216 protein-coding genes, 3 tRNA genes, 1 other RNA gene and 1 riboswitch (2 of these 221 cut by a window edge) are annotated in these 225,662 nt (G+C 61.7%); of the genes, 131 read left to right on the forward strand and 89 right to left on the reverse strand.

The annotated features are described in order from the left end of the window. The 11 genes from B4F27_RS08180 to B4F27_RS08230 form a co-directional block, all read left to right on the forward strand. A protein-coding gene (locus B4F27_RS08180; RefSeq protein WP_037943698.1) for a TRAP transporter substrate-binding protein crosses the window boundary here: on the forward strand, positions 1-117 show its 3' end. It extends 1,014 nt beyond the left edge of the window; the window shows 117 of its 1,131 coding nt (coding positions 1,015-1,131); its start codon lies off the left edge, out of view; the stop codon is at positions 115-117. Positions 118-190: 73 nt separating this feature from the next. Next, positions 191-775: a TRAP transporter small permease subunit gene (locus B4F27_RS08185; RefSeq protein ID WP_074635426.1), complete on the forward strand. Its 585-nt coding sequence runs from the start codon at positions 191-193 to the stop codon at positions 773-775. Continuing rightward, the gene (locus tag B4F27_RS08190) at positions 772-2,190 is read left to right on the forward strand and encodes a TRAP transporter large permease (RefSeq protein ID WP_074635428.1); all 1,419 of its coding nucleotides are present in this window, start codon (positions 772-774) and stop codon (positions 2,188-2,190) included. Before B4F27_RS08185 ends, B4F27_RS08190 begins: the two co-directional genes overlap by 4 nt. 4 nt (positions 2,191-2,194) lie before the next feature. Then, complete coding sequence (locus B4F27_RS08195; RefSeq protein WP_286759602.1) at positions 2,195-3,541, forward strand: amidase; 1,347 nt, start codon at positions 2,195-2,197, stop codon at positions 3,539-3,541. A 12-nt stretch (positions 3,542-3,553) separates the two neighbouring features. Next, entirely contained in the window at positions 3,554-3,715 is a 162-nt protein-coding gene (locus tag B4F27_RS08200; protein WP_200867175.1) for a hypothetical protein, read from the forward strand. 3 nt (positions 3,716-3,718) lie between these two features. After that, positions 3,719-4,678: a 2-hydroxyacid dehydrogenase gene (locus B4F27_RS08205; RefSeq protein ID WP_286759392.1), complete on the forward strand. Its 960-nt coding sequence runs from the start codon at positions 3,719-3,721 to the stop codon at positions 4,676-4,678. Positions 4,679-4,785: 107 nt separating this feature from the next. Next, positions 4,786-5,556, forward strand: coding sequence for a GntR family transcriptional regulator (locus tag B4F27_RS08210; protein ID WP_286759393.1), 771 nt, complete (start codon positions 4,786-4,788; stop codon positions 5,554-5,556). Then, entirely contained in the window at positions 5,553-6,383 is an 831-nt protein-coding gene (locus B4F27_RS08215) for a tryptophan 2,3-dioxygenase (protein WP_286759394.1), read from the forward strand. Before B4F27_RS08210 ends, B4F27_RS08215 begins: the two co-directional genes overlap by 4 nt. 11 nt (positions 6,384-6,394) lie before the next feature. Further along, on the forward strand, positions 6,395-7,570 hold the full coding sequence (gene kynU / locus B4F27_RS08220; protein WP_286759603.1) for a kynureninase: 1,176 nt from the start codon (positions 6,395-6,397) through the stop codon (positions 7,568-7,570). A 48-nt stretch (positions 7,571-7,618) separates the two neighbouring features. After that, entirely contained in the window at positions 7,619-8,371 is a 753-nt protein-coding gene (gene fnrL / locus B4F27_RS08225) for a transcriptional regulator FnrL (protein WP_286759604.1), read from the forward strand. 87 nt (positions 8,372-8,458) lie between these two features. After that, the gene (locus B4F27_RS08230) at positions 8,459-8,866 is read left to right on the forward strand and encodes a universal stress protein (protein WP_037963283.1); all 408 of its coding nucleotides are present in this window, start codon (positions 8,459-8,461) and stop codon (positions 8,864-8,866) included. Positions 8,867-8,886: 20 nt separating this feature from the next. Here B4F27_RS08230 and B4F27_RS08235 read toward each other — a convergent pair whose 3' ends face one another. Continuing rightward, the gene (locus tag B4F27_RS08235) at positions 8,887-9,771 is read right to left on the reverse strand and encodes a LysR family transcriptional regulator (protein ID WP_286759395.1); all 885 of its coding nucleotides are present in this window, start codon (positions 9,769-9,771) and stop codon (positions 8,887-8,889) included. Positions 9,772-9,864: 93 nt separating this feature from the next. Between B4F27_RS08235 and B4F27_RS08240 the strand changes: the two genes are divergently transcribed. The 3 genes from B4F27_RS08240 to B4F27_RS08250 all read left to right on the forward strand — a co-directional run bounded on the left by B4F27_RS08240 (position 9,865) and on the right by B4F27_RS08250 (position 11,749). After that, the gene (locus B4F27_RS08240) at positions 9,865-10,362 is read left to right on the forward strand and encodes a lactoylglutathione lyase family protein (protein WP_074635437.1); all 498 of its coding nucleotides are present in this window, start codon (positions 9,865-9,867) and stop codon (positions 10,360-10,362) included. Between the two features lie 144 nt (positions 10,363-10,506). After that, entirely contained in the window at positions 10,507-10,983 is a 477-nt protein-coding gene (locus B4F27_RS08245) for a DUF305 domain-containing protein (protein ID WP_009826428.1), read from the forward strand. A gap of 7 nt (positions 10,984-10,990) precedes the next feature. Further along, the gene (locus tag B4F27_RS08250) at positions 10,991-11,749 is read left to right on the forward strand and encodes a glutaredoxin (protein WP_286759396.1); all 759 of its coding nucleotides are present in this window, start codon (positions 10,991-10,993) and stop codon (positions 11,747-11,749) included. Positions 11,750-11,884: 135 nt separating this feature from the next. On the opposite strand, the gene B4F27_RS08255 is transcribed toward B4F27_RS08250, so the two are convergent. After that, positions 11,885-17,710, reverse strand: a complete 5,826-nt coding sequence (locus tag B4F27_RS08255) for a DUF6923 family protein (RefSeq protein WP_286759397.1) — start codon at positions 17,708-17,710, stop codon at positions 11,885-11,887. 267 nt (positions 17,711-17,977) lie between these two features. Here B4F27_RS08255 and B4F27_RS08260 point away from each other — a divergent pair, with 267 nt between their 5' ends. The 11 genes from B4F27_RS08260 to B4F27_RS08310 all read left to right on the forward strand — a co-directional run bounded on the left by B4F27_RS08260 (position 17,978) and on the right by B4F27_RS08310 (position 27,964). After that, entirely contained in the window at positions 17,978-18,859 is an 882-nt protein-coding gene (locus tag B4F27_RS08260; RefSeq protein WP_286759398.1) for a hypothetical protein, read from the forward strand. Continuing rightward, positions 18,856-19,797, forward strand: coding sequence for an adenosylcobinamide-phosphate synthase CbiB (gene cbiB / locus B4F27_RS08265; protein ID WP_286759399.1), 942 nt, complete (start codon positions 18,856-18,858; stop codon positions 19,795-19,797). Before B4F27_RS08260 ends, cbiB begins: the two co-directional genes overlap by 4 nt. 12 nt (positions 19,798-19,809) lie before the next feature. Continuing rightward, positions 19,810-20,787 carry a threonine-phosphate decarboxylase CobD gene (cobD, locus tag B4F27_RS08270; protein WP_286759400.1) on the forward strand — a complete coding sequence of 326 codons (978 nt, stop codon included), beginning with the start codon at positions 19,810-19,812 and terminating at the stop codon, positions 20,785-20,787. Next, positions 20,784-21,638 carry an ABC transporter substrate-binding protein gene (locus B4F27_RS08275; protein WP_286759401.1) on the forward strand — a complete coding sequence of 285 codons (855 nt, stop codon included), beginning with the start codon at positions 20,784-20,786 and terminating at the stop codon, positions 21,636-21,638. The genes cobD and B4F27_RS08275 overlap by 4 nt, the downstream gene beginning before the upstream one ends. A 3-nt stretch (positions 21,639-21,641) precedes the next feature. Continuing rightward, positions 21,642-22,265: a cob(I)yrinic acid a,c-diamide adenosyltransferase gene (cobO, locus tag B4F27_RS08280; RefSeq protein WP_037943712.1), complete on the forward strand. Its 624-nt coding sequence runs from the start codon at positions 21,642-21,644 to the stop codon at positions 22,263-22,265. Between the two features lie 54 nt (positions 22,266-22,319). Next, positions 22,320-22,856, forward strand: a complete 537-nt coding sequence (gene cobU / locus B4F27_RS08285) for a bifunctional adenosylcobinamide kinase/adenosylcobinamide-phosphate guanylyltransferase (protein WP_286759402.1) — start codon at positions 22,320-22,322, stop codon at positions 22,854-22,856. 50 nt (positions 22,857-22,906) lie between these two features. Continuing rightward, the gene (gene cobT, locus B4F27_RS08290; protein ID WP_286759403.1) at positions 22,907-23,932 is read left to right on the forward strand and encodes a nicotinate-nucleotide--dimethylbenzimidazole phosphoribosyltransferase; all 1,026 of its coding nucleotides are present in this window, start codon (positions 22,907-22,909) and stop codon (positions 23,930-23,932) included. After that, positions 23,932-24,684: an adenosylcobinamide-GDP ribazoletransferase gene (locus tag B4F27_RS08295; RefSeq protein WP_286759404.1), complete on the forward strand. Its 753-nt coding sequence runs from the start codon at positions 23,932-23,934 to the stop codon at positions 24,682-24,684. Before cobT ends, B4F27_RS08295 begins: the two co-directional genes overlap by 1 nt. A 57-nt stretch (positions 24,685-24,741) precedes the next feature. Next, a complete protein-coding gene (locus B4F27_RS08300; protein WP_286759405.1) occupies positions 24,742-26,169 on the forward strand; it encodes a DUF6880 family protein in 1,428 nt (475 codons plus the stop codon). A gap of 67 nt (positions 26,170-26,236) precedes the next feature. Then, complete coding sequence (locus tag B4F27_RS08305) at positions 26,237-26,710, forward strand: CreA family protein (RefSeq protein WP_286759406.1); 474 nt, start codon at positions 26,237-26,239, stop codon at positions 26,708-26,710. 93 nt (positions 26,711-26,803) lie between these two features. After that, a complete protein-coding gene (locus tag B4F27_RS08310) occupies positions 26,804-27,964 on the forward strand; it encodes a lytic murein transglycosylase (protein ID WP_286759407.1) in 1,161 nt (386 codons plus the stop codon). 28 nt (positions 27,965-27,992) lie between these two features. Here B4F27_RS08310 and B4F27_RS08315 read toward each other — a convergent pair whose 3' ends face one another. Continuing rightward, positions 27,993-28,874, reverse strand: coding sequence for a hydrogen peroxide-inducible genes activator (locus B4F27_RS08315; RefSeq protein WP_286759408.1), 882 nt, complete (start codon positions 28,872-28,874; stop codon positions 27,993-27,995). A gap of 164 nt (positions 28,875-29,038) precedes the next feature. Between B4F27_RS08315 and katG the strand changes: the two genes are divergently transcribed. Beyond that, positions 29,039-31,255, forward strand: coding sequence for a catalase/peroxidase HPI (gene katG, locus B4F27_RS08320; RefSeq protein WP_286759409.1), 2,217 nt, complete (start codon positions 29,039-29,041; stop codon positions 31,253-31,255). A gap of 81 nt (positions 31,256-31,336) precedes the next feature. Here the strand turns inward: katG and B4F27_RS08325 are convergent, their stop codons facing one another. Next, positions 31,337-32,353: a glycosyltransferase family 2 protein gene (locus B4F27_RS08325; RefSeq protein WP_286759410.1), complete on the reverse strand. Its 1,017-nt coding sequence runs from the start codon at positions 32,351-32,353 to the stop codon at positions 31,337-31,339. 214 nt (positions 32,354-32,567) lie between these two features. Between B4F27_RS08325 and B4F27_RS08330 the strand changes: the two genes are divergently transcribed. The 5 genes from B4F27_RS08330 to B4F27_RS08350 all read left to right on the forward strand — a co-directional run bounded on the left by B4F27_RS08330 (position 32,568) and on the right by B4F27_RS08350 (position 39,874). Continuing rightward, positions 32,568-33,374, forward strand: coding sequence for a hypothetical protein (locus tag B4F27_RS08330; protein WP_037963241.1), 807 nt, complete (start codon positions 32,568-32,570; stop codon positions 33,372-33,374). Positions 33,375-33,449: 75 nt separating this feature from the next. Next, positions 33,450-35,204 carry a glycosyltransferase family 2 protein gene (locus tag B4F27_RS08335; protein ID WP_286759411.1) on the forward strand — a complete coding sequence of 585 codons (1,755 nt, stop codon included), beginning with the start codon at positions 33,450-33,452 and terminating at the stop codon, positions 35,202-35,204. A 118-nt stretch (positions 35,205-35,322) separates the two neighbouring features. Continuing rightward, complete coding sequence (locus tag B4F27_RS08340; RefSeq protein ID WP_286759412.1) at positions 35,323-36,768, forward strand: hypothetical protein; 1,446 nt, start codon at positions 35,323-35,325, stop codon at positions 36,766-36,768. Then, positions 36,768-37,577 (forward strand): hypothetical protein, encoded by an 810-nt coding sequence (locus B4F27_RS08345; RefSeq protein WP_286759413.1) that lies wholly within the window; start codon positions 36,768-36,770, stop codon positions 37,575-37,577. Before B4F27_RS08340 ends, B4F27_RS08345 begins: the two co-directional genes overlap by 1 nt. Beyond that, positions 37,574-39,874 (forward strand): sulfatase-like hydrolase/transferase, encoded by a 2,301-nt coding sequence (locus B4F27_RS08350; protein WP_286759414.1) that lies wholly within the window; start codon positions 37,574-37,576, stop codon positions 39,872-39,874. The genes B4F27_RS08345 and B4F27_RS08350 overlap by 4 nt, the downstream gene beginning before the upstream one ends. A gap of 43 nt (positions 39,875-39,917) precedes the next feature. Here B4F27_RS08350 and B4F27_RS08355 read toward each other — a convergent pair whose 3' ends face one another. Genes B4F27_RS08355 through pcaC form a run of 4 tightly spaced genes read right to left on the reverse strand, consistent with a single transcriptional unit; the run spans position 39,918 to position 42,454 of the window. Then, complete coding sequence (locus B4F27_RS08355; RefSeq protein WP_037963227.1) at positions 39,918-40,748, reverse strand: 3-keto-5-aminohexanoate cleavage protein; 831 nt, start codon at positions 40,746-40,748, stop codon at positions 39,918-39,920. Beyond that, positions 40,741-41,346 (reverse strand): protocatechuate 3,4-dioxygenase subunit alpha, encoded by a 606-nt coding sequence (gene pcaG / locus B4F27_RS08360; protein ID WP_286759415.1) that lies wholly within the window; start codon positions 41,344-41,346, stop codon positions 40,741-40,743. Before pcaG ends, B4F27_RS08355 begins: the two co-directional genes overlap by 8 nt. Further along, positions 41,346-42,077, reverse strand: coding sequence for a protocatechuate 3,4-dioxygenase subunit beta (pcaH, locus tag B4F27_RS08365; RefSeq protein WP_286759416.1), 732 nt, complete (start codon positions 42,075-42,077; stop codon positions 41,346-41,348). The genes pcaG and pcaH overlap by 1 nt, the downstream gene beginning before the upstream one ends. Further along, the gene (gene pcaC / locus B4F27_RS08370) at positions 42,074-42,454 is read right to left on the reverse strand and encodes a 4-carboxymuconolactone decarboxylase (RefSeq protein ID WP_039912245.1); all 381 of its coding nucleotides are present in this window, start codon (positions 42,452-42,454) and stop codon (positions 42,074-42,076) included. Before pcaC ends, pcaH begins: the two co-directional genes overlap by 4 nt. Positions 42,455-42,688: 234 nt before the next feature. Between pcaC and B4F27_RS08375 the strand changes: the two genes are divergently transcribed. The 5 genes from B4F27_RS08375 to B4F27_RS08395 all read left to right on the forward strand — a co-directional run bounded on the left by B4F27_RS08375 (position 42,689) and on the right by B4F27_RS08395 (position 47,286). Continuing rightward, complete coding sequence (locus tag B4F27_RS08375; protein WP_286759605.1) at positions 42,689-43,801, forward strand: S-(hydroxymethyl)glutathione dehydrogenase/class III alcohol dehydrogenase; 1,113 nt, start codon at positions 42,689-42,691, stop codon at positions 43,799-43,801. A gap of 176 nt (positions 43,802-43,977) precedes the next feature. Beyond that, positions 43,978-44,436 carry a (2Fe-2S)-binding protein gene (locus tag B4F27_RS08380; protein ID WP_260005144.1) on the forward strand — a complete coding sequence of 153 codons (459 nt, stop codon included), beginning with the start codon at positions 43,978-43,980 and terminating at the stop codon, positions 44,434-44,436. Position 44,437: 1 nt separating this feature from the next. Beyond that, a complete protein-coding gene (locus B4F27_RS08385; RefSeq protein WP_286759417.1) occupies positions 44,438-46,678 on the forward strand; it encodes a xanthine dehydrogenase family protein molybdopterin-binding subunit in 2,241 nt (746 codons plus the stop codon). Then, positions 46,675-46,926 (forward strand): hypothetical protein, encoded by a 252-nt coding sequence (locus B4F27_RS08390; RefSeq protein ID WP_286759418.1) that lies wholly within the window; start codon positions 46,675-46,677, stop codon positions 46,924-46,926. Before B4F27_RS08385 ends, B4F27_RS08390 begins: the two co-directional genes overlap by 4 nt. A 21-nt stretch (positions 46,927-46,947) precedes the next feature. Then, positions 46,948-47,286: a hypothetical protein gene (locus B4F27_RS08395; RefSeq protein ID WP_286759419.1), complete on the forward strand. Its 339-nt coding sequence runs from the start codon at positions 46,948-46,950 to the stop codon at positions 47,284-47,286. Here the strand turns inward: B4F27_RS08395 and B4F27_RS08400 are convergent, their stop codons facing one another. Beyond that, positions 47,287-48,801: a malonate--CoA ligase gene (locus B4F27_RS08400; RefSeq protein WP_286759420.1), complete on the reverse strand. Its 1,515-nt coding sequence runs from the start codon at positions 48,799-48,801 to the stop codon at positions 47,287-47,289. A gap of 155 nt (positions 48,802-48,956) precedes the next feature. Between B4F27_RS08400 and B4F27_RS08405 the strand changes: the two genes are divergently transcribed. The 5 genes from B4F27_RS08405 to B4F27_RS08425 all read left to right on the forward strand — a co-directional run bounded on the left by B4F27_RS08405 (position 48,957) and on the right by B4F27_RS08425 (position 54,502). Further along, a tRNA-Gly gene (locus tag B4F27_RS08405) sits at positions 48,957-49,030 on the forward strand. Positions 49,031-49,167: 137 nt separating this feature from the next. Continuing rightward, entirely contained in the window at positions 49,168-50,967 is a 1,800-nt protein-coding gene (locus tag B4F27_RS08410; protein ID WP_074635483.1) for an ABC transporter transmembrane domain-containing protein, read from the forward strand. A 66-nt stretch (positions 50,968-51,033) separates the two neighbouring features. Then, positions 51,034-51,465, forward strand: coding sequence for a peptidoglycan-binding protein LysM (lysM, locus tag B4F27_RS08415; RefSeq protein WP_197145941.1), 432 nt, complete (start codon positions 51,034-51,036; stop codon positions 51,463-51,465). 218 nt (positions 51,466-51,683) lie between these two features. Then, positions 51,684-53,561 carry an acyl-CoA synthetase gene (locus tag B4F27_RS08420; RefSeq protein WP_286759421.1) on the forward strand — a complete coding sequence of 626 codons (1,878 nt, stop codon included), beginning with the start codon at positions 51,684-51,686 and terminating at the stop codon, positions 53,559-53,561. Continuing rightward, positions 53,558-54,502, forward strand: a complete 945-nt coding sequence (locus B4F27_RS08425) for an alpha/beta hydrolase (protein WP_286759422.1) — start codon at positions 53,558-53,560, stop codon at positions 54,500-54,502. Before B4F27_RS08420 ends, B4F27_RS08425 begins: the two co-directional genes overlap by 4 nt. A gap of 9 nt (positions 54,503-54,511) precedes the next feature. On the opposite strand, the gene B4F27_RS08430 is transcribed toward B4F27_RS08425, so the two are convergent. From B4F27_RS08430 to B4F27_RS08455, 6 genes are all read right to left on the reverse strand, one after another. Then, positions 54,512-55,348, reverse strand: coding sequence for an alkaline phosphatase family protein (locus B4F27_RS08430; RefSeq protein WP_286759423.1), 837 nt, complete (start codon positions 55,346-55,348; stop codon positions 54,512-54,514). A gap of 69 nt (positions 55,349-55,417) precedes the next feature. Further along, positions 55,418-57,055 carry an ABC transporter ATP-binding protein gene (locus tag B4F27_RS08435; protein WP_074635489.1) on the reverse strand — a complete coding sequence of 546 codons (1,638 nt, stop codon included), beginning with the start codon at positions 57,053-57,055 and terminating at the stop codon, positions 55,418-55,420. Next, complete coding sequence (locus tag B4F27_RS08440) at positions 57,052-57,867, reverse strand: ABC transporter permease (protein ID WP_009826461.1); 816 nt, start codon at positions 57,865-57,867, stop codon at positions 57,052-57,054. Before B4F27_RS08440 ends, B4F27_RS08435 begins: the two co-directional genes overlap by 4 nt. A 133-nt stretch (positions 57,868-58,000) precedes the next feature. After that, a complete protein-coding gene (locus B4F27_RS08445; RefSeq protein ID WP_005852247.1) occupies positions 58,001-58,957 on the reverse strand; it encodes an ABC transporter permease in 957 nt (318 codons plus the stop codon). Between the two features lie 14 nt (positions 58,958-58,971). Beyond that, positions 58,972-60,576 (reverse strand): ABC transporter substrate-binding protein, encoded by a 1,605-nt coding sequence (locus B4F27_RS08450; RefSeq protein ID WP_074635491.1) that lies wholly within the window; start codon positions 60,574-60,576, stop codon positions 58,972-58,974. Between the two features lie 132 nt (positions 60,577-60,708). Continuing rightward, positions 60,709-62,703 (reverse strand): CocE/NonD family hydrolase, encoded by a 1,995-nt coding sequence (locus tag B4F27_RS08455; protein WP_286759424.1) that lies wholly within the window; start codon positions 62,701-62,703, stop codon positions 60,709-60,711. 367 nt (positions 62,704-63,070) lie between these two features. Between B4F27_RS08455 and B4F27_RS08460 the strand changes: the two genes are divergently transcribed. The 4 genes from B4F27_RS08460 to B4F27_RS08475 all read left to right on the forward strand — a co-directional run bounded on the left by B4F27_RS08460 (position 63,071) and on the right by B4F27_RS08475 (position 71,394). After that, a complete protein-coding gene (locus B4F27_RS08460; RefSeq protein WP_286759425.1) occupies positions 63,071-66,544 on the forward strand; it encodes an Ig-like domain-containing protein in 3,474 nt (1,157 codons plus the stop codon). A gap of 136 nt (positions 66,545-66,680) precedes the next feature. Then, positions 66,681-67,988 carry a TolC family protein gene (locus tag B4F27_RS08465; protein ID WP_414717695.1) on the forward strand — a complete coding sequence of 436 codons (1,308 nt, stop codon included), beginning with the start codon at positions 66,681-66,683 and terminating at the stop codon, positions 67,986-67,988. Continuing rightward, positions 67,985-70,207 (forward strand): ATP-binding cassette domain-containing protein, encoded by a 2,223-nt coding sequence (locus B4F27_RS08470; RefSeq protein ID WP_286759427.1) that lies wholly within the window; start codon positions 67,985-67,987, stop codon positions 70,205-70,207. The genes B4F27_RS08465 and B4F27_RS08470 overlap by 4 nt, the downstream gene beginning before the upstream one ends. After that, entirely contained in the window at positions 70,204-71,394 is a 1,191-nt protein-coding gene (locus B4F27_RS08475; RefSeq protein WP_286759428.1) for an HlyD family type I secretion periplasmic adaptor subunit, read from the forward strand. The genes B4F27_RS08470 and B4F27_RS08475 overlap by 4 nt, the downstream gene beginning before the upstream one ends. 61 nt (positions 71,395-71,455) lie before the next feature. Here the strand turns inward: B4F27_RS08475 and dtd are convergent, their stop codons facing one another. The 10 genes from dtd to B4F27_RS08525 form a co-directional block, all read right to left on the reverse strand. Next, positions 71,456-71,902 (reverse strand): D-aminoacyl-tRNA deacylase, encoded by a 447-nt coding sequence (gene dtd, locus B4F27_RS08480; protein WP_074635505.1) that lies wholly within the window; start codon positions 71,900-71,902, stop codon positions 71,456-71,458. A 1-nt stretch (position 71,903) separates the two neighbouring features. Continuing rightward, positions 71,904-72,578, reverse strand: coding sequence for a nitroreductase family protein (locus B4F27_RS08485; RefSeq protein WP_286759429.1), 675 nt, complete (start codon positions 72,576-72,578; stop codon positions 71,904-71,906). Then, positions 72,575-73,705, reverse strand: coding sequence for a TFIIB-type zinc finger domain-containing protein (locus tag B4F27_RS08490; RefSeq protein WP_005852265.1), 1,131 nt, complete (start codon positions 73,703-73,705; stop codon positions 72,575-72,577). The genes B4F27_RS08485 and B4F27_RS08490 overlap by 4 nt, the downstream gene beginning before the upstream one ends. A 66-nt stretch (positions 73,706-73,771) precedes the next feature. Further along, on the reverse strand, positions 73,772-74,281 hold the full coding sequence (locus tag B4F27_RS08495; RefSeq protein ID WP_286759430.1) for a cytochrome b/b6 domain-containing protein: 510 nt from the start codon (positions 74,279-74,281) through the stop codon (positions 73,772-73,774). 87 nt (positions 74,282-74,368) lie between these two features. Continuing rightward, positions 74,369-75,487, reverse strand: coding sequence for an SPFH domain-containing protein (locus B4F27_RS08500; RefSeq protein WP_005852267.1), 1,119 nt, complete (start codon positions 75,485-75,487; stop codon positions 74,369-74,371). A 33-nt stretch (positions 75,488-75,520) separates the two neighbouring features. Next, the gene (locus B4F27_RS08505) at positions 75,521-76,480 is read right to left on the reverse strand and encodes a DUF2927 domain-containing protein (RefSeq protein ID WP_074635512.1); all 960 of its coding nucleotides are present in this window, start codon (positions 76,478-76,480) and stop codon (positions 75,521-75,523) included. A 25-nt stretch (positions 76,481-76,505) separates the two neighbouring features. Next, positions 76,506-77,681, reverse strand: a complete 1,176-nt coding sequence (locus B4F27_RS08510) for a toxic anion resistance protein (protein WP_286759431.1) — start codon at positions 77,679-77,681, stop codon at positions 76,506-76,508. A gap of 36 nt (positions 77,682-77,717) precedes the next feature. Then, entirely contained in the window at positions 77,718-78,605 is an 888-nt protein-coding gene (locus B4F27_RS08515) for a 5-bromo-4-chloroindolyl phosphate hydrolysis family protein (protein WP_286759432.1), read from the reverse strand. 3 nt (positions 78,606-78,608) lie between these two features. After that, positions 78,609-78,839 (reverse strand): hypothetical protein, encoded by a 231-nt coding sequence (locus B4F27_RS08520; RefSeq protein WP_005852271.1) that lies wholly within the window; start codon positions 78,837-78,839, stop codon positions 78,609-78,611. A gap of 97 nt (positions 78,840-78,936) precedes the next feature. Continuing rightward, positions 78,937-79,944 carry a pseudouridine synthase gene (locus B4F27_RS08525; protein ID WP_064217398.1) on the reverse strand — a complete coding sequence of 336 codons (1,008 nt, stop codon included), beginning with the start codon at positions 79,942-79,944 and terminating at the stop codon, positions 78,937-78,939. Positions 79,945-80,008: 64 nt separating this feature from the next. Between B4F27_RS08525 and B4F27_RS08530 the strand changes: the two genes are divergently transcribed. From B4F27_RS08530 to B4F27_RS08540, 3 genes are read left to right on the forward strand one after another with little or no spacing between them, the layout of a single operon-like run. Next, positions 80,009-80,464 (forward strand): nucleoside deaminase, encoded by a 456-nt coding sequence (locus tag B4F27_RS08530; protein WP_278375645.1) that lies wholly within the window; start codon positions 80,009-80,011, stop codon positions 80,462-80,464. 6 nt (positions 80,465-80,470) lie between these two features. Next, entirely contained in the window at positions 80,471-81,091 is a 621-nt protein-coding gene (locus tag B4F27_RS08535) for a DUF5671 domain-containing protein (protein ID WP_180829048.1), read from the forward strand. Beyond that, positions 81,088-81,522 (forward strand): hypothetical protein, encoded by a 435-nt coding sequence (locus B4F27_RS08540; protein WP_286759433.1) that lies wholly within the window; start codon positions 81,088-81,090, stop codon positions 81,520-81,522. The genes B4F27_RS08535 and B4F27_RS08540 overlap by 4 nt, the downstream gene beginning before the upstream one ends. 6 nt (positions 81,523-81,528) lie before the next feature. Here B4F27_RS08540 and B4F27_RS08545 read toward each other — a convergent pair whose 3' ends face one another. Continuing rightward, entirely contained in the window at positions 81,529-82,221 is a 693-nt protein-coding gene (locus B4F27_RS08545; RefSeq protein WP_286759434.1) for a metal-dependent hydrolase, read from the reverse strand. Between the two features lie 188 nt (positions 82,222-82,409). Between B4F27_RS08545 and gatC the strand changes: the two genes are divergently transcribed. The 7 genes from gatC to B4F27_RS08580 all read left to right on the forward strand — a co-directional run bounded on the left by gatC (position 82,410) and on the right by B4F27_RS08580 (position 87,322). After that, entirely contained in the window at positions 82,410-82,697 is a 288-nt protein-coding gene (gene gatC, locus B4F27_RS08550) for an Asp-tRNA(Asn)/Glu-tRNA(Gln) amidotransferase subunit GatC (protein ID WP_005852277.1), read from the forward strand. Beyond that, positions 82,697-84,184 (forward strand): Asp-tRNA(Asn)/Glu-tRNA(Gln) amidotransferase subunit GatA, encoded by a 1,488-nt coding sequence (gene gatA, locus B4F27_RS08555; protein ID WP_286759435.1) that lies wholly within the window; start codon positions 82,697-82,699, stop codon positions 84,182-84,184. The genes gatC and gatA overlap by 1 nt, the downstream gene beginning before the upstream one ends. Positions 84,185-84,222: 38 nt before the next feature. Beyond that, positions 84,223-84,969: a hypothetical protein gene (locus B4F27_RS08560; protein WP_037954279.1), complete on the forward strand. Its 747-nt coding sequence runs from the start codon at positions 84,223-84,225 to the stop codon at positions 84,967-84,969. Positions 84,970-84,974: 5 nt separating this feature from the next. Beyond that, positions 84,975-85,643 carry an N-acetylmuramoyl-L-alanine amidase gene (locus B4F27_RS08565; protein ID WP_286759436.1) on the forward strand — a complete coding sequence of 223 codons (669 nt, stop codon included), beginning with the start codon at positions 84,975-84,977 and terminating at the stop codon, positions 85,641-85,643. A gap of 101 nt (positions 85,644-85,744) precedes the next feature. Continuing rightward, positions 85,745-86,156, forward strand: an RNA gene (gene rnpB, locus B4F27_RS08570) — RNase P RNA component class A. Between the two features lie 181 nt (positions 86,157-86,337). Further along, positions 86,338-86,505, forward strand: a complete 168-nt coding sequence (rpmG, locus tag B4F27_RS08575; RefSeq protein ID WP_005852281.1) for a 50S ribosomal protein L33 — start codon at positions 86,338-86,340, stop codon at positions 86,503-86,505. 127 nt (positions 86,506-86,632) lie between these two features. Next, positions 86,633-87,322, forward strand: coding sequence for a VIT1/CCC1 transporter family protein (locus B4F27_RS08580; protein WP_286759437.1), 690 nt, complete (start codon positions 86,633-86,635; stop codon positions 87,320-87,322). A 333-nt stretch (positions 87,323-87,655) separates the two neighbouring features. Here B4F27_RS08580 and B4F27_RS08585 read toward each other — a convergent pair whose 3' ends face one another. Continuing rightward, entirely contained in the window at positions 87,656-88,432 is a 777-nt protein-coding gene (locus B4F27_RS08585; RefSeq protein ID WP_005852283.1) for a Bax inhibitor-1/YccA family protein, read from the reverse strand. An 859-nt stretch (positions 88,433-89,291) separates the two neighbouring features. On the opposite strand from B4F27_RS08585, the gene B4F27_RS08590 reads away from it, so the two are divergent. From B4F27_RS08590 to B4F27_RS08605, 4 genes are all read left to right on the forward strand, one after another. Next, on the forward strand, positions 89,292-89,666 hold the full coding sequence (locus B4F27_RS08590; RefSeq protein ID WP_005852284.1) for a helix-turn-helix domain-containing protein: 375 nt from the start codon (positions 89,292-89,294) through the stop codon (positions 89,664-89,666). 69 nt (positions 89,667-89,735) lie between these two features. Next, complete coding sequence (gene hisN / locus B4F27_RS08595) at positions 89,736-90,530, forward strand: histidinol-phosphatase (protein ID WP_074635524.1); 795 nt, start codon at positions 89,736-89,738, stop codon at positions 90,528-90,530. Beyond that, the gene (locus tag B4F27_RS08600) at positions 90,527-91,867 is read left to right on the forward strand and encodes an 8-oxoguanine deaminase (protein ID WP_286759438.1); all 1,341 of its coding nucleotides are present in this window, start codon (positions 90,527-90,529) and stop codon (positions 91,865-91,867) included. Before hisN ends, B4F27_RS08600 begins: the two co-directional genes overlap by 4 nt. Positions 91,868-91,935: 68 nt before the next feature. Further along, positions 91,936-92,370, forward strand: coding sequence for a CAP domain-containing protein (locus B4F27_RS08605; protein WP_286759439.1), 435 nt, complete (start codon positions 91,936-91,938; stop codon positions 92,368-92,370). 81 nt (positions 92,371-92,451) lie between these two features. On the opposite strand, the gene guaD is transcribed toward B4F27_RS08605, so the two are convergent. Next, the gene (guaD, locus tag B4F27_RS08610; protein ID WP_286759440.1) at positions 92,452-93,744 is read right to left on the reverse strand and encodes a guanine deaminase; all 1,293 of its coding nucleotides are present in this window, start codon (positions 93,742-93,744) and stop codon (positions 92,452-92,454) included. 117 nt (positions 93,745-93,861) lie between these two features. On the opposite strand from guaD, the gene mgtE reads away from it, so the two are divergent. The 4 genes from mgtE (at position 93,862) to B4F27_RS08630 (ending at position 98,636) form a co-directional block, all read left to right on the forward strand. Then, on the forward strand, positions 93,862-95,265 hold the full coding sequence (mgtE, locus tag B4F27_RS08615) for a magnesium transporter (protein WP_005852296.1): 1,404 nt from the start codon (positions 93,862-93,864) through the stop codon (positions 95,263-95,265). Continuing rightward, positions 95,265-95,822 carry a 5-formyltetrahydrofolate cyclo-ligase gene (locus tag B4F27_RS08620; protein WP_375071253.1) on the forward strand — a complete coding sequence of 186 codons (558 nt, stop codon included), beginning with the start codon at positions 95,265-95,267 and terminating at the stop codon, positions 95,820-95,822. The genes mgtE and B4F27_RS08620 overlap by 1 nt, the downstream gene beginning before the upstream one ends. A gap of 77 nt (positions 95,823-95,899) precedes the next feature. After that, entirely contained in the window at positions 95,900-96,712 is an 813-nt protein-coding gene (locus tag B4F27_RS08625) for a TIGR00282 family metallophosphoesterase (RefSeq protein ID WP_009826492.1), read from the forward strand. A 151-nt stretch (positions 96,713-96,863) separates the two neighbouring features. After that, complete coding sequence (locus tag B4F27_RS08630) at positions 96,864-98,636, forward strand: SLC13 family permease (RefSeq protein WP_286759441.1); 1,773 nt, start codon at positions 96,864-96,866, stop codon at positions 98,634-98,636. Positions 98,637-98,715: 79 nt separating this feature from the next. On the opposite strand, the gene B4F27_RS08635 is transcribed toward B4F27_RS08630, so the two are convergent. Beyond that, the gene (locus B4F27_RS08635; RefSeq protein WP_286759442.1) at positions 98,716-100,488 is read right to left on the reverse strand and encodes an SLC13 family permease; all 1,773 of its coding nucleotides are present in this window, start codon (positions 100,486-100,488) and stop codon (positions 98,716-98,718) included. Between the two features lie 170 nt (positions 100,489-100,658). Here B4F27_RS08635 and B4F27_RS08640 point away from each other — a divergent pair, with 170 nt between their 5' ends. Beyond that, positions 100,659-101,399 carry a YebC/PmpR family DNA-binding transcriptional regulator gene (locus B4F27_RS08640; protein WP_064217409.1) on the forward strand — a complete coding sequence of 247 codons (741 nt, stop codon included), beginning with the start codon at positions 100,659-100,661 and terminating at the stop codon, positions 101,397-101,399. Between the two features lie 144 nt (positions 101,400-101,543). On the opposite strand, the gene B4F27_RS08645 is transcribed toward B4F27_RS08640, so the two are convergent. Beyond that, positions 101,544-101,783, reverse strand: coding sequence for a hypothetical protein (locus B4F27_RS08645; protein ID WP_009826495.1), 240 nt, complete (start codon positions 101,781-101,783; stop codon positions 101,544-101,546). 200 nt (positions 101,784-101,983) lie between these two features. On the opposite strand from B4F27_RS08645, the gene B4F27_RS08650 reads away from it, so the two are divergent. The 8 genes from B4F27_RS08650 (at position 101,984) to B4F27_RS08685 (ending at position 111,193) form a co-directional block, all read left to right on the forward strand. After that, a complete protein-coding gene (locus tag B4F27_RS08650; RefSeq protein WP_286759443.1) occupies positions 101,984-102,580 on the forward strand; it encodes a LysE/ArgO family amino acid transporter in 597 nt (198 codons plus the stop codon). Between the two features lie 37 nt (positions 102,581-102,617). After that, entirely contained in the window at positions 102,618-103,520 is a 903-nt protein-coding gene (locus tag B4F27_RS08655) for a DMT family transporter (protein WP_005852306.1), read from the forward strand. 122 nt (positions 103,521-103,642) lie between these two features. Continuing rightward, positions 103,643-104,218: a choline-binding transcriptional repressor BetI gene (gene betI / locus B4F27_RS08660; protein WP_286759444.1), complete on the forward strand. Its 576-nt coding sequence runs from the start codon at positions 103,643-103,645 to the stop codon at positions 104,216-104,218. After that, entirely contained in the window at positions 104,215-105,723 is a 1,509-nt protein-coding gene (gene betC / locus B4F27_RS08665) for a choline-sulfatase (protein WP_074635537.1), read from the forward strand. Before betI ends, betC begins: the two co-directional genes overlap by 4 nt. A gap of 63 nt (positions 105,724-105,786) precedes the next feature. After that, entirely contained in the window at positions 105,787-106,971 is a 1,185-nt protein-coding gene (locus tag B4F27_RS08670; RefSeq protein ID WP_286759445.1) for a BCCT family transporter, read from the forward strand. A 57-nt stretch (positions 106,972-107,028) separates the two neighbouring features. Beyond that, the gene (betB, locus tag B4F27_RS08675; protein ID WP_074635540.1) at positions 107,029-108,480 is read left to right on the forward strand and encodes a betaine-aldehyde dehydrogenase; all 1,452 of its coding nucleotides are present in this window, start codon (positions 107,029-107,031) and stop codon (positions 108,478-108,480) included. Positions 108,481-108,741: 261 nt separating this feature from the next. Then, a complete protein-coding gene (gene betA, locus B4F27_RS08680) occupies positions 108,742-110,400 on the forward strand; it encodes a choline dehydrogenase (protein WP_286759446.1) in 1,659 nt (552 codons plus the stop codon). A gap of 106 nt (positions 110,401-110,506) precedes the next feature. Further along, positions 110,507-111,193: a thermonuclease family protein gene (locus B4F27_RS08685; protein ID WP_286759447.1), complete on the forward strand. Its 687-nt coding sequence runs from the start codon at positions 110,507-110,509 to the stop codon at positions 111,191-111,193. 4 nt (positions 111,194-111,197) lie between these two features. On the opposite strand, the gene B4F27_RS08690 is transcribed toward B4F27_RS08685, so the two are convergent. Continuing rightward, positions 111,198-112,598: a helix-turn-helix domain-containing protein gene (locus B4F27_RS08690; protein ID WP_286759448.1), complete on the reverse strand. Its 1,401-nt coding sequence runs from the start codon at positions 112,596-112,598 to the stop codon at positions 111,198-111,200. Positions 112,599-112,669: 71 nt separating this feature from the next. Continuing rightward, positions 112,670-113,887, reverse strand: coding sequence for a multidrug effflux MFS transporter (locus B4F27_RS08695; RefSeq protein ID WP_005852318.1), 1,218 nt, complete (start codon positions 113,885-113,887; stop codon positions 112,670-112,672). Between the two features lie 178 nt (positions 113,888-114,065). Here B4F27_RS08695 and B4F27_RS08700 point away from each other — a divergent pair, with 178 nt between their 5' ends. The 6 genes from B4F27_RS08700 to B4F27_RS08725 all read left to right on the forward strand — a co-directional run bounded on the left by B4F27_RS08700 (position 114,066) and on the right by B4F27_RS08725 (position 119,470). Beyond that, a complete protein-coding gene (locus B4F27_RS08700) occupies positions 114,066-115,598 on the forward strand; it encodes an acyl-CoA carboxylase subunit beta (protein WP_005852320.1) in 1,533 nt (510 codons plus the stop codon). Positions 115,599-115,659: 61 nt separating this feature from the next. Next, positions 115,660-116,112 (forward strand): DUF6497 family protein, encoded by a 453-nt coding sequence (locus B4F27_RS08705; protein ID WP_286759449.1) that lies wholly within the window; start codon positions 115,660-115,662, stop codon positions 116,110-116,112. Between the two features lie 214 nt (positions 116,113-116,326). Beyond that, positions 116,327-116,470, forward strand: a complete 144-nt coding sequence (locus tag B4F27_RS08710; RefSeq protein ID WP_005852323.1) for a hypothetical protein — start codon at positions 116,327-116,329, stop codon at positions 116,468-116,470. Positions 116,471-116,569: 99 nt separating this feature from the next. Continuing rightward, positions 116,570-116,917, forward strand: coding sequence for a hypothetical protein (locus B4F27_RS08715; RefSeq protein ID WP_005852325.1), 348 nt, complete (start codon positions 116,570-116,572; stop codon positions 116,915-116,917). Between the two features lie 184 nt (positions 116,918-117,101). Beyond that, complete coding sequence (locus tag B4F27_RS08720; protein WP_037943771.1) at positions 117,102-117,308, forward strand: hypothetical protein; 207 nt, start codon at positions 117,102-117,104, stop codon at positions 117,306-117,308. 116 nt (positions 117,309-117,424) lie between these two features. Further along, positions 117,425-119,470 carry an acetyl-CoA carboxylase biotin carboxylase subunit gene (locus B4F27_RS08725; RefSeq protein ID WP_286759450.1) on the forward strand — a complete coding sequence of 682 codons (2,046 nt, stop codon included), beginning with the start codon at positions 117,425-117,427 and terminating at the stop codon, positions 119,468-119,470. Positions 119,471-119,564: 94 nt separating this feature from the next. Here B4F27_RS08725 and B4F27_RS08730 read toward each other — a convergent pair whose 3' ends face one another. Next, positions 119,565-120,026, reverse strand: a complete 462-nt coding sequence (locus tag B4F27_RS08730) for a DUF4174 domain-containing protein (protein WP_286759451.1) — start codon at positions 120,024-120,026, stop codon at positions 119,565-119,567. Positions 120,027-120,125: 99 nt separating this feature from the next. On the opposite strand from B4F27_RS08730, the gene B4F27_RS08735 reads away from it, so the two are divergent. The 7 genes from B4F27_RS08735 to B4F27_RS08765 all read left to right on the forward strand — a co-directional run bounded on the left by B4F27_RS08735 (position 120,126) and on the right by B4F27_RS08765 (position 126,582). Next, positions 120,126-121,124 (forward strand): hypothetical protein, encoded by a 999-nt coding sequence (locus B4F27_RS08735; RefSeq protein WP_286759452.1) that lies wholly within the window; start codon positions 120,126-120,128, stop codon positions 121,122-121,124. Then, positions 121,087-123,216, forward strand: a complete 2,130-nt coding sequence (gene scpA, locus B4F27_RS08740; protein WP_009826511.1) for a methylmalonyl-CoA mutase — start codon at positions 121,087-121,089, stop codon at positions 123,214-123,216. Before B4F27_RS08735 ends, scpA begins: the two co-directional genes overlap by 38 nt. 69 nt (positions 123,217-123,285) lie before the next feature. Beyond that, the gene (locus B4F27_RS08745) at positions 123,286-123,900 is read left to right on the forward strand and encodes a VOC family protein (RefSeq protein WP_286759453.1); all 615 of its coding nucleotides are present in this window, start codon (positions 123,286-123,288) and stop codon (positions 123,898-123,900) included. After that, positions 123,897-124,382, forward strand: a complete 486-nt coding sequence (locus B4F27_RS08750; protein WP_286759454.1) for a GNAT family N-acetyltransferase — start codon at positions 123,897-123,899, stop codon at positions 124,380-124,382. The genes B4F27_RS08745 and B4F27_RS08750 overlap by 4 nt, the downstream gene beginning before the upstream one ends. 32 nt (positions 124,383-124,414) lie before the next feature. Then, positions 124,415-125,095: a molecular chaperone DjiA gene (locus B4F27_RS08755; protein ID WP_037944973.1), complete on the forward strand. Its 681-nt coding sequence runs from the start codon at positions 124,415-124,417 to the stop codon at positions 125,093-125,095. Further along, entirely contained in the window at positions 125,095-126,120 is a 1,026-nt protein-coding gene (locus B4F27_RS08760; RefSeq protein WP_286759455.1) for an endonuclease/exonuclease/phosphatase family protein, read from the forward strand. Before B4F27_RS08755 ends, B4F27_RS08760 begins: the two co-directional genes overlap by 1 nt. 42 nt (positions 126,121-126,162) lie before the next feature. Beyond that, positions 126,163-126,582: a hypothetical protein gene (locus B4F27_RS08765; protein ID WP_074635556.1), complete on the forward strand. Its 420-nt coding sequence runs from the start codon at positions 126,163-126,165 to the stop codon at positions 126,580-126,582. A gap of 6 nt (positions 126,583-126,588) precedes the next feature. Here the strand turns inward: B4F27_RS08765 and ppx are convergent, their stop codons facing one another. The 5 genes from ppx to B4F27_RS08790 all read right to left on the reverse strand — a co-directional run bounded on the left by ppx (position 126,589) and on the right by B4F27_RS08790 (position 133,847). Further along, positions 126,589-128,163: an exopolyphosphatase gene (ppx, locus tag B4F27_RS08770; RefSeq protein WP_286759456.1), complete on the reverse strand. Its 1,575-nt coding sequence runs from the start codon at positions 128,161-128,163 to the stop codon at positions 126,589-126,591. A 179-nt stretch (positions 128,164-128,342) separates the two neighbouring features. Then, positions 128,343-130,517: an RNA degradosome polyphosphate kinase gene (locus tag B4F27_RS08775; protein ID WP_037944974.1), complete on the reverse strand. Its 2,175-nt coding sequence runs from the start codon at positions 130,515-130,517 to the stop codon at positions 128,343-128,345. Positions 130,518-130,569: 52 nt separating this feature from the next. Then, the gene (locus tag B4F27_RS08780; protein WP_005852349.1) at positions 130,570-131,253 is read right to left on the reverse strand and encodes a hypothetical protein; all 684 of its coding nucleotides are present in this window, start codon (positions 131,251-131,253) and stop codon (positions 130,570-130,572) included. A gap of 4 nt (positions 131,254-131,257) precedes the next feature. Next, a complete protein-coding gene (locus B4F27_RS08785) occupies positions 131,258-132,337 on the reverse strand; it encodes an AI-2E family transporter (RefSeq protein ID WP_009826519.1) in 1,080 nt (359 codons plus the stop codon). 148 nt (positions 132,338-132,485) lie between these two features. Beyond that, a complete protein-coding gene (locus B4F27_RS08790; RefSeq protein ID WP_286759457.1) occupies positions 132,486-133,847 on the reverse strand; it encodes an FAD-dependent oxidoreductase in 1,362 nt (453 codons plus the stop codon). Between the two features lie 172 nt (positions 133,848-134,019). Here B4F27_RS08790 and proS point away from each other — a divergent pair, with 172 nt between their 5' ends. From proS to B4F27_RS08815, 5 genes are all read left to right on the forward strand, one after another. Further along, positions 134,020-135,360 (forward strand): proline--tRNA ligase, encoded by a 1,341-nt coding sequence (gene proS, locus B4F27_RS08795; RefSeq protein WP_037963099.1) that lies wholly within the window; start codon positions 134,020-134,022, stop codon positions 135,358-135,360. Between the two features lie 86 nt (positions 135,361-135,446). Further along, positions 135,447-135,959: a DUF2937 family protein gene (locus tag B4F27_RS08800; protein WP_074635561.1), complete on the forward strand. Its 513-nt coding sequence runs from the start codon at positions 135,447-135,449 to the stop codon at positions 135,957-135,959. A 176-nt stretch (positions 135,960-136,135) separates the two neighbouring features. Continuing rightward, positions 136,136-137,383: a lipoprotein-releasing ABC transporter permease subunit gene (locus B4F27_RS08805; RefSeq protein WP_005852358.1), complete on the forward strand. Its 1,248-nt coding sequence runs from the start codon at positions 136,136-136,138 to the stop codon at positions 137,381-137,383. Then, positions 137,376-138,059, forward strand: a complete 684-nt coding sequence (locus B4F27_RS08810; protein WP_037963091.1) for an ABC transporter ATP-binding protein — start codon at positions 137,376-137,378, stop codon at positions 138,057-138,059. The genes B4F27_RS08805 and B4F27_RS08810 overlap by 8 nt, the downstream gene beginning before the upstream one ends. Before the next feature lie 82 nt (positions 138,060-138,141). Then, complete coding sequence (locus tag B4F27_RS08815; protein WP_286759458.1) at positions 138,142-138,876, forward strand: calcium-binding protein; 735 nt, start codon at positions 138,142-138,144, stop codon at positions 138,874-138,876. A gap of 6 nt (positions 138,877-138,882) precedes the next feature. On the opposite strand, the gene B4F27_RS08820 is transcribed toward B4F27_RS08815, so the two are convergent. Continuing rightward, positions 138,883-139,317 (reverse strand): DMT family transporter, encoded by a 435-nt coding sequence (locus B4F27_RS08820; RefSeq protein ID WP_286759459.1) that lies wholly within the window; start codon positions 139,315-139,317, stop codon positions 138,883-138,885. On the opposite strand from B4F27_RS08820, the gene B4F27_RS08825 reads away from it, so the two are divergent. Beyond that, positions 139,316-139,840 (forward strand): c-type cytochrome, encoded by a 525-nt coding sequence (locus tag B4F27_RS08825; protein WP_286759460.1) that lies wholly within the window; start codon positions 139,316-139,318, stop codon positions 139,838-139,840. The two genes, B4F27_RS08820 and B4F27_RS08825, sit on opposite strands and share 2 nt — an antisense overlap. Here the strand turns inward: B4F27_RS08825 and B4F27_RS08830 are convergent. Further along, positions 139,837-140,517, reverse strand: a complete 681-nt coding sequence (locus B4F27_RS08830; protein ID WP_005852368.1) for a hypothetical protein — start codon at positions 140,515-140,517, stop codon at positions 139,837-139,839. The two genes, B4F27_RS08825 and B4F27_RS08830, sit on opposite strands and share 4 nt — an antisense overlap. A 416-nt stretch (positions 140,518-140,933) precedes the next feature. Between B4F27_RS08830 and B4F27_RS08835 the strand changes: the two genes are divergently transcribed. Further along, positions 140,934-141,458, forward strand: coding sequence for a hypothetical protein (locus B4F27_RS08835; RefSeq protein ID WP_146152946.1), 525 nt, complete (start codon positions 140,934-140,936; stop codon positions 141,456-141,458). A 239-nt stretch (positions 141,459-141,697) separates the two neighbouring features. On the opposite strand, the gene B4F27_RS08840 is transcribed toward B4F27_RS08835, so the two are convergent. After that, positions 141,698-143,659, reverse strand: a complete 1,962-nt coding sequence (locus B4F27_RS08840) for a DNA gyrase/topoisomerase IV subunit B (RefSeq protein ID WP_286759461.1) — start codon at positions 143,657-143,659, stop codon at positions 141,698-141,700. A gap of 150 nt (positions 143,660-143,809) precedes the next feature. Here B4F27_RS08840 and B4F27_RS08845 point away from each other — a divergent pair, with 150 nt between their 5' ends. Continuing rightward, positions 143,810-144,487, forward strand: a complete 678-nt coding sequence (locus B4F27_RS08845) for a dimethylsulfonioproprionate lyase family protein (protein WP_286759462.1) — start codon at positions 143,810-143,812, stop codon at positions 144,485-144,487. A gap of 28 nt (positions 144,488-144,515) precedes the next feature. On the opposite strand, the gene B4F27_RS08850 is transcribed toward B4F27_RS08845, so the two are convergent. Together B4F27_RS08850 and B4F27_RS08855 are read right to left on the reverse strand one after the other, a co-directional pair. Then, positions 144,516-145,388 carry an alpha/beta fold hydrolase gene (locus B4F27_RS08850; RefSeq protein ID WP_286759463.1) on the reverse strand — a complete coding sequence of 291 codons (873 nt, stop codon included), beginning with the start codon at positions 145,386-145,388 and terminating at the stop codon, positions 144,516-144,518. After that, on the reverse strand, positions 145,385-146,530 hold the full coding sequence (locus tag B4F27_RS08855) for an alpha/beta hydrolase family protein (RefSeq protein WP_286759464.1): 1,146 nt from the start codon (positions 146,528-146,530) through the stop codon (positions 145,385-145,387). The genes B4F27_RS08850 and B4F27_RS08855 overlap by 4 nt, the downstream gene beginning before the upstream one ends. Positions 146,531-146,675: 145 nt before the next feature. Between B4F27_RS08855 and B4F27_RS08860 the strand changes: the two genes are divergently transcribed. Beyond that, the gene (locus B4F27_RS08860; RefSeq protein ID WP_037963072.1) at positions 146,676-148,049 is read left to right on the forward strand and encodes an MATE family efflux transporter; all 1,374 of its coding nucleotides are present in this window, start codon (positions 146,676-146,678) and stop codon (positions 148,047-148,049) included. A gap of 24 nt (positions 148,050-148,073) precedes the next feature. On the opposite strand, the gene B4F27_RS08865 is transcribed toward B4F27_RS08860, so the two are convergent. Both B4F27_RS08865 and B4F27_RS08870 read right to left on the reverse strand, forming a co-directional pair. Then, positions 148,074-148,469, reverse strand: a complete 396-nt coding sequence (locus B4F27_RS08865; protein WP_005852384.1) for a hypothetical protein — start codon at positions 148,467-148,469, stop codon at positions 148,074-148,076. A gap of 22 nt (positions 148,470-148,491) precedes the next feature. Continuing rightward, complete coding sequence (locus B4F27_RS08870; RefSeq protein WP_286759465.1) at positions 148,492-149,694, reverse strand: pyridoxal phosphate-dependent aminotransferase; 1,203 nt, start codon at positions 149,692-149,694, stop codon at positions 148,492-148,494. An 89-nt stretch (positions 149,695-149,783) separates the two neighbouring features. Between B4F27_RS08870 and B4F27_RS08875 the strand changes: the two genes are divergently transcribed. From B4F27_RS08875 to B4F27_RS08885, 3 genes are all read left to right on the forward strand, one after another. Next, positions 149,784-150,182: a helix-turn-helix domain-containing protein gene (locus B4F27_RS08875; protein ID WP_005852388.1), complete on the forward strand. Its 399-nt coding sequence runs from the start codon at positions 149,784-149,786 to the stop codon at positions 150,180-150,182. Continuing rightward, a complete protein-coding gene (locus tag B4F27_RS08880; protein ID WP_074635579.1) occupies positions 150,175-150,441 on the forward strand; it encodes a succinate dehydrogenase assembly factor 2 in 267 nt (88 codons plus the stop codon). Before B4F27_RS08875 ends, B4F27_RS08880 begins: the two co-directional genes overlap by 8 nt. 112 nt (positions 150,442-150,553) lie before the next feature. Then, positions 150,554-151,054, forward strand: coding sequence for a MarR family winged helix-turn-helix transcriptional regulator (locus tag B4F27_RS08885; protein WP_037943810.1), 501 nt, complete (start codon positions 150,554-150,556; stop codon positions 151,052-151,054). On the opposite strand, the gene B4F27_RS08890 is transcribed toward B4F27_RS08885, so the two are convergent. From B4F27_RS08890 to B4F27_RS08910, 5 genes are all read right to left on the reverse strand, one after another. Then, positions 151,048-151,767, reverse strand: coding sequence for a DUF1194 domain-containing protein (locus B4F27_RS08890; RefSeq protein WP_286759466.1), 720 nt, complete (start codon positions 151,765-151,767; stop codon positions 151,048-151,050). The genes B4F27_RS08885 and B4F27_RS08890 overlap by 7 nt on opposite strands. Beyond that, a complete protein-coding gene (locus tag B4F27_RS08895; RefSeq protein WP_286759467.1) occupies positions 151,764-152,474 on the reverse strand; it encodes a DUF1194 domain-containing protein in 711 nt (236 codons plus the stop codon). Before B4F27_RS08895 ends, B4F27_RS08890 begins: the two co-directional genes overlap by 4 nt. Positions 152,475-152,478: 4 nt before the next feature. Beyond that, entirely contained in the window at positions 152,479-152,913 is a 435-nt protein-coding gene (locus B4F27_RS08900; RefSeq protein ID WP_286759468.1) for a VOC family protein, read from the reverse strand. A 68-nt stretch (positions 152,914-152,981) separates the two neighbouring features. Next, positions 152,982-154,253, reverse strand: coding sequence for a tetratricopeptide repeat protein (locus tag B4F27_RS08905; protein WP_286759469.1), 1,272 nt, complete (start codon positions 154,251-154,253; stop codon positions 152,982-152,984). 126 nt (positions 154,254-154,379) lie between these two features. After that, complete coding sequence (locus B4F27_RS08910) at positions 154,380-155,345, reverse strand: thymidylate synthase (RefSeq protein ID WP_286759470.1); 966 nt, start codon at positions 155,343-155,345, stop codon at positions 154,380-154,382. Positions 155,346-155,546: 201 nt separating this feature from the next. Between B4F27_RS08910 and thyX the strand changes: the two genes are divergently transcribed. From thyX to B4F27_RS08925, 3 genes are all read left to right on the forward strand, one after another. Beyond that, on the forward strand, positions 155,547-156,470 hold the full coding sequence (gene thyX / locus B4F27_RS08915) for an FAD-dependent thymidylate synthase (protein WP_286759471.1): 924 nt from the start codon (positions 155,547-155,549) through the stop codon (positions 156,468-156,470). Next, positions 156,467-157,309 carry an abortive infection family protein gene (locus B4F27_RS08920; RefSeq protein ID WP_286759472.1) on the forward strand — a complete coding sequence of 281 codons (843 nt, stop codon included), beginning with the start codon at positions 156,467-156,469 and terminating at the stop codon, positions 157,307-157,309. The genes thyX and B4F27_RS08920 overlap by 4 nt, the downstream gene beginning before the upstream one ends. Before the next feature lie 809 nt (positions 157,310-158,118). Then, positions 158,119-158,412 carry a hypothetical protein gene (locus B4F27_RS08925; protein ID WP_235183766.1) on the forward strand — a complete coding sequence of 98 codons (294 nt, stop codon included), beginning with the start codon at positions 158,119-158,121 and terminating at the stop codon, positions 158,410-158,412. A gap of 70 nt (positions 158,413-158,482) precedes the next feature. Here the strand turns inward: B4F27_RS08925 and B4F27_RS08930 are convergent, their stop codons facing one another. Then, entirely contained in the window at positions 158,483-158,689 is a 207-nt protein-coding gene (locus tag B4F27_RS08930; RefSeq protein ID WP_005852411.1) for a cold-shock protein, read from the reverse strand. A 155-nt stretch (positions 158,690-158,844) separates the two neighbouring features. Between B4F27_RS08930 and B4F27_RS08935 the strand changes: the two genes are divergently transcribed. Further along, positions 158,845-159,165 carry an arsenate reductase family protein gene (locus tag B4F27_RS08935; RefSeq protein WP_286759473.1) on the forward strand — a complete coding sequence of 107 codons (321 nt, stop codon included), beginning with the start codon at positions 158,845-158,847 and terminating at the stop codon, positions 159,163-159,165. Between the two features lie 3 nt (positions 159,166-159,168). Here B4F27_RS08935 and B4F27_RS08940 read toward each other — a convergent pair whose 3' ends face one another. The 5 genes from B4F27_RS08940 to thrS form a co-directional block, all read right to left on the reverse strand. Then, a complete protein-coding gene (locus B4F27_RS08940) occupies positions 159,169-159,699 on the reverse strand; it encodes a DoxX family protein (protein ID WP_132996877.1) in 531 nt (176 codons plus the stop codon). A gap of 1 nt (position 159,700) precedes the next feature. Beyond that, complete coding sequence (locus tag B4F27_RS08945; RefSeq protein WP_286759474.1) at positions 159,701-160,450, reverse strand: DNA-binding domain-containing protein; 750 nt, start codon at positions 160,448-160,450, stop codon at positions 159,701-159,703. Beyond that, complete coding sequence (locus B4F27_RS08950) at positions 160,447-161,295, reverse strand: DUF692 domain-containing protein (RefSeq protein WP_286759475.1); 849 nt, start codon at positions 161,293-161,295, stop codon at positions 160,447-160,449. The genes B4F27_RS08945 and B4F27_RS08950 overlap by 4 nt, the downstream gene beginning before the upstream one ends. A 91-nt stretch (positions 161,296-161,386) precedes the next feature. Further along, a complete protein-coding gene (locus B4F27_RS08955) occupies positions 161,387-161,689 on the reverse strand; it encodes a DUF2282 domain-containing protein (protein ID WP_005852422.1) in 303 nt (100 codons plus the stop codon). 220 nt (positions 161,690-161,909) lie between these two features. Beyond that, positions 161,910-163,859: a threonine--tRNA ligase gene (gene thrS, locus B4F27_RS08960; RefSeq protein ID WP_278425290.1), complete on the reverse strand. Its 1,950-nt coding sequence runs from the start codon at positions 163,857-163,859 to the stop codon at positions 161,910-161,912. A 204-nt stretch (positions 163,860-164,063) separates the two neighbouring features. Between thrS and B4F27_RS08965 the strand changes: the two genes are divergently transcribed. The 5 genes from B4F27_RS08965 (at position 164,064) to B4F27_RS08985 (ending at position 167,814) form a co-directional block, all read left to right on the forward strand. Continuing rightward, complete coding sequence (locus tag B4F27_RS08965; protein ID WP_286759476.1) at positions 164,064-165,344, forward strand: MFS transporter; 1,281 nt, start codon at positions 164,064-164,066, stop codon at positions 165,342-165,344. 58 nt (positions 165,345-165,402) lie between these two features. Next, positions 165,403-165,636, forward strand: coding sequence for a hypothetical protein (locus B4F27_RS08970; RefSeq protein WP_005852428.1), 234 nt, complete (start codon positions 165,403-165,405; stop codon positions 165,634-165,636). Positions 165,637-165,638: 2 nt separating this feature from the next. Further along, a complete protein-coding gene (locus tag B4F27_RS08975) occupies positions 165,639-166,388 on the forward strand; it encodes an alpha/beta hydrolase (protein WP_286759477.1) in 750 nt (249 codons plus the stop codon). Positions 166,389-166,423: 35 nt separating this feature from the next. Beyond that, positions 166,424-167,038: a hypothetical protein gene (locus B4F27_RS08980; RefSeq protein WP_286759606.1), complete on the forward strand. Its 615-nt coding sequence runs from the start codon at positions 166,424-166,426 to the stop codon at positions 167,036-167,038. A gap of 65 nt (positions 167,039-167,103) precedes the next feature. Then, on the forward strand, positions 167,104-167,814 hold the full coding sequence (locus tag B4F27_RS08985) for an alpha/beta fold hydrolase (RefSeq protein WP_286759478.1): 711 nt from the start codon (positions 167,104-167,106) through the stop codon (positions 167,812-167,814). A 21-nt stretch (positions 167,815-167,835) separates the two neighbouring features. On the opposite strand, the gene B4F27_RS08990 is transcribed toward B4F27_RS08985, so the two are convergent. Together B4F27_RS08990 and phaZ are read right to left on the reverse strand one after the other, a co-directional pair. Further along, entirely contained in the window at positions 167,836-168,426 is a 591-nt protein-coding gene (locus tag B4F27_RS08990; protein ID WP_037963046.1) for a DUF6151 family protein, read from the reverse strand. Continuing rightward, complete coding sequence (gene phaZ / locus B4F27_RS08995) at positions 168,426-169,742, reverse strand: polyhydroxyalkanoate depolymerase (protein ID WP_286759479.1); 1,317 nt, start codon at positions 169,740-169,742, stop codon at positions 168,426-168,428. The genes B4F27_RS08990 and phaZ overlap by 1 nt, the downstream gene beginning before the upstream one ends. Before the next feature lie 104 nt (positions 169,743-169,846). On the opposite strand from phaZ, the gene B4F27_RS09000 reads away from it, so the two are divergent. The 3 genes from B4F27_RS09000 to phaR all read left to right on the forward strand — a co-directional run bounded on the left by B4F27_RS09000 (position 169,847) and on the right by phaR (position 172,947). Beyond that, complete coding sequence (locus B4F27_RS09000) at positions 169,847-171,652, forward strand: PHA/PHB synthase family protein (RefSeq protein WP_286759480.1); 1,806 nt, start codon at positions 169,847-169,849, stop codon at positions 171,650-171,652. A 151-nt stretch (positions 171,653-171,803) separates the two neighbouring features. Then, the gene (locus tag B4F27_RS09005) at positions 171,804-172,247 is read left to right on the forward strand and encodes a phasin family protein (protein ID WP_005852437.1); all 444 of its coding nucleotides are present in this window, start codon (positions 171,804-171,806) and stop codon (positions 172,245-172,247) included. A 133-nt stretch (positions 172,248-172,380) separates the two neighbouring features. After that, positions 172,381-172,947, forward strand: coding sequence for a polyhydroxyalkanoate synthesis repressor PhaR (phaR, locus tag B4F27_RS09010; RefSeq protein ID WP_005852439.1), 567 nt, complete (start codon positions 172,381-172,383; stop codon positions 172,945-172,947). 106 nt (positions 172,948-173,053) lie between these two features. Here phaR and B4F27_RS09015 read toward each other — a convergent pair whose 3' ends face one another. From B4F27_RS09015 to B4F27_RS09090, 16 genes are all read right to left on the reverse strand, one after another. Beyond that, the gene (locus B4F27_RS09015) at positions 173,054-174,232 is read right to left on the reverse strand and encodes a DegT/DnrJ/EryC1/StrS family aminotransferase (RefSeq protein WP_286759481.1); all 1,179 of its coding nucleotides are present in this window, start codon (positions 174,230-174,232) and stop codon (positions 173,054-173,056) included. A 95-nt stretch (positions 174,233-174,327) separates the two neighbouring features. Beyond that, positions 174,328-175,632 carry an NAD(P)/FAD-dependent oxidoreductase gene (locus B4F27_RS09020; RefSeq protein WP_286759482.1) on the reverse strand — a complete coding sequence of 435 codons (1,305 nt, stop codon included), beginning with the start codon at positions 175,630-175,632 and terminating at the stop codon, positions 174,328-174,330. 73 nt (positions 175,633-175,705) lie between these two features. Beyond that, positions 175,706-177,064, reverse strand: a complete 1,359-nt coding sequence (locus B4F27_RS09025; protein WP_037944976.1) for a glutamine synthetase family protein — start codon at positions 177,062-177,064, stop codon at positions 175,706-175,708. Further along, the gene (locus tag B4F27_RS09030; RefSeq protein ID WP_168592374.1) at positions 177,064-177,744 is read right to left on the reverse strand and encodes a type 1 glutamine amidotransferase; all 681 of its coding nucleotides are present in this window, start codon (positions 177,742-177,744) and stop codon (positions 177,064-177,066) included. The genes B4F27_RS09025 and B4F27_RS09030 overlap by 1 nt, the downstream gene beginning before the upstream one ends. A 13-nt stretch (positions 177,745-177,757) precedes the next feature. Further along, positions 177,758-179,092 (reverse strand): glutamine synthetase family protein, encoded by a 1,335-nt coding sequence (locus B4F27_RS09035; protein ID WP_005852447.1) that lies wholly within the window; start codon positions 179,090-179,092, stop codon positions 177,758-177,760. 97 nt (positions 179,093-179,189) lie between these two features. Beyond that, positions 179,190-179,996 (reverse strand): ABC transporter permease, encoded by an 807-nt coding sequence (locus B4F27_RS09040; RefSeq protein WP_009826568.1) that lies wholly within the window; start codon positions 179,994-179,996, stop codon positions 179,190-179,192. After that, the gene (locus B4F27_RS09045) at positions 179,993-180,874 is read right to left on the reverse strand and encodes an ABC transporter permease (RefSeq protein WP_074635613.1); all 882 of its coding nucleotides are present in this window, start codon (positions 180,872-180,874) and stop codon (positions 179,993-179,995) included. Before B4F27_RS09045 ends, B4F27_RS09040 begins: the two co-directional genes overlap by 4 nt. A 109-nt stretch (positions 180,875-180,983) precedes the next feature. Beyond that, positions 180,984-181,718: a transporter substrate-binding domain-containing protein gene (locus tag B4F27_RS09050; protein WP_009826569.1), complete on the reverse strand. Its 735-nt coding sequence runs from the start codon at positions 181,716-181,718 to the stop codon at positions 180,984-180,986. A gap of 36 nt (positions 181,719-181,754) precedes the next feature. Beyond that, on the reverse strand, positions 181,755-182,531 hold the full coding sequence (locus B4F27_RS09055; RefSeq protein WP_005852455.1) for an ABC transporter ATP-binding protein: 777 nt from the start codon (positions 182,529-182,531) through the stop codon (positions 181,755-181,757). A gap of 127 nt (positions 182,532-182,658) precedes the next feature. Then, on the reverse strand, positions 182,659-183,099 hold the full coding sequence (locus B4F27_RS09060) for a TerB family tellurite resistance protein (RefSeq protein ID WP_005852457.1): 441 nt from the start codon (positions 183,097-183,099) through the stop codon (positions 182,659-182,661). 37 nt (positions 183,100-183,136) lie between these two features. Beyond that, positions 183,137-183,574, reverse strand: coding sequence for a TerB family tellurite resistance protein (locus tag B4F27_RS09065; RefSeq protein ID WP_005852459.1), 438 nt, complete (start codon positions 183,572-183,574; stop codon positions 183,137-183,139). A gap of 149 nt (positions 183,575-183,723) precedes the next feature. Then, a complete protein-coding gene (locus tag B4F27_RS09070) occupies positions 183,724-184,017 on the reverse strand; it encodes a DUF1330 domain-containing protein (RefSeq protein ID WP_286759483.1) in 294 nt (97 codons plus the stop codon). A gap of 10 nt (positions 184,018-184,027) precedes the next feature. Further along, positions 184,028-184,810, reverse strand: coding sequence for a 23S rRNA (adenine(2030)-N(6))-methyltransferase RlmJ (gene rlmJ / locus B4F27_RS09075; RefSeq protein WP_286759484.1), 783 nt, complete (start codon positions 184,808-184,810; stop codon positions 184,028-184,030). Between the two features lie 24 nt (positions 184,811-184,834). Continuing rightward, a complete protein-coding gene (locus B4F27_RS09080) occupies positions 184,835-186,484 on the reverse strand; it encodes a CTP synthase (RefSeq protein WP_237278812.1) in 1,650 nt (549 codons plus the stop codon). 177 nt (positions 186,485-186,661) lie between these two features. Then, entirely contained in the window at positions 186,662-187,030 is a 369-nt protein-coding gene (gene secG, locus B4F27_RS09085) for a preprotein translocase subunit SecG (protein WP_286759485.1), read from the reverse strand. Between the two features lie 119 nt (positions 187,031-187,149). Beyond that, complete coding sequence (locus B4F27_RS09090; RefSeq protein WP_005852469.1) at positions 187,150-187,545, reverse strand: DUF6524 family protein; 396 nt, start codon at positions 187,543-187,545, stop codon at positions 187,150-187,152. A 215-nt stretch (positions 187,546-187,760) separates the two neighbouring features. Between B4F27_RS09090 and B4F27_RS09095 the strand changes: the two genes are divergently transcribed. Together B4F27_RS09095 and B4F27_RS09100 are read left to right on the forward strand one after the other, a co-directional pair. Then, complete coding sequence (locus B4F27_RS09095; protein WP_074635618.1) at positions 187,761-189,056, forward strand: adenylosuccinate synthase; 1,296 nt, start codon at positions 187,761-187,763, stop codon at positions 189,054-189,056. A gap of 54 nt (positions 189,057-189,110) precedes the next feature. Next, positions 189,111-189,341, forward strand: a complete 231-nt coding sequence (locus B4F27_RS09100) for a DUF2842 domain-containing protein (protein ID WP_005852473.1) — start codon at positions 189,111-189,113, stop codon at positions 189,339-189,341. A 105-nt stretch (positions 189,342-189,446) separates the two neighbouring features. On the opposite strand, the gene B4F27_RS09105 is transcribed toward B4F27_RS09100, so the two are convergent. Beyond that, complete coding sequence (locus tag B4F27_RS09105; RefSeq protein ID WP_286759486.1) at positions 189,447-191,681, reverse strand: hypothetical protein; 2,235 nt, start codon at positions 191,679-191,681, stop codon at positions 189,447-189,449. 137 nt (positions 191,682-191,818) lie between these two features. Here B4F27_RS09105 and B4F27_RS09110 point away from each other — a divergent pair, with 137 nt between their 5' ends. After that, positions 191,819-192,511 (forward strand): thiamine diphosphokinase, encoded by a 693-nt coding sequence (locus B4F27_RS09110; RefSeq protein ID WP_005852476.1) that lies wholly within the window; start codon positions 191,819-191,821, stop codon positions 192,509-192,511. Here B4F27_RS09110 and B4F27_RS09115 read toward each other — a convergent pair. Beyond that, positions 192,444-193,370 (reverse strand): DMT family transporter, encoded by a 927-nt coding sequence (locus tag B4F27_RS09115; protein WP_286759487.1) that lies wholly within the window; start codon positions 193,368-193,370, stop codon positions 192,444-192,446. The genes B4F27_RS09110 and B4F27_RS09115 overlap by 68 nt on opposite strands. 108 nt (positions 193,371-193,478) lie before the next feature. Beyond that, positions 193,479-194,894: a diguanylate cyclase domain-containing protein gene (locus tag B4F27_RS09120; RefSeq protein WP_286759488.1), complete on the reverse strand. Its 1,416-nt coding sequence runs from the start codon at positions 194,892-194,894 to the stop codon at positions 193,479-193,481. Between the two features lie 89 nt (positions 194,895-194,983). Between B4F27_RS09120 and B4F27_RS09125 the strand changes: the two genes are divergently transcribed. The 5 genes from B4F27_RS09125 (at position 194,984) to B4F27_RS09145 (ending at position 199,727) form a co-directional block, all read left to right on the forward strand. Next, positions 194,984-195,277: a DUF3572 domain-containing protein gene (locus tag B4F27_RS09125; protein ID WP_074635627.1), complete on the forward strand. Its 294-nt coding sequence runs from the start codon at positions 194,984-194,986 to the stop codon at positions 195,275-195,277. A gap of 2 nt (positions 195,278-195,279) precedes the next feature. Further along, on the forward strand, positions 195,280-195,987 hold the full coding sequence (locus B4F27_RS09130; protein ID WP_286759489.1) for an HAD family hydrolase: 708 nt from the start codon (positions 195,280-195,282) through the stop codon (positions 195,985-195,987). A 118-nt stretch (positions 195,988-196,105) separates the two neighbouring features. Next, positions 196,106-196,702 carry a heme NO-binding domain-containing protein gene (locus B4F27_RS09135; RefSeq protein WP_005852486.1) on the forward strand — a complete coding sequence of 199 codons (597 nt, stop codon included), beginning with the start codon at positions 196,106-196,108 and terminating at the stop codon, positions 196,700-196,702. A 44-nt stretch (positions 196,703-196,746) separates the two neighbouring features. Then, a complete protein-coding gene (locus tag B4F27_RS09140) occupies positions 196,747-197,748 on the forward strand; it encodes a GGDEF domain-containing protein (RefSeq protein WP_286759607.1) in 1,002 nt (333 codons plus the stop codon). Positions 197,749-197,978: 230 nt separating this feature from the next. Further along, positions 197,979-199,727: a sugar phosphorylase gene (locus tag B4F27_RS09145; protein WP_286759490.1), complete on the forward strand. Its 1,749-nt coding sequence runs from the start codon at positions 197,979-197,981 to the stop codon at positions 199,725-199,727. A 24-nt stretch (positions 199,728-199,751) separates the two neighbouring features. Here the strand turns inward: B4F27_RS09145 and B4F27_RS09150 are convergent, their stop codons facing one another. Both B4F27_RS09150 and B4F27_RS09155 read right to left on the reverse strand, forming a co-directional pair. Then, on the reverse strand, positions 199,752-200,972 hold the full coding sequence (locus B4F27_RS09150) for a glycosyl transferase (RefSeq protein WP_074635635.1): 1,221 nt from the start codon (positions 200,970-200,972) through the stop codon (positions 199,752-199,754). Between the two features lie 13 nt (positions 200,973-200,985). Then, entirely contained in the window at positions 200,986-201,771 is a 786-nt protein-coding gene (locus tag B4F27_RS09155) for an HAD-IIB family hydrolase (RefSeq protein ID WP_286759491.1), read from the reverse strand. Positions 201,772-202,132: 361 nt separating this feature from the next. On the opposite strand from B4F27_RS09155, the gene B4F27_RS09160 reads away from it, so the two are divergent. The 7 genes from B4F27_RS09160 to B4F27_RS09190 all read left to right on the forward strand — a co-directional run bounded on the left by B4F27_RS09160 (position 202,133) and on the right by B4F27_RS09190 (position 209,442). Then, positions 202,133-202,723 (forward strand): helix-turn-helix domain-containing protein, encoded by a 591-nt coding sequence (locus tag B4F27_RS09160; protein ID WP_005852495.1) that lies wholly within the window; start codon positions 202,133-202,135, stop codon positions 202,721-202,723. Between the two features lie 70 nt (positions 202,724-202,793). Then, positions 202,794-204,383 (forward strand): ABC transporter substrate-binding protein, encoded by a 1,590-nt coding sequence (locus tag B4F27_RS09165; RefSeq protein WP_286759492.1) that lies wholly within the window; start codon positions 202,794-202,796, stop codon positions 204,381-204,383. 92 nt (positions 204,384-204,475) lie between these two features. Further along, a complete protein-coding gene (locus B4F27_RS09170; RefSeq protein WP_286759493.1) occupies positions 204,476-205,585 on the forward strand; it encodes a M24 family metallopeptidase in 1,110 nt (369 codons plus the stop codon). Further along, entirely contained in the window at positions 205,579-206,586 is a 1,008-nt protein-coding gene (locus B4F27_RS09175) for an ABC transporter permease subunit (RefSeq protein ID WP_005852501.1), read from the forward strand. The genes B4F27_RS09170 and B4F27_RS09175 overlap by 7 nt, the downstream gene beginning before the upstream one ends. 1 nt (position 206,587) lies before the next feature. Next, entirely contained in the window at positions 206,588-207,493 is a 906-nt protein-coding gene (locus tag B4F27_RS09180; protein WP_074635644.1) for an ABC transporter permease subunit, read from the forward strand. A 3-nt stretch (positions 207,494-207,496) separates the two neighbouring features. Next, the gene (locus tag B4F27_RS09185) at positions 207,497-208,474 is read left to right on the forward strand and encodes an ABC transporter ATP-binding protein (protein WP_286759494.1); all 978 of its coding nucleotides are present in this window, start codon (positions 207,497-207,499) and stop codon (positions 208,472-208,474) included. Continuing rightward, complete coding sequence (locus tag B4F27_RS09190) at positions 208,471-209,442, forward strand: ABC transporter ATP-binding protein (protein ID WP_237278829.1); 972 nt, start codon at positions 208,471-208,473, stop codon at positions 209,440-209,442. Before B4F27_RS09185 ends, B4F27_RS09190 begins: the two co-directional genes overlap by 4 nt. Before the next feature lie 37 nt (positions 209,443-209,479). Here the strand turns inward: B4F27_RS09190 and B4F27_RS09195 are convergent, their stop codons facing one another. Then, on the reverse strand, positions 209,480-210,367 hold the full coding sequence (locus tag B4F27_RS09195) for a 2-dehydro-3-deoxygalactonokinase (RefSeq protein ID WP_286759495.1): 888 nt from the start codon (positions 210,365-210,367) through the stop codon (positions 209,480-209,482). A gap of 172 nt (positions 210,368-210,539) precedes the next feature. Here B4F27_RS09195 and B4F27_RS09200 point away from each other — a divergent pair, with 172 nt between their 5' ends. The 6 genes from B4F27_RS09200 to panC all read left to right on the forward strand — a co-directional run bounded on the left by B4F27_RS09200 (position 210,540) and on the right by panC (position 216,256). After that, positions 210,540-211,463, forward strand: a complete 924-nt coding sequence (locus B4F27_RS09200) for a choline ABC transporter substrate-binding protein (protein WP_005852512.1) — start codon at positions 210,540-210,542, stop codon at positions 211,461-211,463. 84 nt (positions 211,464-211,547) lie between these two features. Beyond that, entirely contained in the window at positions 211,548-212,381 is an 834-nt protein-coding gene (gene choW, locus B4F27_RS09205; protein WP_009826591.1) for a choline ABC transporter permease subunit, read from the forward strand. Between the two features lie 8 nt (positions 212,382-212,389). Further along, positions 212,390-213,418 (forward strand): choline ABC transporter ATP-binding protein, encoded by a 1,029-nt coding sequence (gene choV / locus B4F27_RS09210; protein WP_286759496.1) that lies wholly within the window; start codon positions 212,390-212,392, stop codon positions 213,416-213,418. 69 nt (positions 213,419-213,487) lie between these two features. Further along, on the forward strand, positions 213,488-214,429 hold the full coding sequence (locus B4F27_RS09215) for a DMT family transporter (protein WP_286759497.1): 942 nt from the start codon (positions 213,488-213,490) through the stop codon (positions 214,427-214,429). Positions 214,430-214,586: 157 nt separating this feature from the next. Then, positions 214,587-215,414, forward strand: coding sequence for a 3-methyl-2-oxobutanoate hydroxymethyltransferase (panB, locus tag B4F27_RS09220; RefSeq protein ID WP_286759498.1), 828 nt, complete (start codon positions 214,587-214,589; stop codon positions 215,412-215,414). Next, positions 215,411-216,256, forward strand: a complete 846-nt coding sequence (gene panC / locus B4F27_RS09225; protein ID WP_074635653.1) for a pantoate--beta-alanine ligase — start codon at positions 215,411-215,413, stop codon at positions 216,254-216,256. The genes panB and panC overlap by 4 nt, the downstream gene beginning before the upstream one ends. Positions 216,257-216,329: 73 nt before the next feature. On the opposite strand, the gene B4F27_RS09230 is transcribed toward panC, so the two are convergent. From B4F27_RS09230 to B4F27_RS09255, 6 genes are all read right to left on the reverse strand, one after another. Then, positions 216,330-217,847, reverse strand: a complete 1,518-nt coding sequence (locus B4F27_RS09230; RefSeq protein ID WP_286759499.1) for a catalase — start codon at positions 217,845-217,847, stop codon at positions 216,330-216,332. A gap of 104 nt (positions 217,848-217,951) precedes the next feature. Continuing rightward, positions 217,952-218,719, reverse strand: coding sequence for an ABC transporter ATP-binding protein (locus B4F27_RS09235; RefSeq protein WP_286759500.1), 768 nt, complete (start codon positions 218,717-218,719; stop codon positions 217,952-217,954). Continuing rightward, entirely contained in the window at positions 218,716-219,744 is a 1,029-nt protein-coding gene (locus B4F27_RS09240; protein WP_237279937.1) for a FecCD family ABC transporter permease, read from the reverse strand. The genes B4F27_RS09235 and B4F27_RS09240 overlap by 4 nt, the downstream gene beginning before the upstream one ends. A gap of 20 nt (positions 219,745-219,764) precedes the next feature. Further along, the gene (locus tag B4F27_RS09245; RefSeq protein ID WP_286759501.1) at positions 219,765-220,781 is read right to left on the reverse strand and encodes an ABC transporter substrate-binding protein; all 1,017 of its coding nucleotides are present in this window, start codon (positions 220,779-220,781) and stop codon (positions 219,765-219,767) included. Between the two features lie 143 nt (positions 220,782-220,924). Continuing rightward, positions 220,925-221,123, reverse strand: a riboswitch (cobalamin riboswitch). A gap of 122 nt (positions 221,124-221,245) precedes the next feature. Beyond that, positions 221,246-221,320: transfer RNA gene (locus B4F27_RS09250), tRNA-Glu, on the reverse strand. 184 nt (positions 221,321-221,504) lie between these two features. Next, complete coding sequence (locus B4F27_RS09255; RefSeq protein ID WP_286759502.1) at positions 221,505-222,452, reverse strand: SDR family oxidoreductase; 948 nt, start codon at positions 222,450-222,452, stop codon at positions 221,505-221,507. 167 nt (positions 222,453-222,619) lie between these two features. Here B4F27_RS09255 and B4F27_RS09260 point away from each other — a divergent pair, with 167 nt between their 5' ends. After that, positions 222,620-223,516, forward strand: a complete 897-nt coding sequence (locus B4F27_RS09260; protein ID WP_286759503.1) for an AraC family transcriptional regulator — start codon at positions 222,620-222,622, stop codon at positions 223,514-223,516. A gap of 55 nt (positions 223,517-223,571) precedes the next feature. Here B4F27_RS09260 and B4F27_RS09265 read toward each other — a convergent pair whose 3' ends face one another. From B4F27_RS09265 to recJ, 3 genes are all read right to left on the reverse strand, one after another. After that, on the reverse strand, positions 223,572-223,856 hold the full coding sequence (locus B4F27_RS09265) for a zinc-binding dehydrogenase (RefSeq protein WP_286759504.1): 285 nt from the start codon (positions 223,854-223,856) through the stop codon (positions 223,572-223,574). 154 nt (positions 223,857-224,010) lie between these two features. Continuing rightward, positions 224,011-224,085 (reverse strand) — tRNA-Glu (locus tag B4F27_RS09270). Positions 224,086-224,160: 75 nt separating this feature from the next. Next, positions 224,161-225,662: the 3' portion of a single-stranded-DNA-specific exonuclease RecJ gene (recJ, locus tag B4F27_RS09275; protein ID WP_286759505.1), read on the reverse strand. 238 nt of this gene lie beyond the right edge of the window; the window shows 1,502 of its 1,740 coding nt (coding positions 239-1,740); its start codon lies beyond the right edge, outside the window — the gene reads right to left on this strand; its stop codon occupies positions 224,161-224,163.

Below are 225,662 nucleotides of genomic sequence, written 5' to 3' on the forward strand. Positions count from 1 at the left end.
AAGACCCTCGACAGCCAGCGCGAGTGGGTCAGCCGTGTGTCGTATTACGAGCTGATGAACTCGCCCGACTACGGTCTGGCCTACGAGCATTACTTCCCTGGCAAGATCAAGCTCTGATCCCGCTGACAGGTAATGTACATAACCCCGGCACCTTTGTGTGCCGGGGTTTCAGACGAGGCATGGGGACATCATGATTTCATTTATACGGTTCGCCGACAGCCTGTCGGCATGGTTTGGCAAGTCATTCGCGTGGCTTATCCTGCTGATGTCCATCGGCACGGGCTACGAGGTTTTCGTACGCTATGTGCTCAATAGCCCGACGGCCTGGGCGCTGGACGTTTCCTTTATCATGTACGGTACGCTGTTCATGATGGGCGGGGCCTATACGCTGTCGCGTGGCGGGCATGTGCGGGGCGATTTCCTGTACCGGCTGCTGCAACCCAAGACCCAAGGCAAGATCGATATCGTCCTGTATATCGTCTTCTTTTTCCCCGGTGTGCTGGCCCTGATCCTGTCCGGCTGGAAATACGCCGCGCGGTCCTGGCAATACGGAGAGGTCTCCGTCAACAGTCCCGCGGGTGTGCCGATCTACCAGTTCAAAGCGGTGATCGTGGCGGCGGGCATATTGCTGTTTATCCAGGGGATCGCGCAGGTATGCCGCTGCATCATCGCGATCCGGGACAATTACTGGCTTGAAGCGGACGAAGACGTTTTCGAGACCGAAGACCTTCTGATCCAGCAGGCCAACATGGCCGAGAAAGACCATATCACATGACTGATCCGCAAATCGCCCTGATGATGCTTGGGCTGTTCATCATCTTTGTCTTCCTGGGCTTCCCGATCGCCTTTACCCTGATGGCCATGGGCATCGGCTTTGGCTACTACGCCTATTTCGATGCGCGCCGCATGTGGCGCGGTTTTGACCGGCTGGATGAAACCGCCGGACAATGGGAACAATGGTCGAGTTGGATAGAGGGATTCTATAACAACCGAATATTTGACCTCTTCGTGAACCAGACCTTTACCGTGATGTCGAACGAGGTGCTGACGGCTGTGCCCTTGTTCCTGTTCATGGGCTATATCGTCGAACGCTCCAACATCGTGGACCGTTTGTTCACCACGCTGAACATCGCGTCCAAGAATGTCCCCGGATCGATGGGGGTGGCGGCGCTGATCACCTGCGCGCTGTTTGCGACGGCGACAGGGATCGTGGGCGCGGTTGTGACCTTGATGGGCCTGCTGGCGCTGCCGGCGATGTTGAAAGCGCGCTATGACCCGTCCTTTGCGGCGGGCATCATCTGTGCGGGCGGCACCCTGGGCATCCTGATCCCACCGTCGATCATGCTGATCGTCTATGCGGCGGCGACCAACGTGTCGATCGTGCGTCTCTATGCGGCGGCGCTGCTGCCGGGGCTGACGCTGGTGGGGCTGTATCTGGTCTATATCGTCGGGCGGTCTTTGCTGCAGCCATCGTCGGCACCAAAGCCTACGGCGGATGAGGTGCCGGATATGCCGATGGGCAAGCTGGTGATGATGATCATCACCTCTTTCGTGCCGCTGGCTTTCCTGATCTTTGCTGTGCTCGGGTCGATCCTTTTCGGTCTCGCCACCCCGACAGAGGCGGCGTCCATCGGTGCATTGGGCGGTATCTTCCTCGCCTTTATCTACCGCGCGATGACATGGCAGCGTTTGCGTGAAAGCGTCTATCTTACCGTGCGCACAACGGCGATGGTCTGCTGGCTGTTCGTCGGCTCCTACACCTTCTCTGCCGTGTTCTCCTACCTCGGGGGGGAGCATGTGATCTCGGAGTTCGTGCAATCCATGAACCTGTCGCCGATCCAGTTCCTGATCATGGCGCAGCTCATCATCTTCCTGCTGGGCTGGCCGCTGGAATGGTCCGAGATCATCATCATCTTCGTGCCGATCTTCCTGCCGCTGCTCGCGGTTTTCGAGATTGATCCGCTGTTCTTCGGTATCCTCGTGGCGCTGAACCTGCAGACCAGTTTCCTGACCCCGCCGATGGCGATGTCGGCCTATTACCTCAAAGGCATCGCGCCGCCGTCGCTCCTGTTGACGCAGATCTTCAAGGGGGTCATGCCGTTCCTTTTCTGCGTGATCCTGTCGATGGTGCTGATGTATGTCTTCCCGCAGATCGTCTTCTATTTGCCGGAGCTGTTCTATGGACGGTAATGGGATGACAGGTCACGGGGTGGACGGCACCCCCAGCGTGACGCTGCTGCGCGACAGGCTGGCGTCCGGTGCGCTGGATGCGCTGGCGCTGGTCGACAGCTATATCAAGCGGATCGAGGCGCGCGAGCCGCAGGTCGGTGCATGGGCGTGGTTCGATCCCGAATTCGCGCGCGCACAGGCCCGCACGCTGGATGCGCATCGCCGGGCAGGGCGTCCCTTGGGGCGGCTCCACGGGTTGCCGGTCGCGCTGAAGGACGTGATCGACACCCAACGCATCCCCACGGAAAACGGCTGCGTTCAGGATGCGGGGCGCGTGCCCCTGCGCGACGCTTTTGTGGTAGAGCGGCTGCGCAAGGAAGGGGCGATCCTGATGGGCAAGACGGTCACGACCGAGCTTGCCTTCATGCAGCCCGGCAAGACCGCGAACCCGCATAATCTGGCGCATACGCCCGGCGGATCGTCGCAAGGCTCTGCCGCGGCGGTGGCGGACGGAATGGTCCCGCTTGCCATCGGCACCCAGACCGGCGGTTCGGTGATCCGTCCGGCGTCCTTCTGCGGGGTGACCGGATATAAACCCACCTTCGGCGCGATTCCGCGGCGGGGGGTTCTGACGCAATCGCCCTCGCTTGATACGATCGGGGTCTTTGCCAGCGATCCCGCAGGGGCAGCACTGCTTGCCGAGGTGCTTTTCGGGCAGGATGACGAAGACAGCGCGACCACGCTTTGCGCCGCACCCGCCTTACATGCGGCGGCGACCTCGGCCCCGCCGCTGCCGCCCGTGTTCGGCTTTATCCGCCCGCCGGGATGGGAGGATGCGGAGCCGCAACTGCATGACGCCTTTGCCGAGCTGCTGGACGCGCTTGGCGATCAGGCGTTCGAGCTTCCGTTGCCAGCGGTGTTCGACACGGCAGCAGACCAGCGCAAGCTGATCAATCTGGCCGAGATGTCCTATCACTACTACCCCTATTGGCACCGGGGCGCGGACAAGCTGGGGCCGATCACCCGCGACGCGATAGAGCAAGGCAACGCCGTGCCCGCCCGCGACTACCTGTCGGCCCGCGACATGCCCAAGGTGCTGAACGCCGCGCTGGACGAGATGTTCACCCGCTGCGATGTGATCCTGTGCCCCTCGGCCCCCGGTCCGGCACCCAAAGGGTTGGAAACCACGGGCGATCCGGTGTTCAACGGGCTGTGGACCTTCTGCGGCACGCCCTGCATCAACCTGCCGCTTTTCACCTCGACCGAAGGGCTGCCCATGGGCGTCCAACTGGTCGGCGCTCGCCACAATGACGCGCGGTTGCTGCGCACGGCACAATGGCTGAACGACTGGGCCGCCGGTGCCTCTGCATAAAGGATATCTGATATGAACCGACTTCTCGCATTTGTGGCGTTTGCGACCATCACCACCTTTCTGCTGATCCTGGCGGTCAAGGTGCCCAGCCCCGATCTGGTGATCATCGTGGCGATCACGCTGGCGTTCATCGCCTTTGATCTGTTCACCTCCAGTCGCAACAAGAAAGACTAGCCGATGTCCAAGCCCGTGATCTGGATCACCCGCACCCTGTCGAATGCCACGCTGGAACGCGCCCGCCGCGACTACGAGGTGATCTGGGATGCCGCCGACACCCCCGGCAGCGCAGAGGATATCATCAGGATGAGCGCATCCGTCGACGGGATCATCCCATGCCACTCCGAACATTTCAGCGCAGATGTCGTGACGCAGCTCGACCCGCGGCTGAAAATCGTCGCGAACCATTCGGTCGGGGTGGACCATTGCGATCTGGACGCGCTGCGCGGCAAGGGGATCGTCGTGACCAATACGCCCGATGTGCTGTCGGATGCCACGGCAGAGCTGGCGATGATGCTGATGCTGGGGGCTGCGCGCAATGCGGTCGCGGGGGACCGGACTGTGCGGTCCGGCACATGGGATTTCTGGTCGCCGGCCTTTCTGGTGGGCAAACAGATGACCGGTGCGCGGCTGGGGATCGTGGGGATGGGCGGTGTGGGCCGTGCCTTTGCCCGCAAGGCGCGCGGCTTTGATATGGAGATCCACTATCACAACCGCAGCCGTCTTTCGCCCGAGGATGAAGCCGGCGCGATCTATCACGAGACATTGGAAAGCCTGCTGGCCGTGTCCGACTTCCTGTCGCTCCATTGCCCCGCAACGCCCGAGACGGTCGGGCTCATGAACGCCGACCGTTTGGCGCAGCTGCCCAAAGGGGCGGTTCTGGTCAACACGGCCCGCGGCAATCTGATCGACGAGGCCGCTTTGGTCGACGCTCTGGATGCGGGGCATATCGGGGCGGCGGGGCTGGATTGCTTTGTCACCGAACCGGGGGGCAATCCGGCCTTCGCGTCTTATGACAACGTGATGATGATGCCCCATGTGGGCAGCGCCACGGTGCAGACACGCGATGCGATGGGGTTCAAGGCGCTGGATAATCTTGACGCGTTCTTCCGTGGAGAGTCCCCGCCGAACGCGCTGTAGTCTAGAAACGGTCCGAAGAACTCAATGCGGACCTACGCTGAAAAAAATCGTATACGATTTACATGATCGTATTTATTTGTCATGGTGTGTTTCGAAAGGGGCGCATCATGACACTTCGGCAATCGAAATCGGACATTCTATTTGACCGGCTTCGCCATGATATCCTGTCACTGGATCTGCCACCGGGCATGGCGCTGCGCCTACCGGCCCTGTCGGAACGCTATGGCATCGGCCTGACGCCGCTGCGCGAATGTCTGAACCGGCTGGCGGCTGAACAGCTTGTCGTGCCCGAGCATAACAAGGGCTTTTGCGTCACCCCGCTGACCCGTGCCGATCTTCTGGACCTGGAACGCAGCCGCGATGCCATCGAAGGCGCGATGCTGGCCCATTCCGTCAGCCACGCCGATGACGCGTGGGAGGCAGGGGTGATCGGCGCCTATCACCACCTGTCGCAAACGCCCGTGCCTTCGGTGATCCATAATGACGAGGCACTGGCCCAATGGACGCGGCGGCATCTGGCCTTTCATCAGGCATTGGTGGCGGGGGCGCGGTCAGAATGGATGGCGCGGTTTGCGGGGCAGTTGCAGGACCAGTTGGGGCGCTACCACCGTTTTATTCAGGCAGGCCTGCGCGATCTGACCCAAAGCGCGCCCCCGCTGGCGGCCAAAGCGGCAGAGGTATTCTCTGCCGGTATGGCGCTAGAGCCGCATCGCGCGCTCTATCAGGCAGCAGTTGATCATGATCCGGCGGCGGCACTTGCGGCCTTTCGCCATCACACCGGCCTGAGCATCGCCGCCTTCGAGGAGCTTTCGACGCTGATGCCGGCGCATTCACCCTTTGCAAGAACCCTCGGCCCCCAATCGGAGCACCCCGCATGACCGGCTACAACCCCGCTGACGAAGGGGCGCAAATGTCCTTTGCCAAGGATATGTCCTATACCGACTACCTGTCGCTCGACCCGATCCTCGGGGCGCAGAATTGCAAATCCGACGCCCATGACGAGATGCTGTTCATCATCCAGCATCAGACCTCAGAGCTATGGATGCGCCTGTGCCTGCACGAGCTGTCGTCGGCGCGCACCCATCTCGCGGCGGGTGATTTCGCGCCTGCGATGAAGATGTTGACCCGTGTGGCGCGCATTTTTGAACAGCTCAACAGCGCGTGGGATGTGCTGCGCACCATGACCCCCAGTGAATACAGCGATTTTCGCGACGACCTCGGCGCGTCCTCGGGGTTTCAGTCGCATCAATACCGGCTGATCGAGTTCATCCTCGGCAACCGCAACCGCGCGATGATGAAAGTGCATGAACATCGCCCCGAACTGCACCGCATGCTGACGCAGGAACTGGGGACAAAATCCCTGTACCATGTGACGCTTGATCTGCTGGCAGAGGCAACGGGGCAAAGTTTTGACCCGCAAGCCTATGCGATGGACACGCCTCATGCGGCGGATGACGCGGTGATGCAGGCATGGGTGCGCGTCTACCAAGACCCGCGCGCCCATTGGCAACTGTATGAACTGGCCGAAAAGCTCGTCGATCTCGAAGATTATTTCCGCCGCTGGCGTTTCAACCATGTGACCACGGTGGAACGCATCATCGGCTTCAAACGCGGCACGGGCGGCACGTCGGGGGTGAAATACCTGCGCCGGATGCTCGAGGTCGAACTTTTTCCCGAACTCTGGAACGTACGAGGTGCCCTGTGACCCGATTGCCGATGAAAGACCGCTTTTCCCTGCCCGAGGGCATGATCTACCTTGATGGAAACTCGCTTGGGCCTCTGCCTGTGGGGACGGCCGAAAGGGTGCAGGATGTGGTGCAGGCGCAATGGGGTGCGCATCTGATCAAGGGCTGGAACCTTGACGGCTGGATGGCGCAGCCCGCACGGGTCGGCAACCGCATTGCCCGCCTGATCGGCGCGCCCGAGGGGTCGGTCACCATGGGCGACACGCTGTCGGTGAAAGTGTTTCAGGCCCTGTCTGCCGCTCTCAAGATGCGCCCCGACCGGCGGGTGATCCTGTCGGACAGCGGCAACTTCCCGTCGGACCTGTATATGGCCGAGGGGCTGATCCAGCAGTTGGGGCAAGGCTACGAGCTGCGCATCGTCGCCCCCGAGGATGTCGCCAGCGCCATGACCGATGACGTGGCTGTCGCGATGATCACCCAAGTCGACTACCGCACGGGCCGCATGCATGACATGGCGCAAGTGACCGCGGCGGCCCATGCGGCAGGGGCGGTGATGCTGTGGGATCTGGCCCATAGCGCAGGCGCGGTGCCCGTCGATGTGGCGGCCTGCGACGCGGAATTCGCCGTCGGCTGCACCTATAAATACCTCAACGGCGGGCCGGGGGCCCCTGCGTTCATCTATGCGCGCCCTGATATCGTCGCGGACGTCCAGCCCGCTTTGGCCGGATGGCTGGGGCATGATGCGCCCTTTGCCTTCGAGACCGGATACCGCCCCGCTGCGGGCATCGAACGCATGCGCGTCGGCACGCCCCCTGTGATCCAGATGACCGCGCTGGAACATGCGCTTGGGCTTTGGGACGCGGTGGATATGGCCGAGCTGCGTGCAAAGTCTGTCGCGTTAAGCGAGCTGTTCATCGCGCTGGTCGAAGAAAAATGCCCCGAGCTTGTGCTCGCCAGCCCACGGGATGCAAACCAGCGCGGCAGTCAGGTGTCTTTCGCGTCAAAGAATGGGTATGCGGTGATGCAGGCGTTGATCGCACGGGACGTGATCGGCGATTTCCGCGCGCCTGACATCATGCGCTTTGGCTTCACGCCCTTGTACATCGACGAAGGTGACGTACGTGGCGCGGTCGACATCCTTGCCGACATCCTTGCGACCCGCAGTTGGGACCGGCCCGAATATCACCAGAAGCGCAACGTGACCTGAAGGGCCAAGCGACATCGGGACGCAGCGCAATGGCGGTGCGTCTTGGTGATGGTGGTCCGCGCGAATGAACGCTATGATCGCGCCATGCTTGATCTTCAGTCGCGCCCGAAATGCAGTGAATGCCCAATCCGCCACCGCGCCGTTTGTGCGCGGTGCGATGATGATGAACTGCTGATGCTGGAGCAGATCAAGACCTATCGGTCGTTCAAGGCGGGTGATCCGATGCTTTGGCGTGGCGACGGGCTGACCTATGTCGCGTCGGTCGTGTCGGGCGTCGCGAGCCTTGGCAAAACGATGGAGGACGGGCGCACCCAGATGGTGGGGCTGCTTTTCCCGTCGGATTTCATCGGCCGTCCGGGCCGCGCGGCGATTGATTTTGACGTGGTCGCCGTTACCGATGTGACGCTGTGCTGCTTCCAGCGCAAACCCTTCGAGGCGCTGATCGAGACCACGCCGCATATCGCCCAAAGGCTGATGGAGATGGCCCTCGATGAACTGGACGCGGCGCGTGACTGGATGCTCTTGCTCGGGCGCAAAACCGCGCGCGAAAAGATCGCGACCTTCATTGAAATGCTGGCGCGGCGGCAGCAATTGGCCAATGCGGATACCCCTGGGCAAGAGCTGGTCTTGCCTCTCACACGGCACGAGATCGCCAACTATCTGGGGCTCACGCTTGAAACGGTCAGCCGCCAGCTTGGCGCGATGAAGAAAGAGGGTATCCTGAGCTTCGTCGACCGTCGCCGTTTCCGCGTGGCCGATGTGGACGCGCTGCACGCGGCCTCGGGCGATGATTGCGACTAGGGAAATATTCCCTTTGATTTGATCTGTATCAATGCCGCAGGGCACCCCAAGGCGTTCCTTGTCTGCACCTTCATAGGAGAGTGCAGCATGTACAAGAATATCCTGATCCCCGTTGTTTTCGAGACCCCCGAGATCACCCAGACCGCTTTTGATGCGGCGCAGGCGCTGGCGGCACCGGACGCCAGATTGACCCTGCTGCACGTGATAGAGGCAGTGCCGGTCTATGTCGCCGAATACATCCCCACCGACATCGTGACCTCCACGCGCGAGGCGGTACAGGCGCGGCTGGATGCGCTGGCGCTCAGCGTGCCGGGGGCCGCGACAGCGATTGCGGACGGGCGCGCCGGGCCACGGGCGACACGCTGGGCCGAGGAAAACGGGACCGACTGTATCGTGATCGCGTCGCATCAGCCCGCGTTGTCTGACATCCTGCTGGGGTCGGTCGCGCAATATGTGGTGCGTCACGCCAAATGCGCGGTGCATGTGGTCAGATAGGTCGGGGCACCGCCAACGCGCTATTGCAGCCCGAGTATGCCGTCGGCGGTGGCGGCAACGCGGGCGAATGCGGCGCGGTCTTTACGTGCGATCAGCCAGAGGTCGTGAAACCGCCGTTGGGGCAGGGTATGCACCGCCAGTGCGTCGCGGTGCGCAAACCCCTCCACCCCTGATCGCGGCAGGATGGTATACCCCAGTCCTTGGGCCACGGGCAGGGGGATTTGCCCGATCTGGTTGATAAAACTGCGCAGCCGCAAATGCTCTGCCCCGCGGTAGTCATCAAAGTTGCGCCCGAGAAGATCATCGGCATAGGCATTGCCATCGGGATGCGCGATGAACCCCAAGTCATCAAGCTTCTGCAGCGTCAGATCCGCCGCGTTAAAGGTGGCGGGCAGCACGAGGCAAAGTTCCTCTTGCGACAGGGGCGTGGCCTGAACGCGGGGCATATCGGGCACCGCGGTCACCACGCCCAGATCAAGCGTCCCTGCCAGTATATCCGCCAGTATACGCGCCTGCGGGGCGGCGCTGAGATGCATCCTGAGCTTCGGGGCCTGCTGCATCCGCGCGATCAGATGCGGATACAGCCGTAACGCAAAGCTGCCCGAACAACCGATCCGGACCGTGCCGGATAAAGGATCATCGCGCTGCATCCTTTCGCGCAAGGCGCGCTCCTCTGTCCGGCGGGCACGGCCGATCGACAGCAGCTCTTCTCCGGCGGGGGTGAGGGTGAACGACTTTCCCTCGCGCAGGATCAACGGCTGGCCGACCTGTTGTTCCAGCTTGCGGATATGCTGCGATACCCCCGGCTGGGTCATCGCCAACCGGTCTGCGGTGCGGGTGAAATGCCCGATGTCACACAGGGTCGTGAAGGTTTCGAGCCAGGAGGCGTTTAACACGCGGACCATTCCATAAAGTTATCAATTTAATTCCATATGATAATTTTATGTTTGCGCGCGGTCCACCTAAATCACGGGGTATCACAGAACAAAGGATAGACCATGACACCGACACCACGCAGTTTCTCTCACATCGGGCTTTCCGTGCCCGATCTGGACCAAGCCGTAAAATTCTACGCCGACGTGCTGGGGTTCTACGTCATCATGCAACCGACAGAGGTTGTCGAAGACGGCAGCGATATCGGGCAGATGTGTACCGATGTCTTTGGCGAAGGCTGGGGCCGCCTGCGTATCGCGCATCTTGCCACGGCAGACCGTATCGGGATCGAATTGTTTGAATTTGACGGCAACCACGCCCCCGCAGACCCGCTGAATTTCCGCCAGCACGGCACATTCCATTTCGCCATTCAGGATCCCAACCTCGAAGACCTGCTGGCCAAGATTGTCGCGGCAGGGGGCAAGCAGCGGATGCCGGTGCGCGAATACTTCCCCGATGATAAACCCTATCGCATGGTCTATGTCGAAGACCCCTTTGGCATCGTGTTCGAGCTGTACAGCCACAGCTACGAGCTGACCTATTCCGCCGGTGCCTATAGCTAATCCCAAGTCTGTTCTGCGGGCGAGGGCAGGGCTTTCGCCCGCAGTCATTAGCGCAAGATATGTCAAATAATGCAGGTCGGCGGGAACCCTCCTGCGAGGGAAGGCGGTTTTGTTGTCATAGCAACATCACGAAAGGTCTATCCCATGTCATACTGGCGCTTCTTTGCAATGATCATCACCTCTACCGTGGTGATGTTCGGCTTAATGTATCTGAACACCTACGCAATCGATCACGTGTTCTTTAGCGAAACCCGCAGCTATATGGCGCTGTATATGGGCGCGGTGATGGCGGTCATCATGCTGGCGTTTATGCTGGGGATGTATAGCAACCGTGGCGTGAATATCGCGATTTTTGCAGGCAGTGCGCTGGTTTTTGCGGTGTCGCTGTTTCTGGTGCGCAGCCAGTCCACGGTCGATGATACGGCGTGGATGCGTGCGATGATCCCGCACCATTCCATTGCGATCCTGACGAGCGAGCGCGCCAATATCTCGGACCCGCGGGTGCGCAAGCTGGCGGATGATATCATCGAAGCGCAACGGCTTGAGATCGACGAGATGAAGGCCCTGATCGCGGATCTTGAAGGCGGGCCAGCCGCAACACCGGAAATCGACGGGAAGTGAGGACACAATGACGCAACAGCAGACACAACCGGCAAAACTCTACCGTATGGTGATGCCCGACCACACCTGTCCCTACGGTCTGAAATCGAAAGACCTGCTGGAGCGTCAGGGCTTCGAGGTCGAGGATCACCACCTGACAACGCGCAAAGAGACAGACGCGTTCAAGGCGAAGCATGATGTCGAAACGACGCCGCAGAGCTTTATCGGCGGGGAACGCATCGGCGGCTATGACGATCTGCGGGTCTATTTCGGTTTGGACCAACCCAAGGATCAGCAATCTGACACGTCGTACCAGCCGGTGATCGCCATCTTCTCGGTCGCCTTTCTGATGGCGCTTGGCCTGTCGTGGTTTGCGTTCGAAAGCATCTTTACGGTGCGGGCGTTCCAATGGTTTATCTCGATCTCCATGTGTTTCCTCGCCGTGCAAAAGTTGCAGGATATCGAGAGTTTCTCGACCATGTTCCTGAACTATGACCTGCTGGCAAAACGCTGGGTACCCTACGGTAAGATCTACCCGTTCGGAGAGGCCTTTGCAGGCATCGCCATGACCGCAGGGGCGCTGCTGTGGCTGGCGGCACCGATCGCGATCGTGATCGGTGGTATCGGGGCGATCTCGGTGATCAAGGCGGTCTATATCGACAAACGCGAGCTGAAATGCGCCTGCGTGGGCGTCAGTAGCAATGTGCCGCTTGGCTTTGTGTCGCTGACCGAGAACGTGATGATGCTGGGCATGGGGCTTTGGATGCTGGTACGGCTCTTCGGGTGATCTTTTGGCACCTGCTCAGCGGGCTTAGTGCCTATTCCTATTGCAAATCCCCCCGCGCCGCATCCGCGGTACGGGGGGATTTTCGTTCGTATGGGGAGAGGGAAGCACCCCCTTCCGTGCCTGACAAGCGCCGCCTTAGGGGGCGATCCGCACCTCAAAGGACACAGACCCCGTTGCACCCGGTTCATGTGATCCGGTGCAATCCCATTGCAGCGCCCCCGCATAGCCCGCCGTATCCGCCCCGGGCGTGGTCATCGTGCAGACCACATTGCCGCCGATGGAGACGGGGCTTGGGATGGCGGATGCCAGTTCTGTGTAGGGCGGCGTGCGGTCGTGGATCACAATGTTGGTCGCGGGCAGTTCGCCAGGGTTGTCGAGGAAGATGCGATATTCAAGCACATCCCCCGCAGCGGCACCGTTGCTGACGCCTTCGGGCGTGCCTTGGGTGACGTTGCGGACCGTCTTGCGCAGTTTCAGCACCCCTTCGGAGGATTCTACCCGCACCAGATCGGTGTTGCGGTCCTGCTCGGTCGCGCCGGTCGCGCCATAGGTCGTGTCGGCGACCACATCAAAGGCGATGGTCGATCCCGGTGCCGCCGCACCCGAGGCGGCGACACGAGCCACCAGACAGATACGCGTGTCAGGGGTCACGGGCAGGGCGGTGGTGATGGGGCTGGTGGCCGTCCCGTCGCAGGCGGCATCCTCGAACAGGGCGACGGAAAAGAGCCCCGGCGCGGTGATCGACTGGATATCGGTGTCAAACACCACAGAGCCTTCTGCATCGGCAAGATACTCATGCCGCAGGGTCACCACCTGTGCCGGACGGATCGCGCTTTGCTGGCTTTCGCTCAGCCGAGCGTCCTCGATCAGGCCGACATCCAGATCAGGATAGGATGTCCCCGCCGCAGGCGTGAAGGTAAAAGTGCCATCGCCGCTGGCCGGGTTGACCAGGCCGGGCAGGGCACCGGGGTTTTCCGACACGGTGAGCAAGCCGTTGTCCGGGACCACGGTGATGGTGACGTCATCGGCAAAGCCTTCGGGCAGGGTCAGGCTCCAGCTGCCATCGCTGGCAACCTGCGGCGACCCGATCAACGTGCCGCTGCTATCGGTGATCCGGACTTCGGCCGCACCAGTGTCGGCTTCCGAGGCCCCTTGCAGCGCGTCATAGGCTGTGTCGGAACCTGCACCATTGTCGATAAAGACCTTACCAGACAAGCTTGGGCCGGATCCGGCAAAACTCACGCTCACGGCGGCTTCGTCGTCATCGGCAACCCCGTCGCCCAGATCGTCCGTCAGCGGGCCCACCAGCGGATCACTATCGGGATCCGGCAGGTCAGAGGCGATGATCTCGGCCACGTTGGTATGCTCGCCTGTTGCGTTCATCGTGACGCGCACGGTCAGGGTCTCGCTCGCGCCATTGGCCACCTCGCCGACGTCCCATGTACCGGTGTTGGCGTCATAGGTATCGGTGCTATCCGCCGGTGTGGCAGAGACAAAGGTGAACCCGTCGGGGATCAGGTCACGGACCCGCACACCGGTGGTGCCGTCAGGGCCGTCGTTTGTCACGGTGAGCACGAAATCAAGCTCTGTGCCCGGGCCCGCTTGGGTCACCGGCTGGCCGCTGGTGTCGAACACGCCCTTGGTCAGGGACAGGTCCGCCGTCGCCCCGCCGTTCACAAACCCGAAATCAAGGGTGCGCACGCTGCCGGCGGTGATTGATACGCCCGTCTGCGGGTTCACGGTACCGGCCACAAGCCCGGGGGGCATGTCGGGATCGGCTGCGTCGACCTCTACGCGGTAGGTCGCTGTGGCAGACAGGTCAGAGAAGAGATAGGTGCCGTTGCTGGCTGTCTCTACGCTGGTCAGGAACGTGTCATCCGCGGTGTCGGCTGTGCCATTGTCGTCGTACAGGGACACGGTCACGGCGCTGAGCACGGTTTCACCGGGCTGGTAGCTGTCCGAGTAGTTGGTGTCGCGGTAGACGACGCCGGACAGGTCACCTTCGGGCGGCAGCGGGCCAAAGCGCGAAGGGCAGGCGGCACCGTCGTTCAGGCCACCCTCGCCGACAGGCACCGTATCGATCAACTGACCCCCGCCCGAGCCGGAGCCCTGAAGTCCCACGTCGGCCTCATAGACCTCGTTTGTGGCGTTCTGGTTGATGTACATGCGTCCGTAGAAATCGAACCACACGGCGCCATAGGACCCTGTCCAGGCGGTCGGGCCGAATTCAACCGGCGCGCGGGTGCCCGACGTACCATCCGCAGGGTCGATATAGAACAGACGGTCAGAGGCCTCGTTGACACCGTACAACATGCCGTCGTTCGGATTATAGGCGATGTCCGACGGTTCAACCGCAGCCGACAGCGTGATCAGGCCCAGATCAACGGGGGCGGACGGATCGGAAAGATCCAGCAACTGCAACGCGTTGGCCCCGTTCACACGATAGACCATCACCCCGTTGGGCAGAATGTCGCCCGCGGTGGAGCCCACCGCCGCCGACGCGGGGAGGGTCGAGACGACCTCGTAGTTGCCGGTGGAGTCCAGGCGGATCAGCTCGCGCGTGGCGGCGCGCACCCCGTAGAACAACCCATCGAGCGCATTATAGCCCCAGCCGCCGTCATACTGCACGCCCGCAGGGGTACCGATGTCGGTCGCGGTGATGCTGTACACGCTAGCGCTTTCCGCGAAGCTGAGCCGCTGCAGCTGCGTATCCGTCTGCGTCACACGATAGAGCGAGCCATCGCAGGTAAAGGGCACCGCCCCTGCCGAGAGGATCACTTTGTAGTCCTCGACCTCGCCGTCGAAATTCAGACCATCAAAAGGGTCTGCCGCGACGGCGCTGGAGGTCGACCAGCGGATACGTGCATGGGTAAAGCCACTGGTGATATTCGCAGGGACAGGAATGTTCAGGGTGATCTGGTTGTTGAACACCCCATCTGTATCGCCCGCGCCCCCATCACGGTAGTCGACCGCGATGTGTTCGGAAGGATCGAAGGTGCCGCTTTGGTCAAAATCGACCCAAAGCTGCAGGTTTGTGATCCCCGCGGTTACCGGGATGCCCAGGGCAAGTTGAGCGCTCAGGGTTTCATGGGTCACGATGGTCAGGGGCACGGTTGTGCCGGCCTCCAGGATGGGAAAGACCGCGATGGAATCCTCGTCGTCAAAGCCCGACAGGTCATCCGCATCGGAATCGGGGCTATGCTGAGGGGTCTGTTCCGTGTCGGGTTCGCCGGCACCCAGATAGATGTCCTGGACCACGATGTGACGCGGATCGCCATAGGTCGCGGGCGCATCGCCGCGGTCGGACAGATCAGCAGCCGCAATGACCAGCGAATAATCCTCTACCTCGCCATCCACGGCAAAATCCGATGTGCTCAACCCCGTCTCGGAGCCGTAGCGGAAGCGCGCGTAGGTGGTCGATGTGGTCGCATCCGACGGCACGGTCACGTCGATCTGGATCACGCCATCGCCCGCGACATTGTCGAATTGCGTGCCGTCATCCTTGAGGTCAAGCGCGATACGCTCGCCAAGTGTCTCTTCGAACAGACCGTCGCCGTTGAAATCGATCCAGGCCTGCAGGTTACCATTGCCTGTTACGGTTACGTCGAGCGTGCTGATCGTGCCTTGGGTCAGGACGGGAAAGGTGATCCCGTCTTCGTCGTCGGTGCCGATCAGGTCATCCGCCGTTGCCGTGGCATCCGATTGTGCAACCAGTTCGATATCCGGCTCGATCAGGCCCAGATACACACCCGGAGACCCATCTACGCCGTGGGTCGGTGTGAGGTAGCTAAGCGGTGCATCGCCAAAGTCCACACCCAGCCCGGCAAAGACCGCCACCGTGACCAACGCGCGATCACAATCTGCGGGGTCCAGCGCATCGCAGAGCTGGTATTCGATGGTGTAGACGCCAGCGGGAACGCCCGCGGGCACAATAACGCGACCGGCTTCGGCACCGGCTGTTTCCAGAATCGGCACAGGATCGCCCGTGTTCTGCGGCACGGCTTCGGTCAATACAGTCAGTGTCGCGGTCGGGAAGGCGGCGGGCAAGCCGTTGATTGTGTCATTCGACATGACTTCGCCTGCGGTGCCGCCCAGCAAGGTGTTCACGGGCGACGCGGTATAGTCGTCGTCTTGCGCAACAATATCGGGCGAGGTGTTCGAGATTGCGCAAAGCTGGATGCCGGACCCGCGCGTCGCGCTACGGTCGGATGTCCCCGTGTAGCCGTGGATGAATTCAGCTTCGACGAAGGTGTTGAATTCATAGGTGGCGTAGTTGTCAAAGCTCGATTCATTCGGCTCGTCTTCCCAATCAAACGGGTCGCCCACCTTTGCAGGATCCATCGCGATCGCGTTCGGTCCGGCGGGAAAGGAGGACAAGGGCGCGGTGTTGAAGAAGGAGGTCACCGTCGGATTGGTGAGCGAGCCCACCACATCCGAAGAGTCATCGCCCTCGCCGCGGCTGTCGACATCCGTTTGCTGTACAATGACCCCGTTGATGCGGCTTTGGTCAATGGCCAGACCTTGCGGGTTGGCCGCCGTGGCCGTGCCATCCTGGACCAGTCGCAGACGGTAGGTGATGTATGCGTCGTCCTCTGGCGTCATGCGCGCCTCAAGCGAGGTGTCCAGCTCAAGCGCGGTTGCATTGTTGATGCTCGTGACCTGCATGACGACATCGATCGGGTTGCCGTTGATATCGGTTGTCACGTCGTCGAACAGGAAGATGTCTGACGGGGTTACATTCGTCCGGCTGCCGGACCCTGCCAATTGGGTCGATGGCTGGCGGAAGACGGACTGAGGCGTGCAGCTTTGCGAACCGGTCTCGCCTGACAGCACGCTGCTGACGATGGACAGGGATTCAGAATTCGACTGCAACCGTGAAACAAAAGGCTGGCCGATACGGCCAATGCCCGCAACCGCGTTGCTGTCCACAGACCCCGTCAGCACATCGGCCGCCTGAATGGTGTAGTCCTCCTGACAGACGACCGTTCCACCCGGGGCGACAGGCGTGGTGATCGCGGGGCAGAGCACAGGCCCCAGCAGATCGTCGTCGATCACAATGTCCTGCCCGGTGTTGAACGGCAGCGCGCCGGTGTTTGTGACCGTGTAGGTATAGGTCACAGTCTCACCCTGCGTCCCTGTGCTGGGGCTGGCGGTACGTGTCAATGAAATGCTTTGATCCACATTGAACGTTGCCGCACCAAACATCCCGATACCCCGCGGGGCGGGGTCATAATTGGTGAACTGGCTATAATTGCGCACGTTGCCGATCGTTTCATCATACCAGAAGGTGACCGTCGAGGTGCTGTCAGGGAAGGTCGCCCGCACGGTGCCAGTGTCATCATTGTTCGATGTAGGCGAGGCCCCGAACCCTTCGACATAGATACATTGCGCCTGGTTCGCGCCGATGGTGCCGGTGAAGCCAGATCCGGGACCGGGACCGACAAGCACCGCGGGTGCGGCGCTTACAGGTGCCAGCGTCGGATTGCCGTTGTCACCAAAGGCGGTTACAAAATCGCAACGGTCAGACCCGGCGTTGCTATCGCTGGCGTCAATATCCAAAATGTCGATCTGCAGATTGTCGATCGGAAAGGCGACCCCGCCCGAGCTGGTGGAAATAGAGGAAGTCGTCCGCGCATCCCCGAAACGCCCGCGGTTTCGCGGCGCGTCCGAAATGACCACGAGCGATTCCACATTGCCCCCAAAGATAGCAGAATCGTTGGGTGTCCCTTCCCCGCTGAAGGCGGTGTAGTTGCCTGTATGTTCAAAGGTCAGGTCAACCTCGAACCCGTATTGGTCCCGCAGGGTGCGTGTCAGCGGGCCAAGATTGCCGCCGGGCCAGTCGTAGGTGCCCCAATCGAGTTCGAACTCGCCGGCATCAGCTTGGCCAGCGCCTGTAACGACCAGAGCCGCCAAAGCGGCGGCACAATTCAGTTTTGTAAAGGTTAACTTTGAAATCGACATCAGACGGACCTCTTGTTGCGGTGTCCCAAACACCTTGTACATTGGCCGGAGACGACCTCGCCGTCTTTCCTGCCCCCCGGGATATGTCTAAAGTTCTCATACAAGGTTAACGCGAGCGACAATGCGCAGGTACAATCCCCCTGCCTTCCAGAATAGCGCCCTATACTTTCGAGAGCGTCCCACCCAGAATCGGTAGGCGGCGCGATGCGAAAAAGCCTTTAATCCATAGTCCCTTGCTCTGTTGCCGTTTGCCCGCGGATGGTGAATATGTCGGCACCAATTCTCTCGCGCCGCACGAAAGCCAGTATTTTGCAGACAATTTTCGACAAATCAGGGGCGTCTGCAGAAACTCCACCTGTTTTCGGTCACTTCGGTGAATGGGTGCAGGGGCGGTTGGGGCCGGAGGGCCCTGTGGTTCTGGTCACGATGCTGTGCCGTGCACATGGGGTGCGGGCGCGGTTTACCCGCGGGGGGGCATTGGACCTGACGCAGGGTGAACCCGCAGCGGTGAGCCTCGCGCAGCTGCGACACCTGCTAGAGGCCGCAGGGGAAAATGGGGGCAGTTTTACCTTGTCTGGTAACCTTCCTGTCGGGGTTGGGGCAGGTGCATCCACTGCGGCGCTGGTGGCTTTGGCGCGGGCTGCGGGTATTGCTGAAGACCGTTTGCCGTCGCTGTGTCTGGCGGTGGAAGGGGCCACCGATCCGTTAATGTTACCGCATCCGGACCGCGTGATCTGGGCCTCGCGGTTGGCACAAAGTAAAGGCGCGCTGGGCGCGCCGCCACGGGCTGACATCATCGGCGGCTACTTTGGCGAACCGATCCGGACCGATGCGGCGGACAGCGGTTTTGCGGATATTGCCGACCTGTTGCCAGCCTGGGAAAGCGCCGTGGCGCGGGGTGATTTGCCTCAGGTGGCGCGGTTGGCGCGCATCAGCGCAGACCGCACCACCGCGTTGCGCGGCCCTCTGAACGACCCAAGCACGATACTGGCGCAGCGGCTCGGTGCTTTGGGCTACGCGCGCGCACACACAGGGTCCGCGCGCGCGTTCATCTTTGCACCGGGCACGGCCCCCGATGATGCTGAACAGCTGTTGGCTGACCACGGGCTGACCGGTGCGATGCGATTTACAACCGGAGGGGACGCATGATCGGCGCGGCGGGCATTCTGCTGGGGTTTGTGATCGAGACGGCCTTGTCCTGGCCTGCGCCGCTTTATGTGAAAATCGGCCATCCGGTGTCCTGGATCGGCCGCGTCATTCGCACGATCGAGGCGCGGTTGAATAGCGCTGATACATCGCCCGCACGGTTGCGCCTGTTGGGCGGTGTCGGCGTCTGCCTCGTGCTTGCGCCTGCGGTCTTGCCTGCGATTGTGGTTGCCGCATTGCTGCCGTCTGGCTGGGCGGGCTACGCTATCGGCGGGCTGCTGGCGTGGCCCTTTCTGGCACCGCGGTCGCTGTTCGACCACGTTCAGGCCGTGGCGACGCCTTTGATACAGGGCGACATTGCAGGGGCACGCTATGCCGTCTCGATGATCATCGGGCGCGATCCTGATCAGCTGGACGCTGCCGCGATTGCCCGTGCTTCTATCGAAAGCCTGGCCGAGAATGCCTCGGACGGGGTGGTGGCTCCGGTGTTTTGGGGCGTGCTGCTGGGGCTGCCGGGGCTGGTGGCCTATAAGGCGATCAACACGATGGATTCGATGATCGGGCACCGGTCGACACGCTACCGTCACTACGGGATGGTGGCTGCGCGGCTCGACGATCTGGTCAATCTGATCCCGGCGCGGGCCACGGGGCTGCTGTTCGTGATCGTGTCGGGCCAGCCACGTCGCGCCGCCGCCGTGATGCTGCGCGATGCGCGCTACCACCGGTCCCCCAATGCCGGTTGGCCCGAAGGAGCGATGGCCGGTGCGCTGAACGTGCGCCTGTCCGGCCCGCGTGTGTACGGCGAAGAGATCGCGGATGAACCGTGGCTCAATGCGGAAGGCTCCGAGGCCGATGCGACCAGCCTGCGACGGGCGCTGACGCTTTACCTTCGCGCCATGTTCGTATTAGCAGTCGTGCTGGCGCTGGTGGCGCTGATCTGACAGGGGCAAGCGATGCGGGATCACGGCGGCAATCTGGATGGGGCGATCAAGGCGTTCGGCGGCGACCGCGCCGATTGGATCGACCTGTCCACGGGGATCAACACGGTGCCCTATCCGGTGGGGCCGATCTCGCCAGAGGCATGGACCCGTCTGCCCGAACGCAGTGCCCTTGGCGCGCTGGAAGACGCCGCGCGGCGGGCCTATGACGCAAGCTGTGCTGTTGTGCCTGTGTCAGGGGCGCAGGCGGCGATCCAGCTGGTGCCGCGCCTGATCGCGCCCGGGCAAGCCGCGATCCTGTCGCCCACCTATAACGAACATGCCGCCGCATTACGGGCTGAAGGCTGGCAGGTCACCGAGGCCACGGATCTTGCCGCGCTTGAAGGGTATGCCCTTGCCGTGGTGGTCAACCCCAACAACCCCGACGGGCAGCGCCACGCCCCTGACGCCTTGCGCGCGCTTGCCGAAACGGTCGAACTGTTGATCGTGGATGAAAGCTTTGCCGACCCTGATCCAGAGGTGTCGCTGGTCCGCGGCGGGGCCGAACTGCCGAAAAATATCCTTGTGATGCGGTCCTTTGGCAAGTTCTACGGGCTGGCGGGGCTGCGCTTGGGTTTTGTGCTGGCGGCAGAGCCTTTGGCCGAAAGGCTGCGCGCGATGACGGGGCCATGGCCCGTTTCCGGCATGGCGATAGAGATCGCCTTGCGCGCGCTGAACGACACGAATTGGGCGGCGCAGACCACCGCGCGCCTGCAAGGCGAGGCGGCGCAATTGGATGCGATGGCGACACGGGCAGGGTGGGGGCTGGTAGGCGGCACCCCGCTGTTTCGCACCTACGCGACGTCGGATGCCACGGCTGCGCAAAACGCCTTGGCCGCACATCACATCTGGTCGCGGATCTTCCCCTATTCCGACAGCTGGATCCGTCTGGGCCTGCCCGGACCGGCCGGTGATTGGGCCCGGCTCGAAACCGCCTTGAAAGACGGCGCGTGATCCAGCGCATCACAATGAGAGGGCGGCGGGTGCTGCTGGGGCTGATAGCCGCCCTGATAGCCGTCACTCCAGCCAGCGCCGCAGACCTGCCCCGTGTGGTGTCGATGAACCTATGCACGGACCAGATGGTACTGCTGCTGGCGGATCCTGATCAAATCACGTCTCTTAGCCGATTGGCGCGCGATCCGCGATCATCGTCCCTGGCGCAGGAAGCCTCGGGTCATCCGCAGAACGCGGGTGGTGCAGAAGAAATATATCTCTCCGCGCCGGATCTGGTGTTGGCGGGGCAATATTCCGACAAAGCGACCCTTGCGATGCTGCGCCACCTTGGCCTCCGGGTAGAGCAGATGCCGATCACCAAGGCGCTTGACGATGTTCCCGCGCAGATCCGATGGGTGGGCGACCTCTTGCAACAGCCCGCGCGGGCAGAGGCGATGGCCCGCGACGTCGAACAGACATTGGCCGCGCAGCCCGCGTTGGCCTCCGATGCCCCTGTTGCGGCGTTCTATTACCCGAACGGCTATTCGCTGGGGGTGGATACTTTGGGCCACGACATCGTGACCACCGGCGGACTGCGCAACCTCTCGCAGAAACTCGGACGCCGGAACAGCGGGCGTCTGGCCCTGGAAGAACTGGTGATGAACGCCCCCGATGTGCTGGTCACCACAACACCCTATCCCGGAGGTTCCCGATCCGAAGAGATCATGCTACATCCTGCGCTCGCACAATACGCCAAGACCGGCCGGATGGTGTATAGCTCGCCCGATTGGGTCTGCGGCACGCCGCTGGCGTTGCGGGCGGTGCAAGACGTACGCAGGGCAGGCAACCAGATACGCCACGAGGAGAGATAACAGATGACCGACAGCACCCCAGACCAGAACAAGCGCCACGCCGAAAAGATGGCGAAGGTCCAGACGGCCCGCGCCAAGATGATGGCGGAAAAGACCGTGACCAAGGGGTTGATCATCGTCCACACCGGGACCGGCAAGGGTAAAAGCAGCTCTGCCTTCGGGATGATCATGCGCTGCATCGGGCATGGGTTCCCCTGCGCGCTGGTGCAGTTCATCAAGGGCGCACGGGTGTCGGCGGACCGTCAACTGCTTGAGGACCGCTTTAGCGATATCTGTCAGGTCTATGTGATGGGCGAGGGCTTTACCTGGGACACGCAAGACCGCGAACGCGACATCGCCGCCGCCGGACGCGCATGGGAAAAAGCCAAAGAGCTGATCCGCGACCCCAACAACCGCATGGTGCTGCTCGACGAGCTCAACATCGCGCTGCGCTATGGCTATATCGACGTGCAGGATGTGGTCGATTTCCTGCAGGCCGAGAAGCCGCATATGACCCATGTGGTGATCACCGGCCGCAACGCGCCCGACGCCTTGATCGAGATTGCGGATCTGGTGACCGAGATGAAGGAAATCAAACATCCTTTCCGCAAACAGGGTATCGCCGCACAGGCCGGTGTGGAATTCTGATCGCCACCGGGGCAGGGCATTCGCCCGCGCTCCGCTTGGCAAAGGGCGGATATCATGGATAAGATCACGCTGGTCACCGGCGGTGCAAAATCGGGCAAGAGCCTTTTTGCCGAAAACCACCTGCGCGCCTACGGGCTGCCGCTGGTCTATATTGCCACCAGCCAGGCCTTCGACCCCGAGATGGAGCACCGCATCGCCGCACATAAAGTGCAACGCGGTGACGGTTGGGACACGGTAGAGGAGCCGCTTGATCTACGCGGCGCGCTGATGCGCACCGATGGGACGGGCGCGCGGCTGGTCGATTGCATGACGCTGTGGCTGTCCAACGTGATGCACGCCGAACGCGACTGGCAGGCGGAGCTTGAAAAAGTGCTGGACAGCTTGCGCACACAGTCCTCTCCGGTGGTGCTGGTCACGAATGAGGTGGGCGGGGGCATCGTGCCGATGTCCGCGTTGGCGCGGCGCTACCGCGATGCCTCGGGCCTGATGAACCAGCGCATTGCAGCGGTGGCGGGGCATGTCGTGTTGGTCAGCTGTGGTCTGCCCCTGACGCTGAAGGGCAGTGCGCAGGCTCCGGCCTCGCTTGCCTGACCCATGATCCCGACATACGATAGATTTCCAAACGAAAGAGACCCCTTTGCATGGCGCATGTGACTTTTCCCCTGACTTCCCTGTCCGACCTTGACGCGCTGACCCGCGATTTGCCTCAGGTTGATGCCGTCGCTCAAGACGCCGCGCGCGACCGGCAGAATGCGCTGACCAAACCGCCCGGATCACTGGGCCGGCTGGAGGAGCTGGCGGTGTTCATGGCGGGTTGGCAGCAACAGGCGGTGCCGCAGATCGACATGGCGCAGGCCCTCGTCTTTGCCGGTAACCACGGGATCTGCGCGCAGGGGGTGAACCCTTTCCCGCAAGAGGTGACGGCCCAGATGGTGCAGAACTTCAAGGCGGGGGGCGCTGCGATCAACCAGCTGTGCCGCACCAATGACGCGCAGCTGTCGGTGATTGATCTGGACCTTGACCGCCCCACTGCCGATTTCACGCAAGGCCCCGCGATGACCGAGGCGGACTGTGTCGCGGCCCTTAACGCGGGGGCGGCGACGCTGCATCCGGCGGCCAGTGTCTTGATCCTGGGCGAAATGGGGATCGGTAATTCCACCGTCGCCGCAGCGCTGACGGCGGCGGTCTTTGGAGGGGCTGTGCAAGATTGGGTCGGACGCGGCACCGGTTCGGACGACGAAGGTCTGCGCCGCAAGGTCGACGCCATCACCCGCGGACTTGCCCGCCACGCCGCCATCCCGCAGGATGGGGCGTCTATCCTGATGACCTTGGGCGGGCGCGAGCAGGCGGCGATCTGCGGCGCGGTGCTGGCCGCACGGCAACGGCGTATTCCGGTGATCCTTGACGGGTTCATCTGCACCGCCTCTGTCGCACCGCTCTTCGCCCTGGCCCCTGCGGCGCTGGACCATTGTCTGATCGGGCACCTGAGCGTCGAGCCCGGGCATAAACGTCTGCTGGATGCGATCGGCAAGACGGCCGTGCTCGATTTCGACATGCGGTTGGGCGAAGGATCGGGCGCCGCGCTGGCGCTTGGTATCCTGCGCTCGGCGCTGGCGTGCCATAGCGGCATGGCGACCTTTGCCGAAGCCGGCGTGGCGGACGGCTGATGCTGCGCGCCCGGGTGGCAGAGGCGCGGCTGGCGATGCTGCTGCTGACCCGTATCCCCGTGGGATATCTGCGCGATCCGATCCCCGCGACAGGAGCCTCGGCCTGGGGCTGGCCTTTGGCAGGGGCGGTGGCGATGCTGCCTGCCGGTCTGATCTACTGGGCGCTGCACGCGGCGGGCTTTGGCCCGACGGTTGCGGCCCTTGGTCTGATCTTTGCCACGACACTGCTGACCGGCGCGATGCACGAAGACGGGCTGGCCGATATGGCCGACGGGTTCGGCGGCGGGCAGACCCGCGCGCGCAAGCTCGAGATTATGCGCGACAGCCGCATTGGCAGCTACGGGGTGATGGCCCTGATCCTGACGGTGGCGCTGCAGGTGGCGCTGATCGCACGGCTGGATCATCCTGCACTGGTCGTGCCTGCCGCGCTTGGACTGTCGATGGCCAGCCGCGCGATGCTGCCGTTCTGGCTGGCGCGGATGCCTGCCGCGCGGGCCGACGGGCTGGGGCACGGCGCGGCGCAGGTGCCGGCGACTTGCGTCTATATCGCGGTCGCCTTTGGCTTGATTGGGCTGCTGCCCTTGGGCTTTGGCGCGGCGGCGGTGATCTTTGCGGGGGTCGTCGTGGCGACCGCGCTGGTGGCCGCGCTGGCGCTGCGGCAAATCGGCGGGCAGACCGGCGACGTGATCGGCGCGATGCAGAAACTGGCCGAACTGGCGGGCTGGGGCGTCACCGTCTATCTCTTTGCCTGACACCTTCAAGCCGCGCGTGCCCTTTGACCGGCCGCAAATCCGATGTAGCAAGGGCCCATGTCGAAAAAGACTCTGAACACCGCAAATCTTGCCGCCCTCGGGGCGGAGCGGCTGGCCGAACTGTTGATCGAGGTCAGCACCGGCAGTGCCGATATGAAACGGCGCCTGCGGCTTGAGTTGAGCCACAACCTCGGCCCCGCTGAACTGGCGCGCGATGTGCGCAAACGGCTGGTCACGATCCGGCGGGCCAAAAGCTATGTCGGGTGGCGCAAGCGGACTGCGCTGATCAAAGACCTGCGCACCCAATCCGCTATGATCATCGACAAGATCGCGCCAGACGCTCCCGCCGACGCCTTCGACCTGCTGTGGGAGTTTCTAGCGCTTGCCCCTTCGGTCATGGATCGGGTGGACGACAGCAAGGGGGACGTGGGGGCCGTCTTTGCTGACGCGCTTGCTGAGATCAGCCAGATTGCCGCCCGCGCCCCGCTGGACCCGATCGCGCTGGCGGAACGCACGTGGGAGGCGGTGCAGGGGAATACGGATGGCGCTTTTGACGGGATTATCACGCGCATGGCCCCGTCCTTGGGCGACAGCGGGCTCGCACATCTGAAGGGGCTGATCCAAAGCTTTGACGCGGCGCCGCTGGACGCGACAGAGGATCACCCCGCCTTGCAATTCCTGCGCGAGCTGCGCGGGCGCAATGCAAACTACGCCGCGCAACGCAAGAAACGCTTTGTCCAGATGCACCTGCGCGAGGTGGCCTTGGCGCAGGGGGATACGGAGACCTACATCTCGCTGTTTTCACCCACCGATTTGGCGCGGCCCACCGTTGCGGTAGAGGTGGCGGCGCTCTGGTCGGCTGCTGGCAATCACGATGCCGCGCGTGAGGTGCTTGAGGGCGCGCGCCCCAAGGGGAAAGAGGCGGGGCGGCAGGCGTGGGACGCGGCCTATCTCCACGCGCTGATCGCATCGGGGCGCGAGGATGAAGCCCAAGCCCACCGCTGGCGCTGTTTTACCGAAACGCTCGACCCCGAGATGCTGCGCGCGCACCTCAAACAGCTCGCGGATTTCGATGATCTTGAGGTAGAGGAGGCCGCCAAGGCCCATGCGGCCACGTTCAAGGATCTCAACGCGGCAATCGCCTTTTTCCTCGCGTGGCCCGACCTGCGCGGGCTTGCAGCGATGATCGAGGCGCGCGCCGAGACGTTGAACGGCACCCATGTTGCCCCACTCTCTGACGCCGCCGATGCGCTTCGGGCGCGCCATCCTCTGGCGGCAGCGCTGTGTTGGCGCGCCATGATCGAAGCCGCGCTGTGGGAAAGCGCCAAGTCGCGCTACGCGCAGGCGGCAGATCATCTGATGGACTGCGCCGCCGCGGATCTTGAGATAGAGGATTACGGAGCTTTCGAGAGCCACGACGTCTTTGTCCGGCGTCTGCGCAAACGCTATGCTCATAAGGCGGGGTTCTGGACGCGGGTCACCTGATCTGCGCGTGCTGGGTCTTTTCTTGCCGCGACGCGGGAACCAACAGGCACGCCGCGCGTATGGATGCATGAGTATTTTCAAACGCGCCGCCTTCGCCCCCATTGCCGCCCTTGGCTTTGCCCTTCCTCTTGCAGCTGCCGCTGATGTGGTGGGCAATGTCGATGTGGACTGGCTGGGCAATGACATCGTGGTAGAGGCGGTCCAAGACCCCGAGGTCAAGGGGGTCACCTGCCATCTGGCCTATTTTGAACGGGGTCTGATCGACCGGCTGCAAAAGGGCAATTGGTTCGAGGATCCGTCGAATTCTTCCATCTCTTGCCGCCAGACCGGCCCGATCGAGATTGGGGACATCTCGCGCGACGACGAGGGCGAGACGGTGTTCAGCGAACGCCGGTCCGTGATCTTCAAGACGCTGAAGGTCAAACGGATTTTCGACGAGGAAAACAACACCTTGGTCTATATCAGCCACGCGCGCGATGTGCAGAACGGATCTGCCAAAATGTCGATGTCGACCGTGCCGCTCTACGTGCCGACCAAATAGGCAAAGCTTTGCCAAGGCGTATCATCCGCTTTGCCCGCCCCCATGCTTCGGCTATTCTATGCCGAAGTCATAACAAACAAGGGCGCGGGCAGTATGAGCATTTCTCGAAGAAGTTTCACCGTCGGATTGGCAGCATTGGGCCTTGCGGCCTGTAGCACCGGCAACAGGGCAGGCAGCTTTGCGCCGCGCAGCGATGCGGGGCTGGCACCGGACCTGCAACCCCAACCGAACGCGGGCTATGACGCGTGGGTTTCGTCGTTCAAGTCACGCGCTGCGGCGCAGGGCATTTCAGACAGCACGCTGCGTCGCGGCTTTGCGGGGGCGGGCTATCTGCCGGGGGTCGTCAAACGGGACCGAAACCAGACGGAATTCAGCCGCTCGCTTGAAGATTACCTTGCCATTTCAGCATCGGACGAGCGTGTCACCAAAGGACGCGCAGCATTCGCGCGCCACCAAGGCGTGTTGCGCCAGATAGAGGCGCGCTACGGCGTGCCTGCCGAAGTCGTCACCGCCGTGTGGGGGCTGGAAAGCTTTTACGGGGAACGGCGCGGGAATGTGCCGGTCGTGTCGGCGACATCGACGCTGGCCTATGACGGGCGTCGCGGGGCCTTTTTCGAGAAACAACTGATCGCGGCACTGCGTATCCTTGAGCGCGGCGATGTCTCGGCTGCCGGTCTGACCGGAAGCTGGGCCGGTGCCATGGGCCACACGCAGTTCATCCCCACATCCTATCAATCCTTCGCGGTAGATTTCACCGGCGACGGCAAACGCGACATCTGGTCTGACGACCCGTCGGATTCGCTGGCCTCCACCGCCGCCTATCTGGCGAAGTCGGGCTGGAAGTCCGGCCAGAAATGGGGCGCAGAAATGGGCACCGCGGCGGCAAGCTCTGCCACGCCGGTGCAGATCCTCCAGCCGGATGCGGGCGGGCCGCGCTTTGCGATCTTTAACAACTTCAAGGCGATCAAGCGCTATAACAACTCCGACAATTACGCGATTGGCGTCGGGCATCTGTCGGATCGTATCGCAGGGGGCGGGCCTATTCAGGCCAGCTTTGGCCCGGATAAATACGGGCTGACCATTGACGACCGCAAGGCGTTGCAGGAACGGCTGACCGCCCGCGGTTTTGACACAGACGGCACCGATGGTGTGATCGGCCCGAACAGCCGCAAGGCGATCACCGCCTATCAGCAAAGCCAAGGGCTGCCCGCAACCGGTGACCCGTCGCGCGAGCTGCTGGCGCGGTTGGGCTGATACCGCGATGAAACGATGATCCGCCCGCTTAGGTCGGGCGGATCAGATCGGCGATTTCGGACAGTTTGCTGGCCAGCGGGCTGGTCTTGCGCCAGATCATCCCCACACGGCGCGTCGGTTCGGGCGCGGGAAAGGCGTTGACCGCCACCTGCGCCGACCGCGTTTCCACGGCGACGGCCATCTCGGGGATCAGCGTCACGCCGATGCCCGCGCCGACCATCTGCACCAGCGTGGACAGGGAGCTCGCATCCAGCCCCTCGCGCGCGGTTTTCGACTGCATATCGCAAAACGACAGTGCCTGATCGCGAAAGCAATGCCCTTCCTCAAGCAGCAGTAACTTCATCTCGTTCAAATGTGCGCTGCTGGGGATCGGCTTGCCGCGATCAGCCTCGGGGCGGACCAGCATGAATTTCTCGTCAAACAGGGTGACTTCGGTCAGGGAGGGTTCTGACACGGGCAGGGCGACGATGGCGGTGTCGATGCGCCCCTCAGTCAGCTCGGTGATCAGCCGCGGGGTCATGGTTTCGCGCACGTGGATATCCAGCGCGGGGTTCATCCGGGTCAGCTTGGTGATGATCGAGGGCAGCAGATAGGGGCCGATGGTGGGGATGATGCCGATTCTCAGCCGGCCCATCAGCCCGTCCTTGGAGGCGCGCGCCATATCCTGAAGCTCGTCCACCCCCTGCAGGATCGCCCGCGCACGCGGCGCGAAATCGACGCCAAAGCTGGTCAACGTGATATTCCGCCCGCCGCGATCAAAGAGGGGCGTTTGCAAGTTCTGCTCCAACTCCTTGATTTGCACGGATAAGGCGGGCTGCGAGATCGCGCAGGCCTCGGCGGCGTGGCCAAAGTGACGGTGATGGGCAACGGCCTCGAAGTAGCGAAGCTGTTTAAGGGTGATGTTGGTCATAGTTTATTTTTATCAAACTGATAGGAAATGCCAACTTAAACTAATCAATTACTGCTGTTAGAACAATTCCAGAAAGACGGGGCAGACTGTATCGCGCCCCCGACATCCATCCCCCGTGACGCGGTGCAAAACCGCGCACCAGACAGATAACATCGGAGACCACCATGGACGGAAATGACGTCGAAAACATCAGCAAATGCCCGGTCGTCGGCAGCCACGGCCGCAACTCAAAGCGCGGTGCGCGGTCGTTGAACGAATGGTGGCCGAACCAGCTGAACCTCAAGCTGCTGCACCAGAACACCATCGATTCGAACCCGCTTGGGCCAGACTTTGACTATGCCGAAGAGTTCAAGAAGCTCGACGTTGACGCGGTCAAGGCTGACCTGCATGCGCTGATGACGGATTCGCAAGACTGGTGGCCCGCGGACTATGGTCACTATGGCCCGTTCTTCATCCGTATGGCATGGCACGCGGCAGGCACCTACCGGACGGCGGATGGCCGGGGCGGGTCCAGCACGGGCACGCAGCGTTTCGCGCCGCTCAACAGCTGGCCCGATAACGCCAACCTCGACAAGGCGCGCCGCCTGCTGTGGCCGATCAAGCAGAAATACGGCAACCAGATTTCCTGGGGCGACCTGATCATCCTGTGCGGCAATATCGCGCTGGAATCGATGGGGCTGAAAACATTCGGCTTCGCCGGCGGCCGCGTGGACCGTTGGGAACCCGAAGAAGACGTCTACTGGGGCCCCGAGGATGAATGGCTGGGCAACAAGCGTTATAGCGAAGAGCGCGCGTTGGAAGACCCGCTGGCCGCCGTGCAGATGGGCTTGATCTATGTGAACCCCGAAGGGCCGGACGGCCAACCCGACCTGCAAGGGTCGGCCAATGACATCCGCGACACCTTTGGCCGGATGGCGATGAATGACTATGAAACCGTGGCGCTGATCGCGGGTGGTCACACATTTGGTAAAGCGCATGGTGCCGTGGGTGGCGAGAATGCCGGCCCCGATCCCGAAGCCTCGCCATTGGAAGCACAGGGCTTTGGCTGGACCAACAAGCACGAGACCGGCCACGGCATCCACGCCCTGACCAGCGGGCTTGAAGGCGCATGGTCGCAAACTCCGACAAGCTGGGACATGACCTATTTCGACAACCTGCTGGGGCTCGAGTGGGAAATGACCAAAAGCCCTGCCGGTGCCGTGCAGTGGACCCCAAAGAACGGCGACGCCGCAGGCACCGTGCCGGATGCGCATGACCCGTCCAAGCGTCACGCGCCTATCATGTTCACCTCTGACCTCGCGCTGCGCGAAGACCCCGAGTATTTCAAAATCTCGACGCGCTTTCATGAGAATCCCGAGGAATTTGCCGACGCATTTGCCCGTGCTTGGTTCAAGCTGACCCACCGCGACATGGGGCCGATTGCCCGCTATCTGGGCAAGGACGTTCCCAGCGAAGAGCTGATCTGGCAGGACCCGATCCCCGCCGTGACGCATACGCTGGTCGATGACGCAGATGTGGCATCGCTGAAAGCCAAAGTGCTGGAGTCGGGGCTGAGCGTTCAGGAACTGGTGGCCACCGCTTGGGGCTCTGCCGCGACCTTCCGTGGGTCTGACAAGCGTGGCGGTGCAAATGGCGCGCGCATCCGTCTGGCGCCGCAAAAAGACTGGCCGGTGAACGAGCCTGACCAATTGCCCAAAGTGCTGGGTGTGCTGGAAACGATCCGCGCAGACTTCAACAACGCACAGTCGGGGGACAAAGAAATCTCTGTCGCTGACCTGATCGTACTGGCCGGTGCCGCCGGGATCGAGAAAGCCGCCAAGGACGCGGGCCACGACGTGACCGTGCCCTTCGCACCGGGCCGCGGCGATGCCTCGCTTGAACAGACCGAGGTTGACTCCGTCGCCTATCTTGAACCCGTCACCGACGGTTTCCGCAACTTTGCCAAGACCCGCTATTCGGTCACGACGGCAGAGCTGCTGGTCGACCGCGCCCAGCTTCTGACGCTGACCGCGCCAGAGATGACGGTTCTGGTCGGGGGGATGCGTGCACTGGACGTGAACGTGGGTCGCGCCAAACACGGCGTGTTCACCGATGCGCCCGGCACGCTGAACAACGACTTCTTCACCACGCTGCTGGATATGGGCACCGTGTGGTCGAAGGCGGAAGAGACGGCGACGGACGACATCTATGAAGGCCGCGACCGCGCCACGGGTGAGCTGAAGCACACCGGGACCGCTGTTGATCTGCTTTTCGGGTCGAACTCGCAACTGCGCGCGATTGCAGAGGTCTATGCAGGGGATGTCGCGAAAGACAAATTCGTGACCGATTTCATCGCCGCCTGGACGAAGGTGATGAACCTCGACCGTTTTGACCTCGCCTAAGGGTAGGTAACGAGTGCCAAGGGCGCGGCCGGTATTCGGTCGCGCCCTTTTTTTGTGTCGTGGTGTCAGATGAAACAGGGCTTAGCTGCCCGCGTGGCGCAGCAGGTGGGCCTGTGCCTGCTTTGCCGTGGGCGGGGTGCTGCTGCCCAGCAACAGCAGATGCCAGTAGAATTGCACTTCTGCCGGATCGGTCATCAATGCGGCAAAGCTGTCATGGTGCCATTGCACCGCCCGTACGTGCACGTCGGCCACACCGGGCAGGGCGCGCAGGCGGGCAAACTCTGCCAGTGTGGCGTCCAGCATCGGGTCGATCATCGTGTCAGCGACGGTGTTGAAATTACGCTCCGCCCAGTAATGCAGATCCAGCCGCTTTGTCGTTCGGTTGGGAAGGCCGCGCCCGCGTTTGACCATAAACTCGCCAGCCGAGCGCAGGGAATAGTGGTTCAGCCGCGCCCGCGCTTGGGTCTGCATCACGCCGAACAAGTTGATCCGGTTGTCATTTTCGGCAAAGCCCCCGGGGGCGGCCTGAACACCGCCGAGATTCCACAGCGGGCTGACACCGCGCTTTTTCTTGGGCCGATGCACGCCGAGCTTCTGAAAGGCAGCGGGCCGGTGCAGGGTCTTGAAGAAGCTTCCCGCAGGCAGAAAGAACGGATCAGGGGCCGCATGGCGAAACCGCAGCGGGGTGAGCGTATCTTGCAACGCCTCTTGCCCGTCCGCGCCGAAAAACCGCCACGGCAGGGCAATCGCGTCGGTATCCGCGGGGACAGAGGCGATCAGATCGGGCAGCCCACGCATCGGTGCTGCGAGGGTTAGAAACTCGTCTGCGTCGAAAAACAGCGCCCAATCGGCCTGTTTCATCAGCTCATGGCGGTCGGCCAGACGCATGGCCTGCCATTGCACCGATGTGTCGCCCTCGGGGGTAAAGGGCACATGGGTCACATCATCCAGCAGGTCCAGCAGGGCCGGCGTGCCATCGGTGCAATCATGGATAAAGATCAGAAAATCCGTCACCCCCGCCGCGCGGTGATGCGCGATCCATTCAAGGCAATAGGGCCCTTCGTTGCGCATGCAGGTTACGGCAAGGATACGTGTCACGGGCGGGCGGTCCCTTGGGTCAGGATATCAAAGGTTGGGCAAATGACTCTCATGCGGGTCAGGGCAAGTCAATCTTTGCCACAGGCGGTGCCGCGTCAGCTTAGGATTGTTTACAAGCTGGGGTCGGCTAAGCTATCGTTCTGCCAATGTATTTGAAAACACCACGGTGCATTTCAGCCCCGCGTTTCGCGCCACCAGAGAGGCCCCTTATATCATGAACACCCGTCGCCCTGTCGCCTCCCTTTGGATTGGCGAAAAGCTTCATTATCTGAACCAGCTTTGCCTCAAGTCCCATGTCGTTGCGGGTCATAAAACGATCCTTTATTGCGCCGACAAAGTGGACAACGCCCCCGAAGGGGTCGAGGTGCGCCCCGCGTCCGAGATCATGGATATTGACCGCGAGCTGGTCGCCGCGACCAGCGCCTCGTTTCTGTCGAATGTGTTTCGCTACAAGATGATCCAGAAGACCGGCGCGATCTGGATCGACTGCGACGCTTTCTGCCACCAGCCTTTCCCCGAGGATCAGGAATATATCTTTGGCCGCCACGGCATGTCTGGCGCGCTCAACTGTGGTGTGGTGGGACTGCCGCAGGAATGCGAGTTGATGGATCAACTGCTGGATTACTACGATAACCTGCCGGACTATCCCGCATGGTGGAACAAGAACCAGCGCAAGAAATACGACCGCCAAGACCCCAAACTGACTCACGCGCACCGCATCTATAACGCCGAGCGTACGGCCTTTGGCCCGCAGGCGTTCACCTATTTCGCCAAGCAGACCGGCCAGTATGAAAAAGCCAGCGAACGCGAGGTGCTGTATCCGGTGCCGTTCCAGTTGAACGACATCTTCTATGACCCGCATGGCCGCGTTGAAGGGCATTTCACCGACAAAACCCTGTCTGTGCACCTTTATACCAATGGCACGAAACCGTGGTGGGAAAAGAACGAACCTCTGCCCGGTTCCTATGCCGCGCGGATGTGCGAGAAGATCGGGATCGACCCGTCCAAAGCGCTGCGCTAAGCCGCGTTACAGAGGGCCTTTGCCATTAATCTGAAACCGCACACCAGCCGGCACGGCAAGCTGCTGGCCATCTCTATGATGAAGGACGAGGCACCATTCCTGCTGGAGTGGTATGCCCATCACCTTGCCGTGGGGTTCACCAAGATACTCGTTTACACAAACGATTGTTCCGATGGCACCGATGACATGCTGATCCGGCTTGAAGAACTGGGTCTGGGCTACCACCGGCGCAACGACATCCCCGAAGGGGTGAAGCCGCAGCCATCTGCGATGAAATACGCGCAGGCCGAACCCAAAGTCGCCGAGGCCGACTGGATCTTGATGTTCGATGCCGATGAATTTCTCTGCATCAACTATGGTGACGGCACGCTGGACCCGATGCTGGACGCGGCAGGGGATGCCAACGGCATCGTGATCACCTGGCGCATCTTCGGCTCTGGCAATGTGGTCGACTGGTCGCGCGATCCGGTGACCGAACAATACCTCTATGCGGCACCGCCAACGTGGAACAAGGGCTGGGGCGTCAAGACGCTGTTCAAGTTTGACCCTGACAAGTGGAAGATCGGCATCCATCGCCCGTCGATCAAGAACAAGCATCTGGAGACCGGCTTTCCCGACACTGTGAAATGGCTCAACGGATCCGGCCAGCCGATGGAGGATTACTTCAAGTTTCGCGGCTGGCGGTCGATCCGGCGCACCGTGGGCTATCAATGGGCGCAGATGAACCACTATGCGGTCAAATCGGTCGACAGCTATGCGATCCGCAAGTTCCGCGGCAATGTGAACAACAAGAAAGACAAGTATAACGCCGACTACTGGTCGCTGCAGGACCGCAACGAGGTCTATGACGACAAGATCCTGCGCTATACTGAACGGCGCAAGCAGATCATGGACGAGCTGCTGACTGATCCGGTTCTGTCGCGTCTCCATAATGCCGCCATCGAAAAGGTCGAGGCACGGCTTGAAGAATACCGCGCGACCGACGCCTATGCAGAGCTGAAGCAATCGCTGCTTGAGGCATCCGAGGTGCCGATCACGCAGATCGTGGCCAAGCCGCCCAAGGCCCGCGACCCCGAAGAGATCGCCAAGCTGATGTCTCAGGTCGAGAAAAACGTCGCCGACCGCCCCGCCGAGGAACGCCGTAGCGTGCCGGAAGCCGCGTTCGCGGATGTCGCAGAGGGCGGCGACGGGTTCGTTCCGGGCGACATTGACGTATCGGTTCAAACGGCGGTGGACTGGGTGCCCAACCACGACATCGCCCTGCCTGCGGATGTGCGTATCTTTGCGCAAAGCACGCTCGAGCTTGTAATGCGCGGCAAATACCAAAGACGTATGGCGCGTATGACCGGGCGCATGGTCGAGGATGGCCAAAAGGTGCTCGACCTTGGTGCGGGGATCGGTTTTCTGTCGATTCATGCCGCGCAAACGGTGTCAGGTGCGACGGTTTTGGCGCAAGAGGATAACAGCTCGCGGTTGGCGATCATGCGCGACGTGCTGGACCATAACGCGCTTGAACTGGGCGACCGTTTGTCCATGATCAACACGCCGGTGATCTGCGACAACGATGCCGAAACCCTTGCGCGGGTGAACCAGATAATCGCGGACCATCAGCCGGATGTTCTGCGCATCAGATACGAGGAACTGGGCGGCAGATTGCTCAGCCGGGTGACGCTTGGCCCTGTGACGCGTGTCGTGTTGTTCGGGCCTGCCGTGGCCGCGTTCCACGCGCAACGGAGCAAGGTCAAAGACCCGAGCCTTTCGCCCGACCAGGACCAAAGCATGCCCGAGTTTGTTATCATCGAGCCAAAGCAGGCTGCCCATGCGACCTGAGACGGCTTTCCCGAAGGGGATGGCGGCTGCGGTGCTTTTGCCGCCTCGGGGATGGTGACATAAACGATGCTGAAGGGGGCGCGAAACGGCGTCCGACCCGCCAATAGGAACGTATCAAATGCCAGACCACGCCCCCAGTAAACGCGGTGTCCTTCTTCGGGCAAAGAACGGCGACGTGATCGGCTTTGACGAAACGGGCCTGCGCCTGAACCTCTCGGACAGCGTCATCGCCGACATCCACCGCCGCCTGCCTGCCGGAGCGCAGGTGCTGCCCGTCGATGCGGCTGTGTTGGGCGATGTCGATGCGTGGAACCTTCGAGAGCAGGGGGAATGGTACGTGTTTGACGCGAACCTGCCCGGTGCCCAAGGCACGCGGCAATTCCGCCGCAAGATCACCGCTGCCCCGGACGCCAGCGCGCCTGACATTATTGCCGACACGTCGGGTGCGGTCTTTGGTGTTCTGGCAATCGGGGGCACGCGGCGGGCGGTGACTGCAGATGAAACACTGTCCTTCCCCTACCATGTGGTGACCACCGGTGATGACCTGGGGCCCGCTGGGGCTGCGGGGACAGAAACGCTGGCACCCTCTGACCTGATGCAGCGCCTGACCGAACAGACCCGCGACAGCCTGATCGCCGACGAAATTCTGCGTCGCAGGCACGCGGAGCACCGGGCCCTGCCACTGCTTTATGCGCGCACCGAAACCGACAGCAGCGCCAGCATCACCGCGTTGATCGACGGGGCCGCCTTTACCAGCTTTCACCAGACTGTCGCCAACCTTTGTGCCGCCGCGCGCGCATTGGGTAAACCGGCCAAGGTCCTGTCGGTGGGGCTTGATTTCACGCTCGAAGATGTTCTGAGCACCGGACCCGAATGGTGCGCCGCCATGCACGCGCTGATGCGCCGTATCACGGATATCTTCGCCGACCACGGACTGCGCAAGCCGCTATTTACGGCTGTCTTTGATGCAGGGACGCGGGATGTATCGGACTCGGACGTGCTGCGCGCGCAGTGGGATTTGGCATGGAACAAGGGCGGGCACGATCACGTCTACGCGGCACCGGGCTATATGTTCGCGCTGGATGAATTTGGCCGGCCCACAGATATCGCACGGCTGCAGATGGCCGAGATGGAAGCCTGCGCGATCGAGGCGCGCAACTGCGACCAACCGTGGAGCTGCCCCGTTCTTCTGCTGGCAGAGCGTGAGCCCGACAACCCCCGCGTGATCCGTTGCCGTGGGGAGGGGATGGGCCCCTTTGTGCTGGATGCCGCCGACCCGCTGAATGCCGGTGATGCCTGTGGTTTCCGCCTTGAAGGGGATAACGCCGGTGCCAAGATTGCCAGCGTGCAGCTTGATGCCAATGACCCCAACGATCTGCTGATCACCTGTGACAAGCCTCCGACGGGGGAGGGGCTGACGCTGTGTTACGCCATCGGGGCCGCACCCAGCGACGACGGGATGCCCGCCAATCGAGGGGCGCTGCGCGACGGGTTCTGCTATGCCAGCCGAACCGGAGAGATGTTACACCGTTGGGCGCTGCCAGCCGCGCTGCCGGTGCACTGATGGAAGATTTCACGCCCCTTTATGTCGATATCGACCTGCCCGAAGGTGCCTTGTTGCGCGATGACGCAGCGCAGGCCAGCGTCGTGGACGCCTGTCACCCCAATGATGCGCAGGCGATCTGGTATCACGCCCATGCCCCTGCGATGACCTTCACTGCGCAAAAGGCGATTGCCCAATGGGCCGCCGAGAACGGACTTGGCTCGCCCGCGCGCCCTGTCGATCCGAACGACGACAATGGCACACTGCTGGAGGGCGGCGGGGTGGCATTCACGCGCGGGGTGAACTGCGGCTTTGTCGTTGATGCGGCACTGGTCGAGCAGGACTGCTTCTGCCTTGCCATCCGCGTCACTTCGCCCGACGCAGAGGCGCGTAGCCTCCTGACGGTGAACCCCGACGCCAGCGACAACTACCTGTTTCTCAGCGAAAGCGAGGGCCGCCTGATCTGGCGGGATGATGCGGGTATGGTCGAGGTCTCTATTCCCGCACCGGGTAAGGACTATTGGGTGCTGGCAGGTTTTGACCAAGGGCAGTTGCACCTGACCGCCGCACCGGTCGGGGATGTGTTTCCAATCCCGCAGAAGAGCACCCGACCAAGCGCTGAACTGGCAGCAGAGTTGAACGGTGTGGCCGATCTGTTCATCGGCTGCCGGTCCCACCGCAAGGGAATCCTCAAGACCCTGGGCACATCGGTGGTGCATGACGTGCTGGTCTGGCTTGATCATGGCGCCAGCACGCCCGCCGCCCTTGAACAGGTCGCGCGCGCTTGCCGCTATGCCGAAGCGCCCCGAAACATAGGGGAACGCCCATGAGCTTTACCAGAGCCGACACCGCTGGCGGCAATATCTGTGTCATCTGGATCGATGACATGATCGATATTTTCACGTGGCGAACGGCCTTCGGGCTGCAGATCAGCACGCCCAATATCGACCGCTTCATGTCCGAGGGGACGCGGTTTTCCAATGCCTATGCCACCGTGCCGCTTTGTGCGCCGTGCCGGGCGGAACTGGCGACGGGGTTGTCACCGTTTCGCACGGGGCTGGTCGATCTCAACCGGTTTTGGCGCGATATCTTGCCGCCAACGGCGGGCTGGCAATATGATTTGCGCCGCAACGGGTTCCGCACGTTCACGACGGGCAAGGTCGACAGCAACTACAAACCCATGCCCCATGAATATGCGCGCATCCTCTTTCATGAACAGCCTGAGGCAAAGGATGCGGGGCGGCGATCCAAGGTCAAGAAATACCTCGACAAGGGGCCGGGGATCGCGGGCGTGAACCATCCCGATGACGATGGCAGCCAGGATGACCGCTTCTACGACAATAGGGTGGCGCAGAACGCAATCGACTATCTGGATCGGGCCGACCCTGTGCGGCGGCACCTGATCCAGCTGGGCTTCAAGCACCCGCATTACAACTTGCAATGCCCCGACCGCTTCTATCAGCAGTATGATCCCGACCAGATTGTCTGGCCCAATTCTGCCGCGCCGGAAGATTACTTTGGCCCGCAGGAGGGCATGGCCGTTTACGAGGCCGCCTATATCGCCAACGGTCCCTGGACCCCGGAGAAGGCGGGCGATCATGCGTGGCGACAGGTTGTGCGCGCCTATTTCGCGGCCATCAGCCATGTGGATGCGGAAATCGGCCGCTTCATGGACGCCTTGCGCGGCTCGGAGCTGGCGCAAAATACCACCGTCCTGTTGCTGTCAGACAATGGGTTCAACCTTGGCACCCACGACAGTTTTCACAAGATGAGCCAGTGGGACAGCGCCGCCCATGTGCCGCTGGGGGTCTGGCACGCGGGTATGACGCAGGGCAGCGTGGTCGAGATGCCCGTATCGCTGCATAATGTGCCCAAGACGATCATGGACCTGGCAGGGCTGCCATACCGACCCGACTGGACGTCGGGCCAAAGCCTGCTGCCGCTGATCGATGACAGTTTCGGATCGTATGACGACAGCAAGTCTCCGGTGACGAGCGTTTTCGGCACGCTATCGGTGCGCGCCGCCGATCCCGATCTGAGCCAATACCGCTACTTCCGCTACCCCAACGGCGAAGAGCATATCTATGATCTGGTCGCCGACCCCGGCGAGACGACAAATATCGTGGAAACGGCCCCGCTCGACGTGTTGCGCCGCACTATGGTGGATAATGCGCTCGACCTCGGGCTTGACCTGCGCGGGTTCGAGAACCCGCAGCGCGGGGTCAATGCGATGATGGCGCTGGACGGCTCTGTGGTGCTGGCGGGGGGCACGGCGGATAATGATTATTGGGCCTATGGGGCCAATGCCGAAAAGATTTCGGAAGATGAAGACGGCGGCAATGACACGTTGTGGTATATGGCGGGGCCAGATGACTATGTGCTACATATGCCCGCCTATATCGAGAATATCCGCATCGCCACCGTCGTCGCCCGGGAAGAGCAAGACCCCTCGAAGGGAAAGCCCATTGCGGTTGTGGCGCATCCCGATACCCCGATGAACTTCGAAACCTCCGAAAGGGTCGCGGTGAATGTCCAAGGAAGCCGCGGGGCCGATGTGATGATCGGTGCAAAATACGCGGGCGCGACCTTCTATGGCGGTGCCGGCGACGATATGTTGATCGCCAAATCAGGGCGCGGCAAGGATGTGCATCTGTTCTACGGCGGCGCGGGCAATGACACGCTGATCGGCGGCAATGGGCGCGACATCCTCGACGGGGGCGCGGGCAACGACGTGATCCGTGGCGGGGCAGGGCGCAGCAAGATCTACGGCGGGCCGGGCAATGATGATATTTCCGACGGCGAAGGCGGGTCCGAAATCCACACTGGCCCCGGCCGTAATCGCGTGAAATCCGCGGGCGGGGATGATACGATCTATATCGGCAGCGGATATAACACGATTGAACCCGGCAAGGGGCGTGCGACCTTCCACGTGGCCTATGGCGGCGTGACGACACTTACCGGATGGGAGGACGACTATACGCTCGACCTATCCGACTGGCCGGCCGCCCCGACCATCATAATCGACGAAGGCCGTGGTGCGGAACTGAGGCTCGGCGTCGCCGTCGTGCGGATCAACGCCGCCGTCAGCGCCAGTCAATTACAGTCGCAAATCCAGCAAAGCCGATGAAAGCGCTGTCGCCCGGCGAAAGCCCGGGGCGACAGCGGATGTCTTAGGCGCTGCGCAGCCCCAGAATATCGCGCGCCTGCTGCCAGGTCGCCACGGGGCGTTCGTATTTCTCGCATAGATCCGCCGCGCGTTTGATCAGCGCCGCGTTGGATGGGGCGAGCGTGTTACGGTCCAGACGCACGTTGTCTTCCAGGCCGGCCCGCGTGTGACCGCCCGCTGCAATCGCCCATTCGTTCACGACGATCTGGTTCGGCCCAATCCCTGCGGCACACCACGCGGCCTCGGGCGCGCGGGCCTTCAACTGCGCGACGTAGAAGTCAAAAACCTCTTTATCCGCGGGCATGGCGTTTTTCACCCCCATGACGAATTGCACATACAGCCGCCCGAACAGCTTGCCGTCCTTGTGATGCTGGATCGCCTGCAGGATGTGGCTCAGATCGAAGGCCTCGATCTCGGGCACAACCTCATGGGCGCGCATTTCGGACGCCAGCCAATCCACCAGATCCGGCGGGTTCTCGTAGACCCGTGTGGGAAAGTTGTTCGACCCCACCGACAGCGAGGCCATATCAGGCCGCAGCGACAGCATGCCGCCGCGCGCCTTGCCCGCACCTGACCGCCCGCCGGTCGAGAACTGGATGATCATCCCGGGGCAGTGTTTCTCTAGCCCCTCTTTCAACCGCGCGAATTTCTCTGGGTCAGAGGAGGGCGTCTCGTCATCATTGCGCACATGGGCGTGGCAGATGCTCGCCCCGGCTTCAAAGGCTGCGTGCGTGCTTTCAATCTGCTCCGTGATCGTGACGGGCACGGCGGGGTTGGCGGCTTTGGTCGGTACGCTGCCGGTGATGGCAACGCAAAGAATGCATGGATCAGACATCTAGGAACACTGTTTCTTTCTCGCCCTGAAGATAAATATCAAACCGATAGACGCCATCGGCTTCTTTCTCCGCGATCAGGGTCGCAACGCGGTTTTGATGTTCGATACGGGTCAGCAGCGGGTCGGCGCTGTTATCGGCATCGGGGAAATACATACGTGTATTCAAGCCGATATTGATCCCGCGCGCGACGATCCACAAGCTGATATGCGGGGCCATCATACGCCCGTCGGGAAAGGGCACGGCACCGGGGCGGATGGTGTCGAACTGCCATTCGCCGGTGTCATAATCGCCCGCCTGGCGGCCCCATCCGGTAAAGTTCGGATCGGCGGCACCACGGGGGTCGTTGCCCGGATAGAGCCCCGCCGCATCGGCCTGCCAGATCTCGACCAGCGCGTCTTTCAGCGGCGTGCCGGTGCCGTCATAGATCGTGCCCTTCACCGTGATCCGTTCGCCTTTGGTCTCGGCATTGACCATATGCGCGCCCAGATCCTCGGGGTAGACGCCGGTGATGTCGCAAAAATTCGGCACGCAGCCGATATGCACATAGGGCCCTGCGGTCTGCGACGGGCTTTCTTTCAACTGGGTCAGCTCTTGCATCAGTTCCCCTCCATCCGGTTTTCAAACATGGTGGACCGGCGGCCCCTGAGCACGATGTCGAATTTATAGGCCCGCGCATCCATAGGCACGGTATTGTCCATGTCCAACGGCGCGATCAACTGCTCTACCGCGGCGCGCGACGGGATCGTCTGTACGATGGGGCATTTCCAGATCAGCGGGTCACCCTCAAAATACATCTGCGTGATCAAGCGCTGCGCAAAGCCCTGTCCGAAAACGGAAAAGTGGATATGTGCAGGGCGCCAGTCATTCACCCCATTGGGCCAGGGGTAGGCACCCGGTTTGACCGTGCGCAGGCTATAGCCGCCGTTCTCATCGGTCACCGTGCGGCCACACCCACCAAAATTGGGGTCGAGCGGGGCAAGATAGCCCTCTTTCTTGTGGCGATAGCGCCCGCCCGCATTGGCTTGCCAGAATTCGAGCAACACACCAGGCACACCGCGCCCGTTCTGGTCGAGCACACGACCATGCACGATGATCCGCTGGCCAATCGCCATCTCGCCTTGGGCGGCGTAATTGAGGATCAGGTCATTATCTAGCGCCCCCAGCATATTGTGGCCAAAGACCGGGCCGGTCTGCTCGCTCAGCGTGGTATTCATCGAGATCAGCGCCTTTTGCGGCGACCGCACCACCGATGTCTTATAGGCCGGTGCCAGCGCGGGCGGGTGCCAGCTACGGTTACGGTGAAAGAACGCTCCGTTCTGATCGGTCATTCGACGGCTTCCATTTCCTGATAGGTCTGTTTGGCGAGTTTAAGCGCATGGTTCGCCTTTGGCACCCCCGCGTAAATGGCAACATGCTGGAACGCCTCGATCACATCGGATTTGCTGGCACCGGTATTGGCGGTGGCGCGGATGTGCATGGGGATTTCCTCGAAATTGCCGGTCGCCGCCAGCAGTGCCAGCGTTAGCATGGATCGTTCGCGGCGGCTGATCTTGTCGCTGGCCCAGACAGTGCCCCAGGCCGCTTCGGTGATCAGACTTTGGAACGGCGCGTCCAGCTCGGTCTTGGCGGCTTCGGCGCGGTCCACATGGGCATCGCCCAAAACGGCGCGGCGGGTGGTCATACCGATCTCGGTTCGGTCGGCCATGTTCTTCTCCTCGGTCACGGTGGGTGTTCATTGTCGCGCTGCCGATTGGACAGGAAAAACACGCGGCGCGCAAACGCATATCCGCCCTTCCAAATGGATGAAAATCCCGGGGGAGGGGCCGCAAAGCGGTGCCGGGGGCAGCGCCCCCTTATGCCTGTCCGGCCTCCCCCTGACCTTGACATCGCAGCGCTTTTTCGTCCTTTTGGCCGAAACAGCAAAAGGACGCTTCTTATGATGAAAACACGCGCCGCCGTCGCCGTTGCCGCAGGGCAACCGCTTGAAGTGATGGACGTAAATCTCGAAGGCCCCAAGCGGGGTGAAGTCCTGATCGAAATCAAGGCCACCGGCCTGTGCCACACCGATGAATTCACCCGTTCGGGCGACGACCCCGAAGGGATTTTCCCGGCCATTCTGGGCCACGAGGGCGCAGGCGTCGTGCTTGAAGTCGGCGAGGGCGTCACCACGCTCGAGGTCGGCGATCACGTGATCCCGCTTTACACGCCCGAATGCCGCGAGTGTGAATATTGCCTATCGGGTAAAACCAACCTCTGTCAGGCGATCCGCGTGACCCAAGGCCAGGGGCTGCTGCCCGATGGCACCACGCGGTTCTCGATGATGGATGGCACGCCGATCCACCACTACATGGGCTGTTCGACCTTCGCCAATCACACGGTCATCCCTGAGATCGCCCTTGCCAAGGTCCGCAAGGACGCGCCCTTTGACAAGATCTGCTATATCGGCTGCGGTGTGACCACGGGCATCGGCGCGGTGATCAACACCGCCAAGGTGGAGATCGGCGCGCGCTGCGTGGTCTTTGGCCTGGGCGGCATCGGGCTGAACGTCATTCAGGGCCTGCGCATGGCGGGGGCCGACCAGATCGTCGGCGTCGATCTGAACGACGACAAGGAAGAGACAGGCCGCTACTTCGGCATGACCGACTTTGTGAATCCCACCAAGGTCGAGGGCGATATGGTCGCGCATCTGGTCGAGCTGACCAAAGGCGGCGCGGATTACACCTTTGATGCCACAGGCAATACCAAGGTCATGCGGCAGGCGCTTGAAGCCGCGCATAAAGGCTGGGGGGAGTCGATCATTATCGGCGTCGCACCGGCGGGGGCCGAAATCTCGACCCGTCCGTTCCAGCTGGTCACGGGCCGCGTCTGGAAAGGCACGGCATTCGGCGGGGCCAAGGGCCGCACCGATGTGCCCATGATCGTGGATTGGTACATGAACGGCAAGATCGAAATCGACCCGATGATCACCCACAAGCTGACGCTGGACCAGATCAACGAAGGGTTCGAGCTGATGCACAAGGGTGAATCCATTCGCGCCGTCGTTGAATTCTAGGCGCGAATTCGTAAAACTTGCGACAAACGCCGTCCTCACGGGGGCGGCGTTTTATGTTTTCTGAAACCCCTCGTGACACGATGTTTTGACGTGAGGGCACGAAGGGATGCGGGATAGATTGGGTTTACCACCCCGATCCCGCTGGTATTTATAGAGTGAACGTCGGGAGACAAGGCATGAAACTTACAGTAAATGGCGTGACCCATGATGTGGACGTCGAGGAAGACATGCCCATGCTCTGGGTCTTGCGCGACGTTCTGGGGATCACCGGCCCGAAATACGGCTGCGGGATCGCGCAATGCGGGGCCTGCACCGTGCATATGGACGGGATCGCGGTCCGGTCGTGCCAGTTGGCCGCGGGCGATGTCGAGGGCGAGATTACCACCATCGAAGGGTTGGGCTCTCCGGCGGCGCGCCATGCGGTGCAGGAGGCCTGGATCGACCTGCAGGTCGCGCAATGCGGCTACTGCCAATCGGGGCAGATCATGCAGGCGGCCTCTTTTCTTGAGCTGAACCCGACCCCTACGGATGACCAGATTGACGCCGCGATGAGCGGGAACCTGTGTCGTTGCGGCACCTATCCCCGTATCCGCGAGGCGGTGAAATCCGCCGCGATCAAGCTCAAGGCGGTGTGATATGGGACGTGTGAAAACAATTGCCCGCCGCAGCTTCCTGATCGGCTCTGCCGCTGTTGCAGGCGGCGTCGTGTTTGGCACCTATCTTTACAAACGCGAGGGGGAGAACCCGCTGCTCGACGGGTTGAAACCCGGCGAAACCGCGATCACCCCCTACGTCAAGATCGACGCTCAAGGGATCACGCTGATCACGCCGCGCGCGGATGTGGGGCAGGGCGCGTGGTCGATGCAGGCGCATATGATCGCCGAAGAGCTCGACATTGACCCACGCAGCGCCAAGCTGTCGCCCGGTCCGGCGGATGCGATTTATTACAACGGCGTTGTCGGGGCAGAGGCGCTGCCGATTGCCGCGACCTCTGACACGATGCTGGCACGCGGCGGGCGCGGTGCGGTCGATGTCATGGGCAAGCTGATGGGGCTGCATATCACCGGCGGCTCGTCCACCGTGCCTGATATGTATGACCGCCTGCGCATGGCCGGTGCCGTCGCACGCGAGACGCTGATCAAGGCCGCGATGAAGCAGACCGGCCTGCCGCGCGACCAACTGGGGACAGAGAACGGCTGCATCGTGCTGCCCGATGGGTTGAAGATCGAATACATCGACCTTGCCAGCATCGCCGCCGAGATCGAGCCGGTACAGGATGTCACCCTGCGTGATCCGTCGGAATGGCGCTATCTGACCAAGCCGCAGAAGCGGACCGATATCGTGGCGAAATCCACCGGTCGGCAGATCTACGGCATCGACATGCAGATGGACGGTATGGTGATCGCCACGACCCGCACCAATCCGGCGATTGGCGGCGGGCTGAACGGGTTTGACGCCGAGGCCGCACGCCAGATGCGCGGGGTCAGCGCGGTCTTGCCCATCACCGGCGGCATCGCTGTGGTGGCGGATAACACATGGCGCGCGTTTCAGGCGGCGCAGGCGGTTGAATGTGACTGGGGCCCTTCGCCCTATATCGGTGACAGCGCTGACCAGTTTGCCGCTGTGGCGGCCTCTTTCACCGACGATCACCGCGACAGCCGGTTCAAGGATGAAGGCGATGTAGAAGAGGCGTTGCAAGATGCCTCGGTCGTCGAGGCGGAATACCGCATCCCCTATCTGGCCCACGCCCCGATGGAACCGATGAGCGTCGTGGTCAAGCTGACCGAGGGGCGGCTGGATATCTGGACCGGCACGCAAATCCCCCGTTTCGTCAAGGCGAATATGGCGCGGCTGACAGGGTTGGACGGTGATGACATCCACGTGCATGTGCTGATGTCCGGTGGCAGCTTTGGCCGGCGCCTTGAGGATGATTATATCGCCCAAGCGGTCGAGATCGCGATGCAGATGCCTGACACGCCGATCAAGATGATCTGGCGGCGCGAGGAAGACTTCACCCATGATTTCCCCCGCCCGCTGGCCATTGCGCGCGGGCGCGGTGCTGTGGCGGATGCCGGTATCGCAGCGTTTGATCTGTCGATCGCCGCCCCCTCGGTCGCTGAATCCTCGCTCGCAAGGTTGAACCAGCCCGCCTTCGGCCCTGATGTGGCGATTGTCGCGGGGGCGTGGGACCAGCCGTTCCAGATCCCCAACTACCGCGTCACCGGCTACCGCACGCCAGCGATGGTGCCCATCAGCTCTTGGCGGTCGGTCGGGGCGTCGGGCAACGGGTTCATGCACGAAAGCTTCATGGACGAGATGTGCCACGCCGCGGGGGTCGACCCGTTGCAAGAGCGGCTGCGCCTGTGTTGGCACGACGCATCGCGCAAGGTGCTGGAGGCCGTGGGCGAGATGTCGGAATGGGGCAGCGATCTGGGGCCGAACCGCGGGCGGGGGCTGGCGTTTACGCTGGCCTTTGGCGTGCCCGTGGCCGAGGTGGTCGAGGTCACCAACACCCCCGACGGCATCCGTATCGACAAGGTGTTCGTCGCCGCCGATGTGGGCCGCGTGCTGGACCCCGTGAACTTTGAGGCGCAGCTGCAAGGCGGTGTGATCTTTGGCCTGGGCCACGCGATGAACTGCGAGCTGACCTACCGCGACGGCGTGGCAGAGCAGGATAACTACCACGCCTTTGAGGGGATGCGCCTGCACCAGACGCCTTTGATCATGGTGCGCGGGCTTGAGAATGGCGACAAGATCAGGGGCATCGGTGAACCCGCCGTCCCCCCCGCAGCACCTGCTTTGGCCAATGCGATCTTTGCCGCGACGGGGCAGCGTATCCGCGAACTGCCGCTGTCCAAGTCGATCGATTTTGTATGATCTCCCTTCGCGGGGGGATCACCGGCGGGATCACTGCGCTGGTCTGCGCGGGCGGTGCTTTTGCGCAAGAAGCACCTGATCGCGCGGCGGCGCTGGCGGCGTGGGATGATATCCACACGGTCGTTTCGCATCCGCGCTGTACCAATTGCCACGTGGGCCCTGCTGGCGTGCCGCTCTGGGAGGGGTTGGGCCACGAGGAGGCAGCCGACCAAGCGCCCGTGCACGGCATGAACATCCTTGCCGATTAAAGCCGCATCGGGGCCGAGACGATGCCTTGCCGTACCTGCCACATCAGCGCCGCGTCGGAAAACAACGTCCCGCACGCGCCGCCGATGATTGCGGACGCATGGCGGCTTCCCCCGATTGAGATGGCGTGGAAAGGCAAGACGAGCGCCGAGATATGTGTGCAACTGCGCGACCCCGACAGCAACGGGGCCTTTACGCCCGAAGACCTGTCCGATCACCTGCGAACGTCGGCCTTTGTTGCATGGGGATTTGACCCCGGCGCAGGGCGCGCGGCGGCCCCCGGTAGCCTCCCCGAGATGCAGGAGGCGCTGGCGATCTGGGTGGCAGGCGGCACGCCCTGTGCGGGCGATCCGCACCCCTAGTCAGCCCTTGAACAGATCCGCATAGGTTTCGCGCAGCAGGTTCTTTTGCACCTTGCCCATCGTATTGCGGGGCAGGGCATCAACCACCACCAGCTTGCGCGGACATTTGAACCGCGCCAGCGATTGCGCGACGGTCTGCGACAACGCCTCGAGGTCCAGATCTCGGCTGCCATCGGCGACCAGCACACCAACCGGTGCCTCGCCCAGATCCCCATGAGCCACGCCGATCACGGCGCTTTCCAGCACGCCGGGTTGATCGTCCAGCACCTGTTCGACCTCTTTGGGATAGATGTTATAGCCGCCGGATATGATCAGATCCTTGCCGCGCCCGACGATCTGCACATAGCCGTCTTCGTCAATCAGCCCCAGATCGCCGGTGATAAAGAATCCGTCCGCGCGCAGTTCAGCGGCGGTTTTTTCGGGCATCTGCCAATAGCCTTGGAAAACATTCGGCCCGCGGACCTCGACGACGCCGATCTCTCCCTGTGGTAGGGTTTCGCCGGTATCGGGGTCGCAAATCTTGAGCTCGACCCCCGGCAGGGGCGTGCCGACAGTACCGCCGCGCCGCGGCCCGTCATAGGGGTTCGACGTGTTCATATTGGTTTCCGTCATCCCGTAGCGTTCCAGTATACGGTGGCCTGTGCGTTCCTCGAACTGCTTGTGCGTCTCGGCCAGCAAGGGGGCAGAGCCCGAGATGAACAGACGCATATGCGCCGTCAATCCGGCGGTGAAGTCATCAGAGCCCAGCAAACGGGTGTAGAAGGTCGGCACGCCCATCAACGCGGTGGCCTGCGGCATGAAACGGATCAGCTGATCGATATCGAGCTTGGGCAGGAACACCATCGCGCCACCGCTGAGCAGCATGATATTGGTCGCCACGAACAGCCCGTGTGTGTGGAAAATCGGCAGCGCATGGAGCAGCACATCGGCTTTGGTGAATTGCCAGACATCAACCAGCGTTTCGGCGTTGCTCAGCAGGTTGCGCTGGCTCAGCATCGCGCCTTTTGATCGGCCCGTGGTGCCCGAGGTATAGAGGAAGGCGGCCAGATCCTCGGCCGCTCGGTCGACGGTATCGAATGTGTCGGGCAGGGTGGCCGCCAGATCGCGCAGCGTGCCGCGGCCGGTGTTGTCCATCGTCTCTACCGCAGCACCGGCGGCGGCAGCGACCGGCGTGAGTTCGGGAACATCGGCAGGATCGCAAACCAGCAGACGCGCGCCCGAGTTGCCGACGAAATAATCCACCTCGGACGCGGTGTAGCCGGGGTTGAGCGGCAAGAACACCAGCCCTGCCTGTACGCAAGCGGCATAAAGCGCCAGCGCATCCGGCGATTTGCCGACCTGCACCGCGACACGGTCGCCCGCTGTCAGCCCCTTGTCCGAAAACGCATTGGCATAGCGCGCGGCAGAGCGGATGAATTGGTCATGGGTGATGGTGCGCCCGTCCGGCAGGATCAGGAACGGCGTGTTTTGCCCGATGTGGCGACCGAATAAAGCGTCGTAAAGCGGGTTGGGCATCGTCGTCTCCTTCTGACCTTTGGTAGCGCGGAATTTGCGCCATCGGCAGGGCCAGGTAAAGGGCGGGAAATGGCGCATTTTGATCTTTGCTGCATTTCGCGCGTGCAGACGGCCTTGACGACCCGCAGCGTATGACTTACCCCTCCTCCCGTAGCGCGGGCGTTGTGTAATGGTAAGACCTCTGCCTTCCACGCAGAAGACGCGGGTTCGATTCCCGCCGCCCGCTCCACTCCTTTCCCGACATCCTTTTGATTTTGGCTATTTGCGCTGGATCAATGCGCTTTTGTCGCAAGCGCCTTAGGGGTGCAGCCCTTGACCCCGCGCGATGTGCGGGCGATGACACGGCAGCACTCCAAAGGATATCTCATGGCACGTACCCCGACGCCCGGCCCCGGCACAGAAGAACGCGAAAAATCGCGTGAGTTGGGGGCCCTGCGCGCGCTGCTGCCGTTTCTTGCACCCTATCGCGGGCTGATGATCGCGGCCATTCTGGCGCTGGTGCTCACGGCGATGATCTCTTTGACACTGCCGCTGGCCGTGCGCCGCGTGATCGATAACTTCGGCACCGGCGAGGCCGAACTGCTGGACCAGTACTTCGTTGCCGCCCTGATCATCGCGGCACTTCTGGCTGTAGGCACGGGGCTGCGCTATGCGCTGGTGACGCGTTTTGGCGAACGGGTCGTTGCCGATATCCGCAAGGCAGTGTTCGATCGCGTGATCTCGATGAGCCCGGCGTTCTACGAGAACCTGATGACCGGCGAGGTGCTGAGCCGGATCACCACGGACACCACGCTGATCCTGTCGGTGATCGGGTCGTCCGTCTCCATCGCGCTGCGCAATATGCTGATCGTGACCGGTGGGTTGGTGCTGATGTTGTTCACCTCGGCCAAGCTGACGGCGATGGTGTTGTTGATCGTACCGGCGGTGATTGTGCCGATCCTTGTTCTGGGGCGGCGCTTGCGGGTGCTGAGCCGTGAAAATCAGGACTGGATCGCGGCCAGCTCGGGCAATGCGTCCGAGAGTTTGGGCGCGGTGCAGACCGTTCAGGCCTTTACCAACGAGGCCGCCAGCCAGTCGCAATTCGCGCAGATGACCGAAGCGTCCTATGATGCGGCGCAGCGTCGGATCAAGACCCGCGCGCTGATGACGATTATTGTGATCTTTCTGGTATTTGCCGGCGTCGTGGGCGTTTTGTGGATGGGCGCGCGGGATGTGCGTGCCGACCAGATGACCCCCGGTGCCTTGGTGCAATTCGTGATCTATGCCGTGATGGTGGCAGGCGGGGTCGCGGCGCTGTCCGAGATCTGGGGTGAACTTCAACGCGCCGCCGGTGCCACCGAACGTCTGGTAGAGCTGTTGCGGACCGAAGACACCGTGCAAGACCCCGCTGCGGCCATCGCCTTGCCCAGCCCTGTCGCCGGTCGGATTGGCTTTGAGGACGTGCATTTCAGATACCCTGCGCGCCCTGATGTGCAGGCACTGGACGGGGTCAACCTGTCGATTAACCCCGGTGAAACGGTCGCGTTCGTCGGGCCCTCGGGTGCAGGCAAAACCACGATCATCCAGTTGATTCTGCGGTTCTATGATCCTGCCTCCGGGCGGATCACCCTTGACGGGGTCGATCTGCGCGATGTTTCGCGTGCGGCCTTCCGCCGGTCGGTCGCCTTGGTGCCGCAAGACCCGGTGATCTTCGCCGCCTCTGCCCGCGAGAACATCCGCTTTGGCCGCCCCGACGCCACAGACGCCGAGATTGACGCCGCGGCCGAGGCCGCCGCCGCCCACGGGTTCATCAGCGCATTGCCCGACGGCTACGACAGCTATCTGGGCGAACGCGGGGTGATGCTGTCGGGCGGGCAAAAGCAGCGTATCGCCATCGCCCGCGCCATCCTGCGCGACGCGCCGGTGCTGCTGCTGGACGAAGCCACCAGCGCCTTGGACGCGGAAAGCGAACGCGCGGTGCAGGCCGCCGTGGATCGGTTGAGCGCGGATCGCACCACCCTGATCGTCGCGCACCGTTTGGCGACGGTGAAAAAGGCCGACCGCATTGTCGTGCTGGAAGCAGGGCGGATCGTCGATATGGGCACCCATGACGAGCTGGTCACCAAGGGGGGGCTTTATGCGCGCCTGGCGCGGCTGCAATTCACCGATGGGCGCGCGGACGTATAAAAACCTTGTGAATTTCACGGTTAAATGGAAACAATCACACCCGAATGGATCCAGAAGGAGAACAACATGGGTTTGTGGAGTTTCGTAAAAGACGCCGGCAAAAAAGTATTTGGCGGCGGTGATGATACCGAAGTCACCGGAGCCGCGCTTCAGGATGAATTGAAAGACCTAGGGCTTGATGCCGAAGGGCTCGATATTTCTGTCGAAGGCGACAAGGTCAAGGTTTCGGGCAAGGCGGCGAGCCAAGAGATGAAAGAAAAGGTCATTCTGGCCGTGGGGAACGTCGAAGGCGTTGCCGAGGTCGAAGAAGACATGGACGGCGGCGAGGGGGACGGCACCTTCCACACCGTTGAAAAGGGCGACACGCTTTGGGCCATCGCGGCCAAGACCCTTGGCAATGGCGCGCGCTATGAAGAAATCTTTGAAGCGAATAAACCCATGCTGACCCACCCTGATAAAATCTATCCCGGTCAGATGCTGCGTATTCCTGCCAAGTAATCGCACCACACATAGGGGGTGTGCCACGCGCTTTTACCCCATAAAAGAGAGCGGCAGGCGGCGTCTGCCGCTCTTTTTCGAGCCTTCCGTTGGGTCAGTGGGCTTGAACGCAGCGTTTGAGCGCCTGCAAATGCTTGCGAAAGCTGGAATTAGCAATCATCTTTGACAACAGGGAATAACGGGATGCGGGCAAACCGCACCACTAAGGGAGGAAAATAATGTCATTTGCCGGTGTAGAAGACCGTAACGCAATCGAAGCAGAAATGCCGTGGGCTGACCGCGACGTGCCCAAAACACTTTGGAGCATGTTGAGCGAAACCGCCGGAAAGTTTCCAAGCCACGACGCAATCAGCTACCAGATTTTCTCTGGGCCGAAAGATCACGCGGAAACCCTAAGCTGGTCGCAGCTGCGGGGGCAGGTGGGCCGTGCGGCCAATCTGTTCCGGTCGCTGGGTGTGGGGCCGACCGATGTGGTCGCCTATGTCCTGCCAAACTGTAACGAGACGGTCATCACGCTTCTGGGCGGTGCGGTCGCAGGGATCGCAAACCCCATCAACCCGCTGCTTGAGGCAGAGCAGATCGGATCGATCCTGCGTGAAACCAATGCCAAGGTCGTTGTGACCCTGCGGCCTTTCCCCAAGACGGATGTGGCCGAGAAAACCGCCGAGGCGGTCAAGCTGGCACCGAATGTCACGACCGTGCTCGAAGTGGACCTGTGCCGCTATCTGACCGCACCAAAGTCGTGGATCGTGCCGCTGATCCGTCCGAAGTTGAAGGTCACCAATCAGGCGACCTACAAGAACTTCAATTCCGAAATCGCCAAGCAACCGGCCGAGCTGACATTCGACGATCCGCAAGAGGATCGCGTCGCCTTCTACTTCCACACCGGCGGGACAACGGGCATGCCGAAAGTGGCGCAGCACAAGTACTCCGGCATGGTCTACAACGGCTGGCTTGGGCACACGCTGCTGTATACGGAAAACGACAACATTATGTGTCCGCTGCCGTTGTTCCACGTTTTCGCCTGCCACGTGATCCTTATGGCCGCGGTGAAATCCGGTGCGCATGTGGTCTTCCCGACGCCTCAGGGCTATCGCGGGGACGGGGTGTTCGACAATTTCTGGAAACTGGTCGAGCGCTGGAAAATCACTTTCATCATCACTGTCCCTACGGCGATTTCCGCCAAGATGCAGCGCCCGATCAACGCTGATATCTCGACCGTGAAAACCGCCTTCTCCGGCTCGGCACCCTTGCCGCTGGAACTGTTCCGCCGCTTTGAAAAGGCCACCGGCATCACGCTGATCGAAGGCTACGGCCTGACAGAGGCAACCTGCCTTGTGTCGTCGAACCCGACGGACGGCGTGCGCAAAGTAGGCAGCATCGGCATCACCTTCCCCTATACGGATGTGAAGATCGTCAAAAGCACCAGCGACGGGCTGGTCGAGGCAGAGGTCGACGAGATCGGCGAGATCTGTATCTCGAACCCCGGCGTCTATGCAGGCAATACCTATACCGAAGCCGATAAGAACAAGGATCTCTACTATCAGGGCACGCACCTGCGGACAGGGGATCTGGGCCGTATCGACAGCGACAAATACCTCTGGATTACGGGCCGCGCCAAAGACCTGATCATACGTGGCGGTCACAACATCGACCCCGCCGAGATCGAAGAGGCGCTTCTGGGCCACGAGGCGGTCGCCTTTGCCGGTGCCATCGGCCAGCCGGATGCCCACGCGGGCGAAGTGCCTTGCGCCTTTGTCGAACTGGTCGCAGGTGCGTCGATCACCGAAGCCGAACTGCTGGAGTTCTGCAAAGAGCACGTGCAGGAACGCGCGGCGCAGCCCAAGCATATGACCATCATGAGCGAGCTGCCAAAAACCGCCGTCGGTAAGATCTTCAAGCCTGACCTGCGCAAAAACGCGATCACGCGCGTCTATGACGACACGTTGGAAGCCGCCGGTCTGCCCGCGCGTGTTGCCTCTGTCACCGATGACAAGAAACGCGGTCTGGTTGCGCAAATCGCCATGAATGGCGCAAGCGAGGCTGATGTCGGCGCGTCGCTGGACGTCTTTACCTTCGGTTGGGAGGCCGCGTGATCCAACCCGACTACCGCGTTCTACTGGATGAGGAAATCTGGGCCTATATGGACCGCTCGGACAGTTTCTATCCACCGGACGCGGTGTCATTAACCATCGACCAGCAGCGCGCTGTCTATAACCGGATGTGCGCTGCTTTTCACCAACCCCACCCTGATGGGGTCCGCACATGGGACGTGGCCTTCGGCGGCGTCCCATGTCGCGTTTACGAGGCCGAGACATCCGCGATCACGGTCGTCTACTATCACGGCGGCGGGTTTGTTGTTGGCGGGCTCGACAGTCACGATGATGTCTGCGCCGAAATTTGCGCCGCGACCGGCTACCGTGTGATCTCTGTCGACTACGCGCTCGCCCCCGAGGCCGTCTTTCCCGCTTGCTTCAACGACGCATGGGCCGCGTTTCAGGCGATTGCAGCCGCATATGACGGCAGGGTTGTATTGGCGGGGGACAGTGCGGGCGGCAATCTTGCTGCCGCCGTCGCCCATACCGCGCGAGGATCTCATGACGGGCGCATAGCGGGTCAGGTTCTGATCTATCCCGGACTGGGCGGGGATCGCAGCAAGGGCAGCTATATCACCCACGCCAACGCGCCGCAGCTGACGGTTGCGGATATGGAGTTTTACCAGCAGGTGCGATCCGGTGGGGCACCGCCTGTGGACGATCCACGCTACGCCCCGCTGCACGATACCGACTTTACCGACCTGCCGCCTACGGTGATCCTCACGGTCGCCTGTGACCCGCTGTCGAGCGATGGGGAAGCCTATGCCGCCGCGATCAACGGGGCAGGCGGACAGGCCCATTGGCACGAGGCCGCGGGACTTGTCCACGGCTGTCTGCGCGCGCGGGTGATGTCACGCAAGGCGGCGGCGTTCTTTGATCAAGTGACAGCGGCGATCGGCGCTGTGGGGGCAGGGAAGTGGCCTGCGATCAGCACGGGCTAAGAAACGGCATCATTTCAGGAAAGACTGCGCCTTCATCGTATCGGCCACAGGCGCACCCAACCGGCCAAGGATCGTCGGCGCGAGCTGCAGCTGGTCGATCACCGTATCTTCGGACGGCCCTTCGGCATCGCCAAAGTAATACAGCGCGGTTTCCTGCTGCAACGCACTGCGTCCGCCGTGGTGCCCGCGTTCGTCCTGCCCGTGATCCGCTGTGACGATCACCTCATACCCCAGGGCGCGCCATTTCGGGATGAAGGGGGCCAGCATCTCGTCCATGACGGCGCAGGCGTGGTCCATTTCCTGACAATCGTGGAAAAAGCGATGCCCCATGCTGTCCAGCGTGCAGGTGTGCAGCATCCCGTAGTTCAGCCCGAACCGCAGCGCCAGATTGGTGAGAGAGCCAAACAGATCCACATCCGAAGGGGTCATCTGGTTCACCAGCCCGTAGCCGGTCATCGTGTGAAACCGGCCGTGGTTGATCGTGTCGCTATCGGGTTCGTCGTATTCCACATCGCGCACATAGTCGAAGGGGTGGCGGTTGAAGAATTGCGACCAGAAAGAATGGGCCACGGCCCCTGTCACACCGCCCGCCGCACGGGTCTGCGCGAAGACGTCCTTGTGCTTTAGTCGGAACACATTGCCGTTGCCGGTGCAGCCATGTTCAGCCGGTGCCACACCCGTGTGGATCGAGGCATAGCAGGAGGCAGAGATCGACGGCAGCACCGCACGGTGGGTCCAGACCCGCGCCTCGCCACTATCGACCCAGCCTTCCAGATTGCCGAACAGCCGACGAAAATTGCGGTAGGGCACACCGTCGAGGATGATCAAAAGCAGCTTGTTCTTCATGTCGATACCTCTTCGGCGGGCCACAGCGCTTGTATTTGTCCGATACAATCCGCCTCGTTGCCCACAGGTTTAATTGCCAGCACTTTCCATTTTGCGATGTGCGATGGTTTCTTCCAGCCAGCCGATCTTCATCTCGGGGACAGAGCTCAGCAGCAGGTCGGTATAATCGTCAAAGGGCGGTGACAGCACCTGACTTTTGGTGCCATACCGCACAACTTCGCCCTGATACATCACAGCGATACTGTCTGCGATGGCTTTTACCGTCGCGAGGTCATGGGTGATGAACAGATAGGCGACATCCTCGATCTTTTGCAGGTTCAACAGCAGCTTGAGGATGCCATCTGCCACCAGCGGGTCAAGCGCGCTTGTCACCTCGTCGCAGATGATCAGCTTGGGCTTGGCGGCCAGCGCACGGGCGATACAGACACGTTGTTTCTGCCCGCCCGACAGTTCTGCCGGATAGCGGTCCTGAAACCCGTCGCCCAATTCGATCTCGTCCAGCAGTTCCTGAATACGCTTCTGCTTTGCCTTGCCTTTCAGCCCGAAATAAAACTCGAGCGGGCGACCGATGATGGTGCCCACGGTCTGGCGCGGGTTCATCGCGGTATCGGCCATCTGGTAGATCATCTGCATCTCGCGCAGGTCTTCGATGGGGCGTTGCGCCAGGGCGGGGGCAAGCTCGCGCCCGTCAAAGGTGATCGTCCCGTCGCTTGGGGGCAGCAGGCCGGTGATCACGCGGGCCAGTGTGGATTTGCCCGAGCCGGATTCCCCCACGACAGCCAATGTCTGGCCCGGGTGAATATCGACGTTGATCTTCTTGAGCACGTCAAAATCCGTGCCGGCATAGCGGGCGGTGACGTTTTCGACCCGTAGAACAGGGGTATCGGTCGGCGTCTTTTCCTCGTGGCGGATCGACCGGACTGACACAAGCGCCTTGGTGTAGTCTTCCTTGGGCGCGTTGATGATCTGATCAACGGTGCCGTATTCGACCATATCCCCTTGTTGCAGCACCATAATATGATCGCTGACCTGTGCCACAACCGCGAGGTCATGGGTGATATAGAGCGCGGCAACGCCGGTGGCGGCGATGGCTTCTTTGATGGCGGCCAGCACGTCGATCTGCGTGGTCACATCCAGTGCCGTGGTGGGTTCGTCAAAGACCACCAGATCGGGCTGCGGACACAGTGCCAGCGCGGTCATGCAGCGCTGCAACTGCCCGCCAGACACTTGGTGGGGGTAGCGGTTGCCGATGGTTTCAGGGTCCGGCAGACCAAGCTTGCGGAACAGATCAACCGCGCGTTCCTCGGCCTCGGCCTTGGTGAACTTGTTCCGATAGATCGCGGCTTCGGTCACCTGATCCATGATCTTTTTCGCGGGGTTGAAAGACGCCGCGGCGGATTGCGAGACATAGGTCACCTCGGCGCCGCGCAGGCGGCGCACGGCGCGCAGACGCTCCTTGAGGATGTCGCGCCCATTGACCCAAACCTCGCCGCCGGTGATCTCTACCCCGCCGCGGCCATAGGCCATAGCGGCCAGCCCGATGGTGGATTTGCCCGCGCCGGATTCCCCGATCAGCCCCAGCACCTTGCCGGGTTGCAGATCAAAGTCGACGCCGTGCACGATCTTGATATCAATCGGCTTTTCGCCGGGCGGATAGGCGGTCGCGCCGATTTTCAGGCCGCGTACCTTGAGAAGTGGCTCGGTCATCCGCGGCCCCCTTTCAGCGATGTGGTGCGGTTCAAAATCCAGTCCGCAACAAGGTTGATAGAGATGCAAAGCGTGGCGATGGCATAGGCCGGGTAGAGCGCCGCCTGAATACCATAGTTGATGCCTTCCTTGTTCTCTTTCACGATGCCGCCCCAGTCAGCTTGAGGGGGCTGTACGCCCAGACCCAAAAACGACAGCGTCGACACAAAGAGCACCGCAAAGATAAACCGCAAACCCATCTCGGCGATCAGCGGCGACAGCGCGTTCGGCAGGGTTTCACGGAAGATGATCCAGCCGATCTTCTCGCCGCGCAGGCGGGCGGCCTCGACATAGTCCATCACGGTGATGTCCACGGCCACAGCGCGCGCCAGACGGTAGACACGGGTGCTGTCCAGCAGACCCATCAGGATAATCAGGATCGGCACGGTGGTCGGCATCACCGACAGCACGACAAGCGCAAAGATCAGCGACGGGATCGACATGATCAGATCGACAAAGCGCGAAATGGCTTGGTCGACCCAACCGCCGGACACGGCTGCGAAGAAGCCCAGAATGGACCCCAGCGTAAAGCTGAGGATGGTGGCTGCAGTGGCGATAAAGATCGTGGTGCGCCCACCATAGATCATACGCGACAGCAGATCGCGCCCGATGCTGTCGGTGCCCAGCAGGAACTCCGACGACGAAGGCTCCCAAACGTCGCCGACGATTTCAGCCATGCCATAGGGGGCGAGCCACGGGGCAAAGACGGCCATGATGAAATAGACGCTGGTAAAGAACAGGCCGATCATGGCGGAGATAGGAATGTTTTTCATGGGTTCGCTCCCAAACAAATGAATGGGTCAACGTCAGGTGGCGATACGGGCATGCGGCAGGGGGTCGCGTTGATGCGACGCTGAACTGCGGCCCCGTGCGTCGCGCATTGCCTCGGGGGGAGATGCGCGGCGCTCATTTGGGATGCCTCAGGCGCGGGTTGGCAAGGATCGACACGATGTCGGCCACAAGGTTCAACCCGATATAAACGGCCGCAAAGATCAGACCGCAGGCTTGCACCACGGGCACGTCACGTTTGCTGACGTGATCGACCAGATATTGCCCCATGCCGGGATAGGCAAAGACGACCTCTACCACCACGACGCCGACGACCAGATAGGCGAGGTTCAGCATCACCACATTGACGATTGGGGCGATGGCGTTGGGGAAGGCGTGCTTGCGGATAATCTTCAGCATGCCCAAGCCCTTAAGCTCGGCTGTTTCGATATAGGCCGATTGCATCACATTCAGGATCGCGGCGCGGGTCATGCGCATCATATGCGCCAATACGACCAGCGTCAGCACCATCACCGGAATAGCAATCGCGTTCAGCTTGGCCCCGAGGCTCATGCTGTCGTTGATGATCGCCACCGACGGAAACAGCCGCCATTTGATCGCCACCCAATAGATCAGCACATAGCCGATCATGAATTCCGGGATAGAGATCGTGGTCAGCGTGACGGCCGAAATCAGCTTGTCGGGCCAGCGGTCTTTGTAGCGCACGGCCAGCAGGCCCAGAAAGATCGCCAGCGGCACAGAGATTGCAGCAGCCCAGAAGGCGAGGAAAAGCGTGTTCTTCAGACGCCCGCCAAGGCTTTCTGCGATGTCGCGGCCATTGGTCAGCGCGGTGCCCAAGTCTCCTTGAAGCACGCCGCCCAGCCAGGCGAAATAGCGGGTCATGGCGGGATCGTTCATGCCAAGCTCTCGGCGCAGGTTCGCAAGCGCTTCGGGCGTGGCGGATTGACCTAGGATGGATTGTGCCACGTCGCCGGGCAAAATCGAGGTGCCTACGAAGATCAGGATCGACGCGGCAAAGAGGAGAAGAAGGCCCAACGCTAAGCGTTGGGCGATCAGTTTGACGATGGGATGCATAAGCTGGGTTTACCTTATGCGTCTTTGACCCAGCATTTGATCCCGGCTTTGTTGTTGGACAGTTCCGCGTTTGGATCTTCGACCCAGCCGCCGACATTGTTGGCGACACCATCCACAAAGTCGTTGAACATCGGCAGGATCAACCCGCCTTCGTCGCGGATCATCTGACCCATCTTGGAGTAAGTCTCTTTGCGCTTGGCCTCGTCCAGTTCGGCGCGGGCCGACAGCAGCATCTCGTCGAACTCGGGGCGCTTCCAGCGGGTGTCGTTCCAGTCCGCGGTCGACAGATAGGCGGTCGAATACATCTGGTCCTGCACCGGACGGCCACCCCAGTAAGAGGCGCAGAACGGCTGTTTGTTCCAGACCTCGGACCAGTAGCCATCGTTCGGCTCGCGTTTGATCTCAAGCGGGATACCGGCGGCTTTGGCGGATTCCTGGAAAAGGGATGCCGCATCGACCGCACCGGGGAAGGCACCGTCTGCAACGCGCAGGACGATCGGGCTGCCATCATGACCGGAGGCGGCGTAATGCTCTTTCGCCTTCTCGATGGAGTGTTCGCGCTGCGGGATCGATTCATCGAACAGCGGATAAGAGGCGTTGATCGGCATGTCGTTCCCGATGGTGCCGTAGCCGCGCAGGATCTTGTCGACCATTTCCTCGCGGTTGATCGCGTATTTCAGCGCCAGACGCAGGTCATTGTTGTCGAACGGTGCGGTGTCGACATGGGCGATAAACACATAGTGGCCCCGACCGGCAACGGATTTCACCGTCAGGTTGGGCGCGCGGTCCAGCAGGGCGGCAACCTTGGGATCAACGCGGTTGATCATGTTGACCTGACCCGACTGCAGCGCCGCGGTCCGTGCGGTGGCATCGTTCAGCACCAGCACTTCGTTATAATCGGTGTGGCCGCGGTTGTCGGCGTCCCAGTAGTTTTCGTTGCGCTTGAAGCCGTGGCGCACGCCGGGCTCGTCGACTTCCAGTGTGTAAGGGCCGGTGCCGATGCCCGCGCCGGGGTTGTCCATGCCGCCATCGGGCTGGATCATCAGGTGGTAGTCGGCCAGCAGGTAGGGAAGGTCAGCGTTGCCGACGCCCAGTTCAACGATGAAGTTGTCGCCATCGACCTTCATATTCTCGATACCGCGCATGATGCCCAAGGCACCGGATTGGCTGTTTTCATCCGAATGGCGCTGCATGGTTTTCAGCACGTCTTCGGGTGTCATTTCCTTGCCGTTGTGGAACTGGATGCCCTTGCGGATCTTGAACGCCCAGGTTTTCGCATCGGCCGAGGCCTCGTAGCTTTCGGCCATGCGGTTTTCGATTTCCCCGTTGGGATCGACCTCAACAAGGCTTTCGTACAGGTGGCGCAGGTTGTTCAGCGGCACTTCGGAGGCGGTCAGCGCAGGATCGAGCGTATTGGTGGATTCACCGCCCGACGACCCGATTTTCAGTGTGCCACCGCGAATCGGTGCTTCGTGGGCTGCGGCCTGCGCGTGGTTCGCCAGCATCGAGTTGGCGACGGCGGCTGTCACGCCCAAAGCAGCGGCACGCCCGACGAATTCGCGGCGTGTCATAGTGCCCTTGGCCACTTGGCCGGTCATATGTTTCAGTTGATCATCCATGATGAGAACTCCCTGTTTTAGGTGATACTTCCGCGCATTGGTGCGCAGGTTTTTTTATTGACTGGTGGCACAACGTTAAGCATTTCAGCCCGTGTCGCAAGTGGTAATACCGGCGGCCATGTGACGAGTTTGTTACATAAAGTGTCGCTTAATGTCTTCCGTCACGTCGCGTTCATAGATCAATTTGTCGTTTTCGTACGCTTCAAGACGGGCCGTCAGATGAAAATGGGTCGCGTCCGACCACATCTGCGACCGGGTTTCTGTGCGCAGGATGATGTCGTCCCGCTCCAGCTCTTCGGTCCAGTGACAGGTGCCTTTTGCGGACAGCGGATCGTCGGGGTGAATGCGCCACACCTCCCGCGCGACAGAGCCCGCGATCAGCCCGTGATCGGCATCGCGCAGCTTGCCGAAGTCATCCTCGATGATCAGAGAGACGATGCCCGTGACGCGGTCGATCTCTTGCCGGCGGATGTGGTTTTCGGGGCGCAGTGTCTCTGTCTCCCACGGGGCGGCAGAGGTGGGCGGGGCAAAGCTGTATTCGTCCCCGCCGCTGGTCGGGCGCTGCGGCAGGTCGATCTGGCCGGACGACAGCGTGACCTCTGCCGCTTCGGGCGCAGGCCAGAGCAGGGGCCAATAGGCGGTAGAGATCGACACCCGCAGCCGGTGCCCCTTGGGGATGCGATAGGCGATGTGGTCAAGGTCCAGCGTGATGTCGGTCATGGCACCGGGCGCCATCGCCTGCGGATGTTCGGCGCTGTCGCGATGGGACAGGTTCAGCACGCCATAGGTGATCCGCGCCGAGGCCCCATCAGGGTGGATATGGTTCAACCGCACCGCGATCTGGCCCTGTGGTTTGTCGCAGGCCAGACGCAGGCGCAGGCGCGGCGCGCCAAGGATATCCATCTGCTGCGCCAAGGGCCCGCTGTCAAAACAGACGGACAGCGCATCGTCCTGCCGTTGGTCCCCCGGCATCTCGGGGCCAAGCCAGATCGCGCAGTATTCACCGCCATCCGCCCCGCAATGCGCGGGGGAGGCGACGCTGCGGTCCAGCGGGCCAGCGGTGTCGTGCAGGCCCTCATCCGTCAGATGCAACGTCTTGACGGGCAGATGCGATGTCGCGCCCGTGGGTTCGGTGATCCAGCGGCCGGGGCGTTCATGTGTCCACGTGGCGGGGCGCATGCCGTCCATCAGATACGCGCGATAATCGGGGTCGTCCTCGACGCCCGTGTCGATCCCCTTGAGCCACCGATCCCACCAGCGCAGCGCCTCTTGCAGAAAGCCGATACGGGGTTCGGGGATGGCGAAATGCGGGTATTTATGCACCCAAGGCCCAACGATCCCCTTCGCACCGGGCAAGGCTTCAACCAGCTGAGGGACCGCGTTCTTGTAGGAATCGCCCCAGCCGCCAATCGCCAGCACTTTGGCCTTGAGCGCGCTATACTCCTTGATCACCGACCCTTGCTTCCAATAGGCGTCGCGTGATTGGTGGCGCAGCCAAAGTGCGGGGAGAAACGGTTCTGCCTCTAGCCGCTCCAGCCACATTTCGCGCCAGTCGGGGCGCAGGGCGGGATCGGGCGCGCGGCTGGAATAGGCCCACATCGTCGCGCCCCAGCCAAGGTTCTCGTTCAACAGGCACCCGCCCTTATAGTGGATGTCATCGGCAAAGCGGTCGACGGTGGAACATAGCGTTATCACCGCCTTCAGCGGCTCTGGCGCATGAGCCGCGACCTGCAGCCCGTTAAAACCGCCCCAGCTGATGCCCATCATGCCCACCGTCCCGCTGCACCAAGGTTGCGCGGCAAGCCAGTTGATCACCTCTATGCAGTCGGCCTGTTCTTGGGGCGTGTATTCATCCTCCATCACGCCATAGCTGTCGCCATTGCCGCGCATATCGACCCGCACGCAGGCATATCCGCGTTCGGCAAACCAAGGGTGGGTCAGCGCATCCCGTGCGGTGGTGCCGTCGCGTTTGCGGTAGGGGAGGTATTCCAGAATCACGGGCACGGGGGCGGTATCGGAATTTTCAGGCCGCCAGACTCGTGCGGAAAGCCGGCATCCATCCGAGAGGGTGATGCCCATGTCGGGGTCTTCGATCAGTGATAGCGGGGTGTTCTGGGCGGTATCCATGCCGCAAAGGTCAGGGGGGAGCCCGGTATTGTCAACCGTTTGCAAGGGCTTGCGGTGTGGCACTCATGGGGATTTTTCCTGAGTGAAATGAGGTGGTTAATTATCTGGCAACGTTAACTATTATTAACATTTTCCCGCAGTGGCAGAAACTGTGGCCGTGTTGCACTGTTGAAATAAGGCAAGAATGTGGCGTTCCACTTTAACCTTGGCTTTTATGTGTCTAAGCGGCTACCTTCTGCCTCAATAATACGTTTCGTTTTTTACGACGGACATAATCAGGCGGCTGCACGATGCGATCAACGCGTTGGCGGTCATAAAATTTCTCAGGTGTCGCGCGCAGAATGCGCACCGAGGTGGAGCAGATATTATGAAGACGATAGATTTCGTCGTTCGCGATCAAGCGGGCGCATTGCAGCGTGGCACGGTTGCGGAAAACGCAAACTTCCATGTTATCCAAGCGACATCAGGTCAGGAAATCTCGCTGAACCTGCGTCAGACCGATTTTCAATCGCATCAGCGGTCGGGCAACGATCTTGTGCTCACGCTAAATGACGGGTCGGTCATCACCATCGAGAATTACTTTAACGAAACCGGTGCCGCGAACCGCCTGTTCATTTCGTCAGATGGTTATCTGAACGAAGTCGCATTCGTCGAGGCCGAAGGCGGCGGGCTTTATGCGCAATACGGCCCGACCGAGCAGTGGGGCAAATGGAGCCCCTCTGACGATCTGATCTATCTGGGCCGCAGCGATGTGGCGTCTGTGCCGGGCGGTGTCATGCCGGGCGCGGGTGACGACGAAGTGTCGATGTTGGCAGCGCCCTTGCTGGGCGGCGTCGTTGGTGGCGGTGGTGCCGCGGCAGCAGCCGGTGCGGCGGTTGTCGGTGGTGCAGCTGTCATCGGTGGCGGCGGTGGTGGCGGCAATGGCGGCAGCCCTTCTGTCGCACCTCCGTTCGTGAATGAACCCGACGCAACCGGCACGGTCGGCGGCGACGGCGCGGTAGAGCAGGTCGTTGTAACCGGCGGCGGCGAGCCCGGGTCCGAGGTCGTGGTCACCATCGGCGATAAAGAAGTCACAACAACAGTTGGCGACGACGGCACATTCGAAGCCGTGTTCGAAGGCGATAACTTCCCCGACGACGGCACCTATGAAGCCGAGGTCGTCGTGACCACGGACGGCAATGAGATCGTGCTTGACGGGCCGAGCTTTGTCATCGACACCACAGCGCCCACGGTCACCATGTCCGAAGGCACGCAGAGTGTCGGCGACTTCTTTAACGGTGACTCCTTTGCGAATGGCGTCACGCTGACCGGGAACGGTGAAGCAGGCGCGACCGTTGACGTGACCGTCGCGGATGTCACACGCAGCACCACCGTCGGCGAAGACGGCACATGGTCCGTCACATTCGAACCCGGCACGCTGCAGGGGGGCGAATACGAGACAGAGGTGCTGATCAAGACCACCGATCAATACGGCAATACCTCCACCACCACCGAAACGCTGGTGGTTGATACCATCGCACCGACCGTCGCTGTGACATCGGGCACGCAATCCGTGGGCGACAGCTATAATGCCGCATCGTTTGGCAACGGTGTCACCCTGAACGGCACGGGGGAGCCCGGTTCAACCGTGCAGCTGACCATCGGTGGCATCACCCGCACCGCAACTGTGGGCGACAACGGCACATGGTCCGCGACATGGCAGGCGGGCACCTTGCCCGAAGGCGAATACGTCAGCGATGTCACCATCGTGACCACCGACGCTTTCGGCAACAGCTCCACCTCAACCGAGCAGTTGGTCGTCGATACCGTCTCTGAAGTCGCGATTGCGGCGGATACTGTCGAAGTTGACGGCGTGATCAACGCGGCAGAGCGCGGCGACGGCGTGACGCTGACCGGCACATCGCAGCCCGGGTCGACCGTTCAGGTCACCTTTGGGGGGGTGACCCGTGACGCGGTGGTTGACGCAAACGGCAACTGGTCCGCAGATTTCGCGGCCTCCGAAATCCCGACGGGCGAGACAACGGCGACAGTGACCGCAGTCGCGACCGATGCGGCGGGCAATACGGCCACCGCAACCGGCCAAGTCGATGTCGATACTTTGGTCAACAACCTTGCCTTCACCGGCCAAACCGGCGGCAGCGACGGGGTCGTGAACGCGGCAGAGGCGGCGCAGGGCATCGTGATGACCGGCACGGTTGAACCCGGCTCGACTGTTATGGTCCAGCTGGGCCAGGTGTCGCGTGCGGCCACGGTTGCGGCGGACGGCACATGGACCGTCAGCTTCGCCCCCAGCGACATCCCCGCAGGCACCTACACCAGCACAATGACCGCCACCGCCACCGACGCGGCAGGCAACGTTGATAGCGTATCGCAGTCTGTTTCAGTCGATACCGAAGCCGGTTCGCTGACCATCAGCCCGCTGCCCGTTGAGGGCGACGACGTGGTGAACGCGGCCGAGGCAAGCGACGGTGTGGCCATCTCGGGCACCGCCGATGCGGGCGCCGTTGTGCAGGTCACGCTGGCAGGTGTCACCCATACGGTTGTGGCAAATGGCAACGGTCAGTGGACCGCCTATTACGCCGCGGGCGAAGTTGCCCAAGGCGTCTATACCGCCGACATCACCGCAACCACGACCGACGCGGCGGGCAACAGCCGCAGCGCCTCTGACAGCGTGCGCGTGGACACGCGCGTCGACAACCTGTCGCTGAACACCGTCGAAGGCGATGACATCATCAGCGGGGCAGAGCGTCTGGCGAATGGCGGCGTTCTGGTCACCGGCACCTCTGAAATCGGCTCGTCCGTGGTCGTGTCGCTTGGCGCGGCATCGGTGAACGGCGCGGTGGATGCGAATGGCAACTGGTCCGTCACCTTTGCGCCGGGTCAAGTGCCCGAGGGCACGATCAACACCACCGTTTCGGTCAAGGCAACGGATGCCGCGGGCAACTCTGCCACGGCAAGCCACGCGGTGCTGATCGACACGGTCGTTGATCCGCTCGACATGAACCAAGCGGGCGGCAGCGACGCTGTGGTCAGCGCACGCGAAGCCCAGACCGGCATTGATCTGAACGGTCAGGTCGAGGCGGGATCTAGCGTTGTGGTCAACTTTGACGGCACCAACTACACCGCGTTTGTGGACGGTGCGGGCAACTGGTCGGTCACGATCCCGCCTTCGGAAATCCGTCAGGGCACCTATGACGCCGACATCTCTGTCACCGCCACGGACCATGTGGGCAACATCGCGTCGATCACCGACACGCTCGCAATCGATACCTATGCGCCCGAAGGTCCGGTCATCGCGTCTTATACCCGCGATGGCGACGGTATCCGTGGCATCTCGACCGAGATCAGCCCCGATACACTGGACGTGCATCAGGTGAACGCAGACCGCTCCGTTTCCGAAGTTGAATCGACCAGCTTTGACATCGACGCCATTGGCGAGCGTAACTTCCAGTTCGAAAGCAATGTGCCAGACGGGTCCGATTTGATTGTCACGGCCACTGACGCTGCGGGAAACTTTTCCGGCACGTATTTGGCGCTGGATGATGAAGCGGCGAACACGCAGTTGACCCTGACCAACCCGAACCTGGGAAACTACAACATCGAAACCGTTGATCTGCAGTTCGCCGAAGAGGCGCATCTGACGATCACGGAAACCGCGCTGGTCAACCTGTCGAGCAACACGAACGAGCTGATCATCGACGGGCATAACGACGACACCGTGACGATCACAGGCGCGGTACGTGGCGGTTCAGAGGTGCGTGGGGATCAAACCTATGACATCTATACACTGGGCGACGAAGCCACGCTGATGATCGACAACGATATCAACGTCATCGTCTAAAGATTGCACCGCGCCCTCTGTTCAAGGGGGCGCGGTTGGCACACGCAGGCGGCAACGACCGCAGGCGTTTCCAGAATAAAAAAACCGGCACGTTAAGGGCAGGATAATGAGGCAGAGTGTAAAACGGGCAGGGGGCATGTGCGCAGCAGCGCTGGCCCTATCCGGCTGCATGTCGGATTTCGGCAGCGGCATGATGCCCGGTGACCTGATGCAATCTGACATCGTTACCCGGTTCCGCACCCCCGATGCCTCGCAGGCGATCAAACCCACCTACGCCGAAAAAATCACCGCAGACAGCCAGATCATTCAGGGTCTGGCGCTGCGGTCTTCTGTTCTGCCCGATGACACCGTGTCGGATCAGGTGGCCTCTGCCGTGCTGGCCGCCAACAGCCGCACCGCCGAGGCAGAGCTGCGCGCCGCCACCCTCCGCTCGGAAGCCGCAAGCAAGAACTGGTTGCCCAAGATCGGGCCGCAGGTCAGCCTGACATCCTTGGGGTCGCTGGCGGCCAATCTGGTGGTCGATCAGGTGCTGTTTGACAATGGCCGCCGTGCGGGTGAACGCGCCTTTGCCGTGGCCGATGTCGAGGTCGCTGCCGTATCGCTGGCGCAAGATACGAACGACCGCGTGGCGACTGCGCTGAAGCTCTATACCAATGCGATCGAGGCGCGCGATACCGCCGCGCTGAACCGTGTCGCGCTTAAGGATATGACGCATTTCGAATGGGTGATGCAGGAACGGGTCAAAGGCGGCGTGTCCGATGTGTCCGATCTGACGATCCTGCGCCAGAAGCTCCTTGAGATCCGCGCCACGCTTGATGCCTCTGTCGAACGCGAAGCCACGTCGATGTCCGAGCTGAACGCCATGTCGATCCGCCCACTGGATACGCTGCACGGCTTGCCCGAAGTGCCCGTGAATAGCTTTGCCGGTGCGCCTTTGTCCGTGGTGCGTGCCGAGGCCGAAAAGACCCGCGCCATCGCCGCCGCCAAGGTTGAACGCGCCGGATTGCTGCCGGGGCTGTCGGCAGGTGCGACCATCGGTGAAGGGGGCGGCGCAGGGCTGAGCCTTGAATCGGATCAGCTTCTGGGTCTGGGCACCAAAGCCTCGCTTGATGCGTCGGCCATGGCCGAGGAAACCGCGACCCGCAAGGTCCGGCAATCGGTCGAGGATGCCAACCGCGCGCTGCGCCGTCTGGAAAAACAGCTTGCCGCCAAGACCCGTCAGGCCACCGAGGCCGCGACCCTTGCGGCACAGGCCAAACGCAACCTCGACCTGTTTCAGGAACAATATGACGCCGGTCAGCGTCAGGTCATGGATGTTGTCGGCGTCTACGAAACCTATTCGCGTCAGCAGCAGTCGCAGATCAGCCTCAAGTACGAGGCCGTGCGTCTGAAGATCGAGATGGCGCAGATACAGGGCGTGTTGGCGGACGGGAGCGCGATTTGACCCAGAAGCCGACCTTTACGCTGACAATCACCAACGGCAATCAGGGTCGGATGGCGGCGGCGGATGCCCCCCAGCCCAAGGCAGAGAACGCCAACCGCCCCGAAGACCGTCTGATGGCGCGGGCCAAACTGGCCGCGACCTATGCCGGATTGCTGGGCGTCACCACCGCGCCACGCGACATCTTTGACATCGTCGCCACGGCCCCCTTGCAGGGCAATGATCCGCAGGTAGAAGCCGAAGCACTGGCCCGCGGGATGGAAAGCGCCGGACTGGTGACACAGGTCAGCCGGGCGCGGGGGATTTCCAAGGATATGTGGCCTGCGCTGGCCTATATGACCTCGGGGCAGGTCTTGCTTGTCATGGGGCAGCAGCGTGGCGATCTGATCCTGTATGACACCACGTGCACCGACAATCGCGCGATGGTGCCGATCAGCGATTTCAAACCCTTCTTTGCGGGGCTGATCCTGCGGGCCGAAGCCTCCCTGAAAACCGTGGCCGAAACCCATAAGACCGATGGCGCGCCTGCGCATTGGTTCTGGGGGCAGTTCCCGCGCTTTCGCCGCCAGCTGATAGAGGTCGCGACGGGGTCTTTCGTGGCCAACCTGCTGGCCGTCGCTGTGGCGCTGTTTTCCTTGCAGGTCTATGACCGCGTGATCCCGCATCAATCCGAAGCGACGCTTTGGGTGCTCGCCGCCGGTGCGGGGCTCGCGTTGCTGATGGAAGCTTTCCTCAAGATGGCGCGGGCGCGTCTGATGGATGGGGCAGGGCGGCAGATCGAGCTGTCGGTGCAGGACATCCTGATGCGCCGGTTGCTGGGGATGCGCTCCGACACGCGCGGCCAAGCCCCGAACCAGCTGTTTTCCGCGATGCGCGAATTCGGATCGGTGCGTGAATTCTTTACCGCGTCGACCATTGGCACGATCGCGGATATCCCCTTTATCTTCGTGTTCCTCTTCCTCGTGGCCAGCATTGCGGGGAATGTCGTCTGGGTGCTGGTGCTTGGCGGTATCCTGATGCTGGTGCCGGGGTTCTTTCTGCAAAAGAAAGCGATCCAACTGACGCAGGAGACCCAAGGCGCGTCGACCAAATCCTCGCGGCTGCTGCACGAGGCGATATTCGAGCTTGATACGGTCAAGACCCAAAGGGCAGAGGACCGCGTGCTGCGCCTGTGGACCGAGCTGAACACCCTGTCGTCCGTCAAATCGTCAGAACAACGCAAGCTCGCGTCCTTCCTCACGTTCTGGAGCCAAGGGGTCCAGCAGGCCACCTATGTCGCGGCGGTCATCGTGGGCACCTATCTGGTGTTTGCGGGGGAGTTTACCGTGGGGTCGATTATCGCGGTCGGTATCCTGACGGGCCGGACGCTGGGGCCGCTGACGCAACTGTCGGGTACCATGGCGCGGTGGGGCAATGTCAAAGGCGCGCTTGACGGGCTCGACGCGATTGTCGCCGCGCCGCAGGACACCGCAGAGGCGCGCACCTATCTGCGCCGTGAAAAGCTGAAAGGCCAGTTCGAACTGCGCGACGTGATCTTCCGCTACGAGGATGACGGCGCACCGACGGTGGACATCAAAGCCATGTTGATCCAGCCGGGGCAGCATGTCGCCGTGCTGGGGGCCAATGGATCGGGCAAATCGACACTGCTGAAGATGCTCAGCGGGCTTTATGCCCCGACCGAAGGGCGCATTCTGGTGGACGGCACAGAGCTGGGCCAGATCGAGCCGCGCGATCTGCGCCGGCTGATCGGCTATCTGGGACAGGACGTGCGCCTGTTCTCGGGCACGCTGCGCGACAACCTGAACCTCACCATGCTGGAACGCGACGATGACCGCCTCCACGCCGCCCTTGATTTCGCAGGGCTGGGGCCGTTCGTGCGCAACCACCACAAGGGGCTGGACCTGGAGATCAAGGACGCGGGCGCGGGCCTGTCCATCGGGCAGCGTCAATCCATCGGTTGGGCGCGCCTGTGGTTGCAGGATCCGGCGATCTGCCTGCTGGACGAACCCACAGCCGCGCTGGACCAAAGGTTGGAGGCAACGCTGGTCTCGCGGTTGCAAAGCTGGATGGCCGGACGCACCGCGATCATCGCGACCCACCGCGCCCCGATCCTTGCGCTGACCGAACGCACGCTGGTGCTGCAAGATGGCCGTATGACCGTTGACGGGCCAAAAGAAAAAGTGCTCGCCCATCTGGCGGGTCAGAAGGGGCACGTCGCATGAGCAGTCTTAGCACCACGCCACTGGGCGCGCAGATGACGGGGCAGATGCGCGGGCCGTCCATTGTGATCTGGCTTTGCGGCGCGTCCGTGCTGGTCTTCCTGCTGTGGGCTGCCTTTGCTTGGGTCGACGAAATCGTGCGCGCCGAAGGGTCGATGATTTCCAGCTCGCGCCCCCAGATCATCCAGAACCTTGAAGGCGGTATTCTGGCAGAACTTGCCGTGGGCGAGGGCGATCATGTGGAGAAGGGCGACGTGTTGGCCCGTCTGCATGGCACCCAGTTCCAATCCGCCGTGGACGACCTGCGCGACCAGATCAGCGCCTTTGAAATCCGCCGTCTGCGCCTGGAGGCAGAGCTTGCCGGACAGTACGACTTTGACGTGCCCGACGCCTATGCCACGCGCACGCCCGATATCGTCGCCTCTGAACGGGCATTGCTGAAAGCGCGGCAATCTGACTTTGTCTCGCGCTCCGAAGGGGCGGGGCGGGTGCTGACCGAAGCCACGAAAGAGCGTGAGCTGCTTGAGAATATGCTCAAGAAAAAGATCGTTTCGCTGATCGAGGTGACGCGCGCGCGCAAGACCCATGCGGATGCGCGGATCAAGCTGGACGAGATCGTCACCGGCACAGAACTGGAGCGTGCGCAGGAATATTCCGATGTGCTCAAGGAACTGGCGACGCTGAAACAGAACCTCAAGGCGAGCACGGACCAGTTAAACCGCACCGTCCTTGTCAGCCCCCTGCGCGGCATCGTCAACAACCTGAGCGTGACCACCATCGGCGGCGTCGTGCGCCCGGGCGAGGAGATTTTGCAGATCATCCCGTTGGACGAAGAGCTTTTCGTCGAGGCCCGCGTCAAGCCCGAAGACATCGCCGGCGTGCGCCCCGGCCAAGAGGCGACGGTCAAGCTGTCGGCCTATGACTATACGATCTATGGCACGTTGAAGGGCGCGGTCAAATTGATCTCGGCCGATACGTTCAAGGACGAACGATCCCGCGCGCCGGATGGGGATCCGCACTATAAGGTCACGTTGCAGGTGGACACAGAACACCTCACCCCGCGGCAGGCGTCTTTGCAGATCCGACCCGGCATGCAGGCGAGCGTGGAGTTGCACACAGGGTCAAAGACGGTTTTGCAGTATCTGTTGAAGCCGCTTTACAAGTCCAAAGAGGCGTTTCGGGAGCCTTAGGCGCGGCAAGGGGGGCTGTCTGCCCCCCTGACCCCCCCGAGGATTTTTTCCATTTGGAAGATCAGGGGTTTTCTGTGTCGAGCCAGAGGGTGACGGGGCCGTCGTTGGTGAGTGCGACGGACATATCGGCTCCGAAAGAACCGGTTTGGACATGAATGCCAAGGGCGTCGACGCAGGTGACGAAATCTTCGTATAGCGTTTTGGCGTGATCGGGCTTGGCGGCGCGCGAGAAACCGGGGCGGGTCCCGCGGGAGGTATCGGCGGCAAGGGTGAACTGGCTGACAATCAGCGCGCTGCCGCCCGTATCCGGCAGGCTCCGGTTCATTTTGCCAGCATCATCTTTGAACAGACGCAGCTTGGCGATCTTTTGTGCCAGTCCTTGCGCGGTCGCATGTGTATCGTCGGGCATCGCGCAGACGAAGATCAGCAGCCCGTGTTCAATTTGCCCGATGATCTGGCCGTCGACAGTGACGGAGGCGTTGCTGACGCGTTGTAGGAGTGCGCGCATATCAAGATTTCCAATCGATTATGTCTTCAGGGGTGGCCCGCTGCGTGCGGAAGCGGTTGATCGGTGCCGTGTCATCCGCATAGCCAAAGGAAATCGCGCAAAGGATCAGGCGGTCTTGCGGCAGGTCGAAATGTTGTCGCACGGTGGGCGCATAGGCAGCGATGGCGGCCTGGGCGATGGTGGCCACCCCAAGCGCCGTTGCCGCCAGTGTAAATGCCGTGACAAAGCCGCCGCTGTCCATCGCCCCGTAGGCCCCAAGCTCAGCCGGGGAGGTCACGATCGCCACATGGGGCGCGTCAAACAAGGCATAGTTCCGCATCATCTGCGCCTTGCGGCCCGCATGGTCCGATTTCTCGATCCCGACGGCGTCATACAGCTGGAACCCGCAGGTCCGCCTCCGGTCGCCGTAGACGCCGCTGTAAGAGGTCGGCCAGTCCAGATCGGGGGCGGGGGGCGTGCCCTTGGCAATTCCTAGCGCCAAAGCGTCGCGGAAGCGGTCGGTCGCGGCCCCTTTGGTGACGGTCAGCTGCCAAGGCTGCGCATTGCACCACGACGGCACGTGGCGCGCCGCGTCGACGATACGGGTGATGATCGCGTCGTCGACCGGATCGGGGCGAAAGGCGCGGCACGAAGAACGCGCGCGCAAGATGTCGGTGAATGTATCGATCTGGGTCATTTTTGGAGCGCCATAAAATAGCCAACGACCCCGGCGACAATCAGGCCAAGGATCACGGCAAAGGTGATTTTCACAGCGGAATAGGGGCGTTCGCCCTGTACGCTGCCGGTGCGGCCGTTGACCACAAAACGATAGGTCTTGCCGCGGTACTTGTAAGCTGCCAGCCAGACCGGCAGCAGGATATGTTTGAATGTCACATCGCTGACCTGCGTCTGGATATTGTGGATGCGCTGACGGTCGCCGCCGATGTCAAAACGCACATCGCGCTGGATCATCGCGTCCATCACCTCGCGTGCCTGTGCATAGCCTTCATCAAGCGTAACCGCATAGGCTTCGGCGCGAAAACCGGCGAGGTATTCCGGGGCATAGGGTTCAAGGGCCGCCAGATCCCACGGGGCCAGCGCATCGGTGAACCTTTTGGGAAGCGATTTCGACGCCAGCACCAGCACATCATCAAAGAACCGCGCCACCCGACCCGAGGTCGCCCGCCAGCGGATTTTCGGCACCTGCTGCTGCACCCGTTTGCCGTCGCGCATGACGGTCTGGGTGACGTAATAGACCGTGCCCCTTTCGCCCGAATAGCTGGAGCGCGTGTCGGCGTCATAGGTCCAGTAGGGCACATAGATGCCTTGCATCTTGCGGCCCTTGCGCGCGTATTCCTGCAGGCCATTGGGGGCAAACCACAGGCTGCCCAGCCAGTCGGTCATGGCATCGCGTGCTGTATCCTCGGTCAGGCCAAAGGGCAGCACGGCGCGGGGTTTGATATGGCGGTTCACCCCGGTATCAATCACCACAGGGGTGGCGCAGAACGGACATTCGGTGGCGTGTTTGCCGGGGTCGAACTCTACCTGTGCGGCGCAGTTGGGGCAGGTTGTGACCCGTGTATCCTCCATCTGCGATTGGGGGAGAGCGCTGGCCAGTGCGGCCTGGAAATCCAGCTCGGCGATCGGGTTATGCAGGCCGCGCGTGCCTGAAATCTCTTCGGTATTACCGCAGTGGTCGCAGACCAGCAGATATCTTTCGGGATCAAACCGCAGATCGGACCCGCAGGTGTCACAGGGGAACCGGTGTTCCTCGGTCGGTGTGGGGGGCAGGTCGGGGTCGTCAAAGCCGGTGCTGGCGGGCATAGAGCTGTCCTTTGGTCAGGCCTGCCCCAGACATAGGGCAGTGCGCCCCCTGCCGCCAGAGCAGGGTCACAAAAAACGGTGCAACACTTTCGGAGCCATTATGCGCAGGGCGTTGTCGTGCAGGCGAAGGTGACGCCAGATGTGAAATGCGGCATGGGCCAGCGCGACGCCTGCAAGAGCGTAGAATTCGATGCTGTGGATCAGCCCGACGAGGTCGTTGGCGCGCGGCATATCAAGGGGCACGGCAATCGGGACGATCCCACCGGCCCAAAGCTGAACGGTCGAGGTCACCCCGATCAGCAGCCCTGTCAGGGCGACGCCAAAGATACCCCAGATCAGGGTCTTATGCAGCACCGGATGCATCCAACGGGCCCAGCCCCGAAGCTTGGGGCCGGGGCGCCCCAGCAAGCCGCGCCGCATGTAGGACACCCACCACAGCAGGGCCGCGCTGACAAAGACCAAGCCCATGACCGAATGGAACCGTACCGCCGCAGGCCCGATCCGCGCCACATCCGCCGGCTGCACCAGCAGGAACCAGATAAACAGCGGCACCATGCCCCAATGCAAAAGCTTCATCAGGGTCCGACGGTGGGGCAGCAAGGGGCGACGGCGCGGGGTCATACCCTAGACACGCGCGTTGCCCGTTCCAAGTTTCAGACAGCCTTACGCAGGAGGCGGCGGGGGCGGCAGCACGGTAAAGAGCTGCGCCAGCTCGGCCACATCGTCTGCTTTGAGCCAGCCATCCTGACCGGGGGTCCAGACATAGGTCTCGCGGGTCAACCCGCCATCCGTGGCCATGCGGCCCAATGCGGCCTTTGAAAACGGGCCCTTGGTCTGGCCGTTCTCTGCCAGATGCCAGACCTTTTCAGGTTGCGGCGGGGGCGGGGGCGTCTGTGCTGCGGGGGCCGCAGCCGCGGGGCGCGGGCCCCACGGGCCTGCCTGCGCGGCGGCGGCCTGGCCCATCTGCATGCCCAATCCGGCGCCCAGACCGGTCTGCATTGCTGCGCCCGCAGCGCCCTCGCGGCCCAACGCCTCTGCCGCCTGGAACTGCGTGAACTTGTTCAAATCCCCGATCACCCCCATCGACGATCGCTTGTCCATCACCTCCTCCACGGCGGGGGGGAGCGAGATGTTTTCGATATAAAGTTCGGGGATGGTCAGCCCGTATTCTGCAATGGTGGCCGAGATTTCGGTGCTCACCAGTTTGCCCAGCTCACGGGTATTGGCGGCCATATCCATGACCGGAATATTGGACAGCGCGATGCTGCGCGAGAATTCCTGCACGATGATATTGCGGATCTGATAGCTGATCTCGTCCATGGTGAATTCACCATCGGTGCCGACGATTTCGGTCAGGAACCGCGCGGGGTCCGACACTTTGACAGAGTAGGTGCCATATGAACGCAGGCGCACGGGGCCGAACTCGGGGTCGCGCACGATGATCGGGTTCTTGGTGCCCCATTTCAGATCGTTGAAACGGGTGGTGTTGACGAAATAGATCTCGGATTTGAAGGGGCTTTTGAAGCCGTGATCCCAATGCTGCAGCGATGTCATGATCGGCATGTTATTGGTTTCAAGCATATAAAGCCCGGGCGTGAACACATCCGCCAGTTGACCTTCGTGGACAAAGACAGCGGCTTGCCCTTCGCGGACCGTCAGCTTGGCCCCGTATTTGATCTCGTGGCCTTCGCGCTCGAACCGGGACACCATCGTGTCGCGGGTGTCGTCCGTCCAATGGATAACGTCGATGAATTGGCCAGAGAGAAAATCGAGAATACCCATGTCTTGGTCCTTTCGGGGGAGGTCGGTGGCGGGTTAAACGGGCCCGCCGATCAGTTCGAACGCGATCTTGCGGGCCACGGGGGTTGCCTCTTCGGCGGTCATGCCGGCGTGCAAGCGCGGGTCATAGAGCATTTTCAGCAGCAGCTCGTCGTGACGGGTGAGCAGCGCGAATTCATCGTCATCATTGAAGATCGACGGGCGTGCGGTGGGGCTGTCGTTGGCAAGGCCAAGGCCCTGCGCAAGTTCTTCATGGATACACGACAGCCGCATGAGCGAGGGGTTCTCGGCACGGATGACGGCGACGGCAGCGGTATAGGTGCTTGGGTCCGCGCCACCGGCATAGGCGGCGACGATGCAATAGGTATCGCGGCGCAGATCGCTGAGCGCGGCAAGGCTTTCGGCGGTCACACCGGGGATGCGTTCGGCGGCTTGGGCAAGGGCGGCGGGGCGGTCATCCTCGCCCGCGATGATCACCATAAAGTTCGGCTTGCCGCCCACGGTGATGGAATGCTGCGTCGTGGCGGCGAGGCGGGTGGCATAGTCGCGGATCGAGGCCGCATCGCGGTCGCGCTCGGACGGGGGAACGCTGTCGCCAAAGACGACCTCCATCCGGACGGGGCGTTCCCAGCGGCGCATGGGGGTCTTATCGCCCCGTCCGGTCAGGGTGGCGTTATATTCGTTGTAAAAAGCGATCTGTTCAAAGTTGCGCACCAGCATGTCGGCGGTAAAGGGCGTGTCCTGCCCGCCACCATCCCGGCGCAGCAACCCTTGGCTCAGCTGGGCCTGCTGCACCTGGTTGAAATAGCTGCGCAGCTTGGCGCTTTTTTGCGACGTCGGCTTGGCCACCACGGGGGGCGGGGCCGGTGGCGCGTCGGGGCGCGCAATGGGTTTCAGCGTTGGTTCAACAGGAGCCTGCGGGGTGCAGGCGGCCAGCGCGGCGACCACAGCCGCCGTGCCGATCCATCCTGTTCGCCCCAACCGTTGCCATACCATATCGCGCGCTCCAGGTTTTGACGGGTTATGCGGCTGGGGCCGCGGGCTTGGACGCTTTGGCAGAGGCCAGCGTGTCGCGCAGGTTGGCCTCCATCTCTTGCAGGTCTTTCTCGGCAGAGGCACGGCGCGCCTTGCCTTCGTCGGCGATCTGCAGCGATTCCTGAATGGTCCCGATCAGGTCGGCATTGGCCTGTTTGACGGCCTCGATGTCGAAGACGCCGCGTTCCATCTCGGTCCGGATGACCTTGTTGCTTTCGCGCAGGTTCTGCGCGTTAGAGGTCAGCAGCTCGTTCGTCAGGTCATTGGCGTCACGCACGGCGGCGGCGGCTTCGACGCTGCGCTGGATGGTGACCGCCTGCGCCAGCTGGGTTTCCCACAGCGGCACGGTGTTCACGAGGGTCGAGTTGATCTTGGTCACCAGCGACTTGTCGTTTTCCTGCACCAAGCGGATCGAGGGCAGCGATTGCATCGTCACCTGACGGGTCAGTTTCAGGTCGTGCACACGGCGCTCCAGATCGTCCCGCGCGGCGCGGATGTCGCGCAGTTCCTGGGCGACCATGACCTGATCCGCCTCTGGTGCGGCGTCGACCTCCGCCTGTTTGGCGGGAATGGTGGTCGCGTCAAGCTCTGCCAGCTTGGCCTCGCCCGCGGCGATATAAAGCGCCAGCTCATCATAGAACTGCAGCGTCTTTTCGTACAGCATATCAAGAGATTTGATATCCTTGAGCAGGGTATGTTCATGGGTCAGCAGTTCGTCCGTGACGCGGTCGATCTGACCTTGTACCTTCTCGAACTTGGCGGTGAATTTGGCAAAGGGGGCCGCGCGGCCCAAAAGGCGTTCCCACCAGCTGCGTTCACGGCGCACGTCCAGCTCGGACACGGAAAAGCCGCGGATGGTTGTCACGATCGTGCGCAGGCTGTCACCGGCGGGGCCGACATCCTTGTTGCGCACGTCCTGCAACATCGCCTGACTGATCTCCTGCAGCTCGGCCTGAGCGCCGGACCCGAAACCGATGATCGACTGCGTGTCGCCCATGTCGATCTCTGCCATGCGGCTTTTGATCTCTGCCGATTGTGGCGCATCGGCTTTCTCAAGCGAGACGACGGCATCCGCAGGGGCGGGGTCGGGCAGGATCTGCGCGTTGACCTCTTCCACCAGCGCTACGGATTGGGTCGCTTTGTCACGAACGGTATCAGACATGTTTCAAGTATTCCTATGCTCTTGGGGCGGGGCGCGTCAGTCGAGACGCACGCCTTCTCGGGAAAGCCGCTCGCGCAGCACGTCGATTTCGATGTTCAGATCGGTCTTGTCTTCCAATAGCGATTTTTGGGTGCGCGCGGCAAAGTTTTTGTCCAGATCATCCAGCAAAGCCAGATAATCGGCGCGTGCCTGCGCATCGCCGGTGCTGGCGTAGATATCCGCAAACTTGATTGTCGCGTCACGCGCGCCCAGCAGATAGACCGACAGGTATTTGCGCGCACCGGTCAGATCACGCGGATCATCCTGCACGGTGCGGATCAGCGTGCGTGCGGTGTCCTGAAACTGCGCCAGCCGGTCGCGCGCCTTGCGATCGCCCGCGCGTGCAATAGCGGTGTTCATTGCGGAAAGGTGTTTTTCCGCCTCGTCCACGACACGGGCGACGCGGTCTTTCTGGAAGCTGTCCACGCCCTCCATCCCTTTGGATGTCAGCGGATCGATGCCAAAGGCCGACACATGCAGCCCCATCGCGGCCAGCGCATAAAGCACAGGGGCCGCCAGTCCGGGGTCATTCTTATAGGTGGCAAGCGCCACGCCGGCACCGGTCAGAAGGCTGGCGATGATCTTGCGCGGCAGGGCGGGGCGTTCGGCAACCTTGCGCGCGGTATAGGCGGCTTCGGCTTTCAGCCCCTCGCGCAGCATCCATGCGGCACCGGTCAGCGTCGCCGCCGCCAGCAGCCCCAATGCAAGCCCCTGCGCCCCGTCGTTCAACGACATGAACACAAGCGGAATGGCGGGGATGAACAAAATTTTGGCCCGCCCGCTTGCGGGGTCGACCTCTATCCGTTTGGCACGGGTGCCCTGCGGGGGCGGCGTGCTGCCGTTCGTGTCATGATTGCTGTATTTACCGCCAAAGCGCTGCGCCATGGATCAAAGCCCCCCGAGCCAGCCGGTAGAGACACCGAACAGCAAGACAACAAGCGCGGCATAGGTGATTTTCTGAAACGGTGTCGGTGCCATGGGGCGATAAACCTCCTGTCCATGCGCTGGTGTCGATGCACGACGGCCCGCGTCCAGAATCCTTGCGATGATTGTCACCAAAACGGCGACAAACGCAACAATCAGCGCCAGCGTGGCGACAAAGACAAGCAATCGACCCATCGGACCTTCCTTTGCACGACATATAGTCGCAGTGCCCGCCACCTGCTAGGGTCACGCACGCAAAAGTAGCGGCCAAAGGGCCGTAAACCCACAGAAATCAGGGTTTACGGGTGGATTTTACGCGGGTGCCGAACTTGCGCGGCGCGGGGTCGGACGCGGGGCGTGCGGGCTTGGACTTGCCATAGCCGGGCTTGGGCTTGCCGGGGATGGTCTTGCCCGTCGCGGTCTTGTCACCCGGTTCCTTGGGCAGGCCGGGGCGACCGGGGCCCGGCTCTCCGGGTTTGCGGGGCTTGCGCTTGATGATGCGCGCGGGCTTTTTCTTGATCGCGGTGCCGGTGGTATCGGCAATCTCGAGGCCAAGCTGGTCACGGACCACCTTGCGCTTGAGTTCCTCGACCTCGCCGGTTTTCAACTCGCCAAGCTGGAACGGGCCATAGCTGGTGCGGATCAGCCGGTTCACCGACAGGTTCACCGCCTCCATCGCGCGGCGGATCTCGCGGTTCTTGCCTTCGCGCAGCCCGACGGTCAGCCAGGCGTTCGCCCCTTGTTGCCGGTCCAGCGTGACCGTCATCGGCTGAAAATCCTCGCCATCCACGGTGATGCCCTTGCGCAGCGGTTCAAGCATATCGTCGGTGGGGCGGCCATTGACCCGCACGCGGTAACGGCGCAGCCAGCCGTTCGAGGGCAGTTCGAGGCGGCGCTTGACCTCGCCATCATTGGTCAGCAGCAGCAACCCTTCGGAGTTGAGGTCAAGCCGACCGATGCTCATGACGCGGGGCATGTCTTCGGGCAGATCGTCAAAGATCGTGCCGCGGCCCTTTTCGTCGCGGTTGGTGGTGACCAGCCCCGTGGGCTTGTGGAACAGCCAGACGCGGGGCGGTTCGGGCTCGCCCACCGGTTTGCCGTCGACGGTGATCGCGTCCGAAGGCGTCACGTTCAACGCAGGCGAATCGATCTGCGCACCGTTGACGCGCACGCGACCGGCCTCGATCATGCGTTCGGCCTCGCGGCGGCTGGCGATGCCGGCACGGGACAGGACTTTGGCAATGCGGTCACCGGGAGGGGTGCCGGATTTCGGGGGCTGGGAGGGTGTATCTGCGCTCATCCTTCAGCGCTTACCCTGTTTCCCGCGCTTGCGAAAGGGCGGCGTTTGCGGGCAAGAGAGGTGTATGAGCTTTACGTCCTATATGTCCCAAGCGCTGGAAGAGGCCCGCGCCGCCGCCGCCCGTGGTGAAGTGCCCGTGGGCGCGGTCATCGTGGCACCCGACGGACAGGTCGTCGCGCAGGCGGGCAACCGGACGCGCGAGCTGAACGATCCCACCGCCCATGCCGAGGTGCTGGCGATCCGTGCTGCCTGTGCGGCGGCGGGGTCCGAAAGGCTTGGCGGGCATGCGCTTTATGTGACGCTGGAACCCTGCGCCATGTGTGCCGCCGCGATCTCTGCCGCGCGGGTGGCACGCTTGTACTACGGCGCGTCAGACCCCAAGTCTGGCGGAGTGGCGCAGGGTGCGCGGGTGTTTTCCCACGCGCAATGTCACCACGCCCCCGACGTCTATGACGCCATTGCAGCGCCTGAAAGCGAAGATCTGCTAAAGGCGTTTTTTGCAGAGAAACGAAAAGGATAGACCCATATGGCCCAACGGGACGAGCTGAGCATTTTCGTGCGCGACGCCTTGGCCGCGGGCAAGTCACGGGCCGAGATCACATCCGCGCTGACCCATGCGGGCTGGCGCAGCGCTGAGGTGCAGGACGCCCTGAACGGCTGGGACGAGATGCCGTTCTCTCCGCCCATTCCGCGGCCTGTGGCGACGGTGTCTGCGCGGGACTTCTTTACCTATGCGCTGACGTTCTGCGTCTTGATCCTTGGCGCGTTCAATCTGGTTGTCGTGTTACAGGCGCTGGTCGATGTGGTCTTTGCCACGGGCGACGGCGGCAGCGACCGGTCGATCCGCTGGGGTGTTGCGGTGTTGATCGTGACCGGACCGATGTATCTGTGGCTGACCTTGCGCGAGCGGCGGAAACTGGCGCGCGACCCTGCGCTCTACCGCTCTGCGATCCGCAAATGGATGATCTACATCGGCCTGCTTTTGGCGGCGCTGACGATGTTAGGGGATTCGATTGCCACCATCTATGCGCTGCTGACCGGTGACCTGACGGCGCAATTCGTGCTCAAGGCGCTGGTGGTGCTGGTCGTCGCCGGGGGCATCTTTGCCTATTATCTGCGCGATCTGCGCGAGGAGGCCCCGGCGTGAACAAGTTGCTGCTGATGTGCATGTCTGTGCTGGTCGGCGGTGCCATCATCGGCGGCCTGGTCGTGGTGGGTGGCCCGCAGCACGCACGGCTCGCCCAGCAGGACAGTCAGCGCCTCAGCGATCTGCGGACCTTGCACAGGCATCTGATGTGCCTTGGTCACCCGCGCAAACCATTGCCGCAAGCGCTTGCGGATGACAGCTATTGTCCCGGCACGCGGCCCGGATTGCGCGATGTGCTGACCCAAGGCGACCCTGCAACGGGCGCGCCTTACGCCTATCACCGCTTCAGCGATACCGCGTTCGAGGTCTGCGCCACACTGGCGCTTGACCCGGCAGAGGCGCGCAAAGCTGCGTTTGATCAAGACACCATCGCCCTGCGCGCAAACGACACCCTTTGTTTCATCGGGGATCGCGCCGGTTCTGTTAATTAGGCCGTTTTACAGGCTGATCGGTTTAAGCACCTCGGGCTCGATCACATCGACGCCGGGCAAGCCGTCGATCAGTACCTGTGCCGATTGTTCAAGCGCGTCGAAGGTGCGGTAGTGGCAGGGGATGACGGTCTTGAAGTCAAAATACCGTTTCGCCGCATAGGCCGCACCGGCCATATCCATAGTGAAATGGCCGCCCGCGCTGAGGATGCCGATATCGGGTTTGTGGTAGTCGCCCATCCAATCCATATCCGCCATAATGTCCGTATCGCCCGAGACATAGATCGTGCGGCCTTCGCCCTTGATCATAAAGCCGATCTCGGCCCCCATATAGACAGGCCCCGCGTCCCCATCGACGGAAGAGGAATGTGACGCAGGTACCATGGTCACATCGACCTTGCCGCAGCGGATGGTGCCGCCTTTGTTGAAACCGGTGGTGTTTTCCACACCCTGCGCGCTGAAATAGCCCATCAGTTCGACCATGCCTGCAACCGGCGCGCCGGTTTTCTCGGCCACCATCTTGAGGTCTTGGGTGTGGTCGAAATGCCCGTGGGTCACCAGGATTTGCGTGACGCCTGCCAGTGCGGCCTCGTGCTGCGCGTCGCCCAGCATCGGATTGCCGGTGAGCCAGGGGTCGATCAGCAGAATCTGATCCTCGATCTCGATGCGAAAGCTGCCGTGGCCTAGCCAGATGATATCCATTTGGGTCTCCCTTATTCCGTGTCTTTAGCGGACTGTAGCGCGTGATGCCGCTTTGGGGAGCCTCCGGCGGGAGTTTATTTGGCAAAATGAAGGATCAACCGGCGCGATTGCGGGTCAGAGGCAGCCCCCAGACTTGCGGGGGCGGGCAGGGGGCGATAAACGGCACCCAATCAGATGAAGGAGCGCCCATGTCCATTGACGAGTCCACAGCCGCACGGGTGGCGAAACTGGCCCGCATCAAGGTCGAACCCGACGCCTTGCCCGCGCTGGCGCAAGAGTTCAACAATATCCTCGGCTTTATCGAGCAGTTGAACGAAGTCGATGTCGACGGGGTAGAGCCGATGACATCGGTCACGCCACAGGTGCTGAAAAAGCGCGAGGACGTGGTGCGCGATGGCGACCAGCAGGCCAAGGTGCTGGCCAATGCGCCCGACGCGCGCGAAGGATTTTTTGCGGTTCCGAAGGTGGTTGAATAATGGCTGATCTGAATAAACTGGGCCTTGCCGATGCACGTGACGCGCTGCGCAAGGGGGATGTGACCTCGGCCGAGCTGACGGCGGCATGTCTGAGCGCGATCGAGGGCGCGGGCGCGCTGAATGCTTTTGTCCACCACACCGGTGATCTGGCGATGGATCAGGCCAAGGCAGCCGATGCGCGGATCAAATCCGGCGATGCCCCTGCCATGTGTGGTCTGCCCATCGGCATCAAGGATCTGTTCTGCACCAAAGGGGTGCCGTCGCAAGCGGCGTCGCGCATTCTTGAAGGCTTCTTGCCCGAGTATGAAAGCACCGTATCGCAGAACCTGCTGGACAGCGGGGCCGTCATGTTGGGCAAGCTCAACATGGATGAATTCGCGATGGGATCGTCCAATGAAACCTCCGTATATGGCAATGCCGTCAACCCGTGGCGGCGTTCGGGCGATGAGACAGCGCTGACACCCGGCGGATCTTCGGGCGGGTCGGCGGCGGCTGTGGCGGCGGATCTTTGTCTTGCGGCCACCGGCACCGATACCGGCGGCTCGATCCGCCAGCCTGCGGCCTTTACCGGCACCGTGGGGATCAAGCCGACCTACGGCCGCTGCTCCCGCTGGGGCGTCGTGGCCTTTGCCTCGTCGCTGGATCAGGCGGGCCCGATGACCAAGACCGTGCGCGATGCGGCGATCATGCTGGGTGCCATGGCGGGGTATGACCCCAAGGACAGCACCTCCGCCGAGCTGGCGGTCCCTGATTTCGAAGCCGCCTTGACCGGCGACATCCGTGGCAAAAAGATCGGCATCCCGCGGGAATACCGCATCGACGGTATCCCTGCCGAGATCGACAAGCTGTGGCAGGACGGTATCGCCATGCTGCGCGACGCCGGGGCCGAGATCGTTGATATCTCTCTTCCGCATACGAAATACGCCTTGCCTGCCTATTACGTGATCGCACCGGCGGAAGCCTCGTCGAACCTCGCCCGCTATGACGGGGTACGCTATGGTCACCGCGCCAAGCTGGACCACGGCGACGGCATCACCGAGATGTACGAAAAGACCCGCGCCGAAGGCTTCGGGGCCGAGGTGCAGCGCCGTGTTATGGTCGGTACCTATGTGCTAAGCGCGGGCTTCTACGACGCCTACTACAACCGGGCACGCAAGGTCCGCACGTTGATCAAGAAAGACTTCGAAGACGCCTTTGCGGCCGGTATCGACAGCATCCTGACCCCGACCACGCCCACGGCGGCCTTCGGTCTGGGCGAGATGACGGATACGGACCCTGTGGCGATGTATCTGAACGACGTCTTCACGGTTACCGTGAACCTCGCGGGGCTGCCCGGTATCGCATTGCCCACCGGCACCAGCGAGACCGGCCTGCCGCTTGGCTTGCAGCTGATCGGCCGCCCATGGGAAGAGGCCGATCTGCTGTCTACCGCCTATGCGCTGGAGCAGGCGGCGGGCTTTGTAGCCAAGCCGCAGAAATGGTGGTAAACCCCCGCCGATAAACCAGAGCAGATAAAGCAGGTCCGATGATGATACGTTGTTCAATTGTTGCAGCCTTGGGGCTCGCCCTGGCGGCCTGCCAGCCCGCAATCCCCGACAGTGGACGGGGTGTCGGTTTTGACGGGTCGTTCGACGCCGCGCAATCCCAGCGGGATACAGCTTTGGCAGGCGGGGCGGTGGCAACGATGCCAGCACCCGCCACGGTGGACGCCACGCCGCTGGACACTGTCGATGATGGCTCCGCTGCGGCGACGGCTGCGGAAACGGCACGCATCCTGGATGCCACGCGCCCCGGTGGGCTTGGCAATGATGCCGCGACCAATTCGGGCGTGGCCCCTGTGAACGCCAGCCCGTCCAACCCTGCGCCACCGGTGCTGGGGGCAGGGGGAATATCGCAAGAGAACAACTTTGACGCCGTGGCCGATGAGCGCAGCATCGAAGGCGACGCGGCCCGCATCGCGGCCAACCGCGCGCAATACCGTGTGGTGCAACCCGAAGCCCTGCCGGACCGCGCCGATGCCGGGCCCAATATCGTAGCCTATGCTTTGCAGAACAATCACGCCGTGGGCACCCCGATCTACACCCGTCGGGGGTTCAACAAACAGCGCAAATTCGCACGGGCCTGCGCCCAGTATTCGCACCCGGATCAGGCGCAGATCGCCTTCCTCAGTGCGGGCGGCCCTGAAAAGGACCGCTCTGGCATGGACCCTGACGGCGACGGATACGCCTGCAACTGGGACCCGAGCCCCTATCGCAAAGGGGTGCAGGGCTAAGCCCTATGGCAGACGCGCCTGACCGCTACCTTTCCCCGAACCATGGGCCGCGCCGCAACGGGCTGCGGCCCTCTTTGGTCGTGCTCCACTATACCGCGATGGACAGTGCAGAAGCGGCCTGCGCACGTCTTTGTGACCCTGCGGCCGAAGTCTCGGCCCACTATCTGATCACGGGCAAGGGCGAGACTGTACCACTTGTCCCGGAAGACCAGCGTGCCTGGCACGCCGGTGCAGGGGAATGGCGGGGTCGCGATGACATCAATTCAGGCTCTATCGGGATAGAGCTGGATAACCGTGGCAATCACCCCTTTTCCGAACCGCAGATGGTCACGCTCGAAACCCTGCTGCGCGGGATTATGGAGCGGTGGTCGATCCCGCCCGAAGGGATCATCGGCCATTCGGATATGGCCCCCGGACGCAAGATCGACCCCGGACCGCGATTCGACTGGCCACGTCTGGCGCGTCAGAACCTTGCCGGCAAAGGCCGTCAGTACGCGGAGAAAAACCGCGGATCCGACCCCACGCCGGCTGCCTTTATCGCGGCGGCACATTCGGCAGGCTACACCGCCACCGATGATATTGACCTCCTTCTGCACAGCACGCGTCTGCGGTATGCCCCCTGGCGCAAGGGGCCGCTCTGCGCCGCTGATATGACCCTCGGGCATGATCTCTAGCACCACACCCGTTTCCAAATGGTTAAAAATCCTCGCCGAAGGCATCGCGGCGGGTGAAACTGATTGACCCCACCTGAAGTTAGGCGCTAGGCGTGCAGCGCGCGGAAGGCTGGATGGCCGCGGTCTTGGCAACAAGGTCGAGGAAAGTCCGGACTCCCAGAAGAAACGGTGCCGGGTAACGCCCGGGCGGGGTAACCCGACGGAAAGCGCCACAGAAAACAGACCGCCGCTTCGACGGGTCGGGCAACCGATACCACCGGGGAGGTAAGGGTGAAACGGTGCGGTAAGAGCGCACCGCGGAGGTGGCAACATCTCTGGCAAGGCAAGCCCCACCGGGAGCAATGCCAAATAGGGACCGCGCGCCGCGTCTGGCAACAGGCAAGGCGGGGCCACTTCTGCCCCAGCAGGTCCGGGTTGGCAGCTGTAGCTGTGCAGGCAACTGCATGGTCAGAGGAATGGTCATCCCCTGTCGCAAGGCGGGGACAAAATCCGGCTTATAGGCCTTCCGCGCATAATCATGGTCTTTATCCCTGTTCTTCGGGGGCTTGGTCCGGAAAACTTCAATTTTTCCGGTTCGTTTGGGCCATGGGCAGGAAATAGCGGTTGACTCAGGCGCAGGCGTGACTAGAACCCAAAACTCAGGATTTCACGAGCGGTCGATCAGCGGCCTGCTCGTCGTTGCAGGAGAACGACTATGGCGAAGCCAACCACGATCAAGATCCGTCTGAACTCGTCCGCGGGCACAGGCCATTTCTACGTAACCAAGAAAAACGCACGTACCATGACCGAGAAAATGGTCATCAAAAAGTACGACCCCGTTATTCGTAAGCACGTTGAATACAAAGAAGGCAAGATCAAGTAAGATCTTACCGTCGACGCGATATGAAGGCCGCGCCTCGTGCGCGGCCTTTTGCGTTTTTCTACCTCGGACATGGGAACAGCCCTGCTGTCGCGGCTAAGTACCGGATGTGATCGCAAGGAGACGGGCAATGCCCAAAGAAGGCCATTACATCAACCGGAGCAACTGGTTGCGCGCCGCTGTACTGGGTGCGAATGACGGGATTGTTTCCATCTCTAGCCTTCTGGTCGGCGTTACTTCGGCGGGGATGACGACCGGAAATGTCGCCCTGACCGGTTTCGCCGGATTGACCGCGGGCGCACTGTCCATGGCCGCGGGGGAGTATGTCTCTGTCTCGGCGCAGGCCGATGTGGAAGCCGCGGATCTGGAGCGTGAGCGTATCGCGCTGGAGGAAGACCCAGACTACGAGCTGGAAGAGCTTGCCGAAGGGTTGGAGAACCGCGGCGTCGATGCCGCGCTCGCCGTCAAGGTTGCCACGCAGATGACCGACCACGACGCTCTTGGTGCGCATGCGCGCGAAGAGCTCGGTATGTTTGGCCTGGCAGGGCAGGCGAATCCGCTGCAGGCCGCCGGGGCCTCAGCGCTCGCCTTCGCTCTGGGTGGGGCCTTTCCGTTGATCGCAGCACTTGTCGCCCCTGCCGGATACGCTTTGATCGCGATTGCCGTGACCGCTGTGCTCGCTCTGGCACTGCTTGGCGGCGGCGGTGCACGGCTTGGCGGTGCGCCCCTGCGTTCGGCGATTATTCGTGCGGTGGTCTGGGGCGCACTTGCGATGGCCGTGACCGCTGCGTTGGGGCAAGCCTTTCACGTTGCGGTTTAGCTTGGTCGGGGGTGAGCTGGCGCCTAAGCTGAGACCTTTGAAATCATCACTTCAGTGAATATTTCGAGAGGAGCTTCGCTCCTCTGCGGGTATGCTTTTCTGCACGCCCGACTGGAAGACGTACAGTCGCAAGGTCGTGTCAGCATGCTTGTTGAACCGAATGTTACTGAACAGACTGCGTAAGGCGGATCGCAGTTATACGGAAGCGTCGCGGGCAGATTAGGTAGTCGGGCCGACGGTTGTGATAGCGCCTAGGGCAAAAGAAAGCGCCCACCGAACGGATGTCGATGGGCGCTCGTTCTCAGGTATTTTCCCGCGTCGTGGGGCAGTCTGTTATTCGCGGTTGCCGAACAATTGCAGCAACATCATGAACATGTTGATGAAGTTCAGGTACAGGCTCAACGCGCCCATGATACCGGACTTCTGCAGCCATTCTTGGTCACCGTGATGTGCATGCGCCAAGTAAGTGTTCTTGATGTTCTGCGTGTCATAGGCGGTAAGGCCAGCGAAAATCAAAACGCCGATAGCCGAGATCGCGAATACCAGGGCAGGGGAGGCGAGGAAGATGTTCACGATCGACGCGACAACCAGGCCAATGACGCCCATGATCAGGAAGCTACCCCAGCCGGAGATATCCTTTTTCGTGGTGTAGCCCCAAAGCGACAGGCCTGCGAAAGCGATCGAGGTGATCAAGAAAATCTGGATGATAGAATAGCCCGTAAAGACCAGAAAGATCGAGCTGATCGAAACGCCCATGACGGCAGCGAAAACATAAAACAATGTCTGCGCAGTCGCGGCCGAGATTTTATTCATCGCGGCACCCAAGCCGAAGACAAACGCCAAAGGTGCAAACATCACAACCCATTTCAGCGGCGACATATACAGCGCGGAGCCGAAGGAAGTCAGGTACTTGTCCGTGCCAATCTGCGCAACCGCGCCGGAAGGATCGGTCGTCACGGCCAAGCCGGAAATGGCCCAAGCCGCTGCAAAGGTGATCAACATGCCAATCGACATGGTGCCATACACCTTATTCATATGGGTGCGCAGCCCTTCATCGATAGCGGCGGCGCGGGATCCGGCCGCAGACCGGATGGTGTTCACGTCGGCCATGAATATCCTCCAAATAATAGACGTGTTGCAAAGTCGGTTCTTCGACCTCGGTATTGGGTCAAATATCGGCACACACGTCTTTGTTTTCAAGAGCTTTCGCATCCAATTCTAGCGCAGCGGACACTATTGGCGTTTTGCTTTGCCAAATGTGGCGCAACATAGGCATTTCTACCGTCGGAACACGCAGCCTTTCGGTTGCACATCTGCGTGTCCGTGATGAATGAGCTAAAGAAAAGATATGAAGATTTTCCTAACGCGTTTGCGAATTTTGCGTCGCGGCACTTTGCCGCGCCGTTCTCGCGGCTCTGAACGGTATTTTAAGGTTTAGACTGCAAGCCTTTTGCCCATGAAAAGGATGATTCTTCCCCGTGATATGCGCAATTGTGCCGTAACGTTTTCGTTATTAGCGCTAATCAGGCAGTATTCGGGTGCCGTGAGCAAAACATCGCGCACCCGCGCAGAATGTAGTGGCGAAGCTGAGGGACGGGGCTATCTTACTGACAAATATGGTATTCTTGAGCGTGAGAGGAGCAGGTCTCAATGTGTTGGAAATGCTGACACACAGCATTGCGGCGAATTTATGGTGCTCGGCTCAGGTAAAAAGTTTTGCGAGTTCCCGAACGCTTGCTACGTTCAATTCGCGTATAAGGGGTATTTTTCTCGCGGAAACAACGCTTGATTAAGTGCTGGCGCTGATTGGAATGATAACTGAACGTATGTCCATTTTCATTTTATTTGCGCATAGTGAGTATATTTGCAAGTAGCACGTTTTGTCGGAAATGACCACGTGAATTGGTCACTTCCTCTCCACAAATACAAGCGTCGAAATTATGGGCGCTGAGTTAGAAAGAAGATCGTGATGCCTCATAAAGTAGATGTTCATGTTGGTCAGCGAATACGGCAGCGCCGTTGGCTGACAGGCATGACACAGCAGCGCTTAGCAGAACTTGTTGGCATAAAATTCCAGCAAATCCAAAAGTATGAAACCGGTGCAAACCGTGTCAGCGCGTCCAGACTTTGGGACATCGCCTTTGCCCTGAACGTGGACGTTTCGCATTTCTTTGAAGGTCTGGAAGCCGAAAAGCCGCAGCCCGAAAAGGCCTTGGACAATATCCCCGCCGATCTGAGCGGCGATAAAGAGGCGATGGATTTGATCCGCTCTTACTATGCGATCCCCGAAAACCAGCGTCGCCGCCTGTTCGAATTGGCGCGTGTCCTCAGTGATGTGGCTTAACCTTTAGCGGGAAGTGTTATCTTGCAAGGATCTGGCGAAAGTGTCAGATCGGTAGCTATGATACCAAATATGCACTCCGATCCCGATATATTGCGTGTGGGCCATTTGCTGGCGGACGCCGCCCGTGCCGCGATACTTCCCCATTTTCGTCAAGCAGATCTGATTGCGGACAACAAATTCCAGTCGGGGTATGATCCCGTCACAGAAGCCGATCGTGCGGCCGAACGGGCCATGCGCGATATCTTGGCACGCGAACGCCCCAACGACGCCATCCTAGGCGAAGAATATGGTATCGCGGAAGGCACCTCCGGGCTCACCTGGGTTTTGGACCCCATTGACGGCACGCGGGGTTTTGTCTCCGGCACGCCGACCTGGGGCGTGTTGATCGCCGTCAGCAATGCGAATGGGCCGTTTTTCGGGATCATCGACCAGCCCTATATTCGTGAGCGTTTTGTTGGGCACAGCGGCCAAGCCGAGGTGTCGGGCCCGTCTGGCGTTCATCCGCTACGGACACGTGGGGCGCGTGCACTGTCACAGGCGACCGTTTTCACTACTTTCCCAGAAGTCGGGACGACATCCGAAGGTGCCGCCTTTGCCGAGGTGGCGCGACATGCGCGTTTGGCGCGCTTTGGGATGGATTGCTATGCTTATGCTTTGGTGGCCTCGGGGCAGGTCGATCTGGTCATCGAAGCGGGCCTGCAACCCTATGATATTCAAGCGCCAATCGCCCTTGTCCATGCCGCCGGTGGCATCGTTACCGACTGGGATGGCGGCCCCGCCCATCATGGTGGACGTGCCATCGCGGCGGCCAATGCCGATATTCACGCCGAAGCTTTAGAGTTTGTTAGGAATTGTCCGATATGACCGAACTGCTGATACGCAACGCTGACTATCTTTTGACGATGGATGAGACGCGGCGCGAATTGGTATCGGCTGATGTTTTGCTGCGCGATGGGGTTGTCGCAGCGGTGGGACAAAACCTGACAACTGAAGGGGAGGTGATAGAAGCATCAGGGTGCGTTGTGACGCCAGGGATGGTGAACACCCATCACCACCTTTATCAAAGTCTGACGCGGGCGGTGCCGGGGGGGCAGGACGCGCTGCTGTTTGGCTGGCTTAAAACGCTTTATCCGATCTGGGCGCGGTTTACGCCGGATCACATGTATGTCTCGGCTCAGGTGGGGTTGGCAGAGCTTGCCTTGTCCGGCTGCACGTTAAGCTCGGACCACCTGTATATGTATCCGAACGGCAGCCGGTTGGAGGATACAATACACGCCGCGGCAGAGATCGGGATGCGGTTTCAGCCCACGCGCGGCGCGATGAGCATCGGGGAAAGCGACGGTGGGTTGCCACCTGATGCTTTGGTGGAAAGCGAGGCCGCGATACTGGAGGATTGCATTCGTGTGATCGACGGTTTTCATGACCCATCGGCCTCTTCCATGTGTCGGGTTGGCATCGCGCCCTGTTCGCCCTTCTCGGTAAGTCGGGACCTGATGCGGGACGCAGCGCTGTTGGCGCGGGATAAAGGCGTGATGCTGCATACGCATCTTGCCGAGAACGACGAGGATATCGCCTATTCATTGGCGCAATTCGGCTGTCGTCCGGGTCAATATGCGCAGGATCTGGGCTGGGTCGGGCCCGATGTCTGGCATGCCCATTGCGTGAAGCTCGACCCGAGCGAGATCGCGTTATTCGCGCAGACCAAGACTAACGTCGCACATTGCCCCTGTTCGAATTGCCGCTTGGGCTCGGGGATCGCGCCCCTTCGTGCGATGCGAGATGCCGGGGTTCCCGTGGGGCTAGGGGTCGATGGATGTGCAAGCAATGACGCCGGTAATCTTGTCGCGGAGGCTCGGCAGGCGATGCTTTTGCAGCGCGTTGCCGGCGGGGCGGATGCGATGAGCGCACGCGAAGCGCTCGAGATTGCCACGCGCGGCGGTGCAGACATCTTGGGCCGCCCCGAATGCGGGCGGATCGAAGTGGGGGCGCGGGCAGACATCGCCATCTGGGACGTGAGCGGGATTGAAAGCGCCGGGAGCTGGGATCCTGCTGCACTGTTGCTTGCGGGGCCGACAACGGTCCGCGATTTGCTTGTTGAGGGGCGCAGCGTCGTGCGGGACGGGCAGGTCGTGACCATAGATCTACCCGCGCAGATCGCGCAGCAAAACAAGCTCGCGCGGGCGCTGCGGGACGCGATATAAACACGCGTGCCTCGGTCTTGGGAGGAAGTAGAGACGCGGGTAGCGCGAAAGCGGGGGGAGTTGACAGTATGAATATTCTGCGAAGGCTGGCTTTGGCCGTGGCTTTGATGATCGCCGCGATATCGCCTTTGCGCGCCGACCCACAGGCGGTTCACATGTTGAATGCCATGCGCGCGCAGCAGGGGGTGGCCCCGCTGTCCTATGCACCGCGGCTAGAGGCCGCCGCGCGGGCACATGCGCTGGACATGGCGCGGCACGGGTATTTCTCGCACACGGGGCGCGATGGGTCTGGTGTCGGCGATCGGGTGCGGGCGCAGGGCTATCGCTGGTGTTATGTGGCCGAGAATCTTGCCAAGGGGCAGGGGGATCTGACGCAGGTCATGCGGGGATGGGCGCAGTCGGCGCCACATTACCGCAATATGATGAGCCGGAATTCCACGGGTTTTGGCCTGTTTCAGGGGCCGGACCGGATTTGGGCAATGGTTCTGGCCGCACCCTGTTAGGATGGGCCCGAAGCCGTCTCGCAAGGCGCGCCTACGGGACGCGCCGCGGGGAGTTTAAAGGCAAAATGAAGGAGTCTGGCGTCAGCCTCGGCGCACCCCGTTGACCCAGACATCGCTGATGGCGCGGTCGTCGCCCATCATGATTGTGGCGAAAAGCTGATCCCATATGCTGTGCGCATTGTCGCTGCGCTGCTTGATCGCGGGGGTGGAGGCGAGGTCGAGCACGGTGATGTCGGCCTCGAAGCCTTCGGCGAGTGTGCCGATCTTTTCGTGCAGATGCAGGCTGCGGGCAGAGCCGGCGGTGGCAAGCCACATCAACTGCGCCGCATGGGTGGGGGTGCCGCGCAGCTGGCCGATCTCATAGGCCGCAGCCATTGTGCGCAGCATCGAGAAGGACGATCCGCCGCCGGTGTCCGTGGCCAAGCCAATCGGTATCTGCTGCGCGGCGATATGCGCCATGTCGAACAGTCCCGATCCGATGAAGGTGTTCGAGGTGGGACAATGCACCACCGATGCGCCGCTGTCGGCAAGGCGGTCGATCTCGCGTGGGGTCAGGTGGATGGCGTGGCCAAAGACGGCGCGATCGCGCACCAGCCCGTGTTCCTCGTAGGTGTCCAGATAATCGCGGGCGTGGGGCACAAGGTCTTGTACCCAAGCAATCTCGTCGATCTGTTCGCTCAGGTGCGTCTGCATCAGGCAGTCGGGGCGCTCGGTCCAGAGCGCACCCAGGGCCGCGAGTTGCTCCGGCGTCGAGGTCGGCGTGAAACGGGGCGTAATCGCATAGCTGGCGCGGCCTTTGCCGTGCCAGCGGTCGATCAGCATCTTGCTGTCGTCATAGGCCGATTGCGCCGTATCGCGCAGCCCGTCGGGGGCGTTGCGGTCCATGCAGGTCTTGCCCGCCACGATCCGCTGACCACGCTCTGCCGCCGCGTCGAATATCGCGTCGACGCTGGTGGGGGCGATGGTGGCGAAAGAGCAGACAGTGGTCGTGCCGTTGGCCAGCGTCAGATCCAGATAGCGCCCGGCGATGTCGCGGGCATAGGCGGGGTCTGACAAGCGCATTTCCTCGGGGAAGGTATAGCTGTTGAGCCAGTCGATCAGACGTTTGCCCCAGCTCGCGATGATGGCGGTCTGCGGATAATGCACATGGGCGTCCACAAACCCTGGGCAGATCAGCCGGTCGCCATAGTCCTGCACCGTCGCCTGCGGGTGCGCCTTGCGCAGGTCGTCGGCGCGGCCCACGGCCTTGATCTGCGCGCCTTCAATCAGCACGCCACCGTCGCTGTCGATATGAACCGTCTCCTCCCACGGGTCAGAGAGGGGATTGCCCGTAAACCGGAGCGTTTGGCCGAGGAGGAGTGTTTGTGTTTTCATGCCGCCTGTCTAACCGCAGCCCGCCGTGCCGACAATCCGATAGCGCAGGGTTCCGCGCCATTGTATCCGCGCTGTGGCACGCTTATGGTCTGCGCAAAATCGCAAGTGGGGGCAGCCATGGTTGACGACGCACAGGAACTTGAACTCTCCCCCGACGCCGAGGATGAAGGCGAGGCATATCGGCTGAACAAGAAGGCCGTGGCGTCCATTCTCTATGCTGTGGAAATCGATGACGCCGCCAAGCTGACAGAGCTGATGGAGCCGCTGCACGCGGCCGACATCGCCGACCTTCTGGAACAGATCAGCGCCTTTGAACGGACCAAGCTGATCCGGCTGTATGACCGCGAGTTCGATGGCGAGATTCTGTCGGAGCTCGACGAATCGATCCGCGAGGAAGTCGTTGCGATTCTGACGCCCGAGGTGCTGTCGGACGCCGTGCGCGACATGGACAGCGATGATGTTGTCGATCTGATCGAAGACCTTGAGGATGCGCAGGCCGAGACCATTCTGGGGGCACTGGAAGATGCGGACCGGGTCGCTGTCGAACAGGCGCTGACCTATCCCGAATATTCCGCTGGTCGTTTGATGCAGCGCGAAGTCGTGATGGCCCCCGAACACTGGACCGTGGGCGAGGCGATTGATCACCTGCGCGCCACGCCCGAGGAAGACCTGCCGGACCAGTTCTATCACATTGTCATGGTCGATCCGCGGTTACACCCTGTGGGCAATGTCACCCTTGGCAAGCTGATGCGGTCCAAACGCGCCACCCCCATGCGCGACATTCTGGAGGATACGTTTCAGGTCATTCCCGCCCTGCGGGACGAGGGCGATGTCGCCTATGCGTTCAACCAGTATCACCTGATCTCTGCGCCCGTTGTCGATGACGAGGGGCGTTTGATCGGGGTGATCACCATTGATGACGCCATGTCGGTGCTGGACGAGGAACACGAAGAAGACATCCTGCGTCTGGCCGGTGTTGGTGAAGGGTCGCTGTCTGACCGTGTGATCGAGACAACCAAGCAGCGGTTGCCCTGGCTGGCGGTGAACCTGGTGACGGCCATCGCGGCCTCTATGGTGATTTCGCAGTTCGAGGCGGCGATCGCGCAGATCGTGGCGTTGGCGGTGTTGATGCCCATCGTGGCCTCTATGGGGGGGAATGCCGGTACGCAAAGCCTGACCGTGGCCGTGCGCGCCATCGCGACCCGGGATTTGACCGGATCGAACGTCTGGCGCGTGATCCGGCGTGAATGTCTTGTGGGGCTGGTGAACGGCCTGATTTTCGCGATCATCATGGGGATCGTCGGTATTTTGTGGTTCGGGTCACCCGCGCTTGGCTATGTGATCGCGACGGCAATGGTGATCAATATGGTCGTGGCAGGGCTTGCGGGGACGGGCATCCCGATCCTGCTGGAACGTTTTGGCGTGGATCCGGCCCTTGCCTCTGGTGCTTTTGTGACCACGGTGACGGATGTCGTGGGCTTCTTCGCCTTTCTGGGGCTGGCGGCGGCGGTCTTGCTGTGATGGATATGGCGGCGGTCAAGGCGGCAGCGCGCAAGGCGGCCTTTGCCCGTCGCAAGCCGCTGTTTGATGGCGCCAACGCCGCGCAAGCCGGCTATCTGAGCGAAGTGCTCGCGGGGTATCGCGGCGTCCCGCTGTCCGGTTTTCTGCCCATACGCACAGAGATTGACCCGCGCCCCGCCATGGCCGAGGCGGCGGCCCATGGCCCCGTGGGCGTGCCGGTGATCATGGGCGCGGCGCAGCCTTTGCGGTTTTCGCGCTGGACCCCGGATACCCCGTTGGTGGACGGTGCCTTTGGCGCCCAGATCCCCGCTGTCGAGGATTTCTTTGACCCTGAAATCGTGATCGTACCCCTGCTGGCGTTCAACCGCGCTGGTGGGCGGCTGGGGTATGGCGGCGGGTTTTATGACCGCACGCTGGAACAGCTGCGTGCGCGGCGAGCGACCTTGGCGATCGGTTTTGCCTTTGCCGGGCAAGAGGTTGACGATCTGCCGCTTGAACCCACCGACCAGCCGCTTGATCTGATCGTGACAGAGACGGGCGTGATCGAGATCGCCTAGGCGCGCCCGCACCCCGCGCGCAAAAACCGCAACTCCGCCCCTTGCCCTCGTGCGCTGCGCAGCCTAACGCTTGGGGCATGAAAATACTCTTCCTCGGCGATGTCATGGGCCGCGCGGGCCGCCGCGCAATCAGCGAAAACCTTCCCCGTCTGCGGACGGAATGGAAGCTGGATTTTGTGGTGGTGAACGGTGAAAACGCCACCTCTGGCATGGGGCTGTCTGGCAGCCACGCCAAGACGCTGCTGGACGCAGGGGCCGATTGTCTGACCTTGGGCGACCACGCCTTTGACCAAAAAGACATGCTGAGCTTTATCGAACAGGAACCGCGTGTCATCCGGCCGCTGAATTTTTCGAAAAACGCACCGGGCAAGGGCGCGCGCCTGTTCACCGCGAAGAACGGGCGCAAGGTGCTGGTCACCCAAGCACTTGGTCAGGTCTTTATGAAACGCCCCTTTGACGATCCGTTCTCGGCGCTTGAGCCTGTGCTCAAGACCCACCCTCTGGGCGGCATGGCATCGGCGGTGATTGTCGATATGCACTGCGAGGCGACCTCGGAAAAGATGGCCATGGGGCATTGGTGTGATGGCCGCGCCAGCCTTGTTGTGGGCACGCATACCCATGTGCCCACGTCTGACGCGATGATCCTGCCGGGCGGGACGGCCTATCTGACAGATGCAGGCATGAGCGGCGATTACCATTCGGTGATCGGGATGGAGAAAACAGAGCCTTTGCGCCGCTTCATCACCGGCATGCCCAAAGACCGCTTCACCCCCGCCAACGAAGAAGCGACCCTATCCGGCGTCTATATCGAGACCGACGACCGCACCGGCAAGGCGACCCGTATCGTGCCCGTGCGTCAGGGCGGCAAGCTGCAGCAAAGCGCGCCCTGACCGCGTTGCGGCTGGCACGCTTTAGACCCGTATCCGGAATAGCGCAGGGCAGGCGCATCTGACGCTTGCCCCAAGGCGACGCTTGCCGTGGACGTTGCAATCAACGACACTGCAGTCTGATTTTCATCTGCCCAAGGCCGGATATACCTGAATGGACTTTCTAAACCTGTCGGATAGCACCTCTGCCATCCTGGCATTGACCGTCGTTGTGATCATGTTCGTCATGTTCCTGCGCGAATCCCTCCCGACCGAGGTCGTGGCCCTGTCAGGGGCGGCCATCATGCTGGCGCTTGGCATCTTGCCCTATGACGATGCGCAGGCGGTGCTGCAAAACTCTGCCCCCTGGACCATTGCCGCGATGTTCATCGTGATGGGCGCGCTGGTGCGCACGGGCGCGCTGGATGTGCTGACGCGCATGGCCGAACGCTATGCCAAGACGCATCCGAAAACGGCGGTGGTGGGCGTGATCGTGGCCGTCATGGCGGCCTCGGCGGTGATGAACAACACGCCCGTGGTGGTGGTGATGATTCCGGTCGTGGTGCAGCTCAGCCAGACGCTTGGCACCAAAGCCTCCAAACTGCTGATCCCGCTGAGCTATGCGGCGATCATGGGCGGCTCCCTGACGCTGATCGGGACCTCGACCAACCTTCTGGTGGACGGTGTCGCACGGTCGCAAGGGCTGGAGCCGTTTGGCATTTTCGAAATCCTGCCCATCGGTCTGGTCGTCTGCGCCTGGGGCCTGATCTATATGGCCGTCTTCGCCCCCAAACTGCTGCCCGCGCGCGACAGTATGGCAAATATGCTGTCGGACCGCTCCAAGATGAAGTTCTTCACCGAAGCCGTGATCCCGCCCGACTCCAACCTGATCGGGCGCGAGGTGCTTGACGTGCAGCTATTCAAACGCGAAGGCGTGCGGCTGATCGACGTGGTGCGCGGCGATCAATCGTTGCGCCGCGATCTGGCCAGTGTCGAGCTGCGGGTCGGTGACCGTGTGGTTCTGCGGACCCAGATGACGGAACTGCTCAGCCTTCAGGCGAATAAAGAGCTCAAGCGCGTCGATCAGGTCTCGGCGGTGGAAACCTCGACCGTAGAGGTGCTGATCACGCCGGGCTGCAAGATGGTGGGCCGCACGCTCGGGGCGCTGCGTCTGCGCCGGCGCTATGGGGTGTACCCTTTGGCGGTACACCGGCGGAACCAGAACATCGGTCGCCAGCTTGACGACCTCATCGTCAAGGTCGGTGACACGCTGCTGCTTGAAGGCGCGATGGAGGATATCCAGCGCCTTGCCTCGGATATGGATATGGTCGACGTCTCGCAGCCGTCTGCACGGGCCTTCCGGCGGGGGCATGCCCCGATCGCCATCGCGGCGCTGGTGGGGATCGTGGTCTTGGCCGCGCTGAATGTCGCGCCGATCCTGCTACTGGCCGTGCTAGCCGTGGCGTTGGTCCTGGTCACGGGCTGTATCGACGCGGAAGAGGCCTTCAGCTTTGTCGATGGCCGTCTGCTGGCGCTGATCTTCTCGATGCTTGCGGTCGGGGCAGGGTTGCAAAATTCCGGCGCGATCAGCCTGATCGTTGACAATATCGCACCCTTACTCGGCACGCTGTCGCCGTTCTATGTGATCTTCGCGGTGTTCCTGCTGACGACAACCCTGACAGAGATCGTGTCGAACAACGCGGTGGCGGTGATCATGACACCGATTGCCATCAGCCTCGGGTCCGCACTTGGCATGGACCCGCGCCCCCTGGTGGTCGCGGTGATGATCGCGGCGTCTTGCGCCTTTGCCACCCCCATCGGCTACCAGACCAACACGCTGGTCTATGGGCCGGGCGGCTACCGTTTCACCGATTTCATGCGCATCGGCATTCCGCTCAACCTGTCGATGTCGCTGCTCGTCTCCATGATGATCCCGCTCTTCTGGTAGCGCCGACCCCGCGCTTCCAAATGGCAAAAATCCCGGGGGTCCGGGGGCTGGCCCCCGGCACCTCCAATGGTCGCGCGCCCTAAAGCGGCCAGAACACCAGAATAGCCGGAATGGACACCGCGACGACGATAATCTCAAGCGGCAGCCCCATGCGCCAGTAATCGCCAAAGCTATAGCCCCCGGGACCAAGGATAAGCGTGTTGTTCTTATGCCCGATGGGCGTCAGGAATGCGCTTGATGCGGCGACGGCGACCGCCATCAGGAACGGGTCGGGAGAGACATCAAGGCTTGCCGCCATCTGGATGCCCACGGGGGCGGCGACGATGGTGGTGGCGGTGTTATTCAGCACATCCGACAGGGTCATGGTGACCAGCATCAGCACCGTCAGCACCACCCATGCGGGCAGCCCTTGGGTCAATCCGACAAGCGCGCCGGCAATCAACTCCGTCCCGCCAGAGCTTTCGAGCGCTGCCCCCAGCGGGATCATAGACCCCAGCAAGACGACGACCGGCCATTCGATATGGGTGTACAGCTCCGACAGCGGGACGATCCGCGCCAGCACATAGGCGATGACGACCAGCCCCAGGGCGACGGGCAGGTAGATCAACCCAAAGCTCGCCGCCGTAACCGCGCCGCCAAACAGGCCGATGGCCAGCCAGACCTTGTGGTTTTCGGTCACCGCCAACCCGCGGTCAGCAAGGGGCAGCACGCCCAGCCATTCGACCACATGGGACGCGGTATCGCGCGGCACGAGCAGCAGCAGAATATCCCCCACCTGCAGCTCGGTCTTGCGCAGTTGCGAGGTGATGCGTTTGCCGCGCCGCGATACCCCCAGCAGCACGGAGCGCTGCCGCCACGACAGGCCGACCGCCTGAGCCGAACGGCCGTTCAGTCGGGAATCGCTGGTGACCACGACCTCGATGATCTCGACCCCTTCGCCATCGGCGCGCAGGCGGTCTTCGCGGTCGGCGTCGGCGACATGCAGGTCCAGCGTGCTGCGAAATTCGTCCAGCGCATCGGGCGTCGCTTCAAGCACCAGCGCGTCGCCTGCGCGCAGGGGCAGGTTGCGTGACTGGCCGTAGCGGCGCTTGCCGTCCCGGATCACCCCCAGCATGGCGACATCGGCCTTCTCGGCAGCGTCCTGAAGCTCTGCCAGACGTTTACCGATCTGGGCATTGCCTTCGGGGATCGTCAGCTCTGCCAGATAGGGGGACAGGTCTTCGGGGCCCAGCACGTTGTTCTCGCGCTGCGGGATCAAGCGCCAGCCGATCAGCGCGACAAAGGCCAGCCCCGCCGCCGCCGCTATCCCGCCCACAGGGGCGAAATCGAACATACGAAACGGTGCGCCAAGGGATTCCTGTCGGATTGAGGCGATGATGATATTGGGCGGCGTCCCGATCAGCGTCGCCATGCCGCCAAGGATCGTGGCAAAGCTCAGCGGCATCAGGCTCAACCCCGGGGATCGACCGGCCTTGCGGGCGGTCTGGATGTCGACCGGCATCAGCAGCGCAAGGGCTGCGACGTTGTTCATGAAGGCTGACAGCACCCCGCCGATGACCCCCATCAGCGTAATATGCCCGCCAAGGCTGCGCGAGGCATCGACCAGCGTGCGGGTGATCAGCAACACCGCGCCAGACCGCGTCAGCCCCGCCGATACGATCAGCACCAGCGCGACCACCAGCGTCGCAGGGTGACCAAAACCCGCAAAGGCATCCTTGCTGTCGACGACCCCCAGCACCACGGCAACCATCAGCGCGGCAAAGGCGACAAGGTCATAGCGGAACCGCCCCCACAAGAGCATGCCAAACACGGCGGCAAACAGGGTGAACAGGATGATTTGATTGGTGGTCATGTGGGCGTACCTTGCGTGAACTGCGACCAAAGCCCTAGCAGCCGCCCGCGCGCCTGTCTGCCCCAAACCCGGCCATACCGCCCGCGTGCGCGGTCGTGCGCGGTGGCTTGTTCAGGCGCGTGGGCTGCCGTATAGAGAGCCAACCGAGAATTTTAGCATGTGAGGTCACCATGGCAGGTCACTCAAAATGGGCAAATATCCAGCACCGTAAGGGCCGTCAGGACAAACTGCGCGCCAAGGTGTTTTCCAAGCTCTCCAAAGAAATCACCATCGCGGCGAAGATGGGCGAACCCGATCCGGACAAGAACCCGCGTCTGCGTCTGGCGGTGAAAGAGGCCAAGGGTCAGTCCATGCCCAAGGACAACATCGAACGCGCGATCAAGAAAGCCGTCGGCGGCGAGGGCGAGGATTACGAAGAAATCCGCTATGAAGGCTACGGCCCCAATGGTGTTGCCGTCATTGTCGAGGCGATGACCGACAACCGCAACCGCACCGCGTCGACCGTGCGGTCCACCTTCACCAAGAACGGTGGCAATCTGGGCGAGACCGGCAGCGTCGGCTTTATGTTCGACCGTAAGGGCGAAATCACCTATCCCGCCAGCGTTGGCGATGCCGACACCGTGATGATGGCCGCCATCGAAGCCGGTGCGGAAGACGTCGAAAGCTCGGATGAGGGGCATGTGATCTGGTGCATGGATACCGACCTGAACGATGTCAGCACCGCGCTTGAGGCCGAGTTGGGCGAATCCGACAGCACCAAGCTGGTCTGGCGTCCGACCACCACGACCGAAATGGATCTGGAAGGGATGGAAAAGCTGATGAAGCTGATCGACGCCCTGGAAGACGACGACGACGTGCAGCGGGTCACCGCGAACTTCGAAGCCTCTGACGAGGTGATGGAGCAGCTGTAGCATTTACGCCCCGCCAGCGACCCATGTCGCGGCGGGGCTTTGCTTTGGCGGGGGGCGGTTGCGTCACACGCCCGCGAGACACAAAAAAACCGCCCCTGGCTTAGCTGCGGGGCGGTTTTTTTGTGTCAGCGTTTGGGGCCGAATTTATCCCAAAAGGCGCGCCATGCGAAAAAGACCACCCCAGGCCGGTTTGGTCGTGGTGTCGCGCACGCGCTGCTGCGAGATAGAGGCGAGGACGCGTTTGACCTCGTTGAGGTGCCCCAAGGCCTTTGATCCGCCTGCGCTTGCCTGAACGCTCAGGATCTTGGACTGTGTGTGCAGGGCTGCTTCGATAAGCGCCAATTCATCTTGGCTGATTTCCAGCTTCTGTTTGTCGTCGAACATGACATTATTCCTTGGTTGTATGCGGGTCAGATAGGCGCTGTATCTGTGGTTCGCTAGTAGTAACGGGCCCAATCACGCAAATGTTTCGCGGCCGCAACAATAAAGTTGGGGTTGCAGGGGATGAAAATTTATTTTTGGGTGGGGTCCGGCGGTGCATCTTGCCCGAGACCGGCCCAGATTCCCGACGGAGCTTTTGACATATGACCGCCTTCTTACCCGGCTTTGCCTTGGGCCTGACCTTGATTCTGGCTATCGGGGCGCAGAACGCCTTTGTCTTGCGCCAAGGCTTGCGGTTGCAGCATGTCTTTTGGGTCTGCCTGACCTGCGCCTTGTCGGATGCGGTGCTGATCGCCGCAGGGGTGGCGGGGTTCGGTGCGCTGGCCACGGCGGTGCCCTGGTTCGAAACACTGATGCGCTACGGCGGGGCGGCGTTCCTGATCTGGTACGGTTTCCAGAACGCGCGATCGGCTTGGCAGGGCGGCCATGCGCTGGCCGCTGACGGGGCCGCGCAAACCAGCCTGCGCCGCACGATCCTGACCCTGCTCGCGCTGACCTGGCTGAACCCGCATGTCTATCTTGATACCGTCGTGCTGCTGGGGTCCATCGCCGCGCAATATGAAAGCCGCCTTGCCTTCGGGGCAGGTGCGGTCACGGCGAGCTTTGTTTTCTTTTTCAGCCTGGGCTATGGCGCGCGCCTGTTGGGGCCGTTTTTCAGCAAGCCGCGCAGCTGGCAAATTCTGGATGGTGTGATTGCGCTGACCATGTGGGCAATTGCTTTGAAACTTCTGCTGATGTGACCTTGCCCTTGGGGAAGGGTTGGGGAATGTTGCGCCCATGACAACTGCACATCCCCAACGCCCCGTCACCGGTATCTTCTGGATGGTCGTGACCGGCCTGTGTTTCATTTGCGTGACCGCCTTGGTCAAACATATGGGCCCGCGCCTGCCGTCCTCCGAAGCTGCTTTTATCCGTTATGGCTTTGGCTTGGTGTTCCTGCTGCCCGCGATTGGCGCGCTGCGCGAGGCGAAGCTGTCGCGCCGCCAATGGGCGCTTTTTTCGGTACGCGGCGGGCTGCATGGGGTGGGCGTTATCCTTTGGTTCTACGCCATGACCCGTATCTCTATCGCCGAGGTGACGGCGATGAACTATCTTGCGCCGATCTATGTCACCATCGGGGCCGCGCTGTTTCTGGGCGAGAGCTTGGCCCTGCGCCGGATCATTGCGGTCGTGCTGGGGCTGGTCGGGGCCGCGATCATCCTGCGACCGGGGTTTCGAGAGCTGACCGGCGGGCATTTCGCGATGCTGATCGCGGCGGTGGTGTTTGGCGGGGCCTATTTGCTGGCCAAAGTGCTTGCGGATGAGGTGCGCCCGTCGGTCGTCGTCGCGATGATGTCGCTGTTCGTGACGCTGTTTCTGGCCCCCTTCGCGCTTGCCAACTGGATCACCCCCACGTGGGAGGAGATCGGAATCCTCGCCGCTGTCGCCTGTTTTGCAACCGCAGGCCACTACACCATGACGCTGGCTTTTGCCGCAGCACCGCTGACGGTGACCCAGCCGGTGACCTTCCTGCAACTGGTTTGGGCCACGGCCCTAGGGGCTGTCGTTTTTGCTGAACCCATTGATATCTGGGTCGTTCTTGGCGGGGCGGTGATCCTTGGGTCGGTGACGTTTATCACATGGCGCGAGGCGATGCTGAAACGCCAGATCACCCCCGCCACGCCGGCGACGAAATTCTAGCAACGCCGCCGGTTGGAATGTAACTAAACCCTGAGTTGATCCGCTCTCAGGTTTTTATTGACTTGTCAGTCAATAAACGTAGGTTTGATGGCCAGACGCTATCAAACCACTAAGGATTCTTTATGCCCAAAGTCGGAATGGAGCCTATTCGCCGCGACGCCTTGGTCAAAGCGACGATTGCCGAAATCGGTGCTGCCCAGTCACTGGATGTGACGGTCGGCCAGATCGCGCGCCGCGCGGGGATGTCCTCGGCGCTGGCGCATCACTATTTTGGTGGCAAGGATCAGATCTTTCTGGCGGCCATGCGCTATATCCTGACGGAATACAGCGCCGAGGTCCGCCGCGAGCTGCGTCTGAACAAATCCCCGCTGGGACGGGCCGAGGCGATCATCCGCGCGAGCTTTGACGAAAGTTATTTCGATCCGGCAACGGTCAGCGCCTGGATGACGCTCTATGCCTCCTCGCGGACCAATACCGAAACCTACCGTTTGCTGGTGGTGTATCAAAAGCGGTTGCGGTCGAACCTGACCTATGCGCTGCGCCCGATCTCGGATGATCCGGCAGGGGATGCCGATACGCTGGCCGCCCTGATCGACGGGCTTTACCTGCGTGCCGCCTTGTCGGACGAGGGCAGCGCCCGCGCCGCCAGTGACCGCGCCCTGTCGGTGCTGCATATGCTTGTGGGGGCCAAAGAATGACCCAGCCCAATATCCTGATCCTGATGGTCGACCAGTTGAACGGCACGCTGTTTCCCGACGGCCCCGCCGACTGGCTGCATGCTCCGAACCTCAAAAAGCTGGCGGCGCGGTCGACGCGGTTCAAGAACGCCTATACCGCCAGCCCGCTGTGCGCGCCGGGGCGGGCGGCGTTCATGTCGGGGCAACTTCCGTCGGCGACGGGCGTCTATGACAACGCGGCAGAGTTCGCGTCGAGCGTGCCCACCTACGCCCACCATCTGCGGCGTGCGGGCTATCAGACCTGCCTGTCGGGCAAGATGCATTTCGTCGGCCCCGATCAGCTGCACGGGTTCGAGGAACGCCTGACCACCGATATCTACCCCGCCGATTTCGGCTGGACGCCGGACTATCGCAAGCCGGGGGAACGCATTGACTGGTGGTATCACAATATGGGGTCGGTGACCGGCGCAGGTGTGGCGGAAACCAGTAACCAGATGGAATATGACGACGCCGTGGCCTATGAGGCGACGCGCAAGATTTACGACCTGTCCCGCGGTCTGGATCCGCGCCCATGGTGCCTGACTGCCAGCTTTACGCACCCCCATGACCCCTATGTCGCACGCAAGAAATACTGGGATCTGTACAACGATTGCGACCACCTGCTGCCCGAGGTGCCGGATCTGGGGTATGAAAATCAGGACAACCATTCGAAACGTATCTTTGACGCGAACGATTGGCGCAGTTTTGACATCACCGAACGCGATATCAAACGTTCGCGTCAGGCTTACTTTGCCAACATCAGCTATCTTGACGACAAGATCGGTGAGATCCTGCAAACGCTTGAGGACACGCGCCAAGAGGCGATTGTCATCTTCTGCTCGGATCACGGCGATATGCTGGGCGAGCGGGGGCTCTGGTTCAAGATGAGCTTTTTCGAAGGGTCGTCCCGCGTCCCGATGATGATCGCCGCCCCGCAGATGGCACCCGGTTTGCAGACCACGCCGGTCAGCAATATCGACGTGTGCCCCACCGTCTGTGATCTGGCAGGCGTGTCCATGGACGAGGTGATGGAATGGACCACGGGGCAATCGCTGGTGCCCATGGGGCAGGGGGTGGAACGCACCGAACCCGTCGCCATGGAATACGCGGCAGAGGCGTCTTATGCGCCGATGGTCTCACTGCGCTACGGCAAGTGGAAGTTCAACCGCTGCGCCCTTGATCCTGACCAACTGTTCGATCTGGAAACCGATCCGCACGAGCTGACCAACCTTGCCGAAGAACCTGCCCATCAGGGCACGCGGCTCACCCTGTCGGCCAAGGCCGACGCCCGCTGGGATCTGGCCGCCTTCGATGCCGATGTCCGCAAAAGCCAGGCCCGCCGTTGGGTCGTCTACGAGGCGCTGCGCAAGGGCGGGTACTATCCGTGGGATCACCAGCCGCTGCGCAATGCGTCAGAGCAATACATGCGCAACCACATGGATCTGAACGTGCTGGAAGAGAATAAACGTTTTCCGCGCGGCGAATAGAACGACTGCCCAAGGGGTGCGGGCAACCAAACCAATAATGCACCCCCAACACGGAGGGACACAATGTTAACGACCATCATTTCGTTCGGGGTCATACTGGCTTTGGGCTTAACTATTTTCTGTACGATCAAGTGGTGGAACCTGCCGCTGACCGGCGTGACGCCGGTGCCGCTGTTCACCTTTATCGCGATCCTCTTCACGTCGGGGCTGGATGTGGGGCTGATCATGTTCCCGCTGGCCTTCGACTTCCCGCTTTATGCGGATACGACCACCGAGCCAGCCTATGGGTTCACCAACCCGCTGGCGCTTGAATTCGGGTTCTGGGGCTTTCTGATCTGGACGTTCTACTTCCTGACAACCTTCTATTTCTGCGCCATCGAGCCGCGGGTGAAGTTCTTCGAGATCCCAGCGATCAAACTGCTGAACAACATCGTCATCATCACCACCTGCGCCTTCACCGGTGCGTTGTTCCTGATCTATATGCCGTATTACATCGCCGAGGTCGGCGACGGAGAGACGATCCTGCCGGTCTTCTACCTGATCTGCTTCCTCGTGATCCTGATTGCGGCTTTCAGCTCCACCGATCTGAAGTTCGTGCGTGTGTTGTCGGTCAGCTCGACCCTGCTGTTTCTGGCGCTGATCGCTTACATGTGGCTGAACGCCGGCATGGGCTTTGGCGAATTCGCCTCAACGGCAAGCAACCTTGGTGGCTATTTCGCGAACATCCACAAGTTCATTATCCCGCTGACGGATTACCACGAATTCTACCTGTTCTGGTGGTTCGCCTGGTCTATCATGATCGGGCAGTTCGTCAGCCGCTTTGTTGGCGGGCTGAAGACATGGCAACTGCTGGCATCTTTGCTGGTATTCCCGTCGATCCCCTTGGGGTTGTGGTTCTCGGTGCTGTATTACTACCACCTGAACGGCATCGGCACCGCGGGCTTCCCGAATTGGGCCATGACCATCGTGGGCATTGTGTTCGTGATCAACTCTTTCGACAGTCTGATCCGGCTTTACACCGATAACCTCAACTTCACGACCGAACGCTTTGGCACCGTGTCTTACGTGCTGGCCAACGCCATCGGCCTGTTTGTGCTGACCCTGCTGTTCCAAAGCCAATGGCTGCAGATCCAGTGGGTCGGGACCATCGTGATCGGCATCTACCTGCTGGCGCTTGGCTATATGTTCTTTGTCAAACGCCGTCACCTGCACGGGCTGGATGGCAACGCCAATATCCCGGCCGAATAACCCTTAAACCTAAGCGGCCCCGCCATACGGGCGGGGCCCAACCGAAAAGAGAGACCTATGCAAACGCAACCCACCGCCAGCCATTTCATCAACGGCGAATATGTCGAAGATACCAACGGCACCCCGATCGAGGTGATCTATCCGGCCACGGGCGAGGTCATCGCGACCGTCTATGCCGCCACGCCTCAGATCGTCGAGAAAGCCATCACCGCCGCGCGGGACGCGCAGGCTGCTTGGGCCGCGATGACCGGCACCGAACGGGGCCGTATCCTGCGCCGCGCTGCTGACATCATGCGCGAACGCAATCACGATCTGTCGATCCTCGAGACGTATGACACCGGCAAACCCTATCAGGAAACCTCGGTTGCGGATGCGACCAGCGGTGCGGATGCGCTGGAATATTTCGGCGGTCTGGCGGCCTCGCTGACGGGGGAGCATATCCAGCTGGGCGAAGACTGGGTCTATACCCGCCGCGAACCGCTGGGGGTCTGTGTTGGCATCGGCGCATGGAACTATCCGACGCAGATCGCGTGCTGGAAGGGCGCACCGGCGCTGGCCTGTGGGAACTCGATCATCTTCAAACCGTCCGAGACGACGCCGCTTTGCGCGCTGAAAGTCGCGGAAATTCTGGTAGAGGCAGGGCTGCCTGCCGGTCTGTATAACGTTGTGCAGGGCATGGGCGAAGTGGGGGCGTCCCTTGTGACCGACCCGCGCGTCGATAAGGTCTCGCTCACCGGTTCTGTGCCCACGGGCCGCAAGGTCTATGCCGCAGCCGCGGAAGGCATCAAACATGTCACGATGGAACTGGGCGGCAAGTCCCCCATGATCGTGTTCGAGGACGCGGATATCGAAAACGCCATCAGCGGCGCGATCTTGGGCAATTTCTACAGCTCGGGTCAGATCTGTTCGAACGGCACCCGCGTCTTCGTGCACCGCGACATCAAAGAGGCATTCCTGAAACGCTTGGCCGAGCGTCTGGACACCGCCGTGATCGGCGACCCGATGGACCCTGACACCAGCTTTGGCCCGATGGTATCGAAACGTCAGATGGAGATCGCGCTTGGCTATGTCGAAAAGGGCAAGGCCGAAGGCGCGCGTCTGGTCTATGGCGGGGCAGCAATCGACCGCGACGGGTTTTACATGCAGCCCACCGTCTTTGCCGATGTGACCGACGACATGTCCATCGCCCGCGAAGAGATTTTCGGGCCGGTCATGTCGGTGCTGGATTTCGAGACCGAGGCAGAGGTGATGGCCCGCGCCAATGCGACCGAATTCGGTCTCGCCGCCGGTGTGTTCACCAAAGACCTGTCCCGCGCGCACCGCGTCGCGGCGGGGTTCGAGGCGGGCACCTGCTATATCAACACCTATAACGACGCTCCGGTCGAAGCTCCCTTTGGCGGCATGAAAAATTCGGGCGTGGGGCGCGAGAACTCCAAGGCGGCGATTGATCACTATAGCCAGTTGAAAACCGTCTATGTGCGCATGGGCGATATGGAAGCGCCTTTCTAGGGCGCTGATCCAATGCTGCGCTGACGCGTATGCGATAGATGGGCGCGCATCCGGCTCGAGCTTTCCTTCGGCAACAGAGGGGGGCTTGGGCAGGGCGTGCCGGAATATGCTGAGAGGTGCTTGAGGGATCGGTCTGATCCTCAAGTCACCTCGACAATGTTGGGATGCGAGTCTTGCGCGCGTCAAGGACAAGCCGCGCCGGGGGCGCGGGGCCTGCGGCCTCCTTGACCCGCGCAAGACTCACGGAAGGAAGGCGATAGGATGGAAGCTGAATTTATTATCGTAGGGGCGGGCAGCGCGGGCTGCGCGATGGCGTACCGCCTGGCCACGGCAGGGCGCAAGGTATTGGTGATCGAACATGGTGGCAGCGATGCGGGGCCGTTCATCCAGATGCCGGCGGCGTTGTCCTATCCGATGAACATGAAAACCTATGACTGGGGGTTCCAGTCCGAACCCGAACCGCATCTGAACAACCGTCGTCTGGCGACCCCGCGTGGCAAGGTGATCGGCGGGTCGTCGTCGATCAACGGGATGGTCTATGTGCGCGGGCACGCGATGGACTATGACCACTGGGAAGAGCAGGGGGCCGACGGCTGGGGCTATGCCGATGTGCTGCCCTATTTCAAACGCATGGAAAGCTGGCATGACGGCGGCCACGGGGGCGACCCCGACTGGCGCGGCACTGACGGCCCGCTGCATGTCAGCCGTGGCCCCCGTGAAAACCCCTTGTTCGAAGCCTTTGTCGAGGCGGGCAAACAAGCGGGCTATGAGGCGACCGACGATTATAACGGCGAGAAACAGGAAGGTTTCGGCCCGATGGAGCAGACGGTCTGGAAGGGCCGCCGCTGGTCCGCGGCCAACGCCTATCTGCGGCCCGCGCAAAAGACCGGCAACGTCGAACTCGTCCGTGCCTTGGCGCAGCGCATCGTGATCGAAGACGGTCGTGCCGTCGGGGTCGAGGTGCTGCGCGCTGGCAAGACCGAGGTGCTGCGCGCCAGCGGCGAGGTGATCATCGCGGCGTCCTCCATCAACTCGCCCAAGCTGCTGATGTTGTCGGGCATCGGCCCTGCGGCCCATCTGGCAGAGCATGGTATCGAGGTGATCGCGGACCGTCCCGGTGTGGGGCAGAACCTGCAAGACCACCTTGAACTGTATATCCAGATGGCCGCCAGCCAGCCAATCACGCTGTACAAGCACTGGAACATCTTTTCCAAGGCCGCAATCGGCGCGCAGTGGTTGTTCACGAAAACCGGCATGGGCGCGTCGAACCAGTTCGAAAGCGCGGCCTTCATCCGGTCGAAGGCGGGGATCAAATACCCCGATATCCAGTATCACTTCCTGCCGATCGCCGTGCGCTATGACGGGCAGGCCGCCGCCGAAGGCCACGGGTTTCAGGCGCATGTGGGGCCGATGCGGTCGACCTCGCGCGGGTCTGTCACGCTGGCCTCGGGCAATCCGGCCGACGCGCCGAAGATCTTTTTCAACTACATGTCGCAAGACAAGGATTGGGAGGAGTTCCGCACCTGTATTCGCCTCACCCGGGAGATCTTTGCGCAGGACGCCTTCAAACCCTTCGTCAAACACGAAATCCAGCCGGGGGCCGATGTGCAAAGCGACGAGGAACTTGATACCTTCATTCGCGAACATGCCGAAAGCGCCTATCACCCCTGTGGTACCTGCCGCATGGGCCGCGCCGATGACCCGCAGGCGGTGGTCGATCCGCAGGGCCGTGTGATCGGGGTAGAGGGGCTGCGCGTCGCCGACAGCTCGATCTTCCCGCGGATCACCAATGGCAACCTGAACGCTCCGTCGATCATGGTGGGCGAGAAAATCTCGGACCATGTGCTGGGGCTTGATCCATTGGCCGCGGCGAATGACGCGCCCTGGATTCACCCCGACTGGGAAACCGCGCAGCGCTAAGGCACTGCCCCCTCCCTTGGTCGAGAGGCCACAAGTGTTAGCGAAAGTTAACCTTAGTTAATATCTCTGGTTGATTGGGGCGTGGAAACGCCCCAATCAACGGGATATGAAACCCATCCTTCATTCATGTTTCGCAGCGGCTTTGCTTGCCGTTTTCACGCAACCCGCTGCGGCGGTCGAACCGCGCCTGTCGGGCGAGATCCGGGTGATCGACGGGGATACGATCGCATTGGGTGAGACGCGGATCCGGCTTTTCGGCATCGATGCGGTCGAAGGGGATCAGCCTTGCCGTGCAGCGGATGGGCGCGTGTTGAACTGCGGCGCTTGGGTGACGGCGCAGGTGCGCGCCACCTATGACGGCCAGCGGGCCGACTGCCAGCGGGTGGATACCGACCGATATGGCCGGATTGTCGCGCGCTGTGCCGCCTTGGGGCAGGATATGGGGGAAGCTTTGGTCGCGGCGGGGCTGGCCTTTTCCTACGCGCGCTACAGCCGCGCCTATGTCGCGCGTGAAGCGGCGGCCAAACGGGCGGGACGCGGGGTACATGCCTATGAAACGCAGCGCCCCGATGCCTATCGCAAAGCCTCTAAAGCAGCGCCAAAGCCCGTCGCCTCGACAGGGCCGGGCGGCTGTGTGATCAAGGGGAATGTCAGCAGCAAGGGCACGCGGATCTTTCACGTGCCCGGACAGCACGACTATGACCGGACCGTGATCCGCACCGACAAGGGCGAACGCTGGTTCTGCAGCGCGGCGCAGGCGCGTGCCGCCGGATGGCGGGCGGCCAAGCGGTAAGCGGTCAATCCACCTGATAGGGCAACACGTCGCGCAGGTTCGGGTCCACCACCAACTGGCGTTCCAACGGCGGCACAGACCGCTGGTGGCAATGTTTACGTTCGCAAATACGGCAAGATATGCCGATAGGCTCAAACGCCGAGGCGCGGGTGGTGTCCATCCCGTCGGCATAGACCAGCGCGGGCGCATGGCGCACCTCGCACCCCAGCGAAATCGCATAGCGCCGCACCGGCGCGCCAAACCGCCCCGCCGGCTTCGAGATGTCCCGCGCCAGCGAGATATAGCGTACCCCGTCCGGCGTTTCGGCCAGCTGACGCAGGAAACGGCCCGGCGTTTCAAAGGCGCTGTGCACGTTCCACAGGGGGCAGGCTCCGCCAAACCGCGCGAATTGCAAACGGGTGGCCGAATGGCGTTTGGTGATCGTGCCCGCCTGATCCACACGGACAAAGAAGAACGGAATCCCCTTTGACCCCGGGCGTTGCAGCGTCGACAGCCGGTGCGCGACCTGTTCGATCGACGCCCCGAAATCAGAGGCCAGCACCTCGAGGTCGTGGCGGCAGCTTTGGGCGCGCTCCAGAAACCGGGCGTAGGGCATCAGCGCGGCCCCGGCAAAGTAGTTCGCCAGCCCCATCTTCGCGATGTCACGGGCCGCATGGCTGTTGAAACGCGCGAAATCCAAGGTTGCCTCAAGCAGGTCGTTCTGGCGCACAAGGGCGACCTGCAGCAGCATCTGGAACGTCTGTGTGGCTTGTGATGCGCGGGCCGAGACATGCAACACGCCGCTGGCCGGATCATAGCGGCGCAGGGCATCTGTCTCGTCGAAGGCGACGGTGATGCCTGCGCTGGACAGCGCCTTTAGGGTGGTGTCGCGCAGGCTTTGGCCGGTGCCGGTGTCGCGGGCGAAATACTCGGCGGCGCGGTCCACGGCATCCAGATAATTGTCGCAATAATGGAAGAAGTCGCGCACCTCTTCCCACGGGCTGGGCGAGGGGCGGGCATCTTCGCGGCCCAAGGCTTCGTCCAGATAGGCCAGCCGTTCCTGGGTCTGGCGGTGGCTTTGGTGCAGCTTGATGAACGCCCGCGCCAATCCCGGCGCGTTGGAGGCCGCAAGCTGCACATCGGCCAGCGGCAGCACATCGCCCTCGAACACCGGATCAGACAGGACTTCGCGCATGTCGCTGACCAGCCGTTCGCTGTCCCCGCTCGACAGTTCGGTGACATCCATCCCGAATTCAGACGCCAGCGCCAAGACGACCGTGGTGCTGACAGGTCGGTTATTATTCTCCATCTGGTTCAAGTACGGGAGGGAAACGCCAAGCCGCGCGGCGAATTCTTTCTGGGTATGAGCCAGATTGGTGCGCAGCTCGCGCAGTTTTGCGCCAGCGTATAGCTTTTGGATCGCCATCGGGGTGGGGCCTTTGCAAAGTTTCCGGTTCTGCAAACCGTATCTTTGCAAACTAACGGCGGCAAGGCCCGTCAGGCGATACCAAGCGCTCGTTCACGGCGGATCACGACCAAGATCGACGCGACGCCCGCGACGGCGGTGGCCAGCATGATCCAGAGCAGCGGATAGGCTCCGGTTTCTTCGCTCAGCAGGGCACCGGCCAAAATGCTCAGCCCCGCACCACCGCCAATCATGATCGCGCCGCCAAGCCCGGACGCCGTGCCCGCCAGATGCGGGCGCACCGACAACAGGCCCGCGGTGGCGTTGGGGATGCACAGCCCGTTGCCAAGGCCCACCAGCGTCATCATCCCGAAGAACGACAGCGGCGATCCATAGCCCAGCAGGAAGATCATCATCGACACCGACCCGCCAATCGCATTGGCCAGACAGCCCCAAAGCACCAGCGTGTTGACGCCGACCACGGTCGCTTTGCGGGCAGTGATAAAGTTGCCAAGGAAATAGCCCACGGCGGGCGCGCCGAAATAGATGCCAAGCTCGGCCGGTTCCATGCCGAAAACGACGCTGCCGACGAAGGGCGCGCCGCCAAGGTAGGCAAAGAACGCCCCCGAGCAGCAGGCCGCCGCCATCGAGTACCCCCAGAACCGCGGAGAGCCGAGCAGCTCGGGGTATTCGGCGAATTGCTGGGTCAGCGTGCGCCCTGACGCGACGTGGGTCTCGCCAAGGTCGAACCATGTGATCGCCAGTACCAGCGCCCCGATCCAGAACATCGCCCAGAAGGTCGCCTGCCAGCCGAAGGATTGTTCCAGCAAGCCGCCCACAGCGGGGGAGATCATGGGCACCAGCGCCATGCCCATCGTGACATAGCCGATCATCGAGGCGGCTTTATCTTGGGCGAACATATCGCGCACCACCGCGCGGCTCAGCACCATCGACACGGCGACGATGGCCTGCACGCAGCGGAACGCAAGGAACACAGCCGTCGTGGGGGCGTAGATACAGCCCACCGTCGCGACCATATATATCGCCAACCCCCATAGCAGCACATTGCGGCGGCCCAGATTGTCAGAAATCGGGCCGATCAGCACCTGCAGTACCGCGCTACACAGCAGATAAAGCGGCACGGAAAGCTGCATCACAGCGTAATCGGCGTCGAAATATTCAGCCATAGCGGGAAGGCTTGGCAAGAACATATTCATCGCCAGCGCCCCGATCCCCGACAGAAGGATCAGCGTGGAAATATGCGGGGGGGATGTTTTATCCAGAAAACGGACGGGGTTATCCTTGATCATTGCATATCAGTATGCCTGCGGTTGCATCTTGTCTATCCAGAACCATACGGTAACCGAACGATTTGCAAGTTTTCAATTAGCAAATGCGTGGGTGTATATTTTTTGCAAATTTGCAAAAATGCTCTTTGGTTCGCGCGGGGGCGGCGTTACGGTGGCGGAAATCTTATAGAGGTGCGTGATGAAAGATATTCTGGAACAGCTTGAAACCCGCCGCGACGACGCCCGACTGGGCGGAGGGCAAAAGCGCATTGATGCGCAACACGCCCGTGGCAAGCTGACCGCCCGCGAGCGGATCGACCTGTTGCTTGATGATGGGTCGTTTGAAGAATTCGACATGTTCGTCACCCACCGCTGCACCGACTTCGGGATGGAGCAGCAAAAACCCGCAGGTGATGGCGTTGTCACCGGTTGGGGCACGATCAATGGCCGTCTGGTCTATGTTTTCAGTCAGGATTTCACGGTCTTTGGCGGGTCGCTGTCCCAGACCCACGCGCAGAAGATCTGCAAGATTCAGGATATGGCGATCCAGAACGGTGCGCCTGTCATCGGGATCAACGATTCCGGCGGTGCGCGTATTCAGGAGGGCGTCGACAGCCTCGCGGGTTATGCCGAGGTGTTCCAGCGCAATATCGAAGCCTCCGGTGTGATCCCGCAGATCAGCGTGATCATGGGGCCATGTGCGGGCGGGGCGGTCTATTCCCCTGCGATGACTGACTTTATCTTCATGGTTAAAGACACGTCCTATATGTTCGTGACAGGCCCTGACGTGGTCAAAACCGTGACCAACGAACAGGTCACCGCAGAGGAGTTGGGCGGCGCGACGACGCACACGCGCAAATCCTCCGTCGCGGATGGCGCGTTTGAAAATGACGTCGAAGCACTGGCCGAGGTGCGTCGTCTGGTCGATTTCCTGCCCGCTAACAACCGCGACCTGCCGCCTGTGCGCCCGTTCTTTGACGAACCCGACCGGATCGAGGCGTCGCTTGATACATTGGTGCCCAGCAACGCCAACACGCCCTATGACATGAAAGAGCTGATCCACAAGCTCGCGGATGAAGGCGACTTTTACGAAATTCAGGAAGACTTCGCCAAGAACATCCTGACCGGCTTTATCCGTATCGAAGGGCGCACCGTGGGTGTGGTCGCGAACCAGCCGATGGTGCTGGCGGGCTGCCTTGATATCGACAGCTCGCGCAAGGCGGCGCGGTTTGTGCGCTTCTGCGATGCGTTTGAAATTCCGATCCTGACGCTGGTGGACGTGCCCGGCTTTCTCCCCGGTACGGGGCAGGAATATGGCGGCGTGATCAAACACGGTGCCAAGCTGCTGTTCGCCTATGGCGAAGCGACAGTGCCGATGGTGACAGTCATCACCCGCAAAGCCTATGGCGGCGCGTATGACGTGATGGCGTCCAAGCACCTGCGGTCCGACTTCAACTACGCGTGGCCCACAGCCGAGATTGCCGTGATGGGGGCCAAGGGCGCGACAGAGATCATCCACCGTGCCGATCTGAACGACCCCGAAAAGATCGCGCGCCATACCGCCGACTACGAAGAGCGTTTCGCGAACCCCTTTGTCGCGGCAGAGCGTGGCTTTATCGACGAAGTGATCCAGCCGCGTACCACGCGCAAGCGGATTGCCCGCGCCTTTGCCTCGTTGCGCAACAAGAAAGCCGCGATGCCTTGGAAAAAGCATAACAACATCCCGCTCTAACGTCGTTTAATCCATATCCCTCGCGGTGCCTTTGCAGGTGCCCGATGGGCAGGAGACCGCTTTGGTTACCGATCACCCCTCTCTTTCCGCGTCTTTGGCTTACGGTCTGCATCCAGCGGGTGCGGCACTGAAGTGGCTTGCGGTTGGCGCAGCTTTCGCAACGGCCTCTGCCGCGGCGCAGCCGGTCGAGGTGCCGTCGGGCGAAAGCATCGAATTGCAAGAGGTGCTGATAGACGAGGTGGGGGTGCAGACATGGCTGCGCTTCCGTTTTGTGGCCCCTTATATCGCGCGCGATACGGGCGCTGTGGACTTTGCGCAGGTTGGGGCCGATATGACCTATCTGTGCGACGCGCTGGCCATTCCCTACATGGCGCAACATGCGCTGGACGGAGAGGTCATCGTGATCTCTTTGGCTGATCGCGTCACGGAATTCGGGGTGTCCGACCCCGATGCCACACAGTTTTTCGAGGCATTTCGCCTGAGCAACGACACCTGTATCTGGGAGGGCCTTTGATGCACCCACAACATCTTGCGAGCGCTGCGGCACCAGCGCGCCGAACTGCGGCTTTGGCGTCACATCTGGCCGCATTGGAAAGCACACCGTATGCAACGCCAATGAACTGCGATAATGTCGCGGCGGGGAATACCGACGTATTTCTTACTTCAACATTGGGGTCTGATTGGCATGAGGCAGTGCCGGGCCCTTTAAACAGTGACAGGAGACTTAGATGTCCAAGAGCATCACAATGCTGGCCGCATTCGGCCTTATCGCAGCCGTTGCGGCATGCGCACCCAAGCAGCAAGAAGAATATGTCGTGGTCGCACCCGAGCCCATCTCGGTTGAGCCAGTGTACACAGGCAAGTACAAGTAATGCTTGCTGGGGGCAGGCGTCTGCGCCTGTCTCCAACCCCTCTGCGGCATGTAACGCAGGGGTAGCACCGCGCATCGCCCTCGCAGTCTGGGGGGTATCATGCTGAAACATCGCGGTTTTCCGGGGCGTATGCCCGGATCAGACTATCAATTCGTTATCCGTCGCGCCAATCCGCGTGGGGTCACCCCGCTGACCCGTCGCGAACGCCGTTCCGACCGCAAGGCGGCGGACCGGCGCGTCGACACGGCCTTTATGCGCGCGCTGTGGGAAGCCTTTGGCGACCAGCCGTTCGAAAGGGGCAATCTGGACGCGGGGCGTCTGTCTTGGCTCTTTGGTCGCGAGGTCGTTGCGGTAGACGACCCCTTTGATCCAGCCGACTATGACGCGATGCTGGTCATCAACGAAGCCCTTGCCCGGGCGTCTTTCCCCGACGCGTTCGAGGATTGATCATGCGCGTCGCCCCCTTCCTTTCGGCTGGTTTTCGCCACGTGCACGGCATGTTGGGCGGTAATTTGCCCGATGAGGCAGGGGCGCGCGCCGTTATTCAAACCGCGGTGGAACCTTCTGCGAAACCATGCGTTTATCAGTATCACATCGCGAATAACGCACGATCAATAAAAGGTTTAATCCCATGTCCATCAAAACAATTCTTCTCGCCGTTACTGCGTCCGCTGGCCTTGCTGCATGCGGTGACACACTGGGCGAACAAGCGCTCGGCGGTGGTGTCGTGGGTGCCGGTGCAGCAGCCGTCACAGGCGGTAGCCTCGCGCAAGGCGCGGCCATCGGTGCCGGCGCAAACGTACTGGCGTGCCAATCCGGCGCAGTGCGCTGCCAATAATCTGACATCTACCGCGGCTTTGGGTCGCAGTAGCTGCAGTGTCAAAGATTTTGCCCCGCTCAGCCGCGTGCTGACGCGGGGTTTTTCCGTTCACTCAAGACCAAAAGGGACAGTCGATGTTCAATAAGATCCTGATCGCCAACCGCGGCGAGATTGCCTGCCGCGTTATCAAGACCGCCAAGAAGATGGGCATCGAAACCGTCGCCGTCTATTCCGACGCTGATGCGCAGGCGTTGCACGTCCAGATGGCCGATGAGGCGATCCACATCGGCCCGCCTGCCGCGAACCAGTCGTATATCGTGATCGACAAGATCATGGACGCGATCAAGCAGTCGGGCGCGCAGGCCGTACACCCGGGCTATGGCTTCCTGTCCGAGAACGCGAAATTCGCCGAGGCGCTCGAGGCCGCTGGCGTCGCCTTTGTCGGCCCCCCTAAGGGCGCGATCGAGAAGATGGGCGACAAGATCACCTCCAAGAAAATCGCGCAGGAAGCCGGTGTTTCCACCGTGCCCGGCTATATGGGGCTGATCGAAGACGCGGATGAGGCGGTGAAGATCTCGAACGAAATCGGCTATCCGGTAATGCTGAAAGCCTCTGCCGGTGGGGGCGGCAAGGGGATGCGTATCGCGTGGAACGACGAAGAGGCCCGCGAGGGGTTCCAGTCGTCCAAGAACGAGGCCGCCAACAGCTTTGGCGATGATCGTATCTTTATCGAGAAATTCGTCACCCAGCCGCGCCACATCGAAATTCAGGTGCTGTGCGACGCCCACGGCAATGGTATCTATCTGGGCGAACGCGAATGTTCGATCCAGCGCCGCAACCAGAAGGTCGTGGAAGAGGCCCCGTCGCCTTTCCTTGACGAAGCCACCCGCAAAGCCATGGGCGAGCAATCCGTCGCCTTGGCGCAGGCCGTTGGCTATACCTCTGCCGGTACGGTCGAATTTATCGTGGACGGCGACAAGAACTTCTACTTCCTTGAAATGAACACCCGTCTTCAGGTGGAACACCCCGTGACCGAGCTGATCACCGGTGTCGATCTGGTCGAACAGATGATCCGCGTCGCCAATGGCGAAAAGCTGACCATCACCCAGGACGACGTGAAACTGACAGGTTGGGCGATCGAAAACCGGCTCTATGCCGAAGATCCGTACCGCGGCTTCCTGCCCTCCATCGGGCGTCTGACGCGCTACCGTCCTCCGATGGAGATCGCGGCGGGCCCCTTGCTGACCAACGACAAATGGCAGGGCGATGCGCCTGCGGGTGACACGGCTGTGCGCAACGATACCGGTGTCTACGAGGGCGGCGAGATCTCGATGTACTACGACCCGATGATCGCCAAGCTGTGTACATGGGCACCGACCCGCGCCGAGGCGATTGAACGCATGCGCGTGGCGCTGGATAGCTTCGAGGTCGAAGGCATCGGGCACAACCTGCCGTTCCTCTCTGCCGTGATGGATCATCCGATCTTTGTCGAAGGCAACATGACCACCGCCTTCATCGCCGAACAATACCCCGACGGCTTTGACGGGGTAGAGCTGCCTGACGCGGAACTGCGCCGGATCGCGGCGGCCACCGCAGCCATGCACCGCGTCGGAGAGATCCGCCGGACTCGCGTGTCGGGCCGCATGGACAACCACGAACGCAAGGTCGGCACCGCCTGGAACGTCGCGCTGCAAGGCCAGTCGTTCGATGTGGAAATTCAGGCCGACCCAAAGGGCGCGACGGTGACCTTCGACGACGGCACAGCGTTGCGCGTCGCGGGCGACTGGACACCGGGCGACCAACTGGCCGAGATGACCATCGACGACGCACCGCTGGTGTTCAAGGTCGGCAAAATCTCTGGCGGGTTCCGCGTGCGGGCCCGTGGCGCGGATATGAAAGTGCATGTGCGCAACCCGCGTCAGGCCGAACTGGCCCGTCTGATGCCCGAGAAACTGCCGCCCGACACATCGAAAATGCTGCTGTGCCCCATGCCGGGTCTGGTGGTGAAAATCGATGTAGAGGTTGGCGACGAGGTGCAGGAGGGCCAGAACCTCTGCACCATCGAGGCGATGAAGATGGAGAACATCCTGCGCGCCGAGAAGAAGGGCAAAGTGTCCAAGGTAAATGCCGCAGCGGGGGATGGCCTCGCTGTGGATGATGTCATCATCGAGTTCGAATAAGCGCCATGCCAGCCGTTGCCATCATGGGATACAACACGGCGCTGCGGGGAATCCCTTCGCAGCACCGGCCCATATTGCAGCGGCTGCTGGCTGTTCAGTCGAAGATTTTACCTGACTTTTCCTTGGCTTCGCGAATTTCGCGTTGCCGGATGGTCATTTTGTCGATGCTGCGGGTGATCTCGCGCACATCCCAGGGGCGGGGCTTGCGCAGCTTGATCCCGCCGTCTTTGCCCACCAGCACCAACATGAACCCGCGCGGCCGCATCCGTAGCCGCAACGGGCTGCGCGCGCCCGGGTCGGTATCGGTCAGGACAATCACGTCACGCTCGATCAGGTCTTCGGGCTGCTCGCGCAAAAGCTCCATCTGGGATTGGAAGGCGGGGTCATCCTCGCTGTCCGCAAAGACCAGAACCGGTCTTTTTTTCCAGTGGAATTCACTCAAATCTTCCATATCTGCGGGCAGGAACAAGCCGGGAACCTCGGGGTCCGTGGCCGTTTGCGCCCCCGCCGAGACCGCAAACAATCCTGCAAAAACAAGGGCTATCACTGGTTTCATTTTGTCTCCTGTCCGTACAGATATAAGCTTGCGCGACGCAATTGCGATGCACAACCGGACATCTGCGCATATTAAGCACTCTGCAACAGGTTTGCGGGCATGACTGTGGCTCAAACTCTTAGTGGGCCACAGTGGCTGGCCCCCGTTCAAGGATTGGGCAAGCAGATCATGGATATTCTTCTTCACGTCGGTGCACACCGTACAGGAACCACCAGTTTTCAACGCTATCTGGCGGATCACGCCGACCCCATTGCGGCGCAGGGCACCTGCGTCTGGGGGCCGCGCCAGACCCGTGGCGGGCTGTTTGCGGGGCTGTTTCCGGCGTCGGGAATGCTGGCCTCGGGGCCGAATTTGGTAAACGGGCGCGTGTCGCTGCTGATGGGCAAGGCGCGGGACCTCGGGGCGGATCAACTGCTGATCTCGGACGAGAATATGATCGGCTCGGCGCGCCATTCGGTGCGCAGCGGGCGGCTGTTTCCTGCCATCGGCGAACGTATGGCGCGGTTCGGGGCCAGCTTTGGCGGGCGCGTGACGCAGGTGGTGCTGACCATCCGGCAGACGGACCATTGGTGGGCCTCTGCGCTGGCCTATACCGTGGGGCGCGGGCATCCCGTACCGGACGCCGACCAGATTGACCGCATCGCCCATGACCGGCGCGGCTGGCGCGATGTCATCACCGATCTTGCCTGCGCCTTGCCCGAGGCGAAGATCAGCATCGCCCGCTATGACGATTACGCTGGCCGCCCCGATGCGCTGTTTACGCAGCTCACCGGTCGTGCTGCCCCCGCCACCACCCAAGGCTATTGGCTGAACCGCCGCCCGGACGAGGCCAGCCTGCGTGCGCAGATGGGCCCTGCCGCGGCAGGGCTGCGCAGCGACGGGCTGGGCAACTGGCACCCCTTTAGCGACGCGCAGGCCGCGGCCTTGCGTGAAACCTATGCGGACGATCTGTTCTGGCTGACAGCCGGTGCGGATGGTCTTGCCACCCTGACAGAGACCTCAACCGCCCCAAGAGCCGGCACAAGCTGGCCAGACGGCGATAGAAGAAAAGGACACCACCATGACAGCGGACAAAGAAAACTGGCGCAATCTGGCTGAGGCGGAACTGCGCGGGCGTAGCCTCGATGACCTGACGTGGCACACGCTGGAAGGCATTGATGTCAAACCGCTTTACACCGCGGAAGACACCGAAGGGCTGGACCATCTGGGCGGCATACCCGGCGAGGCACCCTTTACCCGCGGGGTGAAGGCGACCATGTACGCCGGCCGCCCGTGGACGATCCGCCAATATGCGGGGTTCTCTACGGCAGAGGAATCGAACGCCTTTTACCGCCGCGCCCTTGCGGCGGGGCAGCAGGGGGTGTCGGTGGCCTTCGATCTGGCCACCCACCGCGGCTATGACAGCGACCACCCCCGTGTAGAGGGCGACGTGGGTAAGGCGGGCGTGGCCATCGACAGCGTCGAGGATATGAAGATCCTGTTCGACGGTATCCCGCTCGACAAAGTATCTGTCTCCATGACGATGAACGGCGCGGTGATCCCGATCCTGGCGAATTTCATCGTCGCGGGCGAAGAGCAGGGGCATGATAAATCCGTGCTCTCGGGCACCATTCAGAACGACATTCTGAAAGAGTTCATGGTCCGCAACACCTATATCTATCCGCCCGAGCCCTCGATGCGGATCATCGGGGATATCATCGAATATACCTCGGACCACATGCCGAAATTCAACTCCATCTCGATCTCGGGCTACCACATGCAAGAGGCGGGCGCGAACCTTGTGCAGGAACTGGCCTTTACCCTTGCCGATGGCCGCGAATATGTGCGCACGGCGATTGCGGCGGGCATGGATGTGGACCGGTTTGCACCCCGGCTGAGCTTCTTCTTCTGCATCGGCATGAACTTCTTTATGGAGGCCGCGAAACTGCGCGCGGCGCGTCTGCTGTGGTCGCGGATCATGGATGAATTCAAACCGAAGAACCCCAAATCCTCGATGCTGCGGACCCACTGCCAGACCTCCGGCGTGAGCCTTCAGGAACAAGACCCCTATAACAACGTGATCCGCACCGCCTACGAGGCGATGAGCGCGGTTCTGGGCGGCACGCAGTCGCTGCACACCAATGCCCTGGACGAGGCGATTGCCCTGCCCACCGATTTCTCCTCGCGCATTGCGCGCAACACGCAGTTGATTTTGCAAGAAGAAACCGGCGTCACCAATGTCGTCGACCCGCTGGCCGGCAGCTACTATGTCGAGAAGCTGACCGCCGATCTGGCAGACGCCGCATGGAAGCTGATCGAGGAAGTGGAAGAGCTGGGCGGGATGACCAAGGCCGTCGCCTCCGGCATGCCGAAACTGCGCATCGAAGAGGCCGCCGCCACCCGTCAGGCCAAGATCGACCGCGGCACCGAGGTGATCGTCGGGGTCAATAAATACCGCCGCGAGGTCGAGGACGAGATCGACATTCTGGACGTCGATAACGTCAAGGTGCGCGACAGCCAGATCAAACGTCTCGAAGCGATCCGTGGCGCGCGTGACGAAGACGCCTGCAAAGCCGCCCTGGCCGAGCTGACCCGCCGCGCCGCAGAGGGCGGAAACCTGTTAGAAGGGGCGGTCGAAGCCGCCCGCGCCCGCGCCACCGTAGGGGAGATCAGCATGGCGATGGAAGAAAAATTCGGACGTCACCGCGCCGAGGTCAAGACATTGGCCGGCGTCTATGGCGCGGCCTATGAGGGCGACAGCGGCTTTGCGGAGATCCAGAAATCGGTCGAGGATTTCGCCGAAGCCGAAGGCCGCCGTCCGCGTATGCTGGTGGTCAAGATGGGTCAGGACGGGCACGACCGCGGGGCCAAGGTCATTGCGACCGCCTTTGCCGATATCGGGTTCGACGTGGATGTGGGGCCGCTGTTCCAGACCCCCGCCGAGGCCGCGCAGGATGCTGTGGACAACGACGTGCATGTCATCGGCATCTCGTCCCAGGCGGCGGGTCACAAAACGCTCGCCCCGCAGCTGATCAAGGCGCTGAAGGATCAGGGGGCCGAGGATATTCTGGTCATCTGCGGCGGGGTCATTCCGCAGCAGGATTACAAGTTCCTCAAGGATGCGGGGGTCAAGGCGATCTTCGGGCCGGGGACCAATATCCCCAATGCCGCGCAGGATATCCTGAAACTGATCCGTGCCGCACGCAGCTAAACGGGCGCGAGGGGGCTGTCTGCCCCCTCACACTCCCCCGAGGATTTGAACCATCTGGAAGCAGGACCGATGATTGAACTGGACCATCTTGCCGTCGCGGGCGAAAGCCTGAAAGCCGCGTCCGACTTGGCCGCGCAGGTGCTCGGGGTGCCGTTGCAGCCGGGTGGCGCACATGCGGTGTTTGGCACGCATAACCATCTGCTGGGACTTGGCGATGCGCTGTATCTGGAGGCGATTGCCGTCGACCCCGACGCGCCTGCGCCTGCCTATGCGCGCTGGTTTGATTTGGACCGGTTCAACGGCCCGGCGCGGCTGTCCAACTGGATTTGCCGCTGCGATGATCTTGACGCGACGCTGGAAGCTTTGCCCGAAGGCTACGGCGCGCCGGTGGCGTTGCAGCGTGGGGATCTGCGCTGGCGTATGGCGGTGCCGGAAACCGGTATGCTGCCCTATGACAATTGCGCCCCTGCCTTGATGCAATGGGAAGGCGAGGCCCATCCGACCCAGCGGCTTGATGCCTCTGGCTGTCGTTTGGTGACATTGACGGTCCAGCATCCGCAGGCCGAGGCATTGGCGGCAACGCTCGCCCCGATCTTCACCGATGCGCGCGTGGTGTTCGAGGTCGGGACACCGGCGCTGTCTGCCCGTTTTGACACGCCCGCGGGCCGTGCTGTGCTGGCGTGATCATCCGGCCTGCAAAGGGCAGTGACGCCGGGGCGGTGGCGGCCCTGTGGAATGTGATGATCACGCAAACGCTGTTCACCTTCACGTCGCAGCCCAAGATGGCTGCAGAGGTCGATGCGCTGATCGCCGGTCGCGCGGGGCAGTTCTGGGTGGCCGACGCGGAGGGTGTCGCCGGTTTCATCACCTACGGGGCCTTTCGCAGCGGGGTGGGGTATCGCGATGCGGTGGAGCATTCGATCGTGCTGGATGCCGCAGCGCAGGGCGCGGGTGCCGGGCGTGCCTTGATGCAAACCGCCTGTGATGCGGCCGTCGCACAGGGGCGGCGCGTCATGGTGGCGGCGATCAGCGGGGCCAATCCGGGTGCCGTCGGCTTTCATGCGGCACTCGGGTTTGACCACGTGGGCAGGATGCCGCGCATCGGGCAGAAGAACGGGCAGCAGCTTGACCTAATTTTGATGCAGAAAATGCTGACGCCCCGCTGACTTCCCCGGCGCTGCCCCGTATGGTGGGCGTCATGTCTATTTGGTCTCGCATCACCGAAGCTTTGTCAGCGCTCACCGCCGGTGAGGGGCTGTCGGCTGTTTTCGACCGTCTGCGCACCCCGCCAGAGCGGTCGGTGGCCTTTACCATTGCGGTGATCGCGCTTGGGGCCAAGATGGCCAAGGCCGACGGGCAGGTGACCCGCGACGAGGTTACCGCCTTTCGCGAAGTGTTCCAGATTGCCGAGGCCGACCAGCAGGGGGCGGCGCGGGTGTTCAATCTGGCACGGCACGATGTGGCCGGGTTCGAGGATTACGCCGCGCGCATTGCGCAGATGTTCGCGGACCAGCCCGAGACGTTGCATGATCTGATCGAAGGGTTGTTCCACATTGCCATGGCCGATGGCATGTACCATCCGAACGAGGATGCGTTTCTGGTGCGTGTCGCGCAGATTTTCGCGATGGATGACAGCGATTTTGCCTCGCTTCGGGCGCGGTTCGTTCCCGATACCTCGCCGCTGCCCCATGCGGTTCTGGGCATTCCGCCCGATGCCTCGCTTGAAGAGGGGCGCGCGGCCTGGCGCAAGCTGGTGCGGGCCAATCACCCCGACGCTCTGGTCGCCCGTGGCCTGCCGCAAGAGGCCATCGCCATGGCCGAAAAACGCATGATCGACATCAACCGCGCGTGGGAGACTTGGTCAGGCAAGGCGCAGTAATGCGGATCGCGACCTATAACGTTGAATGGTTCACGGGTCTGTTCGACGATGAGGATCAGTTGCTGCTGGATGACGGCTGGTCGGCACGCCACAATATCACCCGTGCGCAGCAGGCGCAGGCTTTGGGTACCGTGTTTCGGGCGATGGATGCCGATGCGGTCATGGTGATCGAGGCCCCTGACCAAAGCCGAAAACGCGGCACGGTGGCCGCATTGGAACGCTTTGCCGCGCATTTTGATCTGCGCACGCGCAAGGCGCTGATCGGCTTTGCCAATGACACGCAGCAGGAAATCGCGCTGTTGTTCGATCCGGACCGGCTGTCGGCCACCCATGCGCCCGGTGGTGCGGTCGGGCAGGGGGATGCGCCGCGCTTTGACGGGACGTTGGACATTGATCTGGATATCGACGCGCGCGAGGATCATGTCGTCTTTTCCAAACCGCCGCTCGAGCTGGATATCGTCACCCGCGAAAGGGTGGCATTTCACATGATCGGCGCGCATCTGAAATCCAAGGCCCCCCATGGGGCCAAGACGCCGCAGGATGCGCTGCGCATAGGGATCGCCAATCGGCGCAAGCAGTTGGCGCAGGCGATCTGGCTGCGTCGGCGGATCGATGCGCGGCTCGACGATGGCACGCCGCTGATGGTCTTGGGCGATCTGAACGACGGGCCGGGCCTCGACAGTTTCGAGGATCTTTTTGGGCGGTCCTCGGTCGAGATTGTGATGGGCCACCGGCAAGATCGCGCGCTCGTCGATCCCCATGCGATCCGCGCCTTGGGCCAGCGGATCGGGGCGATGCCCACCACGTCACGCTTCTGGATCGCGCCCGAAAAACGTTATCTGCAGGCGCTGCTGGATTACATCATGATCAGCCCGGCCCTGACCGCGTATCGGCCGCACTGGCGCATCTGGCACCCGTTGGACGACCCGGAATGCTGGGGGGATGCCGCGTTGCGCGACGCCTTGATCACGGCGTCGGATCACTTTCCGGTGACGATTGATCTGGACCTGTCGACCCGCCTTTAATCCCGCTTTCATCACAAGATGAAATAGGGCAGTCTTCGCCGCATGAGACAGTTTCTTTTGACCACCACCCTGATCTGCCTGTCCAGTGTCGCCGTGGCACAAGAGCAGGAAAACGACGGTTCCGGCTTTTCCTTGATGGAACGCGGGGCGCGGGATTTCTTTGACGGTATGAAGAAAGAGATGGCCCCCGCGCTGGAAGGGCTGGGCGAGTGGGGGCGCAAGGCCAGCCCCGCGCTGCGGAATTTCATCTCCGAGATGGGGCCCGCCTTTACCGATCTGCTGGAAGAGGTCGAGGATTGGAGCGTCTATGAGCCGCCCCAAAAGATGCCCAATGGCGATATCGTGATCCGCCGCAAGCCAGACCCCGCGCCGGAAGATGACATGCCCGAAGACAAGACACCCGAGAAAACGCCGCCCCCGCCCGCGATCTATCTGGACGAGGTGCCGCAGATCGACCTGTAAGACAGGCTATTTCTTGCAGGTCTTAAGCTGGACCTCGGCCCCCAGGGACAGGGCGAGGGAATTCAGCCGCGCTTCGGCGACCTCTCCGAACAGGGGCATCATGTCGTCGGTCAGCCACAGCTCCAGCAGCTTTTTCTTGGGGAACCAGCGCATGTGGCCGCGCTCTTCCTCGGGGTTCATCCAGAGCATCGCGCCAAAGCGCATGGCCTTGCCCAGAATCTCGGCCTCTAGCCGCGTCTTTTCATCGACCATTTCATAGAGGTCTTCGAAACGGGTATTCTCGCGCTTGTTGGAATAGCGGTGCAGCAGCGCCAGCCCCAGATAGATCCGTTCTGAATGTTTCAGCCCGCCCAGATTCGCCCGCGTCGCATTGTCAAAACAGACTTCGGCGCGGTAGTCGGGATGCGCGCGCCAGCTGACGTCGTGCAGCAGGCAGGCGGCCTTGACCAGACGTTTGCGCTGCGGCGGCGCGGATTTATAGAGCGGCAGGATAAAGTCGAACAGCGCCTTGCCGAACCCCGGTGTGCGCGCGTCCTTGGCTTCGGCAAAACGGCAGGCTTCGATCAGAGGGTCGCGGTCGCGCAGGCGTTGGGGCATCTGTTCATACAGCATCCCCTCGCGGATCCCGTAGCTGGAGATCGCGATATCCTTTGGTTTGAACGTCTTGACAAGCCGCGACAGTACTTCGGCGGCAAAGGGCACCAGTGCCATCCGGCTGGAGGAGACGCCGCTGATCTTGCGCAGCTCTTCATGGTCGCTGGTCTGGATGTGTTTCACCGTCTCGCGGACGGATTTCGGGGTCATCCGGTATTCATGCAGCACGTGCAGCGGGTAGCCGCGGCGCACCATGTCGATGCGCGCGATGGCACGCCACGAGCCGCCCACCAGAAACAGACGGTCGCGCTGTGCGCCCATCTTTTCGGCCAGACCTTCGATCACCGTCTTGATCTGCGCCTGCCGTGCCTTGGCACCGCCCTTGATGTCGCGCAGTTTCAGCGGCCCGAGCGCCGAGGTCACCCGTTTGCCCACGCGCCCACCCGAGATTTCTGCCAGCTCCATCGACGACCCGCCGATGTCGCAGACCAGACCAAAGGCACCGGGCCAGCCCAGCAAGACACCCTGCGCTGACAGTCGCGCCTCTTCCTCGCCGTCGATGACCCAAATCTTCAGGCCTGTCTCGCGCTGCACCTCGTCGCAGAAATCACGCCCGTCGCTGGCGTCGCGCACGGCGGCGGTGGCGACGACGGTCAGCTCGGACAGGCCCATGCCCTGTGCCAGCTTGCTGAAGCGGCGCATGGCAGAGAGGGCGCGGACCCGGCCTTCGGGCGACAGATGGCCTGTTTCGGCCATGCCCGCCCCAAGGGCGCACATGATCTTTTCATTGTAGAAATAGGCAGGCGACCGCGCGGCCCCGTCAAACACCACCAACCGGACAGAGTTCGACCCCACATCGACCACGCCCACACGCGCCAGCGCACGGGCCGAAGGGTCTTGGAACAGGGGTTTGCCGAACAGGCCCAGATCAGCGACGCCCGTTTCGGGCACGGGAGAGGGCGGAGGGGTGTCGGTTTTATCTGCCACGGACGCTCCTGCGGGGGCCTTTGTTTGGGGGGCAAGGTGGCCCAGCCGGCCCGCCGCGTCAATCGTTAACGCAAACGGGCACGTGAAAAACCCCGCCGCGTTGGGGGGATATAGACGCCAGCGGGAACGCAAGCGGACAGATGCGCCTTCGGCGAGAGTTTACAGGCAAAATGAAGCGGTTAGTCTTCGGTATGGGTCAGTTTCGGGACGTCGGATGCGCCCGCCGTGCCACGCCCGGAGAGAGAGGGGTTCTCCATGAAGAAGCGGTGGCAGTTGAAGGCGAAGGTGCCTTCTGCAATCTCGGGGCGGGCAAAGCTGCCATCGGGGGACATGACCCAGCTTTGCGCCACATCCGCAAGATTGGCCGCCATGACCTGACTGGTGATCTGCGCCTTGACGGTGGGGTTCTCGATCTCGACCAGGGTTTCGACGCGGCGGGTCAGGTTGCGGCCCATCCAGTCGGCGGAGGACATGAAGACCCGCGATTTCTTATGCGGCAGCCCGTAGCCATTGCCAAAGCAGACGATGCGTGAATGCTCCAGGAAGCGCCCGACGATGGATTTCACGCGGATGTTTTCGGACAGCCCCTTGATGCCGGGGCGCAACCCGCAGATGCCGCGGATCACCAGGCTGATTTTCACCCCTGCCTGGCTCGCGGCGTAGAGCGCGTCGATCACATCCGCATCCACGATGGAGTTCATCTTGGCCCAGATCTCTGCCGGTTTGCCAGCGGCGGCATGGTCGGCCTCGGCGGCGATCATCGCCAGCAGGCGCGGCTTCAACGAGATGGGCGAGATGGCGAGGTTGTCCAGCGTGTCGGGTTGCGCGTAGCCCGACAGGTAGTTGAACACTTTGGTCGCGTCGCGGCCCAGCTTCTGGTCACAGGTGAACAGCGACAGATCGGTATAAATCCGTGCGGTGATCGGGTGGTAGTTGCCCGTGCCATAGTGGGTATAGGTGACCAGTTGATCGCCCTCGCGACGCACCACGGTCGAGATTTTTGCATGGGTCTTGAGGTCGAGAAACCCATAGACGACATGCGCGCCCGCGCGTTCCAGCCGGCGTGACTGGCGGATGTTGGCAGCCTCGTCGAAACGCGCCTTGAGCTCGACCAGCGCGGTGACTGATTTCCCGTCTTCGGCGGCTTCGCACAGCGCCTCGACAATGGGGCTGTCGCGCGAGGTGCGGTAGAGCGTCTGCTTGATCGCCACCACATCGGGATCGCGCGCGGCCTGTGCCAGAAAGCGGACCACCATATCGAAGGTCTCGTAGGGGTGGTGCAGCAGCATGTCCTTGGACCGGATCGCGGCGAACATATCGCCTTCGTGGTCGGTCACGCGTTCGGGGATGCGCGGGGTGAATTGCGGCCAGAGCAGATCGGGGCGGCTGTCGGTCACCAGTTCGGAGAGGTCGTTGATGCCGATCATCCCGTCCAGTTCGATCACATCCTGCGGGCGCACACCCAGTTCGGCCATGACCACGGATTTCAGCTTTTCGGGGGCACCGGCGGAATGGGTCAGGCGCACGACCTCGCCGCGGCGGCGGCGTTTCAGGGCGACCTCGAATTCGCGCACAAGGTCTTCGGCCTCTTCCTCGACCTCAAGATCGCTGTCACGCAGCACGCGGAATTCGAAATGCGCCTTGAGCTTGTAGCCCGGAAACAGCCCCGGCACCTTGAGCACCAGAAGATCTTCGAGCGGCAGGAACCGCAGCGAGCCTTCGGCGGCGGGCAGGGCGACGAAACGGTCGATCTGCGCCGGGATCGGCAGCAGGGCCTGAAGGGGGCGTTTGTCGCTGGTGCGTTCCAGTTGCAGCGCCAACGCGTAGCCGGTGTTGGGGATGAAGGGGAAGGGGTGCGCGGGGTCAATCGCCAGCGGGGTCAGAACCGCAAAGACGCGGTGCAGGAATACATCGTCAAGATAGGCCAGATCGGCCGCGTCCAGATCAGCGGCGCGTTCGAGCATGATGTTCTGGTCGTCCATCTCTGACATCAGATCGACCAGCACGCGCTGTTGTTCGGTCATCAGCTTGCGCGCGTCTTCGTTGATCAGCACCAGTTGCTGGGCAGGGGTCAGCCCGTCGCTGGCGGGGGTGGTGTTGCCGGCCTGAGCCAGCTCGCGCAGGCCCGCAACACGCACGGTATAGAATTCATCCAGATTGCCTGCCGAGATCGACAGGAAGCGCAGGCGTTCCAGCAGTGGCACGCGGGGGTTCTTGGCCTCTTCGAGAACACGCCAGTTGAACCCGAGCCAGCTGAGCTCGCGGTTATAGAAACGACCGGGGCCGGTGATGTCCAGATCGGGCATATCCTGCGGCGGCACGAAGGCGGATTCGAGAAAGTCAGCGTTTGTCATGACGGCCTTATGGCGTTGCAATGTAATGGGTTTGTGACGAAATCTGAGAAGATTATCGCGCGGCGTTAAACCCATTGTCCAGCACTTGTGCGGCCAGCGCCCGTGTCACCGGCTTTTGTTGCGCCAGACTGGCGGCATCCAGGGCCGCGACCAGATCACCGGCAGCTGCGAAAGACCGGTCCATACGCAGCAACAGATAGGGGATCACGTCGGGTTTGGGGGTCAGCTGGCGGTCGGCCAGCAGCTTGGCCATGACGGCCGTGAGCAGGCTGTCATCGGGCGCTTCAAGTGCGGCCGCCGTCGCCGCGCGCATACGGCTGGTCAGGTCAGGCAGATGCAGCCCCCATTGGGGCACCGCCGGGGTGCCGGTCAGCAGCAGGCTATGGCCTTCGGCCAGCACCAGATTGTGCAGGTGGAAAAGATGCGTCTCGGCCGCATTATCGCCCGCGATGTCGGGGACGTTCTCGACCGCCAGCGGGCCTTGGGCCAGCGCGGGGATATCGCCTGTGGCAATGTCGCGCGCGTCGATGATACCTGCGCCGGACAGATTGGCCCAGACATGCGCCAGATGGGTCTTGCCTGATCCGGGCGGGCCGGTCAGCACCATCTTGCGCCCCGCCCAGGCCTGCCAGCCCTCGATCATGGCCACGGCAATCGCATTTGACGGGGCGACGAAAAAGTCGTCCCGTCCCAGTGCGGGGCGGCTGGGAAGGTCAAGTCCAAGCTGTTGTGCCATCGTGTCAGTCCGCCGTTTCGTCCAAGGTCTTGCGCTGCGTGCCCTGATACAGCGAACTTTCGACATATTGCTCGGTCGCGAAGCGTGCAATCACGCCAAGGGCGGCGGCAATCGGCACGGCGGCCAGCATGCCGACAAAGCCGAACAACGAGCCAAAGACCGACAGCGCCAGGATCAGCCAGACCGGATGCAGCCCGACCGAATTGCCCACCAGCTTGGGGGTGAGGAAGTTGCCTTCAATCATCTGGCCGAGCACGAAGATGCCCGCCACCATCCCGATCGAGAACCAATCCCCCCAGAACTGGAACAGCGCCAGACCGATGGCCAAGGCACCGCCCAGAACCGCGCCGAGATAGGGGATGAAGGTGACCAGACCCGCGATAAAGCCCACGACAAGGCCGAATTGCAGCCCCACTAGCATCAGCGCGATGGCATAATAGGCCCCTAAAATCAGGCAGACGGTGCCCATGCCGCGGATGAACCCCGCCAGCGTGCGGTCGATGTCACGCGCAAGGCGACGGATCACCGGGGCGTGGTCGCGCGGCAGCAAACGGTCGATCTGGGCGACCATACGGTCCCAGTCCAACAGCAGATAGACGGCAACCACCGGCACGATCACAAACAGCACCATCACGTTCAGCAGCGACGCCGCCGAGGAAATCGCCGTGTTCAGCACCTCGCCGCCCCGTTCCTGAATGGTCGACCCGATAGAGTTGATCGAGCTGCGCAGCGTCGATCCTTCGTCAAGCAGGGCGGGGAAACGTTCGGTCAGGAAATTGGTGAAATTGCGGGTCAGCTCGGGGGCGACCTCGAACAGGTTGACGGCCTGATTGATCAAGGTCGGGATCACCAGCAGCGCCATCAGCACAAAGATCAGCAGGGCGACAAGCGTGATGACCATCGTGGCCATCGCGCGGCTCAGCCCCATGGCTTCAAGCCGGTCGGCCACGGGATCCAGGAAATAGGCAATCGCCGCCCCGATCAGAAACGGCAGCAGCACGTTACCGGTGAACCAGAGGAACACCAGAAAAATCGCCCCCGCGACACCCCAGTATTTCATCTGATCTCTGATAGGCAGGCCCATGCCGCATCCTCGCATTCTGGTTTCGGTCGACATTGCGCAACGGGGCCGGTTTTTCAAGGCCCGTGGTGAAATGGATCGGCAGTACTCGCCGATAGGGCAGGTGCCTTCGGCGAGGATTTAAAGCCATTTGGAAGCGGGCGTGGCGCGGTCAATGCAGGCGGACGCCCTGATCTTGCAGGGTTTTTTGCACGCGCTCCAGCGGCACGGCTTCCAGCGGGCAGCCCGAAGCCAGCGCGATGGCCGCCGCGACGCCCGCGCCTTGGCCCGCCACCGTGCAGCACGCCATGTTGCGCGTGGCGGCATGGGCGATTTTATCGCCGCCGATGGCGCGGCCCGCGACGAGCAGATTCTTCACGCCTTTGGGCAGCATCGCACGGTAGGGGATATGCATGTAGCGTCCCGTGGTGGGGATGATCAGCACGCCGTAGCCGTCGATGAACTCGGGGTAGATGCCGATACTGTCGTCAAATCGGGCCTGCTGGCGCACGTCGGTTTCGGTCATATTGTAGACCGCGTCGATCTTGCGCGTATCGCGGATGCCGATGCTCATGCCGAAATTGCGCAGCCGCGCGGTCTCGCAGCCCGGCGTATAGGCCTTGAGCGCGTCAATCGCGTGCATCGCCTGCGCGCGGCCCTCGATCTCGAAGCGGGTCATGCTGTCGGGGTCGGTGCCGTCGCATTCTGCAAGGTGGATCAGGTTCATATAGGTCATCTCGCCACTGTCATGCACAGCGCCCCATGTGCCCCCGATGGTGTTGAGGTTGGCGGGCATACGCCCGTCGCGGATGGCCTGGGCAAAGGGTTTGGCCAGAAACGGAGAGAACATCGCGTCTTCCTTGCCATCGGTTTCGACCACCCATTCGCCTGTGGACCAATTGGCATAGGTCTGCGGGTCGGCCTTGACCCCCGCCATGAAGGCCGCCTTGTCGACGCCCGCGATGTGGAACATGACCGAGGCGGCCTGCATCTCCTCGACCGGGGTCTTGTGGGTCGGGGCACCGGCACGGTGGGCGACATCGGCGTCGCCCGTGGCATCGATCACGATTTTGGCGAGGATCGCCTCGCGGCCCGCTTTTGATTCGACGATGACACCCCGGATCGTGTCGCCCTCCATGATGGGGGCTACGAACTGGCGGTGCAGCATCGGGTGGATCCCTGCTTCGGTCACCAGCCGGTCGGCGACAAGTTTGAACCCCTCGCTGTCCAGCTCGTAGCTGAGCGATTGGGATTCGGGGCTGGCAGCCCCCATCGCCTTGGCGCGTTCCTCGAATTCCCAGCCAATGCCGCCGGCCTCTATCGTCTGTTCATGGCGGTACCAGGCAAAGCCTTCGACCCCGACCACGGTGATATTGCCGCCAAAGCAGCCGAACCGGTCGAGCAGCGCCACCTCTGCCCCGGCGCGGGCGGCGGCAAGGGCCGCGGCCAGACCACCGGGGCCGGACCCGATCACCAGCACGCCGGTCTCGTGGATCACAGGGGTTTCGCGCGCGGGCTCTAGGATCATGGTCATGGGGCGTCCTTTTTGTTTTGTGCCGCTGACAACAAACGCGTCTGTGCGCCGAGGGTCAATCGGTTGCGGGACGCGCGACCTGGTGCCCGCTTCTTGGTGCCCCGTCTCTTCGTGATTGTCTCGGCGCGGGGATTATCATAGTCAGGTGCCAATTCACTCTGAGAGGATCATCATGCGTCTGTCCCGTTATTTTTTGCCTGTGCTCAAGGAAAACCCCTCTGAGGCGCAGATTGTCAGCCACCGGTTGATGCTGCGGGCGGGCATGATCAAGCAATCGGCGGCGGGGATCTATTCGTGGCTGCCGCTTGGCTTCAAGGTGCTGCGCAAGATCGAAACCATCGTGCACGAAGAACAGCAGCGTGCGGGCCACATCCCGATGCTGATGCCGACGCTGCAATCGGCGGACCTGTGGAAGGAATCCGGCCGCTTTGACGCCTATGGCCCCGAGATGCTGCGCATCAAGGACCGCCAGGACCGTGACATGCTTTATGGTCCCACGAACGAGGAAATGATCACCGATATCTTCCGCAGTCACGTCGGGTCGTATAAAGACCTGCCGATGACGCTGTACCACATCCAGTGGAAATTCCGCGACGAGGTCCGCCCCCGTTTCGGCGTCATGCGGGGTCGCGAGTTCCTGATGAAGGACGGCTATACCTTTGATCTGACGAAAGAAGATGCGCTGCACGCCTATAACCGCCATCTGGTGACCTACCTGCGCAGCTACGAACGCATGGGCTTGCAGGCGATCCCGATGCGCGCGGATTCCGGCCCGATCGGCGGCGACGATACGCATGAATTCCTCGTGCTGGCGGAAACCGGCGAATCCGAGGTGTTCTATGACAGCCAGATCACCGAGCTGAAGTTCGGCGACCGCGAGATCGATTATGATTCCGTCGACCAGTGTCAGGCCGTGATGGAGGAGTTCACCTCGCGCTATGCCCGCACGGACGAGACCCATGACGAAGCGCTCTTTGCCGAAGTCCCCGCCGAACGCCAGCGCAGCGCGCGCGGGATCGAAGTGGGGCAGATCTTCTATTTCGGGACGAAATATTCCGAACCGATGGGGGCGACCGTACAAGGGCCTGATGGCAAGCCTGTGCCGGTGCACATGGGGTCGCACGGCATCGGCGTCAGCCGTCTGCTGGGCGCGATCATCGAGGCATCGCATGACGACAAGGGCATCATCTGGCCCGAGGGCGTGACGCCGTTCCATGTGGGGATTGTGAACCTCAAGCAGGGTGACGAACAGGCGGATGCGGCCTGTGAGGCGTTGTATGCCAGCCTGCAGGCTCTGGGTCTGGACCCGCTGTATGACGACACCAAGGAACGCGCGGGTGGCAAATTCGCGACGATGGACCTGATCGGTCTGCCATGGCGGATCACTGTCGGGCCGCGGGGGCTGAAAAACGGTGTGGTCGAGCTGACCTCGCGCCGCACCGGCGAAAGCGAAGAGATGACACCGGAAGCCGCGGTCGAAAAGATCGCCGGGATTTATCGCGGTATCGCTTAACCTTTAACGAGGGGCCTTGGAACGTGGGGCCTTGAAAAACGGGGGCGGATCATGAAGTGCTGCACAACGGACCTTTGGGGCGTTTCATGATCCTGCGGGCGCTGACCCTTGCTGGCGGTGTGGCGGGCGCGGCGGTGACCTCGCAATTCCCCGAATACTCACAGCAATATCTGCAACGGTTGGGCGGGGCGGTCGATGCGCTGCACGAGGTCGTTGCCGATTTCGATGCCAGCGCCCAAGCGGTCGGCCTGTCGCGCAGCGATGCCCTGGCGCAGATGACCGGCACCGCGTTTATGGAGCGACGCCGCGCCGATATGGCCGCGACCTTTACCCGCTACGAGACATTGCAAACCGCCCTGACCCGATTGCAGGGGCAGGGGCCTTTCATGCGCGCCTACCACCTGCCGCAGATGTCGGACCCGCAGATCGCGGGGGCGGCGTGGCAGGCGTTTCAGCCCGCCGTACCGTTGAACTTTGCCGGGGTGGTGTTTGCGGCTGCGGGCTTTGTCGCGGGCGGCTTGGGGCTGGGTGTATTGCTGCGACTGTTGCGCGCCCCGTTCCGGCGGCGCGGCACCCGCATACCGGCGCAGGGCCGCTGACACGCGGCACCTTTACCTGCGGTACAAGCTGCCGCGCGACCACTCCTCGCTTGACCCTATTCCTCGCTTGACCCGATGCGCCGAAACCGCGAGGTTGCGCGCGATTGATCCCAGATCGGAACCATCCCTTGGCCAAACCAGTATCCTCGACACCGCCCTTCGCCCCTTTTGAATGGATGATCGCCTGGCGCTATCTGCGTGCGCGTCGCGCCGAAGGCGGCGTGAGCGTGATGACCTGGATCAGCCTGATCGGGATCACGCTGGCGGTCTTTGCCCTGATCGCGACTCTTGCCGTGCGGTCGGGCTTTCGGGCTGAATTTGTCGATACGATCCTAGGGGCCAATGCCCATGTGACCGTGTATAATATGGCGTCGGTGGATGAGAACGGCGTGTCCCAGACGGGGATACCCGATTACACCGAGATGGCCGCACGTGTGGCCCAGGTGCCGGGCGTGACGCAGGTGGCCCCTTTGGTGCGCGGTCAGGTGATGGCCAACAAGGGGCAGGCCAACGCGGGGATCGAGATTTTCGGCATTGAGGCCGCCGATCTGGCCAATATCCCGCGCATTGCCAACCCCGAAACCGCCGACGGCGATCTGGCCGATTTCGAACAGGGCATCGCCATCGGGTCCGGCGTGGCACAAGCACTGCGGGTCGGCTTGGGCGACACGATCAAGATCATCTCTCCGAACGGGGTGAAAACCGCTTTTGGCACCTCGCCCCGCGTGAATGGCTACGAGGTGACCTATATCTTCTCGGCCGGGCGCTATGACATCGACCGCACCCGCGCCTATCTGCCTCTGGCCGAGGCGCAATCCTTCTTCAACCGCGAAGGCGTCGCCGACGAGCTTGAGGTAATGGTCGAAAACCCCGATAGCGTGGATGATCTGACCGTGCCGCTGCTATCCGCCGCGGGGGAACGCGGCCTGATCTGGACATGGCGCGATGCGTCGGGCTCGTTCCTCAGCGCGCTGGATATCGAGGACCGCGTGATGTTCGTGATCCTCAGCATCCTTGTGCTGATCGCCGCGATGAACATCGTCTCGGGCCTGATCATGTTGGTCAAGAACAAGGGGCGCGACATCGGGATCCTGCGCACCATGGGGCTGAGCGAAGGGTCGATCCTGCGCGTGTTCTTCATCTGCGGGGCCTTCACGGGTATCATCGGGACCGCGATGGGGGTGATCCTTGGCTGTCTCTTCGCGCTCTATGTCGATCAGATTTTTGCCGTCGTGAACTACCTCTCGGGGGGCAACGCATGGGATCCGTCGATCCGCGGCATCTACTTCCTGCCCGCCAAACTGCAATTCGGTGACGTGATGTCGGCTATCGGCCTGTCGCTTGGCCTGTCCTTCGTCGTCACCATCTTCCCCGCGCGCCGTGCCGCGCGCATGAACCCAGTCGAGGCGCTGCGCTATGAATGATCCTGTTTTGCGGCTCTCGGGGATTGGCAAATCCTACAACCCCGGCCAACCGAACGAAGTCAACGTGCTGCGCGGCATCGACCTGACCGTCGCCGCCGGAGAGGTCGTCGCACTGGTCGCGCCCTCTGGCGCGGGCAAGTCGACACTGCTGCATATCGCGGGTCTGCTGGACACGCCTGACGCGGGGACGGTCGAGATTGGCGGCACCGATATGACAGGGCAGTCCGATCGCAAACGCACCGGCGTGCGGCGGCGCGATGTGGGGTTTATCTATCAGTTCCACCACCTGCTGCCTGAATTTTCCGCGTTGGAAAACATCGTGTTGCCGCAGCTGGCGAACGGTGTCTCGCAGTCCGAGGCGCAAACCCGCGCGCTGTCGCTGTTGGAGGAGGTCGGCATCGGCCACCGCGCCGACCACCGCCCGGCGGCGCTGTCGGGGGGCGAACAGCAACGGGTCGCTTTCTGCCGTGCGCTGGCCAATGCGCCGCGGCTGCTGCTGGCGGATGAGCCCACAGGCAACCTTGATCCGACCACCTCGGATCAGGTCTTTGCCGCGCTGATGACGCTCGTGCGGGGCACGGGGCTGTCGGCGGTAATCGCGACCCATAACCTTGAGCTTGCCGCGCGAATGGACCGCCAGATCCGGCTTGAAGCAGGGCAGCTCGTCGCGCTTTAAGGCGGCTGCCTTAATTTATCCTTACCCAGACCCAACTGGTGCCACGAGCAGCGCGCAAACTGTGTCAAAACAGGATGCTGCCATGTCACCTTTGCTCGTCATGCTCTTTGCCGCTTTCGGCCCCATGCTGGCCGTGTTTGACCCGTTTGGTGATGATACGGAGGATGAGCCCGAGGACGAAGAAATCCCCATCGGCATGCCCGATATGGGGACGACCACGGGCGCGGGCATGGACGATGCGCTGACCCCCGACCCGGCAGAGCCTGAAGCCGAGGCACCAACAGATGTGCCGACCGCGGAGGATCCAGCGGTCGAGACGATCAACGACACCGAGCAACCCCCCGAGGATGACGCACAGTCGCAAACCGGCACGGCGGGCGATGATACATTACAAGGCACCGACGGGCGCGACATCCTGTTTGGCGGGCAGGGCAATGACACGCTTTCGGGCGGGGTCAACGCCCAAGACGGCAGCGACGACGGGGTCGCGGACGAGCTGATCGGTGAAGACGGCGACGACAGCCTGCGATTGGGGGCGAATGACACCGGCATCGGGGGCACGGGCGCGGACAGTTTCACCGCGATCTACGGTGCCACAGGCGGGATCACGGTCAGCGATTATGACGTGGGCACCGATGCGCTGATTGTCGAAACCGACGATGAAAACGCCTCTGTCACCGATCAGACCGTCGCGGATGGGGAGTTGACGGTCACGCTCAGCACAGGGCTCACCATCACCCTGCCGGGGGTCGCAAACCCCTTGGCGGAGGATGAAATCCTCTTTGTGCTGACCAACCCGCTACAAGACGAGGCCTGATCGGCCTCAGGATTGCTGGGTCAACCAGACACCGGCACACATCAAGGTAATGCCAGCGGCCCGCGCGGCCCCCAAGGGCGCCACCTGCGCGCCGAACAGCCCGAAGTGGTCAATCGCCGCGGCGCTGAAAAGCTGGCCCACCAGAACAAAGAACACCGCGTTGCCGACGCCGAAATGCGGCGCGATAAAAGTGATCGACAGGATGTAGAAAGCCACCAGAAATCCGGCCAGCAGCAGATGCTTCGGGGCCGCGGGGATTTGCGCAAACCCTTGCCGCCCCACCAGCATCGCGACCAGTAAGCTGACTGTAAACGCCACCACAAACAGCACCGTAGCCGCTGCCGCAGGAGATCCGATCCGGCTGCCAAGCCCTGCGTTCAACGCGGCCAGAACGGGAATGCCAACCCCGGCCAAAAGCATCACAACTGCATAATGCGCCATGAGTATTCCTAATCTTTCCCGTTTCTTGATCCAGATCATGGCGAAGACCCCCGCCAAGGGCAAGCATCCCCGTGACCTACCGGAGGATCATATGATGAAAACCACAATCGCCCTCGGCGTGCCGCTGTTCTTGGGGCTGGCCGCCTGTATGCCCGCACAGACCCTGCCCGACGCCCCCGACCGGGTGGAAGGAGCGGTGTTTTTTGCCGAAAACTGTGTGCAATGCCACGGGGTGAACGCCCAAGGGGCCGGCGCCGCGGCCAAGGGCCTTCGCCCGCAGCCCCGCGACCTGACCCTATTGGCGCGCGACAATGGCGGGCGGTTTCCGCAGACCAGAACGCTGGCCTATATCTACGGCGACCCGGCGGTTGACGCCACAGACAGCCACCTGCAACGGGTGATGCCGCAGTTTGGCGAGGGCATGGCGCTGGATCTGGTGCCTGTTGATCTGGATGGCCAGTTGACGCCCACACCACGGGTGCTGGCAGGGCTGCTGGTCTATCTTGAAAGCATCCAGCGTTAACTACAGATCCCGTTCACCTCGACCCCGTCCCAGGGCATCCGCACCGCATAGGGCCGGCTTTGGGGCAGGGGTGCGACGGGCATCTCTTGCGAGATCAGCGCATGCAGCCGTTTGGTGCGCGGCGCCTGCGGGTCCAACGCACGACAGCAGACGAATTCCTCGACGATAGAGCCTTGTTGTTCAAAGGCAAAATCCAGAAACTTCGGGTCGCTCTCCAGATCAAAGAGATACGGGTCCGCCCCGCCGCCATGTTCAAACGCCGCACGCAGCGGCGAATAGCCCGTCGTCTTGCGGTTCTGCCACTGCCAGATATGGGTCAGCTCATGGGCAAAGATCATCGCCGCGATCAGCCCGATCCGGTCGGGATAGTCGGGCAGGTAATCGTCCAGATACCAGTCTTCGTCAAACAACACCGTATTCCACAGCGCCACGGCGGCGGGTTTGGTGGTGATCACCTCGCCCACCTTTTCGGGCGGCAGGATACGTTCGCGACAGGTCGTGCGCGGCCGCGCCTTACGCGTCATCGTCACCCCGCGCGAGGGCGACCCGTCATGCAGCCGCACCTTGGGGTAATTGAGCGTATCCCCCATGATATCCCCCGCGAACAGCAGCTCATTCTGGGTCAACGGCCGCCCGCAGGAGGCCAGAAACATGAGGAGGATGAAGGCTCGGATCATGGCGAAACGTTGAGTGAAAGCGCAGTGCGGATCAAGCGGTATTTTTGACGTGAGGCCCGTGTTGAAATCTTCCGAGGGAAGGTTTCAGGGGCGAACGGGCGGAGCAGATATCCTGCGGAACAGATGTTAAGGGCCGCGCCTGACCCTGGGGCGGAGGCCGTCTTGCAAACTGTCCGGGGGACAGTTTGAGGCTGGAGGGATGCGTCAACATCGAGGGGGCATGAATTCGTCGTTAACCGTCGAGTAAGATTTGTCAATTAGACCATTTATTAGACGAGCAACAAGTGATCGTAGACGCACTTTGTCAAAGAAAAGAATGCGGGTTTCAATTAAAGCCACGGGGGACTATCGCTTAAGTTGTATTTTATGCTTACGCTGTTTCCGCATAGATTGAGCGCTTTTGGGAAAGGTTAAGAATGAAGCAACTTCTACACGACGACGGATCATGGGCACATCTGTTAGAGGAGTGGGCAAAACAGTGTCACGATTTCGATGAAGATTTTTCTTCATATATGCCAGCTACTATTCCGCTCTTAGGGGAACAGATTGAGATTTGTTCAGGTGAACGATGGAACGGCGTATATGCCCATGTAGATGCTGCAGGGGAGCACCACGCTGTGTGCTTTGTGAACCGCGCTTTCATTCCGCGCTTCAGCGGTCGAGTTTTGCGTGTTAGAAACCTAATCCTTGCTCCAAAGTATGACTTAGGGAGCTATAGCGCCGATGATTATGCACGCCTGCTAGCTTCAATATTCGAATCAGTTTTGGCTTTAAGTGATCGAGACTTGGTATGCCCGCACGTCAAAATCCACTTCCGAAGTCCAGTTGATCTGGATTTGTTCCGCAATTTTTCAGAGGAAATGACTAAATTTGGTCACTTTTCGGATATCAAAATGGTTGGATCATGGCTATTTGTTAGCAAATTGCTAACTGACACATAGTATGCCGAGTTAGGTTTTTATGTACGGGAGAGTTGTTATGGCTTGCAGCCTACGGGAACAAGATAGTTACAAGGCTTTTCTGAGCGCAATTAAAAAAGTTGGGCTCACGGAACTCAAGAAGTCAGAAATGTTTGGTTCAAATGAACAGCAGCAGCTATCAGGCGTTTTGAAAGCCGCTGCATAACCCCTTAGCCTTCCATTTCGGTTCAAGTTCCGAAATGGAAGGGTATCACCCCCAATCAAACATCCAGCTCCTCCACAAACTGGGCGTTCTCCTGAATATACTGGTAGCGCAGCTCGGGCTTCTTCCCCATCAGACGCTCGACCAGATCGCCGGTCTCTCCGGGCATCTCTTCGTCGACGGTGACGCGGATCAGCTTGCGGGTGGTGGGGTCCATCGTGGTCTCTTTCAGGTCTTTCGCGTCCATCTCGCCCAGACCCTTGAAGCGTTGCAGATCGATCTTGCCTTTGCCGCCCAGGCCTTTCTCAAGCCACATGTCCTTTTCCGCATCATCCGCCACATAGACGCGCTTGGCCCCTTGGGTCAGACGGTAAAGCGGAGGACAGGCGAGGTAGAGGTGCCCGGCGTCGATCATCGGGCGCATCTGGGTGTAGAAGAACGTCATCAGCAGCGCCGCGATATGGGCCCCGTCGACATCCGCGTCGGTCATGATGATGATCTTGTCATAGCGCAGGTCATCAAGGTTGAACTTCGTGCCCATCCCGACGCCAAGCGCCTCGCATAGATCGTTGATCTCGGCATTGGTGTTCAGCTTGCTCGACGCGGCCCCCAACACGTTGAGGATCTTGCCCTTCAGCGGCAGCAAGGCTTGCGTGTTCCGGTTGCGCGCGCCCTTGCCGGACCCACCAGCGGAATCGCCCTCCACGATGAACAGCTCGGTGCCTTCGCGGGTCTTGGAGGTACAGTCGGTCAGCTTGCCGGGCAGGCGCAGCTTTTTCGTGGCGGTCTTGCGCGCGGTCTCTTTTTCCTGACGGCGGCGCAGGCGTTCTTCGGCGCGCAGTACAAGGAAATCAAGGATCGCACCCGCGCTTTTGGTATCCGCCGCCAGCCAGTTGTCAAAGTGGTCGCGCACGGCGTTTTCCACCATGCGCTGCGCGTCCACCGTCGCCAGACGGTCCTTGGTCTGGCCAACGAATTCAGGCTCGCGGATAAAGCAGGACACCAGCGCACAGCCACCGGTGATCAGATCGTCGCGGGTGATGGTGCCGGCCTTCTTGTTGCCGACCAGCTCGCCATAGGCTTTGACGCCTTTCAGGATCGCGGACCAGAAGCCCGCCTCGTGAGTGCCGCCTTCGGGGGTGGGGATGGTGTTACAATAGGACTGGATGAAGCCATCGCGCGACGGCGTCCAGTTGATCGCCCATTCGACCTTGCCCGGTGCGTTGAATTTCTCGCGGAAGTCGACGGTGCCGCCAAAGGGATGCTCGGCGTAGGTCGTCGACCCTTTCAGCGTTTCGTTCAGATAATCCGACAGGCCGCCGGGGAAGTGGAACGTCGCCTCTTGCGGGGTGTCGCCGTCCTGCTGGCCGCATTTCCAGCGGATTTCGACGCCGGAAAACAGATAGGCCTTGGACCGCGCCATCGCGAACAGCCGCGCGGGCTTGAGCTTGAGCGGGCCAAAGATCTCTGCATCGGGGTGGAAGGTGACAGCCGTGCCGCGCCGGTTCGGGGCCGCGCCGATCTTTTCAAGCTTGCCTTGGGGGATGCCGCGCGAAAACTCCATCGCGAACAGCTCGCGGTTGCGCGCGACCTCGACCCGCAGGTGATCCGACAGCGCGTTGACCACGGACGACCCCACACCGTGCAGACCGCCCGAGGTCTCGTACGAATCGCCCGAGAATTTGCCGCCCGCGTTCAGTGTGCAAAAAATGATCTCCAGCGCCGATTTGCTGGGGTCTTTGGGGTGCGGATCGGTGGGGATGCCGCGCCCGTTGTCACGCACGGTGACATGGCCGTTTTCATGCAGTTCCAGTTCAATCCAGGTGGCATGGCCCGCCACCGCTTCGTCCATCGAGTTATCGATGATTTCCGCGACCATATGGTGCAGCGCGCGATCATCCTTGCCCCCGATGTACATGCCGGGGCGCAGGCGCACGTGCTCCATATCCTCAAGAACCTGGATCGAAGAGGCATCATATTCCTTGGCGTTGCTCTGCGCACCGGAAAGAAGATCGGACATGTAGGGGCCTGCCTGTCTGTTGCTTTTGTTGAGCCTCCCACTATGCCAGAGCGCTATGGTCGGGGGAAGGGCGGATGACGTCGCAATGCGGTGTTTCCTGCGGCTGTGCCTTTGCTATCATCGGGGCAGGAAACCGTTGGAAGGCTTGCCATGACGTTTGACACCGCTGCCCCCACCACCCTGCGCGATGTGCCCGACTGGCGCTATATGATGCAGGAATGTGACGAGCTTTATCGCTACCTGCCCGCGGGGGGCAGCGACCGGATCAAAAGCCATCAACGCAAGGCGCGCGAGGCCATCGCAAGGCTGCTGCGGGGCAATGCCGAACTGCGGTTGCAGCCGCGTGCGGAAAAACCCGTCACCGCCCATCTGCGCCGCGCGCTGGACGAGGGCAAGCAGGGGGCCTTGGCCCCCGCGGTCCGGGCGCTGGATGCCGTGGCCCATGACCTCAGCTGGCAATACGGCTACGAGAAAGTCCCCAAGGGGCTGACCAACAGCTATGCCTATGCCGAACTGGCAGGGGCGCAGGGGCCGGTGGTCAGCCATGATATCATTCTGGGCGTGGTGCTCTTCGCGCCGGGCTGCACCTATCCCGCCCATGCCCATAAGGGGATCACCGAAAGCTACGTCTGTCTGTCCGGCGCGGTGTCCGAGAACCATCAGGGCGTCTATGTCCCCGGATCCATGATCTTTAACCCGCCCGAACATCTGCACCGCATCACCGTGGGCGATCATGAACCGGCGCTTCTGGCCTATGCGTGGATGGGCGATCCTGCCGATCTGCACCAGCAGAAAATGGTCTTTACCCGCGCCCGCCCGCGCCCGTAAATAACGTGCGGGACGGGGCAGGCGTGGCCTAAAGCCAGTTCAGAATGGCCTCCGCCACCTCTTGCGGTTTTTGGTGGTGCAGCCAGTGATCCGCGCCCTCGATGGGGACGCGGGTCAGGTCGGGGGCGTAGTCCTCAAGCCCGCGGGTCGTCTCGGGCAGCAGCGCGGTATCATCGGTGCCCCAGACCAGCAGATGCGGGCAGCGGACCTGCAACCGCGCCGGATCAAAGCTGAGTGCATCATCAATCGCCTCGCCCTCGGCCCCCAGTTTCAGCGGTGAGGCGCGATACCAGTTCACCATCCCGCGCAGCCCCGCCGCATCGCGCCAGGCGTCCTTGTAGCCCGCCAGCGTCTCGCCCTCTAGCCAGCTCATATCCATATGCGCTGAAAACAGCCCCATCAACTTGTCGAAATCATCCGCGGCCAGAATATCCTCTGATCCCTCACGGCGCAGGAAATGGATGTATTGCGACGCATCGGTCTGCGCGCCCCCCTTGGCAAGCTCGCGCTGGAAGGGGGCGGGGTGGACGCCGTTCATGATGATCAGCTTCGACACCAGATCAGGCCGCCCGATGGTCAACGCATAGGCGACAGAGGCCCCCCAGTCATGGCCCAGCAGGATCACGGGGTCGTCCCCGATCAACGCCGCCATATCCGACACCAGCTTCGATGTCTTATACTGCTCTACCTCGGCGGGTCGCCAGCTTTGCCCATAGCCGCGCTGGTCGGGGGCAATGCAATGGAACCGCTTGGCCAGCAGCGGGGCCAGATCGTTCCACGCGCCCGAATACTCGGGAAAGCCGTGCAGCATCAGCAGCTTGGGCGCGTCTTCATCGCCCCAGTGGCGGATAAAGAAAGGATTGCCGTTGATCTGGCGGGTTTCGGTCCAATGGGCGGTCATGTCATTTTCCTTTTCGGTTTGTCCGGGGCGGGGCCGGCGGGCAAATGCTCCAGCCGCAGCCCTGCGGCGGAGCCCGGGGCGAAACCGGGCCAGTCAGCCCCATCCAGCCTCCCTGCGGTGTCGTCACCGCGCAGATGCATCCCCATAAAGGCCGCCGCATAATGTTGCGCGATGTTGTTCATGCGCAGCGTGTCCCAGACCGGATCGGCATAGTGCTGGAACGGTGCCCACCCCAGCAGATCCGAATGCGCCCAGCTTTCCAGCGGGGCAGGGATCGGCGCGGCGGCATTATGGCCCGCGTTGATAAAGCTTAACAAATAGCGGTCGCTGGCGCAGCCGGTGAAAAGGCGGCGCATCGCGGCATAGTCTGATACATCATCGACGGTGCCGGCCATCATGAACAGCGGCGTGTCCATCTGCGCCAGCCCATCGGCATCCCACATCGCCTGCCCGTTGCCCCAAGGGCCGATGGGCATGATCGCGCACAGCCGCGGGTCGCGCAGGGCGGCGTGGGTCTTTGACCCCGCAAGATGCCGCGCAAGGCTGCCGCCCTCGGGCGCGCGCGGATGCTGCAACGCCGTCTCGGCCAGACCCGCCCCGCCAAAGATCATCGCCCCGTAGCCGCCCATGGAATAGCCGATCAGCCCGACACGGCGACAATCCACCAGATCGCCCAAAGGGCCCGTCAGCGCCTCCATCGCGTCAATCACCGCGCGCTGGTCCAGCGGACGGTTCAGCAACGTCACCCCGAAGGCTTGCTGATCCTCATAGGTACTGCCCGCGTGATCCGGTGCCGCCACGACAAAGCCTTGGCGCGCAAGGGATTCCGCCAGATGGCTCAGCAAAAAGCGGTTGCCGGGATACCCGTGCGAGATCACGATCAGCGGCGCTGAAAATCCCGTGGCGACAAAAGCCTCGCGGCAGGCCGACCCGTGCAAGACAGTCGGCGTCACCCCGTCGCGCAGCAAGGTGGCATAGGACGTCCCCGCACCCGTGCCTTTCGCCGCCGGATACCAGACCTCTAGCGTCAACTGGCGCGTGTCGGACACAGGGGCGGTCAGGGTGGTCACGCCGACGGGATGGGGGCCGCGCTGCGCCAGCGCTGGCGCGTCGGGGCGCAGCAGATCGATGCGGTTGTGCAAGGCGGTATCCTCCCAACTTCGGTGTCGCGACTGTGGCGCGGCCAGCCGCAGGGTGCAAGCCCGCCCGACCACGCAGACGGCCGCGCTGGCTTCCCCTAGGTCATCGGCTCTTCCCCTTGCGGGCGGGGCGGCGTAGGAAAGGCGCATGACACAGCAAATGACATATCCGGGCCACGCCCGAGCCATCACCGTGATGGGGCTTCCGCTTGTAGGCGGGCATCTGGGGCAGATCGCGATCGGGGTCTCCGATACGGTCATGGCGGGCTGGTACAGCGTAGAGGCGCTGGCCGCTGTCACCCTCGCCAGCACCTATTTCTTCGTGCTGCTGATCTTTGGATCGGGCTTTGCATGGGGCGTGATGCCGCTGGTCGCGGCCTTTGACGCCGAAGGCGACGAGGTCGGCCTGCGCCGCGCCACCCGTATGGGCATGTGGCTGTCGATGGGCTTTGCCGTGCTGGCGCTGCCGCTGATGATCTGGTCGCGGCCGATCATGGCGTTGATGGGGCAGGATCAGGCGCTGGCCGATATGGTGGACGGCTATCTGTTCATCGCTGCTTGGGGCATCTTCCCCGCGCTGATGGTCATGGTGCTCAAAAGCTACCTCGCCGCGCTGGAACGCACACAGGTCGTGCTGTGGATCACGCTGCTGGCGGGCGTCGCGAACGTACTGGCCAACTATGCGTTCATCTTCGGCAATTGGGGCGCGCCAGAGCTTGGCGTGCGCGGTGCGGCCATTGCCTCTGTCACGTCGCACAGCGTGTCGCTGGTCGCCGTGGTGATCTATGTGCTGTGGAAAATGCCGCAACACCAGATGTTTGTCCGCCTCTGGCGCCCCGATTTCGAGATGTTGGCCCGTGTTTTCCGCCTTGGCCTGCCCATCGGCTTCACAGGGCTCAGCGAGGTCGGGCTCTTTGCGGCCAGCGCCGTCATGATGGGTTGGCTGGGCACTGTGGCACTGGCTGCCCACGGCATCGCGCTGCAACTGGCGTCGATCACCTTTATGGTGCACCTCGGTATCAGCAACGTGGCCACGATCCGCGCAGGCAATGCCTATGGCCGCCGCGATCCGGCGCATCTGGCACGTGGCGCGATCACCGCGACGGTGATGTCGGCGCTGGTCGCAGTGTTGACGATCTTTGTCTTCGTGATGTGGCCCGAACCGCTGATCAACCTGTTCATGCAACGTGACGAACCCGCGCGTGACCAGATCCTTGTGATCGGGGTGGGGCTGCTGGCGATGGCGTCACTTTTCCAGCTTGTCGATGGCGCGCAGGCCGTGGCCTTGGGCATTCTGCGCGGGGTGCAGGACACCACCGTGCCGATGCTCCTTGCGGGCTTCAGCTATTGGATCGTGGGCATGCCCGCGTCGTATCTGCTGGGCTTTGTCTTCGATCTTGAAGGGGTCGGCGTCTGGCTCGGGCTGGTCTTTGGCCTTGGCGTGGCGGCGATCCTGCTGAACGCGCGCTTCTGGGGCAGCGTGCTGAAACGTCTGGGGCCAACAGACCCCGCAGCCGCGTAACACCGCTTCCTGACCGGCAGCCGCCTAGGGCAGCCGGTCGGCCTTCTTGCGCACCAACGTGCTGCGCAGATCATGCATCGCCAACAGCAGCGCGTCCGTGACGGCATCAAGCTGGTCGTCCGTGGCCTTTGACTGCACCCACTGCGTTGTCAGGTTCAGATAATCCACCGCACGGTGGATATCGTCGATGTCGCGCTGCGCCAGCACCTGTGCGCGCTCGGTCATCCACTGGCGGATACGCTCCAGATCGCCGTCCGACAGCACGCGATCGCCTTGGGGTTTGATCTCGCCGTTGCGGATGTTCACAACGGCGATCTGGTCCATCTCGATCCGCCGCTGACGGTTCTCTGCATCCACGCGAAACACCGCCGCGCCATTCTCGCGCACGCGAAAGTAATACTCTGGCAGGTCGCTCGCCATGGGGGCTCCTTTACGGTCTGGCTTAGCTCAGCGCGGCGCAGAACTGCTGCAAACGAGTGCAGGCTTCTTTCAGCGCCTCGTCCGAGGTGGCATAGCTGATGCGGAAGTTCGGGCTCAGGCCAAAGGCCGCGCCAAAGACGACGGCAACGCCGGTGTCTTCCAGCAGCGCGGTGGCGAAAACCTCGTCATCGGTGATGGTGACGCCCGACGGGGTGGTCTTGCCGATCAACCCTGCGATGGACGGATAGACATAGAACGCGCCCACTGGCTTGGGGCAGACGATGCCGTCGATCTCGCTCAGCATATCCACTACCAGATTGCGACGGCGGGTGAACATCTTGTTGTTCTCGGCGATGTAATCCTGCGTGCCGTTCAACGCCTCCACCGCGGCCCATTGGCTGACGGTGCAGGGGTTCGACGTGGATTGCGACTGTACCTTGCGCATCGCGCCGATCAGCTTTTCCGGCCCCGCGGCATAGCCGATGCGCCAGCCGGTCATGGCATAGGCTTTGGACACACCGTTGACCGTCAACGTGCGGTCATACAGCGCGGGCTCCACCTGCGCGGGGGTGCAGAATTTGAAATCATCATAGGCCAGATGTTCATACATATCATCGGTCATCACCCAGACATGGGGGTGACGCATCAGCACGTCGGTCAACGCCTTCAGCTCATCCCAGCTATAGCCCGCGCCTGTGGGGTTCGAGGGCGAGTTGAAGATGAACCATTTCGTATTGGGCGTGATCGCCTCTTCCAACGCCTCCGGGGTCAGCTTGAAATCATTCTCCAGCGTCGCGGGGGCAATCACCGGCGTGCCACCGGCCAGCAGCACCATATCGGGGTAGCTGACCCAATAGGGCGCAGGGATTACGACCTCTTCACCGGGGTTCATCGTGGCCATCAGCGCGTTGTACAGGATCTGCTTGCCACCCGTGCCGACGCTGACCTGAGACGGCGTATAGTCCAGCCCGTTGTCACGCTTGAACTTGGCGCAGATCGCCTGCTTCAGCTCGGGGATACCGTCCACGGCAGTATATTTGGTCTTGCCTGCGGTGATCGCGGCGATACCGGCATCCTTGATGTTCTGCGGCGTGTCGAAATCCGGCTCTCCGGCACCCAGCCCGATCACATCCTTGCCTGCGGCCTTCAGCTCGGCAGCTTTTTGGGTCACGGCGATGGTGGGCGACGGTTTTACGCGCGCAAGGGTCTTGGACAGCAGTTCCATTTCGGCCTCAGTTTGATATGTGTGCAGCACCCTCATAGGGCGCACCCCCGCACCGATCAAGCCAGATCGGTCCAAACAGGAGAGACGCAATGGCCGAGAACGAAGACTGGTACGCATCCGACGTGGCAACCTTTGGCGACCGGGTCGCCGCCGCGCGCGAGAACGCGGATATGACGCAAGCCGCGCTCGCCAAGCGGTTGGGGATCAAGCAATCCACCCTGCGCGGCTGGGAAGACGACCTGTCCGAACCCCGCGCCAACCGCCTGTCCACGCTCGCCGGGGTCTTGGGCGTGTCGATGATGTGGCTGATCAACGGCGAGGGCGAAGGCATCGACGCCCCCGATGACACAGCCGCCACCGACGCCAATATCAAAGAAGCATTGATCGAACTGCGCGACATGCGCGCCGATCTGTTGAAACGGGCCGAACAAATGGGCCGTCTCGAAAAGAAACTACGCCGGATTTTCAAAGGGAACACCCATGGCTGAGCTGCACGAACACAAGGTCAAACGTCTGCATATGCGCTCCATGCGGCGAGGTATTAAGGAAATGGATCTCATTTTACCTTCTTATGCTGCAACCCGTCTCGCGACGATGGATGACGCGGCATTGTCGCTCTATGACGACATGCTAAGCGAGAATGATCACGATCTTTATCAATGGGTTACGGGGCAAACACCTGCACCCGAACCCTTTGCCGCGCTGATCGCGGACATCCAGACTCATCTGGCTGCAAACCCGCTTTAGGCGCGGTTTCCCCTGCGGATGTCGGCCCCCGCGCGCCGACATCCGTCCGGTTTAACGATATATTTTATTTTTATCTTCAGCTTCCGCCCCAATCGCAATGTCGGAGTTGAATATGAGTATCCAAAACCCCATCCCCATCCCCCCGTCAGAGGCGGGATTCATGCAAAGCTACCTCGATGCGCTCGGGCTGGTTGAACGGCTGCACCGCCTGTTGCTGGACGTGATCAAGGATGAATTCGAACGCGTCGGCGTGCTGGACATCAACGCCGTGCAGGCGCTGCTGCTGTTCAACATCGGCGACAATGAAGTCACTGCCGGAGAGTTGAAAAGCCGCGGCTACTATCAGGGCAGCAACGTCAGCTATAACCTGAAAAAACTGGTGGATATGGGCTATATGCACCACCAGCGCTGCCAGATCGACCGCCGCTCGGTTCGGGTGCGGCTGACCGGCAAGGGGCGTCACATCAGCGGCGTCGTGTCAGACCTGTTTGGTCGCCACGCCAGCGGGCTGATGCACAAGGGCGCGCTGGGCGCATCGGGCATGGATGACATCACCCGCGCGCTCAAGCGGATGGAACGCTACTGGACGGACCAGATCCGCTATATCTACTGACCGCGCAGAGCGGGCGGGGCTTCGTCAGCCAGTTGCGCCAGCGACAGCACCGCCAGCTCGCGCAGCAGCTTGGTGGTCATTGCAGATTGATAGGCATCAAACCCCGCAGCGGGCAGGGCAAAGGCACCGGGGCCGGTGATCACCTCTGCCATGAAATACCCCGTCAGCGTGCTACCCTCCTCCGTCGCTTCGACCACCAGCGCGTTCACCGTCAGATCACGCCCCGCAAGCTGTCGTTTCACGTCACGGGGGCGGGGTCCAAGGTTGGATATCCCGTCGCCCGAGATATCAAGCGTGTGCTTCAAACATGCAGGCCGCTGCGCCAGATAGGCCGCCCCCGCCGCCACCGCCACGCCAAGCGCGGTGCCGGGCGACGCGGCCGCGCGCTCAACCTGTCGCAGCCCGTCAATCAGCTCTTGCAGGGCGGCGGCATCACTGATCGACCGCCACGGGGCAATAACGCGCTGGTCTGTCGGGCCGCTCCACTCATAGACCAACAGGGACACCGGTGCCTCCGGTGCCGACAGGATCGCCGCGCGCACCGCCGGATCGTCCAGGGCCCCGGCAACCCCGTCCAATTGCAAGCGGTACTCCCGCGCATCGACGGACCCCGACACATCCAGCCCCAAGGCCAAGGCCTGCCGACACTCCGCCACGCCAGCCGACGCCCAAAGCGTTGCGCCGACAAGGGCCGCAACCCCGGCGCGGATCATCCCGCGTCCTCGACCACGGGCAGGCTGCCAATCGCAGGGGGCGTCAGCTCGCGTTCCAGCTTGATCCGCATGGCGCGTTCAAAATCCTCGAACCCGTTGGCGATCACCAGAAACGCGCCGGGGCCGTGCAAAACCTCGCGTTTGTAAAAGGCGATCAGCCCTGTCTCGGCCTCGAAATCGGCGGCATTCACCACCAGCCCGTTGACCGTCACATCGTCAAAATCAAACGACCGGTAAGCCAGCGGCGGGCCAAAACCTTCGTTATTCTGACCATCCCCCGCCAGATCAATTGTCTTGTATAAACACCGCGGTGCCCGCGCCATGACCGCCGCACCAAACCCCAACGCATAGCCCATGGCCGTGGGGAAATCATTATGACTGCGCTGGCTGCCCGCCACCACGCCCGCCGCGCGCGTCAGATCCTCGGGCGAGTCTATCATCTGCCAGTCCAGCACCATCTGCTGGTTATAGCGCCCCGACCATTCATAGACGGCCAGCGCTACCGGCAGATCGCTGGCGAAAAACGCCCGCCGCACCGGGTCCGACAGCAACGCGGCGGCGGTGCCGCCACGCTGCAAACGGTCCTCGACCGCATCAACCGAACTGGACACATCCATCGCCAGCAGCAGCGCCAGCCGACACTCCGCCGCCGCAAGGGCCGCGGGTGCGACGCCCAGCGCAGTGGCAAGGAAGGTCGCCCGGATCATCGGCTTACCAATGGCCGGTGTTTTCCATGCTGGCCCAGGGTTCCTGCGGCTCCAGCCGGTCCCCTTCTTGCAGCAATTCGACCGACACATTGTCGGGCGACCGGATGAACGCCATATACCCGTCGCGCGGAGGACGGTTGATCGCGATCCCGTTCTCTTGCAGCATCTTGCAGGTTTCATAAATGTTTTCAACGGTATAGGCGAGGTGCCCGAAATGACGGCTGTCATCGGGCAGCGCATCATCGCCGTCCCAGTTATAGGTCAGCTCCACATCCGCATGGCCGTCGTCCTGCCCGGGAGGGCACATGAAAATCAGCGAAAACCGCCCATCCTCATTGTCGATCCGGCGGCGCTCTTTCAGGCCCAGCAGCTCGTAGAAGGCTTGCGATTTCTCCAGATCCTTGACGCGCACCATCGTGTGCAAATATTTGATCGGCATGGGTTGGCTCCTTTGCTTTCGTCTTCGACCTGCAGGGTAGCACGGCTGGCGGCGGTTGCCAGCGGATGTCAGAATTTTGACTGAAATCCCAACGAGACGGAAAACTCGCTCGTTTCGAACCGGCTGACATTGGATCGCGTCCGTCCGGCGCGTAAAGTCACACTGGGCGCAAACCCCGCATAGTCCACATCGGGTAACATGATGTTAACGTCAGCATAGGTTGCGTAGTCTTGCTTGCCACCGGGGACATCGAAAACCGCAAAATAGGTGTCGTAGTCGGTTTTTCCCAAGGTTAAGCCTGCGTTCACAACCGCCGGACCGATTTGATCGGCGAAGCTATAGCTTAACCGCAGGGACGCGGCTTGCGAGGCATAGTTGACGAAGTCGCTGTCGGTCTCGCGTAGATTGACGGAAACGCCGATACCATCACCCCAAGCGAGCTTGTGTTGGGACCCTACAATCAGGGACACGGTGTTACTGTCAAAGTAACTAATTCGTTCACTAAACCGTTTTTCTAGCGTCGCGCCCATGGAGACCGAAGTCGAAGCAGACAGCTGCCAGCGGCGACCGACGCCAACACGCATGAATGAATAGCTGCGGTCGCCTCCTGACCAGTATTCGCCAAGCGATCCGGTTACATCGGCGCTTCCGCCCGCCGCGCCGACCGCGAAGGACTGCCGAAGTGAAACATCTGCATAGGTTGCTCCGAAATCACCGTTACGTGCTTCAGGTGCCAAATCATGCGACCCGCTATCAAGCGCCACACGTTGTACAAACAGGCGACCCGAAAGATCCGTCCGCATCTTTTGCGTGCTCCGCAAACGGTAGCCGACGACCGCGTCGACGGTACCGACGATACCCGATAGGGCCTGCGCCGATCCGCTAAGCCGCCCGGTAAATGGCAAGCCGTCGATCACCTGCTGTGCGGTGTCAGCACCATTGTTGACATTGCTAGAGGGCTTCACCCCGCCTGTAATGGAGAAGCGAAACGGATTTTCACGCCGCACACGGGCATAGTCACGCGCAAGCTGCTCTTCTATCTCCGGGGTCGGGGCATTTTGAACGGCACGTCTAAGCCAAAGCTGAGTGAGGGTCGGGTGCCCTTCTGCAAAGGTCAGCCGTGCTGCCAGTTCCGCGGCCTGAAACTTCTGTACCCTGTTGTCTGCATAGCGGTAGGCGCGGGCCGCAGACTTTCGCCCATCCGTTCCGTGCCCCATATCTGCATGCGCTGTGGCCAGAACATAGTGCGCATACGCCGAATGCGGGTCCGCGATCAGCAACCCTCGCGCGATTTGCGACGCCAGAGCAGGGCGTTCACCCTTCAGCGCATGGACCGCCAATGATCGGGCCTCTGGCAGGGACAACGCGACCGACTGCTCTGCCGCGACAGGATCACTGTTCAGCAGGCAGAGCCCGGCCACTGCACAGCCGATGGCGCAATTGGCGAAAGACACGATACAGCCGCTCTATCGCTCGGGCTGATCGCAGATCGCGTCTTCACCGGGTTGGCCGCATTGGGTCAGGACAAACGCGCCATACTCGATCGGTGTGCCCGATCCGCCCAGCGCAATGTGGTTCTCGGCATGGATCACACCAGCAACTTCCGTGGCGCCCGTGCCCCCGAAAATACCGCCGTATTCGCCGACCGCGCCGTTAGACTGTGACGCAGTCCCGAAGAAAGAGCCGTCGTCCGCGATGCCAGTGCTGTCCAGCGCGATGTTCTGCGCCTCGAAAGGGGTGGCGGAGTTGGGATCGTAGGCACCGTCTGTATCAAAGTCGGTCACCTTGCGATCATAGATGATCCCTGCAACCGCCGCGTCGGTGAAGTCGCCGGTCAGAACCACTTTGCCCGTCACTTCGGCGGCCTGACGCGACAGGGTGTCGGGGTTAGTCCCGTCTGCAACCGGTGCCAGATCTTCCCCGGACCCGGCGCCGTTCAGCAACCCGATGTAATTCCCCGCATAGGTCACCAGCCCGCCCTGGGATTGCGTGCCCGGTGCGACCGGCGCGGAATAGGATGTGCTGCTATAGGCCGCGCCCGAAAAGACCTGCTCGAATTGCCCGCCGGTCATCACCACAGCCGCACGGGTGCCATCGATGTCCTTCACATACGCGGTGACGTGGCGGTCCAGCGATCCGTCCTGCGCGGTGTAGGCTTCATATCCGTTGCGGTCCAAGCCGGGGCGGCGGCGATAATTGGCGGTGAACTCGCTATCATCTGCGGTGATACCCGTGATCGACAGCGTCTGGGACGCCGGATCATAGCTAAAGCTCTTGAGGTCGTTCGCCAGTTCTTCGGGAATGGCACTGGCACCCGTGCTCCCGTCGGTACCCGTGCCCGTATCTGCCTCCGTCTCGCCGTTAAACGGCGTGCCACTGCCACATGCTGCCAAAAATACGCACAGCGCCAGCGCTGATGTCCCAAATTTCATAACTGTCTGCCTCGAAAATTTCTTGTTGATTGCCGCGACAGTCGCCAATCGCGCGCCCTGCTGTCAACGCTCCACCTTGCCTCACACGCATTTGCCGCCAAAGTGCTACCCAAAAACAATACCGCATATGGCGGTTCCGGTGGCCTGCTGCCGCAGATATAGTAGACCCCGAATCCACGCCCATATGACAGGACGCCCCCCATGCCGATCAACCCCGACCAACAAGCCGAAATCGACGCTCTGCGGGCAGAGCCGAAACAGACCCTGCGCGCCGTCTCCGAAGGGATGGAGACCCATCTCTACAAGGCCATTCCCGTGCTCGACCACGGCTTTGTGCGCGTCATCGACTATATGGGCGACGATGCGGCGATCTGTCAGGCGGCCCGTGTCAGCTATGGGCGCGGCACGAAATCGGTGCAGAACGACGAAGGGCTGATCCGCTACCTGATGCGCCACTGGCACTCCACCCCCTTCGAGATGTGCGAGATCAAGCTCCACGTTAAACTGCCCGTCTTTGTCGCGCGCCAGTGGATCCGCCACCGCACCGCCAACGTCAACGAATACTCCGCCCGCTATTCGATCCTGGACCGCGAATTCTACATCCCCGAGCCGTCCCATGTGAACGCCCAAAGCGTGGTGAACAATCAGGGCCGCGGCGGTGTGCTGGAAGGGGCCGAGGCCGCCCGTGTGCTCGAAATCCTCAAGTCCGACAGCAACCGCGCCTATGACAATTACGAGGCGATGATCGCCGAAACCGGCCCCGACGGAGAACCGCAGGACGGTCTGGCACGAGAGCTGGCGCGGATGAATCTGCCGTCGAACATCTACACGCAATGGTACTGGAAGGTGGACCTGCACAACCTGTTCCACTTCCTGCGTCTGCGCGCCGATGCCCACGCCCAATACGAGATCCGCGTCTATGCCGATGCCATCTGCAACGTCGTCGCCGACTGGGTCCCCGCCGCCTACCGCGCCTTCGAGGATTACCGTCTAGGTGGTGCAGCCATGTCCAATACAGCTCTTGAGTGTATCCGCCGGATGGTGAAGGGTGAGGAGGTCACGCAGGAGAATAGCGGTATGTCTAAAGGGGAATGGCGGGAGTTTATTGGAGTGATTGATGGGTGAAGATAGGTAATAAGGCGATCGAATTTTTGGTCGGTATTATTTCTGGAGATTCGCAGGTTTCTGAATATCGTTCAGGCCCGCAATTGGTAAATTTCTTCAACGGTCATGGCGAGATGGATCTGTACGGCGCAGGTTTTCCGTCTCGACATATTTTCGTGCGGGAAAAGCTGACCACAATGAACGGACAGCAACGGCTGAAAGATGTGATTGAGGAAGCATTTAACTCACTAGACGAAAATGAAAAGCACGCCGAAAATATTGCTTTTCAGTTTTCCAAAATTTTAGCTCAAGACGGCTACAAACTGAACAAAGATTACCGGCCTGGCTTCTATAACGGAAACGATCACGTCCCTGGGCCAATCTTCTTTCAGGTCGTGCCAAACAAGTTAGTGTTTGGTAATTCACCAACAAAGTTGCTGCTAACTCATCCGATCCTTGAAGAGAGAGTGACCAAAGCGAGGGCACGAATAGAGTCTAATGATTTCGATGGTGCAATTACGATTTGCTACACTGTTATTGAAGGCTTTCTGAAACTCTCGCTCGAAAAACAAGGTGTGGAATTCAAGGACACTGAAGGTGATATCAAAAAACTCTATAAGGCCTTGGCTATAGCATCAAACATGGACCAATCATCTATGACTGAGGATTCTTTAAGGCCTCTTTTAAATGGCCTCTCTACTTTGGTTACCGGATTTTACGAAATAGCGAATAAATCAGGCGACCGCCACGTTGCTCGGCATAAGCCTGCAAGACGGCATGCGGTACTAGTAGTAAACCTTACCTTTGCATTCTGCGATTTCTTAATAGATTCATTTAGCGAGAGACAGATCCAAAACTGACCCATTGCCCAATCTCCGATTGGGCAGCGCCCGAACCGCCCCCACGGGGCGGGCGCTTTGCTTCCCACCCCTCGGTTCGGGCGCGGCGGTCCCTGTTTAGGTCACCTCATAACTCCCCGGCGAAATGCTTGCGCATTCCGCGTTCGAGACTTTGAACAGTCCACTGGACTGTTCAATCCGGCTTCGCCGGACCGTCTCTCACCCCCACACACGGAGCGGGTCAGCGGATGCAAAGCATCCGCGTCACCGACAGAGCGAAGGCTTGCCTTCGCGGAGCAGGCGCTTCGCTTCCACCCCTCGGTTCGGGCGCGGCGGTTCCGATTGATTACACCCCATAACTCCCCGGCGCATTTCTCGCGAAATCCGCGTTCGACATTTCAATTCTTCCCCCGGAAGGATTGATTGGGGCTGCGCCCCAACCATGCCTTACCCCCACACGGAGCAGGCACTTCGCTTCCCACCCCTCGGTTTGGGCGTGGCGGTCCGGATTTAGGTCACCTCATAACTCCCATGCGAAATGCTTGCGCATTCCGCGTTCGGCACTTTGAACAGTCCACTGGACTGTTCAATCCGGCTTTGCCGGACCACGCCTCACACCAGCGAACGCCCCCCACCGCACGCCAGTCTAACCAAAAATAAACCAGCAATAACAATTACTTAAGTTACCCATGGGTAACCCGAGCGCCGCTCCGCAGCCCGCGCCTCTGCCGGTGCGCCGTACCAGCAACACACCCCTGGGGGGCAAAAAGGCTAGACTTGGCCGCTGACACTGGGCAAATTAAGGGAAATTGAAAATAACGAGGGATATTATGCGTCTAACAACAGGAATGATGGCCGGATTGGGTCTGATGGGCGCGGTTCTGCTGCCCGCGCAGGTCTCGGCAGAGCCCAAGATCTATGCCTACCCGTCCTCGGCCAACTATTGCCCCGCAGGGCTCCAGCCGATCACCATTTCCGGTGTGATCTGCTGCGGCACGCCGAACACCAGCACCAGCTACCAGCAGATGATGGCGCACCCCGCGCCGAAAAAGCACAAGGTACGGCACTATACGCCGCGTCCCGTCACCTATTCCTGCGTGCCGGGGGAAAAGGGCTGCCGCTAAGCCGCAGCCCCGCGTGCCGATGCCCGCATGACGACCAGAAAACCCGGTGTCCCTTGGGCATCGGGCTTTTCTACAGCAGTTCCAGATCCGTCGCCATCTGACGGCCATCGCGGCCCTCGGACATCTCGAAGGACACTTTCTGCTCGTCCGCCAGTCCGGTCAGCCCCGACCGTTCCACCGCAGAGATATGGACAAACACATCCGATCCGCCGCCCTCCGGCGCGATGAACCCGTATCCTTTGGTGGTGTTAAACCATTTGACTGTACCCGTTGGCATTTCTCAACGCTCCTCATTAATCGCTGTCACAGCGTCGAAAAATTGCTTTCGCCGCCTTACGCGATAAAAGGTTGTTCACCTGCGCCGGAAATCAAGAAATTTTGCGCTGCCCGATTATCTTAGGACATATGAAACCCCAAAAAAGTGAGGTGAGAATGCTGATCTACGGTCTGAAAAACTGCGATACCTGCCGCAAGGCGATCAAGGCACTGCCCGACGCGCAGCTCGTCGATGTGCGCAAGGACGGTGTCCCCGCCGACGTGCTGGCCCGCGCCCACGCGCAATTCGGCGCGGCGCTGGTCAACACCCGTTCGACAACATGGCGCGGTCTGGACGAGGCGGCGCGCGGTGCCGATCCGCTGGAATTGCTCGCGGCCCATCCCGCCTTGATGAAACGCCCCCTGATCGCGGTGGGGGAGGATCTGTTCCTCGGCTGGAAGGACGCGACAGAGGCAAAGGTCAAAGCCGCGCAGTAACCCTCAGCGGCGGCGCGCCAGCAAGACGCGATCCAGCGCAACCGGCCCGCCGCCCTTGACCACCAGCACCACCAGCAGCAGCACCCAAAGCCCGCGCTGGTCCAGAATGGTCCCGTCCGGCAGGCGGTCAAACCACTGGCCAAGCGCGCTCCACTGCCCGTGGCCGTATAGATCCGTAAGCGATTGCAGCACCACAAAGCCGATCATCCCCAAGGCCGCAAACCGTGTGAACAGCCCCAGCACGATCAACGCGGGCAGCACGAACTCCGCCAGCGTCCCCGCATAGGCCACCAGCCCGTGCCACGCCGACAGCGCGGTCGCGTCATAGCCCGCCGCCTCGAACGCGCGGGGGAAGATCTGGACATAGGCACCGGTGCTCAGCGTGAACAGACCGTCAAGCTTCGTCAGGCCAGAGGTAAAGAAATACTGCGTCAGCACCGCGGCGAACAAAAACCGCGCCAATGTGGGCAGCAGCCAGTCTTGCGCGGTGATCCAGCCGGTCGCGCGATCGTAAAGGGTGAGAGTCTTCAGCATCTTATCCGCCGTTCTTTGCGCAAAACGCGCCGGTTGCAAAGCACAGCCCCAAAGCCGCGCCAAGGTCGAAATCGGGGTGCGTGGCCAGCGCGGTGTCATGGGCCTGATCAAGCGTGGCACCCCCAGCCAAGGCGGCGAACCATGCGCCGCCGCCGGCGGGCAACAGATGCGGGGCGGGGTCGAAGTCGGGACGGGTGATTAACACGTCCTGCGCCTGCATCTGCGGCTTGGGGGCATCCGCCTGCATGTTGAACCGCCAGATGTCATACAGCGGCCAGTCAGAGCGGAGCAGCACCGTCGAGGGGGCGGGGGGCAGCTGCGCCTGCATCATCGCGTCGGGCGCAATCTGCTGGAAGGCGGCAAGGTCGAAGGGCGCGCTGTCGGCGGCGTGATAGGACCGGCGGAGTGCGAGGTCGAGACGGGCGCAATCGGGCAGGTAACCCATCTTTGACAAAGGCGGTTGCGCGGCAAGAAACTGCGGAAAATCAGCGCCATAGTGCATCATTAACGGAGAGCTCGGCGGATGCGCACGCACAAAGGCGGGGGCGATCTGGTCGAAGTTCTGCGTGCCCAGAATCTTGACCACCAAGGGAAAGGCGCTGTGCAGCGCGCCGATCAGCGAATGGGTGACGTTGTTGCGGTAGACGTCATAGCGCGTGTCAGCGGGCGCGCCAGCGGCACCGCGCAGCCCTTCGGGGCGGTCCTGCGTCGGGTCCAGCAGGGGCGTCCGAAACCGGTGCAGCGTGGTCATCGGGCCAGCACATCCGCCGCGCGCTCTGCCTCGGCGCGCAGGGTTGGCCAATCGGGCACGTCATTGTCCCATTCCACCAGCACGGGCTTGGGGCCGGTGCGCTCCAGCGTATAGGCCAGCAGATCCCAAACGGGGTCGACCACGGGGCGGCTGTGGCTGTCGATCAGCAGCGGCTGGTTGAAACCGACGCTGTCTTCCTCGTGACCGCCGACGTGAAGCTCGCCCACGGCGTCTACCGGATAGGCGTCGATATAGTCGCGCGGGGAGAGGGCGAGGTTTTTCGCGGAAATGAAGACATTGTTGACATCCAACAATAAACCACAGGAGGTCCGGTGGGTTAGCTCGGCCAAAAAGTCAGTTTCAGACAAGGTGGATTCATCAAAGGCGAGGTAGCTCGAAGGGTTTTCCAGCAGCATTTGACGCCCGATTGTGTCTTGAACCTGACTGATGTGATCGGCCACGCGGGACAGGGTGGCCTCGGTATAGGGGAGGGGCAGCAGGTCGTTCAGGAATTCGCTGTCATGGGTGGACCATGCAAGATGTTCAGAGAAACTGGCAGGGTTTGCCCAGTCACAGAGCTTTTTCAAACGGGCGAGGTGGTCGCGGTCCAGTGGCATCTCGCCACCGATGCTCAGCCCGACACCATGAACGGAGAGGGCGAATTTTTCGGACAAGGCGCGCAGTTGCGCCAGCGGGCGGCCGCCATCGCCCATGTAATTCTCTGCATGGATTTCGATCCATTCAACTGGACCAGGATCGTCTTGCAGGTCTTTGAAATGCTGGGGTTTATAGCCGACGCCCGGGCTTGCGGGCAATGTGTCGAAACGGGTGGCACCGTCTGGCATAAGAGGCTCCCTATCCGAGGGGTCGTGTAAAGGGGCCTGCGCGGCGGCATGGGGCGTGCCGCGCAGGCGAAGGGTTTAGGCCGCTAAGGGCTTAGGCTGGCAGGTCACGGTCCAGCGCTTCGAGGGAGCCCATACGCTCGGACCCGTCTGCCATTGCGGGCAGTTCCATGTCGGCGCAGGTGCCTGCGTCAACCAGTTTCCAGGCGTTGCCCTGGTAGTCGGTGACGGATGTGCCAGCGCATGTGGTGCCCGGGCCTGCGGCGCAGTCATTCTGACCGGCAAGCGCCACGCCGTAGCATTTTTCTTTCGACGCGGCGTTTGCTGCGGTCGAATGTGCGGACAGGGCAGCGGCAACTGCGCCTGCAACGGCGAGTGTTTTCATTGTGTTGGACATTGGTGTTTCCTCCTGAGGTTGGTTGCTTGTCGATAAGGACATTAAGCCGCGTGGGGTGCGACAAAGCTACTCACATCGGAGTGTGTCACGGAGGCGTCAGAAAATCGCCGGTTTTTTTGTAACAATTCGCGAGATTCCAGCGTTGGGAGGCGCAATTTTGAAACATAGTGACATGTTCGGGGCGCAAGATCGTTGCGCCCCGAGAGGTTTGTTACAGTTTTCAGCCGCGTAAATCGGGCGGTGTGGCTTCGATGCCCAAGGCGTTCGCCACATCCGACAGCGCCTGAACCGAGGTCTGCTTTTCCCCCAGACGGCGGACGGACACGGTTTTCTCTTCGACTTCGCGCGCGCCGACTGCAAGGATCACCGGCACTTTGCCGACCGAATGTTCACGGACCTTGTAGTTGATCTTTTCGTTGCGGATGTCGGCCTCGGCGCGGACGCCTTGCGCCTTGAGCGTGGCCACGACCTCGTGCACGTATTCATCCGCCTCGGAGGTGATGGAGGCGACGACGACCTGACGCGGGGCGAGCCAGAAGGGCAGCTTGCCCGCGTGTTCTTCGATCAGGATGCCGATAAAGCGTTCGAACGACCCCAAGGTGGCGCGGTGCAGCATGACGGGGCGGTGTTTCGCGCCGTCCGATCCGATATAGGTCGCGTCCAGCCGTTCGGGCAGCACGAAGTCCACCTGATGGGTGCCGCATTGCCAGTCACGGCCGATGGCGTCGGTCAGCACAAATTCCAGTTTCGGGCCGTAGAACGCGCCTTCGCCGGGGTTGAGCGTGGGTTCGATGCCTGCCTTGCGGGTGGCCGAGAGCAACGCCGCCTCGGCCTTGTCCCAGACCTCGTCCGAGCCGGAGCGTTTTTCGGGGCGGTCCGAGAATTTGACGCTGAAGTTTTCGAAGCCGAGGTCTTTGTAGATGCCCGACAGGAATTCGATGAACTTGGCGGTTTCGGCTTCGATCTGGTCTTCGGCGCAGAAAATATGACCGTCGTCTTGTGTAAAGCCGCGCACGCGCATGATCCCGTGCAGCGCGCCCGAGGGTTCATAGCGGTTGCACGACCCGAATTCGGCCATGCGCAGGGGCAGGTCGCGGTAGGATTTCAGACCTTGATTAAAGATTTGCACGTGGCAGGGGCAGTTCATCGGTTTCAGCGCGTTGACCGATTTCTCGCGGGCGTGTTCCTCGTCCACTTCGACGATGAACATGTGGTCTTGGTATTTCTCCCAGTGGCCGGAGGCCTCCCAGAGTTTACGGTCCACGACCTGCGGTGTGTTCACCTCGACATAGCCGCCGGCGCGTTGCTTGCGGCGCATGTAGTCTTGCAGCTGGGTGTAGATCAGCCAGCCGTTGGCGTGCCAGAAGACCTGACCGGGGGCCTCTTCCTGCATGTGGTAAAGGTCCATCTCGCGGCCCAGCTTGCGGTGGTCGCGTTTGGCGGCCTCTTCCAGCATGTTCAGGTGGGCTTTCAGCTTTTCCTTGCCGGTGAAGGCCACGCCGTAGATGCGTTGCAGCATCGCGCGGTCGCTGTCGCCGCGCCAATAGGCCCCCGCGATGGACATCAGTTTGAACGCGTCGCCCGGCACTTGGCCGGTGTGTTGCAGGTGCGGCCCACGGCAGAGGTCCTGCCAGTCGCCGTGCCAATACATGCGCAGCGGTTCGTCGCCGGGGATGCTGTTGATCAGCTCGACCTTATAGGGTTCGCCGTTGTCCTCGTAATGTTTGATCGCGCGCTCGCGGTCCCAGACCTCGGTCCGGACGGGGTCACGCTTGTTGATGATTTCCTTCATCTTCTTTTCGATCAGGCCAAGGTCTTCGGGAGTGAAGGATTCCTTACGGTCAAAGTCATAGTACCAGCCGTCCTTGATGACGGGGCCGATGGTGACTTTTGTGTCGGGCCAAAGCTCTTGCACGGCGCGGGCCATGATGTGGGCGAGGTCGTGGCGCACCAGCTCGTTCGCCTGCGCTTCGTCGGCCATGGTGTGGATCGCGATGCTGGCGTCCGCGTTGATCGGCCATGCCAGATCGTAATGGGCGCCGTCCACGGTGGCGCTGATCGCTTTCTTGCCAAGCGATTTGGAGATGTCGTTCGCCACGTCGCCCGCAGTGATACCTGCGTCGTACTGACGTGCGTTGCCATCGGGAAGGGTGAGGGTGATTTGGGCCATCTGGGCCTCCTCGTCGGTTTGGCGCCTACGAGACGCCCGGTTGCGGGTTATATGCGTCCGGCCTGTTTGGCGTCGGTGGTCTGGCTTGTCAATATCACGGTGGGGCGCGGGGGCGCGGCGTGTGAAATGGGGCGCTGTCCTTTCCTTGGGGGCGCGGTGCCATAGATAACATCAGATTATCGGGTAGCGACGGGACGCGAAGACATGCAGGATGATGTGGCGCAGCGGGCGTTTGAGACGCTTTCAGGGGCAGAGGGCGACGCGCAGGACCTGTCGCCCCATGCGCAAGAGGCCGAGGCCCCGAACGCCCTGCGCCATATCGCCAGCCTGACTATGACCAAAGTGGCTGACGGGCTGATTGACCCCAAACTCATGTTGTCGTGGCTGCTGACGGCACTTGGTGCGCCTGCGGTCTATGCCGGGGCGCTGGTGCCGATCCGCGAGGCGGGGGCGCTGCTGCCGCAGATCGTGATGGCGGGCTGGGTGCAGGCGATGGCGCGGCGCAAATGGGCGTGGGTCGCGGGATCTGCGGGGCAGGGCATTTTTGCGGCGTTGATCGTGCTGGCGGCGCTCACGTTGGACGGATCAGCGGCGGGGCTGGCGATTTGCGCGGCGCTGGCGGGGTTGGCGGTCAGCCGTGCGGCCTGTTCGGTGTCGTATAAGGATATCCTTGGCAAGACCGTGGGCAAATCGCGGCGCGGGTCGATCACGGGCACGGCGGGGTCTGTCGCCTCTGCCGGGGTGCTGGTGCTGGCGCTCTTGCTGATGTCGGGTTTGGTGCAGGATCGCGGCGTGGTGATCGCGGCCATCGCGCTGGCGGCCGCACTTTGGGGCGGCGCGGCGCTGTTGTTTTCCACGCTGGACGAGGCCCCAAGCGAGGGCGGCAAGGCGACGCCTGCCAGTTTCTCTATCCTGAAGGAGGACGCGAACCTGCGGCGGTTCATTCTAGTGCGCGGGCTGCTGGTCGCCACATCGCTTGCGCCGCCGTATTTTGTGGTGCTGGCGGGGGGCGAGGATCAATCCGCCCTTGGCCAGCTTGGCGCGCTGGTGCTCGCCTCGGCCTTGGCGTCGCTGTTAAGCTCCTACGTCTGGGGGCGGCTGTCGGATCAATCGAGCCGCCGTGTGCTGATGTTGACCGGCATTGTCGGGGCCTTGGCGATGGTCGTTGCGGTGGTGCTTGCGCTGCTTGGGATGGCGACGCAGATCTGGGCTATGCCGCTGGTGCTGTTCATCCTGATGATCGCCTATCACGGGGTGCGGCAGGGGCGGTCTACCTATCTGGTGGATATGTCGCCCAAGGACCAGCGGTCGGCCTATGCCGCCGTGTCCAACACGGTGATTGGCGGGCTGCTTTTGGTCGCGGGCGTGGCGGGGGGCGGTGCCGCGTTGATCGGGCCGGTGGCGACGCTGGTTCTATTCGCAGTCATGTCCGCAGGGGCCGCGATTGCGGCGCTTGGCCTGCGCGAAGTCGAAGCGGCGGATTGATCGTCGGGGCGGCGGGGCGTATGACTGGGGCGCGCATTTGATCCAAAGGGGTTCGCCCATGTCCAAACACAACCGCAACTTCGAGCTGACGATCAGCGATATCGACCTGATCGAGGCAGCGCTACATGTGACCAAACGCGATCTGTCGATGGATGCGCTGAATGACACCGCATCGATGCTGCCCGCCGATGCCGCCAAAGACAGCCTGCGCCGGATCGACGATCTGCTGGGCCGTCTGCACAATCAGAAAATCTTTTATCGCCCCGCCAAGGGCACCTATCTGGGGGGCTGAGGATGACGGCACCGATGTATCTAGAAACGCCTCAAGGGCGGCGGCTGGCCTATCACAAGACCGAAGGCGCAGGCCCCTGCGTGGTGTTTCTGGGCGGTCTGAAATCCGACATGATGGGCACCAAGGCGGTGTTCCTTGAAGACTGGGCCAAACGCGAGGGGCGGGCGTTTTTGCGGTTCGATTACTCGGGTCATGGGGAATCCTCTGGCGCGTTCACGGATGGCTGCATTGGCGATTGGGCCGAAGACACATTGGCCGCGGTAGAGGCGTTGACCGAGGGCCCGATCCTGCCGGTGGGATCGTCCATGGGCGGCTGGCAATCGCTGCTGCTGGTGCGCGCGCAGCCCGCGCGGATCGCGGGGCTGGTGACCATCGCCGCGGCCCCTGATTTTACCGAAGACGGCTATTGGGCCAGCTTCACCGAGGCGCAGAAAAAGACTCTGGCCGAGACGGGGCAGGTCGAACTGCCGTCCGATTATATGGAGCCTTACATTATCACCCGCCGGATGATCGAGGATGGGCGCAAGCAGCTGGTGCTGCGCGATCCGCTGCATCTGCCGTTCCCGACGCGCTTTCTGCAAGGCACCGCAGATACCGCCGTCAGCGTCGCCACAGCCGTGCGTCTGCTGGAACATGCGCAGGGGCCGGACATGCAGTTGCAACTGGTCAAGGATGCGGACCACCGCTTTTCCGACGACCGCTGTCTGGAGCTGCTGATCCAAGCGGTAGAAGAGGTCTCTGCCACGGACTGAGGATAAGGGGCTTTGCCATGCGTAAACCGGCCAGCATGTGGAGCCTTGAAACCTTTGGGCGGGTCCGGCTGTCGCGGCATTTCTTTATGCGCGATTTCATGTACTCCGAGATCTCGGGGTTTCACGGGCAGCCCAATATCCCCGACAATCCCGATCTTGCCATCGAAAACGGCCGGGCCTTCTGCACGACCCTGCTGGACCCGCTAGAGGAAACCTTTGGCCGCATCGCCGTGCGGTCGGGGTATCGGTCGGCGACGCTGAATGCCTATGGCAACCGGCACAAGCTGAATTGCGCGGCCAATGACAACCCGATCGAATGTCACATCTGGGACCGTGGCGCAGAGGCGCAGGCGATTGCGGGGGCGACCATCGTGATCCCGTGGTTTGCCGACCAGTATGATCAGGGGCGCGACTGGCGTGATCTGGCGTGGTGGGTGCATGACCATCTGCCCTATTCCGAGATGTGGTTCTTTCCCAAGCTCGCCGCCTTCAACCTGACGTGGAGACCGCAGCCGCTGCGCAGCATCTCAAGCTATATCGCGCCGCGCGGGATGCTGTTGCGCGGCGGGAAGTCGCCGTCGGAGCCCTTGGCGCAGCGCCGTGCGCGCTATGGCGATTTTCCGCCCTTGCGTGGCATCGCCTATCCGTGATGAGGTGCGGCGCAGCAGCAGTGTCCCGAAGTGACGCGAATTTATGACTAGTGACAGGGACATACATGGCTGACCCTCTTGTTCTTCTGCCGGGCCTCATGTCTGACGCGCGGGTGTTCTGGCCGCAGATCGCCGAGCTGTCGGCGAAAACCGCTGTGACTGTCGCCCCGATTACCCAAGGCGAGCGGATCGAGGAAATCGCCTCTGGTCTGCTGGACCAGTTGCCCAAGCGTTTCGCGCTGGCGGGGTTGGGGTTGGGCGGTGCTGTCGCGCTCGAGATTTTGCGCCGTGCGCCGGATCGGTTGACGCGGTTGGCGTTGATCGATGCCAGCCCGCTGGCCGAAACGCCGCAGAGTGCCGCTGCGCGCGAGATGTTGATCGTCAAGGTCAAGTCGGGGCGGCTCGCCGATGCCATGCGCGAAGAGCTGAACCCCGTCTGGCTGGCCCCCGGTCCGGACCGCGCGGCGATTTTGGAGATTGCGCTGGATATGGCCGACACGCTGGGGCCGGAAGTCTATCTGCGCCAAGCCCGCGCCTTGCAACGGGCCCGTGACCAGCAGGCGGTATTGCGCAAGTGCAAGGTGCCGACGCTGGTGATGTGTGGCGAGGTGGGCAGGCTCAACCCCGTCAAACGCCATAGTTTCATGGCTGAACTGCTGCCTTATGCGATTTTGCGCGTGATCGAGGGGGCAGGGCATCTGCCCACGCTGGAACAGCCCGAAGCCACGACTGCCGCGATCAAGGAATGGTTGAAGATGCCCCTGACCCCTGCGTGATCGGGACGGGCCAAGTGCGGGTTAGCGCAGCGCCTCGGTGATCGCCTTGCGCTGGTCACGCGGAACGATATGCACGGGGCGTTTGGGCGTTGCCGTGTCCGGATCGATAAAGGGGTTCACCTTCCAGCGGCCTGTCACCTTGGCCCCGGCCGCCCGCGACAGCGCCCCCCAGATCAACCGTGGCAGCCCTTCGTTCCGCAGCTTGCCCGAGGGCGTCGGGATATAGCCGGTGCCGACGATCGGCCCAAGCGGGGCAGGGTCGGACAGGGTGCGGGTCATGATGCTGGCAAAGGCGAGCTTGGGCTTGCGCAGCGTGTTGAACATCGGCGTGCCACAGCAAGAGGCATACCAGCGCAGCAGATTTGTCTCCCCGAAGGAAAACACCGACAATTTGTCGAAACCCTGATCGAAGTGGAATCTGTCGGGGGTGGTCTGGAACAGCTGGATCGCCCGTGGCGCGGGGTCGGGCTGGTCGAGGTAGACCTCGGCCGCGCGGCAATCGATGCAGTGGCATTGGGCGTGGCTGCCGCGCGCGGGTGTCACGCCGCGCAGGGTCCCTTTGACCGTGCCGCAGGCACAGGCAAAGGGCAGGTCACGCGGCGCGGCGGGCATTATGCCGTCGACTTCTGTGCGGGGATCGAGGTTGTACCCGCGCTGGCCGGGGCCGCAGGGGCCTTGGGGGCTGTCGCCTTGGCCGTGCGCTGGTTGTCGTCGATGAACTTCAGCACCAGCGGGCGGATATTCTCGCGCCAGCTTTTGCCGGCAAAGATCCCGTAGTGCCCTGCGCCGTCTTCGAGGTGGCTTGCCTTTTTGTCGTCGGGCAGGCCGGTGCAGAGGTTCAGCGCCGCGATACATTGACCGGGGGCCGAGATATCGTCCTTGGTGCCCTCGACCGTTTTGACGGCGACATCGGTGATCTTGCCGATGTCCACGGGCTGACCCTTGATCGAGAAGCTGTTGGTGCCGATCTCGTTGTCCTTGAAGATCCGCTGCACGGTGGAGAGGTAGAATTCAGCGGGCATGTCCATCACGGCGAGGTATTCGTCGTAGAACTTGTTGTGTTTGTCGTGGTCGCCCGCCAGCCCTTGTGCGACGCGCATGATCTGGTCGCGGAACGCCTTGGCATGGGTTTCGGCGTTCATCGTGATAAAGGAATTCAGCTGCAGCAGACCGGGATAGACCTTGCGGCCCACGCCCTGGTGCTGGAAGCCGACCTGCTGGATCATCATCTCTTGCAGCTGGTTCATGTTCACGCGGTGACCGAAATCCGTCACCTCTGTCGGGCTGGCCGCGGTGTCGATCGGGCCGCCGATCAATGTGAGCGAGCTTGGCTGCGCCTTTGGGTCCTGTTCCGCCAGATAGGCCGTCGCGGCGAGGGTCAGCGGTGCGGGTTGGCACACGGCGATGACATGCACGTCGGGGCCCAGATGGCGCATATAGTCAACGAGCCGCAGGGTATAATCCTCTACGTCGAACTTGCCGGCGCTGACGGGGATGTCGCGGGCGTTGTGCCAGTCGGTGATATAAAGGTCCGCGTCAGGGATCAGGCTGATGACGGTCGACCGCAGCAGCGTCGCATAGTGGCCCGACATGGGCGCGACCAGCAGGATCTTGCGCTTGGGCGCATCGCGGCCCTGTACGACGAAATGCACCAGATCGCCAAAGGCACCTTCCAGTTCTTTCTCGATCAGGACGGGATGGTCCGCACCATCAACGCCCACGGCGGGGGGGATATCCCAATCAGGTTTGACCACCATGCGCGAAAAGCTGCGTTCGGTCACTTCGCCCCATGCGGCCATCCAGTTCAGCGCAGGGTTCGGGATGGCGGCAAAAGCGGGATACGATGCCATCGCCAACGCCGTGGCACCCAGCCACTGGTTGGTGTTTCTCATCGTTTCCATTAAATCGTAAGATGCCATATACTTCATGTAAGGGGTCTCCTGTTGGGGGCCTTGTGCCCGGCATCTTGTCAGACCCTCCCCCAAAGGTCGGCGCGATGCTGCAGGTGCAAACATAGGGAGGAACGGTTAGCATGACAATAAAAACAACCAAGACCGACGCAGAGAGCTCCAAGGCACAGGAACGTATGGAGGAAAACCTGCGTAAGGTCGAAGCGCTTGGCGCGCGGCTGTCGCAGATCATGGTCGGGCGGGATACGCATCAGGCGAGTTTGGACGGCCCGAATCAAGAGCTGTTTGCAAAGGCCGCCGCGTCCTATTGGACCGAAGCCGTACAGAACCCCGCCAAGATGATCGAGCAGCAGGTGTCCTACTGGAGCAAATCCGTCGGCCACTTTATGGAGGCGCAGCAGGCGCTGGCCAAAGGCAAGCTGGCCGCGCCGGAAGATACCTCGCCCGAGGATCGCCGCTTTGCCAACCCACTGTGGAAATCGCACCCCTATTTCAACTTTGTCAAACAGCAGTACCAGATCAACGCAGAGGCCTTGGGCCAAGCGGTGGATCATGTTGCCGATCTGGCCCCGCATGAAAAGAAACGGCTGCAATACTTCAGCCGCCAGATCATCGACATGATGAGCCCGACCAATTTTTTGGCCACCAACCCCGATGCGCTGGAACGCGCTGTGGCGACCGAGGGCGAAAGCCTGATCCGCGGGCTGGAGAACCTGATTGCCGACCTAGAGGCGAATAACGGCGAGCTGATCGTGCGGCTGGCCGATGAAAGCGCGTTTGAACTGGGCCGCAACATCGCCACATCCCCCGGCAAGGTCGTCTATCGCAACAAGCTGTTCGAGCTGATCCAATACAGCCCCAGCACCGAAAAGGTCGATGCCACGCCGATCGTGATCTTCCCGCCCTGGATCAATAAATTCTATATCCTCGATCTCAAGGCCCAGAACAGTCTGGTGAAATGGATCGTGGATCAGGGCTATACGCTGTTTATGGTGTCATGGGTCAATCCGGACCAAAGTCATCGTGACATCGGCATGGGCGACTATATCGAGGACGGGTTCCTGACCGCGATCCGCGAGGTCAAGGAGATCACCGCGCAGGAACAGGTGCACGCCGTAGGCTATTGCATCGCGGGGACCACGCTGTCGCTGACGCTGTCCTTGATGAAGCAGCGCGGCGATACATCCGTCAAATCCGCGACCTTCTTTACCGCGCTTACCGATTTCTCCGATCAGGGGGAGTTCCAGCCCTTCCTGACCGATGACTTTATCGACGGGATCGAGGCAGAGACCAAGGACAAGGGGATCCTGCCTTCGGTCATCATGGCGCGGACGTTCTCTTTCTTGCGGTCGAATGATCTGGTCTATGGCCCCGCGATCAAAAGCTACATGCTGGGCGACACGCCTCCGGCTTTTGATCTGCTGTATTGGAACGGCGACGGGGCGAACCTGCCGCAGCGCATGGCGATGGAGTATCTGCGCGGGCTATGCCAGCAGAACAAGCTGGTCGAGGGCGGCTTTGAACTGTTGGGTCATCGTCTGAAGCTGGAGGATATCGATGTGCCGCTGATCGCCATCGGCTGCGAGACCGACCACATCGCGCCGTGGAAAGACAGCTATCGCGGCGTGCGCATGATGGGCAGCGCGGACAAGACCTTTGTGATGACCCAATCGGGCCATATCGCGGGGATCGTGAACCCGCCGAGCAAAGGCAAATACGGCCACTACACAAACGACGACCTGTCGTTGGATCACGCGGACTGGCTGGAGGGGGCGAAGTTCCATGAAGGGTCGTGGTGGCCCCGCTGGGGCGCGTGGCTCGAGAATCGCTCTGACGGGAAAGTCGATGCCCGTATTCCGGGTGAAAAGGGCCGTGATACCTTGGGCGATGCGCCGGGTACCTATGTGGCGCGCAAGGCAAGGGGCTGATCTGATTGGTCAATTTTTTAGGGGGTGGTGGGGCGCATAGGGGTGATGCTGCAATGCAGAAAAAGCTTGCAATGCCGCACTGCAGCATCTATCTACGGTGTAGTCATAACGTAGCGGTAGACGCCGCTTGACCCCAGAAGGAGAGTTTACCATGACGAAGACACCAGATTTCGCCGCGATGATGAAAGACATGATGGGTGCATTCCCAGTTGACACATCCGCAATGAACGACGCGTTCAAAACAACCGCGACACTGAACGAAAAGCTGTCCGGCGTTGCGCTGAACGCTGCCGAGAAATCCGCCGAGATTTCCAGCAAATGGACAAAAGACACGCTGGCAAAAATGTCCGAGATGTCGAAAGCCAAGCAAGAGCCAGCAGACTACGCCAAAGCAATGACCGAGTTCACCTCGGCCTCTGCTGAAGTCGCGTCCGAGCATATGGCGGCTTTCGCTGAAATCGCGAAAAAGGTTCAAATGGACACGGTTGAGCTGATGATGGCTGCGGGCAAAGACATGTCCGAAGAAGCAACAGCTGCTGTGAAAAAAGCGACATCCGACGCGACAGCCGCCACAAAGAAAGCCGCTGCGAAGTAATCGCACCGGCCTTTGGTTCAGGTAAAGATTGATCAGGGCAGACTTTGCGGTCTGCCCTTTTTTGTGGCACCTATCTTTTTCATTTAAGCTGCCCTAAGCTGCAATGCAGCATGCTATTTGGGAAGGATCTACCGTGACCGAAACAGTCAAGCCCCTGCTTATCAAACGATATGCCAGCCGCCGCCTGTATAATACCGAAACCAGTGACTATGTGACGCTGGATGATATCTCGGGGTTTATCCGCGACGGGCGCGAGGTGCAGATTGTGGACCTGAAATCAGGCGACGATCTGACCCGCCAATATCTGCTGCAGATCATCGCCGAACACGAAAGCCGCGGTGAATCCGTGCTGCCCGTGGATGTGCTGAACGATCTTGTGCGCAGCTATATGTCCCCCGATGCGAGCGTTGTGCCGCAGTTCCTCAAGACATCGTTTGACATGCTGCGCGACGGTCAGGCGCGGGTGCTTGAGAACATGAACACGATCAACCCGATGGCGAAGATGCCCGGTTTCGAGGTCATGCAGGCCCAGCAAGAGGCGTTCATGAAGGCGATGACCGGCAATATGCCGACACCTTGGAACGGCATGGGCAAGACCGACCAGCGCCCCGCCAGCGCCAAGGGCGATGACGCCGAAAGTCTGGATGCGATCAAACAACAACTGGCCGAGCTGCAGGAAAAACTCTCCAAGCTGAAGTGACGGCGCTTGGCCCCCGTTTGAACGGTTAAAGCCCACCCGCTGACGGGTGGGCTTTGGTGTGTCTGCCGGATGCCTCCGGCGGGAGTTTATCTGGCAAAATGAAGCTTCAGGCCGCGGCGGATTTCGTCACCGTCGCCAGCGCCCCGAGCAGCACATTCACAATCGCGTCGAGCTCGGCTGGTTGCAGTTGCACGGGCAGGCGCACGTCGCAGGCGGTCATCAACATGGCGCGGGTCTGGGGCAGGTCGGGCAGATCCTTGATGAACTGCCAGTTCCAGAAGGCGCGCGCGTTGTCGGTGCTTTGGCCGAAGACCTGAACCTTGACGCCGGCCTTGGCGCTGGCTTCGGCAAAGGCGCGGATGGCGGCATCGTCCAGCCCGACCAGATTGAACTGGATGGAATCCGGCGCGCGGGTTTCGGGGGGCAGCGGGGCGGGGACGTCGATCTGGGGGGCGGCGTTCAGCTTGGCCGCGACGTAGTCGTGGTTCCGCAGCCCGTCGGCCACACGGCGGGGCAGTTCGGCCAGTTGGGCCCGCACCAGAACCGCCGACAGGTTGTTGAGACGCAGGTTATAAAGCGGCAGTTTATTCTGCCAACGCGCGCAGGCGTCCGCGATGCCGGGGTGTTTCTTCCAGTTGTGTTCATAGGCACCGGACATGATGATCGCACGGGCCACCAGATCGGCGTCGTCGGTGATCAGGATGCCGCCTTCGCCCGCGTTGACCATCTTGTAGGACTGGAAGGAAAAGCAGCCGATCTTGCCGATGGTGCCGATCTTGCGGTCGTGCCAGAGGGTGCCGAGCGAATGGGCCGCGTCCTCGATCACCGGCACGTTTGCGGCATCGCACAGCTGCATGATCGCATCCATATCCGAGGTATGCCCCCGCATGTGGCTGATGATCACGGCGTCGACACCCGGCAGCTTGGCGGCGAAATCCGCCATATCGATCCGGTAGTTTTCCCCGACCTCGCAGAGCACCGGCGTATAATTGGCGTGGATCACGGCAGAGGGCACGGCCGCGAAGGTAAAGCCGGGGATCAGCACCTTGGCGTTCTGCGGCAGGTCCAGCGCCAGCAGCGACAGAAACAGCGCGGCAGAGCAGGACGACACCGCCAGTGCATAGCGGCTGCCCATCATCTGCGCGAACTCGACCTCCAGCAAGGACACCGGCGCATCGGCGGCAGCGGTGTAGCGAAACAGATCGCCGCTTTGCAACAGCAGCTCTATCTCGGCGCGGGCTGTGTCGGGAATGGCTTCGGCGCTGTGCATGTCGGGCAGGGTCATATTTCAATATCCTGAATGTTTGTTTTCAGAATGGTAAAACAATGCGCCTATGGGACCAAGCCTTTTCCCCGTTCCGCTTCATGAATGTTTTGTGACTATATCCCCAGACGGTCGCGCAGGCTGAACCAGCTCATGGCGAGCGCGAGCAGCGGGCTGCGCAGCGCGCCGCCGCCAGGGAAGGTTGGCGTGGGCAGGGCGCTCATCGTATCAAAGCCGTCGCCATCGCCCTGGATCGCACGGGCCATCAACTGCCCTGCGTGGATCGCGGTGCCGACGCCGTGGCCGGAATAGCCCGAAGCCGACAGGATGTTCGGGGCCACGCGGGCCAGAAAGGGCAGCCGCTTCATGGTGATCGCCAGCGTGCCGCCCCAGGCATAGTCGATCTTGACGTCGCGCAGCGCGGGGAAAACCTGGCCCATGGGCTTGCGCGCCTTGGCGGCGAGGTCGCTGGGGAAGCGGTAGCCATAGCTTTCGCCGCCGCCGAACAGCAGCCGCCCATCATGGCTGAGCCGGAAATAGTTCACCACGAATTTGCTATCGGCCACGGCGACATCCCGGGGCAGCACGTCTTTCACGCGGTCGCCCAAGGGTTCGGTGGCGACGATAAAGTTGTTGATCGGCATGACCTTGGCCGCGACCTTGCGGTTCAGCCCGCCCAAATAACCGTTGCAGGCCAGGATCACATGGTCCGCCGTCACCCGCCCGCCGTCGGTCTGCACAGTGGCGGGGGTGCCTTCGGTGATCTGATGCACGGCGCTGCGTTCATAGATCTCGACCCCTGCCGCCTGCGCCGTCCGTGCCAGCCCGAGGGCGAGGTTGAGAGGATGCAGATGCGCGGCGCCCATATCCAGAATACCGCCGCGGTAGGCGGGCGATGCACAGACGTTGCGCAGCGCGTCGCGGTCCAATACCTCTATCTGGTCGTAGCCATAGCGGTCCTGCAAGAATCCGGCATAGGTGTGCAGATGCTCTACGTCACCGGCAGAACTGGCGGTCCAGGCGACGCCGGGCTTGAGGTGGCAATCGATGTCATGGGTCTTGATCAGGCTTTTGACAAGCGCTTTGGCGTCCTCGCCCAGATCCCATAGGCGCGTTGCGGTGTCGCGTCCGACCATCTTTTCCAGCGTGTCCTGTTCGACGCGCTGACCGCTCCCCAATTGCCCGCCATTGCGCCCCGAGGCCCCAAAGCCCACGCGCTGCGCCTCGACCAGCACGACGCGGCGACCGGCCTGTGCCAGATGCAGCGCAGCCGACAGGCCGGTATAGCCGCCCCCGACAACGCAGACATCCGCGCGCTGATCGCCCTTGAGCGTGGGGTGGGCATCGGTCGGGGTTGCGGTCGCGGCGTACCAGCTGTCTGGATAGCGCCCCGGCGCGTCGTTTGCGTAAAGCAGGTTCATTGCAGATCGGCCCCCTTGGCCGCTTCCAAATGGTCTTAAATCCTCGCCGAAGGCTCCCGCGGGTGCGGCGGGCCTAGACGTTCATCAACAGGTGCTCGCGTTCCCACGGGGAAATCACATGCAGGAACTCTTCGTATTCCGCGCGTTTGACGATGGCGTAGACGCGGGCGAACTCGGGGCCCAACACCTCGTGCAGGGTCGTGGCCTCTTCAAACAGATCCAGCGCGGATCCCAGCACCTGCGGGATATCCCCGTCGCCGTCATAGGCGTCGCCCTTAAATTCGGCTTTGGGCTTTTTCTGTTCCATCAGGCCCAGATAGCCGCAGGCGAGCGAGGCGGCGATGCCGAGGTAGGGGTTGCAGTCCATCCCGGCGAGGCGGTTCTCGACCCGGCGCGACGCGGGGCCGGACAGGGGCACGCGGATGCCGGTGGTGCGGTTGTCGCGGCCCCATTCCAGATTGATCGGCGCGGCGTGGTCTTTGACGTAGCGCCGGTAGCTGTTCACATAGGGCGCAATGACCGCCAGCGCGTCGGGCATGTGGTTCTGCATGCCGGCGATAAAGTGGTAGAAGGCATCTGTCTCGCCCCCTTGCGGGCCGGAGAAGATGTTCTTGCCCGTCGTGGCATCCAGCACCGAATGGTGGATATGCATGGCGCTGCCGGGTTCGTTGGCGATGGGTTTCGCCATGAAGGTGGCGTAGCAATCGTGGCGCAGGGCGGCTTCGCGGATCAGACGTTTGAAATAGAACACCTCGTCGGCCAGCCGCACGGGGTCACCGTGGATCAGGTTGATCTCAAGCTGGCCCGCGCCGCCTTCCTGGGTGATCCCGTCAATCTCGAACCCCTGCGCTTCGGCAAAGTCGTAGATGTCGTCAATCACGGGGCCGAATTCATCGACGGCGGTCATGGAATAGGCCTGACGTGCGGCAGCAGGGCGGCCGGAGCGGCCCATCATCGGTTTGATCTCATGCGCGGGGTCGAGGTTGCGCGCGACCAGAAAGAATTCCATTTCGGGGGCGACAACCGGCTCCCAGCCTTGCGCGCGGTACAGATCGACAACGCGTTTCAGCACATTGCGCGGCGAATATTCGACCGGATTGCCGTCGCGGTCAAAGGCATCGTGGATCACTTGCAATGTCCAGTCGCCGGTCCAGGGGGCGGCGGTCGCGGTCGAGATATCGGGCCGCAGGATCATGTCTTTTTCGATGAACCCGTCGGCACCGGCGGCGTCGCCCCATTCACCAGTGATGGTCTGGTAGAAGATACTGTCGGGCAGGTGGAAATATTCCTGCCGTGCGAATTTTGTGGCGGGCACCGCTTTGCCGCGTGCGATGCCGGGGAGGTCGGGGATGATACATTCAACTTCGTCGAGCCGCTTGCCCTCCAGATATTCGCGTGCTGCGGGGGGAAGCTCTTCAAGCCAGTCGGACATCATAATCTCTCTTTCTTGAGGAAATCTGCAATATGGTCGGCGATTTTTGCATTGTCGGTGGGGGCGTCCAGCAGGGCAGAGGCCGCCTGAAGCTGGTGATCGGGCACCACGCCTTTGCCGCGGGTGCGGATCAGCCCGTCGATAAAGTCTTGGGTGAATTCGGGGTGGGGCTGGATGGTCCAGATCTGATCATCATATAGCAGGGCCGCGTTGGCGCAGAAGTCGGAAGCGCCGACCACCTTGGCCCCATCGGGCAGTTGGGTGACCTGATCCTGATGCCAGGCATTCAGGGCCAGGGTCTCTCCGTCGATGGTGTATTCGGTGCGGCCCACGGACCAGCCGCCAGCGAATTTCTCGACCTTGCCGCCAAGGGCCTGTGCAATGATCTGGTGGCCAAAGCAGATGCCGACCAGCGGGCGGCCTGCCTCGCGGATGGCGCGGATCAGCTGTTCCAGCGGGGGGATCCAGTCGTGATCCTCGTAGGCACCGTGTTTCGATCCGGTGATCAGCCAGCCGTCCGCATCCACCGCCGAGGCGGGGAAGTCGCCATCGACCACGGACCAGATCTGGAAGTCGAATCCGTGCCCGCCCAGCAATTTGACGAACATATCGCCATAATCGCCAAGCGCGTCTTTCATGTTGTCGGGGGAGTGGCCGGTTTGAAGGATACCGATTTTCATGGGGGGCATCTGATTACACCGTGTCCAGATAGATTTCGACCTGCTCTTGCGGGGTCAGTTCCTGCATATAATGCAGCTCTTGGCGCTTGGTGAGGATAAAGTTGCGCACCATTTCGGGGGCAAAGATACGCTTTACCTCGGCGGAGTTTTCGAACGCGTCGATCGCGGATTTCCAGTCGCCGGGGATTTGCGGCAGGTCGGCGGCATAGGCGTTGCCGGTGATCGGGGCGGGGGGCTCTGCCCCGTCCTCGATGCCGTTCATCGCAGCACCCAGCACGGCGGCCAGCATCAGATAGGGGTTCACGTCGCCGCCCGACACACGGTGTTCGATCCGCCGCGCCTTGTGGCTGCCGGACGGGATACGGATGGAGGAGGTGCGGTTCTCGTAGGCCCAAGAGATCCCTGTGGGGGCGTGGGCACCGGGCACCATACGGTCGAAGCTGTTTGCGTGGGGCGCAAAGACCAGCGCGCAGCCGGCCATGGCGTTCATACAGCCCGCCACCGCGTGACGCATGATCGCCGTGCCCTGGGGGCCGCCGTCGTCAAAGACGTTGTTACCGTTCTTGTCGAGCACCGAGAAATGCGTGTGCAGGCCCGACCCGGGGTAATCCTCGTAGGGTTTCGCCATGAAGCTTGCGGCAAAGCCGTGGCGGCGGGCGAGGCCCTTGACCAGCATCTTGAACAGCCAGGCATCATCGGCGGCGCGCAGCGCGTCGTCGCAATGCATGAGGTTGATCTCGAACTGGCCCAGACCCGCTTCGGAAATGGCGGTGTCGGCGGGGATGTCCATCTCTTCGCAGGCGTCATAAAGATCGGTGAAGAATTCATCGAACTGGTCCAGCGCGCGGATCGACAGGGTTTCGGCGGCCTTGCGGCGTTTGCCCGACCGCGGCGACAGCGGCACCTGCAGTTTGCGGCCCGAATCGTCGATCAGGAAAAACTCGAGCTCGACCGCGCAGACCGGCGTCAGCCCGCGATCCTTGTAGCGTTCGACCACCGCGCGCAGGGCATGGCGCGGGTCGCCGCCATAGGGGCGTCCGTCCTCGTGGAACATCCAGATCGGCAGCAGCGCAGAGGGCGCATCAAGCCAGGGCATCGGCAGAAAGCCGCGTTCGGTCGGGTGCAGGATGCCATCGGCATCGCCGCTTTCAAACACCAGCGGGCTGTCGTCGATGTCTTCGCCCCAGATATCGAGGTTCAGCACCGACATGGGAAAGCGCGTGCCGTCCTCTACTACCTTGTCGGCAAAGCGCGTGGGGATGCGCTTGCCGCGGGCCTGACCATTGAGGTCGGCGGCGGCCACACGGATTGTGCGGACCTGAGGATGTTTGCGGAGCCAGTTTTTCATATCACACCTTGCAAGCGGCGGGCATGAACGGCGTTCTTACAACGTGAAAACCGGGGGTAGCGCCCACGCGCTAAATAATTTGATCAAAAAACAGATACTACCGGATCAGATTTAGACGCAAGCGAATTTTCCGCACCGCAGCCTGAGGCACATGGCGGTTCAAACGGCGGTTGATCAGCCCGAAGATGGCAATGATCACCAGCGTCAGCAAAATGAAGTAGCCCGCCAGAATGGGGTAGGGGATAAACGGGTTAAACGTCTTGTCCGCGAAATAGCTGGCGTAATACAGCGCGTCCCCGCGTTGTTGCAGCGCCGGAAAACCGGTGAAAAACACCAGCGTTGTCGCATGAAACAGGAAGATCGCCTCGTTTGTATAGGCGGGCCATGCCAGCCGCAGCATGGTGGGCCAGATGATGCGCTTGAACCGCGGCCAGCCGGAAATGCCGTAGGCATCGGCGGCTTCGGTGTCGCCCTTGGGGATGGATTGCAGCGCGCCATAGAAGATCTCGGCCGAGTAGGCAGAGGTGTTGAAGAACAGAACAATCAGCGCCCCAAGCCACGCAGAGGTGAACATATCAAAGAACGGATGCACAGATTTTAGGCTAAGGAACAGGAAATAGCCAAAGAAGAACTGGATGAACAAGGGCGAGCCGCGGAACAGGAAGATAAACCATTCGGCCGGTTTGCGCAGCCAAGGGCTGGGGTGGGCCTTGGCCACGGCCAGCGCCGTCGCCAGCAGGAAGCCGCTGACCAGCGCGAAAAACCCGTAGTAGATGTTCCAGATCATGCCCGACCCGATCAGGGTGAACTGGTCACACAGCGTAAAGTCGCTGCGCGGCAGCAGCCGTTCGCCATAGCCAAGCGAGCGCAGCCCGTAGGATTGGATGGTTTCCCAACAGGTCATGCCGCTGCCTTTCGCTGTGCTTCGCCGCCGGCGGTGGCCTGACCCTTGGTCAGACGGCGCATCAGCCGGTCGAGCACGATTTCAGACACACGGGTAAAGCAGAGGTAGAACACCAGCAGCGCCAGAAAATACCACATGCGCCAGTCAGGGTGGGGGTAATCGGTAAAGCGCGGGGTCTTGGCTCCGCCCAGATCACGCGCCCAATAGACGATGTCCTCGACGCCCAGCAGGAACAACAGTGGGGTGGCCTTGATCAGCACCATCCACAGGTTTCCCAGACCGGGCAGCGCATAGACCCACATCTGCGGCACAAGGATACGCCAGAAGGTCTGGCGCGGGGTCATGCCATACGCCTCTCCGGTCTCGATCTGGGCGCGGGGCACAGCGCGCATCGCGCCATAAAGCACATTGGCGGCAAAGGCCCCGAAAACGATGGCAAAGGTCAGCACCGCAAGCGAAAAGCCATAGGCCTCGTGGACCCATTGGGCAGAGTTGCCAAGCGGCATCTTGGCGGCCTGACAGACGATAAAGTCGCTGCCCTGACGGATCGGCTGATCCCAGTCGGGGCATTTCACCTTGTGGCGCAGGTATTCGATGCCCTGATCCAGCGCGATGACGAAGAACAGGAAGAAGGCGATGTCGGGCACGCCCCGTACAATGGCGATATAGGCGCGGCCCAGCCATGACAGCGGCGCTAAGGGCGACCGTGCGGCCATCGCGCCGCCAAAGCCAAAGGCAAGTGCTGCGGGGGCGGTGATGGCGAGCAGCAGCAAGACGGTGCCGAAGGCACCATAAAAGGCCAAATGCTTGCCCGTGGTCAGGTAGCACGTCAGCCACGACAGGCCGGAAAGCGTTTCTGGGTCGGTGCAGGCAAAAATGGCGGAATGTCCCGGTGGTATGCGCCCTTTGGCGGGCGTCTGGATTTGGGTCTTTACTCAGATCGGCAGGCAGAGAAAAGGGGCGGCATCTGCGCCGCCCCGATCAAGATCAGAATGTTTTAGCGTCTTCGCCGAACCATTTGATGATCAGCTTGTTCAGGCTGCCATCGTCCTTCATGGACTGGATCGCGGCGTCGAATTTCGCTTTCAGCTCTGTGTCGCTTTCGCGCAGGCCAAGGCCGATGCCGCCGCCCAGTGGCACGTCGTCACCGACAAAGACCATCTCGCCGCCGGATTCCTCGACCGTGGGGACCAGCGCGTCCTTGTCGGCGAAAACCGCATCCGCTTCGCCATTGTTCACGGCTGCGACGGTTTCATCATAGGTGGCGAATTCCAGCAGGGTGGCACCGGATTCAGCCACGTGACCGGCCTGGATCGTGCTGGTCTGTGCTGCAACAACACCGCCCATCACATCGGCATCCGCCGATTTCGCCGCATAGGCGGAAGCCGCGGGCGGGAAGTAGTTCTGTGTGAAATCAATCACTTCTTCGCGCTCGTCGGTGATGCTCATACCGGCGATGATGGTGTCGTAGTTGCCCGACGTGAGGTTTGGGATGATGCTGTCCCATTCGTTGGTGACCCATTCGCAGGTCAGTTCGGCACGGGCGCAAAGCTCGTCACCGACTTCGCGCTCAAAGCCGTCTACTTCGCCCGCGTCATTCAGGAAGTTATAGGGAGGGTAGGCCCCTTCGGTCCCCATGCGGATGGTCTTGCCGTGGGCGTCTGCCATGGCGAAACCGGTGCTGAGCGCCAGTGCGGCGGTTGCAAGAACGAGTGTTTTCATTTTTGAAGTCTCCCAGTTTATTGTTTTTAGGTAGTTTTACTCTGCGTGAGTGGCCGAGAGGAACCCGCGCAGACGTTCTGATTTAGGGGCGCCGAACAGGTCTTCGGGGGCCCCTTGTTCTTCGATCAAACCCTGATGCAGGAACACGACGTGATCCGAGACATCGGCCGCCAGTTTCATATCATGGGTTACGATCATCATGGTCCGCCCTTCGGCGGCCAGATCCTTGATGACTTTGACGACCTCTTGCTCAAGCTCGGGGTCCAGCGCCGAGGTCGGTTCGTCGAATAGCAGTGCTTCGGGCTCCATACACAGCCCGCGTGCGATGGCGGCGCGTTGTTGTTGGCCACCCGACAGTTGCGCCGGAAAGACATCGCATTTGTCGCCGATGCCCACTTTGTCGAGATAGGCCCGCGCGGCGGCCTCAACCTCGGCACGGTCGCGGCGCAGGACGGTCAGCGGGGCCTCCATCACGTTTTGCAGGATCGTCATATGGGACCACAGGTTGAACTGTTGGAACACCATCGACAGGTTCGTGCGGATGCGCAGCACCTGTTTTGGATCGGCAGGGCGGCGGTGGTGGCCGGTGCCTTTCCAGGTGACTGCCTCGCCGTTGAAGCGCAGATCGCCCTCTTGGCTGTCTTCCAGCAGGTTACAGCAGCGCAGCAGCGTCGATTTACCGGAGCCGGACGACCCGATCAGCGAGATGACGTGCCCGCGCGGGGCCTTGACCGACACCCCCTTGAGCACCTCCAGAGGGCCATAAGCCTTGTGAAGATTGTTGATCTCAATAACGGGGGGCTGATCTGTCACTGTGCTGCCTTATTGTGCATTCCGCAGCAAGTTAAGGTGATTTTAAGGGGGATTTGCAATCCAGAACTTGGGTTTCGCCCAATAATTCAACGGTTGACCCCGCGTAAATTCACCGCCTGCGCGTAAACTAGTCTTTGTCTTCAATCTGCTTGCGCACGATGGCGCTGTCGGTGTCTGTGACCCCCAGCAAGTTGGCCACCAAACGCAGCAATGCGTTTTCCTCGTCAGAGCGGCTGCCATCGGCAAGCACGACTTCCCACAGGGCTTTGATCACGGCAAGGCGGTCGTCATAGGGGACGGCATCCTTGATCGCGCGGGTAAAGCGGACGGTATCGGGGGCTTCGGCCTCTAGCGCTTCGGCGTCTGCCCGCAGAGAGGCGGTGCCGTCAGCGTCCAGCGCATAGCGTTTCGCGATGATCTGGTCGATGCGCGCGCGCTCGGACGGGGCGTATTCATTATCCGACTTGGCGATGCGCACCAAAAGCGCGGTCAGCGCAAGGCGGGCATCCCCATCGGGAAGCTGGGCGGGATCAGGCTGGGTCAGCCGTTTGATGAATTCTGCGAACATGGGCGTGATATAGAGCGGTTGCGGCGCAAGGCCAAGGTCACAAAGCGTTCAGCGCTTTTTCGCGGGCGGCGGTCATGTCGGCGTCGCTGAGGCCAAGCGCGGTCTCAATCGCCAGCAACTGGATCTCTTCGTCGTCGTCACGTGCGCCATCGGCCAGCGCCACAGACCACATCGCATCGCCAAGCGCCTTGCGGTCCTCATAGGGGACTTCCTCGCGCAGGATCTGGGCGAATTCGGGCGTACCGGGGGCGTGGCGTTCCAGCGCTTCGCAGGTGGCGCGCAGTTTCGCGGCCTCGATCGGTTTCAGGCCAAAGGTCTGCGCGAGGATGCGGTCGATCTGCCCCACTTCGGCAGCGCGGTAGGTGCGGTCGGCCAGCGCCACACGCACCAGCAACGCGCCAAGGGCAAGCTGGGGGGTCGGCTGTGGCAGCGGCTTGGGGTCCGGCTTGCGGCGGGGGAATAGACGTTCAAACATGGCAACTCTTTATCCTTACGGGCACATGAGGCTAACCCGATTCCGCGCGCGGCGTTCCGTTTTTCCCATATTCGCAAAGGGGTGATGTATAAAAAGCGCAATGCCGCAGGGGCAGGCGGAGCGGGGGCGTCGGGGGGGCTGTCGCGGCCTTAGGCGTCATACCCTTCGACGATGACCAGATTCCCGTCAGAGACGGAGGACCGGATATCCTTGGCCGCCTGATAGCCCTCGCTTTCATAACAGGCCACCGCATCGGCCAGCGAGGCAAATTCGATCACCACGATGCGCGGGTGCGACGTGCCTTCGCGGATGTCGGGCGCGGCCCCACGCACCAGAAACTTCGCGCCGAAATCGGCAAAGGGCTTGGCGTTGGCGGCGCGGTATTTGTCGTAGACTGCGGCATCATGCACGTCGACGTTAGCGATCCAGTAACCTTTGGGCATCGGGGGCTCCTTATCGGGGTAGGGTTTTGAACTTGGCCGCCAGACGGGCCGCTTCTTCTTTCAGCCCAAAGGGCGGGTTCAGCACGAACATGCCAGAACCGACCATCCCGTGACCGGGGCGGGCCGGGGCAAAGCTGACCTCGTGACGCAGGGCCTCGGGGTGGGCCCCCATCAGCGCGCTGAGCATCGGTTGATGCGCTTTACTGGTCAGGATCGGGTACCACAGCGCGATGATGCCGACGTTCCACGCGCGCGCCAGCTTGCCAATGTGGCGCGGGATATCGGCGTAGTCTGTCTTGATCTCGAAGCTGGGGTCAATCAGCATCAGGCCACGGCGCGGCGTGGGCGGGGTCAGGGCGAAAGCCATGTCGAACCCGTCGCGGTGGTGGCATTTGACGTCATAGGGCGACATCGCCAGATCAAGTGCGGCATGTTCACCGGGGTGCAGTTCGGCCAGATGGATGCTGTCGCTGTCGCGCAGCAGCTTGGCCGCCAGCAGGGGGGAACCGGGGTAGGCGTCTGCGCCGTGGTCGCCGGCGATCTGGTCAAGCACCTGTGCATAAGGGTGCGCATCGTCGAACCAGCCGCGCACGCGGCCAATGCCCTGCGCCGCCTCGCCTGTTTTCAGCGCCGGGGTGTCGGACAGGTCATACAGCGCGCGCCCCGCATGGGTTTCCATATAGGACAGCGGTTTGTCCTTGCGGGTCAGATACCCCAACATCCACGCCAGCAGGCTGTGTTTGTGAACATCGGCCAGATTGCCGGCGTGGTAGATATGTTGGTAGCTAAGCATGCCGTTGGCCGCCTTTCGCGAGGGTCAGACCAGCCGCGACATTTCCTTGGCGGCGCGGATGAAATCCTTGAACAAGGGGTGCGGATCAAAGGGCTTGGATTTGAGTTCGGGGTGGAACTGCACGCCGATGAACCACGGGTGATCGGACCATTCCACGATCTCGGGCAGCATGCCGTCGGGCGACATCCCCGAGAAGGTAAGACCCGCTTTTTCAAGCTGCTCGCGGTAGGCGGTATCGACCTCGTAGCGGTGGCGGTGACGTTCGTCGATGGACGTGGTGCCATAGACTTTGGCCACGTTCGACCCTTCTTTCAGCGTCGCGTCATAGGCACCAAGCCGCATGGTGCCGCCTTTGTCGTCGTCGAGCTTGCGTTCAACCTTGTGGTTACCCTGCACCCATTCCTTGAGGTGGTAGACCACGGGCTCGAACCGTTTCTTGCCGGTGGATTCGTGGTCGAATTCTTCCGAGCCTGCGGTCGTCAGACCGGCCACGTTGCGCGCGGCTTCGATCACGGCCATCTGCATGCCCAGACAGATCCCCAGATAGGGGACTTTCTGCTCGCGGGCATATTGCGCCGCCTTGATCTTGCCCTCGGTGCCACGTTCGCCAAAGCCGCCGGGCACGAGGATCGCGTGGAACCCTTCGAGGTGGGCCGATACATCATCGCTTTGATCAAAGACCTCGGCATCGACCCAGTCGATCTTGACCTTGACGCGGTTGGCCATGCCCCCGTGGGTCAGCGCCTCTGCAATCGACTTATAGGCGTCTTCCAGCTGGGTATATTTGCCGACGATGGCGACGTTCACTTCGCCTTCGGGGTTGTGCACGCGGTCAGAGACATCGCGCCAGACCGACAGTTCGGGCTTGGGCGCGGGGGAAATATCGAAGGCATCCAGCACGGCCTGATCCAAACCCTGCGCGTGATAGGCCAGCGGCGCGTCATAGATGGTTTTCAGGTCATAGGCCGCGACCACGGCCTCTTTGCGGACGTTACAGAACAGGGCGATTTTCTCGCGCTCTTTCTCGGGGATGGGGTGTTCGGAGCGGCAGACCAGAATGTCCGGCGCGATCCCGATGCTTTGCAGTTCCTTGACGGAGTGTTGCGTCGGCTTGGTCTTCAACTCGCCGCTGGCCGCGAGGTAGGGCAGCAGGGTGAGGTGCATGAAGATACACTGGCCGCGTGGCTTGTCGTGGCTGAACTGGCGGATCGCTTCGAAGAAGGGCAGGCCTTCGATATCGCCGACGGTGCCGCCGATTTCGCACAGCATAAAGTCGACCTCGTCATCGCCGACATGCAGGAAATCCTTGATCTCGTTGGTGACGTGGGGAATCACCTGAATGGTCTTGCCCAGATAGTCGCCGCGCCGCTCTTTCTCGAGCACGGTGGAATAGACCCGACCCGAGCTGATCGAATCCGTCTTGCGCGCGGCCACGCCGGTAAAGCGTTCGTAGTGGCCCAGATCCAGATCGGTTTCGGCGCCATCGTCGGTGACGAAAACCTCGCCATGTTCAAAGGGCGACATCGTGCCGGGATCGACGTTCAGATAGGGGTCCAGTTTGCGCAGACGGACGGAGTATCCGCGCGCTTGCAACAAGGCCCCCAAGGCCGCAGAGGCAAGGCCTTTGCCAAGGCTGGAAACCACACCACCGGTGATGAAAATATAGCGTGCCATGTGATGAAGGCCCCCGTGAGTTCAGATTTGATGCGGCAAAAGCCAAGCAATTGAGCTGCGGAAAACCGCAGCATCACGGGACTTAAGCCTAACAGGATTCGGATGGAAAAAGCAAGGCCAAGCCGCAACATCCTGTTGCGTATCTTGGCCCAACCTCAAGCTGTTGTAGTGTCTGGATTAATCCGCAGTCGGCACTTGCGGTGTATTTTCCGCAGGTGTCGGTGGCAGCAGCGCGTCAGTATCGGGCAGCGCAGGCGCGTCACCCTGGTTCAGCGCTGGTGGCGTGCCGCCCAGACGATCGATTACCGAAGACCCAGCAGATTTTTCAGCCGCGATAATGGTCAGCGTGATCGAGGTCACGATAAAGGCCGCGGCCAAAATCCAGGTCACTTTGCCCATGGCTGTGGCTGCCGAGCGACCGGAAACGGCCCCGCCGCCACCGCCGCCGCCCATGCCAAGGCCGCCCCCTTCGGACCGTTGCAGCAACACGACTGCAATCAGGCCAAGGGCCAGAATGAGATGGACAATCAGGACTACATTTTCCATGGGTACCTACGGCTCTGCGTTTTGGACTTTGGGCGTGTCTAGGCAAGTTTGCCTATGGGGGCAAGGGAGGATTGGCACCCGCGGTGCCGCTTGGGCGGAAAGCCCGTGTGAAAGCCGCCTCAGGTTTCCACATCGTCCACGTCTGCCTGACCGGATACCGCCCTGCGAAAGATGCTCCAGCTGAGGCCGATGCCCAGCACAAAGCTCAGCGCGACAAGGCCGAGCCATAGGTTAAAGCTGCGGTTGTCCAGCCTTAGAATACCCAGATCATAAAGCACCCAAAGGCTTGACCCCACCAGCGCCAGCACCAGCAGCATCCCCAGCCCGCCGATAGAGCGTAGCGTCGCGCGGAGATAGATCACGTAGCCGATGAAGAGCAAAAGCCCCAGCAGCACCGCGATGGACAGGTTCATATGCCCGTATCGCTGCGCCCAGGTGACATAGTTATAGGGCGTCGGGTTAAAGGTCGCGGCCAGCAAGACAAAGGCGCAGGCCCAACGTATGATGAATCCCATCTGCGGTACTTCCTTCTTTGATCCGGCATGGAATATCGGTGCAGCCCAGGCAAAGTCTATGGCCCGTTGCGAAGTTTCACGGCCCCAAGCTGATAAATGCCCAGAAAAATGACGCGGCGGCGTTTTGGCTGCATTTTACAGTTTCGGTCCCCGACGGTCGTCGCTATACCTCCACGGGTTTGCACGGTTATTTGAACTGTTAAAGGAATATCTTCATGGCCAACGTCGTAGTCGTAGGCGCCCAATGGGGCGACGAAGGAAAAGGCAAAATCGTGGACTGGCTCAGCGAACGGGCCGATGTCATCGCACGTTTTCAGGGCGGCCATAACGCGGGCCACACATTGGTCATCGACGGCAAGGTCTACAAGCTGCACGCGCTGCCCTCGGGCGTTGTCCGCGGCGGCAAGCTTTCGGTGATCGGCAACGGTGTTGTGCTGGACCCGTGGCACCTGCTGAAAGAGATCGAGACGATCCGCGCCCAAGGCGTAGAGATCACGCCGGAAACGCTGATGATTGCGGAAAACACACCGCTGATCATGCCCTACCACGGCGAGCTGGACCGCGCCCGTGAAGAGGCCGCATCAAAGGGCACCAAAATCGGCACCACCGGCCGCGGCATCGGCCCGTGCTACGAGGATAAAGTCGGCCGCCGCGCCATCCGCGTCGCCGATCTGGCCGATACAGCCACGCTTGAAGCCCGCGTTGACCGCGCGTTGCAGCACCATGATCCGCTGCGCAAGGGTCTGGGCGTCGAAGCCATCGACCGCGACGGGCTGGTTGAACTGCTGAAAGAGATCGCACCGAAGATCCTTGAATACGCAGCACCTGTCTGGAAGGTGATGAACGAAAAGCGCAAGGCCGGTAAGCGTATCCTGTTCGAAGGGGCGCAAGGCGCGCTGCTGGACATCGACTTTGGTACCTATCCTTTCGTCACGTCCTCGAACGTGATTGCAGGGCAGGCGGCGACCGGCGTCGGCATCGGGCCGGGCGCGATCAACTATGTGCTGGGCATCGTCAAAGCCTATACCACCCGCGTGGGCGAAGGCCCGTTCCCGACCGAACTGCATGATGCGGACGGTCAGCGCTTGGGCGAGCGGGGCCATGAATTCGGCACCACCACCGGGCGTAAGCGTCGCTGTGGCTGGTTCGATGCGGCTTTGGTGCGCCAGACTTGTGCGACCAGCGGCGTCACCGGCATCTCGCTGACCAAGCTTGACGTGCTGGACGGGTTTGAAACGCTCAAGATCTGCACCGGCTACGAGCTGGACGGGGAGCACTTGGATTATCTGCCCACAGCGGCCGACCAGCAAGCCCGCTGCACCCCCATCTACGAGGAAATGCCCGGTTGGTCCGAAAGCACCGAAGGCGCGCGTAGCTGGGCCGATCTGCCCGCGAACGCGATCAAATATGTGCGCCGCGTCGAAGAGCTGATCCAGTGCCCCGTGGCGCTGCTTTCCACCTCGCCAGAGCGGGAAGACACGATTCTGGTCACCGACCCCTTCGCCGATTGATCTGACACGCCGGGGCCCTTCGGGGCCTTTGGCACATGATGAAAGGACGACACAATGGCCCTTGGATATAAAGCACGTCGCCGGTGGGCGCTGGTCATTCTGCTGATTGGGCTGCCGCTCTATATCATTGCGGCGGTGGTCACCGTGTCGCTGTTTGACCGGCCACCCTTCTGGATCGAACTGGTGATCTATATCGCGCTTGGCGTGGTCTGGGCGATCCCGTTCAAATTTGTGTTCAAGGGGATCGGTCAGGCGGACCCGAACGCGGATCACGACGCAGAATAATCGGTTTCGCCTGCACGTCTTTCAGCGTTGCTAATCGCAATTATCGCATAAAAAAACGGCCCCCTCGGGGGCCGTTTTTCGTTTCGGTTGTCATGTTTTGCCCGCTTAGCCAGCGGCGCGTGCATCCGGCTGGAACCCGATCTGTTCGGAGGCCTTGAAGCGGCCACCTTCCAGCTTTTGCAGCTTGCCGGTGCGCAGCAGCTGGCCGAAGGAGCGTAGACCTTCCTCGCGGCTGAAATCCTCGGCACCGCCTTGGCGGACGGTGTTCATCAACTGCGGACGCGAGAAATCGTCCATGCCTTCGACAAAGGCCATATAGGCCGCGGCCGCTTCCAGCAGGTCGGGAAGCTGGGTCGCGCCCATTTCCTCGGCGAATTCGGCAAAGCCACCGGCTTGCGGCACCGGCGCGGGGGCCACTGCGGCCACGCGGCGGGGGCGTACGGGGGCCACAGTGCGCGGCTGGTCCGTGTCGATCCGCTGTGCCGCTACCAGCTTCAGCGGGGCAGGGCGCGGTTCGGCGGGGCGTTCGGTGCGGGCCGTGGTCGACGCGGGGCGGCGTGGTTTGACCACCTCGGCCAGATCGCTGCGGTAGGCGTTGTTTTCGCGTTCCGCAGCATCGGGCGCACCAAGGGCCATATCGGCCTTTTTCGCGGCCACGGCGGCGCGCAGATGGGTGATCGCGTCGCGGCGTGTGGCGGCTTCGGGTTCGTCCATCTGGTTGTCGGTTTCCGCCAGCAGACGGTTCATATCCGGGCCGCTGTCCGCGTCGAGCGTTGGCAGGCTGCGGCGTTGCGGGGCGGCTTTGGGGGCTTCGGCTTCGGGCTCCGCCGCGGTCTCGGCTTGGACCTCGGCTTGTACCTCTTCGGCGTCATCCTCGGAAACATCAGTGTCGACGGTTTCTTCTTGGGCCGTGTCTTCCTGCGAGTCTTCCTTGCCAGTTTCTTCCTCGGCGGTCTCTTCTTCGGGCGCGTCGTCCTCATCGGCGACGGCTTCTTCGGCGTCCTCGGGCGCGTCGGTCAGCGTGTCGGCAGCGGCGGAGGACAATGTTGCCTCAAGCTCGGCCAGCTCGCGGGCCAGATCTTCTTCATCCTCGTCAGAGAGCGTCGATTCGGGGTCGCGCTGGATACGCAGGGCGGGCTTTTCAGGCTCTTCCAGGACCGCAGGCGCGTCTTCTTCGACCTCTTCCAGCTCGCCTTCGGCGATGGCACGGTCGATGTCGGCGCGTTTGACCTTGAGCACACGACCACGGGGTGCTGTGTCTTCTTCGGCTTCACCGGTTTCGTCAGCGTCAACCTGCGCGGCGTCAGCTTCTTCGACCTCATCAGCTGCAACGTCTTCGTGCTGTTCTTCACTCTCTTGTGCAGCGGTAACGTCTTCTTCAGCTTCGAGGTCGGAGGATTGTGCGATGTCTTCGACCGTATCGTCGGCGTCCAGCGCGCCTTGGATGTCGTTGATCGCGTCCGCGATGACATCGTCGGTGCTGTCTTCGGCGTCGATTGTGTCCTCGTCGTCAAAGACCTGAGGCTGCGGTGCGGCGGGGGCGTCCTGATTGGCGACCACGGCGCGGATGCGCTGCAGTTTGGCCGCGATGCTATCAACGACAGGGGCCGCAACGGGCTGGATTTCGGCGTCTTGTTCGTCGACGGTCACCTCGTTGCGCGGGCTATCGGCGAAAAACGCTTCGACATCTTCGTCGGGTTGGCCAGGGACGATATCCACCTCGGGGGCGGGGGCCGCAGAAGCAGGGGCCGCAGAAGCAGGGGCCGCTTCGGCTTGCGTGGCTTCGGGCTTTGGCGCGGCAACATCACGGCTGACCACCTCGTCGCGCGGTGCGGCGGCTTCGGCCTGAGGCGCGGGTGCGGCTTCTGGCGCTGTCACTGGCTCGGCAGATTTCAGCGCGTTGATGCGGTAGGCGTCATAATAGGCAGAGATTTCCTTGGGCCGGCGCGGCGCGAAGGAGGTCGAGACCACGGACGGACCCGCAACGGAGCTGCTGACCTGCGGCTGCGGCGCGGCAGGGGCCTTGGGTGTTTCGGCTGCTTCGGGCGCAGGGGCGGGCTGCGCTGGCGCTGCGGGTTCTTCTGGGGTCTGCGCGCTCAGGACGATCTGACCGTCCTGCTGGCGCGCTTCGACGCGGCGCGAGATTTCTTTCTGCGCGATATGGGCCAGCATCTCCGCATCCGGCTGTGCGGGTTCCGCACCGAAATACCGATCCTCCGACGACAGGTCGCGGAAATACTCTGCGATGGCCTTCATGGTGCCGAATGAATCGTCAAAGCCTTCCAACGTGCACGAGAAAGTGCCGTATGAGACCGTCAGAATTTTGTTGTTATTCATCATCGGATGGTCGTCCTCTGCCTATTTGCAGCTTACTGTTTACCATAAGGTTCAAGACCAATTCGGCTCGAATCTGTGCCCTGCAACGTATCATTTAATGTCAAAATTGCGGCATTGTTTCCAATTTGAGGTAAAACCGCGTGAAAACAACCATTGTGGCAAGCCGCAGCCCTGTCACCGTCATTGGGGGCGGGCAGCCCGGCCCGAACGACCTGAACGAGGCGTTGCAGCTTGCCCCGATGTGTGTGGCGGTCGATGGCGGGGCAAATCTGGCCCGCGACGCAGGCGTAGAGATCGCGGCGCTGGTGGGGGATTTCGATTCTGTCACGCCCGAGACCCTGTCGCAAATCCCGCTCGCGCGGCAGTTCAAACTGGCAGAGCAGGAAACCACCGATTTCGACAAGGCGCTGCGGTCGGTGGCCGCGCCGTTGATCGTGGCGGTGGGGTTTTCGGGCGGGCGCGTGGACCATCAGCTTGCCGCCCTGAGCTCTCTGGCGCGGCATCCGCACCAGCGTTGCCTGCTCATCGCCGGAGAGCAGGTGATTTTCCTCGCGCCGCCCCGGCTTGATCTGCCGACGCGGGCGGGGGATGTGGTGTCGATATACCCGCTGGCGGCGGTCCACGGGGAAAGCAGCGGGCTTGAGTGGCCGCTTGACGGGCTAGAGCTTTCGCCGCTGGGGCGGTTGGGGACATCGAACCGTGCGACGGGGCCCGCGACCCTTAGGGTGGATCGTCCCGCTGCGTTGGTGATGGTGCCCAGGGTGCTCATTCCGCAGGTTGCACAATCGCTGCTGCAGCCAGACGCCGCTGCGTGGCCCGCTCCCTCAGAATAATATAGAGACCGGCGGCCATGGTGATCCCCATCCCGAGCGCCGCCAGCGCATTGGGCAGATCGCCAAAGACGATCAACCCGACCAGCGTCGCCACGGGAATTTCGAGATATTGCATCGGTGCCAGCGTGGCCGAGGGGGCGTAGCGCAAGGACCATGTCATCAGCAGATGTGCCACGCTGCCAAGGACGCCGATTGCGATCAGCAGCATCCAGGCGTTAGCATCAGGGACCCGCCACCCCAAGGCGGGCACCGCTACGGTTTGCCCCAGACCCAGCAAGGGCAGCAGTATCACCACGGCCATAAACCCGCTGACCGTTTGCAGGCTGATCGGGTCGGTGTGTTTGGCGATCTGCCGTGTCACCAGCATGAACAGCGCAAAGTTCAGCGCTACGCCAACGGGCAGCAATGCGGGCCAGCCCACCTCGGCAAAGCTGGGTTGCACCACCAGCAGTGTGCCGCAAAAGCCGACGACACAGGCGAGAAGCCGGCGGGTGCCGACTTCTTCCCCCAGCACGTATTTGCCGAGCAGAAGCATAAAGAAGGGCATGACAAAGATAATCGCCACAGCATCGGCCAGCGGCAGGTATTTCAGCGCGGTGAACATCATCGCGATCCCGATGACATGCAGCACTGTGCGCACAAACGCGAGCCACAGCGTGCGGCCCCGCATCGCCAGCGGCCTGCCCGTCAGCAGCACCAGCGGCAGCAAGATCAGCAATTGCACGGCAAAGCGGATAAACACGACCTGACCCAGCGGCACGGAGGACCCCAGCAGTTTCGCAATTGCATCACCCACAGGGGCAACGATGCAAAAGCCAAGCATCATGGCAATACCGGTCATCGGTTTATCGGGCAGCATGGCAAAGCCTTTGTCGAGGATCAGGGGGATACGCCCCGGATGTGCAAGCGTATCGCGGCGAGAGTGGCGGCATTTTTCCGGCTTTGCAACCGTGGGGAGAGGATGATTTCACGCCGCTGACCTGATCAGACCGACGCGATCGCGCCCGCGGTGTTTCGCACTGTATAAAGCTTGATCCGCGCGGTCGATCAGCTCTGCCGCAATGGCCGAGGCATCAAGTGGGGCGGGGAAGGCGTCGCCGGTTTCAGGCTGTGCGGTACATAGCCCGATGCTGATCGTGGCATGGATAGGCTGCGCGCTGGCGGGGATGGTAAATGGCGTCGTGCGGTAGGCTTCGCACATGCGTTTGGCCATCCGGGTGGCCTCTGCCTCTGTGATGCCCGGGAGGATGAGTAAAAATTCCTCCCCTCCGATGCGGGCGGCAACGTCGAGCGGGCGCAGACATGATTTCAACCGGCGTGCCGTTTCGACCAACACGGCGTCCCCCGAGGCGTGGCCGAAAGCGTCATTCACGCGTTTGAAGTGGTCTATGTCTACCAGCATCACGGCCAGCGGTATCCCTTTGCGGCGGGTGCGCACGGCAAGCCGCGCGACCTCTGACAGGGCGTGCCGGCGGTTGTAGATTCCTGTCAGCGGATCAAAAACCGCTTCGCGCAGGCGCGTATCGACATCACGCCGGATCGTGTCACCCTGCTGTTTGCGCGCCAAGAGCCCGGTCAGCCGCAGCGAAAGTTCTTCGATATCAAAGCCATGCTGCATCAGATCGTCGGCCCCCAGATCCAGCGCATGGGCGGCACCGGCGGGGTGGGGGCGCGATTGGAGCACCAGAATACCGCAGTGCCGCGTCGTCGTATTCGCCCGCAGGGTCGAGATCAGGCGCAGTTGCGCCTCGTCGCGCGTTTCGACACCGGTCAGGGTCAGAATGAAGACATCGGGCAGCGCGTTCTGCCTAATACCGGTCAAAGCGTCGCGGATGGTCGTCTGGCTGACAGCCCCCCGCAGACGTTTGCGTAACTGGGTGACATGCACCTGTGTCTCTGCCTTGTCATGGCTGACGATCTGGAACGTGCCCGGGCGGGCGAAGGTGGCGGCGGTTTCTTCCAGCCCGAGCGTGGGGCACATCGCGTCCCGCATGGCCGTGTGGCTGGCCCCGTGGCCCGCGCGTATCATGCTGCGCACCCGTCCCAGAAACAGCTTGTCGCAGACAGGTTTGACCATCGCTTCCTGTGCGCCATTCGCCAACAGGTGCAAACACAGCGCCGCGCCACCGCCATCGGCCAAGGCAAAGACAGGTATCCGTGATGTGCGCGGCGACCCCGCGAGCATCGTGCATAGGGCCGTCGCATCCTGCCCGTCCAGTTGATGCGCCGTGATGACCAAATCAGGCCCCGACCGGCGCGAGATGTCGACCGCCTGGGCCACGGTGGACGCCTGCCATACCTCGTAGGAGGCGGACGTGAGTTTGGTTTTCAACGCGATGCGGTTGGTCGCAACCGTATCCACAATCAGGACTTTACCGGGCACTTGTCTTCATTCTCCACTCACGTGTAACTGGCTTAAGCGCCCTTTGTTGCCGTGATTGGTTAACAAAGGGTTTCGTTTGGGAAACCGTGATGGAAATTAATATGATGAAGCAAGATGCCGCCGAGACGGTCGCCCTGCAGGCCTTGGCCTGGCTGGCCGCGAACGAAGACCTGATGCCCACCTTTATGGGATCAACGGGTGCATCTGCCGAAGACCTTCGCACCCAGGCTGGCGATCCGGTGTTTCTTGGCGCGGTTCTGGATTTCATCATGATGGATGACGCCTGGGTCACGGAGTTTTGCGATACCGTGAACATCCCTTACGACCGTATCATGCAAGCCCGTCAGTCGCTTCCGGGTGGCGCGCAGATGAATTGGACCTGAAAATGATCAAAGCGCTGCTGTTCGACAAAGACGGAACCCTGTTCGACTTCGCCGCTACATGGGAGGCATGGGCCAATGCTTTTCTGACCCGGATCAGCAAGGGAGACGGAGAGAGAGCGGCTTTGCTGGGGCAGCAGATCGGCTTTGATTACCGGACGCAGAGCTTCTCGCCCGACAGTATCGTTATTGCGGGCACACCGGGGGAGGTCGTAGATGCGCTGGCCCCCCATGTGGTCGAGATGGCGAAGACGGATCTCTTAGATCTGCTGAACCACGAGGCCGAAAACGCCCCTCAGGCAGAGGCGGTGCCGCTGGTTGCCTTGCTAGAGGCGTTCAAGGCACGCGGGCTGGTGCTTGGCGTCGCCACCAATGACGCCGAGGCACCCGCCCGTGCGCATTTGGGCGGCGCGGGGGTGACCGGATATTTTGACTTTATCGCAGGTTTCGATAGCGGCCACGGTGCAAAGCCCACGCCCGGGCCGCTCTTGGCGTTTGCCAAAGCCGTGGGGGTGGACTCGTCGGAAGTCGCGATGATCGGGGATAGCCTGCACGATATGGCGGCGGGCCGTGCGGCGGGGATGGCCTGCGTTGCGGTGCTCACGGGGCTGGCCACACGTCAGGACCTGGAAGGGGCCGCCGATGTGGTGCTGCCCGACATCGGCCATCTGCCCGCGTGGCTGGACGGGCAGACCCATGACCCGCAGGGCTGACAGCTAGTTTGCATTTGAGACAAAACCAAAGCGCATTCCGCCGCGGCGGAGGTTTAGCCTTCGGTCTTTGTTAACTTTCAGCCGCCATCTTCCCCGTGAAACGGCGGAAAGGGGCGCGATGCACGGGCTGATCAACCATACGATCCAACGGTTCGTGCTGGATAGCTTTGGCCACCGTGTCTGGGCGCAGGTCGCCCTGCGCGCCGATCTTTGTGCCGTTATGGGCACGGCGGATTTCGAACCGATGCTCACCTATGATGATGCCATCACGCCGCGGGTTATCAACCGCCTGTCTGCCGTGATGAAACGCGCGATCCCCGATCTTCTGGAAGATCTGGGTGCCTGGCTTGTGTCCAACCCCGACCGCGAAGGCGTGCGGCGCTTGCTGCGCTTTGGCGGCGACGATTTTGAAGAGTTCTTGCATTCGCTCAACGACTTGCCCGAACGTGCCACCCTCGCCGTGGAAGACCTGCAACTGCCCCAGATGGAGGTCGCGCAGCTTGATGACTGGCGCTTTACGCTCACCTGTCGCGGAAAAGTGCAAGGCTTTGGCTATGTGATGATGGGCGTGATGCGGGTGATTGCGGATGATTATGGCACATTGGCCCTGCTTGATTGCAAAGCCGCCCCACCGGAGGGGGAGGTGATTACCGTCACGATTATTGACCGGCACTACGCGCAGGGGCGCAGCTTTGATCTGGGTGCGCGCGGGTGACAGTAGGGGCAGCCTATGAGGCGGCATTGAATGTGCTATGCCCGATGCATGTGATCGTGCAGCCCTGCGGACGTATCCGGCATGTGGGCCCCACCATCCACAAACTGCGCCATCGTGGCACTTGGATCGGGAGCAATTTTTTCGACCAGTTTGTCATGCGCCGACCCAATATGGCCGACAGTATTGCGCAAATTCGCCCAATGGCGGGGCGCAAGCTGCATCTGGCGTTGCACGACCGGCCCGAGCAGATTTTTAAAGGGGTTCTGGTTCCGCTACCTTGTGGCACCGAACAGATGGAAGGCTCGGAAACCGACTGTCTGATAAACCTGTCATTCGGGATATCGATCCTGAACGGTGTGCGCACCCATCGCCTGAGCAATGCCGATTTCGCGCCGACCGACCTCGCGGTCGAGATGCTTTATCTGATGGAGGCGAAATCGGCGGCGATGGCGGCGTCGCGTGCGCTGAACCAGAAGCTTGAGGTCGCAAAGATCGCGGCGGAGGAACAAGCGTTTACCGATACGCTGACTGGCTTGAAAAACCGGCGCGCGATGGATCACGTGCTGTCACGGCTTATCGCGGGGAACAAGGGGTTTGCCGTGATGCAGATCGATCTGGATTACTTCAAGGCGGTGAACGATAGCCTGGGCCATGCGGCGGGGGATCACGTGTTGCAAACCGCGGCCCGGATCATGGTGGAAGCAACAAGGGACATCGACACCGTCGCCCGCGTCGGCGGTGACGAATTTACCCTGCTGCTGCCTGGGGTTACCGGCAACGCGCATCTGGCACAGGTCGCCGAACGGATCATCACGCGACTGGAACAGCCGATCAGATTTGATGGCGCGGCGTGCCAGATCTCTGCCAGCATCGGCAGCATATGGGTCAAAGCGGGGCAGGACGCCGTGGCCGAAGATGTCCTGTCGGACGCCGATGCGGCGCTTTACCGCTCTAAGCAAGCCGGGCGTGCGCGGCACACGGTGCACGGTGAAACTGTGCCAGACGCCATGCAGAAGGGGAGGGAGAAACCACACGCGCTGCAGTAGATGACGGCGCGCGCTGGGCGTGCTGGCTTTGGTACGCGTCATAATTGCGGGGCCTTTAGATCTGCGGGCGTTCAATCTGCGCAATGCTTCAAGATTGTGCAGACCGCCTCAAAACGCGCCGCGGGGGACAGCGGCGCCAGGATTATGGGGGCACCGCTTTTGGCTGCTCGTCACACGCGCGCGGCTGCGTTAGGGTTTTGGGAAAGGATATACAGGCAAGGCAGGACATCATGACGGACAGTGCCCGTTCTCTCGGCTCTCGGCTCAGCGCGGTGTTGGCAGAGGTCTATCCCGATCTGGATGCCGACATCCTGGCTAGCATGGTCCTTGATGCCTTCTGGCCCGAGGGGACGACGCGCCGCAAAAGGGGCCGTGTTGCCGGCAATACGCTTTGGTCGGAACGCGACGCGCTGCTGATCACCTATGGCAACTCTATCGTGGACGGGGCGCATAAGCCGCTGGATTTGTTGAACGACTTCTTGCACCGCTACCTGCGTGGCACATTGAACAGCGTGCATATCCTGCCGTTCTTCCCCTACACCTCTGACGACGGGTTTGCGGTGTCCGATTTTCGCGCGGTGAACCCGCAGCTTGGGGATTGGCCTGATATAAACCGCATCGCCGCCGATTTCACGCTGATGTCCGATCTGGTGCTGAACCATGTGTCGAGCCAGGGGAACTGGTTCAACGCCTACCGTCAGGGGCAGGCCCCCTATGACAAGTTCTTTTTCGAAGCCTCGCCGCAGGATGATCTGCGCGAGGTGGTGCGCCCGCGCACGACTCCGCTGTTGCAAGAGGTAGAAACCTCAAGCGGCCCGCGCCACGTCTGGTGCACTTTCAGCCATGACCAGATCGATCTTGATTTCCGCAACCCCGAGGTGCTGCTTGAGTTTTTGCGGATCATCCGCCTGCATGTGGACAATGGCGTGCAGATCATCCGGCTGGATGCGGTGGCGTTCTTGTGGAAGCAGATCGGCACCCCGTCGATCCACCTGCCGCAAACCCATGCGATTATCCGGCTGATGCGGTTGCTGTGCGACTATGCGCCGGAAAAGATCATCCTGCTGACCGAAACCAATGTGCCCAAGGCCGAAAACCTCAGCTATTTCGGGGCAGGGGACGAGGCCCATGCGATCTATAATTTCCCGCTGCCGCCGCTGATCTTGCATGCGATGATGTCGGGCAATGGGGCGCATCTGCGGCGCTGGCAGCGCACGATGCCGCCGGCCCCCATGGGCTGCGCCTATCTGAACTTTACCGCCAGTCACGACGGGATCGGCATGCGACCCGCCGAAGGGTTGCTGCCCGAGGATGAAAAACAACAGGTCATTGATACGGTGCTACAGGTCGGCGGGTTGGTATCGATGCGCAGCCTGCCCGACGGCGGGCAAAGCCCGTACGAGCTGAACACGACCTTTTACGATGCGCTGTCGCGGACGTTTAAGGGCGAGGATGACCATCATCATGCACGGTTCATCTGTTCGCAGACCATCGTCATGTCGCTGGAGGGGATACCCGCCTTCTACATCCACGCCATGCTGGCGACGCCCAATGATCACGCGCAGGTCGAACATCGCGGGATGAGCCGCGCGATCAACCGACACCGATGGGATTATCCGAGCTTGCGCGACCAGCTGGCCGATGCGTCCAGCGCGCCGGCGCGCGTTTTGAGCGATCTGTCAGCGCGGCTAAAGGTGCGGCAGACGCAAAAGGCGTTTCACCCCAATGCGACGCAATTCACCGTGAACCTGCAAGATGACCGCGTGTTCGGCGTGTGGCGTCAAAGTCTGGACCGCAAACAGTCGATCTTTGCGCTGCACAACGTCAGCGACGCCTCTGTCGCGATTTCGGCGGCGGCACTGAACCTGATCGAGGATCAACCCTGGCTAGACCTGATCAGCGGTGATTTGATTGACGCCAGCGCGGATCACATCACGCTGGCCCCCTATCAATGCATGTGGATCACCAACCGGTTCTGACCCTGCTGCCCGCGCGGCCCTCAGCTAGTTGTATTCTGCGTCATCCGCTGCGGCGGCCTCGCGCAGATTGGCAAGGAACTCGGGCGCGGCGGCGTGGACGCGGTTCCATGTGGGGATAAAGGGGGTCTCGTGCGGGTTATCGAGAAAGAAGTGTCCCGCCCGCATGATATTCTCGGTAAAGAGCTCGATCGCGCGTTCTTCCTTATGGCGGTCAATGCTGAGCCCGTTCATTTTGGCGTCGTTGTAATAGGCATCCAGCAGGTCGAGCGCGCAGCGATAATAGGTCGCCTTGAGCGTGCGAAAGACATTGGGTGTGAACACCGTGCCGTCTGCCGCCAGCTTGCGGAAAATCGCCTTGCAGATGTCGGTGGACATGCGGTTCAACCCCGCATCGGCGTCGGCCTCGCTCAGATCTTGGTGCTTGTGGTCATAGTCGTCGGCGATTTCGACCTGACAGACCGATTTCGGCGCGAGGTTGCGCCATGCCTCTGACAGCACGCCGATCTCCAGCCCCCAGTCGGAGGGAATGCGCAGATCGGGCAAGATATTGGTGCGCATGGCAAATTCGCCCGAGAGCGGATAGCGGAAGGCGCGCAGATAATCGATATAGTCACGGTCGCCCACGACCTTTTTCAGCGCGATCAGCAACGGGCTGACCAGCAGCCGCGTGACCCGCCCGTTCAGCTTGTCGCTGCCCACCCGCGCGTAATAGCCTTTGGCGACCTGATAGGGGAAATTCGCATTGGCGACGGGATAGATCAGCCGCGCCAGCAGGTCGTTGGTATAGGTCACGATATCGCAATCATGGATCGCCATCACCGCGCTGTCCTGACAGGCGATCAGATAGCCGAGCGAGGACCAGACGTTCTTGCCCTTGCCTTGTTCCGCGGGGGCGAGGCCCATGTCTTTCAGCTGCGCGCCAAGCGCCAGCATCCGCGGGCTGTCGTTCCAGATCACGATGTGGTTCTGGTTAAGGCCCTTGAAGAACTCTTTCGCATGCCGGAACTGTGCCTCGTCGGCGCGGTCCAGACCGATGATGATGCGGTGCAGATAGCTGACCTTGGACAGCTCTGCCAGAATGCGGGGCATCGCCTCGGTCTCTAGCTCGGAGTAGAGACAAGGCAGAATCAGCGCCATTTTGCGGGTCTGGGCGAACGTCTCGAGCTCGTAGGTCATTTCGTCCAGCGAGCGGGTGCGCAGATTGTGCAGGGTCGCGATATTTCCGTTTTGATGAAAATCAGCCATGCGTTGTCATTCCTTAGTTCAGGTTAAGCCGCGCGATCAGGTCCAGCACGGCACCATTCCATCCGGCAGGGCCGGGGAGCGTGGTGCGGATGATCCTGCCGGTGTCCTCACCGGGCAGCGGGGGCAGGGGGTCGCGGTGCGGGTTGGCGACAATGACGCCAAACTCGGCTGCTTGCAGCATCTCTATGTCATTGGGGGCATCGCCAAGCGCCAGCGTATGGCGCGGCGCAAAGGCGTCGGTCAGCGCGGCCATCTGGTCGGCTTTGGTGCGCCCGTAGGAAAGGGTCAGAAACCGTCCTCCTTCACGGGCATGGATACCGTGATCGTGCAGGGCGTCGATAAATGCGCCGCGCAACTCGGCGCTGCCCGACCAGATGCCGGGTTCTGAAAAGGCCCGCTCTGCCGCGTTGGCGGCGTCATTATGCGACAGGCCGGTGATCTGTGCGATCTGCGCCACCGTCATATCGCCGAACCCGCAAAACGGGTCGCGCAGCTCCGCAGGCAGGCTGTCGAGCGCGTGGCGCAGGCGCACGTAGCTGTCCGTTTTGGGCATGTCGGTGCTGTCGGGCGGTAAAATACCGGCACCGTTTTCAATGATCGCGGGGCAGTGATCCCATGCCAGTTCGGCGCGAATCTCTGCGATCTCGGGCGCGGTTTTCGAGCTCGCCAACACCACTGCGGCCCCGATATTGCGCAATGTATCCAAGGCCGGGGTGGCCGCATCGCAGCGATAGGAACTATGTGACAGCAACGTGCCATCAAGGTCGGTAAACACCAGCAGAGGTAAAGACATAGCCATAGATCAAGCGTGTGGTGCGGGACCGATTGTTGCAACTGGGTACAAGTGTTCATCGCGCGGTTTGCATTGTTTTTCTAGCTTTTGCCTAAAAAATGTGCAGAAACTGGACTGCGTGGATGCGCACGTATAAATAGAATCACATGGGCGCTTTCGGGGGGAGGGTGCGGTGTAAGAGAGGTCAGGTGACGTCGCGACCAAGGGCTCTGTTTTCACTCTGACAATAATTTTTATTGTTGACGTAAACAAAGTTGCGCGACAGTCTGAGCGCCAAGATACGCCAAAGCGTGCTTCGGGGGATTATTTGTCAACAACTGCGATACAGGCGGCGGCGCTTTCGCCGCCAGAGGGATTAGGCGACCGCATGCGGATGCAGCGTCACCGGATGGCGATGACATTGCAGCAGCTGTCGTCGGCCTCCGGTGTGTCGGTGGGCTATCTGAGCCAGGTGGAACGCGGCAACGCGACACCGACGCTTGGCACGCTCAGCCAGATCGCTGCCGCGCTTGACGTTGATGCGGATTTTTTCGTGCGGACCCCGCGCACGGTCGACAGCCTGACCCGCGGTGCCGCACGGCCCCGTTTCGCGGTGGCAGGATCGTCGATTGAATATGAACAGATCGGTGCCGAACGCGCGGGCCACGAGATGACATCCTATGTGATGAACGTCCCGCCCGGCTATGAATCCGAAACGGTGACCCATGTTGGCGAAGAGATCATCTATATCCTTGAGGGTGAGATCTCGCAGATGGTTGGCGAACGGGAGTATCTGATGACGGCGGGCGACAGCCTGCATTATCTGGGTACCACGCCCCATTGCTGGGCCAACAGAACAGACCGGCAGGCCCGCATCTTATGGGTCGGTCGCATGAAATACGATAAGTCCGGGGAAATCGGACAGAGTGAGGCCGCGCCAGCAGAGAGCTCGCGCGAAATGTTACCCCTCAGGCGTTAACCCTATCGCCCTCATCGGCCCAGAGAGGCCGTGGGGAGATAACACTTTACCAACTAGGAGAGTAAATCGAATGTCTTTCAAGAATATCATGGCCACGGGCCTGCTGCTGAGCACGCTTGGCGTTGCGGCGCAGGCGCAGTCGCTGGTCTATTGCTCGGAAGGGTCGCCAGAAGGCTTTGACCCGGCCCTGTACACCGCAGGCACGACCTTTGATGCGTCCAGCCACCCGATCTACAACCGCTTGGCGGAATTCAAGGTCGGCACCACCGAAACCATTCCCGCGCTGGCCGAAAGCTGGGAGGTGTCCGAAGACGGCAAGACCGTAACGTTCAAGCTGCGCAAAGGCGTCAAGTTTCACAGCAACGCCCAGTTCACGCCCACACGCGATTTTAACGCCGATGACGTGATCTTTAGCTTTGACCGTCAGGGCAACGCCGACAACCCCTACAACCAAGTATCGGGTGGCACCTGGGAATACTACGGTGCGATGTCGATGCCTGATCTGATCGAAAGCATCGAAAAGGTTGATGATTACACCGTTCAGTTCAACCTGACCCGCGCCGAAGCGCCGATCATTGCCAACATGGCGATGGACTTTGCCTCGATCGTGTCCAAGGAATATGCCGACGCGATGCTGGAAGCCGGCACGCCGGAAATGCTGAACCAGGCACCTATCGGTACCGGCCCGTTCACCTTCCAAGCCTACCAGAAAGACGCCGTGATCCGTTACGTGCGCAACGACGAATACTGGGGTGACCCGGCGAAAGTCGAAGCGTTGATCTTTGCGATCACACCGGATGCCTCCGTGCGCTACCAGAAGGTACAAGCGGGCGAATGCCACGTCATGGCCTATCCGAACCCTGCGGACGTGCAGGCGATGAAAGACGCCGAAGATGTCGTCGTGATGGAGCAAGAGGGCCTGAACGTGGGCTATCTGGCGTACAACACGCAGATGCCTCCGTTCGACAACGCCAATGTGCGTAAAGCCTTGAACATGGCAATCGACAAGCAAGCGATCATCGACGTGGTGTTCCAGGGCTCCGGCGAAATCGCGAAGAACCCGCTGCCGCCGACAATGTGGTCCTATAACGACGCGATCGAGGACGACAAATACGATCCGGAAGCCGCGAAAGCCGCGCTGGAAGCCGAAGGCGTATCCGACCTGACGCTGAAAATCTGGGCGATGCCGGTACAGCGCCCCTATAACCCCAATGCCCGCCGTATGGCCGAGCTGATGCAGGAAGACTTCTCGAAGGTCGGTGTCGACGTAGAGATCGTGTCCTACGAATGGGGTGAATACCTTGAGCGTTCCAAAGCGAAAGACCGCGATGGTGCCGTTCTGCTGGGTTGGACCGGTGACAACGGTGACCCCGACAACTTCCTCGCGGTTCTGCTGGGCTGTGACGGCGTAGAGAAATCCAACCGCGCACAATGGTGCAACGAGGAATTCGACGCGCTGGTTCAGGAAGCCAAGGTTCTGCCAACACAAGAAGAGCGTGCGCCGCTGTATGAAAAAGCGCAGAAAATCTTCAAGGACCAAGCCCCTTGGGCCACCATCGCGCATTCGGTTGTTTACATGCCAATGCGCCCCGAAGTTGAAAACTATGTTGTGCACCCGCTGGGTGGCCACATCTTCAACCAGGTTGGCCTGTCGCAATAACAGCGATGACAAAGCAATGGGGACGGTGCATGTCGCGCCGTCCCTTCCTCTATTCTAGGCCCCGGCCACGTTAACGAAAGGCGCAAGCCCCCGTGTCAAAGAACCTCTCTCAACGTCTTGCCGACTATGCCGCTGTGGCCGCCGATCTGGGCGTCGATGCCGTGGCGCTGGTGCCCGGGCCCAATTTTTCGCGCGCTGTCGGCCAAAGCTTCATGAGCCACGAACGCCCCTTTGTTCTGGTGATCCCTGCGGATAAACCTGCGGCGGTGCTCTTGCCGAACCTTGAACTGGGGAGCTGGGACACGGTCGGCTTTGACGGCGCGGTGTTTGATTGGCGCGACCAGACCGGCTATGCCGATGCATTTGCCGCGCTGACGCAGCATTTGGGCATCACGTCGCTGGCGGTCGAAGGGCAGGTGATGCGCGTCTTCGTGCACCATGCGTTCAAAGACGCACAGCCCGATCTTACCATCACCGATGCCGAGCGCGAAATCTCAGCCCTGCGGATGATCAAAACCCCCGAGGATATCGCCGCCCTGCGCGCGGCGATCGGCATTTCCGAACGCGCCCTCCAGCGCACGCTGGACAGCGTCAAGCTGGGCCAGAGCGAGAAGCAGATCGAACAGACGCTGGTGCAGGCGCTTTTCGCGGAAGGGGCGGATGACCTGTCCTTTGGTCCCATCGTGGCCGCCGCGGATGGCTCGGCCCGCCCCCATGCCCATGCGCGCGACGATTACGCCGTCAAGGCGGGCGATGCGCTGCTGCTGGACTTTGGCGCGCGCAAGAACGGCTTTGCCGCCGACATCACCCGTACCGTTTTTCTGGATCACGTCACCGATGAGGGGCGCGATGTCTATGACACCGTGCTGCGCGCCAATATGGCCGGGCTTGCCGTGACCCGCGCGGGGGTGACCGCGCATGACATCGACGATGCCGTGATCTCTGTGCTGGAAGCCTCGCCCTATGGGGACCGCATCCGCACCAAGACCGGCCACGGTCTGGGCCGCGAGGTCCACGAGGCCCCCTATATCATGCGGGGCAACCACATGACTTTACCCGCCGGAACGGTTTACACCAATGAACCCGGCCTCTACGAGATCGGAAATTTCGGCGTGCGCATCGAGGATGACGTGCTGATTACCGACGACGGCTATGAAACGCTGACCAACTTCCCCAAAGAGCTGATGGTGATAAAATGCTGAACTATGTTCTGGGACGACTGCTGACGTTCATCCCGACTTTCATCGGGGTGACGCTGATCTCCTTCGGGTTCATCCGCGCGCTGCCGGGCGACCCCATCCAGGTGATGGCGGGCGAGCGCGGCATCTCTGATGAACGCTATGCCCAACTGGCCAAACAATTCGGCTATGACCAGCCGATCTATGTCCAATTCTGGGACTATCTGACCGGCGTGCTTCAGGGCGATCTGGGCAATAGCTTTGTCACCAAGCGCCCGGTGTTCGACGAATTCTTTACGCTCTTCCCAGCCACGCTTGAGCTGGCGGTCTGCGCGATGATCTTTGCCATCGCCCTTGGCCTTCCGGCGGGGGTGATTGCGGCGGTGAACCGGGGCAAGTTCTTTGACCGGGCGCTGATGTCCACGGCGCTGGTGGGCTATTCGATGCCGATCTTCTGGTGGGCGCTGCTGCTGATCATCGTCTTTTCGGGCAACCTGCAATGGACGCCTGTGTCGGGGCGGATTGATCTGCTGTATTACTTCCCCAACCCCACCGGCTTTATGCTGATCGACAGTCTGGCGTCGGGGCAGAAGGGGGCGTTCCTGTCAGCGGTGCGCCATCTGGTTCTGCCAACGATCGTGCTGGGGACAATCCCGCTGGCCGTGATCGCACGCCAGACGCGGTCGGCCATGTTGGAGGTTCTGGGCGAGGATTACATCCGCACCGCCCGCGCCAAGGGCATGTCTCCGGGGCGGATCAACGGCATCCACGCCCTGCGCAACGCGCTGATCCCCGTGATCACCGTGATTGGTCTGTCGGTCGGCACATTGCTGGCCGGTGCGATCCTGACCGAAACCATCTTTAGCTGGCCGGGCATCGGCAAGTGGATGGTCGATAGTATTTTCCGCCGCGATTACCCCGTGGTTCAGGGCGGGCTGCTGCTGATTGCTGTGATGGTGATGGTCGTGAACCTGACCGTCGACATGCTTTACGGCGTCATCAACCCCAAAATCAGAAAGCGATAACATGGACGACGCACTCTCTGCCGAAGCCGCAATGGTCCAGGAACGTCCGGGCCGCTTGCGCGAATTCTGGTTCTACTTCCGCGAAAACCGCGGCGCTGTCATCGGGCTGTGGATCTTTGCGGTCTTTGCCTTTCTGGCCCTCTTCGGTCCGTGGGTCGCCCCCCATGACGCGACAGAGCAATTCCGCGCCGCCACCCTACAGCCCCCCGCGTGGCAAGAGGGCGGCACCTGGACCCATATCCTGGGCACCGATCCGCTTGGGCGCGATATGCTGTCGCGTCTGATTGTGGGCGCGCGTTATTCCTTCTTTGTGGGGGTCGTCGTTGTCTCTATCGCGGCGACCGGCGGGATCATCATCGGGCTGATCGCGGGCTTTGCGCCCAAATGGGTCGATAGCATCATCATGCGTGTCATGGATATTGTGCTGGCGTTCCCGTCCCTGCTGCTGGCGCTGGTGCTGGTGGCGATCCTCGGGCCGTCGCTGACCAACGCGATGATCGCCATCGCGATTGTGTTGCAGCCTCACTATGTGCGCCTGACCCGCGCCAGCGTGCTGTCGGAACGTCAAAAGGATTACGTGACCTCGGCCCGCGTGGCGGGGGCAGGGATCTTGCGGCTGATGTTTGTCACCGTGCTGCCCAACTGCCTTGCGCCGATCATCGTGCAGGCCGCGCTGTCATTCTCGACCGCGATCCTTGATGCCGCGGCCTTGGGCTTTCTGGGGATGGGGGCGCAGCCGCCGACACCTGAATGGGGCACCATGCTGGCCGAAGCACGCGAGTTCATCCTGCGCGCCTGGTGGGTCGTGACCTTCCCCGGCGTGGCGATCCTTGTGACCGTGCTGGCGATCAACCTCATGGGTGACGGCCTGCGCGACGCGCTTGATCCGAAACTGAAACGGAGCTGAGCCATGACACTTTTGCGTATCAGAAACCTAAGCGTTGATTTCGCCACGGCCTCGGGCAAGTTCCGGGCGGTGGACGGTGTCGACCAGGACGTGAACGAAAGCGAGATCCTCGCGATTGTGGGGGAAAGCGGGTCGGGTAAATCCGTGTCGATGCTGGCGCTGATGGGGCTGCTGCCCTGGACCGCCACCGTCACCGCGGACGAGCTGACCTTTGACGGGCACAACCTGCTGACAATGGACGCCAAGGCGCGCCGCAAGATCGTCGGCAATGATCTGGCGATGATCTTTCAGGAGCCGATGTCATCGCTCAACCCCTGTTTCACCGTGGGCTGGCAAATCCGCGAGGCCCTGCGGGTGCATCTTGGCATGGGCCGCCGCGAGCGTCAGAAACGCGCGATCGAGCTGTTTGAACAGGTCGGCATCCCCGATCCCGAAAAGCGCCTGTCGGCCTTCCCGCACCAGATGTCGGGCGGGATGAACCAGCGGGTGATGATCGCCATGGCGATTGCCTGTAAGCCCAAGCTGTTGATCGCCGATGAACCTACCACGGCGCTCGACGTGACCATTCAGGCACAGATCCTCGATCTGCTCGCGTCCCTGCGCGAGGAAACGGGCATGGGGCTGGTGTTGATCACGCACGACATGGGTGTGGTTGCGGAAACCGCCGAACGCGTCAGCGTGCAATATGCCGGCCAGAAGATCGAAGAGCAGCCGGTGATCCCGCTGTTTGACGCGCCGCACCACCCCTATACCTCGGCGCTGCTGGATGCGCTGCCAGAACGGGCGACGGAAAAGCGGCTGCCGACCATTCCGGGCGTGGTACCGGGGCAATTCGACCGCCCTACAGGATGCCTGTTTTCGCCACGCTGCAAATTCGCCAATGCCAAATGCAAGTCCGAAGCGCCGCCCGCCTTGGGCGCTGATCTGGGCTATGCGCGTTGTTTCTACCCCTTGAACACAGACGAAAGGGTCGCATCATGACCGCACCTGTGATGACTGCAACGGCGCTAGAGCGTCACTATGAAGTCGGCGGCGGGCTGTTTCGCAAGCCGCGTACGCTCAAGGCCGTGGGCGGGCTCGATTTCGCGCTCTATCCCGGCAAAACGCTGGCCGTCGTCGGCGAAAGCGGCTGCGGGAAATCGACCTTGGCGCGGATGGTCACGATGATCGAAGACCCGACCGCCGGATCGCTGACGCTGGATGGCAAACCCGTGGTCCGCGAAGACTGGGCATCGCTGCGCAAATCGGTTCAGATCGTGTTCCAAGACCCCTATGGCTCGCTCAACCCGCGCCAGCGGATCGGCGCGATCCTCGAGGAACCTCTCAAGATCAACCGCCCCGACATGAGCAGCAAAGAGCGTACCGCCAAAGCGCGCGAGATGCTCGGGCTGGTGGGCTTGCGGCCTGAACATTTTGACCGCTATCCGCATATGTTTTCCGGCGGGCAACGCCAGCGGATCGCGATTGCGCGGGCGTTGATGCTGGACCCCAAAGTGCTGGTGCTGGACGAGCCTGTGTCCGCGCTGGACCTGTCGATCCAAAGCTCGGTGCTGAACCTGTTGGTCGATCTGCAAGAGCGTCTGCAACTGGCCTATCTGTTTATCTCCCATGACCTGAGCGTTGTGCGTCACGTGGCGGATGAGGTGATCGTAATGTATCTGGGGCGCGCGGTTGAACGTGGCAGCCGCGATGATGTGTTCACCGCGCCGTTCCACCCCTATGCCAAGGCGCTGCTGTCGGCCACGCCCCAAGCGGACCCACGCGGCGCGAAAGAGCGGATCAAGCTGCAAGGCGAACTGCCATCTCCACTGGCGATCCCCGATGGCTGCCCCTTTGCGCCACGGTGCTGGAAAGTGCGCGACAAATGCCGGGCCATGCGGCCCGAACTGCCGCAGGGGCATCATGCCGCGGCGTGTTTCTTCCCTGAAAACGGTGGCACCCCGGCCTAGGGCCGGGGGCGTCGTCGCTTATCGCGCGCGCGTCAGATCAACTGGCGCTTTCGTCGGCGCAAAGCCGTAGCCCGGCGCGCACATGGTCGCGGCGCGAGACGTGGCTGGCCGTCAGACCCTGCGCGGCAAGCCCGCGTGTATAAAGCGGGGCGAGGGGGCTGTCGGACAAGATGACCACCTCGCGGCCCAGCCAATAGGCGCGGGCACCGGCCAGCTCTAGCCCGATCAGCAAACCCATCAGCCGTGACCAGCCTGCGTCCGTCGTGGGGCCGTCGATGGTGGCTTGCGCCGAAATCTCGGCCAGCGCGGTGGCAAAGATTTGCGGGCGAGCCATGACATCATTCACGGCGGTATCGAAAGTATCCTCATCCAACGCACCACCGACAACCGCCTTTGATAGCGGGGCTGTCGCGGACAGTTGCGCGGCCATCATGGGGGTGAGAAAACTTTGAAAACTGACGACCTCGCGGGCGCTGATGTGGGCCCATGTGGACTGCGCATCAAGGCAACAGATCACCCCGTCAAACTCGGGCGCTGCCTGAAGGTAGCCTGCAATCGCCGTCTCGGCCCCTTGCATGATCTGGGGTGGGCTGGCCTGTTTCAGGCCGGGCACCGCGCGTAGTTCCAGCCGCGGGTCATCAACCTCTAGGGCAAGCACCCCGCCCAAGGGCTCTGCCGGAACGGGACGCAGGCTGCTGGTGGGCAGGGCGGGCAGCCCCGCGACGATCACCGGCAAACGCTGCTGGTCCGACAGATAAGGCGACAGCAAATCCGTAAGGGCCGCGACAAAGCCGTCTTCCGCAGGCAAGGCAGCGACCGGCCCGTCGGCCTGCGCCAGCACATCGCCGCGTGGATCATGCACCCACAGATGCATATGCCCATCCGCGACATCGACCCCGATCCACGCGGGGCTTGCACCGCTCACGCGCGGGGGCCTGTGAAGAGGGGAATGGGAAAATAGGGGGTGCCGATCATGGGGTGTCTCCTTGCCTGAGCCGCGTCTTGCCGCGCGGTCGTGTATAAATCGGGTTGCATCAAAGCGCGCAATCGCGCTCTATTACGCGATCAACAATAAACATAACGGGAGTTCCTCTGCCATGAAAGTTCTTGCAGCAACCACCGCGCTTACCCTGTCCCTTGCTAGCAGCCTTGCTGCCGCAAGCTGTGACGAGATCACCTTTTCCGACGTAGGTTGGACCGACATCACCGCGACCACTGCCGCGACCACCGTCGTGCTGGACGCTTTGGGCTATGAGACAGACGTGAAAATCCTTTCCGTTCCAGTGACCTACACGTCGATGGCCGCAGGCGATGTGGATGTGTTTCTTGGCAACTGGATGCCCACGATGGAGGCCGACATCGCCCCCTACCGCGAAGATGGCAGCGTTGACACCGTGCGCGCGAACCTGACTGGCGCGAAATACACGCTGGCCGTGAACAAAGCCGCCGCTGATATGGGGATCAAGAATTTTGCCGATATCGCTGCCAATGCAGACGCGCTGGACGGTCAGATCTATGGCATTGAGCCGGGCAATGACGGCAACCGCCTAATCCAGTCGATGATCGACGACAACGCCTTTGATCTGGCCGAGTTCGAGGTCAAGGAATCCTCGGAGCAGGGGATGCTGGCACAGGTCAAACGCCTGTCCGCCAAGGGCGAGCCTATCGTCTTCCTTGGTTGGGAACCGCACCCGATGAACGCGAACTTTGATCTGACCTATCTGGAAGGCGGGGATGATTTCTTTGGCCCCGATCTGGGCGGTGCGACCGTGCACACAAACACCCGCGCCGGTTTTGTCGAGGAATGCCCCAACGTGGGCAAGCTGCTGACCAATCTGGAATTCACCCTCGCTATGGAGAACGAGATCATGGGGGCCATTCTGGATGACGGCGAAGAGCCCCGCGATGCGGCGACAGCTTGGATCAAGGCGAACCCTGATGTGCTCGACACATGGCTGGACGGCGTGACCACCGTGGACGGTGGCGACGCGATGGCGGCCGCCAAGACCATCGTCGAATAATCCACCCTTAGGATGTGAAAAGGGCCTGCCATCGGGCGGGCCCTTTTTGCCATCATCGCATGATACCAGCCTCCGGAGGTTCCCATGAACTGGCTCACCGATAACAAGATCCCGATTGATGACGCCGCAGAGGCGGTTTTTGATTGGCTGCTGATCAACGCCGGTTGGCTGTTCGACGGGCTGGCCGTCGCGATGGAGTGGTTGATTGACGCGATCCTCTGGGTGCTGCAAACGCCACATCCGCTGATCGTTATCGCTGTCTTTGGCGCGCTGACCTGGGCGATCCAGCGCAACTGGAAAACCCCGCTGCTGATCGTGTTGGGGTTCCTGTTCATCCTCAATCAGGATTACTGGGAAGAAACCACCGAAAGCCTGACGCTGGTGCTGTCGGCCTGTGTGGTCTGCATGGGCGTTGGTGTTCCCATCGGCATCGCCGCGGCGCATCGACCGCGCATGTACCGCTATATGGCACCGGTGCTTGACCTGATGCAGACGCTGCCCACCTTCGTTTATCTTATTCCAGCGATTGTCTTTTTCGGCATCGGCATGGTGCCGGGGCTGATCGCGACGGTGATCTTTGTCCTGCCCGCGCCGATCCGGTTGACGCAGCTTGGTATCGCCTCCACCCCCAAGGCGCTGCTTGAGGCCGCGCAGGCCTTTGGCGCGAAGCCCAGCCAGACCCTGTGGAAGATCGAACTGCCCTATGCGCTGCCGCAGATCATGACCGGTCTGAACCAGACGATCATGCTGTCGCTGTCGATGGTGGTGATCGCGGCCCTCGTGGGGGCGGATGGCCTTGGCGTGCCGGTGGTGCGCGCGCTTAATCAGGTGAACACGGGGCTTGGCTTTGAATCGGGGCTGATCATCGTCGTGGTCGCCATCATGCTGGACCGGATGCTACGGGTGACACGAAAATGAGCGATCAAATGACCAACCCCGCAAACGCCGTCGAATTCGACAATGTGTCCATCGTCTTTGGCCCGAAACCGGCCAAGGCGCTGCCCTTGATGGATGCCGGACAAGACCGCGCCGAAATCGAGGCCGAGACAGGCCAGATCCTTGGGGTGCATAACTGCACGCTAGACGTCAAACAGGGCGAGATCCTTGTGCTGATGGGCTTGTCCGGCTCTGGCAAATCCACCTTGCTGCGCGCGGTCAACGGGTTGAACCCGTTGGTGCGTGGATCGGTGCGGGTGCATGATGGCGACTGGAGCTGTGACGTCACTGCCAGCTCTGCCGCTGATCTGCGCCGCGTGCGCCGCGAATGTGTGTCGATGGTGTTCCAGCAGTTCGGATTGCTGCCGTGGCGCACGGTGCGCGACAACGTGGCGCTTGGGCTGGAACTGGCCGATGTCCCCAAACGCGAACGGCTTGAACGGGCAGAGGCGCAGCTCAAGCTCGTTGGTCTGGCAGATTGGGCTGACCGCAAGGTCAGCGAACTGTCGGGCGGGATGCAGCAACGCGTGGGGCTGGCCCGCGCCTTTGCCACCGAAGCCCCGATCCTGCTGATGGACGAGCCTTTCTCGGCTCTTGATCCGCTGATTCGCACCCGTCTGCAGGACGAGCTGCTTGATCTGCAACGCGAGTTGAAACGCACGATCATCTTCGTCAGCCACGATCTGGACGAAGCCTTCAAACTGGGCGGGCGCATCGCGATTATGGAAGGCGGGCGCATCGTGCAATGCGGCACCCCGCGCGAGATTTTCTCGAACCCCGCGTCGGACTATGTGGCGGAATTCGTGGCCAATATGAACCCGCTTGGCGTGCTGACGGCCCGCGATGTGATGGGCCCGCCCGTCGCGACATCGGACGGGGCCGTCGCCGCCGAGACGCCGGTGGCCGAGCTGATTGGCAAGATCGGCGATGATGCGCAGGCGATCCCCGTGGTCGAGGACGGAGAGACGATCGGCACCGTCACCGCAGGCAGTATCGTATCGCGCTTGCAGTCCGAATGATGCTTTGACCTCAGGCGCTTGGCGGGTCATCACTACGCCACGAGACCGCGTAGCGCAGGGGATGACAGGATGACGGATCAGGAAAGCTCGGGCCGCCAGAGCAATGCGCTTGGCGTGGCAGGTGTGCTTTTTGCGGGCATCGTCTGGGGCACCACTGGCACCGCCGCGACCTTTGCCCCCGACGTGAGTGCTGCGGCGATCGGTGCCGCGGCGATGGGGATCGGCGGCATCGGGCAGGCGCTGCTGGCGCTGCGGGGCATCTCCCATGCGCGTGCGCAACTTTGGCAGCAGCGTGGGTTGCTGCTGCTGGGGGCCTTGGCGGTGATGATCTATCCGCTGGCGTTCTATGGCTCCATGCGGTTGGCGGGGGTGACCATCGGGACCGTCGTCACCATCGGCACCGCGCCCCTGTTTGCCGCGCTGATCGAATATGTGATGGAGCGATCCTTGCTGACCCTTCGGTGGAGCCTTGGCGCGCTGGCGGGCGTGGCGGGCATGGTGCTGATCTGTCTGGCCGAGGGCGGGCATGGGGCCGTGGGGGGCACCAATGTGCCACTGGGGGTCGTGCTGGGGCTGCTTGGCGGGTTTACCTATGCGCTTTATAGTTGGACGGCGCGCGCGATGATGCTGCGCGGCCTGCGGTCTTCGGTGGCCATGGGGGCCACCTTTGGACTGGGCGGGCTGATGTTGATGCCGGTGCTACTGGCGACCGGCGGCCCGCTGCTGGCCTCGTGGGGCAATGCGGCGGTCGGGCTTTATATGGCGTTTGTGCCGATGTTTCTGGGCTATATCTGTTTCGGCTACGGGCTGTCGCGGGTGCGGGCCAGTACGGCCACGACCCTGACGCTGATCGAGCCGGTGGTCGCAGCGCTGCTGGCCGTGGTCGTGGTGGGCGAACGCTTGCCCCCCCTTGGCTGGGCGGGCGTCGGGCTGGTCGTGCTTTGCCTGCTGGTGCTGACCGTGCCCACGGGGCGGGGCGCGCAGCCGGTGGCCCCGATCCCGCCCAAGTAGTATCGGGTTCGACTGACGCAGCGACATGGGTAAAATTCTTGCTCTTTTGCTACCTACATCGCGACGTTTTGGTCTAGAAGCATCGCCAAGCCGCCCCATGCCCCGCCATGGCCCCGATAGATTGCAATGACGACCTTACCAAAAAGGACCGCCACAGATGAGCGCCACAGCCCGCAAGACCGCCCCCATGCCGACGGATATTCTGGCCCGCAAAGGGGGGGCTCCGCTGGTGAGCCTGACCGCCTATACCACGCCGATGGCGCAAGTGATGGATGGCATCTGCGATTTCGTGCTTGTGGGCGATTCAGTGGGGATGGTGCTGCATGGGCTGCCCTCGACGCTTGAGGTCACGATGGAGATGATGATCCTGCATGGTCAAGCGGTGCGGCGCGGGCTGACCCAGTCGATGTTGGTGATCGATATGCCCTTCGGCAGCTACGAGCAAAGCCCGGCCCAAGCCTTTGAAAACGCGGCACGTTTGATGCGTGAAACCGGTGCCGGTGCGGTCAAGCTTGAAGGGGGTGAGGTGATGGAAGACACCATCGCCTTCCTGACCAAACGCGGCATTCCGGTGATGGCGCATATCGGCCTGACGCCGCAGTCGATCCACACGCTTGGCGGGTACAAGGTGCAGGGGCGCGGTGCGGCCGCCACGCAGCTGATGGCCGATGCGCAGGCGGTGACGCGGGCAGGGGCCTTTGCCGTGGTGCTTGAGAAAGTGCCGCAGGCTTTGGCGGACCAGATCACTGAAACGGTCGCCATTCCCACCATCGGCATCGGTGCGTCAGCACGATGCGACGGGCAAATTCTGGTGGTCGATGACATGCTGGGGCTGTTCACTGCCTTCAAGGCGAAATTTGTAAAACGCTATGCCCATCTGGGCGATGACGCAAAGGCGGCGGTGCAGGCCTATGCCGACGAGGTCACGGCGCGCTCCTTCCCCGGACCCGAGCATGTATTTTCTGACGAGGTTTCCAAAACATGACACCCGAAATTATCCGCACGCTGGTTGAACTGCGCAGCAAGGTCGGCGGATGGAAAGCCGCGGGCGAAAGCGTCGCCGTGGTGCCGACGATGGGCGCGCTGCATCAGGGACATCTGAGCCTCGTCCGGGCCGCAAAAGAGGCGTGCGACCGTGTGATCGTAACGATCTTTATCAACCCCAAGCAATTCAACAACCCTGAGGACTACAAGAACTACCCCCGCACCGAGGAAGAGGACGCGCGCAAGCTGATCGCGCTAAAGGCGGATGTCGTCTATGTGCCCGATGGGGAACAGATGTACCCCAATGGTTTCGCGACAACTGTGTCGGTCGAAGGCATCACCCAAGGGCTGTGCGGGGCGCATCGGGCAGGGCATTTTGACGGCGTGGCCACCATCGTGACCAAGCTCTTTACCCAGACCCAGGCGGACAAGGCATTCTTTGGCGAAAAGGATTATCAGCAGCTTCAGGTGGTGACCCGTCTGGCGCTTGATCTGGACCTGCCGATAGAGGTGATCGGTTGCCCCACCATCCGCGAGGAGGACGGTCTGGCCATGTCCTCGCGCAACCTGCTGCTGTCGGATCGCGCCCGCACCTGGGCCCCCGAACTTCACCGCGCGATGGAGGAGATGGCAGAGGGGCTGCTTGCTGGTGGCGATCTCGAAACGCTCCGCGCTGCGGCAGTGTCGCGGGTGGAACGTGCGGGCTTTACGCAGGTGGAATACCTTGACCTGCGCTCTGCTGACCGGTTGGAGCTGATGACCACGCCCGACCGCCCCGCACGTCTGTTGGCCGCCGCGTGGCTGGCCGGTGTGCGGCTGATCGACAATATCGCCGTCGGTTAAATCGCTCTGGAACATGCAAAAAAGCGGGGCCCGCGAAGGCCCCGCTGATTGTCTGGCTCGGAATGGGGCGGCGTTACTTGCCGCCGATGCTGAGGGCAGAAGCCATACCGGGGGCTTTGGATTCCCCGCCCAGCTTCTCGCGCACACCGGCCTCGATCTTGTCGCCGGTGTCTTGGTCGATGTTGCGCCAGTATTCAAAGGCACGGACGAGCACCTTTTCGCTGACACCGTCGCACAGGTGGCCCACCACGTTCGATACCAAACGTTCGCGGGCGTCGGCATCCATCACCTCGCGGACAAGCTTGCCGGCCTGGCTCCAATCATCGTCATCGGGGCGCAGGGTATAGGCCTGACGCACCATGTCGCCATCGGAATACCATAGGCCCGCTTCATGCTGATGCGGCTGCGCAGAGGGCCCACCATATGAGTTGGGCGCATATACCGGATCAGACACTTTTTCAGTCCGGCCCGCGCCGTCTTTTGAATAGCTATGGGTCGGCGAGACAGGTTTGTTAACCGGAATCTGCTTGTAGTTGACACCCAGCCGCGCGCGGTGCGCGTCCGCGTAGGAAAAACCCCGTGCCAACAGCATCTTGTCTGGCGACAGACCGACGCCCGGCACCATATTGTTCGGCTCGAACGCGGCCTGTTCGATCTCTGTATGGAAATCAGTGGGGTTGCGGTTCAGGGTCAGCTTGCCGACCTCGATCAGCGGGTAGTCCTCGTGCGGCCAGACCTTGGTCAGATCAAACGGGTTGATGCGATAGGTCTTGGCATCCTCGTAAGGCATGATCTGCCACTTGAGCGTCCAGCTGGGGTAGTTCCCGTCGCGGATGTTGTTGAACAGATCGGCGCGGTGGTAATCGCCGTTGGTCCCCGCCAGCTTGTCGGCTTCATCCTGGCTAAGGTAGGCATTGCCGTCGCCCTGATCGGTGTGGAAGTGGAACTTGACCCAGAACTTTTCACCCTCGGCATTAACCAGCGAATAGGTGTGGCTGGAATACCCGTTCATCTCGCGCCAGTTTTTCGGAATGCCACGGTCGCCCATGAGATAGGTCACCTGATGTGCGCTTTCGGGCGAGAGCGTCCAGAAATCCCACTGCATATCGTGGTCGCGCATGTTGTTATCCGCACGGCGCTTCTGGCTGCGGATGAACTGCTGGAACTTGATCGGATCGCGGACAAAGAAGATCGGGGTGTTGTTGCCGACCATGTCAAAGATGCCTTCGTCGGTGTACATCTTGACCGAGAACCCGCGCGGGTCGCGCCATGTATCGGGGCTGCCGCGTTCGCCTGCCACGGTTGAAAACCGCATCACCACATCGCATTTCGCGCCGGGCTGGAAGATATTCGCCATCGTGTATTTCGACACGTCTTGCGTCGTCTCGAAGGTGCCAAATGCGCCCGAACCTTTGGCGTGGGGCTGGCGCTCTGGAATACGTTCACGGTTAAAATTCGCCATCTGTTCAAGCAGATAGTGGTCATTCAGCACGATCGGGCCATCGGGGCCGACGGTCAGCGAATGTTCATCGCTTTGAACGCGAATTCCGGCGTCTGTGGTTGTGGGAGGGGTTTGCTTCTTGTCGGTCATCTGTAGCTACTCCTTCAGGGTCCACAGGCAAAACCTGTAGCGTGACGGATGGTTCCCGACCAAATGTGTAAGGAGTTGGATAGAGCCGTGGCCGGTTGGCGCGCTTAATGGGTCGCCGTGTGAAAGCGGATCACCTGCGCGTTATCCGTCGGATCGACAAGGAAATGCCCGCAGACGCCAAAGACCTCGCGCAGGAGGGGTTCGGTCATGATCTCGGAGGGGGTGCCAATGGCGCGCAGCTTGCCCTCTTGCAAGACGCAGATCCGGTCGCAGAGCGTGGCTTGGTTCAGGTCATGCAGGGCAATGATCGCCGTTGTCGGCAAGCGCTGGATCAGTTCAAGGATCGACAGCTGGTGGCGGATGTCCAGATGGTTCGTCGGCTCGTCTAGCAGCAGTACTTGCGGCCTTTGGGCCAGTGCACGGGCGATATGGACGCGCTGTTGTTCACCGCCCGACAGCGTGTGCCAGTGGCGGTCGCCAAAGCCCGACAGATCCACATCCGCCAGCGCCTGCGTGACGATGGCGTCGTCCCCTGTGCTCCACCCGCGCAGGGCGGACAGCCACGGGGTGCGGCCCAGTTCAACGGCGTGGCGCACGGTGATGCGATCTGCGGTATCGGCGTGTTGTTCGACCAGGGCCAGCCGCTGCGCGATATCGCGCTGGCGCATCTTTGCAAGCGGAGCGCCGTCCAGTTCGACCCGCCCGCGCGAGGGTTTCTGAATCCCGGCAAGCATATGCAGCAACGTGGATTTGCCCGACCCGTTCGGCCCGATCAGCCCCAGCTTTTCGCCCGGCCGCAAGGATAGGGACACATCATTGACGATGGCGCGGTTGCGCACCCGCCAGCCCAATTCGTGACAGGACAGAATCATGGCGACGTCCTTTTGCCAATCAGGATCAGTGCAAAGACGGGCGCGCCGACCAAAGCGGTCACCACGCCGATGGGCAGCACCTGGCCCGGTACAATCACCCGTGAAATCACATCGGCAAAGACCAGAAACACCGCCCCCGCCAGTGCGGAAGCAGGCACAAGGATCGCATGACGATGCCCCACGACGATGCGCATAGCATGGGGAATCACCAGCCCGACAAAGCCGATCGCACCCACCACCGAGACCATCACCGCCGTGACCAACGCCGCCGTGCCGATCAGCAGCAGCTGCACGCGGCGCACCGGAATGCCCAAGGACGCGGCGCTGTCGCTGCCGAAGGTAAAGGCATCCAGCGCGCGGGCGTGCCACAGACAGGCCAGCAGACCGATCATCGCAGCGGGCAGGGCGCTTAGTACATCGGGCCAGCGCACGCCTGACATATTCCCCAAAAGCCAGAACATGATGGCACGGGCCTGTTCGGCATTGGCCGATTTCGTGATCATCAGCGCGGTCAGGGCGTTGAACATCTGGCTGCCCGCGATACCGGCCAGCACGATCACGCCCGCGGCCCGCAGGCCCACACCGCCCCCTGCCGCCTGCGCCAGCAAGGCGACAAAAGCGAAAGCCACCAGCGCCCCGCTGAACGCACCGATAGACAGCGAGATGGCACCACCCCCCAGCCCGAGGATGGTCACCGCAACAGCGCCCGTGGACGCCCCCGCAGAGATGCCCAGCAGATAGGGATCCGCCAGCGCATTGCGCAGCAGTGCTTGCAACACGACGCCCGACAGCGCCAGACCGGCGCCACAGCACATTGCCACCACGGCCCGCGCCATGCGGTAGTTCCACACGATGCCCTCGTCGATCTTGTCCACCGCATAGCCCGCGTTCAGCGCCTTGTTGGCCAGCACCTTCAGCACCACCAGCGGCGGGATAGAGACCTCGCCGATGGCCGCACCAAACAGCAATGCGGCCAGCAGCACCGGCGGGATGATCACCCACCAGTGCCACTGCGGCCTGCGCATCACAGAGCGGTCGATTGCGGTCATTCGGCCAGATCGAAACCGGACAGCGCGTCAGCCATCGTTTCCAGCGCATAGATCGCACGCACGGTCGGGTCCATCGCATGGGCGTCCATGGTGATGATGCGGCCCTCTTTCACCGCGGTCATCTCGCGGGCGACGGGATCGTTCATCAGGAAGGCGCGCTTTTTCTCGATGTCATCCGCAGGGAAGCGGCGGCGGTCCATTTTGGCGAGCACGATGAAGGTCGGGTCGGATTTCGCCAGAGTCTCCCATCCGACCAGCGGCCATTCCTCGGCCGAGGTCACGACGTTTTCAACGCCAAGCTTGTCCATCATATAGGCGGGCACACCCTGTTGACCTGCGACATAAGGGTCCGCCGCCATCTCGGACGACGAGAACCAGAACAGCGCCGAGGTGCCTTGGGGCAGGTTCAGCGATTTGGCTTTCTCGACCGCCTTTGCCTCGCGCGATTGCAGGTCTGCCAGCAGCGTGGCACCGGCGTCTTGCGCGTTGTAGATGAGGGCGAGCTCTTCGATGCTGGTATACAGCTGCTGGGTCGTGAACAGTTCAGATCGCGTGCCGTCCGCGCCGACAGAATTATCCTTGGCCGCGCAATCGGTGGGCATCACATAGGTCGGCACGCCCACCTCGTGAAAGCTGTCGCGGGTGCCGACCATACCTTCGGGGCCGACGTGCCATTCATACATCACGGTGACCAGATCGGGGCGTTTGCCCAACACGCTTTCAAAGCTGGGATCGTTGTCCGCCAGCCGTTCAATCGCATCGTTGGTGTCTTTGAACTCTGGCAAAACGGGGCTGAACCAGACAGAGGTTCCCGCGATCCGGTCCTGTTGACCCAGCAGATACAGGATCTCTGTCGTGGATTGCCCGATGGTCACGGTGGTCTGGGGGGCCGCGTCAAAGCTGAGCGTATGGCCGCAGTTGTCGATGGTCAGCGGATAGTCTGTCTCTGCGCCAAGCGCGGTGCTGCCTGCAAGGCTCGCAATCAGGGTCAGGCTGGAAAAAAATGGTTTCATATCAAGGGCTCCGGTTGGTCCGATGCCGGGGTCTTTGAATAGAAAGAGAAGGGCCAGCCAAATGGCGCGCGGGCGCATTTTGGTCTGCGCGTGTGGTAAGATCCGGTCCCATCATCATCCTCTCCCGAGCAACCCCGCCCGGTGTTTCAGGTTCAGTGTCGGCAGGTCTCCTGACTGACGGATCGCGGCTGTCCCCGCCTTCCCGGACCTTGAGGCCCAGTGGCATGATGGAGGTAGCTCACCGTCTACAGTTGCGGGGGCAGTTCCGGTTCATCCACACCAAAGCGCGGATGGCGAATTCCCTATTATTTCCCGAAGGAAACCGACCCGGTTTCGATGACAGTTGTCCGCCCACCCGTCAAGTTGCGTTTTTGCGGTCGTCATCGCGGGGCAAAGGCAAATAACGCGGGCCACGGTTCCGCAGAACGGGCGAGAGGCAAATAACAAACGGATGGAAAACCAAGTGGCAGCCCGTAGGGGAGTCGAACCCCTCTTTTCAGGTTGAAAACCTGACGTCCTAACCGATAGACGAACGGGCCACTTAACTTGTGAGCGCTTCTTTAGGCAAAGCCATCGGCGGGCGCAAGTGCAAGCCGCATCAGAAAGCGGGGAAATACGGCAAAAAAATCAAATCTTCTGATGCCGTATTTCAAGGGGCGTATGGCGAGAGGGGATCGTCGCGTGAAACGCGCGCCGCGCGCGGGATGCGGGCGCGCGTTTCCCTTAGATTTCCCAGTGACAACCTGTCGCTTTTTCGGAGACGGTCCAGAGTTTCTCCATCACGGGTTTGTCGTAGGCATGAGGGTTCAGCGTGCCTTTGCCAACGGGCCCTCCGGTTTGCATCCATCCGGTCGGGCCATAAAGCGCGCGCTGCGCCAACCCGTCTTCGGTCGCGCACATGACCTCGGGATACGCGCCTTTTTCGGCGGATTGCACCATTGGCGTCTTGCTCATCATCCACCAGGTGACCCGTGTGAACAGCCCGCCGCTTGTGCTGATCAGCGAGGTCGCCGACGCGCCGGGGTGGCAGACGTATACCTCAACGCGGCTATCGGTGGCTTTCAGCCGGTCCTGAAGCTTATAGGCAAACATCATCTGCGCCAGCTTGCTTTGGCTGTAGACCGCGTTGGCGCTATAGTTCTTGTCCCAGTTCATGTCGTCGAACTGGATCGTCTTGATCCCCATGTTGTACCCGAGGCTGGACACCACAACGATCCGGCCCGCGCTTTCCTGAATGCGATCAAACAGCATCCCACACAGCAGGAAGTGTCCGTAGTGGTTGGTGCCAAGCTGGCTTTCGAACCCGTCAACGGTCAGCTGTTGTGTCGGCACCTGCGCGATGGCAGCGTTGCAGATCAGCGCGTCAATCCGGGGAACAGTGCGTTTCACCTCCTCCGCCGCGGCGCGCACGCTGGCCAGATCAGACAGATCCATCCGCACAAAGCTCACCTCGGCGTTGGGACCGAACGCGTCCTTGAGCGTTTTGACCGCGGCGATGGATTTGTCGGCGTTGCGGTTCAGCATGACGACTTTTGCCCCCTTGGACAGCAGGATGCGCGTGGCCTGAAAGCCCGCACCGGCCGTCGTGCCGGTGATGAGATATGTTTTCCCCTTGAGCGATCCAAGGCGATCAGGTGTCCAGCCTTTGGGTCCGAAAGTCGTGTCCTTCATCGTCATGTTCCTTTTCGATGTCAGCGCGGCAGCGATGCGCGCTGTGTTTGATGTTGAAGGGTAAATAGCTCTCGGCTGGCGCTCAAAACAGGCGAGATCGTCGCGAATACTTGCCTGATTGTATCACGCGCTTGCGAAAGGCGGATGTGACGCGGTAGATTGCCCACATGAGCAAAGACCAGATCAGACAGCTAATTCGGAACAACGCGACCCAAGAGGGGCTGACGGGAACCGGCATTGACGGGGTGCGCCTGTTTCGGGCCAGGCAGGCGATCCCTTGCGTTCCGGCGGTCTATGAACCCAGCGTTATTGCTATCGTCAGCGGCGCGAAAGAGGCCGTGCTGGACGGGCACAGGTACATCTATGACGACAGCCGATATATGTGCTGCCCGATGTCGATGCCGGTGAAGGCCGGCACGCCGACCGCCTCTGCCGAAAGCCCGCTCTACGGGGTTATCATTTCGCTCGATAAGCGGATGATGACAGAGCTGTCGATGGAGATGGAAAATACCGGCAATGTGATTCCCGAGGTCAAAGGCGGTTTACGCGCGCAGGGGATCAGGCTGGCCGCTTGGGATGATGCCTTTGCCGACGCGCTGCTGCGTTTGCTGCAATTGGGTGGCAATCCGGCGGATACGGCGATCCTTGGCGAGGCACGGCTGCGCGAGCTTTACTACGCGATCCTGAAGGGGGAGGCAGGGCGTTTTGCCAGACAGGTCTTCGGCGCGGGCAATGCGATCGCACGGTCGATCGCGCATGTATCCTCTCACCTGGACGCGCCGATCTCCATCGATGATATGGCGTCCCGCGCCGGGATGAGCCGCGCCGCCTTTCACCGCAAGTTCAAGCAGGTGACGACGATGGCCCCGATCCAGTTTGTCAAATCCATGCGGCTTAACAATGCGGCGATGAAGATCGCAGGCGGCATGTCCGTGAACGAAGCGGCGGTTGATGTGGGATATGTCAGCCCGTCGCAATTCAGCCGCGAATTCAGGCGGATGTACGGGCAATCCCCGCGCCAATGGGGGGAAGCCCAGCAGTTTCCGGTTGAAATGGGCCAATAAGGGGCTGCCATCGCCCGTGCGTTGGCAGCCCCTTTTCACGCGTCTGGTGGTATGATCAGACGTCTACAACCACCTTGCCGATGGCCTGCCCGCTGGTCAGGCGGTCATAGGCCCCGCCCACCGTATCAAGGTCGACCCTCTGGTCATCAAGCAAGGGCTCCAGCGCCCCTGCGTCCACAATCTCTGCCAGTTTGGTCAGCTCGGCAGCTTCGAACGAAGCGTCGTCACCGTAGGCGATAAGGGTCTTGGCTTTCATGCTGGTCATCCTCGCGTGATGCCTACCTGAAGATTGCCGTGATTTATCTAATTGACCTGATTGTGAGCTCAGTTTTCTGATCATGGATATAATTGGTTAGGCGCAAACTGTGTTCGAAGACATCAAGGCTCAGCCGACCAGCCCGCCGCGCGAGATCAAACAGCGCAGAAACAACGGCAAACACATCTCGCCCCGGCTCATGGGGTATTGTCTTCATAATGTCGGGTAAGGGTACAAGTGGCAGCCCGTAGGGGAGTCGAACCCCTCTTTTCAGGTTGAAAACCTGACGTCCTAACCGATAGACGAACGGGCCACTTAGCTTGTGAGCGCTTCTCTAAGGAATGCCGCGCAGGCGCGCAAGCAGAAATCGAAAGAAAATGAAAAATTTTTACGCAGGTGCCGCATCTTCCAGACGCAGCTGCACGGACTGTCGGCCGCGCCAGGTATTGATGTCCAGACGGCCCGCCAGATGGAACCGTGCACCACCGTGGTTTTCCAGCGCCGGACCAAGCGGGCCGTCAAATGCGCCAAAGGCGATGGCGTCCATTTTGGTGTTGTTACCGTCGCCAAAACTGATCTTGAGGTGGCTTTCACCCACCCGCTTGGCAAAGCGGATCTGCATGTCGGCAAAGGCATATCGCGGGGCAGGGGCACCGGCCCCGAAGGGGCCTGCCTGTTCCACTTGCTGCGCCAGTTCCACCGTCGCGGCGGTGGGCATCAACATGCCGTCCAGCTTCAGGTCTGCCGCGCCGGCCAGATGCGCGCCCTGCTTGGCCAGTAGCTCTGACAGCCGCGCCATGGCGGCGTCTAGCTTGTCTTCGGCCACGGTCAGACCGGCGGCCATCTTATGCCCGCCGCCCTTGATCAGCAGGCCCTCGGCCGCCAGCCGCTGGATCGGCGCGCCCAGATCGATCCCCGAGACAGAGCGGCCAGAGCCTTTGCCGATGCCATCCTCGAACCCGATCACGATCGACGGCCGGTTCGACGCCTCTTTCAAACGCGAGGCGACGATGCCCACCACGCCCGGATGCCAGCCCGCGCCCGAGGCCCAGACCAAAGGCGCGTCAAAGCCGCGGGCCTCTGCCTGATCCAGCGCGGCGGCGCGAACGGCGGTTTCGACATCGCGGCGCTCGGTGTTCAGCAGATCCAGCTTTTCGGCAAGCGACTGCGCCTCATGGGGATCATCGCAGGCCAGCAGCCTTGCCCCCAGATCCGCTTGCCCGATGCGCCCGCCCGCGTTGATCCGTGGGCCAAGCAGAAACCCAAGATGATAGGCCGCCGGGGCTGTATCCATCCGCGCCACATCGGCCAAGGCGGCCAGCCCCAATCTGTCGCGCCGCGCCATGACACGTAGCCCCTGACGCACAAAGGCGCGATTCACGCCGATCAACGGGGCAACATCGGCCACCGTGGCGAGCCCGACCAGATCCAGCAGCGCCATCAGGTCAGGCCCGCGTGCGCCCGCTTCGCGCAGTTGGCGCCCTGCCTCGACCAGCATCAAGAACACCACTGCCGCGGCACAAAGATGTGCCAAGGCACCGTCTTCATCCTGCCGGTTGGGGTTCACCACGGCCAAGGCGTCGGGCAGGGTCTCTCCGCCCAGGTGGTGGTCCAGAATAACGACATCTGCCCCGACCGCCGCGGCCACCGGTCCATGAGACAAGGTCCCGCAGTCAACGCAGACGATCAGGTCATGGGCCGCGGCCAGCTCGGCCATCGCAGCGTCATTGGGACCATAGCCTTCGTCTATCCGATCCGGCACATACAGCGTCGCGGCGCAGCCCATCTCGCGCAGCCAGACCAGCAGCAGCGCGGCAGAGCTGCCACCATCCACATCATAATCCGCAAACACGGCAATCCGCTGACGCGCTTTGACCGCCGCTAGAAAAC

This window comes from Sulfitobacter sp. UBA1132 (assembly GCF_002311545.1).
In the GTDB taxonomy this organism is placed as follows: domain Bacteria; phylum Pseudomonadota; class Alphaproteobacteria; order Rhodobacterales; family Rhodobacteraceae; genus Sulfitobacter; species Sulfitobacter pontiacus.

What these genes read in the sequence shown, in the direction of transcription:
- B4F27_RS08985 (WP_286759478.1), top strand. Translation starts at nt 167,104, where the DNA reads ATGGCTGACCCTCTTGTTCTTCTGCCGGGCCTCATGTCTGACGCGCGG.
- secG (WP_286759485.1), bottom strand. Translation starts at nt 187,030, where the DNA reads ATGGAAAATGTAGTCCTGATTGTCCATCTCATTCTGGCCCTTGGCCTG.
- B4F27_RS09100 (WP_005852473.1), top strand. Translation starts at nt 189,111, where the DNA reads ATGGCCCTTGGATATAAAGCACGTCGCCGGTGGGCGCTGGTCATTCTG.
- B4F27_RS09245 (WP_286759501.1), bottom strand. Translation starts at nt 220,781, where the DNA reads ATGAAACCATTTTTTTCCAGCCTGACCCTGATTGCGAGCCTTGCAGGC.
- betI (WP_286759444.1), top strand. Translation starts at nt 103,643, where the DNA reads ATGCCCAAAGTCGGAATGGAGCCTATTCGCCGCGACGCCTTGGTCAAA.
- B4F27_RS08475 (WP_286759428.1), top strand. Translation starts at nt 70,204, where the DNA reads ATGAGCAGTCTTAGCACCACGCCACTGGGCGCGCAGATGACGGGGCAG.
- B4F27_RS08390 (WP_286759418.1), top strand. Translation starts at nt 46,675, where the DNA reads ATGATCTCCCTTCGCGGGGGGATCACCGGCGGGATCACTGCGCTGGTC.
- B4F27_RS08345 (WP_286759413.1), top strand. Translation starts at nt 36,768, where the DNA reads ATGGAAGATTTCACGCCCCTTTATGTCGATATCGACCTGCCCGAAGGT.
- B4F27_RS08435 (WP_074635489.1), bottom strand. Translation starts at nt 57,055, where the DNA reads ATGACCGAGCCACTTCTCAAGGTACGCGGCCTGAAAATCGGCGCGACC.
- B4F27_RS08235 (WP_286759395.1), bottom strand. Translation starts at nt 9,771, where the DNA reads ATGGTCCGCGTGTTAAACGCCTCCTGGCTCGAAACCTTCACGACCCTG.
- B4F27_RS09125 (WP_074635627.1), top strand. Translation starts at nt 194,984, where the DNA reads ATGGAAATTAATATGATGAAGCAAGATGCCGCCGAGACGGTCGCCCTG.
- kynU (WP_286759603.1), top strand. Translation starts at nt 6,395, where the DNA reads ATGAAAGACCGCTTTTCCCTGCCCGAGGGCATGATCTACCTTGATGGA.
- choW (WP_009826591.1), top strand. Translation starts at nt 211,548, where the DNA reads ATGAACTGGCTCACCGATAACAAGATCCCGATTGATGACGCCGCAGAG.
- choV (WP_286759496.1), top strand. Translation starts at nt 212,390, where the DNA reads ATGACCAACCCCGCAAACGCCGTCGAATTCGACAATGTGTCCATCGTC.
- B4F27_RS09060 (WP_005852457.1), bottom strand. Translation starts at nt 183,099, where the DNA reads ATGTTCGCAGAATTCATCAAACGGCTGACCCAGCCTGATCCCGCCCAG.
- B4F27_RS08975 (WP_286759477.1), top strand. Translation starts at nt 165,639, where the DNA reads ATGACGGCACCGATGTATCTAGAAACGCCTCAAGGGCGGCGGCTGGCC.
- B4F27_RS08645 (WP_009826495.1), bottom strand. Translation starts at nt 101,783, where the DNA reads ATGTTCGACGACAAACAGAAGCTGGAAATCAGCCAAGATGAATTGGCG.
- B4F27_RS08755 (WP_037944973.1), top strand. Translation starts at nt 124,415, where the DNA reads ATGTCTATTTGGTCTCGCATCACCGAAGCTTTGTCAGCGCTCACCGCC.
- B4F27_RS08925 (WP_235183766.1), top strand. Translation starts at nt 158,119, where the DNA reads ATGCGTCTAACAACAGGAATGATGGCCGGATTGGGTCTGATGGGCGCG.
- B4F27_RS08640 (WP_064217409.1), top strand. Translation starts at nt 100,659, where the DNA reads ATGGCAGGTCACTCAAAATGGGCAAATATCCAGCACCGTAAGGGCCGT.
- B4F27_RS08605 (WP_286759439.1), top strand. Translation starts at nt 91,936, where the DNA reads ATGAATATTCTGCGAAGGCTGGCTTTGGCCGTGGCTTTGATGATCGCC.
- B4F27_RS09105 (WP_286759486.1), bottom strand. Translation starts at nt 191,681, where the DNA reads ATGATGAATAACAACAAAATTCTGACGGTCTCATACGGCACTTTCTCG.
- B4F27_RS08715 (WP_005852325.1), top strand. Translation starts at nt 116,570, where the DNA reads ATGCTGAAACATCGCGGTTTTCCGGGGCGTATGCCCGGATCAGACTAT.
- scpA (WP_009826511.1), top strand. Translation starts at nt 121,087, where the DNA reads ATGACAGCGGACAAAGAAAACTGGCGCAATCTGGCTGAGGCGGAACTG.
- hisN (WP_074635524.1), top strand. Translation starts at nt 89,736, where the DNA reads ATGCACTCCGATCCCGATATATTGCGTGTGGGCCATTTGCTGGCGGAC.
- B4F27_RS09000 (WP_286759480.1), top strand. Translation starts at nt 169,847, where the DNA reads ATGACAATAAAAACAACCAAGACCGACGCAGAGAGCTCCAAGGCACAG.
- cbiB (WP_286759399.1), top strand. Translation starts at nt 18,856, where the DNA reads ATGATCGGCGCGGCGGGCATTCTGCTGGGGTTTGTGATCGAGACGGCC.
- B4F27_RS08545 (WP_286759434.1), bottom strand. Translation starts at nt 82,221, where the DNA reads ATGGATATCATCTGGCTAGGCCACGGCAGCTTTCGCATCGAGATCGAG.
- betB (WP_074635540.1), top strand. Translation starts at nt 107,029, where the DNA reads ATGCAAACGCAACCCACCGCCAGCCATTTCATCAACGGCGAATATGTC.
- B4F27_RS08205 (WP_286759392.1), top strand. Translation starts at nt 3,719, where the DNA reads ATGTCCAAGCCCGTGATCTGGATCACCCGCACCCTGTCGAATGCCACG.
- B4F27_RS08800 (WP_074635561.1), top strand. Translation starts at nt 135,447, where the DNA reads ATGATCCTGCGGGCGCTGACCCTTGCTGGCGGTGTGGCGGGCGCGGCG.
- B4F27_RS08450 (WP_074635491.1), bottom strand. Translation starts at nt 60,576, where the DNA reads ATGGATGATCAACTGAAACATATGACCGGCCAAGTGGCCAAGGGCACT.
- B4F27_RS08190 (WP_074635428.1), top strand. Translation starts at nt 772, where the DNA reads ATGACTGATCCGCAAATCGCCCTGATGATGCTTGGGCTGTTCATCATC.
- B4F27_RS09165 (WP_286759492.1), top strand. Translation starts at nt 202,794, where the DNA reads ATGTCTTTCAAGAATATCATGGCCACGGGCCTGCTGCTGAGCACGCTT.
- B4F27_RS08420 (WP_286759421.1), top strand. Translation starts at nt 51,684, where the DNA reads ATGTCATTTGCCGGTGTAGAAGACCGTAACGCAATCGAAGCAGAAATG.
- B4F27_RS08240 (WP_074635437.1), top strand. Translation starts at nt 9,865, where the DNA reads ATGACACCGACACCACGCAGTTTCTCTCACATCGGGCTTTCCGTGCCC.
- B4F27_RS09015 (WP_286759481.1), bottom strand. Translation starts at nt 174,232, where the DNA reads ATGACCCTGCCCGACATGCACAGCGCCGAAGCCATTCCCGACACAGCC.
- B4F27_RS08430 (WP_286759423.1), bottom strand. Translation starts at nt 55,348, where the DNA reads ATGAAGAACAAGCTGCTTTTGATCATCCTCGACGGTGTGCCCTACCGC.
- B4F27_RS08775 (WP_037944974.1), bottom strand. Translation starts at nt 130,517, where the DNA reads ATGACAAACGCTGACTTTCTCGAATCCGCCTTCGTGCCGCCGCAGGAT.
- B4F27_RS09200 (WP_005852512.1), top strand. Translation starts at nt 210,540, where the DNA reads ATGAAAGTTCTTGCAGCAACCACCGCGCTTACCCTGTCCCTTGCTAGC.
- B4F27_RS08940 (WP_132996877.1), bottom strand. Translation starts at nt 159,699, where the DNA reads ATGCTGAAGACTCTCACCCTTTACGATCGCGCGACCGGCTGGATCACC.
- B4F27_RS08965 (WP_286759476.1), top strand. Translation starts at nt 164,064, where the DNA reads ATGCAGGATGATGTGGCGCAGCGGGCGTTTGAGACGCTTTCAGGGGCA.
- B4F27_RS08840 (WP_286759461.1), bottom strand. Translation starts at nt 143,659, where the DNA reads ATGTCCGATCTTCTTTCCGGTGCGCAGAGCAACGCCAAGGAATATGAT.
- B4F27_RS08585 (WP_005852283.1), bottom strand. Translation starts at nt 88,432, where the DNA reads ATGGCCGACGTGAACACCATCCGGTCTGCGGCCGGATCCCGCGCCGCC.
- B4F27_RS08815 (WP_286759458.1), top strand. Translation starts at nt 138,142, where the DNA reads ATGTCACCTTTGCTCGTCATGCTCTTTGCCGCTTTCGGCCCCATGCTG.
- B4F27_RS08490 (WP_005852265.1), bottom strand. Translation starts at nt 73,705, where the DNA reads ATGCCCGCCAGCACCGGCTTTGACGACCCCGACCTGCCCCCCACACCG.
- B4F27_RS08350 (WP_286759414.1), top strand. Translation starts at nt 37,574, where the DNA reads ATGAGCTTTACCAGAGCCGACACCGCTGGCGGCAATATCTGTGTCATC.
- B4F27_RS08930 (WP_005852411.1), bottom strand. Translation starts at nt 158,689, where the DNA reads ATGCCAACGGGTACAGTCAAATGGTTTAACACCACCAAAGGATACGGG.
- B4F27_RS08620 (WP_375071253.1), top strand. Translation starts at nt 95,265, where the DNA reads ATGGATATGGCGGCGGTCAAGGCGGCAGCGCGCAAGGCGGCCTTTGCC.
- cobD (WP_286759400.1), top strand. Translation starts at nt 19,810, where the DNA reads ATGCGGGATCACGGCGGCAATCTGGATGGGGCGATCAAGGCGTTCGGC.
- lysM (WP_197145941.1), top strand. Translation starts at nt 51,034, where the DNA reads ATGGGTTTGTGGAGTTTCGTAAAAGACGCCGGCAAAAAAGTATTTGGC.
- B4F27_RS08465 (WP_414717695.1), top strand. Translation starts at nt 66,681, where the DNA reads ATGTGCGCAGCAGCGCTGGCCCTATCCGGCTGCATGTCGGATTTCGGC.
- B4F27_RS08385 (WP_286759417.1), top strand. Translation starts at nt 44,438, where the DNA reads ATGGGACGTGTGAAAACAATTGCCCGCCGCAGCTTCCTGATCGGCTCT.
- dtd (WP_074635505.1), bottom strand. Translation starts at nt 71,902, where the DNA reads ATGCGCGCACTCCTACAACGCGTCAGCAACGCCTCCGTCACTGTCGAC.
- B4F27_RS08830 (WP_005852368.1), bottom strand. Translation starts at nt 140,517, where the DNA reads ATGATCCGAGCCTTCATCCTCCTCATGTTTCTGGCCTCCTGCGGGCGG.
- katG (WP_286759409.1), top strand. Translation starts at nt 29,039, where the DNA reads ATGGACGGAAATGACGTCGAAAACATCAGCAAATGCCCGGTCGTCGGC.
- B4F27_RS09020 (WP_286759482.1), bottom strand. Translation starts at nt 175,632, where the DNA reads ATGAACCTGCTTTACGCAAACGACGCGCCGGGGCGCTATCCAGACAGC.
- B4F27_RS08630 (WP_286759441.1), top strand. Translation starts at nt 96,864, where the DNA reads ATGGACTTTCTAAACCTGTCGGATAGCACCTCTGCCATCCTGGCATTG.
- B4F27_RS09260 (WP_286759503.1), top strand. Translation starts at nt 222,620, where the DNA reads ATGAGCAAAGACCAGATCAGACAGCTAATTCGGAACAACGCGACCCAA.
- B4F27_RS09240 (WP_237279937.1), bottom strand. Translation starts at nt 219,744, where the DNA reads ATGCGCAGGCCGCAGTGGCACTGGTGGGTGATCATCCCGCCGGTGCTG.
- B4F27_RS08760 (WP_286759455.1), top strand. Translation starts at nt 125,095, where the DNA reads ATGCGGATCGCGACCTATAACGTTGAATGGTTCACGGGTCTGTTCGAC.
- B4F27_RS09070 (WP_286759483.1), bottom strand. Translation starts at nt 184,017, where the DNA reads ATGCCCAAAGGTTACTGGATCGCTAACGTCGACGTGCATGATGCCGCA.
- B4F27_RS08720 (WP_037943771.1), top strand. Translation starts at nt 117,102, where the DNA reads ATGTCCATCAAAACAATTCTTCTCGCCGTTACTGCGTCCGCTGGCCTT.
- B4F27_RS09005 (WP_005852437.1), top strand. Translation starts at nt 171,804, where the DNA reads ATGACGAAGACACCAGATTTCGCCGCGATGATGAAAGACATGATGGGT.
- B4F27_RS09255 (WP_286759502.1), bottom strand. Translation starts at nt 222,452, where the DNA reads ATGAAGGACACGACTTTCGGACCCAAAGGCTGGACACCTGATCGCCTT.
- B4F27_RS08880 (WP_074635579.1), top strand. Translation starts at nt 150,175, where the DNA reads ATGGCTGAGCTGCACGAACACAAGGTCAAACGTCTGCATATGCGCTCC.
- B4F27_RS08400 (WP_286759420.1), bottom strand. Translation starts at nt 48,801, where the DNA reads ATGCCCAACCCGCTTTACGACGCTTTATTCGGTCGCCACATCGGGCAA.
- B4F27_RS09230 (WP_286759499.1), bottom strand. Translation starts at nt 217,847, where the DNA reads ATGACCGACAAGAAGCAAACCCCTCCCACAACCACAGACGCCGGAATT.
- thrS (WP_278425290.1), bottom strand. Translation starts at nt 163,859, where the DNA reads ATGGCCCAAATCACCCTCACCCTTCCCGATGGCAACGCACGTCAGTAC.
- B4F27_RS08900 (WP_286759468.1), bottom strand. Translation starts at nt 152,913, where the DNA reads ATGCCGATCAAATATTTGCACACGATGGTGCGCGTCAAGGATCTGGAG.
- proS (WP_037963099.1), top strand. Translation starts at nt 134,020, where the DNA reads ATGCGTCTGTCCCGTTATTTTTTGCCTGTGCTCAAGGAAAACCCCTCT.
- fnrL (WP_286759604.1), top strand. Translation starts at nt 7,619, where the DNA reads ATGGTGGTCCGCGCGAATGAACGCTATGATCGCGCCATGCTTGATCTT.
- B4F27_RS08870 (WP_286759465.1), bottom strand. Translation starts at nt 149,694, where the DNA reads ATGGAACTGCTGTCCAAGACCCTTGCGCGCGTAAAACCGTCGCCCACC.
- B4F27_RS08780 (WP_005852349.1), bottom strand. Translation starts at nt 131,253, where the DNA reads ATGGCACAACAGCTTGGACTTGACCTTCCCAGCCGCCCCGCACTGGGA.
- B4F27_RS08950 (WP_286759475.1), bottom strand. Translation starts at nt 161,295, where the DNA reads ATGCCAGACGGTGCCACCCGTTTCGACACATTGCCCGCAAGCCCGGGC.
- B4F27_RS08310 (WP_286759407.1), top strand. Translation starts at nt 26,804, where the DNA reads ATGAGCATTTCTCGAAGAAGTTTCACCGTCGGATTGGCAGCATTGGGC.
- B4F27_RS08980 (WP_286759606.1), top strand. Translation starts at nt 166,424, where the DNA reads ATGTGGAGCCTTGAAACCTTTGGGCGGGTCCGGCTGTCGCGGCATTTC.
- B4F27_RS08935 (WP_286759473.1), top strand. Translation starts at nt 158,845, where the DNA reads ATGCTGATCTACGGTCTGAAAAACTGCGATACCTGCCGCAAGGCGATC.
- B4F27_RS08580 (WP_286759437.1), top strand. Translation starts at nt 86,633, where the DNA reads ATGCCCAAAGAAGGCCATTACATCAACCGGAGCAACTGGTTGCGCGCC.
- B4F27_RS08710 (WP_005852323.1), top strand. Translation starts at nt 116,327, where the DNA reads ATGTCCAAGAGCATCACAATGCTGGCCGCATTCGGCCTTATCGCAGCC.
- B4F27_RS08910 (WP_286759470.1), bottom strand. Translation starts at nt 155,345, where the DNA reads ATGAAATTTGGGACATCAGCGCTGGCGCTGTGCGTATTTTTGGCAGCA.
- B4F27_RS08820 (WP_286759459.1), bottom strand. Translation starts at nt 139,317, where the DNA reads ATGGCGCATTATGCAGTTGTGATGCTTTTGGCCGGGGTTGGCATTCCC.
- B4F27_RS08455 (WP_286759424.1), bottom strand. Translation starts at nt 62,703, where the DNA reads ATGGATACCGCCCAGAACACCCCGCTATCACTGATCGAAGACCCCGAC.
- B4F27_RS08440 (WP_009826461.1), bottom strand. Translation starts at nt 57,867, where the DNA reads ATGAAAAACATTCCTATCTCCGCCATGATCGGCCTGTTCTTTACCAGC.
- B4F27_RS08835 (WP_146152946.1), top strand. Translation starts at nt 140,934, where the DNA reads ATGAAGCAACTTCTACACGACGACGGATCATGGGCACATCTGTTAGAG.
- B4F27_RS09155 (WP_286759491.1), bottom strand. Translation starts at nt 201,771, where the DNA reads ATGGCTATGTCTTTACCTCTGCTGGTGTTTACCGACCTTGATGGCACG.
- B4F27_RS08700 (WP_005852320.1), top strand. Translation starts at nt 114,066, where the DNA reads ATGAAAGATATTCTGGAACAGCTTGAAACCCGCCGCGACGACGCCCGA.
- B4F27_RS08695 (WP_005852318.1), bottom strand. Translation starts at nt 113,887, where the DNA reads ATGATCAAGGATAACCCCGTCCGTTTTCTGGATAAAACATCCCCCCCG.
- B4F27_RS08500 (WP_005852267.1), bottom strand. Translation starts at nt 75,487, where the DNA reads ATGGGTATTCTCGATTTTCTCTCTGGCCAATTCATCGACGTTATCCAT.
- B4F27_RS09150 (WP_074635635.1), bottom strand. Translation starts at nt 200,972, where the DNA reads ATGGCTGATTTTCATCAAAACGGAAATATCGCGACCCTGCACAATCTG.
- betA (WP_286759446.1), top strand. Translation starts at nt 108,742, where the DNA reads ATGGAAGCTGAATTTATTATCGTAGGGGCGGGCAGCGCGGGCTGCGCG.
- B4F27_RS08990 (WP_037963046.1), bottom strand. Translation starts at nt 168,426, where the DNA reads ATGCCCGCCGCGCCGCGTGACCTGCCCTTTGCCTGTGCCTGCGGCACG.
- B4F27_RS09265 (WP_286759504.1), bottom strand. Translation starts at nt 223,856, where the DNA reads ATGATCAGAAAACTGAGCTCACAATCAGGTCAATTAGATAAATCACGG.
- B4F27_RS08355 (WP_037963227.1), bottom strand. Translation starts at nt 40,748, where the DNA reads ATGTCTGATCCATGCATTCTTTGCGTTGCCATCACCGGCAGCGTACCG.
- B4F27_RS08410 (WP_074635483.1), top strand. Translation starts at nt 49,168, where the DNA reads ATGGCACGTACCCCGACGCCCGGCCCCGGCACAGAAGAACGCGAAAAA.
- B4F27_RS08485 (WP_286759429.1), bottom strand. Translation starts at nt 72,578, where the DNA reads ATGACCCAGATCGATACATTCACCGACATCTTGCGCGCGCGTTCTTCG.
- B4F27_RS08875 (WP_005852388.1), top strand. Translation starts at nt 149,784, where the DNA reads ATGGCCGAGAACGAAGACTGGTACGCATCCGACGTGGCAACCTTTGGC.
- B4F27_RS09115 (WP_286759487.1), bottom strand. Translation starts at nt 193,370, where the DNA reads ATGCTGCCCGATAAACCGATGACCGGTATTGCCATGATGCTTGGCTTT.
- B4F27_RS08295 (WP_286759404.1), top strand. Translation starts at nt 23,932, where the DNA reads ATGCTGCGCGCCCGGGTGGCAGAGGCGCGGCTGGCGATGCTGCTGCTG.
- B4F27_RS08195 (WP_286759602.1), top strand. Translation starts at nt 2,195, where the DNA reads ATGACAGGTCACGGGGTGGACGGCACCCCCAGCGTGACGCTGCTGCGC.
- B4F27_RS08215 (WP_286759394.1), top strand. Translation starts at nt 5,553, where the DNA reads ATGACCGGCTACAACCCCGCTGACGAAGGGGCGCAAATGTCCTTTGCC.
- B4F27_RS08445 (WP_005852247.1), bottom strand. Translation starts at nt 58,957, where the DNA reads ATGCATCCCATCGTCAAACTGATCGCCCAACGCTTAGCGTTGGGCCTT.
- B4F27_RS09040 (WP_009826568.1), bottom strand. Translation starts at nt 179,996, where the DNA reads ATGACCTGTTGGGAAACCATCCAATCCTACGGGCTGCGCTCGCTTGGC.
- B4F27_RS08530 (WP_278375645.1), top strand. Translation starts at nt 80,009, where the DNA reads ATGAGCTTTACGTCCTATATGTCCCAAGCGCTGGAAGAGGCCCGCGCC.
- B4F27_RS08850 (WP_286759463.1), bottom strand. Translation starts at nt 145,388, where the DNA reads ATGACCGCCCATTGGACCGAAACCCGCCAGATCAACGGCAATCCTTTC.
- guaD (WP_286759440.1), bottom strand. Translation starts at nt 93,744, where the DNA reads ATGAAAACACAAACACTCCTCCTCGGCCAAACGCTCCGGTTTACGGGC.
- mgtE (WP_005852296.1), top strand. Translation starts at nt 93,862, where the DNA reads ATGGTTGACGACGCACAGGAACTTGAACTCTCCCCCGACGCCGAGGAT.
- B4F27_RS08945 (WP_286759474.1), bottom strand. Translation starts at nt 160,450, where the DNA reads ATGACCACGCTGCACCGGTTTCGGACGCCCCTGCTGGACCCGACGCAG.
- pcaG (WP_286759415.1), bottom strand. Translation starts at nt 41,346, where the DNA reads ATGCAAGAGCTGACCCAGTTGAAAGAAAGCCCGTCGCAGACCGCAGGG.
- B4F27_RS08495 (WP_286759430.1), bottom strand. Translation starts at nt 74,281, where the DNA reads ATGAAGCTTTTGCATTGGGGCATGGTGCCGCTGTTTATCTGGTTCCTG.
- B4F27_RS08650 (WP_286759443.1), top strand. Translation starts at nt 101,984, where the DNA reads ATGACCGCCTTCTTACCCGGCTTTGCCTTGGGCCTGACCTTGATTCTG.
- B4F27_RS08955 (WP_005852422.1), bottom strand. Translation starts at nt 161,689, where the DNA reads ATGTCCAACACAATGAAAACACTCGCCGTTGCAGGCGCAGTTGCCGCT.
- B4F27_RS09025 (WP_037944976.1), bottom strand. Translation starts at nt 177,064, where the DNA reads ATGTCCGACTGGCTTGAAGAGCTTCCCCCCGCAGCACGCGAATATCTG.
- B4F27_RS08845 (WP_286759462.1), top strand. Translation starts at nt 143,810, where the DNA reads ATGACGTTTGACACCGCTGCCCCCACCACCCTGCGCGATGTGCCCGAC.
- B4F27_RS09065 (WP_005852459.1), bottom strand. Translation starts at nt 183,574, where the DNA reads ATGTTTGAACGTCTATTCCCCCGCCGCAAGCCGGACCCCAAGCCGCTG.
- B4F27_RS08375 (WP_286759605.1), top strand. Translation starts at nt 42,689, where the DNA reads ATGAAAACACGCGCCGCCGTCGCCGTTGCCGCAGGGCAACCGCTTGAA.
- B4F27_RS09090 (WP_005852469.1), bottom strand. Translation starts at nt 187,545, where the DNA reads ATGGGATTCATCATACGTTGGGCCTGCGCCTTTGTCTTGCTGGCCGCG.
- B4F27_RS08785 (WP_009826519.1), bottom strand. Translation starts at nt 132,337, where the DNA reads ATGGGCCTGCCTATCAGAGATCAGATGAAATACTGGGGTGTCGCGGGG.
- B4F27_RS09095 (WP_074635618.1), top strand. Translation starts at nt 187,761, where the DNA reads ATGGCCAACGTCGTAGTCGTAGGCGCCCAATGGGGCGACGAAGGAAAA.
- B4F27_RS08330 (WP_037963241.1), top strand. Translation starts at nt 32,568, where the DNA reads ATGAACACCCGTCGCCCTGTCGCCTCCCTTTGGATTGGCGAAAAGCTT.
- B4F27_RS08255 (WP_286759397.1), bottom strand. Translation starts at nt 17,710, where the DNA reads ATGTCGATTTCAAAGTTAACCTTTACAAAACTGAATTGTGCCGCCGCT.
- phaZ (WP_286759479.1), bottom strand. Translation starts at nt 169,742, where the DNA reads ATGAAGTATATGGCATCTTACGATTTAATGGAAACGATGAGAAACACC.
- B4F27_RS08250 (WP_286759396.1), top strand. Translation starts at nt 10,991, where the DNA reads ATGACGCAACAGCAGACACAACCGGCAAAACTCTACCGTATGGTGATG.
- B4F27_RS08890 (WP_286759466.1), bottom strand. Translation starts at nt 151,767, where the DNA reads ATGATCCGCGCCGGGGTTGCGGCCCTTGTCGGCGCAACGCTTTGGGCG.
- rpmG (WP_005852281.1), top strand. Translation starts at nt 86,338, where the DNA reads ATGGCGAAGCCAACCACGATCAAGATCCGTCTGAACTCGTCCGCGGGC.
- B4F27_RS08210 (WP_286759393.1), top strand. Translation starts at nt 4,786, where the DNA reads ATGACACTTCGGCAATCGAAATCGGACATTCTATTTGACCGGCTTCGC.
- B4F27_RS08460 (WP_286759425.1), top strand. Translation starts at nt 63,071, where the DNA reads ATGAAGACGATAGATTTCGTCGTTCGCGATCAAGCGGGCGCATTGCAG.
- B4F27_RS08860 (WP_037963072.1), top strand. Translation starts at nt 146,676, where the DNA reads ATGACACAGCAAATGACATATCCGGGCCACGCCCGAGCCATCACCGTG.
- B4F27_RS09235 (WP_286759500.1), bottom strand. Translation starts at nt 218,719, where the DNA reads ATGATTCTGTCCTGTCACGAATTGGGCTGGCGGGTGCGCAACCGCGCC.
- B4F27_RS08515 (WP_286759432.1), bottom strand. Translation starts at nt 78,605, where the DNA reads ATGGCGCAGCGCTTTGGCGGTAAATACAGCAATCATGACACGAACGGC.
- B4F27_RS08735 (WP_286759452.1), top strand. Translation starts at nt 120,126, where the DNA reads ATGACTGTGGCTCAAACTCTTAGTGGGCCACAGTGGCTGGCCCCCGTT.
- B4F27_RS08655 (WP_005852306.1), top strand. Translation starts at nt 102,618, where the DNA reads ATGACAACTGCACATCCCCAACGCCCCGTCACCGGTATCTTCTGGATG.
- B4F27_RS08525 (WP_064217398.1), bottom strand. Translation starts at nt 79,944, where the DNA reads ATGAGCGCAGATACACCCTCCCAGCCCCCGAAATCCGGCACCCCTCCC.
- B4F27_RS08505 (WP_074635512.1), bottom strand. Translation starts at nt 76,480, where the DNA reads ATGGTATGGCAACGGTTGGGGCGAACAGGATGGATCGGCACGGCGGCT.
- B4F27_RS08970 (WP_005852428.1), top strand. Translation starts at nt 165,403, where the DNA reads ATGTCCAAACACAACCGCAACTTCGAGCTGACGATCAGCGATATCGAC.
- B4F27_RS08685 (WP_286759447.1), top strand. Translation starts at nt 110,507, where the DNA reads ATGAAACCCATCCTTCATTCATGTTTCGCAGCGGCTTTGCTTGCCGTT.
- B4F27_RS09080 (WP_237278812.1), bottom strand. Translation starts at nt 186,484, where the DNA reads ATGGCACGCTATATTTTCATCACCGGTGGTGTGGTTTCCAGCCTTGGC.
- B4F27_RS08895 (WP_286759467.1), bottom strand. Translation starts at nt 152,474, where the DNA reads ATGATCCGGGCGACCTTCCTTGCCACTGCGCTGGGCGTCGCACCCGCG.
- pcaH (WP_286759416.1), bottom strand. Translation starts at nt 42,077, where the DNA reads ATGACCGATCAGAACGGAGCGTTCTTTCACCGTAACCGTAGCTGGCAC.
- B4F27_RS09185 (WP_286759494.1), top strand. Translation starts at nt 207,497, where the DNA reads ATGACACTTTTGCGTATCAGAAACCTAAGCGTTGATTTCGCCACGGCC.
- B4F27_RS09130 (WP_286759489.1), top strand. Translation starts at nt 195,280, where the DNA reads ATGATCAAAGCGCTGCTGTTCGACAAAGACGGAACCCTGTTCGACTTC.
- B4F27_RS09190 (WP_237278829.1), top strand. Translation starts at nt 208,471, where the DNA reads ATGACCGCACCTGTGATGACTGCAACGGCGCTAGAGCGTCACTATGAA.
- B4F27_RS08230 (WP_037963283.1), top strand. Translation starts at nt 8,459, where the DNA reads ATGTACAAGAATATCCTGATCCCCGTTGTTTTCGAGACCCCCGAGATC.
- B4F27_RS08810 (WP_037963091.1), top strand. Translation starts at nt 137,376, where the DNA reads ATGAATGATCCTGTTTTGCGGCTCTCGGGGATTGGCAAATCCTACAAC.
- B4F27_RS08305 (WP_286759406.1), top strand. Translation starts at nt 26,237, where the DNA reads ATGAGTATTTTCAAACGCGCCGCCTTCGCCCCCATTGCCGCCCTTGGC.
- B4F27_RS09145 (WP_286759490.1), top strand. Translation starts at nt 197,979, where the DNA reads ATGACGGACAGTGCCCGTTCTCTCGGCTCTCGGCTCAGCGCGGTGTTG.
- B4F27_RS08185 (WP_074635426.1), top strand. Translation starts at nt 191, where the DNA reads ATGATTTCATTTATACGGTTCGCCGACAGCCTGTCGGCATGGTTTGGC.
- B4F27_RS08590 (WP_005852284.1), top strand. Translation starts at nt 89,292, where the DNA reads ATGCCTCATAAAGTAGATGTTCATGTTGGTCAGCGAATACGGCAGCGC.
- B4F27_RS08200 (WP_200867175.1), top strand. Translation starts at nt 3,554, where the DNA reads ATGAACCGACTTCTCGCATTTGTGGCGTTTGCGACCATCACCACCTTT.
- B4F27_RS09030 (WP_168592374.1), bottom strand. Translation starts at nt 177,744, where the DNA reads ATGAAAATCGGTATCCTTCAAACCGGCCACTCCCCCGACAACATGAAA.
- B4F27_RS08635 (WP_286759442.1), bottom strand. Translation starts at nt 100,488, where the DNA reads ATGACCACCAATCAAATCATCCTGTTCACCCTGTTTGCCGCCGTGTTT.
- B4F27_RS08625 (WP_009826492.1), top strand. Translation starts at nt 95,900, where the DNA reads ATGAAAATACTCTTCCTCGGCGATGTCATGGGCCGCGCGGGCCGCCGC.
- B4F27_RS09215 (WP_286759497.1), top strand. Translation starts at nt 213,488, where the DNA reads ATGACGGATCAGGAAAGCTCGGGCCGCCAGAGCAATGCGCTTGGCGTG.
- B4F27_RS08825 (WP_286759460.1), top strand. Translation starts at nt 139,316, where the DNA reads ATGAGTATTCCTAATCTTTCCCGTTTCTTGATCCAGATCATGGCGAAG.
- B4F27_RS08535 (WP_180829048.1), top strand. Translation starts at nt 80,471, where the DNA reads ATGGCCCAACGGGACGAGCTGAGCATTTTCGTGCGCGACGCCTTGGCC.
- cobO (WP_037943712.1), top strand. Translation starts at nt 21,642, where the DNA reads ATGACCGACAGCACCCCAGACCAGAACAAGCGCCACGCCGAAAAGATG.
- cobT (WP_286759403.1), top strand. Translation starts at nt 22,907, where the DNA reads ATGGCGCATGTGACTTTTCCCCTGACTTCCCTGTCCGACCTTGACGCG.
- B4F27_RS08335 (WP_286759411.1), top strand. Translation starts at nt 33,450, where the DNA reads ATGATGAAGGACGAGGCACCATTCCTGCTGGAGTGGTATGCCCATCAC.
- rlmJ (WP_286759484.1), bottom strand. Translation starts at nt 184,810, where the DNA reads ATGCTTAGCTACCAACATATCTACCACGCCGGCAATCTGGCCGATGTT.
- B4F27_RS09135 (WP_005852486.1), top strand. Translation starts at nt 196,106, where the DNA reads ATGCACGGGCTGATCAACCATACGATCCAACGGTTCGTGCTGGATAGC.
- B4F27_RS08510 (WP_286759431.1), bottom strand. Translation starts at nt 77,681, where the DNA reads ATGTCTGATACCGTTCGTGACAAAGCGACCCAATCCGTAGCGCTGGTG.
- thyX (WP_286759471.1), top strand. Translation starts at nt 155,547, where the DNA reads ATGCCGATCAACCCCGACCAACAAGCCGAAATCGACGCTCTGCGGGCA.
- B4F27_RS08300 (WP_286759405.1), top strand. Translation starts at nt 24,742, where the DNA reads ATGTCGAAAAAGACTCTGAACACCGCAAATCTTGCCGCCCTCGGGGCG.
- B4F27_RS08690 (WP_286759448.1), bottom strand. Translation starts at nt 112,598, where the DNA reads ATGGCGATCCAAAAGCTATACGCTGGCGCAAAACTGCGCGAGCTGCGC.
- B4F27_RS08730 (WP_286759451.1), bottom strand. Translation starts at nt 120,026, where the DNA reads ATGAAACCAGTGATAGCCCTTGTTTTTGCAGGATTGTTTGCGGTCTCG.
- B4F27_RS08790 (WP_286759457.1), bottom strand. Translation starts at nt 133,847, where the DNA reads ATGACCATGATCCTAGAGCCCGCGCGCGAAACCCCTGTGATCCACGAG.
- pcaC (WP_039912245.1), bottom strand. Translation starts at nt 42,454, where the DNA reads ATGGCCGACCGAACCGAGATCGGTATGACCACCCGCCGCGCCGTTTTG.
- betC (WP_074635537.1), top strand. Translation starts at nt 104,215, where the DNA reads ATGACCCAGCCCAATATCCTGATCCTGATGGTCGACCAGTTGAACGGC.
- B4F27_RS08560 (WP_037954279.1), top strand. Translation starts at nt 84,223, where the DNA reads ATGATGATACGTTGTTCAATTGTTGCAGCCTTGGGGCTCGCCCTGGCG.
- B4F27_RS08600 (WP_286759438.1), top strand. Translation starts at nt 90,527, where the DNA reads ATGACCGAACTGCTGATACGCAACGCTGACTATCTTTTGACGATGGAT.
- B4F27_RS08340 (WP_286759412.1), top strand. Translation starts at nt 35,323, where the DNA reads ATGCCAGACCACGCCCCCAGTAAACGCGGTGTCCTTCTTCGGGCAAAG.
- cobU (WP_286759402.1), top strand. Translation starts at nt 22,320, where the DNA reads ATGGATAAGATCACGCTGGTCACCGGCGGTGCAAAATCGGGCAAGAGC.
- B4F27_RS09035 (WP_005852447.1), bottom strand. Translation starts at nt 179,092, where the DNA reads ATGAAAAACTGGCTCCGCAAACATCCTCAGGTCCGCACAATCCGTGTG.
- gatA (WP_286759435.1), top strand. Translation starts at nt 82,697, where the DNA reads ATGGCTGATCTGAATAAACTGGGCCTTGCCGATGCACGTGACGCGCTG.
- B4F27_RS08520 (WP_005852271.1), bottom strand. Translation starts at nt 78,839, where the DNA reads ATGGGTCGATTGCTTGTCTTTGTCGCCACGCTGGCGCTGATTGTTGCG.
- B4F27_RS09180 (WP_074635644.1), top strand. Translation starts at nt 206,588, where the DNA reads ATGGACGACGCACTCTCTGCCGAAGCCGCAATGGTCCAGGAACGTCCG.
- B4F27_RS08885 (WP_037943810.1), top strand. Translation starts at nt 150,554, where the DNA reads ATGAGTATCCAAAACCCCATCCCCATCCCCCCGTCAGAGGCGGGATTC.
- B4F27_RS08260 (WP_286759398.1), top strand. Translation starts at nt 17,978, where the DNA reads ATGTCGGCACCAATTCTCTCGCGCCGCACGAAAGCCAGTATTTTGCAG.
- B4F27_RS08725 (WP_286759450.1), top strand. Translation starts at nt 117,425, where the DNA reads ATGTTCAATAAGATCCTGATCGCCAACCGCGGCGAGATTGCCTGCCGC.
- B4F27_RS08805 (WP_005852358.1), top strand. Translation starts at nt 136,136, where the DNA reads ATGATCGCCTGGCGCTATCTGCGTGCGCGTCGCGCCGAAGGCGGCGTG.
- B4F27_RS09050 (WP_009826569.1), bottom strand. Translation starts at nt 181,718, where the DNA reads ATGAAAACACTCGTTCTTGCAACCGCCGCACTGGCGCTCAGCACCGGT.
- B4F27_RS08745 (WP_286759453.1), top strand. Translation starts at nt 123,286, where the DNA reads ATGATTGAACTGGACCATCTTGCCGTCGCGGGCGAAAGCCTGAAAGCC.
- panB (WP_286759498.1), top strand. Translation starts at nt 214,587, where the DNA reads ATGAGCGCCACAGCCCGCAAGACCGCCCCCATGCCGACGGATATTCTG.
- B4F27_RS08565 (WP_286759436.1), top strand. Translation starts at nt 84,975, where the DNA reads ATGGCAGACGCGCCTGACCGCTACCTTTCCCCGAACCATGGGCCGCGC.
- B4F27_RS08765 (WP_074635556.1), top strand. Translation starts at nt 126,163, where the DNA reads ATGAGACAGTTTCTTTTGACCACCACCCTGATCTGCCTGTCCAGTGTC.
- gatC (WP_005852277.1), top strand. Translation starts at nt 82,410, where the DNA reads ATGTCCATTGACGAGTCCACAGCCGCACGGGTGGCGAAACTGGCCCGC.
- B4F27_RS09140 (WP_286759607.1), top strand. Translation starts at nt 196,747, where the DNA reads ATGCATGTGATCGTGCAGCCCTGCGGACGTATCCGGCATGTGGGCCCC.
- panC (WP_074635653.1), top strand. Translation starts at nt 215,411, where the DNA reads ATGACACCCGAAATTATCCGCACGCTGGTTGAACTGCGCAGCAAGGTC.
- B4F27_RS08380 (WP_260005144.1), top strand. Translation starts at nt 43,978, where the DNA reads ATGAAACTTACAGTAAATGGCGTGACCCATGATGTGGACGTCGAGGAA.
- B4F27_RS08670 (WP_286759445.1), top strand. Translation starts at nt 105,787, where the DNA reads ATGTTAACGACCATCATTTCGTTCGGGGTCATACTGGCTTTGGGCTTA.
- B4F27_RS08245 (WP_009826428.1), top strand. Translation starts at nt 10,507, where the DNA reads ATGTCATACTGGCGCTTCTTTGCAATGATCATCACCTCTACCGTGGTG.
- B4F27_RS09175 (WP_005852501.1), top strand. Translation starts at nt 205,579, where the DNA reads ATGCTGAACTATGTTCTGGGACGACTGCTGACGTTCATCCCGACTTTC.
- B4F27_RS08315 (WP_286759408.1), bottom strand. Translation starts at nt 28,874, where the DNA reads ATGACCAACATCACCCTTAAACAGCTTCGCTACTTCGAGGCCGTTGCC.
- B4F27_RS09160 (WP_005852495.1), top strand. Translation starts at nt 202,133, where the DNA reads ATGCGGATGCAGCGTCACCGGATGGCGATGACATTGCAGCAGCTGTCG.
- B4F27_RS08395 (WP_286759419.1), top strand. Translation starts at nt 46,948, where the DNA reads ATGCCTTGCCGTACCTGCCACATCAGCGCCGCGTCGGAAAACAACGTC.
- B4F27_RS08865 (WP_005852384.1), bottom strand. Translation starts at nt 148,469, where the DNA reads ATGGCGAGCGACCTGCCAGAGTATTACTTTCGCGTGCGCGAGAATGGC.